Origin of the sequence: Bifidobacterium magnum (assembly GCF_000741255.1) — a bacterium.
GTDB classification, from domain to species: Bacteria; Actinomycetota; Actinomycetes; order Actinomycetales; family Bifidobacteriaceae; genus Bifidobacterium; species Bifidobacterium magnum.
This window is the reverse complement of record NZ_JGZB01000002.1, coordinates 57,672-269,200: the sequence shown is the minus strand read 5'-3', so window position 1 is coordinate 269,200 and position 211,529 is coordinate 57,672. Positions and strand designations below refer to the sequence as shown.

General features: G+C 58.9%; 176 protein-coding genes, 2 tRNA genes, 1 other RNA gene and 8 pseudogenes (1 of these 187 only partly in view). 65 read left to right on the top strand and 122 right to left on the bottom strand.

The features are described 5' to 3' along the window. The 4 genes and pseudogenes from BMAGN_RS08260 to BMAGN_RS01995 form a co-directional block, all read right to left on the bottom strand. A partial coding sequence (locus BMAGN_RS08260) for a hypothetical protein (RefSeq protein ID WP_156095709.1) occupies positions 1-274 on the bottom strand: 274 nt, incomplete at its 3' end. A gap of 49 nt (positions 275-323) precedes the next feature. Continuing rightward, complete coding sequence (locus tag BMAGN_RS02005; RefSeq protein ID WP_026502000.1) at positions 324-1,136, bottom strand: amino acid ABC transporter ATP-binding protein; 813 nt, start codon at positions 1,134-1,136, stop codon at positions 324-326. 101 nt (positions 1,137-1,237) lie between these two features. Continuing rightward, positions 1,238-1,907 (bottom strand): annotated as a pseudogene (locus tag BMAGN_RS02000) (amino acid ABC transporter permease). Beyond that, positions 1,894-2,550, bottom strand: coding sequence for an amino acid ABC transporter permease (locus tag BMAGN_RS01995; protein ID WP_022859758.1), 657 nt, complete (start codon positions 2,548-2,550; stop codon positions 1,894-1,896). Before BMAGN_RS01995 ends, BMAGN_RS02000 begins: the two are co-directional and overlap by 14 nt. A gap of 700 nt (positions 2,551-3,250) precedes the next feature. On the opposite strand from BMAGN_RS01995, the gene glgC reads away from it, so the two are divergent. Beyond that, positions 3,251-4,495, top strand: coding sequence for a glucose-1-phosphate adenylyltransferase (glgC, locus tag BMAGN_RS01990; protein WP_022859757.1), 1,245 nt, complete (start codon positions 3,251-3,253; stop codon positions 4,493-4,495). Between the two features lie 67 nt (positions 4,496-4,562). On the opposite strand, the pseudogene BMAGN_RS08715 reads toward glgC, so the two are convergent. The 9 genes and pseudogenes from BMAGN_RS08715 to BMAGN_RS01950 form a co-directional block, all read right to left on the bottom strand. Continuing rightward, positions 4,563-4,895 (bottom strand): annotated as a pseudogene (locus tag BMAGN_RS08715) (metal-sulfur cluster assembly factor); the annotation flags it as partial. An 86-nt stretch (positions 4,896-4,981) separates the two neighbouring features. After that, positions 4,982-5,093: pseudogene (locus BMAGN_RS08710) on the bottom strand (metal-sulfur cluster assembly factor); the annotation flags it as partial. A gap of 25 nt (positions 5,094-5,118) precedes the next feature. Further along, entirely contained in the window at positions 5,119-5,664 is a 546-nt protein-coding gene (sufU, locus tag BMAGN_RS01980; protein WP_022859755.1) for a Fe-S cluster assembly sulfur transfer protein SufU, read from the bottom strand. Positions 5,665-5,722: 58 nt separating this feature from the next. Beyond that, on the bottom strand, positions 5,723-6,997 hold the full coding sequence (locus BMAGN_RS01975; protein WP_022859754.1) for a SufS family cysteine desulfurase: 1,275 nt from the start codon (positions 6,995-6,997) through the stop codon (positions 5,723-5,725). 115 nt (positions 6,998-7,112) lie between these two features. After that, positions 7,113-7,889, bottom strand: a complete 777-nt coding sequence (gene sufC, locus BMAGN_RS01970; RefSeq protein WP_022859753.1) for a Fe-S cluster assembly ATPase SufC — start codon at positions 7,887-7,889, stop codon at positions 7,113-7,115. After that, positions 7,889-9,103, bottom strand: coding sequence for a Fe-S cluster assembly protein SufD (gene sufD / locus BMAGN_RS01965; RefSeq protein ID WP_022859752.1), 1,215 nt, complete (start codon positions 9,101-9,103; stop codon positions 7,889-7,891). Before sufD ends, sufC begins: the two co-directional genes overlap by 1 nt. 3 nt (positions 9,104-9,106) lie before the next feature. Beyond that, entirely contained in the window at positions 9,107-10,561 is a 1,455-nt protein-coding gene (sufB, locus tag BMAGN_RS01960) for a Fe-S cluster assembly protein SufB (RefSeq protein WP_051126626.1), read from the bottom strand. Positions 10,562-10,806: 245 nt separating this feature from the next. Continuing rightward, positions 10,807-11,340: a nitroreductase family protein gene (locus BMAGN_RS01955; RefSeq protein WP_022859750.1), complete on the bottom strand. Its 534-nt coding sequence runs from the start codon at positions 11,338-11,340 to the stop codon at positions 10,807-10,809. A gap of 142 nt (positions 11,341-11,482) precedes the next feature. After that, positions 11,483-12,400: a site-specific integrase gene (locus tag BMAGN_RS01950; RefSeq protein WP_022859749.1), complete on the bottom strand. Its 918-nt coding sequence runs from the start codon at positions 12,398-12,400 to the stop codon at positions 11,483-11,485. Positions 12,401-12,810: 410 nt separating this feature from the next. Between BMAGN_RS01950 and BMAGN_RS01945 the strand changes: the two genes are divergently transcribed. Next, a complete protein-coding gene (locus BMAGN_RS01945; RefSeq protein WP_081640860.1) occupies positions 12,811-13,764 on the top strand; it encodes a restriction endonuclease subunit S in 954 nt (317 codons plus the stop codon). 148 nt (positions 13,765-13,912) lie between these two features. Here the strand turns inward: BMAGN_RS01945 and BMAGN_RS08460 are convergent, their stop codons facing one another. The 10 genes from BMAGN_RS08460 to aroC all read right to left on the bottom strand — a co-directional run bounded on the left by BMAGN_RS08460 (position 13,913) and on the right by aroC (position 30,673). Continuing rightward, complete coding sequence (locus tag BMAGN_RS08460) at positions 13,913-15,169, bottom strand: restriction endonuclease subunit S (protein WP_238548736.1); 1,257 nt, start codon at positions 15,167-15,169, stop codon at positions 13,913-13,915. After that, the gene (locus BMAGN_RS01940; protein WP_022859746.1) at positions 15,144-16,130 is read right to left on the bottom strand and encodes a restriction endonuclease; all 987 of its coding nucleotides are present in this window, start codon (positions 16,128-16,130) and stop codon (positions 15,144-15,146) included. Before BMAGN_RS01940 ends, BMAGN_RS08460 begins: the two co-directional genes overlap by 26 nt. An 11-nt stretch (positions 16,131-16,141) precedes the next feature. Continuing rightward, the gene (locus BMAGN_RS01935) at positions 16,142-17,752 is read right to left on the bottom strand and encodes a type I restriction-modification system subunit M (protein ID WP_022859745.1); all 1,611 of its coding nucleotides are present in this window, start codon (positions 17,750-17,752) and stop codon (positions 16,142-16,144) included. Positions 17,753-17,824: 72 nt separating this feature from the next. After that, positions 17,825-20,980 (bottom strand): type I restriction endonuclease subunit R, encoded by a 3,156-nt coding sequence (locus BMAGN_RS01930; RefSeq protein ID WP_022859744.1) that lies wholly within the window; start codon positions 20,978-20,980, stop codon positions 17,825-17,827. A gap of 162 nt (positions 20,981-21,142) precedes the next feature. Next, positions 21,143-22,756, bottom strand: a complete 1,614-nt coding sequence (locus BMAGN_RS01925) for a L,D-transpeptidase (RefSeq protein ID WP_022859743.1) — start codon at positions 22,754-22,756, stop codon at positions 21,143-21,145. Between the two features lie 133 nt (positions 22,757-22,889). Continuing rightward, entirely contained in the window at positions 22,890-24,554 is a 1,665-nt protein-coding gene (locus tag BMAGN_RS01920) for a CTP synthase (protein ID WP_022859742.1), read from the bottom strand. Positions 24,555-24,628: 74 nt separating this feature from the next. Continuing rightward, entirely contained in the window at positions 24,629-26,788 is a 2,160-nt protein-coding gene (gene pulA, locus BMAGN_RS01915) for a type I pullulanase (RefSeq protein WP_022859741.1), read from the bottom strand. Positions 26,789-27,338: 550 nt separating this feature from the next. Then, the gene (locus tag BMAGN_RS01910) at positions 27,339-27,785 is read right to left on the bottom strand and encodes a type II 3-dehydroquinate dehydratase (protein WP_022859740.1); all 447 of its coding nucleotides are present in this window, start codon (positions 27,783-27,785) and stop codon (positions 27,339-27,341) included. A gap of 9 nt (positions 27,786-27,794) precedes the next feature. Beyond that, positions 27,795-29,480 carry a bifunctional shikimate kinase/3-dehydroquinate synthase gene (locus BMAGN_RS01905; protein WP_022859739.1) on the bottom strand — a complete coding sequence of 562 codons (1,686 nt, stop codon included), beginning with the start codon at positions 29,478-29,480 and terminating at the stop codon, positions 27,795-27,797. Beyond that, a complete protein-coding gene (gene aroC, locus BMAGN_RS01900) occupies positions 29,477-30,673 on the bottom strand; it encodes a chorismate synthase (RefSeq protein ID WP_022859738.1) in 1,197 nt (398 codons plus the stop codon). Before aroC ends, BMAGN_RS01905 begins: the two co-directional genes overlap by 4 nt. A gap of 373 nt (positions 30,674-31,046) precedes the next feature. Between aroC and BMAGN_RS01895 the strand changes: the two genes are divergently transcribed. Continuing rightward, entirely contained in the window at positions 31,047-31,253 is a 207-nt protein-coding gene (locus tag BMAGN_RS01895; protein ID WP_156095707.1) for a hypothetical protein, read from the top strand. A 14-nt stretch (positions 31,254-31,267) separates the two neighbouring features. Here BMAGN_RS01895 and mltG read toward each other — a convergent pair whose 3' ends face one another. From mltG to BMAGN_RS01865, 6 genes and pseudogenes are all read right to left on the bottom strand, one after another. Beyond that, the gene (gene mltG / locus BMAGN_RS01890; RefSeq protein WP_022859736.1) at positions 31,268-32,455 is read right to left on the bottom strand and encodes an endolytic transglycosylase MltG; all 1,188 of its coding nucleotides are present in this window, start codon (positions 32,453-32,455) and stop codon (positions 31,268-31,270) included. Between the two features lie 3 nt (positions 32,456-32,458). Further along, complete coding sequence (ruvX, locus tag BMAGN_RS01885) at positions 32,459-32,923, bottom strand: Holliday junction resolvase RuvX (protein ID WP_022859735.1); 465 nt, start codon at positions 32,921-32,923, stop codon at positions 32,459-32,461. A gap of 10 nt (positions 32,924-32,933) precedes the next feature. Further along, positions 32,934-35,626, bottom strand: a pseudogene (alaS, locus tag BMAGN_RS01880) (alanine--tRNA ligase). 98 nt (positions 35,627-35,724) lie between these two features. Further along, positions 35,725-35,961: a hypothetical protein gene (locus tag BMAGN_RS01875; RefSeq protein ID WP_022859733.1), complete on the bottom strand. Its 237-nt coding sequence runs from the start codon at positions 35,959-35,961 to the stop codon at positions 35,725-35,727. After that, a complete protein-coding gene (locus BMAGN_RS01870) occupies positions 35,961-36,350 on the bottom strand; it encodes a DUF948 domain-containing protein (RefSeq protein ID WP_022859732.1) in 390 nt (129 codons plus the stop codon). Before BMAGN_RS01870 ends, BMAGN_RS01875 begins: the two co-directional genes overlap by 1 nt. 105 nt (positions 36,351-36,455) lie before the next feature. Beyond that, entirely contained in the window at positions 36,456-37,133 is a 678-nt protein-coding gene (locus BMAGN_RS01865) for a histidine phosphatase family protein (RefSeq protein ID WP_022859731.1), read from the bottom strand. A gap of 39 nt (positions 37,134-37,172) precedes the next feature. On the opposite strand from BMAGN_RS01865, the gene BMAGN_RS01860 reads away from it, so the two are divergent. After that, positions 37,173-37,538, top strand: coding sequence for a phage holin family protein (locus tag BMAGN_RS01860; protein ID WP_022859730.1), 366 nt, complete (start codon positions 37,173-37,175; stop codon positions 37,536-37,538). A 113-nt stretch (positions 37,539-37,651) separates the two neighbouring features. On the opposite strand, the gene rpsD is transcribed toward BMAGN_RS01860, so the two are convergent. Continuing rightward, a complete protein-coding gene (gene rpsD, locus BMAGN_RS01855; protein WP_022859729.1) occupies positions 37,652-38,278 on the bottom strand; it encodes a 30S ribosomal protein S4 in 627 nt (208 codons plus the stop codon). A gap of 233 nt (positions 38,279-38,511) precedes the next feature. Continuing rightward, positions 38,512-41,178, bottom strand: a complete 2,667-nt coding sequence (locus BMAGN_RS01850) for an ATP-dependent helicase (protein WP_022859728.1) — start codon at positions 41,176-41,178, stop codon at positions 38,512-38,514. A 169-nt stretch (positions 41,179-41,347) separates the two neighbouring features. On the opposite strand from BMAGN_RS01850, the gene BMAGN_RS01845 reads away from it, so the two are divergent. Next, positions 41,348-42,205, top strand: coding sequence for a hypothetical protein (locus BMAGN_RS01845; protein ID WP_022859727.1), 858 nt, complete (start codon positions 41,348-41,350; stop codon positions 42,203-42,205). Between the two features lie 99 nt (positions 42,206-42,304). Here the strand turns inward: BMAGN_RS01845 and asnS are convergent, their stop codons facing one another. Together asnS and BMAGN_RS01835 are read right to left on the bottom strand one after the other, a co-directional pair. After that, positions 42,305-43,708: an asparagine--tRNA ligase gene (asnS, locus tag BMAGN_RS01840; protein WP_022859726.1), complete on the bottom strand. Its 1,404-nt coding sequence runs from the start codon at positions 43,706-43,708 to the stop codon at positions 42,305-42,307. A gap of 73 nt (positions 43,709-43,781) precedes the next feature. Beyond that, positions 43,782-44,663 (bottom strand): aldo/keto reductase, encoded by an 882-nt coding sequence (locus tag BMAGN_RS01835; protein ID WP_022859725.1) that lies wholly within the window; start codon positions 44,661-44,663, stop codon positions 43,782-43,784. Between the two features lie 386 nt (positions 44,664-45,049). Here BMAGN_RS01835 and BMAGN_RS01830 point away from each other — a divergent pair, with 386 nt between their 5' ends. The 4 genes from BMAGN_RS01830 to BMAGN_RS07820 all read left to right on the top strand — a co-directional run bounded on the left by BMAGN_RS01830 (position 45,050) and on the right by BMAGN_RS07820 (position 48,929). Next, a complete protein-coding gene (locus tag BMAGN_RS01830) occupies positions 45,050-45,649 on the top strand; it encodes an IS607 family transposase (RefSeq protein ID WP_022859724.1) in 600 nt (199 codons plus the stop codon). Next, complete coding sequence (gene tnpB / locus BMAGN_RS01825; protein ID WP_033510639.1) at positions 45,639-46,904, top strand: IS607 family element RNA-guided endonuclease TnpB; 1,266 nt, start codon at positions 45,639-45,641, stop codon at positions 46,902-46,904. Before BMAGN_RS01830 ends, tnpB begins: the two co-directional genes overlap by 11 nt. Before the next feature lie 144 nt (positions 46,905-47,048). After that, positions 47,049-47,192, top strand: a complete 144-nt coding sequence (locus tag BMAGN_RS08255) for a hypothetical protein (RefSeq protein ID WP_155802531.1) — start codon at positions 47,049-47,051, stop codon at positions 47,190-47,192. 39 nt (positions 47,193-47,231) lie between these two features. Beyond that, positions 47,232-48,929 (top strand): glycoside hydrolase family protein, encoded by a 1,698-nt coding sequence (locus tag BMAGN_RS07820; protein WP_022859721.1) that lies wholly within the window; start codon positions 47,232-47,234, stop codon positions 48,927-48,929. Between the two features lie 105 nt (positions 48,930-49,034). Here BMAGN_RS07820 and BMAGN_RS01815 read toward each other — a convergent pair whose 3' ends face one another. Further along, positions 49,035-50,378: a polymer-forming cytoskeletal protein gene (locus tag BMAGN_RS01815; RefSeq protein ID WP_152593255.1), complete on the bottom strand. Its 1,344-nt coding sequence runs from the start codon at positions 50,376-50,378 to the stop codon at positions 49,035-49,037. A gap of 250 nt (positions 50,379-50,628) precedes the next feature. Here BMAGN_RS01815 and BMAGN_RS01810 point away from each other — a divergent pair, with 250 nt between their 5' ends. Further along, positions 50,629-51,264 (top strand): putative ABC transporter permease, encoded by a 636-nt coding sequence (locus BMAGN_RS01810; protein WP_022859719.1) that lies wholly within the window; start codon positions 50,629-50,631, stop codon positions 51,262-51,264. A gap of 103 nt (positions 51,265-51,367) precedes the next feature. Continuing rightward, entirely contained in the window at positions 51,368-52,378 is a 1,011-nt protein-coding gene (locus BMAGN_RS01805) for a hypothetical protein (RefSeq protein ID WP_022859718.1), read from the top strand. A gap of 42 nt (positions 52,379-52,420) precedes the next feature. On the opposite strand, the gene BMAGN_RS01800 is transcribed toward BMAGN_RS01805, so the two are convergent. Both BMAGN_RS01800 and BMAGN_RS01795 read right to left on the bottom strand, forming a co-directional pair. Continuing rightward, entirely contained in the window at positions 52,421-53,182 is a 762-nt protein-coding gene (locus tag BMAGN_RS01800) for a carboxymuconolactone decarboxylase family protein (protein WP_022859717.1), read from the bottom strand. 45 nt (positions 53,183-53,227) lie between these two features. Then, entirely contained in the window at positions 53,228-54,199 is a 972-nt protein-coding gene (locus tag BMAGN_RS01795) for an alpha/beta hydrolase (RefSeq protein WP_022859716.1), read from the bottom strand. 357 nt (positions 54,200-54,556) lie between these two features. On the opposite strand from BMAGN_RS01795, the gene BMAGN_RS01785 reads away from it, so the two are divergent. Then, on the top strand, positions 54,557-55,621 hold the full coding sequence (locus tag BMAGN_RS01785) for a hypothetical protein (protein WP_022859715.1): 1,065 nt from the start codon (positions 54,557-54,559) through the stop codon (positions 55,619-55,621). A gap of 238 nt (positions 55,622-55,859) precedes the next feature. On the opposite strand, the gene BMAGN_RS01780 is transcribed toward BMAGN_RS01785, so the two are convergent. After that, positions 55,860-56,714, bottom strand: a complete 855-nt coding sequence (locus tag BMAGN_RS01780; RefSeq protein WP_022859714.1) for a CDGSH iron-sulfur domain-containing protein — start codon at positions 56,712-56,714, stop codon at positions 55,860-55,862. Positions 56,715-57,083: 369 nt separating this feature from the next. On the opposite strand from BMAGN_RS01780, the gene BMAGN_RS01775 reads away from it, so the two are divergent. The 4 genes from BMAGN_RS01775 (at position 57,084) to BMAGN_RS01760 (ending at position 60,973) form a co-directional block, all read left to right on the top strand. Then, positions 57,084-58,061: an MFS transporter gene (locus BMAGN_RS01775; RefSeq protein ID WP_033510623.1), complete on the top strand. Its 978-nt coding sequence runs from the start codon at positions 57,084-57,086 to the stop codon at positions 58,059-58,061. Between the two features lie 150 nt (positions 58,062-58,211). Beyond that, positions 58,212-59,402, top strand: a complete 1,191-nt coding sequence (locus BMAGN_RS01770; RefSeq protein WP_022859711.1) for a MalY/PatB family protein — start codon at positions 58,212-58,214, stop codon at positions 59,400-59,402. A gap of 212 nt (positions 59,403-59,614) precedes the next feature. After that, entirely contained in the window at positions 59,615-59,980 is a 366-nt protein-coding gene (locus tag BMAGN_RS01765; protein ID WP_022859710.1) for an MFS transporter, read from the top strand. An 84-nt stretch (positions 59,981-60,064) separates the two neighbouring features. Beyond that, positions 60,065-60,973: an SPFH domain-containing protein gene (locus BMAGN_RS01760; protein WP_022859709.1), complete on the top strand. Its 909-nt coding sequence runs from the start codon at positions 60,065-60,067 to the stop codon at positions 60,971-60,973. A gap of 128 nt (positions 60,974-61,101) precedes the next feature. Here BMAGN_RS01760 and frc read toward each other — a convergent pair whose 3' ends face one another. Together frc and BMAGN_RS01750 are read right to left on the bottom strand one after the other, a co-directional pair. Then, positions 61,102-62,424, bottom strand: a complete 1,323-nt coding sequence (gene frc / locus BMAGN_RS01755) for a formyl-CoA transferase (RefSeq protein WP_022859708.1) — start codon at positions 62,422-62,424, stop codon at positions 61,102-61,104. Between the two features lie 298 nt (positions 62,425-62,722). Further along, positions 62,723-65,203, bottom strand: a complete 2,481-nt coding sequence (locus BMAGN_RS01750; RefSeq protein ID WP_034250240.1) for a phosphoketolase — start codon at positions 65,201-65,203, stop codon at positions 62,723-62,725. A gap of 524 nt (positions 65,204-65,727) precedes the next feature. Here BMAGN_RS01750 and guaA point away from each other — a divergent pair. Next, positions 65,728-67,290 (top strand): glutamine-hydrolyzing GMP synthase, encoded by a 1,563-nt coding sequence (guaA, locus tag BMAGN_RS01745; protein ID WP_022859706.1) that lies wholly within the window; start codon positions 65,728-65,730, stop codon positions 67,288-67,290. Positions 67,291-67,788: 498 nt separating this feature from the next. Here guaA and BMAGN_RS01740 read toward each other — a convergent pair whose 3' ends face one another. Beyond that, complete coding sequence (locus BMAGN_RS01740; RefSeq protein ID WP_022859705.1) at positions 67,789-68,211, bottom strand: helix-turn-helix domain-containing protein; 423 nt, start codon at positions 68,209-68,211, stop codon at positions 67,789-67,791. A 150-nt stretch (positions 68,212-68,361) separates the two neighbouring features. Between BMAGN_RS01740 and BMAGN_RS01735 the strand changes: the two genes are divergently transcribed. From BMAGN_RS01735 to BMAGN_RS07815, 4 genes are read left to right on the top strand one after another with little or no spacing between them, the layout of a single operon-like run. Then, entirely contained in the window at positions 68,362-68,571 is a 210-nt protein-coding gene (locus tag BMAGN_RS01735) for a helix-turn-helix domain-containing protein (protein ID WP_022859704.1), read from the top strand. Beyond that, positions 68,555-69,070, top strand: a complete 516-nt coding sequence (locus BMAGN_RS08795; protein WP_238548735.1) for a tyrosine-type recombinase/integrase — start codon at positions 68,555-68,557, stop codon at positions 69,068-69,070. Before BMAGN_RS01735 ends, BMAGN_RS08795 begins: the two co-directional genes overlap by 17 nt. Positions 69,071-69,106: 36 nt before the next feature. Continuing rightward, positions 69,107-69,634: a site-specific integrase gene (locus BMAGN_RS08790; protein WP_238548734.1), complete on the top strand. Its 528-nt coding sequence runs from the start codon at positions 69,107-69,109 to the stop codon at positions 69,632-69,634. After that, complete coding sequence (locus BMAGN_RS07815) at positions 69,634-70,002, top strand: plasmid mobilization protein (RefSeq protein ID WP_022859703.1); 369 nt, start codon at positions 69,634-69,636, stop codon at positions 70,000-70,002. Before BMAGN_RS08790 ends, BMAGN_RS07815 begins: the two co-directional genes overlap by 1 nt. Before the next feature lie 65 nt (positions 70,003-70,067). Here BMAGN_RS07815 and BMAGN_RS01720 read toward each other — a convergent pair whose 3' ends face one another. The 5 genes from BMAGN_RS01720 to BMAGN_RS01700 form a co-directional block, all read right to left on the bottom strand. Continuing rightward, positions 70,068-70,820 carry a hypothetical protein gene (locus BMAGN_RS01720; RefSeq protein WP_022859702.1) on the bottom strand — a complete coding sequence of 251 codons (753 nt, stop codon included), beginning with the start codon at positions 70,818-70,820 and terminating at the stop codon, positions 70,068-70,070. Between the two features lie 36 nt (positions 70,821-70,856). Then, positions 70,857-73,994, bottom strand: a complete 3,138-nt coding sequence (locus tag BMAGN_RS01715) for a type I restriction endonuclease subunit R (RefSeq protein ID WP_022859701.1) — start codon at positions 73,992-73,994, stop codon at positions 70,857-70,859. Beyond that, positions 73,995-74,771: a restriction endonuclease subunit S gene (locus BMAGN_RS01710; RefSeq protein ID WP_022859700.1), complete on the bottom strand. Its 777-nt coding sequence runs from the start codon at positions 74,769-74,771 to the stop codon at positions 73,995-73,997. Further along, on the bottom strand, positions 74,758-75,480 hold the full coding sequence (locus BMAGN_RS01705; protein WP_022859699.1) for a protein-ADP-ribose hydrolase: 723 nt from the start codon (positions 75,478-75,480) through the stop codon (positions 74,758-74,760). Before BMAGN_RS01705 ends, BMAGN_RS01710 begins: the two co-directional genes overlap by 14 nt. Positions 75,481-75,542: 62 nt before the next feature. After that, on the bottom strand, positions 75,543-76,169 hold the full coding sequence (locus tag BMAGN_RS01700) for an NAD(P)-dependent oxidoreductase (protein ID WP_022859698.1): 627 nt from the start codon (positions 76,167-76,169) through the stop codon (positions 75,543-75,545). Positions 76,170-76,382: 213 nt separating this feature from the next. Between BMAGN_RS01700 and BMAGN_RS01695 the strand changes: the two genes are divergently transcribed. Further along, the gene (locus BMAGN_RS01695) at positions 76,383-76,694 is read left to right on the top strand and encodes a winged helix-turn-helix transcriptional regulator (protein ID WP_026501996.1); all 312 of its coding nucleotides are present in this window, start codon (positions 76,383-76,385) and stop codon (positions 76,692-76,694) included. 119 nt (positions 76,695-76,813) lie between these two features. Continuing rightward, a complete protein-coding gene (locus BMAGN_RS01690) occupies positions 76,814-77,953 on the top strand; it encodes a hypothetical protein (protein WP_152593253.1) in 1,140 nt (379 codons plus the stop codon). Here the strand turns inward: BMAGN_RS01690 and BMAGN_RS01685 are convergent. The 4 genes from BMAGN_RS01685 to BMAGN_RS01670 all read right to left on the bottom strand — a co-directional run bounded on the left by BMAGN_RS01685 (position 77,950) and on the right by BMAGN_RS01670 (position 79,773). Next, positions 77,950-78,366, bottom strand: coding sequence for a very short patch repair endonuclease (locus BMAGN_RS01685; protein ID WP_022859695.1), 417 nt, complete (start codon positions 78,364-78,366; stop codon positions 77,950-77,952). The two genes, BMAGN_RS01690 and BMAGN_RS01685, sit on opposite strands and share 4 nt — an antisense overlap. A gap of 39 nt (positions 78,367-78,405) precedes the next feature. Then, positions 78,406-78,546, bottom strand: coding sequence for a hypothetical protein (locus BMAGN_RS01680; protein WP_155802529.1), 141 nt, complete (start codon positions 78,544-78,546; stop codon positions 78,406-78,408). Between the two features lie 70 nt (positions 78,547-78,616). After that, positions 78,617-78,925, bottom strand: a complete 309-nt coding sequence (locus BMAGN_RS01675) for an aldo/keto reductase (protein ID WP_022859693.1) — start codon at positions 78,923-78,925, stop codon at positions 78,617-78,619. Next, positions 78,922-79,773 (bottom strand): aldo/keto reductase, encoded by an 852-nt coding sequence (locus BMAGN_RS01670; RefSeq protein WP_022859692.1) that lies wholly within the window; start codon positions 79,771-79,773, stop codon positions 78,922-78,924. Before BMAGN_RS01670 ends, BMAGN_RS01675 begins: the two co-directional genes overlap by 4 nt. Positions 79,774-79,931: 158 nt before the next feature. Here BMAGN_RS01670 and BMAGN_RS01665 point away from each other — a divergent pair, with 158 nt between their 5' ends. Next, complete coding sequence (locus BMAGN_RS01665) at positions 79,932-80,771, top strand: LysR family transcriptional regulator (RefSeq protein ID WP_022859691.1); 840 nt, start codon at positions 79,932-79,934, stop codon at positions 80,769-80,771. A gap of 12 nt (positions 80,772-80,783) precedes the next feature. On the opposite strand, the gene BMAGN_RS01660 is transcribed toward BMAGN_RS01665, so the two are convergent. From BMAGN_RS01660 to BMAGN_RS01650, 3 genes are read right to left on the bottom strand one after another with little or no spacing between them, the layout of a single operon-like run. Continuing rightward, positions 80,784-81,821, bottom strand: a complete 1,038-nt coding sequence (locus BMAGN_RS01660) for an aldo/keto reductase (protein WP_022859690.1) — start codon at positions 81,819-81,821, stop codon at positions 80,784-80,786. A 30-nt stretch (positions 81,822-81,851) separates the two neighbouring features. After that, positions 81,852-83,480, bottom strand: a complete 1,629-nt coding sequence (locus BMAGN_RS01655; RefSeq protein WP_022859689.1) for a hypothetical protein — start codon at positions 83,478-83,480, stop codon at positions 81,852-81,854. Beyond that, the gene (locus BMAGN_RS01650; RefSeq protein WP_081640866.1) at positions 83,477-84,331 is read right to left on the bottom strand and encodes an ABC transporter ATP-binding protein; all 855 of its coding nucleotides are present in this window, start codon (positions 84,329-84,331) and stop codon (positions 83,477-83,479) included. Before BMAGN_RS01650 ends, BMAGN_RS01655 begins: the two co-directional genes overlap by 4 nt. A gap of 173 nt (positions 84,332-84,504) precedes the next feature. On the opposite strand from BMAGN_RS01650, the gene msrA reads away from it, so the two are divergent. The 6 genes from msrA (at position 84,505) to BMAGN_RS01620 (ending at position 88,995) form a co-directional block, all read left to right on the top strand. Then, the gene (gene msrA, locus BMAGN_RS01645; RefSeq protein ID WP_022859687.1) at positions 84,505-85,017 is read left to right on the top strand and encodes a peptide-methionine (S)-S-oxide reductase MsrA; all 513 of its coding nucleotides are present in this window, start codon (positions 84,505-84,507) and stop codon (positions 85,015-85,017) included. 87 nt (positions 85,018-85,104) lie between these two features. Beyond that, positions 85,105-85,500, top strand: a complete 396-nt coding sequence (locus BMAGN_RS01640; RefSeq protein WP_022859686.1) for a GntR family transcriptional regulator — start codon at positions 85,105-85,107, stop codon at positions 85,498-85,500. Between the two features lie 32 nt (positions 85,501-85,532). Further along, positions 85,533-86,441 carry an ABC transporter ATP-binding protein gene (locus BMAGN_RS01635; RefSeq protein WP_022859685.1) on the top strand — a complete coding sequence of 303 codons (909 nt, stop codon included), beginning with the start codon at positions 85,533-85,535 and terminating at the stop codon, positions 86,439-86,441. Then, positions 86,438-87,133: an ABC-2 transporter permease gene (locus BMAGN_RS01630; RefSeq protein WP_081640856.1), complete on the top strand. Its 696-nt coding sequence runs from the start codon at positions 86,438-86,440 to the stop codon at positions 87,131-87,133. The genes BMAGN_RS01635 and BMAGN_RS01630 overlap by 4 nt, the downstream gene beginning before the upstream one ends. 103 nt (positions 87,134-87,236) lie before the next feature. Then, complete coding sequence (locus BMAGN_RS07810; RefSeq protein WP_022859683.1) at positions 87,237-88,607, top strand: hypothetical protein; 1,371 nt, start codon at positions 87,237-87,239, stop codon at positions 88,605-88,607. 79 nt (positions 88,608-88,686) lie between these two features. Beyond that, on the top strand, positions 88,687-88,995 hold the full coding sequence (locus BMAGN_RS01620; RefSeq protein WP_022859682.1) for a hypothetical protein: 309 nt from the start codon (positions 88,687-88,689) through the stop codon (positions 88,993-88,995). Between the two features lie 6 nt (positions 88,996-89,001). On the opposite strand, the gene BMAGN_RS01615 is transcribed toward BMAGN_RS01620, so the two are convergent. Then, positions 89,002-89,703 carry a histidine kinase gene (locus BMAGN_RS01615; protein WP_034250238.1) on the bottom strand — a complete coding sequence of 234 codons (702 nt, stop codon included), beginning with the start codon at positions 89,701-89,703 and terminating at the stop codon, positions 89,002-89,004. Positions 89,704-89,849: 146 nt separating this feature from the next. Between BMAGN_RS01615 and BMAGN_RS01610 the strand changes: the two genes are divergently transcribed. The 4 genes and pseudogenes from BMAGN_RS01610 to BMAGN_RS08025 all read left to right on the top strand — a co-directional run bounded on the left by BMAGN_RS01610 (position 89,850) and on the right by BMAGN_RS08025 (position 92,317). After that, complete coding sequence (locus tag BMAGN_RS01610) at positions 89,850-90,857, top strand: ABC transporter ATP-binding protein (RefSeq protein WP_026501992.1); 1,008 nt, start codon at positions 89,850-89,852, stop codon at positions 90,855-90,857. 527 nt (positions 90,858-91,384) lie between these two features. Beyond that, positions 91,385-91,666, top strand: a pseudogene (locus tag BMAGN_RS08700) (ABC transporter permease); the annotation flags it as partial. Next, positions 91,653-91,940 (top strand): hypothetical protein, encoded by a 288-nt coding sequence (locus tag BMAGN_RS08495; RefSeq protein ID WP_034250235.1) that lies wholly within the window; start codon positions 91,653-91,655, stop codon positions 91,938-91,940. The pseudogene BMAGN_RS08700 and the gene BMAGN_RS08495, both read left to right, overlap by 14 nt. Then, positions 91,889-92,317, top strand: coding sequence for an ABC transporter permease (locus tag BMAGN_RS08025; protein WP_238548733.1), 429 nt, complete (start codon positions 91,889-91,891; stop codon positions 92,315-92,317). The genes BMAGN_RS08495 and BMAGN_RS08025 overlap by 52 nt, the downstream gene beginning before the upstream one ends. On the opposite strand, the pseudogene BMAGN_RS01590 reads toward BMAGN_RS08025, so the two are convergent. From BMAGN_RS01590 to hdcA, 3 genes and pseudogenes are all read right to left on the bottom strand, one after another. Then, positions 92,314-92,941 (bottom strand): annotated as a pseudogene (locus BMAGN_RS01590) (isochorismatase family protein). The gene BMAGN_RS08025 and the pseudogene BMAGN_RS01590 sit on opposite strands and share 4 nt — an antisense overlap. Before the next feature lie 132 nt (positions 92,942-93,073). After that, a complete protein-coding gene (locus tag BMAGN_RS01585) occupies positions 93,074-94,618 on the bottom strand; it encodes a basic amino acid/polyamine antiporter (protein ID WP_022859675.1) in 1,545 nt (514 codons plus the stop codon). A gap of 17 nt (positions 94,619-94,635) precedes the next feature. Further along, positions 94,636-95,586, bottom strand: a complete 951-nt coding sequence (gene hdcA / locus BMAGN_RS01580) for a histidine decarboxylase, pyruvoyl type (protein WP_022859674.1) — start codon at positions 95,584-95,586, stop codon at positions 94,636-94,638. A 279-nt stretch (positions 95,587-95,865) separates the two neighbouring features. Here hdcA and BMAGN_RS01575 point away from each other — a divergent pair, with 279 nt between their 5' ends. After that, positions 95,866-96,522: a Pr6Pr family membrane protein gene (locus tag BMAGN_RS01575; RefSeq protein WP_022859673.1), complete on the top strand. Its 657-nt coding sequence runs from the start codon at positions 95,866-95,868 to the stop codon at positions 96,520-96,522. Between the two features lie 158 nt (positions 96,523-96,680). Then, positions 96,681-97,205 carry an NAD(P)H-dependent oxidoreductase gene (locus tag BMAGN_RS01570; RefSeq protein ID WP_022859672.1) on the top strand — a complete coding sequence of 175 codons (525 nt, stop codon included), beginning with the start codon at positions 96,681-96,683 and terminating at the stop codon, positions 97,203-97,205. A 162-nt stretch (positions 97,206-97,367) separates the two neighbouring features. Here BMAGN_RS01570 and tuf read toward each other — a convergent pair whose 3' ends face one another. From tuf to BMAGN_RS01545, 5 genes are all read right to left on the bottom strand, one after another. Next, positions 97,368-98,567: an elongation factor Tu gene (tuf, locus tag BMAGN_RS01565; RefSeq protein ID WP_022859671.1), complete on the bottom strand. Its 1,200-nt coding sequence runs from the start codon at positions 98,565-98,567 to the stop codon at positions 97,368-97,370. Positions 98,568-98,735: 168 nt separating this feature from the next. After that, positions 98,736-100,865: an elongation factor G gene (fusA, locus tag BMAGN_RS01560; RefSeq protein ID WP_022859670.1), complete on the bottom strand. Its 2,130-nt coding sequence runs from the start codon at positions 100,863-100,865 to the stop codon at positions 98,736-98,738. Between the two features lie 32 nt (positions 100,866-100,897). After that, positions 100,898-101,368 carry a 30S ribosomal protein S7 gene (gene rpsG / locus BMAGN_RS01555; RefSeq protein WP_022859669.1) on the bottom strand — a complete coding sequence of 157 codons (471 nt, stop codon included), beginning with the start codon at positions 101,366-101,368 and terminating at the stop codon, positions 100,898-100,900. Between the two features lie 5 nt (positions 101,369-101,373). After that, positions 101,374-101,745 carry a 30S ribosomal protein S12 gene (gene rpsL, locus BMAGN_RS01550; RefSeq protein WP_004269067.1) on the bottom strand — a complete coding sequence of 124 codons (372 nt, stop codon included), beginning with the start codon at positions 101,743-101,745 and terminating at the stop codon, positions 101,374-101,376. 282 nt (positions 101,746-102,027) lie between these two features. Next, positions 102,028-103,038: a zinc-binding dehydrogenase gene (locus BMAGN_RS01545; protein WP_022859668.1), complete on the bottom strand. Its 1,011-nt coding sequence runs from the start codon at positions 103,036-103,038 to the stop codon at positions 102,028-102,030. Positions 103,039-103,794: 756 nt separating this feature from the next. On the opposite strand from BMAGN_RS01545, the gene BMAGN_RS01540 reads away from it, so the two are divergent. Then, positions 103,795-103,870 (top strand) — tRNA-His (locus BMAGN_RS01540). Between the two features lie 116 nt (positions 103,871-103,986). Then, positions 103,987-105,195 (top strand): ROK family transcriptional regulator, encoded by a 1,209-nt coding sequence (locus BMAGN_RS01535; RefSeq protein WP_022859667.1) that lies wholly within the window; start codon positions 103,987-103,989, stop codon positions 105,193-105,195. Between the two features lie 16 nt (positions 105,196-105,211). On the opposite strand, the gene BMAGN_RS01530 is transcribed toward BMAGN_RS01535, so the two are convergent. Next, positions 105,212-106,387: a glycosyltransferase gene (locus tag BMAGN_RS01530; protein ID WP_022859666.1), complete on the bottom strand. Its 1,176-nt coding sequence runs from the start codon at positions 106,385-106,387 to the stop codon at positions 105,212-105,214. 204 nt (positions 106,388-106,591) lie between these two features. On the opposite strand from BMAGN_RS01530, the gene BMAGN_RS01525 reads away from it, so the two are divergent. The 7 genes from BMAGN_RS01525 (at position 106,592) to BMAGN_RS01495 (ending at position 118,135) form a co-directional block, all read left to right on the top strand. Beyond that, positions 106,592-107,515, top strand: a complete 924-nt coding sequence (locus tag BMAGN_RS01525) for a carbohydrate kinase family protein (protein WP_022859665.1) — start codon at positions 106,592-106,594, stop codon at positions 107,513-107,515. A 276-nt stretch (positions 107,516-107,791) separates the two neighbouring features. Next, a complete protein-coding gene (locus BMAGN_RS01520) occupies positions 107,792-109,087 on the top strand; it encodes an MFS transporter (protein WP_022859664.1) in 1,296 nt (431 codons plus the stop codon). 243 nt (positions 109,088-109,330) lie between these two features. After that, positions 109,331-110,959: an MDR family MFS transporter gene (locus BMAGN_RS01515; protein ID WP_022859663.1), complete on the top strand. Its 1,629-nt coding sequence runs from the start codon at positions 109,331-109,333 to the stop codon at positions 110,957-110,959. A gap of 103 nt (positions 110,960-111,062) precedes the next feature. Further along, complete coding sequence (locus tag BMAGN_RS01510) at positions 111,063-112,088, top strand: threonine aldolase family protein (protein ID WP_022859662.1); 1,026 nt, start codon at positions 111,063-111,065, stop codon at positions 112,086-112,088. Between the two features lie 67 nt (positions 112,089-112,155). Then, a complete protein-coding gene (gene purT, locus BMAGN_RS01505; RefSeq protein ID WP_022859661.1) occupies positions 112,156-113,460 on the top strand; it encodes a formate-dependent phosphoribosylglycinamide formyltransferase in 1,305 nt (434 codons plus the stop codon). 77 nt (positions 113,461-113,537) lie between these two features. Next, positions 113,538-114,284: a phosphoribosylaminoimidazolesuccinocarboxamide synthase gene (gene purC, locus BMAGN_RS01500; RefSeq protein WP_022859660.1), complete on the top strand. Its 747-nt coding sequence runs from the start codon at positions 113,538-113,540 to the stop codon at positions 114,282-114,284. Between the two features lie 101 nt (positions 114,285-114,385). Next, positions 114,386-118,135 carry a phosphoribosylformylglycinamidine synthase gene (locus BMAGN_RS01495; protein WP_022859659.1) on the top strand — a complete coding sequence of 1,250 codons (3,750 nt, stop codon included), beginning with the start codon at positions 114,386-114,388 and terminating at the stop codon, positions 118,133-118,135. Between the two features lie 403 nt (positions 118,136-118,538). Here BMAGN_RS01495 and BMAGN_RS07805 read toward each other — a convergent pair whose 3' ends face one another. Further along, entirely contained in the window at positions 118,539-118,910 is a 372-nt protein-coding gene (locus BMAGN_RS07805; protein ID WP_051126616.1) for a hypothetical protein, read from the bottom strand. Between the two features lie 45 nt (positions 118,911-118,955). Between BMAGN_RS07805 and BMAGN_RS01490 the strand changes: the two genes are divergently transcribed. The 5 genes from BMAGN_RS01490 to adhP all read left to right on the top strand — a co-directional run bounded on the left by BMAGN_RS01490 (position 118,956) and on the right by adhP (position 123,502). After that, complete coding sequence (locus BMAGN_RS01490) at positions 118,956-119,222, top strand: hypothetical protein (RefSeq protein ID WP_051126615.1); 267 nt, start codon at positions 118,956-118,958, stop codon at positions 119,220-119,222. Positions 119,223-119,306: 84 nt separating this feature from the next. Further along, on the top strand, positions 119,307-120,326 hold the full coding sequence (locus tag BMAGN_RS01485) for an alpha/beta hydrolase (protein ID WP_022859657.1): 1,020 nt from the start codon (positions 119,307-119,309) through the stop codon (positions 120,324-120,326). After that, positions 120,299-121,705: an alcohol acetyltransferase gene (locus BMAGN_RS01480; RefSeq protein ID WP_022859656.1), complete on the top strand. Its 1,407-nt coding sequence runs from the start codon at positions 120,299-120,301 to the stop codon at positions 121,703-121,705. Before BMAGN_RS01485 ends, BMAGN_RS01480 begins: the two co-directional genes overlap by 28 nt. Positions 121,706-121,712: 7 nt before the next feature. Next, positions 121,713-122,372, top strand: coding sequence for a DUF6320 domain-containing protein (locus tag BMAGN_RS01475; protein ID WP_022859655.1), 660 nt, complete (start codon positions 121,713-121,715; stop codon positions 122,370-122,372). A gap of 113 nt (positions 122,373-122,485) precedes the next feature. Then, positions 122,486-123,502, top strand: a complete 1,017-nt coding sequence (gene adhP / locus BMAGN_RS01470) for an alcohol dehydrogenase AdhP (protein WP_022859654.1) — start codon at positions 122,486-122,488, stop codon at positions 123,500-123,502. Between the two features lie 98 nt (positions 123,503-123,600). Here adhP and BMAGN_RS01465 read toward each other — a convergent pair whose 3' ends face one another. From BMAGN_RS01465 to BMAGN_RS01435, 6 genes are all read right to left on the bottom strand, one after another. After that, positions 123,601-124,278, bottom strand: a complete 678-nt coding sequence (locus BMAGN_RS01465; protein ID WP_022859653.1) for a PspA/IM30 family protein — start codon at positions 124,276-124,278, stop codon at positions 123,601-123,603. A 29-nt stretch (positions 124,279-124,307) separates the two neighbouring features. Continuing rightward, positions 124,308-125,522: a hypothetical protein gene (locus tag BMAGN_RS01460; protein ID WP_152593292.1), complete on the bottom strand. Its 1,215-nt coding sequence runs from the start codon at positions 125,520-125,522 to the stop codon at positions 124,308-124,310. 72 nt (positions 125,523-125,594) lie between these two features. After that, positions 125,595-126,830, bottom strand: coding sequence for a cytosine deaminase (gene codA / locus BMAGN_RS01450; protein ID WP_022859651.1), 1,236 nt, complete (start codon positions 126,828-126,830; stop codon positions 125,595-125,597). Between the two features lie 124 nt (positions 126,831-126,954). After that, positions 126,955-127,848, bottom strand: a complete 894-nt coding sequence (locus tag BMAGN_RS01445; RefSeq protein WP_022859650.1) for an SPFH domain-containing protein — start codon at positions 127,846-127,848, stop codon at positions 126,955-126,957. A 55-nt stretch (positions 127,849-127,903) separates the two neighbouring features. Then, on the bottom strand, positions 127,904-128,434 hold the full coding sequence (locus tag BMAGN_RS01440; protein ID WP_022859649.1) for a hypothetical protein: 531 nt from the start codon (positions 128,432-128,434) through the stop codon (positions 127,904-127,906). Positions 128,435-128,532: 98 nt separating this feature from the next. Then, positions 128,533-128,946 carry a hypothetical protein gene (locus tag BMAGN_RS01435; protein ID WP_022859648.1) on the bottom strand — a complete coding sequence of 138 codons (414 nt, stop codon included), beginning with the start codon at positions 128,944-128,946 and terminating at the stop codon, positions 128,533-128,535. A gap of 229 nt (positions 128,947-129,175) precedes the next feature. Between BMAGN_RS01435 and purF the strand changes: the two genes are divergently transcribed. The 3 genes from purF to purD all read left to right on the top strand — a co-directional run bounded on the left by purF (position 129,176) and on the right by purD (position 133,155). After that, the gene (purF, locus tag BMAGN_RS01430) at positions 129,176-130,681 is read left to right on the top strand and encodes an amidophosphoribosyltransferase (RefSeq protein WP_022859647.1); all 1,506 of its coding nucleotides are present in this window, start codon (positions 129,176-129,178) and stop codon (positions 130,679-130,681) included. A gap of 34 nt (positions 130,682-130,715) precedes the next feature. After that, positions 130,716-131,765 (top strand): phosphoribosylformylglycinamidine cyclo-ligase, encoded by a 1,050-nt coding sequence (gene purM, locus BMAGN_RS01425; protein ID WP_022859646.1) that lies wholly within the window; start codon positions 130,716-130,718, stop codon positions 131,763-131,765. 118 nt (positions 131,766-131,883) lie between these two features. Then, positions 131,884-133,155 (top strand): phosphoribosylamine--glycine ligase, encoded by a 1,272-nt coding sequence (gene purD / locus BMAGN_RS01420; RefSeq protein ID WP_022859645.1) that lies wholly within the window; start codon positions 131,884-131,886, stop codon positions 133,153-133,155. 98 nt (positions 133,156-133,253) lie between these two features. Here purD and uriH read toward each other — a convergent pair whose 3' ends face one another. Both uriH and BMAGN_RS01410 read right to left on the bottom strand, forming a co-directional pair. Continuing rightward, entirely contained in the window at positions 133,254-134,198 is a 945-nt protein-coding gene (gene uriH, locus BMAGN_RS01415) for a uridine-preferring nucleoside hydrolase UriH (protein ID WP_022859644.1), read from the bottom strand. A gap of 307 nt (positions 134,199-134,505) precedes the next feature. Beyond that, positions 134,506-136,581 (bottom strand): sulfatase-like hydrolase/transferase, encoded by a 2,076-nt coding sequence (locus BMAGN_RS01410; protein ID WP_022859643.1) that lies wholly within the window; start codon positions 136,579-136,581, stop codon positions 134,506-134,508. Positions 136,582-136,941: 360 nt separating this feature from the next. Between BMAGN_RS01410 and BMAGN_RS01405 the strand changes: the two genes are divergently transcribed. Continuing rightward, the gene (locus tag BMAGN_RS01405) at positions 136,942-138,318 is read left to right on the top strand and encodes an alpha/beta hydrolase (RefSeq protein WP_022859642.1); all 1,377 of its coding nucleotides are present in this window, start codon (positions 136,942-136,944) and stop codon (positions 138,316-138,318) included. Next, complete coding sequence (locus BMAGN_RS01400; protein ID WP_238548732.1) at positions 138,315-140,951, top strand: DUF2156 domain-containing protein; 2,637 nt, start codon at positions 138,315-138,317, stop codon at positions 140,949-140,951. Before BMAGN_RS01405 ends, BMAGN_RS01400 begins: the two co-directional genes overlap by 4 nt. A gap of 3 nt (positions 140,952-140,954) precedes the next feature. On the opposite strand, the gene purK is transcribed toward BMAGN_RS01400, so the two are convergent. The 14 genes from purK to BMAGN_RS08250 all read right to left on the bottom strand — a co-directional run bounded on the left by purK (position 140,955) and on the right by BMAGN_RS08250 (position 158,562). Then, positions 140,955-142,106, bottom strand: coding sequence for a 5-(carboxyamino)imidazole ribonucleotide synthase (gene purK / locus BMAGN_RS01395; protein ID WP_022859640.1), 1,152 nt, complete (start codon positions 142,104-142,106; stop codon positions 140,955-140,957). Continuing rightward, positions 142,090-142,554 (bottom strand): 5-(carboxyamino)imidazole ribonucleotide mutase, encoded by a 465-nt coding sequence (gene purE / locus BMAGN_RS01390; protein ID WP_033510781.1) that lies wholly within the window; start codon positions 142,552-142,554, stop codon positions 142,090-142,092. The genes purK and purE overlap by 17 nt, the downstream gene beginning before the upstream one ends. A 151-nt stretch (positions 142,555-142,705) precedes the next feature. After that, a tRNA-Arg gene (locus tag BMAGN_RS01385) sits at positions 142,706-142,779 on the bottom strand. A gap of 40 nt (positions 142,780-142,819) precedes the next feature. Next, entirely contained in the window at positions 142,820-144,694 is a 1,875-nt protein-coding gene (locus BMAGN_RS01380; RefSeq protein ID WP_026501986.1) for a 1-deoxy-D-xylulose-5-phosphate synthase, read from the bottom strand. A 157-nt stretch (positions 144,695-144,851) separates the two neighbouring features. After that, positions 144,852-146,045 carry an SLC13 family permease gene (locus BMAGN_RS01375; protein WP_022859637.1) on the bottom strand — a complete coding sequence of 398 codons (1,194 nt, stop codon included), beginning with the start codon at positions 146,043-146,045 and terminating at the stop codon, positions 144,852-144,854. Between the two features lie 182 nt (positions 146,046-146,227). Further along, a complete protein-coding gene (locus BMAGN_RS01370; RefSeq protein ID WP_022859636.1) occupies positions 146,228-146,794 on the bottom strand; it encodes a hypothetical protein in 567 nt (188 codons plus the stop codon). Positions 146,795-147,167: 373 nt separating this feature from the next. Next, entirely contained in the window at positions 147,168-149,201 is a 2,034-nt protein-coding gene (gene dnaG, locus BMAGN_RS01365) for a DNA primase (RefSeq protein ID WP_022859635.1), read from the bottom strand. A 16-nt stretch (positions 149,202-149,217) separates the two neighbouring features. Then, positions 149,218-150,495: a deoxyguanosinetriphosphate triphosphohydrolase gene (locus BMAGN_RS01360; RefSeq protein ID WP_022859634.1), complete on the bottom strand. Its 1,278-nt coding sequence runs from the start codon at positions 150,493-150,495 to the stop codon at positions 149,218-149,220. Continuing rightward, positions 150,492-151,856 (bottom strand): alanine racemase, encoded by a 1,365-nt coding sequence (gene alr, locus BMAGN_RS01355; protein WP_022859633.1) that lies wholly within the window; start codon positions 151,854-151,856, stop codon positions 150,492-150,494. Before alr ends, BMAGN_RS01360 begins: the two co-directional genes overlap by 4 nt. Before the next feature lie 74 nt (positions 151,857-151,930). Continuing rightward, positions 151,931-152,461, bottom strand: a complete 531-nt coding sequence (locus BMAGN_RS01350) for a GNAT family N-acetyltransferase (protein WP_022859632.1) — start codon at positions 152,459-152,461, stop codon at positions 151,931-151,933. A 76-nt stretch (positions 152,462-152,537) separates the two neighbouring features. Beyond that, positions 152,538-154,640 carry a beta-galactosidase gene (locus BMAGN_RS01345; protein ID WP_022859631.1) on the bottom strand — a complete coding sequence of 701 codons (2,103 nt, stop codon included), beginning with the start codon at positions 154,638-154,640 and terminating at the stop codon, positions 152,538-152,540. A 152-nt stretch (positions 154,641-154,792) separates the two neighbouring features. Further along, positions 154,793-156,355, bottom strand: a complete 1,563-nt coding sequence (locus BMAGN_RS01340) for a glycoside-pentoside-hexuronide (GPH):cation symporter (protein WP_022859630.1) — start codon at positions 156,353-156,355, stop codon at positions 154,793-154,795. A gap of 268 nt (positions 156,356-156,623) precedes the next feature. Continuing rightward, positions 156,624-158,270, bottom strand: coding sequence for a glycoside-pentoside-hexuronide (GPH):cation symporter (locus tag BMAGN_RS01335; RefSeq protein WP_081640853.1), 1,647 nt, complete (start codon positions 158,268-158,270; stop codon positions 156,624-156,626). Further along, positions 158,197-158,562, bottom strand: a complete 366-nt coding sequence (locus tag BMAGN_RS08250; RefSeq protein ID WP_155802527.1) for a hypothetical protein — start codon at positions 158,560-158,562, stop codon at positions 158,197-158,199. The genes BMAGN_RS01335 and BMAGN_RS08250 overlap by 74 nt, the downstream gene beginning before the upstream one ends. Positions 158,563-158,766: 204 nt before the next feature. Here BMAGN_RS08250 and lacZ point away from each other — a divergent pair, with 204 nt between their 5' ends. Next, positions 158,767-161,871, top strand: coding sequence for a beta-galactosidase, LacZ type (gene lacZ, locus BMAGN_RS01330; protein WP_238548731.1), 3,105 nt, complete (start codon positions 158,767-158,769; stop codon positions 161,869-161,871). 145 nt (positions 161,872-162,016) lie between these two features. Here the strand turns inward: lacZ and BMAGN_RS01325 are convergent, their stop codons facing one another. The 6 genes from BMAGN_RS01325 to BMAGN_RS01300 form a co-directional block, all read right to left on the bottom strand. Beyond that, complete coding sequence (locus tag BMAGN_RS01325) at positions 162,017-163,030, bottom strand: LacI family DNA-binding transcriptional regulator (RefSeq protein WP_022859627.1); 1,014 nt, start codon at positions 163,028-163,030, stop codon at positions 162,017-162,019. A gap of 119 nt (positions 163,031-163,149) precedes the next feature. Beyond that, on the bottom strand, positions 163,150-163,917 hold the full coding sequence (locus BMAGN_RS01320; RefSeq protein ID WP_022859626.1) for an ABC transporter ATP-binding protein: 768 nt from the start codon (positions 163,915-163,917) through the stop codon (positions 163,150-163,152). Further along, entirely contained in the window at positions 163,910-164,701 is a 792-nt protein-coding gene (locus BMAGN_RS01315; RefSeq protein ID WP_022859625.1) for an ABC transporter ATP-binding protein, read from the bottom strand. Before BMAGN_RS01315 ends, BMAGN_RS01320 begins: the two co-directional genes overlap by 8 nt. Next, the gene (locus BMAGN_RS01310) at positions 164,691-165,602 is read right to left on the bottom strand and encodes an ABC transporter permease (RefSeq protein ID WP_022859624.1); all 912 of its coding nucleotides are present in this window, start codon (positions 165,600-165,602) and stop codon (positions 164,691-164,693) included. Before BMAGN_RS01310 ends, BMAGN_RS01315 begins: the two co-directional genes overlap by 11 nt. Beyond that, on the bottom strand, positions 165,595-166,575 hold the full coding sequence (locus BMAGN_RS01305) for an ABC transporter permease (protein ID WP_022859623.1): 981 nt from the start codon (positions 166,573-166,575) through the stop codon (positions 165,595-165,597). Before BMAGN_RS01305 ends, BMAGN_RS01310 begins: the two co-directional genes overlap by 8 nt. An 8-nt stretch (positions 166,576-166,583) precedes the next feature. Continuing rightward, on the bottom strand, positions 166,584-168,221 hold the full coding sequence (locus BMAGN_RS01300) for an ABC transporter substrate-binding protein (RefSeq protein ID WP_022859622.1): 1,638 nt from the start codon (positions 168,219-168,221) through the stop codon (positions 166,584-166,586). Positions 168,222-168,406: 185 nt separating this feature from the next. Here BMAGN_RS01300 and BMAGN_RS01295 point away from each other — a divergent pair, with 185 nt between their 5' ends. Further along, on the top strand, positions 168,407-169,174 hold the full coding sequence (locus BMAGN_RS01295) for a type III pantothenate kinase (RefSeq protein ID WP_022859621.1): 768 nt from the start codon (positions 168,407-168,409) through the stop codon (positions 169,172-169,174). A 33-nt stretch (positions 169,175-169,207) separates the two neighbouring features. On the opposite strand, the gene BMAGN_RS01290 is transcribed toward BMAGN_RS01295, so the two are convergent. From BMAGN_RS01290 to BMAGN_RS08600, 16 genes and pseudogenes are all read right to left on the bottom strand, one after another. After that, a complete protein-coding gene (locus BMAGN_RS01290) occupies positions 169,208-170,605 on the bottom strand; it encodes an ABC transporter substrate-binding protein (RefSeq protein WP_033510601.1) in 1,398 nt (465 codons plus the stop codon). A gap of 179 nt (positions 170,606-170,784) precedes the next feature. Beyond that, entirely contained in the window at positions 170,785-171,180 is a 396-nt protein-coding gene (locus BMAGN_RS01285) for a hypothetical protein (protein ID WP_022859619.1), read from the bottom strand. Between the two features lie 164 nt (positions 171,181-171,344). Continuing rightward, positions 171,345-172,034: pseudogene (locus BMAGN_RS08695) on the bottom strand (glycerate kinase family protein); the annotation flags it as partial. An 82-nt stretch (positions 172,035-172,116) separates the two neighbouring features. After that, positions 172,117-172,484 (bottom strand): annotated as a pseudogene (locus BMAGN_RS08690) (glycerate kinase); the annotation flags it as partial. 3 nt (positions 172,485-172,487) lie between these two features. Continuing rightward, on the bottom strand, positions 172,488-172,709 hold the full coding sequence (locus BMAGN_RS01275; protein ID WP_022859617.1) for a hypothetical protein: 222 nt from the start codon (positions 172,707-172,709) through the stop codon (positions 172,488-172,490). Between the two features lie 19 nt (positions 172,710-172,728). Further along, positions 172,729-173,424: a pseudouridine synthase gene (locus BMAGN_RS01270; protein ID WP_051126622.1), complete on the bottom strand. Its 696-nt coding sequence runs from the start codon at positions 173,422-173,424 to the stop codon at positions 172,729-172,731. 143 nt (positions 173,425-173,567) lie between these two features. After that, on the bottom strand, positions 173,568-175,460 hold the full coding sequence (gene glmS / locus BMAGN_RS01265) for a glutamine--fructose-6-phosphate transaminase (isomerizing) (RefSeq protein ID WP_026501979.1): 1,893 nt from the start codon (positions 175,458-175,460) through the stop codon (positions 173,568-173,570). A gap of 134 nt (positions 175,461-175,594) precedes the next feature. Beyond that, positions 175,595-176,401: an amino acid ABC transporter ATP-binding protein gene (locus tag BMAGN_RS01260; RefSeq protein WP_022859614.1), complete on the bottom strand. Its 807-nt coding sequence runs from the start codon at positions 176,399-176,401 to the stop codon at positions 175,595-175,597. 51 nt (positions 176,402-176,452) lie between these two features. After that, positions 176,453-177,439, bottom strand: a complete 987-nt coding sequence (locus tag BMAGN_RS01255) for an amino acid ABC transporter permease (protein WP_026501978.1) — start codon at positions 177,437-177,439, stop codon at positions 176,453-176,455. A gap of 69 nt (positions 177,440-177,508) precedes the next feature. Continuing rightward, positions 177,509-178,432 carry an ABC transporter substrate-binding protein gene (locus BMAGN_RS01250; protein ID WP_022859612.1) on the bottom strand — a complete coding sequence of 308 codons (924 nt, stop codon included), beginning with the start codon at positions 178,430-178,432 and terminating at the stop codon, positions 177,509-177,511. A gap of 241 nt (positions 178,433-178,673) precedes the next feature. Next, on the bottom strand, positions 178,674-179,186 hold the full coding sequence (gene smpB / locus BMAGN_RS01245) for an SsrA-binding protein SmpB (protein ID WP_152593247.1): 513 nt from the start codon (positions 179,184-179,186) through the stop codon (positions 178,674-178,676). 53 nt (positions 179,187-179,239) lie between these two features. Further along, entirely contained in the window at positions 179,240-180,682 is a 1,443-nt protein-coding gene (locus BMAGN_RS01240; RefSeq protein ID WP_081640852.1) for a CHAP domain-containing protein, read from the bottom strand. 162 nt (positions 180,683-180,844) lie between these two features. Further along, positions 180,845-181,768, bottom strand: a complete 924-nt coding sequence (ftsX, locus tag BMAGN_RS01235; protein ID WP_022859609.1) for a permease-like cell division protein FtsX — start codon at positions 181,766-181,768, stop codon at positions 180,845-180,847. After that, positions 181,765-183,087, bottom strand: coding sequence for a cell division ATP-binding protein FtsE (ftsE, locus tag BMAGN_RS01230; protein ID WP_022859608.1), 1,323 nt, complete (start codon positions 183,085-183,087; stop codon positions 181,765-181,767). The genes ftsX and ftsE overlap by 4 nt, the downstream gene beginning before the upstream one ends. A gap of 43 nt (positions 183,088-183,130) precedes the next feature. Further along, on the bottom strand, positions 183,131-184,261 hold the full coding sequence (gene prfB, locus BMAGN_RS01225) for a peptide chain release factor 2 (protein ID WP_022859607.1): 1,131 nt from the start codon (positions 184,259-184,261) through the stop codon (positions 183,131-183,133). A gap of 121 nt (positions 184,262-184,382) precedes the next feature. Further along, positions 184,383-184,508: a hypothetical protein gene (locus BMAGN_RS08600; RefSeq protein ID WP_022859606.1), complete on the bottom strand. Its 126-nt coding sequence runs from the start codon at positions 184,506-184,508 to the stop codon at positions 184,383-184,385. A gap of 147 nt (positions 184,509-184,655) precedes the next feature. On the opposite strand from BMAGN_RS08600, the gene dapD reads away from it, so the two are divergent. Both dapD and rlmH read left to right on the top strand, forming a co-directional pair. Continuing rightward, entirely contained in the window at positions 184,656-185,645 is a 990-nt protein-coding gene (gene dapD, locus BMAGN_RS01220) for a 2,3,4,5-tetrahydropyridine-2,6-dicarboxylate N-succinyltransferase (RefSeq protein ID WP_022859605.1), read from the top strand. A gap of 8 nt (positions 185,646-185,653) precedes the next feature. After that, entirely contained in the window at positions 185,654-186,133 is a 480-nt protein-coding gene (rlmH, locus tag BMAGN_RS01215; protein ID WP_022859604.1) for a 23S rRNA (pseudouridine(1915)-N(3))-methyltransferase RlmH, read from the top strand. A gap of 21 nt (positions 186,134-186,154) precedes the next feature. Here the strand turns inward: rlmH and BMAGN_RS01210 are convergent, their stop codons facing one another. Both BMAGN_RS01210 and ssrA read right to left on the bottom strand, forming a co-directional pair. Next, on the bottom strand, positions 186,155-187,453 hold the full coding sequence (locus tag BMAGN_RS01210) for a citrate synthase (RefSeq protein WP_026501974.1): 1,299 nt from the start codon (positions 187,451-187,453) through the stop codon (positions 186,155-186,157). Between the two features lie 320 nt (positions 187,454-187,773). Beyond that, positions 187,774-188,173, bottom strand: a transfer-messenger RNA (tmRNA) gene (ssrA, locus tag BMAGN_RS08020). A 232-nt stretch (positions 188,174-188,405) separates the two neighbouring features. Here ssrA and BMAGN_RS01205 point away from each other — a divergent pair. Beyond that, a complete protein-coding gene (locus BMAGN_RS01205; protein WP_022859602.1) occupies positions 188,406-188,933 on the top strand; it encodes a single-stranded DNA-binding protein in 528 nt (175 codons plus the stop codon). A gap of 9 nt (positions 188,934-188,942) precedes the next feature. On the opposite strand, the gene BMAGN_RS01200 is transcribed toward BMAGN_RS01205, so the two are convergent. Then, positions 188,943-191,024: a M13 family metallopeptidase gene (locus BMAGN_RS01200; RefSeq protein ID WP_022859601.1), complete on the bottom strand. Its 2,082-nt coding sequence runs from the start codon at positions 191,022-191,024 to the stop codon at positions 188,943-188,945. A gap of 282 nt (positions 191,025-191,306) precedes the next feature. On the opposite strand from BMAGN_RS01200, the gene BMAGN_RS01195 reads away from it, so the two are divergent. Then, the gene (locus BMAGN_RS01195) at positions 191,307-191,897 is read left to right on the top strand and encodes an HdeD family acid-resistance protein (RefSeq protein WP_026501973.1); all 591 of its coding nucleotides are present in this window, start codon (positions 191,307-191,309) and stop codon (positions 191,895-191,897) included. 133 nt (positions 191,898-192,030) lie between these two features. After that, the gene (map, locus tag BMAGN_RS01190) at positions 192,031-192,804 is read left to right on the top strand and encodes a type I methionyl aminopeptidase (protein ID WP_022859599.1); all 774 of its coding nucleotides are present in this window, start codon (positions 192,031-192,033) and stop codon (positions 192,802-192,804) included. A gap of 96 nt (positions 192,805-192,900) precedes the next feature. Here map and BMAGN_RS01185 read toward each other — a convergent pair whose 3' ends face one another. The 11 genes from BMAGN_RS01185 to rsmH form a co-directional block, all read right to left on the bottom strand. Beyond that, entirely contained in the window at positions 192,901-194,103 is a 1,203-nt protein-coding gene (locus BMAGN_RS01185) for a cell division protein FtsQ/DivIB (protein ID WP_081640850.1), read from the bottom strand. Continuing rightward, entirely contained in the window at positions 194,103-195,650 is a 1,548-nt protein-coding gene (murC, locus tag BMAGN_RS01175) for a UDP-N-acetylmuramate--L-alanine ligase (RefSeq protein ID WP_022859596.1), read from the bottom strand. Before murC ends, BMAGN_RS01185 begins: the two co-directional genes overlap by 1 nt. Positions 195,651-195,757: 107 nt before the next feature. Beyond that, complete coding sequence (gene murG / locus BMAGN_RS01170; RefSeq protein ID WP_026501971.1) at positions 195,758-196,933, bottom strand: undecaprenyldiphospho-muramoylpentapeptide beta-N-acetylglucosaminyltransferase; 1,176 nt, start codon at positions 196,931-196,933, stop codon at positions 195,758-195,760. Between the two features lie 88 nt (positions 196,934-197,021). After that, the gene (locus BMAGN_RS01165; protein WP_022859594.1) at positions 197,022-198,323 is read right to left on the bottom strand and encodes a peptidoglycan glycosyltransferase FtsW; all 1,302 of its coding nucleotides are present in this window, start codon (positions 198,321-198,323) and stop codon (positions 197,022-197,024) included. Continuing rightward, a complete protein-coding gene (gene murD / locus BMAGN_RS01160; protein ID WP_026501969.1) occupies positions 198,316-199,746 on the bottom strand; it encodes a UDP-N-acetylmuramoyl-L-alanine--D-glutamate ligase in 1,431 nt (476 codons plus the stop codon). Before murD ends, BMAGN_RS01165 begins: the two co-directional genes overlap by 8 nt. 84 nt (positions 199,747-199,830) lie before the next feature. Then, on the bottom strand, positions 199,831-200,937 hold the full coding sequence (mraY, locus tag BMAGN_RS01155) for a phospho-N-acetylmuramoyl-pentapeptide-transferase (protein WP_022859592.1): 1,107 nt from the start codon (positions 200,935-200,937) through the stop codon (positions 199,831-199,833). Positions 200,938-201,004: 67 nt separating this feature from the next. After that, positions 201,005-202,507, bottom strand: a complete 1,503-nt coding sequence (locus BMAGN_RS01150) for a UDP-N-acetylmuramoyl-tripeptide--D-alanyl-D-alanine ligase (RefSeq protein ID WP_022859591.1) — start codon at positions 202,505-202,507, stop codon at positions 201,005-201,007. A 35-nt stretch (positions 202,508-202,542) separates the two neighbouring features. Continuing rightward, positions 202,543-203,457: a hypothetical protein gene (locus BMAGN_RS01145; RefSeq protein ID WP_022859590.1), complete on the bottom strand. Its 915-nt coding sequence runs from the start codon at positions 203,455-203,457 to the stop codon at positions 202,543-202,545. A gap of 54 nt (positions 203,458-203,511) precedes the next feature. Next, positions 203,512-205,299 (bottom strand): peptidoglycan D,D-transpeptidase FtsI family protein, encoded by a 1,788-nt coding sequence (locus tag BMAGN_RS01140; protein ID WP_026501968.1) that lies wholly within the window; start codon positions 205,297-205,299, stop codon positions 203,512-203,514. Next, positions 205,296-205,760: a cell division protein FtsL gene (gene ftsL / locus BMAGN_RS01135; protein ID WP_022859588.1), complete on the bottom strand. Its 465-nt coding sequence runs from the start codon at positions 205,758-205,760 to the stop codon at positions 205,296-205,298. Before ftsL ends, BMAGN_RS01140 begins: the two co-directional genes overlap by 4 nt. Then, positions 205,760-206,830, bottom strand: coding sequence for a 16S rRNA (cytosine(1402)-N(4))-methyltransferase RsmH (rsmH, locus tag BMAGN_RS01130; protein WP_022859587.1), 1,071 nt, complete (start codon positions 206,828-206,830; stop codon positions 205,760-205,762). The genes ftsL and rsmH overlap by 1 nt, the downstream gene beginning before the upstream one ends. A gap of 242 nt (positions 206,831-207,072) precedes the next feature. Here rsmH and BMAGN_RS01125 point away from each other — a divergent pair, with 242 nt between their 5' ends. Both BMAGN_RS01125 and serA read left to right on the top strand, forming a co-directional pair. Next, positions 207,073-209,352, top strand: a complete 2,280-nt coding sequence (locus tag BMAGN_RS01125) for a HelD family protein (RefSeq protein ID WP_022859586.1) — start codon at positions 207,073-207,075, stop codon at positions 209,350-209,352. A 9-nt stretch (positions 209,353-209,361) separates the two neighbouring features. Continuing rightward, entirely contained in the window at positions 209,362-210,558 is a 1,197-nt protein-coding gene (gene serA, locus BMAGN_RS01120) for a phosphoglycerate dehydrogenase (RefSeq protein WP_022859585.1), read from the top strand. An 83-nt stretch (positions 210,559-210,641) separates the two neighbouring features. On the opposite strand, the gene nrdR is transcribed toward serA, so the two are convergent. Further along, complete coding sequence (nrdR, locus tag BMAGN_RS01115; protein WP_026501967.1) at positions 210,642-211,106, bottom strand: transcriptional regulator NrdR; 465 nt, start codon at positions 211,104-211,106, stop codon at positions 210,642-210,644. A gap of 180 nt (positions 211,107-211,286) precedes the next feature. On the opposite strand from nrdR, the gene lexA reads away from it, so the two are divergent. Beyond that, positions 211,287-211,529, top strand: the 5' end (the start) of a protein-coding gene (gene lexA, locus BMAGN_RS01110; protein WP_022859583.1) for a transcriptional repressor LexA. Its footprint extends 456 nt past the window's final position; the window shows 243 of its 699 coding nt (coding positions 1-243); its start codon is at positions 211,287-211,289; its stop codon lies beyond the right edge, outside the window.

Genomic DNA, 211,529 nt, shown 5'->3' with positions numbered 1-211,529 from the left:
GCTCGCGGGACTGTCCGCATGCGGTCCCGACGCGTCCACACCTAGCGCGGAAGGCGCCTCGGGGGCGCAGGCCACGTCCGCGGCCAAGGCTCGTTCCCTGCAAGACATCAAGGATTCGGGCGTGCTTAACGTGGCCGTATTCTCCGACAAGGCGCCGTTCCGCGCTAGGTGTGGACGCGTCGGGACCGCATGCGGACAGTCCCGCGAGCATGGCGGCGCCTGCGAGCGCGGCGGTCAGCGTGGTTGCCATTCGTTTGAGTGTCGGGATATGCATTGTTGTTCCTTTCGTTATGCCGGCCGACCGGCCGGCCACAGTTGTTGGGTCAGCCGCGGTGACGGCGTGCGAATTCGAATGTTTCCAGGAATTCTTGCGCACGGCGCGTGCGGGGATGGGTGAAGAATTGTTCGGGATTGTCGGACCGTTCCACGATGCCGCCGTTTTCGAGCATCACCACTTCGTCAGCCACTGCGCGGGCGAACGCCATTTCGTGGGTCACGATCATCATGGTTTGACCGCCGTCGGCGAGATCGAGTACCACGTCGAGCACTTCGCGCACCATTTCCGGGTCTAGCGACGCCGTGATTTCATCGAGCAGTAGCAATTCGGGGTGCATGATCATGGCGCGGCAAATCGCCACGCGCTGGCGTTGGCCGCCGGAAAGCTCGTGCGGTTTGGCGTCGGCCCGGTCGCGCAGGCCCACACGTTCGAGCAGACGCAATGCTTCTTGTTCCACGTTGCGCTTGTCGCGTTTGAGCACGAGCACGGGCGCCATGGTCACGTTGTCGAGCACGTTGCGGTTGGGAAACAGGTCGTAGCTTTGGAACACCATGCCGATGCGCGTACGCAACGCGGCGGGGCGCGGCGCGTATCCCGCGGCTTTCGTGCCGGGACGCCCTTGGCCAATGATGTCGCCGTTCAACAGGATTTCGCCGCCTTGGATGGGTTCGAGGCCCGCTACGGCGCGCAGCAAGGTGGATTTGCCCGATCCGGACGGCCCCACTACGACAAGCACTTTTCCGCGCGGCACGTCGAGGGAAATGTCGTGCAATACGTCGTGGTCGGCATTGGCGTACCGTTTGGTGACGCCTTCCATGCGAAGGCCCGGGAAACGCTCGGCCGTGTCGGGCTGCGTGATTCGGTCCGCCTGGCGGCGCGTCGTGTTGGTTCGTGATCTGGTGAACATGGAAATTCCTTTCCTACCAAGTTGCAAAAAGTGGTGTGCAGTTGTTGGCCCGTTCAGTCGGCCCAACGCCGTTCCAGGGCGCGCGCCGCCAGCGACAACGGCCAGCAGACGATGAAGTACATGAGGAAGATGACGCCGTACACCCACAGGGTTCCTTGCGGATAGTCGAAACGGTGGGCGTCGATGATCTGCTGGCCCACCTTGATCACTTCGACTACGCCGAGCAGCACGGCCAGCGATGTGGTTTTCACGATGCGCGTGGACAGGTTGACCGAGCCGGGAAGCAAACGGCGCAACGCCTGCGGCAGGATCACGCGCGTAAATGTCTGCCATGGCGTAAGCCCGAGCATGTAGGCGGACTCGTATTGGATGGCGGGGATGGACACGAGCGCGCCGCGCACGAGGTCGCCCAGTTCGGCGCCGCCCCAGAGCACGAACACGAGCACGCAGGCGCCCGTCGCGTCAAGGTTCCAGTTCCATGCGCGGGCGAACCCGTAGAACGCGATGAACAGCAACGCGAGCTGGGGCATGACGCGAATGAACACGAGATACGTGTTCATCACGCGCGCACCACGGGATTGCGCAACGTCATCAGCCATCCGCACACCAGTCCCACCGGGATCGAAAGCCCCAGCTTACCGCGGAAATCCATATCGTCACCCACAAGCCTTGCAGCAAACGCGGGAACACTCCCGGCTGCAGCAGAATCTCAACGCCGTGCATAATCGAACCTCTTTTCCATCCACGTGCCCAGCAGCGACACGGGCAACAAAATGACCAGGTACGCGACGATGAGCATGAACAGCGATTCGTACGTGCTGTAGTACATGCCGATCAGGTCCTTGGCCATGTACATCACGTCGGCCAGTGCGATGGCGGACACGACCGACGATTCCTTGATCAGAAAAATGACGTTGGCCACCACTCCCGGCATCGCCGTACCGGCGGCCTGCGGCAGCATGACACGCGCAAACGTCTGCCAGCGCGACAGGCCGAGCACATACGCGTTCTCTTTCTGTACCGCGGGCACGGCGTCAAATCCGGCGCGCATCGATTCGGCCATGTACGAGCCGCCCAGGAACGCGAGGCCGACAATCGCGCACGTTTCGGCGGACCAGACGAAACCCAACTTGGGCAATCCGAAATAGAGGAAATACAACTGCACGAGCAGCGGCGTATTGCGGCTGACCTCGATGTAGACGCGCACAACGCCGCGCACGAACGGAACGCGCGCCTCGAGCACCGTGGCGCACAACAGGCCCACAATCATGGCGAGCGCCACGCCGGCGACCGAAATGATCACCGTCATACGCGCTCCCAGCACGAAAAATGGCGCATAATGCGCAATGAAATGCCAGTCCAGCATTGGAAAACAGGTTCCTTCCCATTGGCGTAAGGCCCACGGGAACGCACAACGGCGGCCGATACGCAACGAAACGGCACCGAATACACGGCGGACGTACGGTACGAGAGTCGCACGCGAGCGGCGTGCACGACGTACAGTACGGAAAGACGCGATTTATCGGGCCGGCCGGCATTCGTATCGATAGGTGTTCGCTACACGTACCGGTACACGTATGCGGCGGGAAAGTCGCGTAAGGAAACTGGCGGATCCGGATTGCACGGGCGCCGTCGTCGACGGACGGACGGTCGAGCCAAACCTAACAATGCCGGGATTATGCCAAAAGCGCCTGTATGTGCGCCCCATGAACGGGCGGATGAAGATGAATTATCGAGGTGACAGAATTGTCAGCGACAACACATACAGGTGGATGCGCACAGACAGCATGCGCCGAGGGTCGCGTAGGAAACCTCGGTCATGGCGTTATGTGCTTGCATCATCATGGTGACCATTCATAACGGGTTCCCCCGACAAACACGCGCGGCCGCCCCGCCGCAACACGCTGAACAAAAATTTCGTTCATAACTTGTAAAACTCGGCGCCACGGCTTCGCCCGATTGGGTAAATCGTTATACAGTGGTAGCTGAGGATTGTTGCAATCCACGGAGTCGAAGGTTGGTTAACGTCACACACGCTGAGACGGCAAAATCCTGAAGGAGCATATATGGCGAAAAACCCGAAAATCTTATCTATTGTGCTGGCCGGAGGCGAAGGCACGCGACTGATGCCGCTTACGCGCGACCGCGCGAAGCCGGCCGTACCGTTCGGCGGCATTTACCGACTTATCGATTTCCCGCTGAGTAATCTCGTGAATTCGGGTTACCGCCAGATCATCGTGTTGACGCAGTACAAGTCACATTCCCTGGACCGCCATATTTCCCAGACTTGGCGTTTCTCGCCGCTGCTGGGCAACTACGTGTCCCCTGTCCCCGCGCAGCAGCGTCTCGGCAAGCACTGGTACCTGGGTTCCGCCGACGCCATCTACCAGACGATCAACATCATCGAGGACGTGCAGCCCGACATCGTCGTCATTGTGGGCGCCGACCACGTGTACCGCATGGACTTCGAGCAGATGGTGCAGCAGCACATCGAGTCGGGCGCCGAATTCACGGTGGCCGGCATCCGCCAGCCCATCAGCGAATCCGACCAGTTCGGCGTGATCGAAGTGGATCCGGAACATCCGAACATGATCAAGAGCTTCCATGAGAAGCCGAAGCACGCCGTGGGGCTGCCCGACGACCCGAACTCGATTCTCGCGTCCATGGGCAACTATGTGGCCAACACCAAGGCGCTGTTCGAGGCGCTCGCGATTGACAGCAAGGCTTCCGGCACGAAGCACGACATGGGCGGCGACATCGCCCCGTACTTCGCGGCCCGCCACGAGGCCGGCGTGTACGACTTCACGAAGAACGAGATTCCGGGTTCCACGAAGATCGACCGCGCCTACTGGCGCGATGTGGGTACGATCAAGCAGTTCTACGATGCGCACATGGACCTGATCTCCCCCGCTCCGGTATTCAACTTGTACAACGAGGATTGGCCGATTTACACGGCGTCCAACAATCTTCCGCCGGCCAAGTTCGTGTTCGCCGGACAGGAGCGCATGGGTTACGCCGTCGACTCGATCATCTCCCCGGGCGTCATCGTCTCGGGCGGCGAGATCCAGCATTCGATTGTCGCTCCGCGCGTGTGTATCCATTCGTGGTCCCAGACCGTCGATTCCGTCCTGTTCGACAATGTCGAGGTGAACCGCCACGCCCGCGTGCGCCGCGCGATTCTCGACAAGAACGTGGTGCTTACCGAAAACGCGACCGTCGGTTTCGATACGGAACTCGATTTGGCGCGCGGCTTCACCGTCACGCCTGACGGCATCACCGTGGTGCCGAAGGGCACGATTGTCGACGGCTGATCCATCCAATTGACATACCAAAAGGCCCGCTTCCTTATGGAGCGGGCCTTTTTATTGCTGGTATTCGTCAGTAGCGCGGCAGCGAGTCGAGATTGAATCCGAGAGCGGCCAGCTGTTCGGCGCCTTCCGGAGTGATCTTGTCGACGGTCCAGCGCGGCGTCCACGTCCAGTCGATGCGGAATTCGTCGACCAGTCCCGCCAACGTCGTGGCGCACTCGTCCTCGATCAGATCGGTGAGCGGGCAGGCGGGCGTCGTCAGCGTCATCGTGAGGATGGCGCGGCCGAGCTCGTCGATTTCGATGCCGTATACGAGACCCAGATCGATCACGTCGATGCCGAGTTCCGGATCGATGACCTGGTGCAGCGCCTCCTTGACATCCTCGGCCGTGGCCTGGCCGATAGCGTTGTACGACTTCATCGCGATGCCGTTGTCCGTGGATTCCGTCACGTTCGGGTTTTCCGCAGTGGCCCCCGCGGTGCCCTGCTGGGCCAACGACGGGTTGGCCATGACCGCGCGGGCCTCCTCTTCGCCTCCCACTACGCCTTGCACCGCGCGCAATACCGTGGATTCCGGCTGCGGTACGAGATTATCCGTCATTTCTTTTCCTTTCCGCCTGTCTGCTTCACTGTTGCGCCAACGCGCGGGCCGTGGCGTCTTTCATGCCTTCCCAGCCGAGCAACGCGCATTTGATGCGCATGGGATACTTGGACACGCCCTGCAGCACGATGGCGTCCTCCAAGCGCTCCTCGGCGGCCTCGTCGTCCAGGCCCTTGCCGCGCGATTCCATCAGCGTATGGAAATCCTGGAACAACGCCATGGCCTCGTCCACAGTTTTGCCTTCCACCAAATCGACCATCATGGACAGGCTCGCCTGGGAAATGGAACAGCCCTGACCGTCCCACACCACACGCTCGATCACATGGGGTTCCAATTCGCTGATTTCCACATGGATTGTGGCCTCGTCCCCGCAAGTGGGATTGAACTGGTGGGATCGGGCCGCGGAACACGATTCATGTTGCGCCGCCACCACGGATTCGCCTACATGGGCGTCCTCGTTGGTCAGGTCGGCGGCGAAATGCTGCCGGCCGTGTGGATCGCGGGACGCTTCCAGAATCACCTCCTGGTACATCTGTTCCAAGTCGCCCGTACCAAACCCAAAATCTGCCATAGCCTCTGTTCTTTTCCGTCAATCAGTGTTCATGGTGTTCAATCAAGAGACTACCAATTTATTCCGCACCGAAGAAGGAGCGGATGCCCGAAACGGCTTCCACCAGACGCTGCGCGTCGTCCACGGTGTTGTAGGCGCCGCTGGAAGCGCGGTTCGAAGCGTATACGCCGAAATGGCGGTGCACGGGCTGGGCGCAATGGTGTCCCACACGGATGGCGATGCCTTGGGCGTCGATGTACTGGCCCACGTCATGGGGATGGACGCCTTCCACCTCGAACGACACGGTGCCGATACGGTCCGTGTTGTCGCGCGGTCCCAGAATGCGCACGCCGTCCACGTTGCCCAGTTCGAGCAGCGCGTCGGTAATCGTGCGCTCGTGGGCCGCGATCGCGTCCATGCCGATGTTGCGCATCCAGTCGGCGGCCACGCCGGCCGCGACCACTTGCGCCACGGGCTGCGTGCCGGCTTCGAAACGGGCCGGCGGCAGCATGTAGTCGGCGGGCTTGTCCATCCACGCCAGTTCCACCATGGATCCGCCGAAGGATGCCGGCGGCAGCGCTTCGAGCAGCGCGCGCTTGCCATACAGGAAGCCCACGCCCGTGGGACCATACATTTTGTGCGCGCTGAAGGCGGCGAAGTCCACGTCAAGCGCATGGAAATCCACAGGAATGTGGGGCACGGACTGGCACGCGTCGAGAATGAAGAACGCCCCCACCTCATGGGCGCGCGCCACAATGGGCGCGATATTCGTGATGGCGCCCGTTACGTTGCTGATATGCGTGACGGCCACAATCTTGGTGCGGTCGGTAATGACCTCGTTGGCAGTGTCGCTCAGGATTCGGCCCTCATCATCCAGATCGAACCATTTGAGCGTGGCGCCCGTACGGTAGGCAAGCTCCTGCATCGGCAGCAATACCGAATGGTGTTCGGCGCGCGACACCACGATTTCGTCGCCCGGACGCAGCGCGAACTGCTGGGCGGCCTTGCCGCCGCGGCCCTGCGAAGCGTTGCCGAACGCCGTGGCCAGCAGGTTGAGGCCGGCCGTGGCGCCCGCCGTCACAACGAGCTCTTCCGAACCTTCCTCGCTGTCGGCGCCCACAAGCTTGGAAACGCTGACCCTGGCGTCCTCGAACGCGAGCGTGCTGCGCGCGGCGAGTTCATGGGCCCCGCGGTGCACGCCGGCGTTGATCGTGGCATAAAAGTCGCTTTCCGCATCGATCACGCACTGCGGCTTTTGTGCCGTGGCGCCGGAGTCGAGGTAGACGAGCGGATGCCCGTGGATCTCCTGGCGCAAAATGGGGAACTGTTCGCGAATCGTTGCGAAATCAACCATGTATCTTCCTTCAATTCTTGGGGCTGCTCTCCATGCCGTCGATATGCCTGATATGCCGGCGTGGGCCAAAGTGATGCCGGGTCCCGCAGCAAACCACGGGACCCGGAGTCATGTGTCAGGCGAGTGCGGACTCGCTGGCGCCTTCCGGCAGGTAGGCGTCGTAACCGGTTTCTTCGAGCACGTCGGCCAGTTCCGGGCCACCCGTCTTCACGAAGTGGCCGTCGGCGAACACGTGGACAATATCGGGCTTGATGTACTTGAGGATGCGCGTGTAGTGCGTCACCATGAGCACGCCGAAGTCGTTGGCTTCCTTGGCGCGGTTGACGCCTTCGGACACAATGCGCAGCGCGTCCACGTCGAGACCCGAATCGGTTTCGTCAAGCACGGCGAACTTCGGCTTGAGCAGTTCCAGCTGCAGCACTTCGGCGCGCTTCTTCTCGCCGCCCGAGAAGCCTTCGTTCACGGAACGCGTGGCGAACTTCGGATCCATCTTCAAACGCTTCATGGCTTCCGTAAGTTCCTTGGTCCACGTGCGGATGGCCGGAGCCTTGCCGTCGATTTCCGTTTTGGCGGTGCGCAGGAAGTTCGTCATGGACACGCCCGGCACTTCCACGGGGTACTGCATGGCCAGGAACAGGCCGGCCTTGGCGCGCTCGTCCGGCGTCATCTGCAGAATGTCCTCGCCGTCCAGCAGAGCCTGGCCCGAATCGACCTCGTACTTCGGATGGCCCGCCAGCGTGTAGGCCAGCGTCGACTTGCCCGAACCGTTGGGGCCCATGATGGCGTGCACTTCACCGGAATTCACCGTAAGGTTGACGCCCTTGAGGATCTGCTTGCGGCCCTCTTTCGTTTCCACCGAAGCGTACAGGTCTTTGATTTCCAGTGTAGACATTAGTTTTCCTCCACTTGAGGCTTGTCCTCGCCTTGCGCGAGACGACGGTCGATGACGGTCATGAGGTGGGCGGCGATCTGGTCGATGCCGATTTGTTCGATGAGCTCGCTGAAGAAGCCGCGCACCACCAGTTTGCGCGCTTCCTGTTCGCTGATGCCGCGGGACTGCAGGTAGAACAGTTCCTCGTCGTCGAAGCGTCCCGTGGAGCTGGCGTGGCCTGCGCCCACGATATTGCCGTTTTCAATTTCGAGGTTCGGTTCCGAATCGGCCACGGCGCCCGGAGTCAGTACGAGGTTGCGGTTGAGCTCGTAGGAATCGGTGCCCGGAGCCGTCGGCTGGATCAACGCGTTGCCGACCCAGGTGCTGTGGGCGCCCTTGCCGCTCAACGCGCCCTTGTAGACCACGCGGGAACGGCATTCCGGCTCGTTGTGCACGACCATGGTGCGATGCTCGATATGCTGGCCCGGATCCACGAAGTAGATGCCCAGCATGTTCAGGTCGCCGTGCGAACCGGCGAAATCCTGGTCCATGCGGATGCGGACCACGTCTCCGCCCAGCGTCACCACGGCATGGCGCAACGTCGCTTCGCGGCCCACGCGGATGCGGTGGTTGCCCACGTGCTTGGACTGGTCGGACCATTCCTGAATGAAGGTGGTGGACACATGGGAATAGGCGCCCGTCACGATTTCCACACCTTCGGCGAGCTTGGCGTCGCCCGCGTGCTCCACGATCACGTCGGCGTGCACGTTGTCGTCCGCCACAATTACGAGATGCAGCGCGTCGAGTTCCAGTCCGTTGCCTTCAATGCGCACGAGCACGGGCTGGTCCAGATCCTGACGGATGTGCAGGATCCACGAGCTTGTCGAGCTGTTCCACTCCACCGCCGATACGCGGTCGTTGGGCTTGGAAACGCTGCCGCTTTCCTGCTCCCCCATGGCGGCCTGTTCGAGCGTCACGGCGCCGTCGAGTGCGGAACCGTCCACATAGCGCGCGTCCAGCGTGGTGGTGGCGGCCGGCGCGAACACGTTGAAGAATTCGCTCATGCGGTCTACGGGCGTAAAGCGCCAGTCTTCCTGCTTGCGCGTGGGAATGGGGAACATTTCCACTTCGAAGGAACGCGGCGCGCTGTCCGCACTGGAGGGCATGGCGGCCGGAATGGCGTACGGATCATTGGGATCCGCCACCGGAATAGCAATTTCTTTTACGTCGGCCATCGATCAGCCCACCGATCCTTCCATTTGCAGCTCTACCAAGCGGTTCAGTTCCAACGCGTATTCCATCGGAAGCTCGCGGCTGATCGGCTCCACGAATCCTCGCACGATCATGGCCATGGCTTCCTTCTCTTCCAGGCCCCTGCTCATCAGGTAGAACAGCTGGTCTTCGGAAACCTTGGAAACGGTGGCCTCGTGCGCCATGGACACGTCGTCTTCGCGCACGTCCACATGCGGGTACGTGTCGGAACGGGAGAAATCGTCCACGAGCAGCGCGTCGCACACCACCGAGGAGCTCGAGCCTTCCGCGCCGTCCACAACCTTGACGAGGCCGCGGTATGCGGAGCGTCCGCCGCCGCGCGAAATGGACTTGGCCACAATGGTGGAAGACGTGTGCGGGGCCAGATGGATCATCTTGGCGCCCGTGTCCTGGTATTGGCCTTTGCCTGCGAAGCCCAGTGACATGGTGGACGCTTTGGCGTACGGTTCGGCCAGAATGCAGGCCGGATACTTCATCGTGGCCTTCGAGCCGATGTTGCCGTCCACCCATTCCATCGTGCCGCCTTCGCGCACGTAGGCGCGCTGCGTCACGAGGTTGTACACGTTGTTCGACCAGTTCTGCACGGTGGTGTAACGCACGCGGGCGTTCTTTTCCACAATGATTTCCACGATGGCCGCGTGCAGCGAATCGGTCGAATAGATCGGGGCCGTGCAGCCCTCGACGTAATGCACGTACGAGCCTTCGTCCGCAATGATCAGCGTGCGTTCGAACTGGCCCATGTTCGGCGTATTGATACGGAAGTAGGCCTGCAACGGGATGTCCACGTGCACGCCCTTCGGCACGTACACGAACGAGCCGCCCGACCATGCGGCCGTGTTGAGCGCGCCGAACTTGTTGTCTTCCGGAGGCACGATCGTACCGAAATATTTCTTGACCAAATCCGGATATTCACGGACAGCCGTGTCCGTGTCCACGAAAATCACGCCCTGGTCGGCAAGGTCTTTCTGAATCGAATTGTAAATGACTTCCGACTCGTACTGCGCGGCCACACCGGACACCAGGCGGCTCTTTTCCGCTTCCGGAATGCCCAGACGGTCGTACGTGGTGCGGATGTCGTCTGGAAGATCGTCCCACGTAGCAGCCTGCTTACCAACCGGCTTCACGTAATATTTAAAATCTTCCGCATGGAAACCAGACAAATCCACGCCCCAATTCGGCATAGGCTTGTCAATAAACGCACGGTAGCCGCGCAAACGCATGCTGAGCATCCATTCCGGCTCACCTTTGTCTGCGGAAATCTCACGCACCGTTTGCTCATCAATACCACGCTTTGCGGCCTCACCGGCGGCATCTGAATCATGCCACCCGTAGTTGTAGTCTCCGAATTGCTCAATAATTTCGTCGTCTTGCCGAATTTTGTCCTCGTTTACGCGGGAACGGTCAGCCACATACTGGCTCATTTCCACGTCCGCCGAGGCATTTGACTCTGTAAGCTGCGCCACAGTAGGCTGCCTCCAATCCGTATGGCTTGCACTTCAACATACCAGAACAGCACCATAATACGAGACAAATTATTTCACTCGCCAGAGGTTTCTCTATAAAATGTGGCCGAATACACAAATTTTATAGAAATTCGAGAATTTTTCGGGTTTGTTGCAGGCAAGGTAAGCCATGCGGATCGGATGGCATTCTCAACCGAAGGCCGTCAGCAAAAATCGCACACGATCTTGTCGTTAACGGGCTGGCGCTTGGCGAGCGGCTGGGCGCTGTGGCCGACAATAGCAATCGACATGGGCGTGAAGCCTTCAGGCAATCCGATTTGTTCCATGAATTCCGGGCTTTGCGCGATCACGCTCGCCGCGCCCATCAAATAGCACGATCCGAGTCCCAGATCCGCGGCCTCGACCATCATGTTCTCCATGACGCAGGCGCCGGAAAGCTTGTGCATCAACGCATATGGACCCTCCACGTCTTTCGTACTCACCACAATGGCGAGCGGCGCATTAAAGAGCGGATGTTCGCGCGTAAAGTTAGGATTAATATTCAGCACCGTCTCCTCAAGTCCCAGTAAAATATTGGGGTCCTGAATTACGGTGAGGCGCAGGCAGTCAAACATGGCCATACCAACCGGCGCATTGTTGGCGGCGGCAATTATCTTCGCAAGATCCTGTTCACTGACCGGCTCATTGGTAAAGTTGCGGCACGACTGGCGCGTGAGAAGAGCGTCAAATGTTTCCATGATGTCCCCTTTTATTGAGTGGTTACGTTCTCAAATCCACTCTACTGAAAATTGAAAAGTTGACTTTCGGAGAACATGAGAAATGAACACGAGCCGCATAGTTAGCAGCTAGCATACCGGTTCGGCATACCAGCTGCTGCGGTTAGAGAGAACTCAAGAATTGCATTAATTTATCTGTATCTTTATTCTCAAGTTCCTGAATAATATGCAGATATGTGCTCTGTGTGGTGGTCATATTGGAGTGTCCCAGCCGTTTCGCAACGGAGGCAATAGAAACGCCTGCGTACAGTAACAGCGAAGCGTGCGTGTGCCGCAGTCCGTGCAGTGAAATAGTGGGAATGCAAGCGCGTTCGCAGAGTCGCTCCAGTCTGTCATTGACCGTTGCGTTATACACTTTCTTATTCTGTACAAAGAACGGTTGGTTCCGTGGGAGCCCTTTTAATAACTGACTGAACACCATAATAATTTGCCAATCCATACGAATTTTTCGTACCGACGATCTATTTTTTGTTGGCGCGAACCCTCCCCTCTCACTTTTGTAATTCCATGTTTTATTGACGGACAGCGTCTGATTTTCAAAATCAAAATCCGCTGGAGTGAGGGCGAGCGCCTCCGCAAATCGAAGGCCGGTTTTGGCAATTAATAAAATTAGGTAATCCCACGAAATTTTGTTATCTAATTCCAGTTCCGCAAGGAGGTCTTTCAATTCAGCCTGGCTCAGGAACTTTGGTTTATGAGACCGGCTCACCGTTCCTTTAATCACCACTTTTCTTGTGGGATCCGACTTGAGTAGTCCCTCATCTACCGCATCCGTAATGGCGGCTTTCACATGGTGATGAAAGTCGAGGACCGTTTGCCGTTCATGATTCCTCGCGTACTCATTTAATAAATGCTGGTACGTGGTGCGAGTGAGACCGCTCATGCGTAGGCCGGGAACTAACTCACGAATCTGACGGTGCGTAAGTTCATATTTATGGTACGTAACGTCTCGAACGGCACCTAATTTATAGGTCTCCATCCATTCTTTAAAGTACCCGGCGAGTGTTTGATTTTTGTGCATTGTTACTCCTTTATTGAGTACTTTTGCGGGATTGCAAAAGTGAGCACAGAGTAACCGAGCGGAGACAGTTCGAGTGGGAATGGTCAGCGTATAGGACGGCTCATAAAAAGATTGGAAATATTATAGAGATTCCGTCTCTTTTGTCTGTTTATATTTATGGAAATTGATGCCAGATTTAGGGTGACTCTTTATAAAAAATAAATGACGACTATCGGTGCGGTTGAGGGAATTTTGATTGGCGGCAGCGTAAGTACTCAGATTTCCTTACAGAAAGTTCTATTCCAGGCGGATATGGGAACACTGCTCATAAACTAACGGTAAAACTTTGGGGAAAGGGAGTAGTAGAGAAGTCTGAGATCCAAGCCGGTAGTTCTGCAACAAAATATTTTATACGGCATGTTGGGCAGCTCATGTATGGGAAGTTAGATTTTCTTCATGCTGCTTTTGGTATTGTCCCTCCAGAATTAGATGGTTTCGAATCTACGGCAGATTCTCCTGCCTTTAATATTGACAGTTCCATTAATGCATTTTTCTTGCTGCAGTCTTGTCTAAGAAAAGATACTTATCTTTACCAAGGAAGTCTGGCCGATGGATCACGAAAAGCAAAAAGGGTGCATGCCAATACTTTCTTGAATATGACTTTTAACGTTCCTAATAAGAATGAGCAGGACCAAATAACTGATCTTCTTGAAACATTAAGTAAATTGATCACCGCCTATGAGCAAAAGCTCACGCTGCTGAAGCAGAAAAAGCAATACTTCCTACAGGCAATTTTCAGTCAGAAACTGCGTTTTAAGGGATTCACTGGGCCGTGGGAGCAGCATAAGTTTGCTGACTTGTATCGTCGTAAGAATCAGAAGAATGATTTAACGTATAGAGGAGATAAAATTATCTCTGTCGCTAACATGTATTTTAAGGAACCAGATAATTCTGCATCTGATTCCTATTTACGAACCTATAACGTGTTTGAAATTGGAGATATTGCCTTTGAAGGGAATGCCAATAAATATTATTCACATGGTAGATTTGTTGAGAATACCATTGGCAATGGCATTGTCTCTCATGTTTTTGATGTATTCAAACCAATATCTAAAGAACATGATCTTTTATATTGGAAATATTTTATTAATTGCGAGTCTGCTATGCGTAAGGTTCTTATTCGTAGTACGAAATCGTCAACCATGATGACAAATCTCGTTGCCTCTGATTTTTTGAAAGAACATGTTGCTGTACCCTCATTAGAGGAGCAATCGAAGATTGGACGTTTTCTAAAAAATACCGATGATCTAATTGATGCGTACGAGCAAAAGCTCACCTTGTTAAAACAGAAGAAACAGTATTTCCTCCAAAATCTATTCATATAGAAAATGCATTAGATCTGCATAAGACGGAGATATGTATTAAGGTCCGATGCCACGAATACAACATCGGACCCTAATATGAAACATCACTATTTGCTATCTCGAGATATGCGGATACATGCCTATTGATTGTTCTTTGTAAGAATAGACATCATCTCCAGATATGGTTATTTAAATAAACATATTCTGAAGATAGTATTTTTTTCTTTTTCTGTAATAATTCAATTTTGTTCTGAACAGCGCAAAGTAGATTGTTTAAAGTTTCAAAGAATACTCCAATTTGCTTTTGTTCATCAAATGATGGGACCTGGAGACGAAGTGTTCCTACGTCTGAAAAACTAATAGCTTTCCCATCACGAATACCAAATGTCACTGTTTTTAGAAGTTCAATGAAATGCGGTGATTTAAATACAACTTTCCAAAAAAGAGGATCGTGCTCATTAGGCTTAATGAAGCGGAATACGGTGTAAGCAGGACTACAGATTCCCGTTATAGTTGAATATTCGAATCCTCCTTGGAAGGAACGTAAACTAATCACGAAATCTCCTGCGGATACTCTCTTATATCCAGCTAAGGAATGCTTATTAAATTTAATATCGGTATCTAGCTGATCTCTATAGACCATTCCTAAATCCTGACTTGCAGAGAGTACAGGAAGATCTGGGAATCCTTTAACAGACACTGCTTGAAAAATTTCATTAAACTTACGCTCTTGCCAACGATCCGGATCCGACTCGAAAGACAAATAATTAGAAAGAACCTTCTGAAGGTAGTAGTTTTTCTTGGACTGTAAAAGTTCATACTCTTGCTCATAGGCAGCGATTAGATCATCGAGTCTTTCTAAGAAAAGACCAATAGATTCCTGCTCACTTTTTATTGGAAGATTGATCGTAAGCTCACGTAATTTATTAACTGCTAATCCAGGTTGTGCAGACTGATCAGATAATCTTCCCAGCTTTAGGCGCAATAGCAAATACCCTAAAAATAGAGTCTCTTTGTCACTGAATGATTTAACAGCTATGGCGTGTTCAGTAAAGTATGCCTTACCGGTAGAAAAAGTAATATTCCCACATTGAGCACCTTGTCGTCCGATTAAAGCATAGAATCCCTCATGATTGAAATCATCTGTATATCCTCGTAAACCGTTCCCTCCAAAGACCGGATATAAGCTCTCTCTTATAATTTTAGAAGCTGAGATAAAAGAACCAGACTTAAAATATTCGCAGACATCACCCAACTTACGTTGCCGCCACGGTTCAGTGAACCCCCTAAACCGCAACCTTGGAACTAATTCCTTATGTTCTGTTTGCTCTACCATGTTTTGCTCCACACTTACGCAGGGATTTACAGTATTCTTACGCTCCCCTGCAAAAATCTTTTCTTTACTTGAAAAAGTCGCCCAACTCATACGTAATTACTGGCGTTACAAAAAGCTCATATTTGGCTACAAGATTCGCTATTTCGTCACCATTAATCAACGTAATAATTCGTGTTCCTTGGCGCGCAGCTACTTGCGCATTTGACGTGAAGTCTGCAGTAGTAATGAAAATCCCATACTCTGCATTGAACTTATCCATAGCGCCACGGAACTTATCAATCTCCGGTGAAGACACATTCCCAGACCAGCGCTTTGCCTGAATCGCCACACGCGTAGTACGGAAATCATCGTTACTGCGAATGTATCCAAGCCCATCTAGACCACCGTCATTAGATGCAGGAATACCAATCTTGGAATCTATAGTCACGCCCATTTTATGAACTAGCGCCCTGCAAAATTCCTCAAACTTTTGCGGAGTCAGCTTCATAAGAGCATCGTGCAACTGCGAGCGCCACACCGTTTCCGGATCCTCATTCGTAGCAGCCGGCTCCTCATCATCGTCTTCTGTGTGTATGTGAGGTTCGCTCGTCTGCGGCTGCATAATAACGTTCTCATAATTGTGATCTGGTTCGCTTACGCTGAGGTGAGGTTTACGTTGTGCACGTTTTCTCGTTATGGGGTCAGAGATGCTGTACACGTCTGTATCTGCATTCAGCGTGTCCAAGTCACAGTTCATTCCCTTGGTGGTGAGCTGGAGAATGTGTCCTGGGCGCTCATCCATATATCCGGCATTGATAAGTGCTTTAGCCGCATGATTAAACGGAAAATCAAACGGATGGTAGGTGGCTCCAGTTCCCTGTGAGACTTTCACTTCACTTATTTTTTCTGCTGGAACAAGTGAAGATGAGAGTTTCATTTCTTCTTTAATCTCTCGGCGAGTGCCGCTCCCGCCGAGAATGCGCAGAATTCGAATAATTTCGGTGAGGAGTTCTCGCTCTAACCGGTTACGGTGTGTAGCTGTCTTGCCTTGTCCTACGTGTGCCATGATCATTCACTCTTCCCTTAATCAGCAGGATCCGTAGGCACCAAATCCGCCACCATGGCATCAAACTCTGCCTGCAGCTGGGCAATCTCTTTATCTACTTCTGCGAGCTGCCTATTCACTTCGTCAATGTCAATTGGTTCTTCTTCCTCGAATGTGTCTACATAGCGAGGAATGTTGAGGTTGTAGTCATTCTCTTTAATTTCATCGAGCGTGGCCACGTGAGCATACTTGTCTACATCTTTGCGCGCTACATATGTGTCAATAATCTTTTGAATGTCTTCAGGGCGCAGCTTGTTCTGGTTCTTGTCTTTCTCAAAATCATTCGAGGCGTCAATAAACAGAACGTTTGTATTGTCCTTGTTCTTACTGAACACGAGCACCACGGTAGGAATAGATGTGGAGTAGAACAGGTTGGCCGGCAAACCAATCACCGCATCCAAATAGTTCTTCTCAATAATGGCCTTACGAATGGTGCCTTCTGCAGCACCACGGAACAGCACACCGTGTGGCAACACAATGGCCATGCGGCCCGTGTCATTCAAGTGATACAGCGAATGCTCCACAAAAGCAAAATCTGCCTTAGACTTTGGCGCGAGCTTGCCGTAATCCTTGAAACGTGGATCCTTCATTTTCGAAGCGGCATTATCCCAATGCTGCGAATATGGCGGGTTTGCCACCACAGCGTCAAAGAACAGCGGGTGATCCACACCATTGGCATCTACCCCATCTGGCCAATCATTCTCCAACGTATCTGCATTGCGCAGATTCATGTGAGAGTAATCCACGTTGTGCATCATGAGGTTCATGCGCGCCAAGTTATACGTAGTACGGTTCAGCTCCTGGCCATAGAAATGCACGCGCTTCTTATATTCAGGAAGCTCAGATGCCACGGTAAGCAGCAGCGAACCTGAGCCCATAGTCGGGTCATACACCTTGAATCCGTTGCGGAAATCTTCCTTATCACGGCCCAACGTAACGAGCTTTGCCAGCACCTGAGAGACCTCATGCGGCGTATAAAACTCCCCTGCCTTCTTACCGGAGTTGCTCGCGAACTGAGCAATCAGATACTCATACACGTCACCCAGCACATCATGACCATTCGCGTCAATAAACTCAACGCTATTAATCTTGTCCATTAACGTGGCCAGGCTCTTCGCACGCTCATTCGTAGAGCCACCCAAGCTCGAGTCTGCCAAATTAATGTCGCTAAATACTTCCGAAAAATCCTCACGAGCATTCGTGTTCAGGCGCGTATTTGCGTTGAAACGCTCCAACATTTCCTGGAAATCATCTGGGCGAATCTGTTGCGCACGAATGCGATTCATCATAGATTCCCACGTATACTGTGGGTCAATAGCGTAGCCCAATGCATCACTCAGGCCTTCACGCCAATCATTAATCACATTTGGATCCGAAGCCTCACGCACATAGGCATCGTTCAATGACTCATCGCCTTGCCGATCCAACAGATCCATTCGTTCCATATACCGTTCCTGATTTTCGGAAAGGTAGCGGTAAAAAATAAATCCAAGAATATAATTCTGGAATTCGGAAGCATTCATTTTTCCACGAAGATCATTCGCCATGCTCCACAATTGAGACGTAAGTTGCTGTGCTGAATCTACCATCTGTTGTCCTTGATATTTTTAAAAATTTATATTTTTATTAATAAAAAATCAATATAAAAAAGTCACTAAAAATTACTGAAAATGAGTCACCACATAGTCCGCGAACTCACTCATGGCTCGTTTCAGTTCAACTTTGTATTTGATCTTCGAGAGCTTGCGAATCCGCTCTTCCTGTGCATCTTCCGTATAAAATTGGAACGCCTCTTTACTGAGTTCAGACAGCTCACCACCCAAGTTGAGATCATCTTGGTGAGCCACATGCCTGCGTAATATGGCTTCCAGCAACTTATTTGCCGTCACCACATCCACAAGACCCCACTTCTCCTTAAACTCAACAATGGCGCGGCGCCGACTCTTTCCCGTCTGCTCACGCACAATCTTTGGAATATCCGTACCCTGAATTGGATACGTAAGATCTTGCGACTCGAATGTTCCATTAAAGACCGTATCCGCAACCGCTTGGTACTGTTCCGCTTGCTGGCGGTCCGTCATCTGATCAATGGCCCGGCTGGCACGCTGGTATGCAGACTCAATATTGGCGTCGTCTCCCTCGTGCTTCCGGTTCATCAATTCCGCAAGCAAATCGTTAATGTAGTCATAATTTACGTTGATTTCAGCAATATGTTCCACGGAAAAATCAAGATCCAGCGACATATTATTGACAGCGCCTTCTCCATCGGTCCGCTCCGTTATGGCACGTTTCGTATCTATAGCGCGCGCAATGAGTTTATTCTCATTCTCTTGCGTAAGACCAATTTCTTTCAGCAACGCTTCCGGCTTATCATAATCGAACTCGTCATCTTGCCGAATCTGAGAAATAATGCCGTTATATTGTGCATAGGTACGCATGAACGTTTCCTGAGCAGACTCACTCTTCGGCATTTCCTCAAAATCATTGGTCATGGCGCGAATGTCTTTGAGCTTGGTCCTAGCTTCCTCAACAAGATCCGTGTACGTTTTACCGTCGACTACAGGAGCGTCTTCTGGGTAATCTGGGAGAAGCGTCCCCTGCCCAGCAGAGTCTCTATTGGCATACATGCTTAATGCAGCATTCATAAGCTGCTTAGACGTTTCCGGCCAACGGTAATTCACAATACGGCCGTACGGCTTATCAATGAAATTATCAATGCGGTTCGTACGCGAATATGCCTGAATGAGGCTTGCGCCAGACATAGTGCGGTCTACATACAACGTGTTGACCATTTTAGCATCGAACCCCGTAAGGAGCTGGTCAATCACAATAACGAGATCCAAACTCGTTTCAGAATCGTCGAGTTCGCCACGTAAACGAGACGCCACGTTGTCGAAGTACTCGTCTGTTGTAGTCAGGTCAAATGATGTTCCAAACGTTGCGTTATATGCTTCAATAGCGCGCAGCAGACCAGTATTCTTTTCCACCATGTCATCACTGTTATCCGTGGAATAAGAGAATGTAACAGCTACATGAATCGGTAGCTTTCCCTCTGCCTGGCGCTCTTTATTGCGCCGCGCAAACTCATCAAAATACATGAGCGCCATATGAGACGAAGCTTTGCCGCCACCAACATGCGTGGTGAGCATGGCCTTATATTTGCCCTGCTTTGAACGGTTGCGCCAATACTTGAAAATGTCGTCTACTACGGCTTGTACATGTTTCTTATTGTCGTCATATATGCCAGAATCTATGTACGCATCCACTTCATCTGGAGCCATGCGCGCAATCTTGTTCGTAATATCTTGCTCGTTCCATGTCGAATGCTTCTTCTTCAAGAGCACTGGCAGCAGCTCTGTTTTAATTTCGCTTTCAGGCAGCGTGTTCTGGAAGTCCACCTTAAAGCCCAGCACATTACGGTCTGCAATGGCTTCACGAATGGTGTAGGCGTGCAACAGGTCTCCAAAGACTTCCTGCGTTTTATTGCCATCAAAGGCTGGCGTACCCGTATATCCAACCCATGCTCCACGCGGGAACGCATTGCGAATACGCCTCATGGCATCGCCATTCATGGAACGGTGTGCTTCATCTGCAATGAACACAATATTGGCGTCTAGAGCCTTGAAGTGCGCGCGCTTCGCGAGCTTGTCTAGCTTCTGAATAGACGTCACAATAATGGAATTGCTGCGTTCTTTACTCTGAAGCCGCCTTGCAAGCTCATTGGTATTGCGTGTATCCGCAATAATGCTTGCATTGGCGCCAAGACTTCCCTCCGGATCATAGGCTTGGTAGCTTTCAAACGTCTGATTCGTAAGTGCCACGCGGTCTACCACGAACACTACTTTGTCCACATTTGGCAGTCGTGAAGCCAACCATGCAGTCTTAAAGCTACTAATGGTTTTGCCCGAACCCGTGGTATGCCAAATGTAGCCAACCCTTGGATCGCCACCGTTACCAAAGGTATGTGTGCGAAGCCTGTCAATTACGCGACGTGTGGCATACACTTGATACGGGCGCATCACCATGAGCTTTGGATGGTGCGGATTACTGTCCAAAATCATATAGTTCGTGGCCATTTGGTGAGCCATAGGAATAGACAGCATAAGATTACAGAACTCTTTCCAATCCTGAACCGGCTTACTGTCATGCTCGCGCTGCCAACGGAACGCAAACGCTGTATTGAAGTCGTCTGCCGTAGTGTTGGCCATATACCGAGCCATATGAGGCGTCATGCCAACAAGAATCTGCACGGTTGAATAAATGTCACTGAACGCACCGCTGGTAATGTACCCATGCATCTGATTCAATGCCTCAAATGCATCGTGACCGTCATATTTCTCTTCAATATGAATAATCGGAAGACCATTAATTAATAATGTTGTGTCAAATCGCGCGTTACGGAATCCTTTACGAACGTCTTCCCTCTTAATTTGATTCACAATTTGGTACACGGTATTGCCGGCACCAATCTGATCCTGATCAAAAACCGTTAAATATACATGAGTAGAAGACGACCCAGGATTGGGCTTATCACGATCAATCTCAACTTGAGTTACGCCATTCAATCCATACAGCCACTTACCTGCTTCATATGGCGTATGCAAATTGCTAATCACATGTTTCACTTGAGCAAATTCGCTATTCGTAAGCGGAATACCTGCAAGTTTATCCATATTATGACGGTTGAGAATCTCTCTAAAGTTCTGCCACAATGCGTCGAACGTTTTAATGTCAGGCCTATATTCCCACTGCCTTGTTCCACCAATCGACTCTAAATAATGAATCAGCTCGTCTTCGAACTCAAGTTCATTACGCATATATGGCCCCTCCATACGATCCAACTCACGCTGAAATAGAGCATAAGCCCACTCTCACAGTAGTTCATTGGTACGCAGGTGGACAATAATTATGCCCATAGTGGGCATCATAAAAAAGCCGCCCGAATAACTCGAGCGGCCTTCCCCTTCGCATTGCAAGAATCACACTTGTACGTGCACCGTAGTGCCCATAAGAGCCCAGTTGTAGAACCATTGGGCCACGTCCCAGCCGATGCCCACGCAACCGTGCGAGGTGTTCTCGCCGAGCGCGCGGATGTCGTCGTTGTTGAACGGCGTCTTGCTGGCGATGCGGTGGATCGCGCAACCGGACTTCGAGAAGTAGTTGACGAAGCCGACGTCCTTGACATCCCACGACTCGTTGCTGCCGTCGGAAAGCGTCAGGTTGCCGGACATGTTCTGCGAATCGTACTTGAGCCAGATCTTGTAGTCGCCCGGCTCCGTGCACAGGTCGCCGCTCGGCTGGCATACGCCCGTCTGGTAGTCGTTGCCTTGTCCCGCGGACATCCAGAACTGGTTGACGAGCTTGCCGTTTTCGTACGCGTACACCTTGTGGTCGGAAAGGTCGACGACCACGTGGCGCTTGGTCTTCGTCACGTTCATCGGATCAACGGTGCCGTCCACGTTGATCGTGTCCGAACCGCTCTGGATGGCCTTCAATGCGTCGGCGCCCACATGGGTGTCCGCGCCGTCGGCGATCTTCACACCGTCATGGCCCTTGTCGGTAATTTCCAGCACGTCGCCATCATTGTTGACGATTTCGCTCTGGTCCTTCTTGGTATCGGAAAGCGTGTCCTTGATGGACTTCTCGTACGCCTGCTGGAACTTGTCCGCACTGAACACCACGTTGCCGACCTTGACCTGGTCGTCCTTAGCCGTGGCCGCCGGATCGACCTTGGCGGCGTCCATAAGATTTTGCGCATTGAACGAGCCGATGCTGTGGCCACCGACCTTGACGGTCAGCGGCTTGTCGACAAGCTTTTGTAGCGTGGACTGCGCGGTGGTGATCACGGCGTCGCTAATGGCCGGCTCGATCTGGGACAGTTTCACGTTTACGGTCTGCGGCTTGCGCGTACCCAAGGATTCCACCACAGACACGGCCTCATGGGCCACGTCCACGGGATTGGCGCCAGTGCCCTGCACGGCGTTCGTCACGGTAAAGCCCTTGCCGTCCTCGCTTGCCTGCAGGCTCGCGTTCACGGGCTGCACGGTCTGGATGTTGAGCTTCTCATTGAGCACGGTGGGATCCACGCCCGAAATATCGATGGTCGGATCCACGTTTTCCGGTTCCCATGGCGAATAGCGTTCCCACACGGTATTGGAACGCTTCGCGTTCACGGCGTCCTGCGCAATCTGCTTGGCGTTGACGGTCAAGCCCAGGTCCTTGAGCGACACTTCGGCATGTTCGCCGTCATAGGACACGGGAATGGTGGCTTGGGCCACGCCTTCCTCGATTTCGTCCTGGATTTGCGCCTGCGATTTGCCCGTGACCGAATGTCCCCAAAGCGTAACGCCGGGAAGCGCATGCGACTGGAAATACCAGAAGAATCCCGCGCCAATGGCGGCGACGCACGCGACGATGACGGTGACCACCAGCGGCCAGATATGACGCTTCTTCTGCTTCATCGCAATGTGCAACGACTCGGTCCCGCTGTCGACATGGTCAGGCCCCGCTTCCGCGAAATCGTCCATGGAAGCCCACTGCTGGGTCGGTTGTTCGTCGGTAAACGGTGGTTTCTGGTCGTCACGCCGTGTCATTCGCACCTCTTTTTTCTTGCATTGAAAGACAAAGCATCATGGTTCAAACAGTCTCCATTATGCAACAAGGCCATACATATCGGAATATGTATGGCCTTGTATTTACAGGAGTTTCAAATTCTCACTGTTCGTCTCACGCACGGGCTTCCTGATGGTCGAGGGCTGCCTTGACCAGGCCGCTGAACAGCGGATGCGGCTTCGTCGGGCGGCTCTTGAACTCCGGGTGTGCCTGCGTGGCCACGAAGAACGGGTGCACTTCGCGCGGCAGCTCAACGAACTCGGTAAGCTCGCCGTCCGGGCTTTCGCCGGAAATCACGAGGCCGCCTTCGCGCAGACGATCCTTGTATGCCACGTTCACTTCGTAGCGATGGCGGTGGCGTTCCGTGACATGCGTGGTGCCGTACAGCTCGGCCACGATCGAATCCTCGAGCAGTTCTGCCGGGTAGGAGCCCAGGCGCATGGTGTGGCCCATGTCGCCGTTGCCTGCCACGATGTCCTTCTGCTCTTCCATGGTGGCGATAACCGGTTCGGCGCAGTTCGGCTCGAATTCGGTGGAGCCGGCCTGTTCAAGGCCCAGCACGTCGCGGGCGTACTCGATGACCATGGACTGCAGGCCGAGGCACAGGCCCAGCGCCGGCAGACCGTGTTCACGGGCGAAGCGCAGGGCGCCGATCTTGCCTTCGATGCCGCGGATGCCGAAGCCGCCGGGGATCACGATACCGTCGACCTGGTTGAGCGCGGCGGCCGCACCGGCCTCCGTCTCGCAGGTGTCAGCGGCGATCCACTTGACGTTGACCTTGGCCCAGTTGCCGAAACCGCCGGCCTTGATGGCCTCGGTGACGGACAGGTAGGCGTCCGGCAGGTCGATGTACTTGCCGACGATGGCGATGTTGACTTCGTGCTTCGGATGGTGCACACGCTCGAGCAGGTCTTCCCATTCGTCCCAGTCCACGTCGTGGAACGGCAGGCCGAGTTCGCGCACCACGTAGGTGTCGAGGCCCTCGTTGAACAGGATCTTCGGAACGTCGTAGATGCTCGGGGCGTCCACGCAGTTGACCACGCCTTCGGCGTCCACGTCGCACATCAGGGAGATCTTGTCCTTGATGCTCTGCTTGAGCGGACGATCGGAGCGCAGCACAAGCGCGTCCGGCGTAATGCCGAGCTGGCGCAGCATCATGACGGAGTGCTGGGTCGGCTTCGTCTTCAATTCGTGGGCGGCGGCGATGTACGGCACGAGGGAAACATGCACGAACATGCAGTTCTCCGGGCCGAGTTCACGACGCACTTCACGCGCGGCCTCAAGGAACGGCTGGGATTCGATATCGCCGACCGTACCGCCGATTTCGGTGATGATGACATCCACATCATCCGACGCCTGGGCGCGCATGCGGGACTTGATTTCATTGGTGATGTGAGGAATGACTTGGACGCACTGGCCCAGATATTCGCCGGCGCGCTCCTTACGCAATACTTCCTGATAGATCTGGCCAGTGGTGACATTGGCCTTCTGGCTAAGGAAGACATCGAGGAAACGCTCGTAGTGACCGATGTCGAGATCGGTTTCGGCACCGTCTTCAGTCACGTAGACTTCGCCGTGCTGGAACGGATTCATGGTGCCGGGATCCACGTTGATGTAAGGATCCAGTTTTTGCTGCAGCACGCGGATGCCGCGGCTACGCAGCAGACGGCCGAGAGAGGATGCCGTCAGGCCCTTTCCGAGGGATGAAACAACGCCACCGGTAACGAAAATATGCTTGGTGATGTGCTCTTGGGAATTGCCATGTTGTCTTCTAACCATGGGACTTCAGCATATCATTGCACCATGACCGCGCGTGTGTTGCCAAAACTTACCAAGAGCGTAGCAAACTACGCTTATTGGCGAATTTCCAAGGTTTGACACGCGTATCCAAGCTCCGGCACCTCGAGTGTTGCCTCCCGGTCAAGCGTTATCCGGGCGTTTCGCGCCGCCGTGTTAAGTGCCATGACCACAATCCGCCGCGTGTCTTCCACGGTGTATGCGACCACATCGTCTTCGCTGGCCAATACGTGCGCCATCTCCTCGATGCGCGCATAGTCGGTCTCGCGAAGTTCAGGGATCGACTTGCGCAAGGCGATAAGTTCGCGCATGTGATGCACGGCCTCCGCATACGGCTGCTCGCTCATGCGGTTCCAGTCCAAGGCGTTCACACGGTCGCCCGAACGGAAACTGTTGTCGTCACCGCCTTTGGTGCGCGCGAATTCCTGCCCCACTTGCATTTCAGGAATACCGAACGCGAGCATGACGGCCGCGTTGGCCAACATGAGGCGACGCAGGCGCGTTTCCTCGTCGTCTTCGGGGACGCTGGCCGCAAGCTTGTCGTACAGCGTCATATTGTCGTGGATCTCGGCGTACTGGATGACCTGTCCGGCGTTGGCGTAGTCGTGCACGTTGCGTGCGCCCAACATGTTTTCAAGCACAAGCGGTTCCATGCCCGGCTGTCCATTGACATATCCGCACTCGCCGGGAATGAAGACGGATCCTTTGAGCGCGTCGCGCATGGAGTCGTTGAAGAAGCTCACGGTGGAGCGTGGAGTGTTGAGCCGTGCGGCGTTGTCTTGTGTGGCCATGTCTTCGGGCGGCAGCGTCGTGCACATGTCCCAGCCTTCGCCCAGCACAATGATGCTCGGATCGATTTCGTCGAGCATGTCGCGGATTTGGCGCATGGTCTCCAAGTCGATCAGTCCCATAAGGTCGAACCGGAATCCGTCCATACGGTACCGGGTCGCCCAGAACCGGACGGAATGGACGATATATTTGCGCACCATCAGCCGTTCGCTCGCCACATCATTGCCGCACCGCGAATCGTTGGTGAGAGTCCCCTTATCCGTATAACGGAAGTAGTATCCGGGAACGGTCAGCTGGAACGGGTGTCGCGCGGCGTCATGCACATGGTTGTAGACGACGTCCATGATCACGCGCACTCCGGCGTCGTGCAGCGCGCGGACCATACGTTTGGTTTCCGTAATACGGCACGCCGGATCATAGGCGTCGGTACTGAACGATCCTTCGGGAACATTGTAATTGAACGGGTCATAACCCCAGTTGTAGTTCTCGTCATCCAGTGGCTTGCGTTCGTCGACACTCGAAAAATCGAAAATCGGCTGGAGCTGCAGATGCGTGATCCCCATCTCGACCACATGGTCGAGGCAGGTTGGATCCCCATACGCATTGACGCTGCCGCGTTGGACAAGTCCAAGATAGGTGCCGCGATATTGTTCGGCGATGCCCGAAGAGGCGTCCTTGGAAAAGTCGCGCACATGCGTTTCGGCGATCACGGGCTGCTCGTCCGCCGGGAAGGCGGGCATGCGGTTGAAGTCGCCAATGGAAATTTCTTCAGGATCGAGGACCACGGAACGCTCACCGTTGATCACGGCGGCCGTGGCGTACGGGTCGGCGCTGTCATGTTGCGTGCCGTCCGCGAATTCCAGACGGTACACATAGGCCGTGCGGTTCCAGTCCCCTTCCACGGTGACGCGCCACACGCCCCGGTGGTAGTACATGGGGAACGATTCCAGTTCGCTGTTGTCGGCGTGGCACGAAGAAGTGAAGAACACGACGCGCACATTGACGGCGGTCGGCGCCCACAACACGAAAGTAGTGCCGTCCTTGGCGTACCGGCAACCCAAGTCGTCGCCGTCGTAATACATGGCGCGGTCGAATTCTTCCGTGCGCACCACGGAGTCCGCGATGGCGGTAATGTTGGCGCTTTGGTGGCGGCCGCCGATCTCGTCGATGGCGATCAGGTACTCGCCGCGCACGTCCAACTGTTCGCGCACGGTGATGGTCAGCACACCGTCATGGATTGCGGTGCGATCCACATGCATGGTCGTGGCCTGGCAGTCGTACACATGCACATGTTCCGGCTCCCACCATGCCCCCATGTCGGACAGGTCCACGTCCGGGTTCAGGCGCACGTCGAATGTGGTGAAAGTCGCAATTCCCGCGTGAAGCAGTGGATGCAATGCCGCAGTGGTCCCATTCGCCCAATCCATGATGGTCGCCCCTTATAACCTGTGCGGAAAATGTGAGAGCTCTCCGCTGTTACTTAATGGCATACCACAGTTTGTTTGGGGAATTATGATTCAGGCGGCAGTGAAAAAACGCATGAAATCCATGCAAATAAACCGTGAGCGCCGTTCAAATAAATCGAACGCCGCCCATGTTGGTGAATTCGGGGCACACGCGTGCCCTTATTCGTCCAGATATAAAAAATAGACGTCAGGGGGCATGCAGTTACCCTGGATCCCCCTATGTGAAAAGCTAGCGCCCCAGCAACTTTTCAAGCGGTCCGCAAACGCCCCAACCAACATCCACGGCCCGTAATCCCCTCGATCCTTGCGGATCTACCTCGTCATCACACGTACGTAATCGATGACTGACCATCGACTGTTTTCGCAGTCAGCACACAGTGTAGTCGTGTTTTGATTTTTTGCAAAAACGGGCCGCCCGCGCGATTCTTGACAGGGCGTGGATCACGGGGACGGCGGTTCATACGAGTCGGTCACATGACGTTATGGCGCCGCCGTATTGGGCTGGTTCAGACTAGCCGCGCACGAGGTGGGCCACGGCTTCCAGCGCGAGCTTGTAGCCGAACAGACCCATTCCCGTAATGGTTCCGGTAGCCACGGGGCTGATGACGGAACGTTTGCGGAATTCGTCACGCGCAGACGGGTTGGAAATATGCACTTCCATAAGCGGCAGACCGGCATCCCCCACCATGTGGGCCGCGTCGGCGAGCGCATACGAGTAGTGCGTGAACGCGGCCGGGTTCATGACCACGGGGTTGGCATTGTCGGCTGCCTCATGCATCCAGCCCACCATAACCGCCTCGTCATCGGTTTGGCGCACGTCGACGTCCAGTCCCAGTTGCGCGCCCCATTCGTTGCACAGGCGTACGAGTTCTTCAAAGTCCTGTTTGCCGTACACGTCGGGCTGGCGTACGCCGAGGCGTCCCAGATTGGGTCCGTTTACTACGAGTACCGTGGTCATGGCTGGTCCTTACTTGGTCGGGTTGGTTTGGATCCGGTGGAACGCTTCTTCCACGGCGTCCATGGGCGGGTCTTCGAGCCTGGTGGGGAGTCCCTCTTTGTCGAGTACCACGAAGCGCAACGTGTTGCCGCGCGCCTTCTTGTCGCGGTGCATGAGCGTGAGCACGTCGTCGAAGGAGGCGTGGTTCCAGCTGGTGGGCAATCCCAGTTCGGTGAGCAGTTCGCGGTGCCGCTCTACGAGGGATTCGTCGATATGGCCGGTAAGCGCGGCGAGTTCGGCCGCGTACACCATGCCGACCGCCACCGCGTTGCCGTGGCGCCAGCGGAAGTGCTCGAGCTGTTCTATGGCGTGGCCCATCGTGTGCCCGTAGTTGAGGAATTCGCGCAGTCCCCGTTCGCGCAGGTCGTTGCTTACGTGGTACGCCTTGACTCGTACGGAGCGTTCGATGAGTTCGGCGACCACGTCCTTGAGCGGGGATTCGAGGAATGTGGCGCCATCGAAGGCGCGCAACTGGGCCGCGTGCTCGTGCAGGATGCGCAGGATTTCCGGATCGGAGATGAAGCCGCATTTGGCCACTTCGCCCAGTCCTTCAATAAAGATGTCGTTAGGCAACGTGTTGAGCGTTTTCAGGTCGGCCAGCACGCCCGCCGGCGTGTAGAAGGAGCCGACCAGATTCTTGCCTTGGGGCGTGTTGATGCCCGTTTTGCCTCCTGTGGACGCGTCCACCATAGCCAGTAGCGAGGTCGGGCAGTTCACGTAGCGGATGCCGCGCATCCACGTGGCCGCGATGAATCCGGCGACGTCCGTGCAGGCGCCCCCGCCCAGTCCCACGATGGCGTCGGAACGCGTGAACCCTTCGTTGCCCAGACGCTCCCATACGCCGTTGGCCACAGTGACGGTTTTGCCCGCTTCGGCGTCCGGGATCATAATGTCGGTGACTTCGTAGCCGCTGCGGCGCAACAACGTGCGCGCACGGTTGGAATGCCGGCTTACCGACTGTGTGTGGATCAGGGCCACGCGCACGGGCTCTTCGCCCAGGCATTGGCCCAGCTGGTTCAACGCGCCTTCCCCTATTTGCACGTTGTACGGTTCAATGCCTTCCCCGGTCACATGCACAATGCGTTCGTTCGCCATTTCTATCATCCTTTGTGCCGCGGCGCGCGGCGTCATGCCGTAAGTGTGGACCACCACGTTGGCTAGGTTGCGGAATACGGGGTCGCGCTGCTCGTACAGGTTCATCCAACGTTCCTGGGCGTTGCCCTGGAGCATGGGGCGCCCTCCTCCGCGGTGGGCGCGCATCATGGCTTCCCTCGGGTCGGCCATCAGGTAGATCACTTTGCCGCCATGGTCCATATAGTCGCGCAGGTCGTCCTGTACGGCGGGCGTCATGGGGGCTCCGCCCCCCAACGCGAAGATGCCGTCGAAGTCGTGCAGCATGCGGTGGATCACGTCCCGTTCCACGTCACGGAAGGCCGGTTCCCCATACCGTTCAAAATATTGCGGGATGTTCATGCCTACCACGCGTTCGATCTCATGGTCGGCGTCCACGAAATCGAGGTCGAGGATGCGTGCGCTCAAGGAACCTATGCGCGTTTTCCCCGCGCCCATCATGCCGATGATCACGGCTCTGGGACGGACGGGATCTTCATTGTCTGCGCGCCTGCGTACATGGCGCGCCGTGTATTGGTGGTTCATGCTCGCATGTGCTCCGGCCACGAATCGACATAGGACGCGATATTGCGGCGCACTTCATCCACCGAATCGCCGCCGAACTTTTCCAGCACGTATTGCGCGAGCGTCAACCGTACCATGGCTTCGGCCACCACCGCGGCCGCCGGCACCGCGGTGGCGTCGGAACGCTGGTTGATGGCTTGGGCGGATTCGCCTGTCGCCACGTCCACGGTGCGCAGGGCGCGAGGAATGGACGGGATGGGTTTCATCGCGGCGCGTACGCGGATGGGCTGCCCGTTGGACATGCCGCCTTCAATGCCGCCCGCACGGTTGGTCAGGCGTTTGATGTCGCCATGGTCGCCAGGTTCCATTTCGTCATGGGCTTGGGATCCGGGCCGCATGGCTTCCAGGAAACCGTCGCCGATTTCCACGCCCTTGATGGCCTGGATGCCCATGATGTTCGCGGCGAGCGCGGCGTCGAGCCTACGGTCGGATTCCACATAGGTGCCTACTCCGGCGGGCATGCCATAAGCGATGACTTCGATGACGCCGCCGAGCGTGTCGGCCTGCGCCTTGGCCTCGTCGATGCGCGCGACCATGCGTTGCTCGGCTTCGTGGTCGAGCGTGCGCACGGGGGACGCGTCGAGCGCGGGCGTGTCTTCAGGAACGGGCAGCGGAGCATGGTCGGCGTCTTCCACTCCGGCTCCCCCGATGCTGATGACGTGGGATACCGTGCGTACGCCGGCCGCCTGTTCCAGGAACTTTGCGGCGATCTCACCCAACGCCACGCGCGACGCGGTTTCGCGGGCGCTGGAACGTTCGAGTACGGGGCGCGCGTCGTCGAACCCGTATTTGCGCATGCCCGTCAAATCGGCATGGCCGGGACGCGGGCGCGTAAGCGGCGCGTTGCGTCCCGTACGGTCAAGGTCGTGGTCGAGCGCGTCCACGCTCATGACTTCGGTCCATTTTGGCCATTCGGTATTGCCGATTTCCAAGGCGATCGGGGAACCGAGCGTGCCGCCGTGGCGCACGCCTGTGAGCAGTCGCACCTGGTCCTGTTCAAACTTCATGCGGGCCCCTCGCCCGTATCCGAGCCTGCGGCGCGCCAAGGCGTCCACCACATCCTGTGTCGCTATGCGCACTCCCGCGGGAATGCCCTCAATCATGGCTACTAGCGCTTCACCATGCGATTCTCCGGCAGTTTGCCAACGCAACATGCCAACTCCTTCGCTTCGCTTCAATACTGTCGCTATATTAACCGTATGAACGCGCTTGTGTGTCTTCCAAGTTTGCTGTGCGGGATAATGCTTGCGGTCAAAGATCTCAAATATCGTCTCGTACCGTGCCTTTGGGCGGGTGGCGGTTTTGCGGTGCAATGGTGCTGGCTGATCGCGTTTGCCGCGGCGGAACGCCGGTGGGCTCCGCTTATGGCGGCGTTTTGCGGGTGCGCGGCCTGTACGGCGGCCCAGTTCGCGCTGGCGCTGGCGCGGCCGGGAATGTTGGGATTGGGGGGATATCACTGCGACGGCGCTTGTCGCGTTGCCGTTGGGATGGTTCGGGTGGCGCCCGCTTGTTGCATGGTGGCTGTATGTGGGGATTCTGGCGTTGGCATGGCTGCCGTTGTGGACGGCCGTGCGGCATGTGGCGTTATGGTGCGCCGCTGTCCGTACAGACGCAGCTCCCGGTTCCAAACAAGCAAAAAGGAACGCCGCCTCGAGTGTGGCCCGAGACGGCGTCCCTTTTGTTCCCGTGCTTGTGGGCGCCATGTGGCTGGTGCTGGCGCGCCGCAGCATTTGACACGCACTAGATCACTAGTTCGCGTTCTCGTTTTGCGTCTTGTACTCTTCCACAAGTTTTTGGAATTCGGCGTTGTTGTTGGTGAATTTCGTTTCGCCCGTCTTGAGGTTGGTCGTCACGAAATACAGCCAGTCGCCTTGCGGCGGGTTCATCGCGGCCTCGATGGCATTGTCTCCCGGATTGCTGATCGGCGTGGGCGGCAATTCCTTGTTCACGCGCGTATTGTACGGGTTGGAAGCGTCGTTGAGCTGGTCGTTGGTCAGCTGTGTGCCGGACGTGTTGCACCCGTACGCGACGGTGGAATCCATGCCCAGTGTCATGCCCTTGTCAAGACGGTTGAGAATCACGCGCACCACTTTGCCGTAGTATTGCGTGGAATTCACTTCCGCTTCCGCGATCGAGGCCTCCGTAAGCAAGCGTTCCCGAGCTTCCCCGGTCGGGGCTCCCCATTCGTCAAGCTTGCTGACGCGGGCGTCCACCATGCGCTTCATGATTTCCTTGGCGCTCGAGCCGTCGGACACGTTGTAGGAGCCCGGTTCCAGCCATCCTTCAAAATTTCCGTCCGCCTCGGCCGGCAAGATGCCCTTGCCGCCGCCCTTGATAATGCTTTCAAAATCGTCCCGGGCGATGCCGGATTCCTTTACGGCGTTGTCGATGACATCGTTGAGCCGCTCGCCCGCCTTGACTTCAAGGAAGCCCTTCGCCAGCCCCTGATCGCTGACGACCGCGGCGGCCATGGACGCTTTCATATGGTATTTGAGCGTGTAGGTGCCCGGATAGAGCGTCAGATCGTTGGCGGCCACCGCGCTCGTGAATGCCGCCGCGGACTTCACAATGCCCTTGTCGGCCATGCGCTGGCCTACCTGGTCCGGATTCTCTCCCTGCTCGATGGAGAATTCCACGGAACCTTCACCGGCGCTATCGTAATCGGCGATCGAGGAGGTGCCATGGTGCAGCGCGTTGCGCCAATGCGCGATTTTTTGCGTGCCGACTACGACTCCTACGCCGAGCAGCGCCACAATGACGAACGCCACTACGCAGGTGATAATGCGCTTGTTGCGCTTGCGTTTGCGGGAGCGACGCATGGCACGTCTGGAACGGGGCGGCCGTGGAGGCTGGTTGTCCGGGCCTTGCCCGGTATCGGATTCGATCCATCCGCCGCTACGTTCAAAGAATTCGCGCAACTCGTCGTCGTCCGCCACCCACTACTCCTCGTGTTGATGCGCCTGATCCAAGGCGGTCTGCAGGATGACCACTGCAGACTGCTGGTCGATCATGGCGCGATGTGCCCGGCCCTGTACATTCGCATCAAAGAGCATGCGATGCGAATCGACCGTGGTAAGCCGTTCATCCTGCAATTGTACCTCAGGCATCACGGCAATCGGCGACTGCGGGTCCATAACCTCTTGCATGAGTTCATGAATGAGTTCCGCGGTCCATTTGCGCGCCTTTTTGGCGCTGGGACCTTCAGTGCCGTCCATCTGGAGCGGAAGTCCCACGACGACGTGATCCACATGCTCGTCCTCAATGACGTTGAGCACATCGTTTATCGCTTGAAAATAATCGCCCCACACTTCAATGTTGCCCGCGGGGTGGGCAAAGGAAAGCTCGGGATCGGACAATGCGAGTCCGACCCGAGCGTTTCCCAAATCAATGCCTAACCAAACCATGGGGTAAGGTTCAGGCCTTCATCGCCTGTTCGACCACGTGGCTCAGCGCCGCGTCGATCTTGGACGGATCCGAGCCGCCGCCCTGGGCGAGGTCCGGCTTGCCGCCACCGCCGCCGCCGAGCATCTTGCCGCTGCGCTGACGAGCGCACCGGCCTTGACGCCTTCCTTGCGGGCGGCTTCGTTGGTGGCGATCACGATCTGCGGCTTGTCGTCGTCGGACACGCCGGCCAGGGCCACCACCACGGGGGCCTCGTCGCCGAGCTTGCCGCGCACGTCGAGCACCGTCTTGCGCAGGGCGTCGGAGGAACCGAAGTGTCCCACGTTCTTCGTGGCGATCTTGATGCGGGCCGTGCTCTTCTTGGTCTCCTCGACCAGCGCCGGGACCATGGCCGCGAGCTGCTGCTCGTACATGGCGTTGAGGCGGTTGTCGGATTCCTTGAGCTTGGCGAGCAGCGTGTTGATGCGTTCGGCGAGCTCGTCCGGACGGGCGTTGAGCTTGTCGGACAGCTGGGAGACGAGCGCGTGTTCGCGGGCGCCGTACTCGTAGGCGTTCTGGCCCACCAGCGCGTCCACGCGACGCACGCCCGAGCCGATCGAGGCTTCGGACATGATGCTGACCGCGCCGATCTTGCCGGCGAAGTCGACGTGCGTACCGCCGCACAGCTCACGGCTCCAGCCGTCGTCGCCAATGGTCACCACACGCACCACGTCGCCGTACTTCTCGCCGAACAGGTGCATGGCGCCCAAAGCGATGGCGTCGTCGAACTTCATTTCCTGCGTGCTCACGCGCAGGTTGTTGCGCACGCGCTCGTTCACGCGGGCTTCCACGGTGCTCATGAGCTCCTTGGCCGGGGCCTTGGACCACTGGAAATCGAAACGCAAACGGTTCGGTGCGTCTTCGGAACCGCGCTGGGTGGCCTGCGGGCCGAGCTCCTCGCGCAACGCCTTGTGCACGATGTGCGTGGCGGTGTGGGCGCGGGCGATGGCGCCACGACGCTCGATGTCGATTTCGGCGGTCACTTCGGCGCCCACGACCAGCGTGCCTTCCGTCAGGCGGCACTGGTGTACGATCAGGTCCTTGATCGGCTTTTGCACGTCGTCCACTTCGAGCACCGCGCCGTCGTCGGACGTGATGGTGCCCTGGTCGGCCAGCTGGCCGCCGGCTTCCGCGTAGAACGGCGTGTGGTCGAGGATGACTTCCACGGTGGCCGGAGCGGTGATGGCCGGGACCGCGCCCTTGCCTTCCTGCATAATGCCCAGCACGCGGCTGCGCGTGGCGATTTCCGTGTAGCCTTCGAACACGATCGGAGCTTCAAGGTTCTTCTTGAAGTCGTCGTACACGCTCAGGTCCACGTTGTGGCGCTTCTTGAGCGCGTCCTTGCGGGCGCGGCTCTTCTGCTCGCTCATCAGCTCGCGGAACTTGGCCTCGTCCACCTTCACGCCCTGTTCGGCCGCCATTTCGAGCGTCAGCTCGATCGGGAAGCCGTAGGTGTCGTGCAGCGTGAACGCGGTGTCACCGGAGAGCACGGGCGTCTCTTCCTTGCCCTGCACGTCCTCCTTGGCCTTGTTGACGGCCACGTCGAGGATTTCGATGCCGTTGGACAGCGTGCGGCGGAAGGCGTCTTCCTCGCCGCAGGCCGCTTCATACACGTCGTGGAACGTGTTGGCCAGATCCGGGTAGTTCGGTTCCATGGCCGCTTCGGAAACGGGCAGCAGGTTCGGGATGACCGGATCCATCACGCCCAGAGAGCGCATGGCTTCCACGGTGCGGCGGATCAGGCGGCGCAGCACGTAGCCGCGGCCCGTGTTGCTCGGGCGCACGCCGTCGGACATGATCATGAGCGCGGAACGCACGTGGTCGGCGACCACGCGGAACTTCACGTCGGCGTCCTTGTCCGAGCCGTAGGTGATGCCCGTGAGCTTCTGTGCTGCTTCGATGACGGGGAACACTTCATCGGTTTCGTAAATGTTCTGCTTGCCCTGCAGCAGGTAGGCCAGACGTTCGAGGCCGGCGCCCGTATCGATGTTTTTGTGCTTGAGTTCGCCGGCGATGTGTAGGTTGGTCTTGGACTGCACATTGTCGACCATGTAGTTCTCGAAGACGAGATCCCAGATTTCGATATAACGGTTCTCGTCGACTACCGGACCGCCGTCCTTGCCGTATTCGGGGCCGCGGTCGATGTAGATTTCCGAGCACGGACCGCCGGGGCCGGGGCCGCCCGTGGTCCAGAAGTTGTCTTCCATGCCGAGAATCTGAATGTGTTCCGGATCGACGCCCTCGTTCTTCCACATCTGGCGCGCTTCGTCGTCGTCGGTGAACGTGGTCATCCACAGGATTTCCGGATCAATGCCGAAGCCGCCCTTTTCGACGGGGCTCGTCAGCAGTTCGTACGCGTAATGGATGGCTTCTTCCTTGAAGTAGTCGCCAAAGGAGAAGTTGCCCAGCATCTGGAAGAACGTGCCGTGACGCGTGGTCTTGCCCACTTCGTCAATATCGAGCGTGCGCACGCACTTCTGGTTGCTGGCCATGCGGTGGCTCGGCGGCGTCTTCTCGCCCATGAGGTACGGGATGAACGGCACCATGCCTGCGATGGTGAACAAGGTGGTCGGGTTCGGCGAAATCAGCGACGCCGAAGGCACTACCAGGTGCCCTTGCTTCTCAAAATACTGTAGATATCGCTTCGCGATCTCGGCGGTACGCATTTGCGATGTTGCTCCTTGTGTGATACCGATGCCACGGGAAGGGACTTCCCGTGGCGGTTGCGTGACACTATGTCACAAAGATGGTTGAAGTGGGACCGTTACTTCATATGGGCGCTGTACTGGGCGTTCAGCTCCGCTTCACGCTGTTGTTGCGCCTCTTTGAATTCGTTGACCAGACCGGCGAGCGTGCGCACGGCCACATGGTCCTGATCGGGGCCAAGCACGAACTGGCGCGCCTTGTCCGGAGTGTTTGCCCTCACGTACGCCTGCGCTTTGGAGACGGCCATCACGCCGGCCACCACGCCCAGACCAATCCAGAATATACGTTTGAACATCACTCCCCCTTAGTGGTCGTGTTCGACGGCTTGCCCTTCGGATGGGAGAAGGACTGCGCGGTGACCTTGATGCCATAGAAAATGGACGCCAACTTGATGATCGGCTTGCCCAGGAAGGAACCGTACAGATTCGTCAGGGCGCCGATGTTGTTGGTGGTCGTGGACACGGACGAGGAGATACGGTTGACGTCGGCAAGCGATTTGTTCACTTCCTGCACCGTGGTGACACCCTCATCCAATGCCGGGATGGCGTGATCGCCGGTATCCTTGATGGTTTGCGCAATTTGATCGAATAGTTTGCCAAGACGAATCAAGGGGTAGATCAGGAATCCGGCCAGTACCACGAAAGCAATGGCGGCGATAAGTCCCGCGATCTCTCCAATGCCCATCTTGCACCTCTTTCTTGTACCATGACCTTTGCGTCATGATCATGTTACCCGCTTTAGCGTAATCAGTTGCCCCGACTTGAAGACAAGGGGCATGTACCGCCGCGGTTACCGTTGGTTGTATGAAATGACGCGGACCGCATCCCCCACCGGCTGGTCCGTGTCGAACTCGAGCGTGGTCACCGACCCGTTGCGCGGACGCTCGCTTAAGTCGTAGCCTTCTCCCGCAAAACGGTGCATGAGGGACAGCAACGTGTTGCCATGGGAAATTTGCAACACGTGGTCACCGTCATGCAGGGAAAGGTTGGCCGCGATGAGCTGGAAGCCGCCTTCCACACGGCGCCAGTACTCCTCGTCGGATTCCGCATCATGGAACGGGTCGGCTTCCTTGAGGAAATCGCGCGTCGCCGCCAATGAATATTTGTCCACAATATCATTGTAGGTCGGCGCCCCATGCGGGCCGCCCGCCGCCAGCCACGCCATGTTCATGTCCTGGCCTTCGAAATAGCCGTAGAACTGCTCGCGGAAATGCATGTCGCTCACCAGTTCCGGACGCGTGTGCCCCTCGCGCTCGTTGATGTCCAGAATGCGGTTCGCGGTCACTTGCGCGCGCGTGGTGTCGGAACAGTACGCGGCGGCGAAATCGATGCCCGCCAAAAGATGACCCGCATGCTCGGCGTCCGCCAGTCCCGCTTGCGTAAGCGGCGAATTCGACCAGCCCTGGAGCCGGTTGTAACGATTGAAAAATGTTTGTCCATGACGGACCAGATGCACCTGCAGAATCATAGTTTCGATTATTGCACGCGAACTGGCATAATCATACGTATGGTAAACTTTTTTCTTCGCTGGGTTATTTTGACGATTGCGGCCGCCGTCATGGTCGTGCTGCTGCCCGGCATGCACGCCATCGGGGATCCTCCCGCCTTGGGAATCGCGATCTTCGCGCTTTTCATGGCGCTGCTGAACGCGTCGCTCAAACCCATCGTGCAAATTCTGGCGTTGCCGCTGTCCATCCTGAGTTTCGGCCTGATCGCCCTGGTCATCAACTGGCTGTTCATGGAGTTGGCTTCCTGGCTCGCCTTCACCCTCTTCGGCATGGGCGTGACCATCGGCGGATTCTGGTGGGCCGTGCTCGGCTCGCTGATCATGTCGATCGTGTCGGGCCTTGTCAGCGGACTCATGGACGTGTGAGCGCCGCCGGTCCCATTCAAGTCTCCATATAACAAAAGGCCCGCGAACAATTCGCGGGTCTTTTGCTGTATGTATGTCCTAAACTGTAAATCTTTACAGAAAGTAGATCCAGATCAGCGGGCGTAGAATTCGACCACGTACTGGATGTTCACCTGTACCGGGATTTCCTCGGCTTCAGGCTTGCGGGTCAGGGTGGCCTTCAGGGAAGCCAGGTTCACGTCCAGGTAGCCCGGGACCGGCGGCAGCACATCGCGGTGCGTGCCTTCGGCGGCAATCTGGAAAGGAACCATGGTCTGGCTCTTCGGCTTGACCTGAATGGTCTGTCCCGGCTTCACGCGGTAGGACGGACGATCCACAATGTTGCCATCGACGAGGATGTGGCGGTGTACCACGAACTGGCGGGCCTGGGCGGTGGTGCGGGCGATGCCTGCACGCAGGACCAGGGCGTCAAGACGGGTCTCAAGATCGGTAAGCATGGCGTTGCCGGTCTGGCCAGCCGTGTGCGTGCCCTTTTCGTAGGCGGCGCGCAGCTGCTTCTCGGAGATGCCATACTGAGCGCGAAGACGCTGCTTCTCGCGCAGACGCACTGCGTAATCGGATTCAGTGCGGCGACGGGTGCGGCCGTGCTCGCCAGGAGCATACGGACGCTTTTCAAAAATGCGCTGAGCCTTCGGGGTCAGAGCAATGCCCAGGGAGCGCGAAAGGCGCACCTGACGGCGAGAACGCTGAACGTTCGTCATGAATATATCCTTTGTTTGTTCTGTCGTTGTCTGAACGGAACGCGATCCCGCGAACGGAACCACGTTGAGTCAGCCTCTCCAGTGCTTCTTCGCGCCAAGCGCGAACGGTCAACATGCGTTGCCGCCGACCCACTGATGGGCTATGACTCCAGACGATGCCTGCTCACGCAAACACCAATCGGCAATGCTACACTAACGCATGGAATTTTTCCGCGGTTGCGTGCCTCGCCGGCTCACAGTTTTTCAATCGGGGCCATGCGCAACAGCAACCGCTTGACGCCGCCCGAACCGAAATTGACGGTCAGCACCGAATTGCGGCCCTTGTCCTCCACCGCGGTGACCTTGCCCAAGCCGAATTTGTCATGGCTGACCATGTCTCCCACATGAAAATCAGCCACGTTCAAATGGTTGTCGCCCGTGGCGTGCGAAGCGGGCTTGACATGGGACTGGGACTGGGGGTCCATTTTCCTCGTGGTTACCGCTCCGGAACGGTCATGGGAGCCGTGTGAACGGTACAGTGACGTGCGGTTGGAGCTCAAGTCGCTACCGTAACGCCGGTTCCACTGGTAGGACGAATGCCCCGAACGTCCCGATCCGGAATGCGACGCCCCAGAACCGTAGGAACGCCCTTCCGAGCCGCCGCGCGAGGAGCCATACGAAGATGATCCATAAGAGGACGACCCGTACGAGGACGACGACCTGCGCGACGATTCATGGGAAGCCGCGGAACCGTACCGCTTGCCTCCCGCGAACGAGAACCCTTCAAACGTGTCCTCGTCTTCCCAGCCGCCGAACTCGTCGTTGTCCTTAAACCAGCCGCCGCGCATGCGTTCGGCGCCCGCCTCCTTGCGCTTCCATTCAATAAGTTCGTCCGGAATCTCGTCAAGGAACTGGCTCGGCATCATCTCGTTGGCCTGCCCCCATTGCGTGCGCACGGCGGCGCGTGTCACATACAGGTGCCGCTTGGCTCGCGTAATGCCCACGTACGCCAGACGGCGCTCCTCGCTCAACTCGTCCTCGTCTTCCATCGCGCGCGCATGCGGGAACGTGCCCTGCTCCATGCCCGTAAGGAAGACAATCGGATATTCCAGGCCCTTGGCCGTGTGCAGCGTCATCAACGTGACCTTGCCCGAATCCTCGCCTTCACCCGGAAGCTGGTCGGAATCCGCAACCAGCGCCGTCGTCTCGAGGAAACTTTCCAGCGTGGCGTCGGGAGTGGTCTGCTCGAATTCTGCGGCCACGGACTGCAACTGCGCCAAATTGTCGATGCGCGAAGCGTCCTGCGGATCCTTCGAATCCTTCAGCTCGTCCAGCAGTCCGCTTTCATTGAGCACCTGCGCCACAATCTGGGACGGCTGGTTGCGGTGCTGCTGTGCGAACGAAACCAGCGACTGCATAAGGTCGCGGAATTTGCGCAGCGGATTGGCCGTGCGCGTGGTAAGCCCTTCAAGCTGTTCCAAATTGGCGATGCCCTGCCAGAACGGCACGCCATGTTCCTGCGCGTACAACGTGACAAGCAATTCCGCGCGCGGACCCAAGCCGCGTTTGGGCACGTTGAGAATACGGCGCATGTTTACATCGTCGGCCGGATTGGCGAGCGCACGCAAGTACGCGAGCGCGTCCTTGATTTCCCGGCGCTCATAGAATTTGGTGCCGCCCACGAGCTGGTACGGAACGGCCGCCTTGATAAGCGCCTCCTCGAGCGCTCGCGACTGCGCGTTGGCGCGGTACATGATGGCCATGTCGCTGTAAGGCACGCCCTCCTGCACATGCAACCGCAGCATTTCTTCAGCGATCCAGTTGGCTTCCAACTGGGCGTTGTCGGCGGCGTATCCCGTGATGGCGGCGCCCTTGCCGGCGGCCGTCCACAGTTTCTTCGGCTTGCGCCCCGTATTGTGGGCGATCACGGCGTTCGCGGCGTCCAGAATCGTCTGGGTGGAACGGTAGTTCTGCTCAAGCATGATCGTGCGCGCCTGCGGAAAATCCTGCTCGAAGTCCTGGATGTTGCGAATGTCGGCGCCACGGAACGCATAAATGGACTGGTCGGAGTCGCCCACCACGGTGATCGACGCGGGAGGCTCCGTTTGTGCCGCTTCCCCATCCTGCCGGTCTACTCCGGCCAGTTCGCGGATCAGCACATACTGCGCGTGGTTGGTGTCCTGGTACTCGTCGACGAGAATATAGCGGAACTTGTGATGGTAGTACTGCGCCACTTGCGGCTGCGTACGCAACAATTCCACGGTACGGCAGATCAAATCGTCGAAATCCACGGCGTTGGCGAGCGCCAGACGGTGCTGGTATTCGGCGTAGAACACGGCGTAGAGCTCTTCAATGTTGCCGATGCGGCCGAACCGGTAGTTGCGTGAGCCGGGTTTGAAGTCGGGCGCGTAGGTGGCGAGCTGCGTTTTCCAGTCGATCAGCGAGTTTTTGTAGTCGCTGATGCGCGACAGGATGGAGCGTGACGAGTAGCGTTTCGTGTCCACGTTGAAGTCAGCGCCGATGAGTTTGATGAGGCGTTCGCAGTCGGCGGTGTCGTAGATGGAGAACCCGTTTTGCAGTCCGATGGCGGCGCCGTCGCGGCGCAGGATACGCACGCAGGCGGAGTGGAAGGTCGAGACCCACATGTGTTGCGCTTCGGGACCGATCAGCGTTTCGAGGCGTTCACGCATTTCGGCGGCGGCTTTGTTCGTGAAGGTGATGGCCAGGATTTGGCTGGGCCATGCGCCGAATTGGCTGAGGATCCATGCGATGCGGCGTGTGAGCACTCGTGTTTTGCCCGAGCCTGCGCCTGCGCCGATCAGCAACGCCGGGCCTTCGTATTGCACGGCTTGCGCTTGCTGTTCGTTGAGGTCGCCCACGAGTTCCTGGGGGCTGCGGGCGATGAGTCCACTCTGCTGCACGGTTTGGGTCCTTTCCGGCGGAAGTAACAACTCGAAGAAGTTTACTCTCCACGTCCAATCGGCGGGAGCCGGGCTTGTCGCATCGGGAAAAGAAAGGAAATACGCGTTGAGCCATTACGCCGACCCTGTCGGCCCGCGTTCCGTATGATCGAGACGGAAAGGAACAATCATGAGCAAAGCAGAAGATGAAGAAACGCGCCGCGGATATGAATGGCATGTGCGCAGGCACGCCAGGAAACTTGCGGACGGCGTGGGACTGATCATGCTGGGCGTCTCGCTGTCCACATTGGGCACGCTGTTGCCCCAGCACAAGGCCGAGGATATCGACAAGGTCATCGAATGGATCGACGACGTGATCAAGCACGAGTCGCACGAGCTCATCTCGTTCTCGTCGAACCAGACGCATCCCGAATCGTTTCTTGTGTTCATTGTCACGCTCATTATCGGCATCACCATGCTGCGCAACGAGGTGGAAGACAACCGCGATTACCACGAGGCGTATCCGCGCATGAATTTCCGCTATTCCCAAGAGGAACGGCGGGCGGTGGGCCGCGAGCACCTCGCATGGATCATCGGATGCGTGGCGCTGATCGTGCTTGTGCACGTGTTGATCGCGCTGTTCACGAACCATGTGTGGCCGTCCGCGCTCAATACGGGACTGTCCCAGCTTGCACTCACGGCGGGTGTGTGGGGGCTCGTGTACTCGAGCGTCTGGTACGGCCGCGTGAATGTGAAAGTCTACAATTTCATGTCGTTGCGCAGCATGAACATTTACGAATTGCGCAAGCATGACGAAATCAACGGCATCCCCGACTACCGTTCGGTACGTGAAAAGAACTACAGCGACTGGGACGCCAATCTCTCCCACTTCTCGATCGCGCTGGGCGTGCTGACGGCCGCCGCGTTCTATTACCTGCCGACGTTGCGCACGTCGCTGTTCTGGATCCCGATGCTCGTCATCCTGATCATCGGCTTGATCATTCGCAGTTTCATCGTCCATCACGCGATCAACGCGTTCGAAAAGTAACGCAAGACGGAACGATCCCTACTAGAAAATTTATACAAAAAAGGCGCCCGCAATACGATTGCGAGCGCCTTTCTTATAAGCAGCGGTATTGGCCGAAGATCAGAACTCGGCGTGGCCGACGGTACGCGGGTGCGGCAGCACGTCGCGGATGTTGTCGACGCCCGTCAAGTACATGACGAGACGTTCGAATCCGAGGCCGAAGCCGGCGTGCTCGACGGTACCGTAACGGCGCAGATCACAGTAGTAACGGTACTGGTCCTTGTCCATTCCCAACTGGTCGATGCGCTCCTCGAGCACGTCGAGACGTTCCTCACGCTGGGAGCCGCCGATGATCTCGCCGATGCCGGGCACCAGGCAGTCGACGGCGGCGACGGTCTTGCCGTCCTCATTCATGCGCATGTAGAACGCCTTGATGCCGGCCGGATAGTCGGTCACGAAGGTCGGGCGTCCGAAATGCTGTTCCGTCAGGTAACGCTCGTGTTCGGTCTGCAGGTCGATGCCCCACTTGACGGGGTACTCGAACTTGTGACCGTCTTCCACGGCCTTTTCGAGGATCTTGATGGCGTCCGTGTAGGTGACGCGCGCAAAATCGGAGGACGCCACGTGGTGCAGGCGCTCAAGCAGGCCCTTGTCCACAAAACGGTTGAGCATGTTGAGCTCGTCGGGGCACTTCTCGAGCACCGTGTTGATCACGTACTTGAGCATGGCCTCGGCCATTTCCATGTCGTCTTCGAGATCGGCGAACGCCATTTCCGGTTCGATCATCCAGAATTCCGCGGCGTGACGCTTCGTGTTGGAGTCCTCGGCGCGGAAGGTCGGGCCGAAGGTGTAGACGTCGCCGAACGCCATCGCGAAGTTTTCGGCGTTGAGCTGTCCGGAAACGGTCAGGCTGGCGGGCTTGCCGAAGAAGTCCTTGCTCCAGTCGATGGCGCCGTCCTCGGTCAGCGGCGGGTTGGCCATGTCGAGCGTGGTGACGCGGAACATTTCGCCGGCGCCCTCGGCGTCGCTCGTGGTGATGATCGGCGTATTGACATACACGAAGCCGCGGGACTGGAAGAACTCGTGGATGGCCATGGCGGCCACGGAGCGGATGCGGAACACGGCGCGGAACAGGTTCGTGCGCGGGCGGATGTGCTGGATCGTGCGCAGGAATTCAGGCGTGGCGCGCTTCTTCTGCAGCGGGTAGTCCGGCGTGGATTTGCCAAGCACTTCAATGGATTCGGCGGCGATTTCGAACGGCTGCTTCGCTTCCGGAGTGAGCTTGAGCGTGCCCGTCACCTTGAGCGAGGCGCCCGTGTTCTGCGAGGCGATCTCGTCGTAGTTGGCGAGCGTTTCGCGGTTCATCACTACCTGAAGATCGTTAAAGCAGCTGCCGTCGTTGAGAATGACGAAGCCGAAATTCTTCATGTTGCGGATGGAACGGACCCATCCGGCCACGGTCACGGTTTGGCCGCCCAGTTCCTGACTGTTGGCAAAAAGTTGCGCAATATGCGTGCGCTCCATGGAAATGCTCCTAACGTACATCAATGAGTAGTCGGTCGACTCACGACCTACATCATACAACCTGGCGTTCGGTTCAGTCCTTTTTCAACGCCGTGTTCGTAAAGGGACGCACCTGCGTGGAATAGTCGTAGCGCGCCATGAAGAACTCGGGCGGTTCGTCGGGCACCGTGTAGTACGGCTTTTGCGGAATCGCGTCGATGCGCGCCATTTCTTCGTCCGTCAACGCGAAGTCGAAAATGTCCATGTTGGCTTTCATATGCTCGACCGACATGGTCTTCGGGAAAATGATGTTGCCTTCCTGCATGTGCCAGCGCTCGATGATCTGCGCGGTCGACTTGCCGTATTTTGCGGCGAGTTCCTCGAATACGGGCATGTGCAGCAGTTCCGGATCGCCATGTCCCAGCGGATACCAGCCTTCGAACGCCACATCATGGCCGGCGAGCGCCGCCTTGAGTTCGTGGCGGTTGTGGCGCGGGTTCATTTCCACCTGCATGACCTGCGGGAAGACGGTGGCGTTGTTGGCGATCTGCCCGATTTTGTCGAGCGGGAAATTGGACAGGCCGATCGTGCGCGTCTTGCCTTCGGCGAGCGCCTGTTCAAGGATGGGCCACGCTTGAAGATATTCGCCGTAGGGATGGTGCAGGAACAGCAGGTCCACATAGTCGGTGTCCAGACGCTTGAGCGACGCGTCGATGTCGTGCATGCACACGTCTTTGCCATAGCTTGCCGGGAAGAGTTTGGTGGTGAGGAAGATTTCTTCGCGCGGGATGCCGCTGTTGCGGATTTCCTCCCCTACCGCGACCTCGTTGAAATACGCGTTGGCCGTGTCGATATGGCGGTAGCCCAGCTCGAGGGCCTGGGGAAGGTGTTCGTGGACATCCTTGCTGGTCATGAGGAAGACGCCATACCCCAATTGAGGAATTTTTACGCCGTTGCTTGTGGTGACATATTGCATGAGCACTTCTTTCCTATGGGCGCGGGCGGGACTGCCCGCCGCCACTGTGCAACCATAGCGCGTGTCCGAACAGTCCCATTCGCCACAGGCTCACCGCACATGCTTCATGTTCGGTTCCGTGCGGATACGCGTTGTCCAGAACTGCAAGACGATATGAGACGGGGGTGTGGATTGCGGAAGCGGAACCTTGCGGCGCCCCTTGTGGAGATCTTGCGTGGAATATGTGCAGGATCCGCGGAATTGCGCCGATTATCATATGTCCATCATTGTCCCGACACACCCTTTTCTTTTATAATGGTGACACTGGCGTTGCCGCGGGTAGGGGGCTGTAACCGGCTGACTTTGTGATTTGTTTTCTGCTGTTTTCTTATGGTATCCTCTATTGCATGAAGGTTCGTGATTGGGCGGGGTTGGAGCATTTCAACCCGCAGACGGTGTGGAAGTGGTGTCGCGAGGGCACCATGCCGGACCGTGTGACGGTGGAGCGTTCCCCGTCCGGCGCGTACATGATTTACGACCCGAAATACGAAACCGCCCCGACGGCTCCCGCGGATTCGGGGTCGTCGCGGACGGTGTGCTATGCGCGGGTATCTTGCGCCGACCGGAAAGCGGATTTGCGGCGTCAGGCCGACCGTTTGAAGGCGTTCGCCATCGGCATGGGCGTCGAACATCCCGAAGTGGTCATGGAAACCGGGTCGGGGATGAATGACAAGCGGCGCAAGCTCAACCGCCTGTTGGCCGACCCGACCGTGGGCACGATAATCGTGGAGCGTCGTGACCGGCTCGCCCGCATGAACGCCGGGCTTATCGAATCCGCCTTGAAGGCTCAAGGCCGTCGCGTCGTCGTCGTGGACGACACGGAACTGGACGACGACTTGGCGCGCGACATGACCGAAGTGCTGACGTCGTTCTGCGCGCGCCTGTACGGTCGTCGCGCCGCGAAGCGGAAGGCGGAGGCCGCGTTGAAGGCGGCGCATGACGCTTAAGGGAATCAAGGTCAGGCTCGACCCCACGCCAAGTCAGGAGCGGATGTTGCTGTCCCATGCTGGTGCGGCGCGGTTCGCCTACAATTTCATGCTCGGCATGGTCAAAGCGGCCGTCGCGGGCCGTGTCGGCCGGTTCGGCTGGTCGAAGGCGCAACTGCGGCGCGTCTGGAATTCGTGGAAGGCGGATGTTGCCCCGTGGTCGGCCGGGAACTCGAAGGAAGCGTACTCGTATGGCGTCGAATGCCTCGCCAATGCGTTGAAGAACTGGTCGGACTCGAAACACGGCAAGCGCGAGGGGCCGAAGATGGGGTTCCCGAAGTGCCGGGTGCGTTCCAAGCACATGAAGTTCGCGTACACCACCGGCAGCTTCGGACTCATCAACGGAGACCCGAAGGCGCTGAAGCTGCCTAGGATTGGCCGCGTCCACTGCTTCGAGGACATGGGGAAGCGCGTCGGCGACGGCAGGGTGTTGCGCATGACCGTCTCCTGCTCTGCGGGTTGCTGGTATGCGTCGCTGACCGTCGAATACCCCGACCCGGTAGCCCCGGCAAAGCCGTCTGGCGGGACGGTCGGCATCGACGTTGGCGTCAAGATCCTCGCCACCCTGTCGGACGGCACCGTCATCGACAACCCGAAACACTACAAGCGCAACGAACGCAAGCTGCGCAAGGCCGGCAAGCGGCTCTCCTGCCGGGTCAAGGGTTCGAACCGCTGGAAGAAAGCCTCGCTGGCCGTGCAAAAGGTTCAGGCAAGGACCGCCGCGCAACGCCATGACACTATCAACCGTGCGACGACGATGATCGCCCAAACGTATGGCACCACCGTCATCGAGGACTTGAACGTGGCGGGCATGAAACGCAACCGTCACCTCGCCAAGGCCGTCTCGGACGCGGGGTTCGGAGAGTTCCGCCGCCAGCTCGCCTATAAATGCCTGGACAGCGGAGCGACGCTTGTCGTGGCCGACCGCTGGTATCCATCCTCGAAAACATGCAGCGGGTGCGGGACGGTGAAAGCCAAGCTGTCCCTCGCGGACCGCGTGTTCGTCTGCGACAACCTGTCATGCGGCTACGCCCGTGAGGGCGTGGACCGTGACTGGAACGCCGCCGTCAACCTTGAACACTACGTCGCCCCGAGTGCCGCAGGAGACGCTAAACGCGCGCGGAGGAACCGTAAGACGACCGGCCCGAGGCAGGCTGGCAACGCAGGACCCTGTGAAACGCGAACCAAGCAGAACGCTCCCATCAGCGTTCAGTGAGTCTTGGAGCCTCCCCGCCGCAAGGCGAGGGAGTACAACCGGCCTTAGTATTCGTTGAACAAACGAAAACAAAGCCAGTTGCAACGGCGCGCGCAGTGTATTACCACAAGCAATTGCACATTACCAATCTAAGAAGGGGGCATCATGCATTTCCCATGGAAGCGACGCGCCATGACGGCGCTCGCAGCGCTGACCGCCACTCTCATGGTCGGCGTGGGCCCTGTGACGACCGCACAGGCCGCCGAAGAATACCCCGATGTCATGCTGGGCGTGTTCACGAACAGCTAGAAGGATGCGACGGACACGTTCTTCGCTTCCTATGACGGCGTGAATTTCCAGCGCATCAGCGAAGCGTTCGTGGACGAAAATCCGAACGACGCGAGCAAGCAGTGGGCGAAGGGTTCCGGTTCCGCTGAAAACCCCGTCGCTGTTCCCGGCGCTTCCTGGAAGCGCACGGGGAAGTTGTGGCCGTTCAGCTGCCCGAGCATCATTTACCACAACGGCTACTTCTGGATGCTGGCCAACGAATCCAATGGCGGCGACGATGGCAAGTTGGGGCTTGTCGTCTCGTTCTCGAAGGATCTCGTCAACTGGGCCGACCAGAAGCAGATCAAGGTGGATGTACCGAACCTGAAGGCCGACAACAACGACAAGACACGTTTCGACGCGGTGGCGGCCGACTGGGCCGTCATGCCGAACGGCAAAATCGCCGTTGTGGTGTCGATGGGACGGTACGGCTCGTTCCACGGACAGTCTGAAAAGGACACGATGTACCCGTATCTCGTGACCTTCGACGAACTGTCCACGACCAAGGATCCGGCCAAGAACCCGATGGAAAATCAGGTTACCGAACGGCATTCGGCGGCGACGCTGATCAACCTGCCGATCGACAGCTACAACGATACGCACAACAACCGTATTGACGGCTCATGGTATTTCGAAGGTGACCTTGCCTACCTGTCCATCAAGCGCAAGGGCGTGACCAACGAAATCTATTCCACGGACAAGAACCTCAGCAATGTGGGCAACAAGTCCAGCTGGAAGACGGTCAACGCCAATGTGTTGACGGGCTATGAGGCTCCGTCCATGACGAAGTTCAACGGCCGCTACTACTACTTCACCGACGAACTGGCCACGTGGACTCCGGACGACCATGTCCGCAAACCCTACCAGCGTACTGGTACGCACGTGCAGATCGGCACCACGATGACCAACTTCAGCGGCGTCAAGCGCGTCCAGGCCATCGGCAAGAACGCCAACGGCTCGATCCGCAACTATACGGTGGCGCAGAACAACAACGCCAACGGTGACGGTCCGCGCCACGGCACCGTGATTACCGTGACTGACCCGGCCGCCAAGAAGGTGGTGTGGGAGCGTTACCACTCGCAGAAGTACGCGCCGGCCCAGACGATGTACCACTTCTGGGACGTCAAGTACACGAACAACCGCGACCATGAGGACGATGTAGAGTGGTTGGGCGTCACGGGTATCACCACCGGTTTCCCGGATGGCTCCTTCGGTGGCCTACGTACGGTGATCCGCCAGGACATGGCGGCGTTCCTGTACCGCCTGGCCGGCAGCCCCGCCTTTGACGAGGCGTCGGCGGCCAACCCGTTCTCGGATGTGGTCAAGGGCAAGACGTCGCATTCCAAGGAGATCCTGTGGCTCGCGTCCACGGGTATCACCACGGGATGGGACATCAAGGATGCCGACGGCAACGTGATCCGCAAGGAGTTCCGTCCGGGCGCCAACGTGGTACGACAGGACATGTCCGCGTTCCTGCACCGCTTGGCCGACTACCAGAAGGCGACGCCGACGCTTGGCACCGCGCTGGAGTTCACCGACGTGACGATGGATGGCGACAACAAGACGCCGCACGCAGAGGACATCGAATGGCTCTCGCGCACGGGAGTCACGACGGGTTGGATAGAAAAGGACGGTACGCGCACGTTCCGTGGAGGCAGCTCCGTGGTCCGTCAGGACATGGCGGCATTCCTGCACCGCATGAGCGTCAACGTGCTGTAAGCACTACTGGCATATAGCGGCAACCGGCAACAACAAGGGAGGCCCCGCAATGCGGGGCCTCCCTCTTATTTATTTATGTGTTTATTTATTGTATTTGCACGCAACTTACGCATTGGGATCACGGTGTGCGTCTTGCTGGGAAGGTCCGTCATAAGGAGCTCCATACCCGTATGTCGCTCCGGCCGGAGCCTGCTGGTAGGCCATCCCGTTGGGACCGGTTGGATCCGAAGATACCGGGGTTGCCGGCGCTGTCGGGGTTGTCGCAATGGCGTCGCGCTTGTGGTTGCGCAGCGCAGCCCATATGGCTTGCACCACGTATCCCAAGATGAACAGGAACGCGGCAAGGCCGACAACCGCACCCAGAATCGGCACGATCATCGCCACGCCGAGCACCAGCGCGCCAATTGCGGCGGATGCGAAGCGGTTCATATTCGGGAACAGTATGCGCGCGAACACGGCGGCCGCGAACGGTACCGCGGCGAAACCGAGCATGACCGCGCCGAAAATAATGGCCATCGCGATCGGCAAGGTGACGGTCAGGCAGATCAGCAGTATGCACAACAGCGGCAGCGCGATCAACGCGATGGCGCCCGTACCGAAAATGCGTCCCGCATGCGTGCGCGTCATGGTTACGGCGCTCTCCGTGGCGCGACGCAACAGCCAAGTCAGCGCCAGGGCGAACACGATGGTGCCCGCAATACCTGCGACTGCGGAAATGACGGTCGCGAGCACGGGCTTGCCCGTCTCTTTCTCTTCACGCTGGAAGTCGAGCGTGCCGATTTGCGCTGACGCGTCCACCGAAGGTTCGTTGGACGATTTCACGGCCAACGTGCCCGTGATCTTGGCGTCCGGGCCGACCACCACCTTGTTCGCGTCGACGGAAACGTCACCGTTCACGGTACCGTTGATCGTCACGGAGTCGCCGGCGACACCCACGCCATGATAGGTTCCATTGACAATGCTGACGGTTTGGGCGACCGCATACAGGGCTCCATCCACGCTGATGTCCTCGCAGGTGATGGTTTGCGCCGCCAAGGTCAGGTTGTTGTTCACGGTCGTGTCATGGACCGCAATGTTTTGCGCGGCCACACGGATGCTGCCGCCCACATACGCGTTGTTGACGTCCACCTGCTGGCCGGCCATGATAATGTCGCCGCCTACGCGGATCCGCTCGACGGTGGTATTCTGCCCCACCCAATATAGGTCGTGCTTCACTTCCATGTCAGCGGCCACATTGTTGTTTTCCGTGGCGCCCAGCACATTGCCCGCACTATCGGTCACCGTTACGGAATCTTGAGAAGACGTGTCTTCCGTGGCGTATGCCGAACCCGCGGCCAAGCCCGTTGCGGCCACGCCGGCGAGCGCAAACGTGAGCAGCGCCACCATGGCGGCGCATCGACGTATGAACCGCACCAAAGTTTCGCCAACCGATCGATTCTCGAGTCGCATTTCCCCTCCTCTGCTATTTTTGTTGGTTTTCCTTGATTTCTCTTGATTTTCCTTGCTCTTGCGCGCCTCAGTGTCCGGCCCGAACGAGTATGCGAACCGTTGTGGCGCGCGGTGCCTTGAGTATGGCATAGGAGATGAGGTGTGTGGCGAAATGTCTCACGCGCCGCCAGTCGGCCATGAGATAACAGCCGTTTGCGCGGGGCCGCGGTGGCGTTACACTGCAACAAGACCTATAGAAGGACGGCGCACCATGGCGAAAAACAGCAACAATACGATACGCAATGAGGAACTCGGATATTTCAAACCGCGCACCTGGTTCTTTTGGCGCACACTGATCCTGTGCCTGGCGCTGTTCAGCATTGTGGGCCACTGGTGCGAACTGCCCTACTGTCTGCTCATGAACCATCATTTCGGCATTGTCGCCGACTCCTACGCCGTATGGCATGACCCGTGGTATGTGCCGTACTGGGTGTACGGCATCGGCGCAGTAGTCATGACACTGGTCATTGAGCCGATCAAGGAAGGCATCGTGCGCCGCCGCAAAACCATTTGGGGCGCGTTGCTGGAAACTTTTGTCATCTGCTTCGTGCTGGCCGCCGTGTTGGAAACGGTGATCGGCCTGATCATCAACCAGCCCAATGAGCACGGCCAATACCCGTACTGGGACAATTCGGTGCTGCCCGGCAACATCTTCAACCAGGGCTGGGTGGTCAACGACTTCTTCATCGGACTGCTCGCCGTGATTTACGTATGGCTGTTCTATCCGGTCATCTGCCGCATTTTCATGCATATGAAGCCGCGTACCGCCAATATCGTGTTTGTGATCCTCATGGTGCTGTTCGCGATCGCCTGTATCGCGACCTATGTGCCCATGATCGGGGCCTAGCGCGGATTCATCCGTACTCGCCTAAATTTATTCCGGGCTGACCCGGACCTATATAAAACCGCCTCCAGCGAACGCGCCGGGGGCGGTTTTGTATGGTGGAACCATGACGACGAATGATGCGACTGCTATCAGGCCTTGGATTGTGCGCAGCGTGGCGCCCGGCGGATTTTTCGACCGCCACCCCGTCTTGACGCCCGCCCTTGTGCTGTCCGCATGCTGGGTGCCGTATGTGGTGGCGTTGTTGCGTTCTTCGATCACATTCGGATTGGCCCATTCCGTTCCCGTACCGTTGCGTTCGCCCTGGTATTGGGTGCTGCTCGCATTCGAACTGTTCGTGTGTGTTGTTTCCCATTCGTTGGCCGTACGTACGATTGTCCGGTTGCGCGGTCCCAATTGGCTAATCTGGGGATCATTGGCATTCTTTGGCCTGTTTCCCGTATGGGGCATGCTCACGGCCGCGGATATCCGCTACCCGCTGTTCGCGATGATGATTTGCGTGGCCACTTCCTCGTGCGCGTTCATCGTATATGGCGCCGCGCAAAACGTGCGCACATGGTTGCAGCTGTTTGGCTCGTCCATATTGATCGTATGGCTTGACGCGTATGGATGGTGGATTGCCGCGGCCACTTGGGCGGCCGCATTGGGATATACGTTGGCGCAAAAACGCTACCATACGTGGGCGCACGCCAATCGGGAGGGACGCGTATGTTCCTGGCTCGCGCTTGGAACCGTGGTGGCCGGCATCGTGCTGATAGTGGGCACCAGCACCTCGACACGTTTCGGATTCCCTGTTGGTTCCGCCGGGCAGCATCCGGTGTCCGTACCCATGACCGAGGGAATCTCCCATGCCGCGCAGAATGTCGAATCATGGCTTTCCTTGTGGATGCATACGCCAATCTATGTGGTGCTGTTCGTAGGCTTTGTCGCCTATGCGATATGGAAAAGGCGTGGCGACGCACTTGTCGTCGCCACGCCGCAAATCGCCATTGTCGTGATTGGCGCATGCACGGGCCACATCGGTACGCTGGCGTTCCTGCTGCCCGTGCTGGCCGCCCAGATCATGTTCTTCGGCGCCGCTTTAGGCGCGCAAAAGATTGTTCCGAAAGGCTGTTAACAGTATGCAGAACGGATCACTGCGCACCTGCCGCCGCTGCGTTTAGCGGGAGGTAGCCGCGATGTATTCGGCGTCTTCCACAGGCTCGAGCCATTCGTTGCTCCTGTTCGTTCCGGGGACTTCCACGGCGAGATGAGCAAACCAGCTGTCGGGAGCGGCGCCATGCCAATGCTTGGCGTTGGCGGGAATGTTCACGCACGCGCCCGGCAGGATTTCAATAGGATCCCGTCCTTCGATCTGCACGAATCCGCGTCCGGCCACACCGATGAGAATTTGGCCGCCGCCCTGGTCGGCATGGTGGATATGCCAATTGTTGCGGCATCCCGGCTCGAACGACACATTGAACATGTTGACCTGTTCAGTGCTTACGGGCGCCAGATAGCTTTGGCCGATGAAATATTGCGCGAACGCGTCGTTCGGCTCCCCGATCGGGAAAATCATGCTGGATTCGAACTGCGCTTTGGCGTCGGCCGCCGGATCCGCGGGCTCGTTCCACACGTCCTTGGCCATGCGGAATACGGCCCATGCCTTCGGCCAACCCGCATAGAACGCCACATGCGTGATCGTGGCGACGATTTCCTCGCGCGTCACGCCATGGTCCTTGGCGTTCTGCAGATGGTAGACCAGCGACGTGTCGGTAATGCCTTGGCTCATGAGCGTGACCACGGTGATCAGGCAGCGCGTCTTGAGGTCGATGCCGGGAATGTTCCAATTTTCCCCGAACAACACGTCGTCGTTGAAATGGGCGAAATCAGGGGCGAAATCGCCCAGCTGGTCGCGTCCGGCGGTTTGTGTCACCGTCATTGCGGGCTCCTTAGAAAATATGGATTGAATAAGATATGGATACGGTTACTTGCCCAAGTACTGGGTGTAGAACGATTCGATCTTGTCGAACGGAATGTAGTCGTAATTGTCGTACAGGTCCACGTGAACGGCGCCCGGAATGATCATCAATTCCTTGTTGTCGCCCTTAAGTCGCTTGTACGTGTCCTCGCTGAAGTAGCGCGAATGGGCCTCGCTGCCGTGAACGAGCAGCACGGCGTTCTCAATTTCATCCGCATACGCCAGCAGCTGCTGGTTCAAGAAGCTTTGGCAGCCGATGGCCGTCCAGCCGTCCGTGGAGTTCAGGGAACGCGGATGGTACCCGCGCGGGGTCTTGTAATAGTCGTGATACTGCTGCACGAACAGCGGGGCGTCGTCCGGAACGGGATCCACCACGCCGCCGGCGCGCTGGTAATTGCGGTCCGCGTATTCGGCGGTGCGTTCCCGGGCCATGGCACGGCGCTTTTCCATACGCTGCACTTCGCTGTTCTCGCCGTCGAAATAGCCGTTGGCGTTGACGCGGCTCATGTCGTACATGGTGGAGGCCACGGTCGCCTTGATGCGCGGGTCCAGTGCCGCGGCGTTGACAGCCATGCCGCCGAAACCGCAGATGCCGAGAATGCCGACACGATCGGGATCCACGTCCTCGCGGTTGCTCAAGTAGTCCACGGCCGCCAGGAAATCTTCCGTGTTGATGTCCGGGGAAGCCATGTAACGCGGCGCACCGCCCGATTCTCCCGTAAACGACGGGTCGAAGGCGATGGTCAGGAAGCCGCGCGACGCCAGTTCTTGGGCGTACAGGCCGCTGGACTGTTCCTTGACGGCGCCGAACGGCCCGCTTACGGCAATGGCCGCCAGCGGTTCCGTGGCGTTTTTCGGCTTGTATACATCCGCCGCGAGTTCTATACCGTAGCGGTTATGGAACGTGATCTTGTCATGGTCGACGTTCTCGTTGCGGTCAAATACCTTGTCCCAAGCGGGAGTAAGTTCCAGCTGCATTGAACGATGTTCCTTTCCACAATCGCAGGATATGACTGTCAGTATTTGTATTGTGGGAAAAAACTCAATATAAAACAAATAGTTTTATTGCATGGGACTATATGCACAAAATGCATACGATGATCGTTCTCTGGACGCCACCTACTATGCCGTTATCTTTCCTCCTCACATCTTCTTCTGCATTTTGAGACACAATCTCCGGCGTGTCTGTCTCAATTTGCAGAAAAGAACGGCGAAAGAGAAAACTGATCCGAAAACCGGCATAAAGTTTCCACAATGCATCGTCCAAAATGGCCAATAGACCACACCGCCACTCATAAGATGCACACATGTCGGCGCCCCGCTTACGGTGTTTTTATGACTACCGATGCCGGAAGAACCTGGGGCGCGCTCACCGCCGTCATAGCCAAAGCGATCGAGGAGCAACGCTGCGCCTATGCGACCAACGGCACCCAGCGCCAGCAATTCCACCGACTTGTCGCCTCGGGGATATTGGCAAAACCGTACCTTAATCTGTATGCTCCCTATGATTACTGGCAACAATTATCGCTCTGCGAGCGCCATATGCATATCATGCGGGCATTGACGTTACGCCATCCAAAATGGATTTTCGCGGGTATGTCCGCTTTGGAAGCGTATGGATTCGAGCATTCGCGATACATGCACGAGTCCGCCATCACCGTTCGCAGCGCATGGGCGAATTGTATAGGACACCCACGCAGCTATAAGCCACGTCAATCTCACCACGCATCCACATCCGGGTATATATCGGATTCACCGCTTGTTCAACGGTCTCGCCAACCGCTGCGCTACTTATATATTCCGGATGACGAGTTTACTGTGGTTCAAGGCATGCCCGTCACTTCTCCAGTACGCACGATCATTGACGCCATGAATGTCAGCCTTTTCCCGCATCGCCTCGCTATTGCGGATTCCGCCCTTGCATATGGGTTGTCCATTGATGAGATTGTCGACGAATGCGGTAAGCTGCGCATGGATTGCAACGCAATACTCACAGCATTCGAGTACGCCGATCAACGTAGTGAAAATGGCGGTGAGTCGTTTATGCGGGCTGTGCTCATCCAATGCGGATTTCAAATTCCGCAAATTCAAGTGGAGTTTGCTGATCCGCGCCGCCACGGTTCTGTCATTCGTGTTGACGCGCTTATATCTTGCGCTGATGGGCGGCGAATTGTGATCGAGTTTGACGGATTGCAAAAGTATCATGATCCCGATATGAGTTCTCGGAAATCTTTTGAGGAACGTATTACGGCGCAAGCGTCACGCGACCGTGCCCTTTTTGATATTGGCATTAGTACAATCGTGCACTGCTATTTTGAGGATCTCGTCCAGCCGGAACGTTTTATTCAAAAATTGGTGGACGCTCGAGTGCCGCGCCCCTATTATTCGCGCAATGTCTAATAACAATTATTGGACACATCTGCCACGCTATTATTCTCCTATCGTTCTTCTGCATTTTGAGACAGACACGCCGAGGTTCATGTCGCAAAATGCAGAAGAGGAATGGGATTCTAAGCATCATCGGCCATAATCGGCATTCCCTTCTGCAAATTGAGACAGACACGCCGAGGTTCATGTCTCAAAATGCAGAAGAAAAAGGAAAACCGTTCAGTCGCTGATAATGCGGGAACAGCAAAGCTTACGGGCGCGGCTTGTAGCTGAAGTTGGGGTCGAGCTCGCCCAGCTGGCCGTCCCATGCCGGCGAATTGTCGCGATATTGCACGTTGATGTGCATGGCGTCGCAGAACGGCAGGTTTTGGGAAGCGCCGCAGCGGCAGAGCGCATAACGGTTGCGGTTTTCGTATTCGGTACCATCCGCGCTGATAAGCGTAATGTGGCCCATCACGAAAATGGGGGCGGAATAGCCTTCCTGCACGTCTTCCAGCAGCACGATGGTCGGCGGGAAGTTCTGCTCGTACGGGGAACCGTCCTTGTCGTTGAAAGACACGAGGCGTCCCGTCGGGCAATTCCACGCGCCCGCGATGGCGGCGCTCACGTCACGCTCGTCCGTGGCGTTTTCCGTCAGCGTCCACGCTTCCGAACCGTTCTGGTGGCACATGCGTGCGAACGCGCAGCGGTTGTCGTCACCCATGGAAACCACGGGGCCTTCATACAGCTGGGCACGGTCGTCATAGGGTTCGCGGGAGGCCACTTCGGTGCCGTCGAATCCGATTTTCACATGCGTTCCGTCGCAGAATGGCGGGTTGGCCGAGCCTCCGCAACGGCACAATGCGACGGGACGGCCCGGCTGCGTGGTGAATTCGCGGATGCGGTTGTACTGCATGTGGGTGCCGTCGTCGCTTGGTACGATCGCGTCTTCCACAATGCGCACTTCGCCGCGCACAATGTACGGACCATTCTTCGTGATGGTGATCGACGGCTTGGGCGAATCGTCACCATGATGCGATTTCAAGCTCCGGTCGGACACTTTCACGTCCTGTTCGCGGTCAACATCGTGCGACTGCTTGGTGACAGTCCTCTTCCATTCACCCATGCCGGCTCCTTTATATTGCAAGTATTGGCGTATCAGATGGTTGATTGTGACCTTACTAGCGCCGGAACGCCTTCACTTACAGAAAAGAGTCCCGTCCCTGCGCAATGGCGCAATATGGCGGATCCGTCTGGAAAATCCGGGACCGGGTATATAACAGCCTTCGGCCGCATCGGAACCCATGAAAAGGTGCCGGTGCGATGCCCCAACAACTGCATATAGAAAAACGTATAGAGATTTATTCAAGAATAATTACCAGTATTTAGCGAGTTTCATTTTTTCATGTCCGACATATCGTTGTCTTCCAGCAAATCACGACAACATTCATCCTCACGTTCCGTAAAACAACCGATTTTCACGCGCTCCTTCAATATGGGATTCCTGTCCAGTTTGATGTTGCGCGCCAATTTCTATTTGCTCAACATTGTGATGGCCGCCTATTGCATGACGCGTTTCCACGCCAGCGTGTCCGTGGCCGGCGTTGCGGTGGGCGTCTTCACGATCGGTTGTCTTATCGCCCGGTTTCTGGGCGGCCCGGCCGTGGACAAGTTCGGGTTGAAGAACATCACGTATGTCGGTTTCGCCGCCGTATTCGTGGCGTCGGCGCTCGGACTGTTCGGATTGATTTTCACATTGTTGATCGGCAAGGAGGAACCCGAAGCGCAACGCGAAGCCGACATGATGATGGACGACATGGCATTGGAAGCGAATGCCCAACCCGTGGATTTCAGCGAGACGCAGGCCACCAAGTCTCCCGCAGCCAAGGAACCTGGCACCATGCGCCGTATGGTCAACAAGTCGCTTGAGCTTTCGGTGCTGCCCGTCGGTTTTGTGGTGTTCATCTCCTACCTGGCGTATGGCGCCATCTGCTCATACCTTGATCCGTTCTCCGTACAACTACATTTGACAAGCGTCGGCCAGTACTTTTTCGTGGTGTATGCGCTCGCGATGCTCGTGACGCGCCCGCTCACCGCCAAGTTGCTCGACCACCGCGGCCCCGCGCCGCTCATGCTGCCGGGCTTCGCGGTGCTCGCCGTGGGCGTAGGCATGTTGGGCATCGCCCCGAACGCGGAAACCTTGCTGATCGCGGCCGCGCTTATCGGTTGCGGCATCGGCGCCATCCAGCCCACGGGCCTGGCCATGGCCACCGCGCATATGCCCAAGGAACGCTTCACCGTGGCCAACGGCACGTCCTATATGATGACGGACATCGCCTGCGGTATCAGCCCGATCATTTTCGGCCCTGTGGTGTCCGCGATCGGCTACCGCGGCATGTATACCGTATTGATCGCCGTATGCATTGTCGGCGCCGCCGTGTTCGCCGTCCTTCACAAGAAGGGCCGCGTCTGATATTCGGGAGCGCTGCATGCCGCCGGCCACGCCCATCATGCAAAATATCCGCAAACAACTGTCTGTCGCGCGCATAATCTGCGAGAATATCGGTACAGCACACGGGATTGCGGACACCGCACTCCCCCGACCGGCAGAAAGGCGGACGCAATGACTCCTGAACAGCGCGCATGGTTCGACGAACCCGTGGACAGAAGCGGCACAAACTCCCTGAAATGGGACGTGATGGACGGCGAATTGCCGCTGTGGGTCGCGGACATGGATTTCCGTACGGCGCCGGCGATCACGCAGGCGATCGAAAAACGCGCGGCCCACGCAATCTACGGATACTCGATCATTCCCGACGAATGGAACGCCGCGTATGTGGACTGGTGGGGATCGCGCCACCATCTTGCGCTGGAACCGGAGTGGCTCGCCTTTGCCAACGGCGTGATGCCGATCATGTCAAGCTGTGTGCGCAAGCTCACCACGCCCGCGGAAAATGTCGTAGTACAAACGCCCGTCTACAACATCTTCTTCAACTCCATCGTCGACAACGGACGCAACATGGTCGAGAACCCGCTGGTCTACGACCGCGCCACGGGACGGTATTCCGTCGACTTCGAGGATCTGGAACGCAAGCTCGCCGATCCGCAAACCACCATGATGTTCCTGTGCAATCCGCACAATCCCGTGGGCGCCATCTGGAACGAGGACACGCTGCGTCGTATTGGCCAGCTGTGCCTGCAATACGGCGTGACGGTTGTGGAAGACAGCATCCATTGCGACATCACCGATCCGGGATACGAGTACGTGCCACTATTGTCGGTGGATCCGGAGTTCACCCGCAACACGATCATGTGCGTGGCCCCCACCAAAGCGTTCAACATGGCCGGATTGCAGACTGCGTGCGCCGTGGTCCCCGACCCGCTCCTGCGCCACAAGGTGCGCCAGGCGCTTCATACAGACGGCATATCCGAGCCGAACGCGTTCGCGGTGCAGGCCACCGTGGCCGCGTTCCGCGAAGGAGCCGACTGGCTGGACGCCATGCGCGAATATGTCGCGGACAACAGGGCCCTTGTGCGCGAGTTTTTGGCCGAGCATTTGCCGCTTATCCGGCTTATCCCCTCGCACGCCACCTATGTGCTATGGCTTGACTGCGCGGACATGATGCCGCAATTAGAACCGGGACAAAGCCTTGGAGACGACCTTCGCGCAACAACCGGGCTGTTCCTCACAAACGGCGCCCAATATGGCGGCGCAAGCGACGCGTTCCTGCGCATGAACATCGCCTGCCCCCAATCCACATTGCGCGAGGCGCTGGCCGCGTTGGAACGCTATTTCAAGGCTGTTCGCTTATAGTAAAAGTATTCATGTTACGGTGGATTTCAGTTATCCCGCGATTCGCACGTGGAATTCGCCTTATTGCGCCCATATAGTGCGCCCATCTTCTCAAGGCGGCGGTCGCGCGGTCATAAGAGTTGAAACCGGCTCTTGCATAACTATGCAAACATGCATGGTTTTCATAATTCAACACACAGAACCGCATAACTGAACATAACCGCCATTCACAAGTGGACAGCAAACGCCCCATGCTCGTGATCGGGTTCATGCTGCTGGGTTTGTCGTACGGCGGTTCCATGAGCGCCACGGCGAGCATGAGCAGCACTTTCTTCGGTCAACGCCATTTTGCGATGGATTACGCCATTACCGTGCTCGAACTGGTTCCCGCCGCGATTCTCGGCCCGCTTGTCATTGCCCAAACGGAGCAGGCCACAGGCACGTTTACCGTGGCGTTCTGGATTTTCCTTGGCGTCGCACTCGTCGCGTTTGGTCTCGCCCATATCATTCGCGAGCCGTATGTTCCCGAATCGATGTTGCGTGCGAAACGTGAGCTTATGGCCAAGGAAACGGCCTCTTCCCGTACATCGTTACGGTAAATAATATTCCATCTCGCGCAACCGCCCTTCCCTACCCCGCCCCGTTTCGCTACAGTAAGCAGTCACTGACGAAAGGAGGCGCGCATGGGCGCGTTGCTATTGTTTATCGTGGTGGTCGCCATTGTGCTGATGTGCATGGGCATATTTGTGGTCCAGCAGCAGACCGCCGTCATTATTGAACGGTTCGGCCGGTTCCATCGAATTGTGGGCGCGGGCATCCATTGCCGCATTCCCGGGATCGACAAGATCGCCAAGCGCGTCGAGTTGCGTACCAGACAGGACAAGTTCGACTTGTCCGCAAAAACGAAGGACAACGTTACGATCGACATGACCGTCGCCGTCCAATATTGCGTGTCCACGCGCCAAAGCCAGCGTGTGGTCGACAGCGGCATCTACCGCAGTTATTATGCGCTGTCGAGTCCCGAGGACCAGATGAAATCGTATATCGTGGACGCGTTGCGTTCCACGGTTCCCCAGTTCACGTTGGATTCCGTGTTCGACGAGAAGGACGCGATCGCCGAGAACGTGCGTGCGCAGGTCTTCGCGCATATGATCCAGTACGGGTATGAAGTTGTGGGCACGCTGATCCAGTCGATCAAACTGCCGCGCGACGTCGAATCCGCCATGAATGCGATCAACGCGGCGGAACGCGAGAAAGTGGCCGCCAAGTCGCGCGCCGAGGCCGAGCGTATCCGCGTGGTCACGGAAGCGGAGGCGAAGGCCGGCGCCATGAAAGAGGCGGGCCGCGGTATCGCCGAGCAGCGCAAGGCCATTGCCGAGGGCATCAAGGATTCGCTGGCTACTATCCGCGAATCGGGCGTGACCACGGCGGAGGCGAATGAACTGTTCACATTCACCCAGTGGGCCGACATGATGACGGATTTCGCGAAGAATTCCCATGCCTCCACAGTGGTGCTGCCCAGCAATTTCAAAAGCGGCGCCTCGATGATGGAACAGATGATCACGGCGAACACGGCCGACAAATACCAGTAATGTGCCGGTACCGGGGCGAGCCGGGTACAGCTACGAGATGTATGCATAGACAAACGCGCGCCCCGGCATGCTAAAAACGGGATGGACTCATACGAGCCCATCCCGTTTTCAATCACTCAGGAGGTAACTCACTTCTCGAGCAGATCGGCCTTGACGCCGTCGTTGCTGCCGATCACGCCTTCGGTGGTCAGCTGCGAGATCTGGTCCTCGGTGTAGCCCAAGGACTTGAGGATCTCCTCGTTGTTCTCGCCCAGCTTCGGAGCGGCCTTGTAATCCGGGGTGAAGCCGCTGATCGTGAACGGAACGCCGATGGTCTTGAAGGAACCGCGCGCATCGCCCTGGTCGATGGACACGATCGTGCCGTCGGAGTTGAGGTCGGGATCGTTCTCGATCTCGTTCCAGTCGAGCACCGGGCCGACCGGGACGCCCTTGGCGCCGAGCACGGTGGTCAGGGTGTCCTTGTCGTACTGCATCGTGTACTCTTCGACGCGCTTGTAGACCTCGGCCTTGTGCTCATCACGGGCGTTCGCCGTGTTGAAGTTCGGGTCGGTCAGCCAGTCTTCGAAGCCCAGAGCCTTGCAGAAGTTCTCGAAGCCCTTCTCGGACTGCTGGATGACGATGTACACGTAAGCGTTCGGATCGGTCTCCCAGCCCTTGGCGCGGTAGCACCAGCCGAGCACCAGGCCGCCTTCGGCGTTCTCGCCGCGCGGGATGGCCTTGCCGAACTTGTAGTTCGGGTAGCAAGCGTAGTAGGACAGCTCGTGCAGGTTGTCGAGGATGAGCTGATCGCGCAGCTTGATGCGGCACAGGTTCAGCACGGCGTTCTGCATGGACTGATACACGTATGTGCCTTCACCGGTCTTCTCGCGCTGCATCAGGGCAGCCAGAATGCCGATCGTCAGGTGCATGCCGGAGTTGGAGTCGCCCAGAGCGGCAGCGGACTGCGTCGGCTGCGTGTGGTCGCCTTCGTTCCAACCGGTTGCGGAAGCGGCGCCGCCGGCGGACTGTGCCACAGGCTCGAAAGCCTTCACGTGCTCGTAGCGGCTGCCCTTGTTGAAGCCCTTCAGGGAGGCCATGACGCACTTCGGGTTGATCTCGTGCACCTGTTCCCAACCAAAGCCAAGCTTCTCGACGTCGCCCGGGCCAATGTTCTCTACAAATACATCAGCATCCTTGAGCAGGTCGGTAAGAATCTTCTTGCCTTCATCGGTCTTCATATCCAGCGTCAGCGACTTCTTGTTGGCGTTGAGCTGCAGGAAGTAGAGCGAGTAGGAACCGTCCACGTCGTTCATTTCGTTACGCGTCGGATCGCCGCCCTTGACCTTTTCAATCTTGATGACGTCGGCGCCCAACCATGCCAGCAGCTGGGTGCAGGACGGACCGGACTGGACCTGCGTCCAATCGATTACCTTGATGCCTGCCAGAGGAGCAGTATTCGTTGTATCAGTCATAAGACCTCCTTGAAGTTGATGGCATCAATATACCTATCCAAAATTGAGAGTTTCCTGAGTTTGCGCTAACAGTTCAAATCTCAAGAAACTCCCAGTTTCCATTCAGAAAAGGCCGATATATGCGCCACTTTTTCTTGAGGCACCTGTCAGCTTCGCCGTATGTGGGGGGCTTCCTCGAGCCGCGAGATGCGAGGCATATGCCGGCATAGCCAACGACATATACAAACAAAAAGGAGCGTGCATGGAATCCATGCACGCTCCCCTTTTAGCCTTGAGAAGCTAGCCTAGCGGCCTATGCTCACTCGTTATCGCCAGCGGTTGCGGCGGTAGCGGAGACAGCACCCGGCAGATCGGTCTTGACGCCCGGCCACACCCAGTCGGTGTAATCCGGAATGTCGTAGCCGTTCTCGACGGTGAACTCGTAAGCTTCCTTGCGGAACTTCTCGAGCTTGTCGATCTCGTCCGTGTACTTGTCGGCGTCGATCATACGCAGAGCCGTAGCGGTCAGTTCGTAACGATCGATGTCGTTCACGCGCACCATGTCGTACGGCGTGGTGGTGGAACCCTGCTCCTTGTAGCCAACGACGTTGAAGTTGTCGTGGTTCGGGCGATCGAAGATCAGGCCGCGCACGTCGTGTGCGTAGGAGTGGTAAGCGAACAGAACCGGCTTGTCCTCGGAGAAGAGCTCGGAGAACTCTTCGTCGGACAGGGCTTCGTCGTTCTCCTTGGCGGACTGCAGCTTGAGCAGATCCACCACGTTGACGACCTTGAACTTCACGCCGAGCTTGTTCAGGCGATCAGCAGCAGCCATGAGTTCCTGCGTCGGGACATCGCCAGCGGCAGCCAGGATGATGTCGGCTTCGTCGTTGGATTCCACGTTGGAAGCCCACTTGAATTCGCCGGCACCCTTGGCAACGAGCTCACGAGCCTCGTCCAGCGTCGTCCAGGTAGCAGCAGGCTGCTTGCCGGCGATGATGGCGTTGATGGCGTTCGTGGACTTGTAAGCCTTCTCAGCGATAGCCAACAGAACGTTGGAATCGGTGGCGAAGTAGATGTTCACGACGTGATCGTTGTTGAACGTCTTGTTCAGCAGGACGGAGGTGACACCCGGATCCTGGTGAGAGAAGCCGTTGTGGTCCTGACGCCACACGTGAGAGGAAACCAGCAGGTTCATGGAGGAGATCGGCTTGCGCCACGGGATCTCGCGAACCGTTGCTTCCAGCCACTTGGCGTGCTGGTTCAGCATGGAGTCGATCACGTGCACGAAGGACTCGTAGGAGCTCCAGATGCCGTGACGGCCGGTCAGCAGGTAGGCCTCGAGGAAGCCTTCGCACTGGTGCTCGGACAGCTGCTCGGTGACCTGGCCGGTGACAGCCATGTGCTCGTCAACGAGGTCGCGAGACAGGTAGCCGTTGTCCCACTGCTTGTTGGTGACTTCGTAGGAAGCCTGCAGACGGTTGGAAGCGGTCTCGTCAGGTCCGAAGATACGGAACGAATCCGGGTTGTTCTTGATGACGTCGCGGGTGTACACGCCCAGACGACGGGTAGCCTCAAGCTGGCCCCAGCCGTGGCCGTATTCCTTGACTTCCTTGACCTCGTAGTCGTCGAGGTTCGGCAGGTCGAGTTCCTGGCGGATCACGCCACCGTTGGCGTTCGGGTTAGCGCCGATACGGAGCTCGCCCTTCGGCATGAAGGCGGTAACGTCTTCCTTCACAGCACCGTTGGCGTCGAACAGCTCTTCCGGCTTGTAGGATTCCATCCAGTTCTTCAGGACGTTGAAGTGGTCCTCGGTATCGCGGGCGGAAGCCAGCGGCACCTGGTGTGCACGCCAGGAGCCTTCGGTCTTCTTGCCGTCGATGAACTTCGGGCAGGTCCAGCCCTTCGGCGTGCGGAAGATGATCATCGGGTAGAACGGACGCGTGGTGTCGTCGGTGTTGGCGGCAGCCTTGATGTCGCAGATCTCGTCGAAGACGGTCTCGAACAGCTCGGCGAAACGACGGTGGATCGACAGGTGATCTTCGTCATCGAAGCCAGCGACGAACTCGTACGGGTGGTAGCCCAGGCCGCGGAAGAAGTCGTGCAGCTCTTCGTCGGACACGCGAGCGAGGATGGTCGGGTTGGCGATCTTGTAGCCGTTGAGGTGCAGGATCGGCAGCACGATGCCGTCGGTGCGCGGGTTCACGAGCTTGTTGGACTGCCAAGAGGTAGCCAGCGGGCCGGTCTCGGCTTCGCCGTCGCCGACGATGCACGGCACGAACAGGCTCGGGTTGTTCATCACAGCGCCGTAAGCGTGGGACAGAGCGTAACCCAGCTCGCCACCTTCGTGGATGGAGCCCGGGGTTTCCGGAGCGAAGTGGGAAGGAATGCCACCCGGGTAGGAGAACTGACGGAAGAACTTCTGCAGGCCTTCCTCGTCCTTCGTGATGTTCGGGTAGTACTCGGTGTAGGTGCCGTCCAGGTAGGACTGAGCCGTACCAGCCGGGCCGCCGTGGCCCGGGCCCATGATGAACACGGTGTTCTGCTGGTGGTCAGCGATCAGACGGTTGATGTGAGCCAGAAGGAAGTTCAGGCCCGGCGTGGTGCCCCAGTGGCCGACAAGACGGTACTTCACATCGTCACGAGTGAAGGGTTCCTTCATCAGCGGGTTGCTGCGCAGATAAATCTGGCCGATGGACATGTAGTTGGACGCGCGCCAATACTTGTCCATACCTTCAATAGCTTCCTCGGAAACCGGGCGGTTGAGCTTCTTCCAAGGGGTGCCAATAACAGGACTTGTCATGTGTACTCCTGTACTCCTTGCACAAGTGTGCAAATGTTGTTTTCTTACAGTCGGTGCGCGTCGTTCCGGAACTGTGCGATTCCGATCGGGCGCGTTACCAATCGTTGTTTATAGTACGGGTTATGCGTGACTTTGTGAACCCTTTTTGAACGTGTCTGATACTAAATGTGCTCTTTTTTACCGTTTTTGTTCATTTTCGACCTCGATTTGTGAAGATAAAAATTTTCGAAAGATTCGCTGAAAACGTTGCCATATCAATGGAAATCGCTATATTCACTACGGCTTCCACGTTAATTTCCGACCCCAAAAGGCGGCGTGTTGAGAAAATGTGAATGTTCTAGTTCAGCCGTGAGAACTATTTGCAACAAGGGGGAATACACACGCTTTGATCACATTCGTTCGTTTGCGCTCCGACACCGTATAACAAACCGGAAACGATCAGTATGTTAAGGTGGCCAACTACACGCCCATGGCCCGGTCGGCCATGGCTCATTTCGCAACACATATATAAAAGGGGTCAATTTATGGCTACAGGGCCAGTACTCGTTGTTGATTTTGGCGCCCAGTACGCGCAGCTCATCGCCCGCCGCGTGCGCGAGGCCAATGTGTATTCGGAACTCGTCCCCCACTCCATGCCGGTGGAACAGATGCTCGCGAAGGATCCGCAAGCCATCATCCTCTCCGGCGGACCCGCCTCGGTATATGAAGAAGGCGCACCCCATATTGATCCAAAGATTTTCAACGCCGGCATCCCCGTGCTCGGCATTTGCTACGGCTTCCAGGTCATGGCCCACGAACTGGGCGGCGACGTGGACAAAGCCGCGCTCGGCGAATACGGCAAGACCATGGCCGTCATCGACAAGCCGAGCGGCATGCTTGAGGATTCCCCGCGCGAACAGGATGTGTGGATGAGCCACGGCGTGGCCGTAAAGCAGGCGCCGGAAGGTTTCGAGGTGCTCGCCCACACCGAGGGCGCGCCAGTGGCCGCCATGCAAGATGAATCACGCAAGCTGTACGGCGTGCAATGGCACCCGGAAGTCAAGCACACTCCGCTCGGCCAGGATTTAATCGTCAAGTTCTTGCACGAGTGCGCGGGATTGGACAACAACTGGGATTCCAAGAGCATTATTGACGACCAGGTCGCCAAGATCCGCGAACAGGTGGGCGACGCCCAGGTCATTTGCGGCCTATCGGGCGGCGTGGATTCCGCCGTTGCGGCGGCTCTCGTGCACAAGGCCATCGGCGACCAGCTCACCTGCGTGTTCGTGGACCATGGTCTGCTGCGCAAGGGCGAAGTGGAGCAGGTCAAACACGACTTCGTGGCCGCCACGGGCATCAAACTCATTGCCGTGGACGCCTCCGAAGACTTCCTGAGCGCCTTGAAGGGCGTGTCCGAGCCCGAAAAGAAGCGCAAGATCATCGGCGAAAAGTTCATCCGCACCTTCGAGAAGGCCCAGCGTCAGGTCATCGAGGAAGCTGGAGCCCAAGGCAAGGAAGTGAAGTTCCTCGTGCAGGGCACGCTTTACCCCGATGTAGTCGAATCGGGCGGCGGCGACGGCGCCTCGAACATCAAGTCGCACCACAATGTGGGCGGCCTGCCTGAAGATTTGAAGTTCGAATTGATCGAACCGCTGCGCACGCTGTTCAAGGACGAAGTGCGCGCCATCGGCACCGAACTCGGACTGCCGGAAGAAATCGTGTGGCGCCAGCCGTTCCCGGGTCCAGGCCTCGGTATCCGCATCATTGGTGACATCACCAAAGAACGCCTCGATATTCTGCGTGAAGCCGATGCTATTGCGCGTGAAGAACTCACTAAAGCTGGCCTTGATCGCGATATTTGGCAGTGCCCTGTCGTATTACTCGCTGGTGTCCATTCAGTGGGTGTTCAAGGTGACGAACGTACCTATGGTATGCCGATTGTGCTGCGTCCTGTCAGTTCAGAAGATGCTATGACCGCTGACTGGAGCCGAATCCCCTACGACGTACTCGCTGCTATCTCCACGCGAATCACTAACGAATGTCGTCAGATTAATCGTGTAGTACTCGACTGCACGTCTAAGCCGCCGGCAACGATTGAGTGGGAATGACCGAACGCATGTTTGCATAAACCACCGTTTGTCATTCCTCTGGACGTAACGATTCGCAGTGCATCGCATTGAGTTTCAAGCCACCCGCAACAAATTAGAATGACAAAATGAAATAGCCCCTGTTTCTGGATGGAAATGGGGGCTTATTTGCGCAGTTCAGAGCAAATTTTGATCGTAATCATTCCAAAAAGGTGATGCTGCTTGCGTCGTGCTGCATTCCTTGATTCTCCATGACTCTTGACGACGCTTTATGCGCATCCGTAAAACCACCAACAATCACTCCCTTTGCCTGTTTCGCCAAAAACCCGACTGATTCGAATCAAATCCGAATCAAGGCCATATTTTGCAATGCTATTTCAAGAAATCGCAGGTCAAATTGAGGGAGCGACAAATCATATTTTACGTTGAAATTTCCACACGATCGCAATCGAATTGCATGAAAAAACGGCCTGAAGGCCGTTTCGTTTGATTCAGATTCATTCCTTAAGTGGCTTAATATCAGGCGAAGGAAGCCTTCCATTGCTCGACTTCTTCGTGCGTCATCTCTCCTGCATTTTCCGAATCAACAACATCCTTCCAAGCCTTAAGAGCAGCAACAAGTTTTGGCGCAGCATTATTGCTGGAATCTATCTTCAAAACGATATCCCCGTCGGATTCGCCTGGGGTGAGTCCAAACTCGTCCTGAATTCTGAACAGAAGCTCCAATGCTTGTCTTGCCGACGTGAGCGGAATCTCCCGCAATGCCTCTGGGGAGACCTCCAATGCTGAGGCAATAGCTGATATCTGCTCATCCCCTGGCGTTCTATTGCCCAACTCGTAGTTCCTGATCTCGGAGTCAGTCATTCCGCATTTCTCCGCAAGCTGCACCTGCGTCAATCCAGCGGCGTTCCGATATTTCTTTATGAGCTCGCCCGTCTTCATATTGATTCGCTCCAAATTTGGACTAAATGGCCTCAGATAGCATCTGATGGAAATTAGAACACGAAAGTGAACGGTACATATTGATCGTTCAATAGTGAACTATTACTACGGAATCATTAACCGTTCATCTATGAACTATTAGGAGGATATATGAAGACAGAGAAATCTCGTCTGCTCGGTGCTGCCGAAGTCTCTGAAAGACTTGGCGTTTGTAGGAGCAAAGCCTACAAGATCATCCAGGAGCTCAACTCGATGATGGAATCAAAAGGCTACAAGACCATCCCAGGGAGAGTAGGCAGCAAGATCTTGGAGGAAACGTACTTCAGTAAAGAGAAAGGCTGTGATGGCAATGACCGTTAAGCAGGCAAGCAACGGCACATGGTTTACCCAATTTCGCTGCAAGGACAAGTTTGGCGAAGAGGTTCACAAATGCAAGAGGGGCTTTGAGACCCCGGAGGAGGCACAGGCATGGGAGGACGACTTTATCGCGTCTTCTGGGTGCACGATGGCCATGACGTTCGGTGAGTTCTACAAAGTCTACGAAGCCGACGTGCGTCCGCGACTCAGGGAGCATACCTGGAGGCGGAAAGAGTACGCAATCAAAAGCAGAATCCTGCCTCACTTCAAGAACCATCGTATGAGCGAGATCCAAAGCCTTGACATCATCCGTTGGCAAAACGAGCTCATGAAGCCAACGCAGAACAACGGCAAGAGCTACAGTGCAACATATTTGCGTACCATCAATAATCAACTCACGGCAATACTGAATCATGCGGCACGACATTACGGTCTTCATCCGAACCCCGCAGTGCGCACTGTGAAGATAGGCTCCAAAGACACCAAGGAAATGCTCTTCTGAACAAAGGAGGAATACCTCAAATTCTCCGACGCGATGATGGCCGAGCCGTTGTATTTCGCGATATTCGAGATCCTTTATTGGACGGGTATTCGCGAAGGGGAGCTACTTGCGTTGTCCCCCGACTCCTTCGACTGGAAGCGCAATACCATGCGCATAGACAAGTCCTATCAGCGTTTGGGAAGCAAGGACGTTATTACTGACCCGAAGACACCCAAGTCGATTCGCACGATCAAGCTCTCCAAGTTCCTCGCTGAAGAAATCAAGGATTATTTGAGCAGGCATCCCAAGATCGGTTCTAACGATCGTATGTTCAAGGTGTCGAAACATCAGCTTGCTAAAGCCATGACGAGAGGATGTAATGAATCGGGTGTAAAGCGCATCCGCATCCATGACCTCCGGCATAGCCACGTTAGCCTTCTCATAAACATGAGCTTCACCGCTCTTGCGATTGCTGATCGCATGGGTCACGAGGCTACAGATATCACGTTCAAATACGCTCATCTTTTCCCAAGCGTCCAAGATGAAATGGCTGAAGAGCTCGAAGTCGAAAGAGGTGGATTCTGATGTCCTGCCCCAACCACCGACGCAAGAGGACCATATCCAAGGCTTTTCGCGTTAGCCGGGAGGAAAGTGAACGGATTGAGCTGCTTTCTAAGGCTGTCGGGGTCACTCAGCAGGAATACATCATGACGAAGATTGAGGACAAGGAGTTCACGATCATCCCCGATATACGGACCTACAAAATGCTTCGTGACGAAATGAGGCTCGTATACCAGGAGCTTTGCCGTCTACGCGATTGTTCGGCAATGGATGAAAGGCTCGTTGAAAAGCTGATTCTTCTATCCGATTTGTTTGCGGGTCTAGCCGGCGAAGACTATCAAAGCCAACTAGATGAAGAAGACAGCCTGATCGAAAGCATGGGTCGCGAGTGAGTCGTTTTTGCAAGTAGGATTGGTAAATTGCGCCCGCACTCCATTGTGGATACGGGCGCAACTAATCAGAAGAAGAGAGGTTGCCAACCGTGATTCTTCTGTATCGTCTTGATTCTGGATTCGAGTTCTTGCTGCAGTTTCTTCCTGCCATCGGCATTGTTGTTGTAAACCAGAACTCTGTGGTGCTTGAGGTCGAAGGGGACGTCGTCGATTGACTGTGCAATCGGAATGACTTCCTTGCGTAGTGCATGCGCGATTCCTGTCTCGTACATCACATTAGGATTCTTCCCGGTGAAGTCTACTATCACTATGCACGCATCAGAAATCAATTTGAAGATATCCTTAATTAGTATTGTGTTTTCCCAGACATCATCGGCTGCCTTAAGATCTAACCCAGCATTGGAGCAAGCCGATTTCAAAACGTCTCTTACTTCGTCAAATGAGTGTGCGAAAGGCATCATCGCTGTAGCCAGTGTCATATCTACGGATGATGGTGCTACATCTGTCGAAGGAAAAATCTCATCTAGTGAGTCTGCACTGACTACTGTACTCTCGGAGCCTTTCTCATTAACCATACCTTCGAGCAAATCAAGAACTTCCGGTTCTTCTTTGAGCAGCTTTCCTAGAACGTCTCCGACGCAGGCGGCATAATCCTCGTCTCCAAAATGAAGGCTTCTTAAAAGCCTTGGATGGCTGCTAATGATGTTTCCCTTGTCGCCAAGATAGGTTGCAAGAAATTCCCAGTCTCCCGAATCGAATTCATTCAGGACATAATCCTTTATTCTTTTGACTCTTGCTATATGGTTTCTGTCAATCATTCTTCTAATCGGCTCCGTAATTACCAATTACTCAGACTATGCAGCTCTGTCGCAGGTGTAGTAATAGTTGTAGATCGCATTTTCGTATTTGACGACATCTTCTTCGGTGTACGAGTCGGGCAGCTCTTGCCAGAGAATGTTGCGGATGGTCGTATAGACGATCGCCTTGGTCTGGTCCTTGTCTGTCCAGCTCACCATCTCGGATAGACGTGCCTCTATTGCATCATTGAGCTCTATCGCGACTGATTTGATAGCCTTGATGTCCGCTTTGGTCAGGTTCTCCTTGAAAAGCAGTTCGAAGACAGACATTTGCTGCTCGCTTGTGAAACCCTCGCGTATATATTCCTTCTGCTTCTCGTCGAGCTCTTCGGAGAGTTTCATGAGCTCTATGAACGTTTTCTCGATCGTGGCTTTGTCTTGTTCGGCGTTATAGTCTTCGATGATTTGCTCATATCGCGAATAGAAGTCGACGCGCAGCGGATTGGCTTTCATCGCCTTCTCAAGGCGGTCCTCAAGCACTGCCGAGAAGTCATCCAACAGGATTTCCTTGCGCTGCACGCGCTCGAATTCCGCGCTCAATTTGTCGAAGTCAATCTTGCTTATGTCGAATTTCGTGCTTGCTTTCTTGTCTTCATCTGCGCCGGTAACGTTTATGCATTCGTCGACTATGGACTGTAATTTCACCATCTGCTCCGTCGTGTCTGCTACGTCGACTCGCTTGTTAAGGTAGTTGTAAATGGCCCTTATGGCATCGCGCTTTACCCAGAGCTCCTCGCCAATTTCCTCAAGACTTGTGAATCGGAACATCTTGAAAAGCTCACGGGATAGTATGCCGAAACGCTTCTTGGTCTCAAGCGAGCCGGATAACGCGTTCGCCCCATCCTGAATACGCTCAAGACGCTCAAAGCCCTCCGCTCCGATAAGGTTATCTAGATCAAAACCGTTCGCTGTAAGCAGTTCTTCGATTTCATCCGTTAGGCCCCCAATGCGCTCAATCAGCTTTTCTTTCTCGACGACAGGATCTTCGCCGTACTTGCCTTTGCTGTTCGTGTAGTCTGCAAGGGCCTTTCTCATGGCCTTGACGATGCCGACGTAGTCGACGATGAGGCCGTTGCTCTTCCCCTCGCTCACACGGTTGGCGCGGGCTATGGCCTGCATAAGAGTGTGTGCCTTCATGGGCTTGTCGAAATACATGGTTCCGAGCGGCTTCACGTCGAATCCCGTCAGCCACATCGCGCATACGAACACGACGCGAAGGGGGCTATTCTTGTCCTTGAACTCGTCCTCCAATTTGCGTTCGATCATCTTCTTACGATGCTCTCGGATGTCGAGTCCCCATTTCTCGAAACGCGACACCTCGTTTTGCTCCTTGCTGACCACAACGGCCATCTCGGTCTCTTCCATCCAGGAGATCTTGCGCTTGAGCTCCAGCGCTTCTTGTTGGTCCAGTGTAGCCAAGCGCTTCTTCTGCGAGGAAATTTCCTGCGCCCAGTATTCCTGTACGTAGTCGAACATCATCACGCATGTGACCTTGTTCACGCTGATAAACATCGCCTTGCCCGATTCCCAATGCTTGCTGTAATGCTTTACGAAATCCTTCGCGATGGTGCGCAGCCTCTTCTCGCCCATGAGGATATGGACGTCTCTACTCATGTCGCGTTGCAGCTTTTCCGTCTGGTCCTCGTCTAGGTCCATGTTTTCGAGCTCTGCAAGCAACTTGTCGTTGATATCTGGGTTTTCTATCTGGAGGATGTCGCTTCTGTTCTCGTAATAGAGGGGCACAGTAGCTCCGTCTTCGACTGCTCGCTTGAAGTCGTAGACGGATAGGTAACCGCCGAAGGTGCGCTTTGTAAGGTGGTCATCCTGAAGAAGAGGGGTTCCCGTGAAACCGATTTTTGATGCCGTGGGAAGGATGCGGTTCATGTTGTCAGCGTAGATTCCGTTATTCGTGCGATGCGCCTCGTCGGACAAGATGATGATGTCGTGGTTAGGAGTGATGGGCTCAACATTCGGGTTGTTGAACTTATGAATCAGGGAAAAGATGAAGCTGGGATTTCCCTTCAACTTCTCTATGAGGTCCTTACCACTTGACGCAATGCTCCGTTTGGCAGGCACATTGCCCAGCGCGCCGCAGCTCTCGAACGTCTCGCTAATCTGCATATCAAGCTCGTCGCGGTCCGTAAGCACGAGGAACGTTGGCGAAAGCGCAGAAGACCTTCGCTTGATTTTGCGGGCGATGAATACCATAGAGTAGCTCTTGCCACTGCCTTGGGTATGCCAGAAGACGCCTAATTTGCCATTGTTGAGCTCACGCTCCTCGAATGCCTGCACAGCCTTGTTCACGCCAAGGAACTGATGGTTGCGCGCAAGGATCTTCACGGCGGGAGATTCGAAGTGGTCGAACAGGATGAAATTCTCGAAGAGGTCTATGAAATTCCTCTTGCTGCACACTCCTCGAAGCATCGTCTCCAATTCGACAGAGCCGGTCTCGTCATCCTCATCAAGCCTCTTCCAATCGTGGAAATACTCATACGGGCTTCCCAAGGTTCCGATCTTCGACTCCAGGCCGTTTGAGAGGATCACAAAAGCGTTGAAGTGGAATATCTGCGGGATAGTGTCCTGATAGTCGGTGTAGTTGTCCTCGTACGCACGCCGCACATCCTTGTCATGGCGTTTGAACTCGACGAACATCAACGGGATGCCGTTGACGAACCCGACGATGTCACATCTTCGCTCGTAAAGAGGCGACTTTACCCAGAGCTCCTCGGCTATGAGGAAGTGGTTCATTTCTGGATGGTCGAAATCGAATATCTGCGCACGCTCTTCGTACTTGCTTCCGTCTTCTCGCGTGCGTTCAACAGGGATGCCATCCCGAAGCATGTCGTATTTCTTCTCGTTCGTTTGCAGGAGCGTGTCGGTGGCAAGTGTCTTCTTGAGAGTAGCTATCACCTGGGAGATTTCATCTTCCTCAAGCCATTCGTTGAGTTCAAGCAATGCGGGCTCTAGATAGCGTTCGAGAATCACGTCTTCGTAGGATTCTCGGCCAAGAGTTCCGTCCTTGCCGAGTACTTCGTCATCAAAGCAATAAACGAGATCCCATCCAAGCTCATTATGGAGCAATTCGCCTGCTGGCTTCTGAACTGACTCTTCCTCTGAATATCGGCTCTTAGGCACCTAGATCACCTCGATTTCGCCAGACATAAGTTTTGGAAGAAGACGGTCGCGCGCTTCTTGAAGACGACATATCTCTTCGTCGCGTGTCCAAATTTCAGAATCTATACACGATACGTGCTTTTCGAATAATTCGATAACACGAATATCGGGGATTATGCATTCAATTGTTTTGAGAGTATCGGAATTAATTGAAGCGTATATAGACCCATTGCCCATCAAGTCTTTCTTGTAGAACTTCTCTTTCAGAAGGTACAAAAGAAAAGATTGAGTGTGGTATTTAGAGTTAATTGCGGCTAAACCACGTCCTATGGCAATACGCGCTTTCGTAAGGTTTATGGATCCAACAGGCGCTCTAACGCTAAACAGGATGCTTCCAGATTTTGCCTCTCGTTTCCATTGACTTGTATACGTTTCATTTACAACGAATCTATCTGAGTAGCCCTTAACACCTTGGTGAAACGGCAATCCCTCTCCAGAATTGTTGTAAAATTCAGATTTAGGACTTTGCCCAAAAACCAATTCCGCAATTTCTGATAGTTGTCCAGTGCGCCAGCCTTTTGGGAGGTTGGTTTCGGGGTTGATAGGTGCGGTTTCATGGTCGGGGAATTTGAGGTCGATAAACCATTCCTTGTAAAGTCGTTGCGCAGCTTCTTCCAGTAACCTGATCTGCTTTCGGGTGTTCTCGATTAGCTTGTCGTAGCTGTGTAAGACTCCTGCAATTCGCTTCTGCGTTTTAGCACTCGGCAGATTTATTGGAAGGTTTCTAATTATGGGCATATGAATCAAGCCAATTCCGCACCGCCTTGACCGCAATTTCCGCAGCCTCCTTCTGCGGAAAACCAAACACGCCTGTGCTGATGCAGCAAAAGGCAACCGATTTTGCACCAACCTCGTCAGCAGCATCCAAGCACCTTCTGTAGCAATCGGCAAGCGATGCGCAATCCACATCGGTTGGTCGCCCATTCGCGATAGGGCCGACGGTATGGATGATCCACTTCGAGGGAAGATTATAGGCGGACGTTATCTTTGCCATCCCAGTTGGCTCAGGATATCCCTGCTCCTTCATAAGCTTCGCGCATTCGGCCCTCAACTGGATGCCGGCAAATGTGTGTATGGCGTTGTCTATGCAGAAGTGCCCCGGCACCCAGCATCCGAGCATCTGTGAGTTGGCGGCATTCACTATTGCGTCAACGCGAAGCGTCGTTATGTCCCCGCGCCAAAGAAAAATGCGCTTATCCGCGGCACTGCGCTGAAGACCGGCCGCGTCTGTGATTCCCGCATCGCCAATACGGCTTTTAAGCATCCTGTCCTGCGCTTGCAAAAATTCATCAGAGACAGGCTTTGCTTCTCGCACATTCACGAGGTTGCGATAGACAGAGAACAGCTTATCGGCATTGCCTTCCGCTGAAGCCAACAGTTCCTCCGCATCATCATCACCGTAGCGTTCCCTCACAAGGTATTCGACGCAGTATTCAAGGTCCTTCATAATCCCACTTCGTCCTTTCCTCATCCGCGTGCACGACGTCTACGACGCGCACGCTCGGAAGCCTACTTGCGGACGACCGAGATACGCTCCCGAATGTGGTTTCCGTTCTCGATCTCGTCAGCCATGGCGATAGCGTAATCGGCGTAGCTGATGATAGGCCCTTGACTGCCTGCCATCAGCTCCTCTCCTCCAAGCTGGTATTCGCCGGTGCGCTCGCCGTCAGCCTGGAAATCCGCGGCCGGACTGATGTAAGTCCACTTGACGTCATCTCGATTGCGCAAGTCAGCCAAAGCTGCGGCCATGGCTGCAGACAAAGGCTGGAAGGCATCAGGGAATTCCGGGGTCTGGTTGAGGGTCATCGTGTGCTCGGAATCGACAAAGAGGCTGCCAGCGCCGCCGACCACGAGAAGACGCGTGTCCGTCCCAGAGAGGATGTCGCAAAGGTGAGCGAGCGTGGTCGAGTGCTCGTTGAGCGTCTCAGGCGTCCAAGCGCCGAATGCGTCAACAACAGCATCAAAGCCTTCGAGATCTGCCTTTCTCAGATCCATGATGTCCTTTTGTATGAAATGCTGGGCGTCTGTTTGGTTTGCACTACGGGCGATTGCCGTCACGTCCTTACCGCGTGCGACCAGCTCGTTTGCGACAAGCTTTCCCGCCTTACCGTTTGCTGCTACAACTGCGATCTTCATTCTTCCAGTCCCTTCATTCGGATTAGCCGGATTGATTCCTGCTTGCGCTGATATTATAATCAATGGAATAAATATGAAAGTAGGCACCTTAAAGTGCTATAGGTACCTTAAAGTAACCATTGGCGTTATACAAGGGATAGGGGATGTAGGTTGAAAGAGATTTCCACGAACTATACCGAATACCGAAACGACGACTTTCCAGCGCGCGTAGATCTGCCAGATTGCCCCGTAGAGACGTGTGTGTCGCTTGTTGGCAGCAAATGGAGACTCCTCATAATGCGCGACCTTCTCATGAACGGCTCTATGCGTTTCAAGGAGCTTCAACGCTCTATAGGTGGGATTTCCCAGAAGGTGCTCACGAACAACCTGCGAGACATGGAAGCCTCAGGACTTGTCGTGCGCCGCGTGTACGCCGAGGTTCCTCCGCGTGTAGAGTATTCACTGACTGAGATCGGAGAGAGCCTTCGCCCCATAATGGACGCCATGTGGGCATGGGGCGAGGGATATCAGTCACTGGCGCGTTAGATGTGTGGAGTTCTAATATGGAATCCGCATAACATTAGTCTGGCGTCATTTTGACGTCAGGAATATCGCTCTGCCGCTATAGCCGCACTGAATCTTATTCCGCTGGTATTGTTTTACGAATGAACGCGCAGATGAAAGACTTACGGGTCGCTAGCGGCACATCCCCTTCAAATGCCTCGCCCTCGGAGATGCACGGACACGCCCCCTCCCAGGCTAAAGATACATGGATTTTCAATGCACAAGCCACAGCTACGCTCGGATTTTCCCTCTGGTATGTCTATGAGGACTATTTGAAACTCGGAGTGTTGCCATCAGGCGGTCCTGTCTCCCATTTCTACGGCTGGGCAAGCAACTGGTGGTTCGCGCTGCTGATCGCGGTATTTTATTTCGCCGCCGGCTACTTGTATGAACGTCACCAGCATGTGACCGACTTCCACCAGTTCGCGACTTTTATGAAGCGGGAAGCCATTGTGCTGCTTGTTCCCTATGTCTCGTTCACGGTGCTCGTGCTTGTGGACAATTCGCTTATTGGAGCAAACCCCGGATTCAGCCTTGCGAATCTGGGCGGCAAACTGTTTTTGTCCCCTAACGGATCATTGGGCTATTTCATCGTGCTTATGGCCATATTTGTGGTCACGCGCACGCCGCAAACCGACAAAGGCGCTGCGGCGTTAATGGCGTGCGCCATGGCCGCGAAACTGGCGTCCATGGTAGTTGCCATAGCGTTGCCGGGCTTCTATGCGGGCTTGGGGTATTTCGTCACCAACTTCGCCGAGAACTGGATATGGTTCGTGCTCGGAGTGTTCATTGCGAAATATAAGGCGGAAGCCGCCTTAGGGAATTTCCCGATGGCCTTCACCGTATGCGCATTCCTGCTCATGTTCTTGGCTTCGGGATGCATGCAAGACCTGACCTCAAACCTGTATGTGCTGTCGATCACCATTTTTGGCATAGCTGTCTTCTTCTCCATAACCGGAGCCGTGTTTAAGAACGGAAGAACCGACAAATTCTATGCGTTCATCGGCAAATACACCATGGCGATCTGGCTGATGCATCCGATTCTGGCCCAGATCACACTCTGGGCATTAAAGCTTATGGGAATCACAAACGCCACCAGTGCGGACGGATGGGGAATGCCCGTGCTGGCCTTGGCCCTTCCTCTAGCCTGCTACGTATTCCCGGTCCTCGTGATGATGCTGCTCGACCGGACCTGGAAGTTCGGTTTCATCGTCTACCCAGCCAGATATTTGAAACACTAGCCTTCCACTACCTCGTTGTAGACACGCTGCAGCGTATCTTCCAGCAGGCTCTTTTTGAGTTCGCATTCCCAGACGGTCACCACATTCCAGCCGGCCTCGGCCAGTTCGCTATGGTTGCGTTTGTCCCGTCGCTCATTGCGCGTGATTTTTTCGGTCCAGAATTCCACATTCGATTTGGGCCAGTGGAATTTTTCACAGTCATGATGGTGCCAGAAGCAGCCGTTGACAAATATTACGGTTTTGTACTTGCGCAATACAATGTCGGGAGTGCCCGGCAGTTTGCGTACATTGATGCGGTACCTGAGCCCACGCGAGAACAAATACTTGCGGACAACAATTTCCGGTTTCGTATTTTTGCTACGGATTCTCGACATGATCTGGCTACGTTTGTCCGCAGACACAATATCTGTCACAGCACTCCCGACATTATCGCTTAATTTATTGCGACAATATCACTTCTTGGCGTCAGCCCAAGCCACTTTCACCGTGTAGGCGTCACCAAGGGCCGCATTGAACATGTCCTTGATGTTTTTGGCAGCTTCCGTTTTCGCCTCTTCCAGCAATCCGCCTTCCACCGCCTTCTTTTCACTCATTTCTACGCATTCGCGCTGGAACTGGTCAACGTCGGACACCTAGATGGGGTTGAGAATGTTGTTGTTTTCCTCAAGCACTCCAGACTCCTCCATAACGGATGCCGAATTTGGTCGCAATCACCACGTCGTCGCGCACGCCGGCCAGCGCCTGGCCCACCACCCGTTCGTTGGCGAAGGGATCTTCCGGAGTTCCGTATATTTCCGCGGTATCGAACAGCGTATACCCGTCATCAAGCGCCGAATGGATAACCGCGATCGCCCGGTCCTCGGCAAGCGGCTCCCCGTATGCATGCGTAAGTCCCATGCAACCGTATCCGATTTCGGATACGCGGATTCCGCTATCTCCCAGCGTTCGCATATGCATATTGTTCATACTCATGCGGCCTGCTTTCCGAATGCGAGAATGCCTTCGATGGATTCGCCGTCATGATGGTCGAAGAAGAGGGATTTGCCTTCGTCAAGCGCCGCGATCGCGTCCATGTCGTCATGGTCAAGCGTGAAGTCGAACACGTCGAGGTTTTCGCGCATGCGGTCCATATGCGTGGACTTAGGGATCACGATGACGCCGTTCTGGATGAGGAAGCGCAACGCGACTTGCGCCGTACTCTTTCCGTACTTGGCGCCGATGGCCGCCAACACGGGATTGGTGAAGTATCCGTTCTTGCCTTCGGCAAACTGGCCCCACGCCATGTGGGCCACGCCATACTTGTCAAGCGTGCGGCGCAGCTTCTTCTGCTGCTGGAACACGTGCGTTTCCACCTGGTCCACGGCGGGAGTCACTTCCGCAAAATTGCAAATGTCGGCCAGTCGGTCGCTCAGGAAGTTGGAAACGCCGATTGTGTGCACGAGCCCGTCCGCATACGCCTTTTCCATGGCGCGGTACGTTCCGTAATAGTCGGAGAACGGCTGGTGGATAAGCAGCAGATCAATGTAATCGGTATCAAGCTTTTCCAAAGAGCGCTTGATCGAGTCGGCCGCCTTCTGTTCGCCCGCATTGGAAATCCAAATCTTGGTGGTAATGAACAGGTCCTCGCGGGCGATGCCGCTTTTGGCGATCGCCTTTCCTACACCCTCTTCGTTGTAATAGGCCTGGGCTGTGTCGATGGAACGGTATCCGACTTCCAGCGCGTCCGTCACGCAGCGCTCGCAATCCGCAGGATCCACTTGGTAGACACCGTATCCCAGCATGGGCATCTCCACTCCATTGTTCAACGTTTTGTATTCCACGATAATCCCTTTTCACTATGTCAAATTTGTCCTTAGTAATTCCCCCACTCTATGAGTTTTTCGCTTGTTATATGGCGTCTGGCTATGCGTATTATGATGGTCGCTATGCTCAGCGCGCATAGTGCGGTACATATAGGCGAGGGAAAGGGACGAGTCGCATGGAACTGGAACAGCTCAGGCAACTGGAGACCATAGCGCAAACAGGATCCATATCCGCCGCCGCAAAACGCATGAACATTTCTCAACCTGCGCTCTCACGCTCCATGAAGCGTCTTGAGTCCGAATTCGGCATGGAACTGTTCACGCGTACCAAAAATTCCTCCACATTGAACGATGCGGGAAGAACGGCTGTGGAATTGGCCCAATCCGTAATCGCGGAAGCCGAACGTATGCGGACCTCACTGAAAAGTCTTGCCGACTCCCGGCGCCAGATGCGTATTGTGTCTTGTGCGCCGGCGCCGCTTTGGAAAGCGCTTCCCGCATTTTCCGAGCTCGCGCCCGACGCCATTGTTTCCACGGAACTCGTCCCTTCACAGGACGCCCTGCACATGCTGCTCGAACAACGCGCGGCATATGCCATTCTTCCTTTTGTGCCACAAGAACCGCATATCTTCAGTTTCCCGTTCATGACGGAGCGCCTTTTCGCCTCGCTTCCGCAGCACCACGCATTTGCCAAGGAAGCAAGCGTCCGGGCCGAGCAGCTGGATGGCGAGACGTTCCTGCTTTTCGAAGGCATCGGCATATGGCGCCCCACCGTGGAACAGGCGATGCCGAACGCGCATTTCGTAACCCAAAAGGACTACGTCATCTACCAGGAGCTCAGCCGAACTTCTCCCCTCCCCGGTTTTGCCACGGATCTGAGCCGAGATACGCGCAACACCAAAGGACGCATCCTGGTACCGTTCGAGGACACTTGGGCGCGCAAAACATTCCATTTATGTGCCGTCAGTCCCGAACATATGGACTGGCTCAAACGCAGGCTGACGGCACAGGCGTGATCGATTACAGCACTAGCCTTTCGGCGACTCGCGCGTCCAGACCTGTTCCTTCGTCGCGGACTCCGGCATGTTTTGTGCCACGACGCCCACAATCGCGTGAGGAACATAAGGTTCCTGCAAGTATTGGATTTCCTCGGGCGTGAGCTCGAGCTCCACGGCTTTCACGGCGGTGTCCACATGGCGCATTTTCGTGGCTCCGACCACCGGGGCCGTTACTTTGGTCAGCAACCATGCGAGCGCCACTTCCGACATGGACACGTCATGGCGTTGCGCCAGCTGCGCGACGCGGTCAATGATGACGGCGTCTTCTTGCGCGGTTTTGTCATACTTGAATTTCGCGTACGAATCTTCTTGCAGGCGTTTGGAGCTTTCCCCGGGATGGCGCGCCAACCTTCCGCTGGCGAGCGCGCTGTAGGGAGTCATGGCGATATTGTTTTCCGCGCACAGTCGTGCCATTTCGCGCTCTTCTTCGCGGAAGATCAGGTTGTAATGGTTCTGTACGCTCACGAACTGGGCGAAGCCGTTCGCGGCGGCGACATCGTTGGCGTGGGAAAGCTGGTACGCCCAGGCGTTCGCTATTCCTATGGCGCGTACCTTGCCGGATTCCACGGCGTTGTTGAGTCCTTCCATCACGTCTTCTATGGGCGAGCGGTAGTCCCACATGTGGTAGATGTACAGGTCCACGTAGTCCATGCCCAAGTGGCGCAAGCTCATGTCCAGGCTGCGCCGAATGTGTTCTTGCGGGCTTATACCGTTGTCGATTTCGTCATTGGTTCTCGGGAGGAATTTGGTGGCGACGACCACGTTTTCTCGTTTCACGAAGTCGCGGAGCGCGCGTCCCACATATGCTTCGCTCGTGCCGTTCTGATAACCGATCGCGGTGTCGAAAAAGTTGATGCCTTCATCCAGGCCATGTTTGATGATCTCGCGAGACGGCGCTTCGGGAAGCGTCCACGAATGCTGCCCGTTGGCCGGATCTCCAAATCCCATGCAGCCCAAGCAGATGCGCGATACCGTCAGATCAGATGTACCCAGTTTTGTGTATTTCATGCTTTTAAATTACTCGACAATCTTGCGCGCTCATTTGCTGAGCGCCGCGAACTCCTCCAGCGTATGCAGGATCTTGAGTTCGCGCTTGTCCAACGTTTTGGCGCCAAGCCACGTTCCGAGCATCAAAATACCCGCACCGTTGACTACGGCCACGACGGAAATCAGCCATGTCCAAGCGGAAACCTGCGCGACAAGCGCGTATATGGCGACGCCGATCGTGGGCGCCATCACCACAATGGATAGCAAAATGTACAGGAACGGGAAGAATCCTTGCGCGGCTACTCTGCCTTGCGGGGATGAGAACGGTTTGGCAATGGATGGGACGGGATAGAGGAATACCGTCGAAAACCATTCGGATACGCCCAACGCGGCGAGCGCCGCACTGAAGCCGATCACAGTGAACGCCAATCCCTGTTCTACGCCTTGCGCGGTTTTCCAATCCCCCGTAATGAGGAATATCGCCACGGCCATCAGCAGGTAGAGCGCCACAAACATGACGACATACAGTCGCACGCGTCCTATGCGGTCCTGTTTTCCCGAGGTCCCCGCAATGACCTGCATGGCGAATCCGCGTCCGTCGTAAGGCAGCCCGTTGCTTTCGGGAATGCACAACACCCAACCAATCCAGATGACGGCTTGCCATACCACGGCGCTGACGCCATGCGATTCGAGTGCGAAAATCGCGATGAACAGCACGGGGAACACGAACATCATGCCTTGTCTGGGATCCCTGCGCAGCATGGTGGCCACGCGTGCGGTCACGGCTCCCGAAGGCGAGTCGGGAACATGCGCGAACATGCCCACGCCTTTGGCGGCCTTGTATCCTCCGGCCGGGTCGGTCAGCAGCCTCTCATGGCGGATGCACCATACGGATACCGCAAAGCATACGGCGCAGAACACCGCCGCGACAAGGATGCGCAATACCCATAATCCCCAATGGCCCGCTTGCGCGTCAAACGGCAATGCGAACAGCGAGCCGAGCGGCAGCCAGCCCAGCACGTTGGTCAGGCCCGCAAAGTCTTCCATCCGTATGGATATCGCGCCTTCGTTGTTCAGGATGAGGCCGGGGACCTGCGCGCAGACGATCACGAACAGTGTCAGCGCGATATAGAACATGTTGCGTCCGCGCTGCGAGCGCACCAGCGTGGTGGCGAGCGCCGTCACGGCTTTGCACAGGAACATGAACGTGACAATGATAAGCGGCGCGGCGAGCGTGGCGCTGAGGACCGCCGCTGTTCCCATCCAGCGGTATCCGGGCGCCCAGCACAGCAGCGCGAGCGTTCCCACGATGGACGGCAGTCCACACAGTCCCGCGACGGTCAAGCCCATTTGCAATCGCGTGTCGGGAATGCCGTATATTTCGAATTTGCGCAGCGTCATGCTCGAACCTTCGCCGAGCACCATGATTTGCAGCAGTGCGATCACGAGCAGCATGGCTGTGCCGCAGCACACCATGACGGCACGCAACGCATGGAGCCAGGTGGCGCTGTCGCCGCCCAGCGCGGGCCCTTGTCCGAGCACTACCGCGGCCACTACCGCCGCGCCCACGCATCCGCTTCCCATCAATACCGCCAGCACGTAGGCCACGATCTGCCATGGCGATGTGGTGAACGCGCGCAACGTGAGCGTCCAGCGCAAACGGGCCAATGTCGCAATCATCGTTCGCCTCCCTCGTGTCGGCTTGCGGACGCTTCACCATGGTCACGCCCGGCGTCGAGCCACGCCAAACGGGCGGCCCCATGGCGTCCTCCCACAAGTTGCAGGAACCGTTCTTCCAGGTCCCCACCGTTGGCGACCTGTTCCACGGTTCCGGCGGCGGCGATTTGCCCGTGGTTGATGATTGCCACATGCGTGCACATTTTCTCGACCAGCGCCATGACATGTGAGGAGATGATCACCGTGCCGCCTGCGGTCACATACTCTTGCAGGATGTCCCTGATATTGGCGCTGGAAATCGGGTCGACCGCTTCAAACGGTTCGTCGAGCACAAGGATGGGCGGGTTGTGGATCATGGCGCTCGCCAAACAGATTTTCTTCGTCATGCCGGCCGAATAGTCGGAGACGGACTTGTGCGCCGCCTCGGTCAGGTCGAAGGCGACAAGCAAGTCTTTGGCGCGCCGCATCACTTCCGCGCGCGACAGCCCCCGCAGCATTCCCGCGTACGTGAGCAGCTGTATGCCGCTTAACAGGTCGAAAATCTGGTCGGGTTGCGGCATGAGGCCGAGACTTTGTTTGGCGCGGTTCACATCGCTCCACTCGTCATGGCCGAGCACCATGGCGGTGCCGGCATCGGGTTTGAGCATGCCCGTCATCATGGTGATCGTCGTGGTTTTGCCCGCCCCGTTGGGTCCGACCAGGCCGTAGAACGACCCTACGGGAATGTCGAGTGAAAGCCCGTTGACCGCCACTTTCTCATTGAACCGTTTATACAGGCCGCGAACCGATACGGCCGCGTCCGGATTGGGCGGCACCGGTTGCCCCATGGGCCGCGCTTGTGCAGGCATGGGCATGGGACGTGGTTCGGGAATGGAAACAGGTTGCTGTGTCATGCCCCCACCCTAGCGAAAAAGCGCGGGTACCGTAACAGTATTCCACCGTCGTGAATGTTTGGTGGAACCGGGAATCCCCCAATCGCCGCCAGGATTGATTATGAACGGGTCTTGTTCTAAGGAAAAGAGGATTCATGAATCTGCGGGAAATTTATGTGGCGGGCGGTTGTTTCTGGGGAACGCAGGCGTATTTCCAGCGCATTCCGGGCATTGTGGACACGCAAGTCGGATATGCGAATTCCGCAATCGACCATCCGTCGTACCAACAGGTGTGCAGCGGCCTTACGGGAGCGGCGGAAACGGTCCGGCTCACGTACGATCCTTCCGTCATCTCGCTGCCGCTTATTTTGGAAGCGTACTCGCGCACGATCGATCCGACGCTCGTCAACCGGCAGGGCAACGATCGCGGCACGCAGTACCGTACGGGAATATATTGGACCGATCCTGTCGACGAACCGGTCGTCCGCGAATTCCTGGACGATCTGGCGGAATGTGTCGGCGAACCTGTCGCCATCGAGTGCGGCCCGTTGCGCAACTTTTTTGCCGCGGAAACGTACCATCAGGATTATTTGGTCAAGAATCCCGGCGGATATTGCCATGTCAATCTGTCGGACGCCGATCGTTTCGTCGCGGAACATTTGAAATGAGACAAACACACCAACAGGTTGACGAGATCCAACATTATATATAGTGTATATATTGTTTATAAACACTTATATCTATGGAAGACTTCTATGTTGGAAATTATCGTCTCGAACTCGAGTGATAAACCGATCTACGAGCAGATCTCCTCACAGATACGCGCACTGATCATGTCGGGCGAGCTTACGGAAGGCGAGCGCCTTCCCTCGATCCGCCAGCTGGCCAACACGCTGCACATCAGCGTGATCACCACAAAGCGCGCCTACGAGGAGCTGGAACGCGACGGTTTTATCGATTCGGTGCAGGGCCGCGGCAGTTTTGTCAGCGGAGGGAATGCGGAATTCCTGCGCGAAGAACGCATTCGCAACGTGGAGAAACTGCTGACGCAGGCCGTCGCCGAAGCGCGTGAGGCGGGCGTGCGCAAAAGCGAGCTGCATGATCTGCTTGATCTTGTCAGCGACGAGATCGAGCACGGCGCGCGCGCTTGAGTTCGGAAACTGGACCGAAAGGTTGGTGTGGCATGGACGCGCAATGGGCCGGTACGGCCAATCCGCTCCTGTCCGTACGCGGATTGTGCAAACGGTACGCCGATTTTGCTTTGGACCACGTGGATCTTTGTGTTCCCGCGGGGGCCATCGTGGGGCTGGTGGGCGTCAACGGTTCGGGAAAAACCACGTTGATGAAATGCGTGTTGGGACTGGCACATGCGGACGCGGGATCTATCGAGCTGTTTGGCAGGCGCCTGTCCATGTCGGAAGACGCGGCCGTCACCCAATCCCATGAGCGCATGGGCGTGGTGTTCGACACGTTGCCATTCATGCAGGACGCCACCGCCACGGATATCGGCAAACTGTTGGCGGATGCGTACCGCGAATGGGACGGCGGAACCTACATGCGGCTGCTGCACGCTTTCAACCTTCCCCAAGGCAATGCCGTCCACGAATTATCCCGCGGCATGGGCATGAAACTGCAAGTCGCGTGCGCGCTCAGCCACCATGCGTCCCTGCTCATGCTTGACGAACCCACAGCCGGGCTCGATCCCCTGTCACGCAACACGGTGCTCGACACGTTGGCCGCTTCGATGACCGACAGTACGGGCATGCTCATCACCAGCCACATCACCACCGACCTGGAACGTCTGGCCGACTACATTGTCTGCATTGACGCGGGCCATGTGGTGTTCGCGGTGGAAAAGTCGCAAATTTGCGATATTGCGGGCATTGCGCATTGCCGCGCCAAGGATGTGGAGACGGTGGCATCCAGCGGATTTTACAAGTCCAGCGCGCTGCGGACGCTGGCGATGCCGATGGAAACCATGCTGCTGGTCCCCGACCGCTTCGCCTTCGCGCGACAATTCCCCGGCATTCCCGTGGAACATGCCACGCTGGACGCGTATATCAACCTCATGTTGGAAGGATCGGCATTATGAGAATGATGGTTCGTTCCGATTTCTTGTCGTTGCGCCATTCGCTCGTGCGCCAGGCGTTGCTGACCATGGCGGTGGGAGCGTTCGTGGCGTTCGGTATCGGCAGTTGGATCGTGGGCATTACGGTGTGCGCAGTCGCGTTGCCGTTCTCCATGATGATGTCGCTGTTGGCGGCCGACGAAACGAACGGATGGCAATCGTTCCGACTCACGTTGCCGCTCTCGAGGCGCACCGTGGTCGTAGGCCGGTATGCGAGTATCGCGTTGCTGGGATTGCTCGGGTTGGTGTGCGGTTTCGGCGCTTTCCTTATCACATGCATGGTGGCGCTCGCGATGGACATGGCCGGACAAGACGGTGCCGGGGCATTCCAGATGCCCGCCGGATTCCCCGCGGCCGAATTGTTCATCGTCGCCGCGCTCTCGCTGGCCGCGGCCCTCGTGGGGCTCGCCATCATGCTGCCGTTCGTGGTGAAAATGGGGTTTACGCGCGCAATCCGGTATGTTCCGGTCATTTTCATGGTTGTCATCATGATGGGATGGAGCGCGCTTGAGGAATCCGACCTGACGCTTGTCTCCTCCGCGTTGGAATGGCTGGTCAGCGTGCCCGACGCGTTCGCGGTATTCGCGGGCGCATCGATTGTCTACGCGCTCTCCTGCATGCTGTCCGTCCGCCTGTATCGCACGCGCGAGTTCTAGCGCTTCCAGTTTCTTCATCGCTTCGCCTCACTCGAACAACCGGCCGCGCGCGCCCGCGGCGCCTTACACTGAACATCATTGGCTGGTTATTCGAGGAGGCGCTTTGCAAACACTGAAACATTGGGGCGTATGGATTACCGAGGCCGCCATCAGTGGCGTGCCAATGATTCCGCTGTTCATTTTCGTCACGTCGTTTATCGCCCATGAGGGTGCGTTCACGTACGTGCTGCCATTCGTGCTGTTCTACGCGTTCAACAAGATGGGCGAATTCACGCTCGGCATCTTCGGTGAGGTCAACAACCCGTACCGGCTCGCGCAGATCAGCGCATGGATCGTCATTGTGGGCGCCGTCGTATGCTGGTTCGGGCACCTGTCGATCATCTGCTATGACATCTCCGGCATCCTTATCGGTTTCGGCAGCTCCATTTTCGGCACCATGTACCGCACAGTCAAATCCGAAATGCTCAAGCTCGGCCGATTCCCCTACCAGCATGCCAACCTTATGGGCTTCGCCATCATGACGATATTCTCGTTCCTTATCCTTGGCGCCCAGGGCAAACTGGAAACCACCATTATCGCCGTCTACATCGCCATGGCCGTGATCGCGCTGCTCACGTTGCAAGGATTCAAGGTGGACCAGGACGCAAAGAACCGCTCGCTGTTCCAGCCCCATACTGGCGACATCCGTTATGGCATTCCGGCACTGCTGATGCTGCTCATCGCGTTCTTCGTGCGCCTGTTCAAGCAGACAGCGGGCGCGGCCGACATCATTGTCATCATGGTGCTCGCAGCCATCATCATGGTCGTCGTCAACGTGTTCACCAAATACCTGCCCAAGCAGGCGTTCAACTACCATGGCGTGTACTACAACGAAGTACTCATCATGGTGGTGCTGTTCAACGTCTTTTACTACATCGCATGCAACAACATTCCCGCCGTGCTTCTCATTAACGGCCTGCAATTCCTCGGCCAGTTCATCGCGATGATCGCCGGAGCCAAAGTCATCAACGCGCTGCAGGACCGCAACATCAAGCACATCCTGACGCTCGGCATGATCATTGCGCTGGCCGTGTTCGCGATTCCCAACACGATTACGGACGCCATCGCCGTTCTCGCCATCGGCTTCCTGTCCCAGACGGGCGACGCGCTCGTCAGCGGCACGTTCCGCAAGCAGTCCCAGCTTTCGGATGTGGACGCCGCGCTTTCGTCGCAGAAAACGATCGGCACGGGCATTGTGGCGGGCCAGACGATTCTCGTCATTGTGCTTGCGCTCGTGTCGCTATTCGTATTGCACAACGACGCCACGGCCATGTCCGCGTACGCGTTCCATATGGACATCGCCCATGTGGATACCGCGTTCCTGTATACACGCTGGATTTGCGCGGCGCTGATCGCCGTCCAAGGCGCCATCATGTTCCTCCGCAACCATCCGGGCGCCGACCGCGAGCCGCACGTGACGGGCGCCACGGCGTAATTCTTCTTATTGCGCAATCGTCAACCATACGACATGGCGTACACTGCAAGGAACTAATCGATCTTATTGAGGAGCTTCTATGGAACTACCAGATTTTGTAAAGCAGGCCCAGGAAAAGATTCAGCAGAGCCTGCCGGAAGCCAAGATTGACCAAGCGACCATCGACAAGATCATGTCTCTTGTCCCCGAGGACCTAGTCAGCAAGATCCCGTCCGTCGTACGCAACCACGCCATCACGAAAACCATTGAAAAGGTGGCCAGCGAACATCCCGACCTGTACAAGAAGTTTACGGAAAACGGTCCCGTGTCCGAGGAAACGCGCACGAAGATGGCCGAAGCGGTGCGCAACATTTTCTCGCAGAAAATGGATAAGCACCATATGAACTGAGGTTCCTCATAGGAACGCGCATGTGAAATATGCAAAAGCGGTGTCCCCTTGCGCCGTGGCCACCACCTGGTTCGCCTGTACCAGCATGATGGCGCTGGTCAACGTATGGCCCACATTGTCGTGGATCTCGCGCGCGATGCGCACCTGTTCTTCCATGCGTGCCCGCCGCAAATCCTCGCCGCGCCCCGCCCTCATGTCGTCGAGGCGCATATGAGACAAGCGCAACCGTTCACGCTGGCCGTCGGCGAGCGCCCGCCAATGCTTCGCCTGCGTTCGGGCCTCGCTCACCAGGTATCCGGTAAGCGAGGACAACAACGTGAATACGCCTACGGTCCACGCCATGAATCCCGGCTGGGGCGGCCCACGACGCCAATCCCGGCGCATATCAACGGTACTGCCGCAACCAGAATATGCCCCCGGCCTTCGGCGTGCATCATGTGGTTTCCTCATGCCGCATGCCGCGAAGAACGCCATGTCCGCGCCGGCCACGGGCAGGAACACCAGCCACGGTTCCACCATTATGCAGGCCAGTGAAAACACGAGATGGCAGGCGGTGCGCCAAGCTCCTCGCGCAACCATGCCAAGCGCGGTGGCGCATACGCATGCGAGCAGTCCCGCGACCAGTGGTATGGCCACAGCGATGCCCGCTTGCATGGCGACGAGCACGCACAGCGCGAGCAGCGGGATATGCAACGCCATCAGTGCCATCTGTCCGCTCCTCTCCCGCCAGTGCACCCTATGTTCCAGCCAACCATACTGCGCTCGCTGGTGCCGGTGACATTCGTCACTATTATGGGCGCAAATCGGGAGGAAAAGCACTATGTCGCCACATGATTTTCACGCATGATGGCATTATGAACATTACGCAACAGCGGCCGGCCTCTGGATCTTCCGCGGCTTCGCAGCCCACGCCGGCCATTATGGTCAACGATTTGGTCAAACGTTATGGCGACAATCTTGCGCTCGACTACCTGTCCATGCAGGTGCGCCGCGGGGAAATTTACGGATTGCTGGGTCCGAACGGATCAGGGAAAAGCACGGCCATCAATTGCATTCTTGGCCTGCTCGCCTACGAGTCGGGCACGATCCGCATTTTTGGCGAGCCGATGACGCCCACGAGCTACGCGCTCAAGCGGCGTATCGGCATGGTGCCGCAAGATGTGGCCGTGTTCAACGAGCTGACGGTGGAAGAGAACATCGACTATTTCTGTTCCCTGTACGTGCCGCATAAAGCGCGTCGGCGCCAGCTTGTCGAGGAAGCGGTTCAGTTTGTGGGATTGAACGATTATCGCGCCTACCGTCCACGCAAACTTTCCGGCAGCATGTTGCGGCGTTTGAATATCGCATGCGGCGTGGTGCACCAGCCCGATCTCATTTTCTTCGATGAGCCCACGGTCGCCGTGGATCCGCAAAGCCGCAACGCGATTTTGGAAGGCATCCGGCAGCTCAACAAGCGCGGCTCGACCGTCGTATACACGACGCATTACATGGAAGAGGTTGAACGCATTTGCGACCGCGTCCAGATCATCGACCATGGCCACCAGATCGCGTTCGGCACGGATGAGGAACTCAAACGCATGGTGGATGTCGGCGAGCGCATCAATGTGGAAACACCCTCGTTGTCCACGGACGTCCAGGCCCGTGCGGTCGCCATCGAGGCGTTGAAGCAGCTGCCCAATGTACAGGATGTGGCGTTCAAGGACGACACGCTCGCCGTCACCTGCGTGCAAGGAGACCACAATCTGATCGACGTGCTGCAAACCTTGCGCGAGCACAATATTCCCGTCGACCACATCAGTTCGCACTCCCCCACACTCAATGACGTGTTTCTGGCGCTCACGGGCACCACGCTGCGCGATTGAGCGACACCCGGAAAGAGGACATCATGTGGACCACTTTCATCACCACCCTGAAAATCAACTTGCGGGCGAAATCCGCAGTATTCTGGATGTTTTGCTTCCCCATCGTGCTTTCCACCATGTTTATGGGCATGTTCGGCAACCTCGACAAGCAATACCATGTGGAGCCCATGCGGTTCGCGGCCGTGACCGACCACGCGTTCTGTAACGCGACGGCAGCACGCCAACTGTTGCGATCCCTGGAACGCGATTCTATGGAAACGCTAGCATGCCAAGCGCTTCCCGAGCAAACGGCGCAGGCCGGTGAAGCGAGCGAATTGCGCGATCTGCTCGTTTTGCAGCCGGTAGACACCGCAACGCAAGCGCAAACACTGATCAACGCCGACCCATCCGTGCACGGCTATGTGCAAGTGGACGGCGAAGGCATGATGCACACCGTCATTAGCCGCACCACCGTTTCCGACGCAGGCAATGCGACCAACGGCGCGAGCCTGCCCATCTCGTTGTCCATCCTGAACGAGGTCACGGGCACCAAAATCGGACTGTCCACGGCCTTGGCGTGCGTATGCTCGCTGTTCACGGGCCTGTACGGATCACCGGCCATGCGTCTGAGTGAAACGATCCAACGGGACGCGCCGGCGCTCGCCATCATCAATCCGGCCCAGCAAATCACGAACTTGTTCTACGACATCCTCTACTACGACTCGTATGAACCATTCTGGCGCACCATCATCATTCTGCTGGCCATGACGGTGCTCTGTCTTGCGGCGGCCACCGCGTTCCTGAGGAGGCAGCGATATGAACACCTTTAATACCACGATTCGGGTGTTACTGGCCAAGCGGGTCATGATCCTCATTTATGTGGTTGCGCTCAGTTGCATGATGTTCGGCCTGAGCTGGAGTTTCGCCCAACAAAACGCCAAAGCGGACACGTCCACCACCTACGATTCGGTACGTCCCACGGTGGCCGTGGTCGACCGCGGTACGGATGGTGCCGGTTTCTCAACGTCCTTGCAAACATTCCTGGCGCACGATTGCGACATGTCCATGTCGGATCCAGCGACGAGGATTTGCAGCATGCCGTAGCGTCCAACTACGTGGACCTGCTCGTCATGGTTCCCGACGGATACGTGCAACATATGGCACAGGCGCTCCAGGACGGGCGCCCGCTTCCCGAACTGGATGTGGTCATGTTCACGTCCGGCATGGCGTTCCCCGTATCGATGATGCCGGCTGCCATGATCGCTATTGGCAAGTTCACTCCCGGATGGTGGTTCTATCAATCCATTGAAGCGTTGAATGGTACAGGTGGGAGCTACAGTCTTGCCGGTTGGGCCGCAAATCTCGCATTGGTGGCGCTTTCCGGCGCGACATTCATCTGCCTGGGACTGGCCGTCTCGAGGATCCGGCGGGCGAGGCCGTCCTCACAAGGATCGGCCGTCACCCAACCCGCCGGCAACTAAAGCGTGGAATCGGCGCCTTCCACCAAGATCACACCCGCGTCCCGCAACTGGTCGAGCGCAAGCTCGCCCAGTTCCGGGCTGACGGGCACGCTCAGATCCGTGTACACACGCGTCGCAAATCCCAAGCGTTGCGCGTCCAGCGCGGTGTCTTTCACGCAATGGGACAAGGCGATGCCCACGATGTCCACGTCAGTAACACCATGGTCGCGCAGCAAGCGTTCGAGCGTACGGGAAGCCATAGCGTCCACTTCCTCGCGCGTGGGGACGGCGTCAGAATTGTCTTCCACGCCTTCGAATCCCGAATAGGCCGCGCTGTACTGCCCTTTTTTCATATGGTGATCGATATTGAGGTCTTTGATGCACGCATGCAGCTGCGCGTTGGCCGACCCGGCTTTGCCGTGAACGGGCCACGTGTCCACATAGTCGGGATCCTCCGACCAATGGCGCCCCGGCTCGATATGCCAATCCTGCGTCGTGACAATCAGATCGTAACAGTCGCGGTTGCGCACCACGAAATCATGAATGGCCTGCGCCACGGCGTTGCCGCCATCCACCCCCCAGCTCGCCGCCTTCACAAAACGTGGGCTGGACGTCCACAATAATAAGAGCACGTTTGTCTGTCATGCGAGCATCGTAACAATTCAAGGTCCAGCCATGCGGCATGCCGCACAAAAAATGGAAAGTACGAACCAATAAAAACGGGATTACCGGCGGATAATACGTCAGTAATCCCGTTTTCAGTCAAGCGGATGCCGATTAGGAAACGAACACGCCGCTCTTGACGGTGTAGAAGATGCCGATGATGCCCACAATAATGATGAGCACCGCGAGCACCTTCTCCCACTTGGTGAACAGGTCGAACACCTTCGTGCCCTTTTCATGTTCGCGACGGCCCACAATGAACAGCGGAATGCCGATCGCGTACAGGATGCAGGCGATCATCAAATAGTTGAGACCGGCCGAATACACCAGGTAGAGCGCGAAAATCGTGCCGATCACACCGGTAGCGATACCGTTCTTCTTGGAGAAGCGGATGCCCTTGGGCCACGGGTCCTTGAGCGCGATCTTCCACAAGAACGCACAGCACAACAGGTAGCATGGCATGGCCATCACGGAGGTGATGGAGATCATCGTATTCCACGCGTTGCCGCTTACGAAGTAGCACAGCACGAAGATGACCTGCGTGATGATGGCCGTCCAGATCAGCGACGTGGACGGGGCGCCATGCTTGTTCTGCTTGCCGAAACGTTCCGGGAAAATGCCGTCACGTGCGGCGAACAGCGGCATCTGGCCGAGCATGATCATCCATACGAGCCACGAGGACAGCACGGAAATGATCACGCCCACGTTCACGAGGTCGGAACCCCATTCGCCGAACTTTTGCGCCATGATCACGGCCATGGAAGGATTCTGCATTGCACCGACTTCGCGGTAGTCGTACACGCCAAGCGGCAGCAGCGACACGAGCACGTAGAGCACGAGGATCACCAGGTAGCCGATCGTCGTGGACTTGGCCACGTCCTTCTGGCTGCGCGCCTCGCCGGAGACCACAACCGCGCCTTCAATGCCAATGAACAGCCAGAGCGTGACGAGCATGGTACTCGAAACCTGCCCCATGACGTTGCCGAAGTCGAAGTGCATCGGCACGCCGGCCTTCGTCATGCCCCAGAAGCCGATGGCGAACTGCGAGAACTTGAAGATCGTCATCATGGCCACAATGAACACGAGCACGGGCACGATCTTGCCGATGGTACCGATGATGTTCAGGAACGCGCCCGACTTGGCGCCACGCAGCGCCAGCAGCAGCATGATCCACGAAATGACGGAAGCGCCAATAATCGAGGCGATGTTGTTGCCGCCCGCGAACTTGCCCGGGAAGAAGAAGTTCAGCGTGGACATGATGAGCACGCCGTACGCCACGAGAGCGAAGCAGTTGCAGATCCAGTAACCGTAGGAAATGAGGAATCCCACGAACTTGCCGAATCCCTTGTACGCGTAAGTGTACAAACCGTTCTTCATGTCCGGGCGCGCCTGCGCGAGGATGCGGAACGTGTTGGCGATGAACCACATGCCGATGGCCGTGATGCCCCACGCGATGATCTGGCCGCCCGCGGACGCGGACACGGCCATGTTCTGCGGCAAATCGTAAATGCCGCCGCCCACCATGGCGGAGATCACAATGGCGATCAGGCCGATCAGGCCCACCTTTTTGGTCTGGCTTTGGCCGGAACCGTCCGACTTCTGCACATCCGAGGAGCCCTTGGCGGCAGCAGCCTTCGGCTGGGAAGTTGACGTAGTCATAATACTGCCTTTGCTGTTTACTTTAAGCCGGTAAGCGACTCAAATCCCTGTTCGTCCAACCATTCGTTGATGGTCATGTTGTTGAGTGCGCCGAAGCCGGCATCCGGGACGGCGTTACGCGCGAGCGTGACGTATGGGCCCACGGTGATGGCGTTGCCGATCTGGTTCGGCTTCATCATCACGTAGTTGTAGCCCACGTACGTGCGGTCGAACAGGACGCCCGAATCGCGGCCGCACTCGACAACGGACCACACGATTTCCTTGCGGTGCTCGTCGAGCCACGCCTTCATGTCCTCTTCGTTGTCGTTTTCGGTCCACACGCCGGCGTCCTCAATGAACAGGTCGGCGCAGTAGTCGCGGTCGTTGGACAGCGAGATGGCGATGAAGGACCACACGCCGTAGCCTTCGCCGTCCTCAAGCGGACGGTTTTCCTTCGGACGGTACGCCGTGACGCCCTTGTTGGCGCAGATCACATGGGCGCCCGGAGCCGGGTGGTAACGGCGGTCCTTGTCGGTACCGAACAGCTCGATGCCGGCGTCCAGCAGTGGCTTGGCGTCATAGACGGGCAGCTCGGAGCCGTCGAACTGGTGCTCCGTGAACAGCGGGTTGATGCGGTTGTTGCGAATGTCCTCGTGCACGGCGAGATCGTGGCCCCAGATCTGGCCCATGACGCCGCAGAAGGAGGAAGCCGTCAGCATGTTGATCTGGCCGACATAGGCGTCGGCGCATTCGGCCTTGTCGTAGGTGACGATGCCGTCGATCAGGGCGTCGTCGGTCTTGTCGACCACGCCGCAGCTGACCTTAAGAATGTTGACATAACCGTTGCCGTAGGCGCCCGGCATGCCGTAGCCGTCGCAGTAGCAGTCGTACGGGCTGATGGCCGTGCGGTCGAGATGCGGGTGGCGCATCGTTTCATGGCGGTTCTTGCCCAGCGCAATCATATGGTTGTCGCGAAGTTCCGTAGACATAATCGTTTCCCCTCTTGAAAAAGAATCAAGACGTAGATTTCCGTCTCCCTGGCGAAAATCCGGTATAGAAGTGAACAATGGATTTGAAACGTTTCAGCACCATTGTAAATTTCACGGGTTGGTTCCGTCCTTGGGGAAATTGGACGTTCATCATGAGAAAAAACGGTCTTGCAAAAACGATCACGATAAGAACGCGGCCGCGCGGCGCGGCAGACCCCACCCTACTATGGGTGCGGAAATCGCAAGATTTTCAGGCCCTGTCCTCTATGAAAGGAATTCATGTCCACGAATCGCACCGCGCAACTCATTGTCCAAAGCTTCTACGTGGCGCTTGGCATTGTCGGCATCTTCGGCAGTTTCGGATTGTATGAAGCCGATTTTGACGGCACGTTCTACACGTATTTCACGAACCTCTCCAACTATCTGTGCTTCGGCATCATGCTGGCTGAGCTTATCCAGACGGCACGCCGCAAAGGTGACGGTTTCGTCAAACTCTCCCCGCTTTTGAAATTCATTTCCACGATCGCCATTCTGCTCACGTTCTGCGTGTTCAATTTCATCCTCGCGGGCGCACCCGACCGTGATCCGCTCGACAATTACCAGATCACGTGCATTCTGTTCCATATGGTGCTGCCGCTGCTGTTCACGGCCGACTGGATCGCGTTCTACCGCCATGGTGCGGCGAACTGGACATACCCGCTGATTTCCACGATTTTTCCGCTCCTGTTCGTGGCGTTCGTCTATATTCGTGCGGCCGTCTTCCCTACCGCGGAAAACCTGTATCCCTACTTCTTCCTTGATCCGGGCCAGCAGGGCGTAAGCGGCGTGATCCGCTGGATTCTCATTTTGTTGGTCGCCTTTATTGTGTTCGGCTACCTGTTGATGGCGCTCGACCGCGCATTGGGGTCGCGTAGTACCAAAATTGAACGAGATTAAGCGCGACTAAGCAAGATCGTGCAAGAAATGACGCGCCGCGCCGGAATATTCCCATATCACCCACATGCAAATCGTTCTGGCGCGGCGCCTTTGCGCGTTTTACAATCGCCGGAGAAAATTTGCCCGTGACATGTAAGGAATATAAGGAGTAAGCGACCATGAAAACATCCGTAATGGTATTCCATCCGAACCTGGACAAATCCCTCGCCAACAAGGCGCTGATGCGCGCCGCACAGGCCTCGGGAGACGACGTGACGGTGCGCGACATGTACGCGCTGTACCCCGATTTCCATGTGGATGTAGCTGCGGAACAGCAGTTGACGGAGGCGAACGACCGCATTGTTCTTCAGTTCCCGCTGTACTGGTACAGCTCCCCTGCCCTGCTCAAGCAATGGGAGGACGATGTGCTGACGATGGGCTGGGCGTACGCAGGAACGCACCAGCTGGAAGGCAAGCATCTGATGGTGGCCGTGACCACGGGAGGCTCTGAAGAAACCTACCAGTTTGAAGGACGCCAGGGTGTGACGATGGATCAGTTCTTGCTGCCGTTCAAGAGCATGGCGCACCGCGTTGGCATGGTATACGAGGATCCGTTCATTGTGCACAGCGCCACGCCGAAAACGTTGGACGAACAACATCTGCGTGAAGTGATGACGGCATACAACGAACGCCTGAAGCACTGATGTAATGGCTTAGAGTGTGGAGTGTCATATTGACGCGCCACACTCCCGGCAATCCATGCAACTGCTGCTTACCACGACAGAAAACCCCCGGACCCTTGCGGATCCGGGGGTTTTCGTTCCTAACAGCTACTTAGGGCATGTCAGATTTTCGCGAGATTGAAATCAGGCGAGGATCTTGGTGACACGGCCCGAGCCGACGGTGTGGCCGCCTTCACGCACTGCGAAGGTCAGGCCCTCTTCCATAGCGATCGGCTGGATCAGCTCGACCGTGAAGGTCGCGTGATCGCCCGGCTGCACCATTTCGACGCCTTCCGGCAGCGTGATGACGCCGGTGACATCGGTGGTACGGAAGTAGAACTGCGGACGGTAGTTGGAGAAGAACGGCGAGTGACGGCCGCCTTCATCCTTCGTCAGCACGTAGACTTCGCCTTCGAACTTGGTGTGCGGGGTGACGGAGCCCGGAGCAGCCACAACCTGGCCACGCTCCACGTCGGTACGGTTGATACCGCGCAGCAGCAGACCGGTGTTGTCACCAGCCTCGCACTCGTCCATCTGCTTGTGGAAGGTCTCGATGGAGGTGACGGTGGTGGACTGGGTCGGGCGAATGCCGACGATCTCAACGTTGGTGTTGATCGGCAGACGGCCACGCTCAACACGGCCGGTCACCACGGTGCCACGGCCGGAGATCGTGAAGACGTCTTCGATCGGCATCAGGAACGGCTTGTCGAGGTCGTGAACCGGCGTCGGGATGTACTCGTCGACGTAGTTCATGAGTTCCTTGACGGACTCAACCCACTTCTCGTGATCCGGGGCGTCGTCGTGCAGGGCGCCGTAAGCGGACGTGTGCACAACCGGGCAGTCGCGATCGAAGCCGTTTTCGTCGAGGAGGTCACGGACCTCTTCTTCGACGAGCTCGATGAGCTCTTCATCGTCGACCATGTCGCACTTGTTCAGAGCAACGAGGATCTTCGGGACGCCAACCTGACGAGCGAGCAGCACGTGCTCGCGAGTCTGGGCCATCGGGCCGTCGGTGGCAGCCACAACGAGGATGGCGCCATCCATCTGAGCAGCGCCGGTGATCATGTTCTTCACGAAGTCGGCGTGGCCCGGGCAGTCGACGTGAGCGTAGTGACGCTTGTCGGTCTGGTACTCGATGTGAGCGATGTTGATGGTGATACCACGCTGCTGCTCTTCCGGAGCGGCATCGATCTGGTTGAAGTCGTAAGCCGGGTTGACATCCGGGTACTCTTCGTGCAGCACCTTGGAGATGGCGGCGGTCAGCGTCGTCTTACCGTGATCGACGTGGCCGATGGTGCCAATGTTAACGTGCGGCTTAGTGCGCTCGTACTTTTCCTTTGCCATGTGTTTCTGTCCTCCTGGACGGTTCGTAGTACGCCTTGTATATGCAAGGCACTTGCTACATTTTACTGAGTTTCTTGGTTTTCGCCACTCGAAGCTTGAAAAACCCCGCTCAACATTACAAAATCTTAACGTTGAGCGAAGACTACAGGCAACTCATGGCCAGCGCGATCACTCGCCGCGCTGAGCCTTGATGATCTCGTCGGCGACAGCCTTCGGGACCTCTGCGTAAGAGTCCATCTGCATGGTGAACATTGCGCGGCCCTGCGTCTTGGAACGCAGATCGCCAATGTAGCCGAACATTTCGCTCAGCGGCACCTTGGCGTCGATGACCTTGACACCCGTGGAGTCGGTCATGGACTGGATGGAGCCACGGCGTGCGTTCAGGTCGCCCATCACGTCGCCCATGTACTCTTCCGGAGTACGCACTTCCACGGCCATAATCGGCTCGAGGATGACCGGCTTGGCCTTCGGAGCGGCTTCCTTGAACGCCATGGAACCGGCGATCTTGAAGGCCATTTCGGAGGAATCCACGTCGTGCACCTGGCCGTCGGTGACGGTCGCCTTGACGCCCACCACCGGGAAGCCGGCGAGCACGCCGGATTCCATGGCTTCCTGCACACCAGCATCGATCGAAGGAATGAATTCCTTGGTGATGTGGCCGCCGGTGACCTCGTTGACGAACTCGTAGGTCGCGCCCGACTCGGTGTCGAGCGGCTCGAAGTTCATGAGGACCTTTGCGAACTGGCCGGAACCACCGGTCTGCTTCTTGTGCGTGTATTCCTGGTTCATGACGGCCTTGCGGATCGTCTCGCGGTATGCAACCTGCGGCTTGCCGACGTTGCACTCCACCTTGAACTCACGACGCATACGGTCGACGATGATGTCGAGCTGCAGCTCGCCCATGCCGGAGATCAGGGTCTGGCCGGACTCTTCGTCCGTCTTCACCTGGAAGGTCGGATCTTCGTCGGACAGCTTGGCGAGAGCCAGGCTCATCTTCTCCTGATCGGCCTTGGTCTTCGGCTCCACGGCCACCTCGATCACAGGATCCGGGAAGGTCATGGACTCGAGGGAGATCGGGTTCTTCTCATCGCACAGGGTGTCGCCCGTGGTCACGTTCTTCAGGCCGACGAACGTGTAGATGTTGCCGGCTTCAGCGGACTCTACCGGGTTTTCCTTGTCGGCGTGCATCTGGAAGATCTTGCCAACGCGTTCCTTCTTGCCCTTCGTGGAGTCGAGCACGGTATCGCCCGGCTTAACCACACCAGAGTAGACACGCACGAATACGAGCTTGCCGTAGAACGGGTGGGTCGAAATCTTGAAGACAAGAGCTGCGAACGGCTCGTTGAAATCAGGCTTACGATCAATCTCGATGGATTCATCGGACGGATCGAAACCGCGAATAGCGTCCACGTCCTCTGGGCTCGGCAGGTAGTCGACCACAGCGTCCAGCATCGGCTGCACGCCCTTGTCCTTGAAGGCGGAGCCGCAGAGCACCGGGTAAGCTTCACGAGCGATCGTGAGCTTGCGGATGGCGCCGCGGATCTCTTCTTCGCTCAGTTCGCCGGTCTCGAGGTACTTCTCGATGAGCTCTTCGTCGGACTCGGCAACCTGGTCGAGCAGTTCGGAACGGTACTGTTCCGCGCGTTCCTTGAGGTCGTCCGGGATTTCCACGGTGTCGTAGTGAGCGCCCATGTCGTCCTTGACGTCGTTCCAGACGTAGGCCTTCATGCGGATCAGATCGACAACGCCGGCGAAGTCGTTCTCAGCGCCGATCGGCAGCTGCACGACGAGCGGGGTTGCGCCCAGCTTCTGCTTGATGGTGTCCACCGAGTAGTAGAAGTCAGCGCCCAGCTTGTCCATCTTGTTGATGAAGCAGATGCGCGGCACGCCGTACTTGTCGGCCTGACGCCACACGGTTTCGGACTGCGGTTCCACGCCTTCCTTACCGTCGAACACAGCAACAGCACCATCGAGCACACGCAGGGAGCGCTCCACCTCGGCCGTGAAGTCCACGTGGCCAGGGGTATCGATGATGTTGATCTGGAACTTCTCGCCCGTGTCGTGGGTCTGGCGGTTCCAGAAGCAGGTGGTAGCTGCGGACTGAATGGTGATGCCGCGCTCCTGCTCCTGAGCCATGAAGTCCATCGTCGAGGCGCCATCGTGCGTCTCGCCGATCTTGTAGTTCTTGCCGGTGTAGTACAGAATTCGCTCAGTGGTCGTCGTCTTACCAGCATCGATGTGAGCCATGATGCCGATGTTGCGAACCATGTGCAGATCAGTAAGCACGTCTTGTGCCATGATTTTTCCTTAGCTCTTCGTTTCTCGACTAATTACCAGCGATAATGAGCGAAGGCCTTGTTGGCCTCGGCCATCTTGTGCGTGTCTTCGCGACGCTTCACGGAAGCGCCCAGACCGTTGGAAGCGTCGAGGATCTCGTTGGCGAGACGCTCGGCCATGGTCTTCTCACGACGAGCACGGGAGAAATCGGTCAGCCAGCGCAGGGACAGCGTGTTTGCACGAGCCGGCTTGACTTCGACTGGCACTTGGTAGGTGGCGCCACCGACGCGGCGGGAACGCACCTCGAGGGACGGGCGGATGTTGTCCAGAGCGCGCTTGAGCACGGATACTGGTTCCTGGTCCGTCTTCTCCTTGACCATGTCAAGAGCGGAGTACACGATGTCTTCGGCGATGGACTTCTTGCCGTCGAGAAGAATCTTGTTGATGAGCTGGGCCACTACCGTGGAGCCGTAGATCGGATCCGGAAGCAGCTGGTGTTTCTTGGAAGGTCCTTTACGTGACATGTCTCTTACTTCGCCTTCTTTGCTCCGTACAGGGAACGACCCTGCTTGCGGTCCTTAACGCCCTGGGTATCGAGTGCGCCGCGCACGATGTGGTAACGCACGCCCGGCAGATCCTTTACACGACCGCCGCGCACGAGCACGATGGAGTGCTCCTGCAGGTTGTGGCCTTCACCCGGGATGTAAGCGGTAACTTCAATGCCAGAGCTCAGGCGCACACGAGCGACCTTACGCAATGCAGAGTTCGGCTTCTTCGGCGTGGTGGTGTACACACGGGTGCACACGCCACGACGCAGCGGGCTTCCCTTAAGAGCCAAAGTCTTGGACTTCTTCGGCTTTGCCTTACGTCCTTTACGGACAAGCTGTTCAATAGTAGGCAACTTGAATTCTCCGATTCAGTGGTTTCTATTCTCTTCTGTGAGACCGCCACGCTGCAGCCCACTTCCACTGTTCGGATTGAACAAAAAAGTGTAATAAGCCACTGCCCACCGGCCCGATGGCCCTCTGTTCTCTCTGCAGCACATTACTGTGTGAGGTGATAACGAACTCGGGGATATCCCAACTCATGCTCCTGTTACATAAGGCGCATGGCTGGCACACACGAGTATCTAGTATACGCACACCTCGGACAACTGTCATGGGTCGCCACGCCGAAATCCCGCTTAGAACCGCAACGCGATTTTGCCGAACATCTCGCTGTCGATCACGCGCGCGAACGCTTCGCGGGCTTGCGTATACGGCAGTTCGTCGGCGATGCACGGCACAAGGGTGTTATGTTCCACGAAGCGCAGCAGTCTGGCGAAATCGTCGCGCGTTCCCATGGTGACGCCCTGGATGCGCAGATCTTGGAAGAAAATACGTGTCAGTTCCGCACCCGGCATGTCTCCCGTGGTCGCGCCGCATACAGCAATCGTGCCGCCCGGACGAACCGAGCGCACAGAATGGCCCCACGTAGCGGAGCCCACTGAATCCAGCACGGCGTCGACTTTGTGCGCGAGCCTCGCTCCGGATTCCACGGCCATATCCGCGCCCAGTTCCAGCGCGCGTTCACGTTTGTCGGCGCTACGCGAGGTGACGAACACTTCCAGCCCGGCCGCATGAGCCAGCTGTATGGCGGCACTTGAAACGCCACCTCCCGCCCCTTGGACCAGTACGCTGTCTCCGGGCTTGAGATTCGCTGCACGAAACAGCATGCTGTAGGCCGTCAGCCAGCTTGTTCCCAACGCCGCGGCCTGCGCCGGGTTCAGGTGCGCGGGCTTGGCGAACAGGTTTGCCGCGGGCACGCTCGTATAGCCGGCCATGGTGCCGGGGTATCGTTCCGAAAGAATCGACCGGCGCTCCCCCGGCGCCACGCCGCTTTCCGTTCCGGCCGTACCTTCCGCATTGCTGCCGACCACCGTATAGGCCACGACTTCGTCGCCCGGTTTGAGGTCCGTCCTGCCGTCCGCTTGGGTTTCCAGTACTCCGCACACGTCCGTGCCGAGAATCATTGGCGTCTGTTTGGCGCTCAGTCCCACGCCGCGCAGACTCCATACGTCATGATGGTTGACGGTGACAGCTTGCGTACGGATCGGCACCCATTCCGGCCGCGCGGTGGGTTCGGGCATATCCGTGACCTCAAGCGCGTCAAGCGGATGGTCTGGATTGATTGATGCTGCGATTACGGCTTGCATGCGGATCTCCTTTGATCGGCAACTGGTTTGAATGGTACGTTGCCTTTCATCATGGCCGACCGGCGCTTGGAAATCAACAGGCTTCCCTGGTGCTCCAATCTCTTCCGCATTCTTTCTTCTGCATTTTGAGACATAAACTGCGGCGTGTCTGTCGCAAAATGCAGAAGTTGGTACAAAAGCCCACCAATAGAACTAGTAAAAGATGCATACCATAAAAAAGAGGGGCGCCCCGCATTCATATGCGCAGGCGCCCCTCTTGTCCAGTATCGAACCGTTGCCGCGCATTTCCCGGTGCGGCTTATGACCACGGTTATCTACCTACTACTATGGTGCCCCGCAAATCTATGTACACGCTTCTGTCCTCGCGGAGCTTGATCCATTGTCTCTATTGCGTTTTCCTAATGCCAAACTTCGCCAATATTGAGATATGGCCGACTTCTTGAGCATGCCATGCTGTCTATTGATTCATTTATTGACAATAGTTACTCGTTTTAGTTGTATGTATCTGCCCCCCCTTAGAGGCTCCATATATACGACCTTGGATCAACACTTCTAAATATACGCGTCAATAGGTTGAAATCATTAGGTTTTTATACTGTGAGATAACAATCGTCATATAATTTTCGGGGGGGGGTATTGACGGGGTTATTAACGGGGGGCATTTTCACTCGCTGCGACACGCCGCGATTGGCGAACTTTTGAAATCCGTGTATAGTTTTCATTCGTTGCTTGAAGCTCACGCCTCAAGGAATCATGGTGGATATAGCTCAGTCGGTAGAGCATCTGATTGTGGTTCAGAAGGTCGCGCGTTCGAACCGCGTTATCCACCCCACAAGGAAATCCGGAATCGCAAGATTCCGGATTTTTTGTTATGCCAACGCCGGCACACGTTACACTGGAACACGTTGGTTCATCTTTGTATTGATATTCAGGATTCGTGAGGATTCCATGGCGAACACGCATCTTTCCCAGGCAACATTATCGGAACACAACCGTTCCCGCGTTCTGCACCATCTATACCGCCACGGTGTCGAATCGCGCGCCAACATTGCCAAAGCGCTGGACTTGACGCCCGCCGCCATCACGAAAATCACGGCCAAACTCCTCGACGCCGGCGTCATCGAGGAAACGGGAGATCTGGAAGGCGCACGCAACCGCCGTTCCATCGGACTTCATTTGAATACCGCCAAATTCCACGTGGCCAGCGTGAAATTCGCACGTTCGCTGGTACAAATCAACGTATTCGACTTGGCGGGCACGGAAATTCACAGCGAGGAACTCACGTCGATCGAACATACGGAAATCCCGCAAACCATCGCCACGATTCATGAACGTCTGGATGCGCTGCTGCGCGACGATCCGCAGATCATCGCCATCGGTATGGCCGTTCCCGGACCGTACTTGCGCAGGGAGGGCCGCACCGCCATGGTCTCGTCCATGCAGGAGTGGCGTTCGGTGAACTTTATTGACGAGTTCTCACAGGCGTTCCGTGTACCCGTATTTATGGAACAGGACGCACGCGCGGGCGCCCTCGCCTACCGTCTGTTCGACGCGGCGCACGAGAACCGCCATCTCGCCTATTATCTGATCGGCGAAGGCGTAGGCCTGGGCGTCATCGACCACGACGACACGATCAACGGCGAACTTGGCGCAGCCACCGAAATCGGACATGTCAGTATCGACATGAACGGACGCGAGTGCGAATGTGGCAACCGCGGCTGCCTTGAACGCTACTGCTCCGCCGTCGCCATCCACGACGAACTCAATGCGCGGCCGGAACTTGTGCCAAATTCCGCTTCCCTGACGCACCGCAAGGCGTGCAATGCGCTGTTCGAACTCGCGAATTCGGGTAACAGCGACGCCATCGAACTCGTCCAGCGCATCGGTACATATGTGGGCTACGGATGTGTCACGATTATCAACGCGTTCAATCCCAAGCGGATCATTATTGGCGACATTGTCTCGGGTGGCGGCGAGCTGCTGCTCAGCGCGGTACAGCGCGTGGTCAACGAACGCGTCATCCCCGAACTCGCCGCGCGCACCACGATCATGCTGTCCGAACTGCCGGCGGACGCCACGGTCACGGGCGGCGCCGCGGTGGCCATCGAAGCACTCCTGTCCCATCCGGGCGCCTTTATGGACGACTTGGCGAGCTGATAGCCAGGCAACACGGCTACCGCGCCACCAACACTTCCCGCTCCATCTCCACGAACTTGCGCACGCTCAACGCCACGGAATAATGGTCCTGCGTATGGCGCGCATAGACGGCGCCCCACTTGTTGAGCTTCTCGGGATGGTCGATCCACCAGTCGATACGCTGGGCGAGCATTTCCACATCGCCCGCCACATACGACGATTCATTGCATAGTGCGAACTGCCCCGAGGCGCTGGCGGCCGAGTCGGAAATGACAGGCACCAATCCGCTCGCCATCGCCTCGATTACGGACACCGACTCGAGGTCGGCGATCGACGGGTGGCAAATCAGGTCGGACGAATGCAACAATTCGGGCATCGTGACGTTGGCGTGGAAGCCGATGTCCGCAGGGCGCTCCAGCAACCGGTCCGCCTCTTTTTTGACACGTTTGGCGATGGGCCCTGTCCCCGCAATTGTCAAATGGATGTCGGGCGCATGGTTGCAGCGCGAAATGGCGTGGATGAGCTCAACCTGGTTTTTCTCGTTCGACAGGCGCCCCGAAGCGACAATCTCCACGGGAACCGACGGACCTTGCGCCCCGGGACGTTGCGTCTTGGGAGTGAAGCGCGGGTCAAAACCGTTGGAAATCACACGGATCGGCTTGCGGTATCCGTGCTGGCGCAGCAGTTGCGCGCCCAGCTGCGTGGGCACATGGATGGCGTCCACTTTCGAGTACAGCCAATGCCAGAACAGCCGGTAAATGAACGCCGTCATGCCCGGCACATGGCGCAAGGGCCCTGCCGAATACAAAATGTTCTCAGGTTGGATATGGAAGCCGGCCGTCACGGGAATGCCCATATCGCGCGCCACCTTCACCGCCTGCTGGGAAAAATTGAACGGCATGTAGACATGCACCACATCCACACCGTCGAACGCGCGCTTGAAAAGTTTGGTGTCTGGCTTGGCGAAGCGCATTTGCTGCTTGGACGCTATCCAGCTCACCAGCGGCACATGGTTCTCTTTGGCAGAGTACTGCGGCGCACCAATACCCACCAACCGCACCGTATGGCCCTGGCGCCTCAACTCCTGGGCCCACTGCAGCGCCGAATTCGAGGTGCCGTTGCCCCTGTTGCCCACCGTGTCCAGAACCAGGGCGATGGTCAGCGGCCGATCCGCCTGCACATTGCCGTCATTTCTGCCGAGATCATGATTCATGGAACATCATCCTAGCGATCCCGTACCGGACGCAACGATGTTTTCTTCCCGCCAAATTTCAACGGACACGCCGTTTCCTTGATTTATATATTTCTTGAGTTAATATATAAATAAAGTTAATCCATGATGATGTGGAAAGACTCAAGACAGAAGAAGAAGCCCAACACGTGTCGACTTTTGATCACACAAAGAGGTGCGGTTACTATGATTACGAACAACCCAGAAGTTTCCCAGAAGACCCCCCAGGTGCTCGCATTGGGCGAGCTGCTGTGGGACATGCTCCCCACCGGAAAGCGCGCAGGCGGCGCCCCGGTGAACTTTGCCTACCACGCCATGATGAACGGTACGGACAGCACCGCGGTAAGCGCGCTCGGCGAGGATTCCCTCGGCGACGAACTGCTTGAGCAGGCCCAGTCCGCCGGCGTGCGCACGATCGTCCAGCGCAACGCATGGCCCACCAGCACCGTGGAAGTGGCGCTCAAGGAAGGTATTCCGGAGTACACCATCGTCCGCGGTGTGGCTTGGGACCACCTGCTGCTGACGCGCGAACTCATCAACGCTGTGGAGCAGGCCGACGCCATCTGCTATGGCACGCTCGCGCTGCGCTCCCCCGAAACCCATGACACGATCGTCGAGCTGCTCAAGCACGCCAAGCCGTCGTCCATGCGTTTCTTCGACATCAACCTGCGCGGCGACCACTACTCCAAGGAACTGATCGAGGAGCTGCTGGGCTACGCCACCGTCTTCAAGATCAACGACGCCGAACTGTTGCTGCTGCGTGACATGTTCGATATCCGCGACTCCTCCGACGAAGAGGCTTGCCGCTGGTTCATGAAGGAGTTCGATCTGGACTACGTGATCCTGACCGCAGGCTCCGACTTCTCCACCATCTTTGCCCGCGGCGGCCAGACCTCCACCATTGCCACTCCGCATGTGGAAGTCGCCGACACGGTTGGTGCAGGCGATTCCTTCTCCGGAACCTTCACCGCTCGCATTCTTCTGGGCGACTCCCTCGCCCAGGCGCACCGCAAGGCCGTGAATACCGCGGCTTACGTGTGCACGCAAAACGGCGCGTGGCCGGAATACCTGACCCCGATGCCGGACTACACTACCGCAGTTGTAGACTGAGCGCATTCTTCGCGAATGCCTTCCCCTGTGCTCATGTGCTGAGTGCGCGCTGTTGCGGCGTCTTCTCCCTCATTTCAGACGCCTCAGCTACCACGGCTCACTCAGCACATTCAGCACGCCCTTTACTCTATTCTTTGTATGCCCATACGAGAGCGGCCCTGCTCGGCATACCCTTGCCAACCCTATATTTTTTGTTCCGCAACACTATTCGGCTGACTTGCTCAGGACCACCAATCCCCCGCCAACATTACTCATATTTCAAAGAGGAAACAGATTATGAGCAATTCAGTGTCGCAGCCGGCAGCCGCAACCGCCGGTAAGACTCAGCAAAAACAAGGTTTCGGCAAGCTTGCCCCCGTTATGCTCGCGTTCTTCGTCATGGGCTTCGTGGACCTGGTCGGAACCGCCACCAACTACGTCAAGGGCGAGTTCAGCCTCTCTAACGGAACCGCCAACCTGTTCACCACGATGGTGTTCTTCTGGTTCCTGATCCTGTCCGTACCGACGGGCGTGCTCATGAACCGCATCGGCCGCCGCCGCACGGTCCTCTACTCTATTCTCGTCACGCTCGTCGCCATGGCGCTGCCGATTATTGCCTACACGCTGTGCACGGGCGGCGTGCGCCTCACGCTTATTGTGCTTTCGTTCGCCTTCCTAGGCATTGGCAACACGTTCATGCAGGTATCGCTCAACCCGTTGCTGACCGTGTTCGTCAAGGGCGACCGCCTCGCTTCCACGCTGACCACGGGCCAGTTCGTCAAGGCTTTCGCTTCCCTGTTCGCCCCGTACATCGCCGCTTGGGGCTTTGAACACCTGCACCACATGTGGTGGATCCTGTTCGTGATCTACTTGGCGGTGGGCATCATCTCCTACATTTGGCTCGGTCTTGACAAGATTCAGGAGCCGGCCCCGGACAACGGCACCACAACCATCGGCAAGTGCTTCAAGCTGCTGTTCTCCGACCATATCGTATTGCTCTGCTTCCTCGGCATCGTGGCCCACGTGGGTGTGGATGTCGGCATCAACGCTCAGGCTCCGCGTATCCTCATGGAGCACACGGGCATCGCGCTGGCCACTGCCACGAGCGCCACGATGGTCTACTTCATCGCCCGTATGATCGGCTGCTTCACGGGTAGCTTCGCACTGCAGAAGATCAACAACAAGATGGGTCTGCGCATTTGCGGTGTCATCATGACCGTCTCCGCCATCTGCTTCGCCATCTTCACGGTCACGCCGTCCAACCCGCCGATCTGGCTGTTCTGGGTCGCCGTCGCGCTGATCGGTTTCGGCAACTCCAACGTGTTCTCGCTGTTCCTGGCCCACGGCCTCGAATACCGCGCCGACCGCCAGAACGAAGTCTCCGGCCTTATGCTCATGGGCCTTATCGGTGGCGCCATCTTCCCGCCGCTGATGGGTGCCGCTGCGGATGCCATCGGCCAGTTCGGCGCCGTGCTCGTCATGGCTGTCGGCTGCCTGTATGTGCTCGTGATGGGTTTCGGCTACCGTTTCATGGATCACCGTCGCCACGCTACCGTCTCCGCTGTCAAGGAGCAGCAGGAAGCGGCCCGATAGCCGGATAATCCATTAATAATTAATTACTAATCCCCCTGTGGTCCGTGGTGCAGCACTGCGCCGCGGACCTTTTGTTTTCTCTTGTTTTCAATTTCCCGACGGTTCCGGTTTTCTCCAATTTTTCTCGATCATCATCCGCATGATTATCCGTTCCGCTTACGCATATTGGTCGGATGTCCGTCCACCTACGCCGCTCGCTGACATCCACGGCCTGTCGCATCGACGCTTCCTACTATGGGAATCATGAATGATCCCTCACCAGCCACCGCGCAACATTCCACCATGCCCGCTCCCCATGATGCTTCCGCCCCGTCCGCTCCCTCGACGGGCTCCGCACCGGGCGCCCCGGGATCTTCACACGGTCCGTTGGACCAGGGCGGCATGCACGGATGGAAACTCGCGTGCGTCTTCATCGCGCTTGCGTTGGGCATGTTCGTCGGATCCTTGTCCGAAACCATTGCGGCCACCGCGCTGCCGACCATCGTGGGAGATCTGGGCGGCGTGGAGATCATGCAGTGGGTTTCCACCATGTATATCCTTACGAGCACGGTCATGATGCCGCTTTACGGACGCCTCGGTGACAATATCGGCCGCAAGCGCCTGCTCATTGTGGCCATGGCGCTATACGCGATCGGCAAGATCGTCTGCGCGTGCGCACCCAACATGGCGGGACTGCTGCTGGGACGCGCCATCTCGGGCCTTGGCGGCGGCGGCACGATCATTCTTTCCCAAGCCATCTTGGCCGACGTGGTCTCGGCCCGCGCACGTGGCAAATACATGGGCGCCATCGGCGCCGTATTCGCCGTGTCGACGGTGCTCGGTCCCGTGGTCGGCGGCTGGATTGTGCAGGATTACGGCTGGCGCATGATTTTCTGGTGCACGATTCCGCTTGACATCATCGCCATCGCGGGCACCGCGATCTTCCTGACCAAAGACGCACATCGGCCGGCATCTCCCGATATTGACATTTGGGGCATCACCACTTCCATTATTTTCACCGTTTCCCTCGTGTTCGCCACATCGTGGGGCGGCAACCAGTTCGCTTGGGATTCCTGGCAGGTTGTTGGACTGTTCGTTGTGACCGCGGCCGCGGGCGTCTGCTTTGTGGTGGCTGAGCGACGTTCCAAGAATCCCGTCATTCCGCTTACGCTGTTCCACAACCGCAATTTCGTGCTCGTCACGATTACGGGCATGCTCGTGTACGCGGCGTTCGGCGGCGCCACGAACTATCTGCCGACGTTCCTGCAAATTGTGGAAGACAAGTCCCCCACGATCGCCGGACTCATGATGACGCCGATGATGGCCGGTACGCTGCTGACCTCCACGGTTACAGGTTTCATCGCTTCGGCGACAGGCAAATACAAGTGGATGCCCATTTCCATGTCGGCCATGCTGACCGTCGGTTTCGCGCTGCTCGCCGCCATGAGCCCGGCCACGCCGATTGTGCTACTCATGATCTACTTCTTCATTGTGGGATTCGCGCTGGGCCTCGGCTCCCAGATCCTCGTGCTGATTGTGCAAAACGAGTTCCCGCACAGCATGGTGGGTACTGCCACGGCCGCCAACAATTTCTTCCGCCAGATCGGCACCACGCTCGGCACGGCCATTGTGGGCAGCGTGTTTACGATGCGCCTTGCGAAATTGGTCGGTGACAGCATTCCCGCTTCCTACCATCTTCATTTGGCCGACCTCACGCCGTCCGCGGTAAGCCATCTTCCTTCCGCCCTGCGTGACGTGGTGGCCAGCGGATACAGCCAGGCGCTCGTGCCGATTTTTGCGATGTTCGTTCCATTGTTGGCCGTCTGCACGGTGCTCATGTGCTTCATCCAACGCCATCCGCTCGCCACGAAGGTCGACAATGCGGGCCATTGATCCCGACAATATGACGGTAAGCAAAATATGGGGAACACCAGTAGTATCGATACTACTTTCCTCAATACGGCTCACCTGTTGAACCCACTACAGAAGGACGTCTATGCTTTCGTTTGAAAATGACTATTCGAATTCGGCGTGCCCGCAAATCCTGCAGCGCATGCAGGAAACCCAGCAGGAACAGGTTCCCGGCTACGGCAATGACGACTATTGCCAGCACGCCGCCACGGCCATCGCCAAGGCGTGCGATGATCCGGAAGTGGAAGTGAGCTTCATTTCCGGCGGTACGCAGACGAACCAGATCGTACTCGATTCGATCACGCCGCAGTATGCGGGCGTGGTGTGCGCGCAGTCCGGCCATATCAACACGCACGAGGCCGGCGCCATCGAGGCTACGGGCCACAAGGTGCTGGCGATCAAGTCGCAGGACGGCAAGATCGCGGCGCAGGATGTGGACGACTTCTGTTCCTCTTTCTATGCGGACTCCAACCACACGCACATGGTCTTTCCGGGCTCCGTCTACATTTCCCAGCCCACTGAATACGGCACGCTGTACACGCTTGAAGAATTGGAAGCCCTGGCCCAGGTGGCGCACAACTACCACATGCCACTGTATATTGACGGCGCGCGCATGGGGTACGGCCTCGTAGCCGACGGCAACGACGTGACGCTGCCGGACATTGCCCGCATCGCCGACGTCTTCACCATCGGCGGCACGAAGGTGGGCGCCATGTTTGGCGAAGCCGTGGTGTTCACCAAGCACAACATGCCCACGAACTTCGTGACGCTTGTCAAGCAACATGGCGCGTTGCTCGCCAAGGGATGGCTGCTCGGCCTGCAATTCGACACGCTGTTTACCGACGGCCTGTACGAGAAACTCTCGCGCAACGCCGACAAGCAGGCGGACAAGATCCGCAAGGCGCTGCTCGCCAAGGGCTACGACATCGCGTTCATTTCGAGCACGAACCAGATTTTCATCACGGTCACCAACGAGCAGGCGGCCAAGCTGCAACAGCAGGTGCGTTTGAGCTTCATGGAACAGGTGGACGCCGGCCACCAGCTGCTGCGCATTTGCACGAGCTGGGCCACCACGGACGACCAGGTGAACGAGCTGATCGCCATCCTGTGACGCTGCGCGCTAAGGCGCCATTGAGGTAAACCAGTACCCATAGTGATTCCACTATGGGTACTTTTGTATGCGCGTACGCCTCTTGTCCGGCACAATCGTGCCTATGACACATGTTGTAGGCACTCCCCTCGGAATCCATCCCTCCACTGTTCTGCTGCTCGGCTCCGGCGAGCTCGGCAAGGAAATCGCCATCCAATGCATGCGGTTGGGCTTGCGCGTATGCGCCGCCGATTCGTATGAGAACGCCCCTGCCCAGCAGGTGGCCCATGAATCGCGCACGCTCGCCATGACCGATGCGGACGCGCTGGCCAAGCTTATTGAAGACGTGAACCCGTCCATTATTGTGCCCGAAGTGGAAGCGATCGCCACCGACGTATTGGCCGACGCGGCGAAGCGCGGAATCCGCGTGGTGCCGGCCGCCGCGATCGTGCGCATCTGCATGGACCGCGAGCGCCTGCGCGTGTTCGCCCATGGCACGTTGGGTCTGCCCACCAGCGAGTTTCGTTGTGTGGGTTCGTTGGAGGAGTTGCGTGCGGCGGTCGGGCAGATCGGGTTGCCGTGCGTGGTCAAGCCTGTGATGAGCTCTTCGGGCCATGGCCAGTCGGTAGTACGCGACGAGGCGCTGCTTGACCAGGCTTGGGCCGAGGCGCAACACGGACGGCGTGGTGCCGACCAGGAGGGTGCGGGCACCGAGTGCCGTGTAGTGGTGGAACGTCTTGTGGATTTGGCCACAGAGCTTACGATGCTTACCGTGGGGTCTTCTTCGGGCGTGACGGTGTGCGCGCCTATCGGCCAGTGGCAGCAGGATGGCGACTACCGCCAGTCGTGGCAGCCGGCCGAGGTGCCGGACGACGTGTTGGAGCAGGCGCGGCGTATTGCGCGTCGTGTTGTGGAAGGCTTGATGGACGAGGCGCACGCGGCGGGCGAATGCGGTTGGGGTGTCTATGGCGTGGAATTGTTCGTATTGAGGGACGGTTCCGTGTTGTTCAATGAGGTCTCCCCGCGCCCGCATGATACGGGTATGGTAACGATGGCGAGCCAGCGTTGCGACGAGTTCATGTTGCATGTGCGCGCAATGTTGGGATTGCCCGTGACACCCGGGCATGTGGAACTCGTGTTTCCCGAGGGGTGCCATGGCGCCGCGAGCCAGGCCATTGTGGTGTGTGGTGATGGCGAAGTGGAGTTTTCGGGATTGGAAGAAGCGTTGGCGGGTGCCGATGTTTCGTTGCGCGTGTTCGCCAAGCCGTGCGTGCATGGCAGCCGCCGCATGGGTGTGATGTTGGCCACAGGTGCGGATTGTGATGCGGCCCGCAAGGCCGCACAGGCCGCCACACAGGCGTTGCGTATTGCAGTGGTCCCTTCTCTCACATGACGGTAACAACGGGTTGAGCCCGCGGCTTCGTTGCTAAGGTGTTGCCCGTCAGATCCGTTAGTGCGCAGGAAGGTGCCATGGAACAACTGGAGCAGCTCTACGAGGGCAAGGCCAAAAAATTGTATGCAACCGACGATCCCGACATTCTGTGGGTGGAATATATGGATCAGGCGACGGCCGGCAATGGTGCGAAAAAAGCCCAGATTGCCGGCAAGGCGAGTCTGAACAACCGTATTACCGCCGTCATCTTCGATTTGTTGAAGGCGCGCGGTGTCGATTCCCATTTTGTGGCGCCACTGTCCGACACGGAACAGTTGGTGCGCCGCATGACGATGTTCCCGTTGGAAATTATCATGCGCAATACCGCGGCCGGCTCTTTTGCGAAGCGTTATGGCGTGGATGAGGGCACGGAGCTCAAGCGTCCCATTTTGGAATTCTGCGTGAAGAATGACGATCTCGGCGACCCGTTCATCAATGATGACGGCATTGTCGCATTGGGATTGGCCTCCCCGGAGCAGCTCGACGAGATTTCACGGCAGGCGCGCGCCGTCAATGACGCGTTGCTTGACATTTTCTCCGCCATCGGCGTGCGTTTGGTGGATTTCAAAATCGAGGAGGGTGTCACTTCGGACGGCCGTGTGCTGTTGGCCGACGAAATCACGCCCGACACGTGCCGGTTGTGGCGCGTGGAAAGCGACGGAACCGTGGAGCATCTGGACAAGGACCTGTTCAGGCGTGACATGGGAGACATCATCCCGGCCTACGAAGAGATCCTGGAACGGCTGGAGCAGCTTGCCGCCGACGAGGGAATCGAACGTTCATAACACGAGGTGAGGCGCCATGGCGCTCCACCTTCCTTATTTATTGCCCATGTTCATTGACTTACTGATTTATTGAGACGCCGTTTACGAGAAAGAGCAATACCGTGGTTTTTCGCGTGCATGTGGAGAAGCGCCCCGGATACGATGTGGAAGCCCAGCAGCTGACACATAAATTGAACACGATTCTTGGCATTGACACTTTGGACCGTGTCCGTATTATCAACCGTTATGATGTGGAAGGCATCGACCGCGACCTGTTCGAGCGCGTTGTGCCGACCGTGTTCAGCGAACCGCAAGTCGACGCGGTCACGTCCGAGCTTCCCGACTTGGGCGCGGCGCGCGTGTTCGCCGTCGAGTTCCTGCCCGGCCAGTTCGACCAGCGTGCGGATTCGGCCAGCGAATGCATCCAGCTCATTTCCCAAGGCGAGCGGCCCACTGTGCGCTCGGCGCGCGTTTATGCGCTTGAGGGATCCTTGAGCGACGGCGACGAAGCCGCGATCAAACGCTATGTGATCAATCCCGTGGAAGCGCGCGAAGCCGGATTCGACGCCCCTGAAACGTTGGAGTCGGCCGTTCCCGTGCCGGCCCCCGTGGAAATCCTCACAGGCTTCAGGGATCTGGCGGACGAGGATTTGCAAGCGTTCATCGACGAACACGGACTCGCCATGGATGTGGCCGACTTGCGGTTCTGCCGCGAATATTTCGCCAAGGAAATGCGCGACCCCACGATTACTGAAATCAAAGTCATCGACACGTATTGGTCCGACCATTGCCGCCACACCACTTTCGGCACGAACTTGACGGACATTACGATCGACGACGCCACCGTTGAGGCCGCGTTCCACAAATACCTGGTCATGCGCGAGGAGCTTGGACGCACGAACAGGCCCGTCTGTCTCATGGACATGGGCACGATCGGCGCCAAATGGCTCAAGGCCAACGGGCTGCTTACAGGACTCGACGAATCCGAGGAAATCAACGCGTGCACGGTCAAAACGCGTGTGGACGTCAACGGCGAGCCGGAGGACTGGCTGTTCCTGTTCAAAAACGAAACACACAACCATCCCACCGAAATCGAACCGTTCGGCGGCGCGGCCACCTGCATTGGCGGATGCATCCGCGACCCTCTGTCAGGACGCTCCTATGTATATCAGGCCATGCGCGTGACGGGCGCGGCCGACCCGACCGTACCCGTGTCCGAAACGCTGGAAGGCAAGCTCCCCCAGCGCAAACTCGTCACCACGGCCGCCTCGGGATACGCGAGCTACGGCAACCAGATCGGACTGGCCACGGGACAGGTCAACGAAATCTACCATCCGGGCTATGTGGCCAAACGCATGGAAGTGGGCGCCGTCGTGGCCGCCACTCCGGCCGACCATGTGCGGCGAGAGACGCCCGCGCCCGGCGACCGCATTATTTTGTTGGGCGGTCGTACGGGACGTGACGGTATCGGCGGCGCCACGGGATCCTCGAAATCGCATACGGTCGAGTCGATTGAACTGGACGGCGCCGAAGTGCAGAAAGGCAACGCGCCTGTCGAACGCAAGCTGCAGCGCCTGTTCCGTCGTGGCGAAGCCTGCCGCCTGATCAAACGCTGTAACGATTTCGGAGCGGGCGGCGTATCCGTGGCCGTGGGCGAAATCGCCGACGGGCTCGACGTGGACCTCAACCGCGTGTCCAAAAAATATGAGGGCCTCGACGGCACCGAACTGGCCATTTCCGAATCCCAGGAGCGCATGGCCGTGGACGTGGCCGCCGAAGATGTGGACGAATTCCTCAAATATGCGCGTGAAGAGAACCTCGAAGCCGAAGTCATCGCCACAGTGACGCGCGAACCGCGCATGGTCATGCGCTGGAACGGCGAAACGATTGTCGACCTGTCGCGCGCGTTCCTCGCCTCGAACGGCGCGCCCAAAAGCCAGCATGTGCATGTGGACAAGCAGCAGCCTTACGCCGCTCCCCTTGCCCACGACGGCGCAGGTACCCTCGCCGAGCGCATGCGCGCGTTGCTCGCGGACATCAATGTCGCTTCGAACAAGGGCTTGTCCGAACGGTTCGATTCGACCATCGGCGCCGGTACCGTGCTCATGCCGTTTGGCGGCCGTACGCAGTTGACGCCGTCACTCGCGATGGTCGCCAAATTCCCTGTGTTCGGTGAAACCACCACGGCATCGGCCATGGCGTGGGGCTTCAACCCCTACATCATGGAACGCGACCAGTTCACGGGCGCCTACCTGTCCGTGGTCGAATCGCTGGCCAAGCTCGTGGCCGCGGGCTTCGAACACGAGAAGGCCTACCTGAGCTTCCAGGAGTATTTCGAAAAGCTGCGCGACGATCCGGCCCGCTGGGGCAAGCCCATGGCCGCCGTGCTAGGTGCGCTTATGGCGCAAGTGGATCTGGGTGTCGGCGCCATTGGCGGCAAGGACTCCATGTCCGGATCGTTCGAGGATCTCGATGTGCCGCCCACGCTGATTTCCTTCGCCGTGGCCGTGGGAGACATGCGCCACGCCACCTCCCCCGAGTTCAAAGGCCCAGGCCACCGTGTCGTCCGCATCGCGCCGCGGTATGCGGCCGACGGCCTGACACCCGACCCGCAGGCGCTACTCGAAACCTTCACGTTGGTCGAATCGCTTACGGAATTCGACGACGCGCTTGCCGTAGCCACGCCGGGATATGGCGGCACGGCGGAGCAGCTGTTCAAGATGATGGTCGGCAACCGTATCGGCGTGACGCTGGACGAATCAATCGAAGTCGACGACCTGTTCGCGCCCGCCTACGGATCGTTCATTATCGAGCTCGACGACGACGCCGACATTCCCACCGCGTCGAACCTGGTGGAAGCGGCCGTCATCGGAAAGACGACGAAACCGTACGAACTGCACGCCGCACGCACCACGCTGGACGGCGACGAACTGCAGCGAATCTGGGAAGCCGGCATCGAAAGCGTCTATCCGTACCGCACGGCGGGCGACGGCGAAGCGGAAACACAACCCGTGGAAGCTCTCACGTTCCGCACGGATCACCGCACTGTGTATACGGGACCGAGCGTCGCCAAACCGCGCGTCATCATCCCCGTGTTCCCGGGCAACAATTGCGAGTATGACACGGCTGCCGCCTTCGAAAAGGCGGGAGCGGACGCGCACACGTTCGTCATCAACAATCTGACGCCCGCGGACGTGGCCGAGTCCACGCACGCACTGGCCGAGCAGATTCGCGCGAGCCAGATCGTCATGATCCCCGGCGGATTCTCGGGAGGTGACGAACCTGACGGATCGGCGAAATTCATCACGGCGTTCTTCCGCGCCCCCGAAGTGACGGACGCCGTACGCGACCTGCTCTCCAACCGCGACGGCCTCATGCTCGGCATTTGCAACGGTTTCCAGGCACTGATCAAGCTCGGCCTGGTTCCGTTCGGGGACATTGTGGACATGGACGAGACTTGCCCCACACTGACGTTCAACCGCATCGGCCGCCACCAGAGTCGCCTCGTACGCACGCGCGTAGCGTCCAACCTGTCGCCATGGCTGGCCAATTGCGAGGTGGGAGACGTGCACACCGTGGCCATTTCCCATGGTGAGGGCCGTTTCGTGGCCTCCCCCGACATGCTCGCCTCATTGGCGGCCAACGGCCAGATCGCCACGCAATACGTGGACGAGCAAGGCGTCCCGGCCATGGGACTCGACGTGAACCCGAACGGGTCGATGCTGGCCATTGAAGGCATCACAAGCCCCGACGGACGCGTGTTCGGCAAGATGGGCCATTCGGAACGTTCGGGCGAAGGCCTGTACCGCAACGTTCCGGGCAACGCCCACCAGCCCATTTTTGAAGCGGGTGTGGCATACTTCACCGCCTGACCTCCCGTAAAAGCAAAGGGCCGGTTCCTCCACATTGCATATATGGAGAAACCGGCCCTTGTGCTGTCACCCGTTATGGTGCGGCCATGAACAGTTGTCTAGGCGCCCATCTGCCTGCGCACTTTGCTGCGGCGCTTGACCACGACCAGCCAAATTCCACCGGCAATGGCAATTACAAAGCCCACAAAGATCGGCCAAATCCCCCAATCGCAAACCGTCTAGAACCTTATCTGGTATCGTGCGGAACGGCGAATCTTTGAGCGCACTGGCATAAGGCAATACCAGAGACAACAACATAAGCACGGGCCCCGTGATGGAAATCGCGACGGCCGTGCGCTTCATGGATGTACTCGTCATCATTGTTCCTTCCCATGCATCAGTTCCACGAATCAACGCGAGCCCGTCATTGGGCCGACTGATCGTCATTGAACTGTGCGAATTTCTTCTGGTACCGTTCAATATCCTTCGTAAAGTCGTAGTCCTTGTTGTAAATGCTGGAGCGAATCTGCGTGCACAGTCCGTAGACGTCGCTGCGCATGTCGGACAGGTCCGAATACCAATCGGAACGAGCATCGGACAAGGCCTTGTAAGTGGTGGAACGCACGTCGGAAACCTGTGCATAGGGAACGGATTCGGGAGCCTCATTCAGCACGCCGTCGTAATACTTTCCATACAGGTCGTCAAGCAGCCCGTCGTACACGGCGTCGTACCAGTCGTCCAGCACACCGTCGTATATGGAGTCGTAGTAGTCTTCGGAAAGCGCGTCGGCGTCCAAATATTTATCGTTCTGCGCGATCTTCGCGCGGCCACGCTGAACGCCATGTTCGCCTCTCCGGAATTTGCCACCCTCGCCACCAAGCTGCTCACACTGCAGGAGATGTCGGCATCGTGGAACACCGATCCTTCCGGATTCGGCAAACTCATGTCGTCTTTGGCGTCCGACAGCAACTTCTCGGGAGAACTGGCCTACCAGCTTATTTTGGGCGCCTTGTACGGCATGGCCAGCGAATCGTTCTCCGCGCTGTTGCGCGACGCCTACCCCGCTCCCGACGAACCGGAATTCGGCGACGGGACAAGCGAGCGCTAACGGCGCGGCGCATGCGCTTCGCTTCTTGAGAAGCGCCAAGCGACACGCCAAAGGGCGCCGCGGAAGTCATGCCATAATTACGCCATGGCTATTAGCAAGACGATTCTCGCGGCGCTCACCCACATGCTGCCCGACGCCCAACACACGTACCGCATCCAGCGCATCATGGAAGATGTCAGCAGCAAGCTGGAGCTCGACATCGCCGACCGCTGCCGCGTGAACGACATCGCCACCACGCTTGACGACGGCTATGAGCTGGGGCTGCGCGTATTTACGCCGACCGACGCCCCGCTGCGCGGCACCATCCTCTTCTTCCACGGCGGCGGATGGGCCACGGGAAGCGCGCAATTGTATTCCGACGCGTGCGCGCATTTGGCCGACGCGATGCACCGCCAGGTCGTCTCCGTGGACTACCGTCGCGCGCCCGACCACAAATTCCCGCGTCCGTTCCTCGACTGTTACGAGGCGGCCGTGCAACTGTATTCGGGCAAACTTCTTATCCCCAATCAAGAAGGTACGCGGCTGGCGCCGGCCGATCCGGCATCGATCACGCTGTTCGGCGACAGCGCGGGCGGCAATCTCGCCGCGGCCGTGGCGCTCAAGGCGCGCGATACGCAAGACTTCCAGGTGCGCCGGCAAATGCTGCTGTACCCGTGCCTGAACAACGATTACGATCCTGCTACCACTCCGTATGATTCGGTGCGCACCAACGGCAAGGACTACATGTTGACGGCGCAGGACATGCGCGACTATGTGAACATGTACAAGGCGGACGACGCGGATCTGGACAACCCGTATTTCGCGCCGCTCATGGAACGCGATTACACGCATTTGCCGCGCACGCTCGTCATGAGCGCCGAATATTGCCCGCTACGCGACGAGGACGAAGAGTATGCCAAGCGGCTCAAAGAAGCGAGCGATGATGTGCAATGCTATCGCGTGACCAATGGCGTGCACGGATATTTCCTGTATCCGCGCATTTCGGACCTCGTGCAGACCACATTCGCGCTCATCGCGCATTTTCTTGACGACGTTCCTCTGGAGCCTAAGATGGCGGATGATGGAAAGGAACCGGCATGGCGCGAGGTACTTGGTACCGATTAGACAATATCGGCAAATTCTATTCTTCCCAGGCCGGCCGCTCCTTGCAGACGGTGTTCCGCTATAGCGCGGCCTTGCGCGATCCGATCAACCCCGAGGTGTTGCAGCACGCCCTTGACCGTACGCTGGCGCAGTTCCCGAGTTTCCAGGTTTGCTTGCGCAGCGGCCTGTTCTGGCACTATTTGGAGCAGTCCGAACAGCGCGTGCTCGTGCAGGAGGAACATTTGCCGATCTGTTCGCGCCTGCATACCGAACATGACAGCGTGCTGTTCCGCGTCACGTATTTCCGCAACCGCATCACCGTCGAAATGTCCCATATGGTTTCCGACGGACGCGGCACGCTGGCGCTGTTGCGCGCGTTGGTACGCGAGTATGTGTGCGAACGGTACGCAATCGTGGGCGTCACGTCGACCTATACGGGATCCGATTGGGACAAATCGGAAAACAGTTTCGACAAATATTACGAGAAAGACAAGGCGAAAACGGCGCCGGGCACGAAAATCTTCCGTATTCCGGGCCCACAGGACCGCTCCGCCCCCACCTTCATGGAACTGCACGTGGACGCGCCGACCGTGCTCGCCCGGGCGCGCGCATGCGGCGTGAGCCTTACGTCGTACCTGATTGCCGCCATTGTGCGCGCCATCGCCGAACTCATGCCGTTGCGTCAGCGCTCGAAGCAGATCCGCGTTGACATTCCCGTCGACTTGCGCCAGTTTTACGGTTCGCAAACGGTACGCAATTTTTACGGCATGACGTACGTGACGTATTGTCCAGCCACGCGCACCGCCACGGCCGACGAGGGGAAGCCCGTCCTGGACGACATGGACGACGCCGATGAACCCGTATCGTTGGCATATCTGGCCAATATTGTCCAACAGCAATTGACGAGCGCCACGAGCCGCGAGCGCATGGCCGCGTCGATGAACGGCATGATCAAGTTGGAGAAGAATCCGCTGCTGCGCGTGGCTCCCATGCATGTCAAGGATTTGGCGCTCGTCGCGGCGCAATATGTGACGGAACGTTCCACCACGACCACGCTGTCGAATGTGGGCCGTGTCATGTTCGATCCGCGTATCGCGCCCTATGTGCAGTCCGTGAGCATGCTTACCACGCCGGCCGGTTTGAATTTCACGGTATGCTCGTGCGGCGACGACCTGTGCATCGGCATTTCTACCATTTACCGCAATCTTGAAGTGACGAAACATTTGGTGCGCCTATTGGCCGAGGAAGGCATTGAGGGCACCATGGATATCACGGGCGCGCTTGTGCCCGAAACGCATGCGGCGCCATCCCGCGCCGCACACAACGCCGCCCCATCCACGCGGGCCGAGCGGCGCGCGGCGAAACGCAAGGCGAAGAAGTCCAGAAAGTCGAGGAAGTGAGGACATCATGCTGCGTTGCGACATATGCCATGTCAATTACACGGGATCCATGAGCCGGTGTCCGCTATGCCAGGCCCCGTTGCACGGCACTCCTGAACCTTCGCCGCTGACCGACCAGCGTACGCTGCTGCTGCCGCGCCTTCTGGCGGCGCGCATCATCACGTTCGCCATCATTGTGCTGTTCCTGCTCACGCTGTTTTTCACGCTGGTGTTCCATTGGCCGCCGCGCATCATGACGGCGAGCGCCATTTCGTTGCTTGTGACGGGCGTGTTCGCCAACATGACGATCCGCGCGGGCATCCATCCGCTGCATATCCTGTTCCGCTTCGGCTATATTGTGCTGGTTTGCGCGCTCGTATGGCTGGCTTGCACTCATAACCTGACGATTACGTGCATGGTGATTCCCATTACGCTGCTTTCCATGCTCGCGTTCAGCGCGGTGACGCTTATCGTGTTGCGCACGAGGGCGATCGCACGTTATGCCAAGTACTATGTGGCCAATGTGGTGTGCGGATTGCTGCCGCTGGTGTTTTTCCCGTTGCATTGGGCGCCATGGCCGTTGCTCGTGGGCGTATGCGTGCTCGTGTCGCTTATTTTGGCCGTGGCGATGGTCGTGTTCACGTGGTCGCCGCTGTCGCGCGAAGTGCGCAAACAGTTGGCATTATGAAAAGGTTTTGTGAAGATTTCGCTAAAACGTTTGTCCTCTATTGGTTTCAATGGTTCAGTAGACGACGAGCCGATCAATGATGATTGGCATATGTCTACTGAAGGGAAACAATCATGAAGGCTGTTGTCGTCAACCCCGAAAGCACCGGTGTGGAAGTTGTGGAGCGCGATATCCCGGAAATCGGCCACGGCGAGGCTTTGGTCAAGGTCGAGTATTGCGGCGTGTGCCATACCGATTTGCATGTGGCCCACGGCGATTTCGGCGAGGTGCCGGGGCGCATCCTCGGCCATGAGGGTATCGGCATCGTGGAAAAGGTTGGTGAGGGCGTCACGTCGCTCAAGCCCGGCGACCGCGTATCCATCGCATGGTTCTTCGAGGGCTGCGGCCACTGCGAATATTGCACCACGGGCCGTGAAACCTTGTGCCGCGAAGTCAAGAACGCCGGATATTCCGTGGACGGCGGCATGAGCGAGTACGCCGTGGTGACCGCCGATTACGCCGTCAAGGTTCCTGAAGGACTTGATCCGGCGCAGGCGTCCTCCATTACATGCGCGGGCGTGACTACCTACAAGGCGCTTAAGGAAGCAGGTATCGCTCCGGGCCAGTGGATCGCCATTTTCGGCGCGGGCGGCTTGGGCAACCTCGCGATCCAGTATGCCAAGAAGGTGTTCAACGCGCGCGTGGTGGCCGTCGACATCAATCCGGACAAGCTCGAGCTGGCCAAGGAAGTCGGCGCTGACGTCACCGTCAACGGCAAGGAAGTCGAGGATGTGGCCGCCTACATTCAGGAAAAGACGGGCGGATGCCATGCTACCGTGGTCACCGCCGTTTCCAAGGTGGCGTTCAACCAGGCCGTCGACTGCGTGCGTGCGGGTGGCACCGTCGTGGCCGTGGGCCTGCCGTCCGAATACATGGACCTGAGCATCGTCAAGACCGTGCTCGACGGCATTCGCGTGGTCGGCTCGCTGGTGGGCACGCGCAAGGATCTCGAGGAGGCGTTCGATTTCGGCGCCCAGGGCCTCGTGGCCCCGATTGTGGAGAAAGTTCCTGTCGACAGCGCCCCGCAGGTGTTCGACGAAATGGAAAAGGGCCTTATCCAGGGCCGCAAGGTGCTGGATTTTAGCCTCTAATGCGCCATACCGTGTGGTAAGCCATACCGCAACATAACAACATGGGGATGTCGGAAAACCGGCATCCCCATTTGTTGTCATATGGCTACTGAAACGGATTACAGTCCCATTTCCGCCTTCATCTTGGCGATCTCGTCATCCACCGACGGCGAGGTGGCGCCCTTGAGATACTTGTCGGCGAGCTCTTCGGTGCTGTTGACGCCCGAATTCAGGTCGGCCTTGGCTTCGGCGGCGTCGAGCATGCGGTCCGCCTTGGCTTCCATGCGGTCGAAAGCCTCCATCGAGGAGCGGGCCTTGTCGCCGCCGCTCGTGATGTCGTTGACATGCTCCTGCGCCTTGGCCGCGGCGACTTTGGCCTTGATGGCGCTCTTGCGCGCTTCGAGGCCGCTGATGTCGCCTACCAGCTTGTCGTGCAGCTGGCGCATCTTCGTGGCGTTCGCGTCGGCCAGTTCGTAGGCCTTGGCGAGGCTTTCGCGCGTCGCCTCATACTGCTGCTTCTTGGCGAGCAGTTCACGAGCGTCGCCCTCGTTGCCGGACTTGAGCGCGGCGCGGGCGGCCGAATCGTAGCGCGAGATCATCTCGTCGCATTCGTCCAGCTGGCGCTTCGCGTTGCGTGCGTCGGCCATGACGCCCGCCGTCTCGTTCTTGACTTCCGCCAGATCCTGGCGCAGGTCGAGCAGCATCTGGTCCACCATCTTCGCCGGATCCTCCGCCTTGTCGAGCAGCGCGTTGATGTTGCTGCGCATGATGTTGCTGAATCGTTGCAGAATTCCCATCGTATCCTTCTTTCTCGCGAAATGTTCCGCTATATGGTGGGATTGTTGTTGCCGGGCGCGTCCGTCGGGCCCGTGGAAGAGTGTCGATTGTTCGCACCGCCCTCGTATTTGTTGAGCAGCGAATCGTCGACAGGCAGCGGAGTATTCAAAATCCGTTCCGTCTCTTCCGCTTTTTGTTTGTCACGCTTGTACTTCTGGCGTATAAGCACCACAATGACAATGCCGACGGCAATAATGCCTACGGCGATCGCCACATATTTGAGTACGTCTTGCGTCGTGGTCGTGCGTTCCATGATCCGGTCGGCGGTGCTGTCGAACGTCTTGACGATGACGCCCCCCGTAGACATGTTGGAGTACCAGTACTGGTCCATATAGGCCCAGAAAATGTCCACAGCCTGCGAGTCCATGACCGAAGTGGTCTGCTTGCCGGCCACGTATGTCATGTATCCTACATCACTTTCCGCGTTCTGCTCCGCAAAATACATGAACAGGAACGTGCCCTCGTTGTGGATATGGTCCTCATACCACTGTTGCGAGTACTGTTCCTTCTGGCTGTCCGTTTTCAGCGACGGATCGTAGGATTTGAGCACCACATACGGTTGCACGCCCGTCTTGTTGTAGAACGTCTGCAATTGCCGTTCCGTTTGCGACACGTTGGAAATCCAGCCGAGCTGGTCTTGAACGCAATCATTGTTGAACGCGAGCCCCGTATCGATTTTCTCGCGGTTGACCGTGCTCGCCGGAATGCCGTTCGCACCGGCGCCGCTTGAGGACGGCGTCATCGCCGCCCAGAAAATGACCAGCAGAATCACCACCACAATCACGCCAAAAATGGCCGCGGCGTGGCTTTGCTTGCGCGGCTGGTTCGGCTGGCGCGGAGGTTGCTGCTGCGGGAACGGTTGCACGGGCGGCGTCGGGCCTCCCGCCGGCGGCGTCACGTTGATAATCGGGCCGTTGGCATAGGGGGAACGGTTGCGCTGCCCGCTGTTGGACAGGGACGAACCGATCAGTCCGCCCAGCAATCCTCCCAGGAATTCGCCGCCACCTCGCGACCCTCCCCCGTATCCCGAATAGCCCGGGGAGTAGTTGCCGCGTCCGAAACCACCGAAGCCGAAACCTCCCGACGAGCCCGAACCGCCACGCGGCCGGTTGCCACCGCCCATGCGGTGTCCGCCCGACGAGCGGCCGGCCCCGTGGCCTCCGGAAGAACGCGAGCCTCCCGAACCTGCTCCAGGTCTGCCCATAGGGACCACCTTTCTGTGATATGTATGAGCATTCTAACCATCAAGCGGGGTTGGGGGAAGCGGAATTTCACGTTAAAGGTTCATGGTCACCTGCGCGGGCGTCTTCTGTACAATGAGCTTGCCGTGGTGGATGCTGGCCAGCATCGTGGCGTTCGTGTTGAGCACGCCGTAGAAATCGGGAGCGTCCATCACCACGCAGTCGGCGGGCTTGCCGACCTCGATGCCGTAATGGTCCGTCACATGCATGGCCTTCGCGCCATTGACGGTCACATACCGGTAGGAATCCTGCAACTGGGAGTATCCCATCGTCTGTGCCGCATACACGCCCATGCGCACGACGTCGATCATGTTGCCCGTACCCAATGGGCTCCACGGGTCGCGGATGTCGTCCTCGCCGAACGCCACATTGATGCCGTTTTCCGTAAGCTCCTTGACACGCGTGAGGCCTCGGCGCTTGGGATACGTGTCGAAACGGCCGCCCAAATGCATGTTGACCAGCGGATTGCAAATAAAGTTGATGCGCGACATTTTCAGCAACCGCATGAGCTTGTACATGTAGGCGTCGTTGTAAGAGCCCGTGGCCGTGGTGTGGCTCGCCGTCACCTTGTCGGTCAGACCGCTTTCCAACGCGAGTGTGGCCAGCACTTCCAGATTGCGCGACGCGGGATCGTCGATCTCGTCGCAATGCACGTCCACCAGGCGGTCCGTTTCGGCGGCCAAATCCATCAGGAACTTGAGGGATTCGGCGCCGTATTCGCTCGTGAACTCGAAATGCGGAATGCCGCCCACCACGTCGGCGCCTTCACGAACGGCCTCGCGCATGAGGTCCTTGCCGCCCGGGAACGACAGGATGCCTTCCTGCGGGAACGCCACGAGCTGCAACTCCACGAAATCGGAAACTTCCTCGCGCACCTCAAGCAGCGCGTGCAAGGCCGTCAGGCTCGGATCGGTCACATCCACATGGCTGCGCACGAACTGGATGCCGTTGGAAGCCATGAGCTCCAAGGCCTGGCGCGCGCGGTCCTTCACGTCTTGTACGGAAAGCGTCTTCTTGCGCTCGCTCCAAATGCGGATACCGTCGAACAGCGTGCCCGTCTCGTTCCATTCCGGGTCGCCGGCCGTCATGGTGGCGTCCAGATGCACGTGTGGATCCACAAACGGCGGCAGCATCAAACCATTATGGCCTTCCACCACCTGCTCTCCCGGCGCCGCGGCGAGATGTTCGCCAATCTCCGTAAAAACCCCGTCGTCAATACGCACATCCGTCGTTTCCGGTGCGTTCTCAATATGAATGTTGCGAATAAGCATCACAAACTCCTTTGTTCTTCCTCTCGTTCCCCTACGAACGAATACGTTGCCATTGTAGGACCGGCCACGGCGCAACAAGGAGTATCCGGTGTTTCTTGGTGTGGCGCGTACGCGCGAAAACATGTTACATCTCGAGGATGCGCCGCTTCTTTTGCTCGAACTCCTCCTCGGTGATCACGCCTTCGTCCACGAGCCGACGGAATTTCGTGAGCGCTTCAATCTGTTCGTCCACCGTGACGGGATCGTCCTTGACGGGCGGCACAAACCAGTGGCGCGACGGCTGCGTATGGCGGCTCTTCTTGATGCGGTCACGTGCCCACAGCGTGAAATCCGCGTATTCGAGCTGCATGTCCACAATTTCAAGCCCGTACGCGTTCCACCACTTCCCCGCGTTGGCGCCATCTTGCGTAATGAGTTGCACAATGCGTTTCGTTTCCGCCGGCAACTGTTCCATGCGGTAGTCCTCGGACATCTGGCGCAATGCGAACGCGAATGAACGCAACAAATCGGGAAGTAGCCGCGCGCGCACCTGCGGCATGTCGAACGACCGCATCAGCATGTTTGCGGGCATGAAATTCGTAATGAAGCGTTCCACGTCCCCTACGCGCAACGAGATGGTGCCGCGGACGCGCACTTCCAAGTCGTCAGCATAAAGTTTGTCATAATATTTGAGCGGGCTGGCCGTACCGAATTTGATGCCGCGTACGGGCAGCATGCTGATGAACACGATGTTGCGCGCGACCATGGGGCCGTCCGAGCAGCGGTATTCATAGCCGCCCGGCTTGGTCAGTACCGCTTCCACGCCTTCCGGACCCACAATGCAGGCGGCCATATTGGCCGGCACATATATTTTGGCGCTGTCCACCACGCGCGCGTCCATATAACGCTGTTGGCCGTCGCCCGTGACGCCGGGGAACATGACGATGGAATTTTCGAACGGTCCCACGGTGATGACACGGGACCATTCATGGGCAAGTTCTTGGGGAACGGGGCCTGCGAATACACGTATCACTGCCATAATTGCTCACTTCTTTGCTTTGAATACCAAAAGCGCTCTCATGCGCCGGATGCGGTCACAACGTTTGACGACGATCGCAATAGTCGCAGAGCATCGTTTGCCCCTTGGTGCCGTGCAGCGGGGCAAGGCAGCCTTCGCAGTTGCCCGTCACCTCTTCCTTGCGGCCGATGCCGAGTCCTTCCATGAACCCGCCATACAGGTCTTTGACCACCGCTCCGGCCTGTTGCGCGAAATCGGTGAAATTGTTGGAGACTTTCACCTGAACGGGATGGCCCGCCACGGAGCTGGCGACAAGTTCCGCGAACCGTTTCGCGCATGCATGCGAAGCGAACTCGCATTGCAGCTGCGCTTGGCGCAACTGTACCAACGCCGTGGTGTTGTGCACGGAAACCAGCGGCACGCCGTTGTCCATCACGACATACTGCAACGGATAAACCAACAGTTCGCTTTTGTTGCCGAACAGGCCGAAAGCACGGTGCGTACGAATATGGTGCGAAGTGACCGCCATCGTGACGATGCGGTTGCCGACGGAAGCCTGGAACGTTTCAAAAAGCCGTTCATTGGCGTCAAGTTGCCAATCGATCATGTTGCCCTCCCGCTTCCTCGCATATCGCTATTGAAAAGCCACTATAGAAAGCCGGCCGCCAAAAAACAGAAAGTGTTCGCGTTTTTTCGGAATTTTCCTCACTGTGCGAACAAAATCCAAGCCATAACGGCCGCAACAGCCACTACGGCGAGCGCCATGGCGACTATGGCGCCCCATGCCATCCGGCGTGACGGCGCTGAAGGGCGCGAGCGCGTGGCCAAGGCGTTGTACAGTGCGTCGAAAAATGTCGTCGCGTCTTCCCCGCCTTGTGCGTAGGGGCGCGCGGCCCATACGCTGACGCGTGTTTCTTCAAGCCAAGGCGATGTGCGGGCGACGAGCTCCCCTCCCGTTCTGCGCGAGCGGAACCGTACGGCGCGTTCCACATCGTCGGCCATGACCAAGCAAAAATCGCGGCTGGCCAGCAGCATGGCGCGCATCGCGGAGTAGGTGTCCGCGGGGCTTTGCACCAGGGTTTCTTCCGCTACCGGAATACCGGTTTCATTGTCGTTCATCGTTGCACCATCGTTTTCTGCGCGCCGTCCATTGTGTTACGGCCAGCATACGCACAAACGCGGCGGTAGGGAATGTTGGCGCCACTATCTAACGGCCGATCAAAGTCCACGACAGAAGAATTTCGCACAATGTGGACGTTATGGTCCGCCCACAGACTCGTGTTGCTAGGCTGAAGCCCGTACGGATCCTCAGTACACCAACCCCCGAGGCACATGAAGGAGCGCTGGCTTGTCTGCTGAACTTGAAGAGATTCACGAAGAATGCGGCATTTTCGGGGTATGGGGCCATCCGGACGCCGCCCGTCTGACCTATTTCGGGTTGCATGCGTTGCAGCATCGCGGGCAGGAGGGCGCCGGCATTGTGGCCAATGACAACGGCAAGCTGACGGGGCACCGCGGACTCGGGCTGCTTACGCAGGTGTTCCCCACCGAAGAGTCGATCACTTCGTTGCGCGGTTCGGCGGCCATGGGCCATGTGCGCTACGCCACCGCGGGTTCGGGAGGCCTTGACAACATCCAGCCGTTCATTTTCCGTTTCCATGACGGCGACATGGCGCTCTGCCACAACGGCAATCTCACGAACTGCCAGTCGTTGCGCCGCAGGCTCGAGGACGAGGGCGCGATTTTCCACTCCAATTCGGATACGGAAGTGCTCATGCACCTGATCCGCCGTTCCGTGCGCCCCACCTTCCTCGACAGGCTCAAGGAGGCCGTCAATACGGTTCATGGCGGCTTCGCCTACCTGATCATGACCGAACACGAGCTTGTCGGCACGCTCGACCCCAACGGGTTCCGCCCGCTGTCGCTGGGACGCATGACGAACGGCGCGTACGTGCTCGCCTCCGAAACCTGCGCGCTCGACGTGGTGGGCGCGACGCTGGTACGCGACATCCGCCCCGGCGAAATCGTGATTATCAACGACAACGGCTACCGCATCACCCACTACACTTCGCGTACGCAACTGTCGATCTGTTCAATGGAATTCATCTATTTCGCGCGCCCCGACTCCAATATTTACGGAGTGAACGTGCATTCGGCACGCAAACGCATGGGAACAAGGCTCGCCAAGGAGGCCCCTGTCGACGCGGACATGGTCATCGGCGTACCCAACTCCTCGCTGTCGGCCGCGAGCGGATACGCCGAAGCGCTGAACCTTCCCAACGAAATGGGACTGATCAAAAACCAGTATGTGGCGCGCACGTTCATCCAGCCGACGCAGGAGCTGCGCGAACAGGGCGTGAAAATGAAACTGTCGGCCGTGCGCAGCGTGGTCCAAGGCAAACGCGTGGCCGTAGTGGACGATTCCATTGTGCGCGGCACCACGTCCCGGCGCATCGTCTGCATGCTCAAGGAAGCCGGAGCGGCGGAAGTCCATATGCGTATCAGCTCGCCGCCGTTAAAATACCCGTGTTTTTACGGCATCGACATTTCCACCACGCAGGAGCTGATCGCCGCGACAAAATCGGTAGATGAAATCCGCGATTTCATCGGCGCGGACTCGCTCGCGTTCCTCTCGCTCGACGGGCTTATCGACTCGATCGGACTGCGCGAAAACGCGCCCTATGAAGGCTTGTGCGTGTCGTATTTCAATGGCGACTACCCCACCGCGCTCGACGATTACGAGCAGGATTTCCTCGCGTCCCTCAGCGAGCAGGACCGCATACGCCTGCCGCAATTCGCCGCCGACCATAGCGAGTATGAAGGCAACGAATACCGCAACCCCAGCGTCCATTAGCAACGAACCAATCCCAGGAAAGGCCCGCAACACCATGCCCAAAGCATACGAAAACGCCGGAGTCAGCGTTGAAGCCGGATATGAAGTAGTCCAGCGCATCACCCAACATGTCGCGCGCACGGCACGGCCCGGCGCCGCTGGCACGATCGGCGGATTCGGAGGCCTGTTCGACCTCGCGCCGCTGGGCATGAGCGACCCCGTGCTCGTCTCGGGAACCGACGGCGTGGGCACCAAACTCGTGATCGCCCAGCAGATGGGAATCCACAATACGATCGGCGTGGACTGCGTGGCCATGTGCGTCAACGACATCGCCGCCCAAGGCGCGCAACCGCTTTTCTTCCTCGACTACATCGCCTGCGGCTCCAACGACCCGGCTACGCTGGAACAGGTGGTCTCGGGCGTGGCCGACGGATGCGTGGAAGCGGGAGCCGCGCTGATCGGCGGCGAAACCGCGGAAATGCCCGGCATGTACGACGCGGACGAATACGATCTGGCCGGCTTCGCCGCAGGCGCCGTGGAACGCGACCGCATCATCGACGGATTGGGAATCCGCCCGGGCGACATGCTGATCGGACTCGCCTCCTCGGGCGTGCACTCTAACGGCTTCTCGCTCGTACGCAAAGCGCTGTTCGAAGACGCCGGCTACACCGTGCACACCACGCTGCCCGAACTTGACGGCCGGGAACTGGGCGAAGTGCTGCTCACCCCCACCACGATTTACGTCCAGCCGCTGCTCGCGCTATGCCAGCAGAACCTTGTGCAAGGCGTCGCCCATATCACGGGAGGCGGTTTCATCGAAAACATTCCGCGCATGCTGCCCGAAGACACGGCCGCCCAGATCGACCTGGGCACCTGGCCCGTCCCACCCATTTTCCCCGTCATCGAACGGGCAGGCGGCATCGACCACGCCGAAATGTTCAACGTGTTCAACATGGGTGTGGGCATGGTGCTCGCCGTACGGCCCGACGAGGCCGAACAAGCCATGGCCCTGCTGGAAAAGGCAGGACAGGCCGCCTACATGATCGGCGAAATTGTGGAACGTGAGGACGACGGGGCGCAAGTCGTGTTCATGAACGCCCAATAGGCCCGGAACGTTACCTTCCTTCCCTTCCCCACCAAAACCCAGCGCATTGTCAGCATGCTGTAACACACGCCCACTATGACTGGATGCGCATACGAAAGTATCTAAGGAGCAGTTTTCCATGGGACAGCACATTCTTGTTATCGGTTCCGGCGGACGCGAACACGCCATCGCATACGCGCTGCTGCGCTCGCCGTTGGTGTCCAAAGTGACGGTGGCGCCCGGCAACCCCGGCATGGGACGCGACGACATCGACACGGTCGCCATTGATCCGGGCGACGTGGAGGCGCTGCTGCAATTCATTGACGAACAGGAAGTGAGCTGGGTGTTCATCGGCCCCGAACAGCCATTGATCGACGGTCTGGCGGATACGCTGCGCGCGCACGGCATCCAGGCGTTCGGGCCGTCGAAGGCGGCCGCCCAAATTGAAGGCTCGAAGGATTTCGCCAAGCGGCTTATGGCGCGCCACCACATTCCCACGGCCGCCTACACCACATGCACGTCGCTGGAAGAGGCGCAGGATTATGTGCGCAGCCATGGCGCGCCCATCGTCGTCAAGGCGGACGGCCTGGCCGCGGGCAAAGGCGTGACGGTCGCCATGGACGAGGCCACGGCGTTGGACGCGTTGCACGACATTTTCGTGGACCACAAATTCGGTAAGGCCGGCGCCAGCGTAGTGCTCGAAGACTATCTGGAAGGCCAGGAGTTCTCGCTTATGAGCTTTGTGGACGGCCGCAAATTCTGGCCGATGCCCATCGCCCAGGACCACAAGCGCGCCTATGACGGCGACAAGGGACCCAACACGGGCGGCATGGGCGCGTATAGCCCCGTGCCGCAAATTGGCGAGGACACCGTGCGCACTGCCATCGACACGATTGTGGCCCCCACCGTGCAGGCGATGGCCGACGAAGGAACGCCGTTTACAGGCATCTTGTATGCGGGACTTATCGCCACCAAGGACGGCCCGCAGGTCATTGAATTCAACGCGCGTTTCGGGGATCCGGAAACGCAGGTCGTGTTGCCGCGCCTGACGAGCGATCTGGCGTGCGCGATCACGGCCATCTTCGACGGCGAGGACCCGCAGTTCACATGGGATGAGAGCGAGGCCACGATCGGCGTGGTGGTGGCCGCCGAAGGCTATCCAGGTACGGTGCGCACGGGGGCGCCCATTCCCAGTATTCCTACAGACGATTCGAGCCATGTCTATTATGCGGGCGTGGCGCGCGATGATTCAGGCCAACTCGTGTCGAGCTCGGGACGCGTATTTCTCGTGGAGCAAAGCGCGCCCACGCTCAAGGAGGCGCAGCAGCGCGTGTACGAGCGTCTGGACGCCTCCCCCATGGACGGCCTGTTCTACCGGCACGACATTGGCGCCAAGGCGTTGAACAACTGACCAATAACCATATAAAAACAACGAATGGGCCAGTGAACTTAAGTTCACTGGCCCATTACTGTATAGGAAACCGTTATGCAGCCGGTCGGCTACATGGTTCAGCCGATGCGCTTGACGGCGTCGATCACCAGGTTCCAGAACTTGTCGAAGTCGAGCTTCACGGCCACCTGCGTGTTGCACTCCTCCGCGCTGGGCTCAAGACCGCGAAGATCGGCCACAGTCATGCCCACCGTCAGGTCGCCGCGCAGTTCCACTTCCACAGGAGCGCGACGCATGGTGATGACACTCGGGTCGATCAGGTAGGCCACGGTGCACGGATCATGGACCGGCGGGTCCACGAACTCTTCGGCGTCGTGGTAGCTCAGACGGAAGAAGTCCATGAGCTCGGAGACGAACTTGGCCGTCGGCGTGCCGATCTCGTCGATCTTGGCCTGCACTTCCGGCGTGCACAGCGCCTGGTGCGTCAGGTCCAGACCGATCATCGTCACCGGCCAGCCCTTTTCGGCGAACACGATGTGGGCCGCTTCAGGATCGGTCTTCACGTTGAACTCGGCCACGGCGCTCCAGTTGCCGATGTTGTAGCCGCCGCCCATGAGCACGACCTGCTTGACGCGCTCCACGATGCGCGGCTCCATGCGCATGGCCATGGCGATGTTGGTCAGCGGGCCAGTCGGAACCAGCGTGATGGTCTTCGGTTCGTTGTTCATGATCGTGTCGATGATCCAGTTGACGGCGTGGCCCTTGTCCAGCGGACGCGTCGGCACAGGAAGTTCGGTGCCGTCGAGGCCCGTCTCGCCGTGCACATAGTCAGCGACCTCAAGCGGATGGACGAGCGGACGATCGCAGCCGGCGTGCACCGGAACGTCCGTGGCGCCGTACTGCTGCAGGCAGGCGCGCGCATTGTAGGTGCACTTTTCGAGTGCTGCGTTACCGCCAACCGTGGTAACACCAATCAGGTCGATGTTGGGATTCGCAACTGCGAGCAGGATGGCAACGGCATCGTCGTGACCAGGATCGCAATCAAGAATAATCTTCTCTACCATCTGTCCTCCTTTGGACTCCCCATGCAACGGGCAGGAACGTCGGTCCAGCAGATGGGCGCTGCATGTGGCGGATATTTCCTCAAAGAATATCCATCTAACACGATACCACGATGTGGCTTGAACATTGGCATCACGGGGGTACGAACTTTGAAAACCGCCAAATAAAGCCAAAAAGCCCGCACCATGATCGCGAAAATCATGGTGCGGGCGTTTCTTTGGCCGTGTTGGCTTCACACTCAACCGCACACGGTAATTGGAAGCTTCACACGCAACTGTCTAGCGGTGCGCGGCACCGGAATACCGGGCGTCACATGGTGCCCGCGTTGTCGGGCAGGCTCATGAACGAGGTGTCCTTGAGGTAGTGGTTGCCGGCCGTGATGTCGTACTGGATGAGCTTGTAGTCGCTCAGCAACTGCTTGGCTTGGGCGTCCAGATCCGCGTAAGCGACTTCCTTGCCATCCTGGTCCAGATAGATGTTGTTGCCTTCGGGGATGCGGTCCCACCCCTGGATCGTGTTGACCACGGGCGGTTCCATGGCCGCCACGTTGGCGTGCAGACGTTCGAGGAACGCGAGGTATGGGGACACCTTCGCGTCCATCTGGTCGGCGGCCTGGGCCATGAAGAAGTTCGGCGACGAGTAGGCGCTGTCGTCGATCTTGACTCCTTGGCGGCCCGACGCCTTGTTCGACCAGATGAAATAGTTCGTTTCATGCAAGGCGATGGAGTTGGCCGAATCCTCGCCGGCCGTCTTGTAGATGCCGGGCAGGTGGTCGCCGTAGAAGATCACGGTGATCGGCTTGTCGATGGAGTCGAGCCGCTCGAGGAAGTCGGCCGTGGCTTCATCGGTGTGCTGCACACCCTTGGCGTAGGTGTCGATGGCTTCCGTTTCGGATTCCTTGAGAGCCGGGCTGTCCTCGGTGTTCGTGGCCTTGAACTCGTTGTTCTTGTACCAGTTGTTGTACGGCATGTGGTTCTGCATCGTCATGAGCTGCACGAATTGCGGATCCTTCGTGGACTCGACCTGTTCGAGCGTGCTTTCGTACGCTGCCTTGTCGCACACGTATGGCGAATCGTCAAGCTTGTCCTGGTGGGAAATGACGTCCGTGCCGCCGTTGAGCGCGTAGAAATGCGAGAAGCCGAACTTCTTGTAGTTCGATTCGCGTGAATACATGGACGCTTCATACGGATGCAGCGCGATCGAATGCTGTTTGCCCCACATCTGGTTGAAGGTTGGCGTCCACGATTCGGCGGGCACGAGCTGCTGGTACGGGCTTGTCAGTGACGAATCGAAATTCGCCATGCTCAATCCCGTAAGCTCCATGTACTCGAGGTTGGCCGTACCGCCGCCGTATCCCGACGAGAGCATCTTGCCGGACGTGGTGTTTTCCATGATGGCGTGGATGTTCGGCATCGGATCCTCGTTGAGCGTGACGCCCGGCACGTTGTCCGGATCCGCCAGCGACTCAGAGAGCACCGCGATCACCGTGCTGTTCGTAAGCTTGTCCGCGCGGTTTTTGTTGATGGCGTCGGCCTCCTTGGCGTAGCGGTCGGCGATCTGCTTCATCGTCGCCTCGCTGTAGTCGGCCGGCTTGTCCATGACCTTCGGGTTCACGACGCGCAGGAATGCGGGAAGCACGCCGTTGCGCTGCGCGTCATATACGGAGTCCCACATGGAAGGCGTGTCTCCCATGCCGCGCGAGACATGGTACGCCCACGAATCCGTGGTGCCCACGTCGTGCGTGTACAGGCCGAGCGCGCCCACGGGCAGCACAATGAGCAGGATGCGGATGATGGCGCCCAGTCCCTTGGCCTTGCCCGACATGCGGATCATGGAACCGTGGCGGCCGTCGATATGGTTGAGCCACGCGCACAGCGCGATGACCACGGCCATGACTACGGCGGCCATCGTGATTGTCGCGGCCGCGTCGGAGGGCATGAAGGTGGTCAGCTCGCCCGCGTTGCCGTTGTGGATGAACGCGAGGTCCGCGGGCTGCACCACTTCATAGCGCAGCTCCATTTTGAAATGCTCAATGACGGAGATGATCAGGGCGAGCGCCACCATGATGGGCGAAGCCACCCAGAACCGGTTGGCGACCATCAGCACGACGAGGTACACGAGGCCGATGATCAGCAGGTTGAGCAGAAGCACGCAGTTGCCCTGCGTAAAGAGTTTGGTGATCATGTCGCCAAGGCCGGCGACGGAGGTTTCGGCGCTCGACTTTCCGGTCGGTTCGCTTACGCCGATTTGCAAAATGGCCAGGCACAGGAAATCGATGACGATGAACAGCACGGCGTACAGCCAGCCGCGGAATGGCTTATGCTTGCGCATCGCCTGCTGTGCGGGGTCCACCGTTTTGATGTCGAGCCGCTCAATGGAGTTCATAGTGTTCTCATGTTGTGATTGTTGCACGCTACAACCGTTCTTTTTTGTAGTCATATACGGTACGCTGGTTCGCCAGTTCGACCGTCGTTTCAGTTCTTCAGACCAGATGAGTCGTTACCACATACCACACGGGTCATGGTCCGTCCGCTATTGTCTGTCGAGAATACGACAAAACCGTGTTGTGAAGTGGGTCACCAAAGGCCGGTAAAAGGCCGACTTTTAGCGCGTTGACAAACGGATGTCCTACGATGGGCCATTCCCGTTACGATAAATAATAAGGACAATACTGCGTGTTCCGGCTTATATGGATTTCGCATATTGTGTCTGTGTCTGTGGTCTGTTGACCTTGAAAGAAGGAACATGTTGCTCGCCTCGTCGTTTGTGAACACCTTTATGGGTATTCACTTACTTAAAGGATGGTTCCCCGCCACCGTATGGTATGTCACCATTGTCGGCATCGGGCTGATCGCTATCGGACTGTTGTTGAGGCGTTCGTACAAGCCCGTGCTCGTGCAGTTGATCGTGGCGTCGATAAGCGCCGTGGCCGCGTTTTTCATTTCGTGGTTCTGCTCAAATTCGATGATTTTCGGCGCGGAATTGGGCTGGAAAGTCATTCATGCCGTTTCGTTCGCGTTCTTTATCATGGGCTGGACGTGGGCTGCGGTGTTCACGACGCGCGGTTGGAAACGCGCGGTTGCCATTGTGCTGATTCCCGTGACGTTGCTGGCCAGCGCGATTCATGTAGACTCGATTTATGGCGAGTACACGACAATCGGTTCCATTTTCAACTACTCTCCGTACCCGCTGTTCCATGACGGCGAGGTGTCCACGCAAACGGAAAGCCTTGTGCAGTGGAAACAACAGGCCGAGCTTGGAGAGAGCGAGCGTGTTCCCGACGAAGGCAAGACCATGCGCGTGAACATTCCCAATACTCGTTCGGGATTCAAGGCGCGCCAGGCAATGGTGTGGCTGCCGCCGGCCGCATTCGCCAAGCGTCCGCCGAAACTGCCCGTCATGGTGATGCTTGCCGGCCAGCCCGGAAGCCCGGGCCGCTATTTCGGAGCGAGCAACACGGTCAGCGTGCTTACGACGTACGCGCATGAGCACCATGGTTTGGCCCCGATTGTGGTGTCTCCCGACCAGAATGGCGCGGACGACCATAACAGCCTGTGTTCCAACACGATCAAGTACGGCAATGCGGAAACCTACCTGACGCAGGATGTGCCGGACTGGATCCGCCACAACCTGCCCGTAAGCGACAATCCGGACGACTGGGTGATCGGCGGCTTCTCCCAGGGCGGCACGTGCGCCACGTCATTGGCGCCGAATTATCCGGAATTGTTCGGCAATGTGCTCGCCGTGGACGGCGAATTGCAGCCGACTGATGGTACGGTGGCACAGATGGTGCGTGACGATTTCGCCGGCGACAAGTATGCGTATGACCGCATGGTGCCCACGATCGCGTTGCGCGAGAACGCCCCTTCTAACCAGACCATGGTGATCGCGGCGGGCAACCAGGACGCGTATTCCATGAACAACGTGAAGGTTATCGGCGCGGCCGCGTTCGAGGCGGGTTGGCACGTCGTGGAATTAGAGTCGTTGAACGCGGGTCACACGTGGAAGGCCGTGAACCAGGTGTTCGCCGCCGCAATGCCATGGTATTGCGAGCGCATGGGGCTCGGTTCCGTCAATAAAACTTGGGAAGACTACTCGGGAATTGAGGTGTTACGAGGTTGAGTGAGCAGGCAAGCAACGCTCCTACAGCGCAGGAACAGCAGGATAAGCAATCCCCTGCCAAACGCCCGGGACCACGCAAGCAGCCTTACAGGCGTGAGGCGGACCCCGCGTGGTCGAGGCTTATGGCCGATTTGCGCCAGTGGGCCCACGAACAGCGTTTCGCACTGTGGGTAGTGGCCGGTTTCATAGTCGTCAACCTGCTGTGGTGGATGTGGTTCGCCATCCAGCACGAGAAGCTTCCCTACGCGTCGCTCACCACGAATCTGGGCGACTTCGACTTCGCAAAACTGTTGCCGTCGCTTTTTTTGACACGCAGCCTGTTCCAACTGGTTGTTGAAGCCATTTTGATGCTTATCGTGCTGTGCCTGGCCGAGCCCATCATGGGAGGTGCCCGCACCACGCTTATCTGTGTGCTCAGCGCCGTGGGCGGCGTATTCGTGGGCCTGTTCGTATGCGCGGGCGCCAGCTGGCTGTTCGGCAGCTCTCCCGACGTATTCCACATCGGGTTCACGTTGAGCCCTGTGACGCTGGTGATCGGCGCACTTATGGCCGCCACGTGTTTCGCGCACCGCTTGTGGCGCCAGCGCATCCGCATTGTGGGCTATGCGGCCATCCTCGTGGTACTGCTCTATGGCGGCAATCCGGGCGACTATTGCACGCTGGCCGCAGCCATCATCGGCCAGATCATCGGCCGCGTGATCGCGGGCAAGCCCACACAAAGCGACCAGTGGCACTGGCAGCACGCGTCGTCCTATGAGGCGCGCCGCATTCTTGGAGCCATCGGCATTGTATTGGCATTGGGCCCGCTCGTGGCGTCCACGTCGCGCTCCCACGCCGGTCCGCTGACGTCCATGGCGCTGCTCATGTCCCCCGAATCCATGAACATGGGCAAGCTTGCCGAATGCATGCGCGGCATGACCGTCCACGGATGCTATGCGCAGTATGCGCTGGCGCGCGCGTCCATGCCCGGCGACATCCTGCGCTCCGTATTGCCCATTGTGGTGATGCTCATCATCGCGATAGGCCTGTATAAGGGACGCCGTTCGGCGGCATGGTTCAACATCGTGTTCTACGGACTGAACGCGCTGCTCACGTTGTGCTACTACGTGTTCGTACCGTTCAACACGCACTCCCAGCACATTCCGCTCACGGCCATCTGGACGTTCGCCGTCAACACGGCCGTGCCGGCCGTGTTCGCCATTCTTGTGGCCGCGAATCTGCGGTACTTCTCGATCCATACGAATGAGCGCAATTTGCGTTTGGGCACGGCGATCATCATTATCGCGTTCCTCGCCTGCTCGGCGTTCTACATGGCCGCCACGTGGTTCATGCGCGCCCAGTTCGACCCGGAGCCGACGTTTACGGCCATCCTTTCCGAATGGCCCAGCAGGTTCATTCCCGTCGGCTTCCTGACGCAGACGAAACTCGTGTTCGTGGCAACCACGCCGATGGCGGCGCTGCTGTACCAGGGCGTGGGCATCGTGTTCTGGATCGTGCTCGTCATTGTGGCGATCATCTGGCTGCACAGTTCGCTTGACCAGGACGCCAAGACGCGCGCCCATGCCGAGAAACTTGTGGAGCATGGAGGCGAATCCATGAGCTTCATGACCACGTGGGAAGGCAACGACTACTGGTTCTCCCCCACGGGACGTTCCGCTGTCGCCTACCATGAACTCAACGGTGTGGCGCTTACCACGACGGGCCCGTTCGGAGACCCGGACGAGTGGATGGCCGATCTCGACGATTTCTCCAGGTTCGCCAACGAACACGCCTGGTCGCCGTGCTTCTACGCGATTCACGAGCAGGCCAAGGACCATTTGGGCAAGCTCGGCTGGCATTCGCTGCTCGTGGGCGAAGAGATGGTCATCGACCCGCAGGCCTGGAAGACCACGGGCAAGAAATGGCAGGACATCCGTACTGCCATCAACAAGGCGAAGAAAACGGGCATCGTGGACTACATGGGAACCTATGAGGAGTTCCCCCACGAGATCCAGGAACAGTTCGTGGAAATTTCCGAACAGTGGAGCCAGGGCAAGGCGCTTCCGGAAATGAAGTTCACGCTTGGCGGCGTCGAGGAGCTTAAGGATCCGCGCGTGCAGGTCCTGTACGCGCTGGACGCCGACGGCGTGGTCCAGGGCGTGACGAGCTGGCTTCCCACGTGGCGTGATGGCCGCGTGATCGGTTGGACGCTTGATTTCATGCGTCACCGCACGGATTCGCCGAACGGCATTATGGAATTCCTGATCGCGCGTATGGCCCAGCGCATGCACGACCAGGGCGTGGAGGATCCGGACAACCAGATCGAGTTTGTGAGCTTGTCTGCGGCCCCATTGGCCGGACTCGATTCTTCGGCGGACGCCACAAGCGACGATTCGTCGAACATTTCGGGAACCGTCATGCTGCAGCATTCGCTGGCGCTGGTCGCCAACATGCTGGAGCCCGCGTACGGTTTCAAGTCGCTGTACAACTTCAAAAAGAAGTTCCAGCCCATCGCCAAGCCCGTGTATTTGAGCTACCCGGATCCGGCAAAGCTCGCGAATATCGGCATTGCGATTTTGCGCGCCTACCTGCCCAACCTTACGGCCAGGCAGGTGATCGGCATGCTGGGATCGTTCAAAGAAGACAAGAAGTGACGCCTAGTCGTCCCAGCATCCAGTAGCCTCCAACTCACCGATAGTGCGCTCGACATTATCGGTGAGTACTGTTATATGGCCCATTTTCCGGTTGGTGCGCCGTTCCTGCTTGCCGTAGTCGTGCACGTGCCAGTCGGGATGCTCTGCTGCCGCATGCCTGACACGGTCGACATGCTGGCCGAGCACATTGACCATGACGGCGTCCGACAACAGCCGCGGTTGCGGCATGGGCTGGCCCGTAACGCCTTGCACATGCAAAGCGAACTGGTCGAAATCGCAGGCCTCGATCGTGTAATGGCCCGAGTTGTGGGGCCGCGGTGCCAGTTCGTTGACGAGCACCTCGCCGTTTTCCAATACGAACAGTTCAATGGCGAGCGTTCCCGCGAGCGCGAATCCGCGTGCCAGTGTGAGCGCCAGATCGCGCGCGGCCTCGGCGATGCGCGCGTCCACATCGCTCGTGGCCACGGTCATGTGCAAAATGTTGTGGCGGTGGATGTTGCGCACCACGGGGAAGGTCACATAGTCGCTGCCGTTGCCGCTGACGAGAATCGACGCCTCGTACGCGAAATCCACGAACCCTTCAAGCACGCATTCGGGAAACTCCGCATCCTGCCAAACGCGTTCCATGTCTTCGGGAGTCCGCAACACGATCTGCCCATGGCCGTCGTAGCCGCCTTGCGCCGTTTTCAATACGGCCGGGTATCCCAGCTCGCCCAATGCCGTGGCCAACTCCGCACGATTGTGCACGGGACGCCAAGGCGCGGTGGCGATGCCATGGTTGTTGATGAACGTTTTCTCGGCGATGCGGTGTTGCGTGACGCGCAACAGGTCGGTGCCCTGCGGAATGGCGACGCGGGCGCGCACGGCGTCCAAGGTGTCGGCGTCGACGTTTTCAAACTCGTAGGTGAGCACGTCGTTGTGGTCCGCGAGCCGCGCGATCGCGTCGGCGTCGGCGTATTCGGCCACGATCTGGCGGTCCGCCACTTGGGCCGCGGAACATGGGGAGCCCGGATCGAGCACTTCAATACCAAAACCTTGGTAGCGTGCGGCGATGGCCATCATCTGTCCCAGCTGGCCGCCCCCTACAATGCCGATGCTTGCTCCGGCCTGCAATGTGGTGGCGGCGCCATTCGTTTCCTCAGACAAGCTCGGCATTCGATTGCTCCACCTTCTGCTTCAACGTTTCACGATAGTCTTCCAGCGCCTGAGCCAGGGATTCGTCGGTGATGCTCAGCATGCTTACGGCGAGGAGTCCGGCGTTGGTGGCGCCGGACTTGCCGATGGCTGTGGTGGCCACGGGAATGCCGCCCGGCATTTGCACAATGGACAGCAAGGAGTCGAGGCCGTTGAGCGCATGGGACTGTACGGGTACGCCGATCACGGGAAGCGTGGTTTGCGCGGCGACCATGCCGGGCAGGTGCGCCGCTCCCCCGGCGCCCGCAATGATGACCTTGAGTCCGCGTTCACGCGCGGTATGCGCGAATACGGCCATGAATTCCGGGGTGCGGTGTGCGGAGACCACACGTTTCATGTAGGGTACGTGGAACTGGTCGAGAATGTCGCACGCATGTTTCATGGTGTCCCAATCGCTTGTGGACCCCATAATGACAGCCACAGGCGGGCAGGACTGGGTGGTGGGAACGACGTTCGTCACGGAATGCTCCTCAAGATGGACAACTCATTACGAGCATTAGACTACGGGAACGGCGCCATGGCGCGGCGCAAACGTCCATCATGAAGAACGGGAAAAATTGTGCCCCCAGCCGGACTCGAACCGGCAACCGACGGATTAGAAGGCCGCTACTCTATCCAATTGAGCTATGGAGGCTTACCGAGTCCCCAGTATGGCACTGGGGACGGATTTTCATTTATGCACGCGTTTCCCCGGATAGGTAGCAGCAGATGGCGTTGACAATGTCCTGCGTGGTCATGTGGTTGTCCTTGCGCTGCTCGTCTACTGGCACGCGGTCGGTAAACGCCTTGGCCAAACCGAAATTGAGCACATGCATTGGCATTCCCGGCAGTTCGTTCTGGTAGAACGCCGTGATTTTCTCGCCCCAGCCGCCTTCCAGCTGCCCGTCTTCCAACGTTACAACCAGTGAATGGTTTTGGATCAGCGCCCGCAATGTCGATTCGTCGAGCGAAGAGAATTGCAGCGGATTGATCCAGCTGGCGTGGATGGGCTCGTCGAGTTCGGCGAGCGCGTCCACCACTTCACCGGCCCACACATGCGCGTCTCCCAAACCGATAAGCGCGACTTGCGATCCATGCTGGCGCGTCACATAGCGGCTCCACGGCTGTCCGTGCCCTTCGATGCGCGCATGCAGCGCGGCCTGCACGTTTACTGGGGTCTCATCCAGGCCGCCACGGTCGGCTTGCAGCACGGCGTTTCCTGGGACGCGGATGACCACGGGCTTGGTGTTCTCAAGGCTCGTGGACCAGTCGACCATGTCGAGCAGCATGCTGGCGCTCGTCGGAGCCAAACAGGTGAGCCCCGGAATGTTGCCGAACATGGCGATGTCGAATGCGCCCGAATGCGTGTTGTCGGCGCCCGTCATGCCGCCGCCGAACGACAATAGCGTCACGGGCTGGCCGTTGAGCGACACTTCCTGTTGCAACTGGTCGAAAGTGCGCTGGAAGAATGTGGCGCTGGTGGCCACCACGGGACGGCATCCCGCCTTGGCCAGTCCCGAGGCGTAAGAGACCGCGTGTTCTTCGGTGATGCCCGTGTCCACGTAATGCGATCCGGCGGCCTTGCGGAACTCGGGCACAATGCCGTTCGAGCCCGGCGTGGCCGGGGAAATCACCACGACGTTGGGTTCCCCCACGAGCCTGGCGCGAATATGGTCCATGACTTTTTGACCATAGTATTTGCGCGCACCCAACGGTTTGCCTTCGTCGCGCAGCGGATCCTGCCAGTGGTTGCGTTCGCAATGGCCTTCGCGGACGCCATGTTCGGCGTCTTGCGCGTCCATGCCAAGGCCCTTCGTGGTGTGGATGTGCACCACAATCGGCTGTTCGCTGTTTTTGACGTCCTGGAATGCCTTGACGAGCGCGTTCACGTCGTTGCCGCCTTCCACATAGCGGTAGTCGAGTCCGAACGCTTCGAACAGGTTGGGCTGGTAGGAACCGCCCGATTCGCGCATCTTGGCGAGCGTGCCATACATGCCGCCATGGTTTTCCGCAATCGACATTTCATTGTCGTTGAGCACAATGATGAGATTGCCCTGCTGGCAACCGGCGTTGTTCAGGCCTTCGAACGCGACGGCCGAGCTGAGCGCGCCGTCGCCGATAATCGCCACCACATTGTTCACGTCGGTCGTCTGGCCGTGTTCATGCGCCAGGTTGCGCGCCTGCGCCATGCCGCACGCCAACGAGATTGCCGTGCCCGTGTGTCCAAGCACAAACTGGTCGTGCTCGCTTTCCGCGGGGTTCGTAAAGCCCGTGACAGTACCGAACTGTTCCGCCTTGGTGAACGCGTCGGCGCGGCCCGTCAGCATTTTATGCGCATACGCCTGATGCGACACGTCAAAAATGATTTTGTCCTGCGGAGAGTCGAACACGTAGTGCAACGCGACACTCGCCTCCACCAGGCCCAGATTCGATCCGATATGGCCACCGTGTTCCTTGCCGAACGCCACAAACGCCGTCCGGATCTCCTTGCACAGTTCCACCAATTCCTGCGGTGTGAGATGTTTGACATCCTGCGGGCCCGAAATCTTGTCCAGCAGATCAGTCCTCATCATTTCCCCCTCGGCTTGCTTCATGTCGTTTCGATATTAGCCAGCGCCACAACCAAACCAGCGCGGCATCACTGAACGCATACAAAACGCGGCGATACACGCCTGTATCGCCGCGCACTCACATATCGGAAATATTCAACGCATCATACGGAACGCACTACTCGATAATGTAGCTCAATCCCATCAGAATAATCAGGAAACTGAAATTCGCGGCGCTGTAGACGGCCAGATAACGGCCTTTCTTGGTTGGGTATTCCTTGGTGACGCACTTGTACGTGATCAGCGACGCCATCGACGCGATGATCGTACCCATGCCGCCCAAGTTCGTACCGATAATCAGCGGCACCCACTTGTCGCAGAATCCGGACAGCAGCAGCGTGGTCGGCACGTTCGAAATGACCTGGCTGAACACGACGGCGACTTCCAGCGGATGCTGGCCCACGAACGCCTGGGCGAGCTCGTCGAACTGCGGGACGCGACGCATGTTGCCAATGAAAATGAAGAACATGATGAACGTGATCGGCAACGCCCAGTCGGTATGGCGGAAGACTCCCGGATCGATCAGGATCACGGCCAATACCACCACTACGCACATGACCCACAGCGGCAAGAGGTCGGATACGGTGAGAATACACAGGATGAACAGCGCCACGTACGCCGCGATATGCCAGTTGCGGCGATGCTTGCCATAACCGTCCACAATGATCTGGTCGGGCTGGGCGCCTTCGGGATTCGGCGCGAGCAGACCGCGCTCGATGCCCGAGGAATCCTTGTCCTTGAACTCGGTGACGGGCTGGGATCCGAAGCACACGCAGCACATGATCACGAGCATGACAAGCGCAAGACCCGAGTACGGCGCCATGATCTCGAGGAACCGTCCCGTGGACAGGCCTGTAAGCGCCTTGAGGTACAGGTTGTGCGCGTTGCCGATAGGCGTGAGCATGCTGCCCACGTTCGCGGCGATCGTCATGAGCACGCACATCATGACGGACTTGTCTTCCAGTTTGGCCATTTTCAGCACGGCCACGCCGAACGGCACGAAAGTGACGAGCGCCACGTCGTTCGTGATGAACATGGCGGAAATGAACGGAAGGGCGACCAACGTGATGGCGAGGCCGCGCGCCGTGTTGACACGGTGCAACAGCGCGGAACCGATGACGCGGAATACGCCGAGTCGTTGCAGACCGCACACCACCAGCATCAAGCAAACCAGCTGGGCGATGGTGCTGACATGCACGTAGCCCCAATAATCATTATCGGGATGCACAATGAAGCAGGAGATGAGAGCCAGGATCGTGGCAACGACGAGAATGGTTTCGCTCCTGAGGATCGTGAGCAACCTACGTCGCATTCGTCTCCTCCGTGAACAGACTGCAAATACTGTCCCATCCTACATGGAATTGCGCCATTCATGACACTTCGGCGTGCTGAATTTCCGACCAAAAATTGAAAAAGTCGGTAAAAAGGGCACGATGATGCGCCTTAATTACCGACAAATCTCTATAGACACGCCGAACCGTTCGCAGGCAGAGATTATTCGTCCTTCTCCAACATGAATCCCGCCGCGGCTTCCGTGGCGCCCGTGGGCACGAAACGCACCGAGACTTGTTCGCCGTCGCGCTGCACGTCCATATCGATGTCGAGGTTCGAGACCATGTCGGGCGCGCACGCAATATTGTGCTTGTCGGTCTGTTCCTTGTTCATCGTCATTTTGATCGTGAACGATCCCGTGCCGTCACAATAGGTGTGCAATGTGTACTGGCCATGCTCCAGCGGACTGAGCACCATCATGTCGCTGCTCAAGGAGGCGTGCCGGTTGCCGCCCGCATCCTCGGTGGGCTGGGCCCACCATGAAATCTTGGCGAGCATCTCGTGCGATGACGACAGACTCAAGCGGTGCGGCTTGTCGTCTTCCTCGAAGCCCAGATGTCTGTTCACCTGGTTCATCCAGACCATGGTGTCGGGAGTAGATGGCACGGTGTCGGCCGTGTTGACGCGTACTTTGTCCTGTACCGAGGCGTCGGACGTGATGATCGAAGTGATGTCGGCGATGCCGCCCGTATGCGAACACTCGCTTACGCCCAGGAGCATGGCAAACATAGCTACACCGCTCGCCAATTTTGCAACTGCTCTATACATGGTTCTTTACTTCCGCTTCTTCTGATTCGCTCGCACATCATTGTGTACCCAAATCCACAATGGTCCAGGGACAGATTCCCGGCTATCCCCTTCTCGCGGCAGTCTCTTTGCTACCACGATGTGCGCATGCGGCGGCCCGTCCATCACGGATCACGCCCATCGCATGAGCAAACTCCTGTATATTATACGGAGTTTTTACGAATACTGTAGTAGCAGAACACGCCCCACATCATGACAAAAACGGCAATATAAAGCCATAATATGAACATTTGTCATACGACGGGGGTGCCCATTGTCGGGCATATATCACACATCGCCTTGCCCTAATTGCACATTACCGGGCGCGCAGTTGCGCACGCTCCTGTTCTAATTGGACAAGCGAACGCAACATGGCTATTTTTTCCGGACCTTCGGGCATATGGTCCATCTGCATTTGCATGGCGGCAATGCGGCGCATATACCCCAGATCCAGCAGCTTTTTCGCCAGATCATCCACGGCGGTGCGCTGGGACTCGCTCGGATGGTCGGCGTCGGGCCGGCCGGTTTCTCCGCGCGAGCCGAAACGCTCATGGGAGGCGACAGGCACGTCCATCACGCTCAGCTCGTCGATCACGGGCATGATCACGGGTCCCGCCACCTCGCGCACATGGGCGTTCCACGCCTGCGCGGGCTGGCCGTTGGGCAGGCCGCCGGCCACCACCAGCGCCTGGAACACGCCGCGGAACGCCGGAACCATGAACGAGTCGACGGTAAGCGCGCCGAACAGTTCCGGTTCCAACGCGTATGGCGCCTGCAACACAAGCGCCATGAACTGCTGCTCGGTCATGAACACGGTGTCGTCCACGGCGAAGTACTGCTGGCGGCGTGCGTTGCGCCTGGCCGTATCCAGACGTTCCACACGCTGCTGCGAGGGCGAGACCTGCTCGTAGCGCGAATTGGAACGGTAGCTCTGGGGTTGCGCATAGGCGTCCTCGTCGCGCACATGCTGGCGCGATCGCTCCGCGTTCGCCTCCTTGCGCATGACGTCCACTTCCACGCCAATCATCCCGGCCATTTTGCGCACATACATGTCGTACATCGAGCGGTCGCGGATCTGGGCCAGAATCGGCGCCACGGCTTTCATGGCGCCCACCTGTCCCGTGGTGTACTGCAAATCGAAGTGGCTGACGAGCTCGCGCATCACAAAATCGTAGAGCGGAGAGGCATGGTCGATGAGCGAGCGCACGGCCTCGTCGCCATGGTAAATGCGCAGGTCGCACGGGTCGAGATTGTCCCTTGCCACGGCCACGAACGTCTGCGCTTGGAACGAGGTGTCCAGGCCGAACGCGCGCAAGGCGCCCTTGCGTCCCGCGGCGTCGCCGTCGAAGGTGAACACTACGCGCGAGCTCGCCGTCTGGCCTTCCACTTTTTGCGGGCCCACGAGCTGGATGCCGCTGATCTTGTCGTCGCTGATCAGGCGGCGGATGATGTTGGCGTGTTCCTTGCCGAACGCCGTGCCGCAGGTGGCCACGGCCGTGTCGATGCCGGCTAGGTGCATGGCCATCACGTCCGTATAGCCTTCGACGATTACGGCTTGGCGTTTCTTTTGAATGCTGTTTTTGGCCAGGTCAAGCCCGTAGAGCACCTGGCTTTTGCGGTACAGGGCCGTGTCGGGCGTGTTCAGGTATTTGCCGGCGTTGTCGTCGTCAAACAGTTTGCGGGCGCCGAATCCCAGCGTGTTGCCGGCCGTGTCGCGGATCGGCCAAGTGGCCCGGCCGCGGAAATAGTCGTATACGGTGCCGTTGTTGCCACGGCGCGCAAGGCCCGCGTCCATCATTTCCTGCTGCGTGAAGCCTTTTTCCGAAAGGTGGCGTACGAGGTTGTCCCAGCCTTTGGGCGCATATCCGCAGCCGAAATGCATGGCGTCGTTCCAAGAGAAGTTGCGTCCGTCGAGCATTTTGTGGGCGACCACGGCTTCCGGGTTGTGGGCGATCTGGTCGACGAAGAACCGTTGCGCTTCCTCGTTGGCGGCAAGCAGGCGCTGGCGCGTGGAGCGTTCCTCGCGCGGCTTGCCCGTACCCGAATGCTCATAATGCAGTTCAATATGGTATTGGTCGGCAAGCAATTCCACGGCGCCACGGAAATCCACGCCGTCACGCTGCTCTATGTATTTGAAGGTGTCGCCGCCCGCGCCGCACGCAAAGCAGTGCCACAATCCCATTTGCGGATTGACGCTCATGCTGGGCGACTTGTCGTCATGAAACGGGCACAATCCCATGAACCTGCCGCCGCCGGCCGATTTGAGTTGCACGTCGGCGGACACAATCTCATAAAGGTCCGCCGTTTGCCTGACCTTGTCTACATCTTCCTGCGTAATCTTCCCTGCCATAAGCAATCAGCATACCTCAGGAGCATACGAGCGCGTGAAGGCCTACCGCGGATGCGTCGGTCAAGCTGGCCACCTGGTCGATGGCCACACGCAGGCATTCGTCGCGCGTGGACGCCTCGTTCCAGTCCCCGAGGAATACGGGTTCCAGCACGGGCGACGGCTTTGGATAATGCGCCATCATCACGTCCACAAGGTCTTCCACAATACGCAGCTCCTCATAATGCATGGGCTTGCGCTGGCGGGGAGCCATCACGAAATGCACGGCGATGCCCTTGAGCGCCACAATTTCGTAACGCGTGAGCTCGGGAACCACAATATCGGCGTCATAGCGCGCCAACGGACCCGGACCGTAGGTTTCACGCATGCTGGCCTCCACGGATCCCGCGAACCGGCCGATCAGGAAGCTCGTAATGTTTTTCAGATGCGCAAGCGCGCGGCGCGAACCGTCGAATTCCTTGGGGAATACGCCCAGGCGCGTCAAACGCGCGAAAGTTTTGACGAGCAGGTCCGCGTCCCACTGCATTCCGTACCATGCGCGGATATCTTGCACAATGGCGTCGATCACCGAGGCCGACCGCAGCACGGCCGGGTCGCAAGCCCCGATGGCGATGGCGTCTTCCACGTCGTGCACACTGTAGGCGATGTCGTCGGAAAGGTCCATGATCTGGCATTCGAGCGGCGTGCAGCCGGCGGGAGCCCCGCGTTTGAGCCATTGGAACACGGGTTCGTCGTCCGGATACACGCAGAATTTACGGCCTTTGCCGAGCAGCTGTCCTTGTGCGAGCGTCCACGGGTATTTGACGGCGGCATCCAGCGAGGCGCGCGTGAGGTTCAGTCCCGCGCTGGCCCCGTCGGGGAACATGACTTTGGGTTCGAGGCGCGTCAGGATGCGCAAGGTTTGCGCGTTGCCCTCGAATCCGCCGATGGATGCGGCGATCCGCGCAAGCGCGCTTTCGCCGTTGTGGCCGAAGGGCGGGTGCCCCAAGTCGTGGGCCAGGCATGCCGTGTCCACCACATCGGGATCACAGCCTAGCATTTGCGCGATTTGGCGGCCGATTTGCGCCACTTCCAGCGAATGCGTGAGCCTTGTGCGCACAAAATCGTCGCTGCCGGCCACCAGCACCTGCGTTTTGGTGCCGAGTCTGCGCAACGCCGAGGAATGGATGAGTCGCGCGCGGTCGCGTTCAAATTCCGTACGCCTTACGGATTTGGGCGGCTCGGGGGCCCAGCGTTCAAGATCGCCGGGCCCGTAGCCTTCATAGCGGTCGATCGCGTCGCCGCGCGCGCCGATCACAGCAGCGAGCTTTCGTCCATAAGCGCCAAATCGGATTCGTCCAGCACTTCGCGCGCATGCTCATACAGGCGCGGCACCCTGTTGCGCAAGCATGTGAAAATCTCGTAGCTGATCGTGTCGGCGGCCGCGGCCCAGTCGTCGGCCGTCGGCTCGCCAAAGTCGGCGCCGCGGCCCGGTCCGAACAATTCCACGGTGTCGCCGATATGCACGCCAAGCTGTTCGGCGTCGCCATGCAAGTCGATGATGAACTGGTCCATGCACACGCGGCCCGAGACGCGCATGATGCGCGGGCCGTCCTTCGTCATGACGCGCAACGGCGCGCCCAGCCTTGTGGTGTGCTTGGATCCCGTTTCATTGAATCCCGAGGCGGAACGGTGGATGCCGTCGGCATAGCCCACGGGAATGATGGCCGCGGAAGTTTCTTCGTCCGTCACGTACACGCGCCCGTAGCTCAGGCCATGGCCCGCGCTTACGGTTTTGACCGAGCTGATCTGCGCCTGCAGCGTCATGGCCGGCGTAAGTTCGAAATCCTGTGGTGTGCCCATCGCGGGGTCGGCTTCGTAGCCGTACAAGCCCACGCCCGGGCGCACGAGGTCGTAATGGATATTCGGACGCGTCAGGGTGGCGGCCGTATTGGCCAGATGACGGATCTGCGGCGCGATGCCCGCGTCCTTCATACGGCGCGTGAACTCTTCAAACACCGCGATCTGGCGGTCGGTTTCCTCCACGAAATCCGGAACGTCGGGGGCGTCGGCCACGGCCAGGTGGCTCCACTGCCCCACGATTTCAATACTGCCCTCGTCGGCGGCGGCCTTTAGGGCGGCCGCGGCCTCGTCGAATTGCGCCAACGTGAAGCCGTTGCGGCCGAATCCCGTGTCCACCTTCACGTGGAGGCGCGCCTTGAGTCCCGTCTGGCGCGCGGCGGCCACAATATGTTCGAGCGCGGTGAGCGTGCCGACGGACACGTCGATGTGTTCCTTGATGAGTTCGTCGTACGCGACCATCAGCGGGTTGTTGACCCATGTGAGGATATGCGCGCGGTCTTCGCCAATGCCCGCGCGACGCAGCAATAGCGCCTCGCGCGCCTGCGCGGTGCCGAGCCAGGTGGCGCCGCCCGCGAGCGCCGCGAGCGCCGTGGGGATAAGGCCATGTCCGTAGGCGTCGGCCTTGACCACGCCCATCACGGCGGTATGTGGAGAGTTAGGGTCGGCGTTCACCACTTGCACGAGATGGCGCATGTTGTCGCGCAATACGCGCATGTCCACGATGGCCTGCGCCGGATATTCACGCAGCGCATGCTGGTAGTTCGCCTCCCCTTGCTTGTTCGAAAAGTCCCATTGTGTAAGCGCACTAGCAGTCATGTGTTCCATTGTTGTCTTTCGCGGCGACGAACCGCGCGTTTCCTCCTGAACTTAGCGATTGGGCGAATTGCGGCTTACCATGCGTGGCGCTGGTAGGCGATGCGCGTGGTGTCGACGGGCCGGTCCACAACCTGGATGAGGCCGCAGCGCGCAAATCCGCATCCTTCCAGCACATGTTGCATGGCTTTGTTGTTGGGGTGCGTGTCCGCGCGCACGTTGCCGTAGTGTTGCACGGCCCAGTTGATGCAGTCGCGCGCCGCGTGGCGCACGAGCCCCGCGGAGGCGATGCGGTGGATCGTCACGTACGGGTCGTTGTCGAGCCACGCGCCCTCGATATGTCCGTAAGCGGGGTCGACTCCGGGGCACAGCGCGAACTGTGCGAGAATGCGTTCGCTCCCCTGTTCCCCGAGGTGGTCCGTCAGCAGTATGGTCCGCTGGTTGGCGATGTCGTCGCGGACCACTTCGGGTTTGGGAAATTGCGTGCCCCATTGCGTGGGGTTGCCGTTGCGTGCCATGAGGGCGCGGGCCTGTTCATAGATGCGTTCCATATGCGGGAGATCTTGCATGGTGGCGTGGCGGAACCGCCGTGGCTCATGGTCCTTCATTCGCTCTCCTTTATATATGACGCGAGCATCCGTTCGTTAACCTAGCACGATTTTCCTTCCCATGCGCGGGGACATGTTATTTCCGTGCGATTTTGGTCACGAGCATGCCGGAACGTTCGAGTTGTGCGCTGTTGGCGTCCGTGCGCGCGCGGAACGCGACGACGGGTTCGCCCTCGAACGTGATGGTGTGCGCTTTCTTGTCGCGCGCCAGATAGAAGTGGTAGGTGGCGTGTTCGTCGCCGCGTACCGTGTGGATGATGGACGGGGCTTCCTGCGGCTGGCCCGTGACATGTTCGCACAGGAATTTCGCTTTGGCTTCCACTGACAGGTCGCAGCCGATATACCACGAGACGCCCTCGCCGAACGGATGTTGCACAATGGCGGGAACGTCGTCCAGTTCCATGTCCTGCGCTTCCGGGCCCACGTAGCGGGCCAGCACTTGCGCGCCCTCGCCTACCGAGGTGACGTCGTTGGCCCACAGGCGTACGGTGGCGCCGCTGTCGAGTTGCAGCGCGTCTGGTTCGCCGTCCGCTTCGCCCAGAATCACGACTTCCTCGCTGCGTACTCCGGCGATGTCGCGCAGCATGCCCGGGTATCCGCCGAGTGCCGCGTGGAAGTTTTCGTCCATAAGTCCCGTGGCGTAGTCGATGATGACGCGTCCTCCCGCGCACACGAATTCGCGTACGCGGCGTGCGGCTTGCTCGGAAATGTTGACCATCGTGGGCATCACGATGGTCCGGTAGGCGCTCCAGTCTCCGCGAAGCGGCACCACATCGGCGCGTGCGCCCGCGTCGAGGAACGCGTAATACCAGTCGCGTACGGCGTGGAAATGGTTCAGTTGCATGCTCGGCAACGTTTCGCAGCGCGTCATCCATTCGCAGTCGGCGTCGAACAGGATGGCCGTGTCGCCGGCCATCACTTCGCTGCCCTGCACGCCCGCTTTGGACAGCGCCTCGAGAGTTGCGCCCAGTTCGCACACTTCGCGGAACAGTTTGGAGTCCTCGCCCGCGTGCGGCACCATGGCCGAATGGAAGGTTTCCGCGCCCGAACGCGATTGGCGCCATTGGAAGAAGCAGATGGCGTCGGCGCCCAACGCGACGTGTTCGAGCGCGTCGCGCGTCATTTCGCCGTGGCGCTTGCGCGCATTCAGCGGCTTCCATTGCACGGCGGACGTGGAGTGCTCCATCAGGTACCACGGGCGTCCGTTGGCGAATCCCGAGACGAGCGAGTCGGAGCACGCCAGTTCGTCCACATGCGTGCGGCCGGCCGTGAAATAGTGGTCGTTGGAGACGAAATCCACTTCGTCGCTCCAGTCCGCATAGTCCATGACGCACTGGTCGGTCGAGACCATGAAGTTGGTGGTGATGGGCTTGTCGGGGCAAATCGATTCGATCATGTCGCGTTCGGCCTTGTAGAATTCCTTGATCGAGTCGGAGCCGAAACGTTCGTAGTCGAGCTGCTGGGCAGGGTTGACCATCGAGTCGGCGCCCATGTGGCGCGGCACGAGCACTTCGCTAAACGAGTTGAGGTGCTGGCTCCAGAACGCCGTGCCCCACGCTTCGTTGAGCGCGTCGATCGTGCCGTATTTGCGTTTACACCAGCGACGGAACGCGTCTTCGGAGTTCTTCGAATAGTCGTGGCGCTGGTTCCAGCCGTACTCGTTGCCGATATGCCATGCCGTCACATACGGGTTGTCCTTGTAGCGTTCGGCCAGGCGCTTGCACACTTCCAGCGCGAAACGCTTGAAAATCGGGCTTTCCGCGCTCCACGACTGGCGGCTGCCCGCGTTGATCACGTCGCCGTTGGCTTCCACGGGCAGCACTTCGGGATACTTTTCATACAGCCACATGGGGGCCGTGGCCGTCATGGACGCCAGATCCACGGAGATGCCGTTGCTGCCGAGCTTGTCGATAATCGTGTCGAGCCACGTGAAATCCCATTCGTATTCGGTGGGCTGCAGCTTGTCCCAGCTGAAAATGCCAAGCGCCACCACATTCACGTGCGCCTTTTTCATGAGGCGGATATCGTCGTCCCACACCGACTCGGGCCATTGGTCAGGATTGTAGTCGCCTCCGTACGCGATGCCTTTGCCATCGGCGGTGAGCAGTTGCGGCCAACGGAATTCGCGGCGTTGCGCGTTCGGTCCGTGTCCCAGTGGCCAGTTGTCTGCGTGCTGCATGATTGATAGTCCTTACGTTGTCCGGTTCCCCATTGAATCCGGTTCTATGTTCAGTAGTAATAAAATTTACTTATTAAGTAAAGAAAGGGCACTCGGTCTTTACAATATTCGCAAGACGGGCGCCCCATATTGTCGACTATTACCGTCGATAATTATTTGACGGTCCGCATATCCGCCACGGCCGGCGCGAGGACGGACTCGATATCGGCCGGCTCGATGACGGCGGCACCGTCGTCGGAATTTTCGTCGTCCGATTCAAGGTCGTCCTCGATCTCGCCCGACGCGAGCTTCGCTTCGAGTTCGGCGACGATACGGGCGTGCATCTTTTCGTCGATCTTCACTTTGAACGCGTACGTGAGCATGCTCAGTACGATCAAGGCGAGCGGCACGTAGAACGCCCACGTATTAAAGGTGGCGCGGCCAGACGACGTGATGTCGGAAGCCGTCGCCGTGCCCGTCATGCCGGCGGCCACGGCGATGGCGCCCACAATGCCGTTCGAGAACGCGCCCGCGATCTTGTCGATCATCGGACGGACCGAAAGCGTGACGGCCTCGTTGCGCTTGCCGTTCTTCAGCTGGCCGTACTCGATCGAGTCGGTCAGGCCCAGGATCGCCGTCATCTGCACGAAGGTGCCCGGAATGTAGAAGAAGATGAGCGCGACAACAATCGTCGGCAGGCTCTTGGGTCCCATGATGAAGATGATGTAGGCGATGATCATGAGCACGTCCCCGCCCAGGAACAGGAACTTGCGCGGAATGAACTTGTTGAGCACGGGATAGATTGGGGCCGCGATCATGCCCACCACAATGGAGACGACGCCGACAATCGAATACGCTTCCGCCATGTTGAGGATATATTTGAACAGGTACAGCAGCACGCCGCCCGTGATGACGTTGGCCACGGCGTAGAAGAAGTAGCTCAGCGCCACCCACAGCAGCTGGTCGTTCTGGGCAATGGCCTTGAACGCCGCCAGCGGCGAGCCGTTCTTTTGCGCCTTGGCGCGCAACGCGCTTTTGCTTTCCTTCGTGCCGAAAGCCACGCCCCACGCGGTCAGCAGGCCGAGCAGGCCCGCGAAGATGCCGAAGCTTGTCCATCCGGACTGGCCCTGGACCCATTCGCCCGTGAACTTGGCCGTGAAGAACGTCACGATCGGCACCACGATGATCGTCACGCCGTTGTAGCCGATCGAGCCGCCCAGAGAGCCGAGCGACGTGTAGACGGAACGCTCGTGGGAATCTTCGGACAGGGCCGGGATCATGCCCCAGTAAGAGATGTCGCGCAGCGAATAGAACACGTCGAGCGCGATGAACGTGATGACGAACAGCACAATGAAGGCCGTGGTGTTCACGTTGACGAGGCCGAACAGGCCCGAGTACACCACGGCGATAAGGATGGCCGACACGGTGCCGCCGATAAGCTGCCACGGGCGGAAGCGGCCCATCTTGGTGTTCGTGTTGTCAATGAGGTTGCCCAGCAGCGGGTCGAGGAAGATTTCCGCGATACGGATCACGACGATCAGGCCCGTGATGATGCCGATGAGCTTGTCGGCCAAATGCTTGTCGACATTGACGAACATTGCGGACGTGACATAGATGACGAAATAGGTGTTGAGCGCGTTGTAGAAGCCGGACTGGCCCACGTTGCCGCAGGCGTACGCGAATTTTCTGCCGACATTCGTTTTTTTGGTAGGGGTTGGTTGGGATGCGGTTTCCATTACTTCTTCTCCTTCGAAGACGGACGGCGTGAAACTCCTGGTGCCGTTCCATGAATCGATCGTTGATCCACGTATTCACAAAGCCTACACATTTACTAAATGAAAGTAAAATTTATTACCAAATTTTAGTGTTGACGGCGTGTCCCACCACGAACAATCCGCACCGCTCCCCCTGTCGCGGACAAATGTCTCCCACACGCACAAGGCCGGAACCCTGGAAAGGATTCCGGCCTTGTGCAATGTTTGGTTATTGGCTCAGGCGCCTAGGTCAGTCGACCGAGACCTTGCTTGAGCGGTTGGCTTTGACATGTTCGCCCAGGTCGTTGTCCTTGGACTTGCTCGTCGAGCCTTCGAGTTCCTCGGCCTCGAGTTCGAGGTTCTTGACGGAGGACTCAGTTTCCGCGAGCACCACGTTCTCGGAGTTGGCGACGGTCTCAACAGCGGAGACTTCGTTGTTCTCGTTGGCGTCGGTGTTGTCGGCGGCCAGACGGCGCTCCAGTTCCTTGACCATCTCGGCGTGGGACTTTTCGTCGATCTTGACCTTGAACATGTAGATGAGCATGGAGGCCACGATGAATCCCAGCGGGATGTAGAAGGCGAAGACGTTGAAGGTCTGGATGTTGGAGGCGGTCATGTCGGCCGCGGTTGCGGAACCGGTCATGCCTGCGGCCACTGCGATGAAGCCGACGATACCGTTGGAGCAAGCGCCAGCGATCTTGTCGAGCATCGGGCGGACCGAAAGCGTGACGGCCTCATTACGCTTGCCGTTCTTCAGCTGGCCGTACTCGATGGAGTCGGTCAGGCCCAGGATGGCGGTCATCTGGATGAAGACGCCCGGGGTGTAGAAGAAGATGAGCGCGGTGACGATGACTGCGAGGTTGTGGGAAGCCATGATGAAGATGACGTAGGCCACGACCATGAGCAGCGTGCCGCCCAGGAACAGGTAACGACGCGGGATGAAGCGGTTGAGGACCGGGTACAGCGGAGCTGCGATCAGGCCCACGAAGATCGGGACCACACCCACGAGCGAGTAGGAGGTCGGCATGTCGAGGACGAACTTGAACAGGTAGAACATCACGCCGGAGGTTGCCACGTTGGCCACCGCGTACAGCAGGTAGGACAGTGCGACCCACAGGAGCTGGTCGTTCTGGGCGATCGCCTTGAAGGCGTCGAGCGGAGAACCGGACTTCTGTTCCTTCTGGCGCAGTTCGCTCGTGGATTCCTTGGCGCCGAACGCCACGGAGCAGGAGGTCAGGATCGCGAGGATCGCGGCGATGATCGCGAAGGCGGTCCAGCCGGACTGGCCTTCAGCCCAAGTGCCCGTGAACTTCCAGGTGAAGAAGGACACGACCGGGATGACGATGATGGTGATGCCGTGGTAGCCGATAGTGCCGCCGAAGGAGGCCATGGCCGTGAAGATGGAGCGCTGCTTGGAGTCCGAGGACAGAGCAGGCACCATGCCCCAGTAAGAGATGTCACGGATCGAGTAGAACACGTCGAGCACGATGAACGTGACCACGAACAGGATCATGAAGGCGGTGGTGTTGACGTTCACAAGGCCGAACAGACCCGTGAAGATGACCACCAAAAGGATTGCCGAGACGATACCGCCGGCGAGCTGCCATGGGCGGAAACGTCCGAAGCGCGTGTTCGTGTTGTCGATCAGGTTGCCCAGCAGCGGATCAAGGAAGATCTCACCAATACGGATGGCAACCACAAGACCGGTGATGATGCCGATCAGCTTGGCGGCAAGCGCCGGATCGGTTTTTGCGAACAGCGTGGAGGTCGCGTACACGATGAAGTACGTGCTCAACACGTTGTAGAACGCGGACTGGCCTACGTTACCGAAGGAGTAAGCCACCTTGCGGCTCAAGTCCATGTTGTTTTTTGTAGTCGGCTTTGCTGCTGACTGCATATAGTCTTCTCCTTTGAAGAACAAGGGCGATGAATCTTACCGCCAGCAACATCGGCGTTGATGCTGCCGATGATGGACGGGCGCATTGGTCGCCTGTCCCCTTTTTATTACGGTAAATTTCATAACCCTCATTTTTAATCGGGCTTTGTGCTGCACCGTCGCCGGCACCGCACTGTCGCCGTCCCATCAACTTGGCGGGCGGAGATGTTCTCCGTGCCGTCGATGTCGCGTTGACAAGTTCATTTATACGCGCCGATTTACCGGTTGCCAAGAGGTGTAACACTTCCTTCATTACTCCCTCACAAACGGGGGTATATATGCATGGAACGTGAAGAAATCGCCATTTTTCAGGGTTTTACGTAATGAAAATATGAAGAATTTGTTTGTGGCGTAACGGGCTCTATTGCATACGCAACTTTCTTGAATTACTATATTCAGTAAATTGTTTTACTTCCGTGGAATACAAAGTAGTAGTCCACCAGAAAGGTAGGCATATATGCCACAGCAAACAGCATTGAGCTCCACCCTCGTGATGAAGCGCTCCGACAAGCCGGCCTCCTCCTGGCTGACCGATCCGCAAGTGTATGCGGTCAACCGCCTGCCCGCGCACTCGAGCCACCGTTTCTACACGCACCGGCCGAGCCTGCACGAAAGCATGGGCCTCAAGCAGAGCCTGGACGGCGAATGGAACGTGCAGATGGTGAACGCCTCCGACTTCAATGTGGAGCATGCTGATTTTGCGGCGCCGTCGTTCCATGACGACGACTTCGATACCGTGCAGGTGCCGGGACATCTGCAGATGCAGGGCTTCGGCGCACCCCAGTACGTCAACATCCAGTACCCGTGGAGCGGCCACGAGGATCCGCAGCAGCCGAACGTGCCCGAGCACAACCCCGTGGCGCTGTACCGCGTGCGCTTTGACGCGGCCGACGCCATCGCCGACGCGATCGGCGAGAACCGCCAGGTGACGCTCACGTTCCATGGCGCACAGACGGCCATCTACGTGTGGCTCAATGGCACGTTCATCGGCTACGGCGAGGATTCCTTCACGCCCAGCGAGTTCGACGTGTCCCGCGCCATCAAGAAGCAGAACAACGTGCTCGCCGTGGCGCTGTACCAGTACGCGTCCGCGAGCTGGCTGGAAGACCAGGACTACTGGCGCCTGTACGGACTGTTCCGCAGCGTGGAACTGACCGCACACCCGGCCGTGCACATCAACGACCTGCAGCTCGTGGCCGACTACGACCACACCACTGGCGAAGGCGCCATCCGCGGCACCATGACGCTCAACAATGCCGAAAACGCCGACCGTGTGGCCGCGCGCCTGCTCGACGGCGACGGCAACGTGGCCTGGACGGGCGAATTCGACGCCGCCGATTCCATCACGCTCGACGAGGCGGCCGGTGTTGTCGCGCCGTGGAGCGCCGAAGCGCCGAACCTGTACACGCTGGAATTGACCGTGCTCGACGCCTCGGGCGCCACCATCGAAGTCGTGCCGCAGCGTCTGGGCTTCCGCCACTTCGAAATCGAAGACAAGATCATGAAGATCAACGGTGAGCGCGTCGTTTTCAAGGGCGTCAACCGCCACGAATTCAACGCCCACCGCGGCCGTGTGGTCAGCGAAGCCGACATGCTGTGGGACATCCGTTTCTTCAAGCAGCACAACATCAACGCCGTGCGCACCTCGCACTACCCCAACGTGGACCGCTGGTACGAGCTGTGTGACGAATACGGCATCTACATGATCGACGAGACGAACATCGAAACGCACGGCAGCTGGAACGCGCCGGGCGACGTGCTCATGGCCGACACCGCCGTCCCGGGCGACAAGCCCGAATGGCAGGGCGCCTGCCTCGACCGCATCCACACGATGATCAAGCGCGACTTCAACCACCCGGCCGTCGTCATCTGGTCGCTGGGCAACGAGTCCTATGCGGGCACCGTGTTCGAAGCCATGAGCCAGCTGAGCCACGAGCTCGACCCGATGCGCCCCGTGCACTACGAAGGTGTGTTCTGGGCCCGTCCGCTCGACTACATTTCCGACATGGAAAGCCGCATGTACGCCAAGCCGGACTGGATCGAGAACTATGTAACGAGCAACCCGAGCAAGCCGTACATCTCCTGCGAATACATGCACGCGATGGGCAACTCGCTGGGCGGCATGAAGCTGTACACCGATCTGGAACGTTACCCGCTGTACCAGGGCGGATTCATCTGGGACTACATGGACCAGGCCCTCTGGCAGCAGCTTCCCGACGGCACGCAGCGCCTGACGTACGGCGGCGACTGGAACGACCGTCCCACGGACTACGAGTTCGCGGGCAACGGCATCGTGACGGCCGACCGCAAGCCGAGCACGAAGACCAATGAAGTCAAGCAGCTGTACGCCAACGTGAAGCTCACCGTGGACGGCACTGGCGTGGACGTGGTCAACGACAACCTGTTCACTTCCACCACCGACTACGTGTTCACCGCGCGCGTGCTCGCCGACGGCAAGGAAATCTGGAGCACCGATCTTGACATCGGCATTCCGGCCCTGTCCCGCGGACACGTGGACATCGCGTGGCCGGCCGGCCCGCAAGGCGCCGAAATCGTCTACGAAGTCGCGCAGCGCCTGGCCGCCGCGACAAACTGGGCTCCCGCCGGCTACGAGCTGAGCTTCGGCCAGTTTGTGGCGCAGCGCCCCGTGATCGCCGGGCCGTCCAACGACGGCTACGCCACTGTCGTTGACGCCCGCTGGAACGTGGGCATCCACGGCACCGTGGCGGCCGATGAGGCCAAGGACAAGGACTTCGAGCTCATCTTCTCGCGCGCCCAGGGCGGCCTCGTGTCGATGCGCTCGCAGGGGCGCGAAATGGTGATCCGCAAGCCGCAGCTTGTGACGTTCCGTCCGCTTACCGACAACGACCGCGGCAACGGCTCGGGCTTCGACCGCGCGCAGTGGTTCGGCGCGGGACGCTACGCCAAGCTCGTCAAGGAGGACGTGGTCACCGACACCAACAGCGTGGATGCCACGTACACGTATGCGCTGGCCACGCCGCAGGCCACCGAAGTCACGCTGCGCTACCGCGTGGATTCCAAGGGCAAGATGCGCCTGACCGTCTCCTACCCGGGAGGCGTGGACGCCGCCTCGCTGCCGGCCTTCGGCATCGAGTGGATGCTGCCGCTGCAGTACTCCTGCCTCAAGTTCTACGGACTGGGGCCGGACGAGACCTACAAGGACCGCGACAACGGCGCCAAGCTCGGCATCTTCACGTCCACGGCGCACGCCAGCGCCGCCGACTACCTGGTCCCCCAGGAAACCGGACAGCGTACGGGCGTGCGCTGGGCCGAGGTGACCGACCAGTTCGGCCACGGCCTGCGCGTGCAGCAGGCCGGCGAGCAGACGTTCAACATGAGCCTGCTGCCCTACAGCACGCTGCAGCTGGAAGATGCCTGGCACCAGGACGAGCTGCCGCAGCCGCGCCACACCTACATGCGCCTGCTGGCCGACCAGATGGGCGTGGGCGGCGACGACTCGTGGGGCGCTCCCGTGCACGACCAGTTCCTGCTCGACGCGGACAAGCCGCTGACGCTGGACGTGACGATCGACCTGATCTGATAGTCCCGGCGTCATAACGCCAACGCAAGAAGGGCCACCGATGATTCGGTGGCCCTTCTTTCATGCACTTTTATGTAGTGCGCGGCTGTGGTGTGCGGCAGGCGGTGCGATCGCCCGTGACATCCGCCCGGACCGCCCACCCGCCTTATTCGCCCGCGAGCGCGAAGCTTTCGCGCTCCACGACGCGTGTGGAGATCAGCACATGGTGGCGCACGTCGCGTTTCGTGGTGATCGCCTCGGCCAGCGTGAAAATGCCCGTTCGCGCCAGTTCCTGCTGATCGATGTGGTAGGTGGTCAGCGGCGGCGACGTGTATTGGGAAATCGGCTGGTTGTTCACGCTGATGATGCGCACGTCGCGCGGCACCACGATTCCCGCGGCATTGAACACCTGCAGCACGCCCACGGTGAGCGCGTCGGCCGCGCAAATGAACACGTCGGGAAGGTCGTCGCGGTGCTCGGCCACAATGCGTTCGCCAATCTTGCGGCCGGATTCCACGTTGAATACGCCGTCGATGTAGCTCAAGCCCTCGGTGTCGAGTCCCAGTCGTGGCGCCCAGTTGTGGAACGCCACATGGCGCACGTCGTCCGGGTAGTCGTGGCTGCCCATGATGTGCCCGTATCCGCCGATGTATCCCACGCGTTTGGCGCCCGCGCGCACGCATTCGTCAAGCGCGTCGAGCATGGTTTGCGACAGGTCGGGCTGGACGGAGTCGAACAGGTTGGGCGCGGGATTGATATCGAGGAAGACGCCGTAGGGCAATGCCTTGTGCAGGCGTTCCATGTCGCGGTACGGGATCGCTTCGGCACCCACGGCGATGAATCCGTCGTAGCGCGCGCCGTCGCGAATCAGCGCCTCGATATCCGTGTAGAACGTGTAGTTCATGTGCTGTTCGGTGGCGCATTGCGTCACCACGTCGCGCAGCTCGTTGAAATAGTCGTCGTACACGTGGTCGCCGGCGTCCACAATGTCGAGAATCGCGATGTCGCGCGGAACGGTGATCGTGCGGCTCTGCATGGTGTAGCCGAGCTCCTCGCTCACTTCGATGATCTTGCGGCGCGTCTCCTCACGGATCGACAGCGTGGGATCGCCGTTGAGCAAACGGGAGACCGTGGCTTGCGAGAACCCCGATTGTTTCGCAATTTCTTTAATGGTTACCATAGTCTGTGAATAGTCCTCAAATCATTACAAGTAACTCGATATAAGTAAATATATTACCAATAATTTTACCGCATTATTCCGCGATTCGATACCATTTCGAGACTTGGCTTTGCGAAGCCTTACCAGCTTGCGGCCGCGATCAGCGTGCGCGTGTATTCGTGGGTCGGATGGCGCAACACGGCATGCGTCTCCCCGCGTTCCACCACGAGTCCGTTGTGCATGACGACCAGACGGTCGGCGATATGCTGTACGACGCCCAAATCGTGGGAGACGACCACCATGGCCATGTCGGGATTCGCTTCGCGCACGCGGCGCAAGCTGTCCACGATTTGCACGCGGGCCGCCACGTCGATGGCGCTCATGGGTTCGTCGGCCAGCAGGACTTGCGGACTCGTCACCATGGCCCGCGCAATGGCCACGCGCTGCGCCTGGCCGCCCGAAAGGTCCATCGGGAAACGGTTCGCATACCGGCCGGCGTCGAGTCCCGCCACGCGGAACGCCTCGTCCACGCGCTCGTCAATATTGGCGTCCGCCACTTGCGCCAGCAACGGTTCAGCCACGGACTGGGCCGCCGTCCAACGCGGGTCAAGCGACTCGAACGGATTCTGGTACACCACGCCGCTTGCCCGGCGCAACGCCAGCAATCTTTCCCTTCCTTCCTTGCCTGTGATCGAACGGCCATGGAACAACACGTCCCCCGTGGTAGGGCAGTCCAGCCCGAACAGGATGCGCGTCAACGTGGATTTGCCTGAACCCGACTCGCCGATCACGGCCACGGACTGGCCTTCCCGCACTACAAGATCCACGCCCCGCAGCGCCTCATGGTGCGTTTTGCCGCGTCCGAACGTCTTGTGCACGCCGCGCGCTTCCAACACCACGTCACTCATCGCCGTTTCCCTCCTCCACATGCAGACTCAACGCCTTGGCTGCCTCCACGAGCGTTTTCGCGTATGTGGTGCGCGGATGGTCCAGAATGCCGTCTGTACTCCCCGATTCCACGATGCGTCCCTCATGGAGCACGTAGCAGCGCGTGGTGGCGCGCGAAAGCACGGCGAAATCATGCGTAATGAACAGCATGGAGGCGCCCAGCTCGTCCACGAGCTCGCGCAGCAGATCCACAATCTGGCGCTGCGTCGTGGCGTCGAGGGCCGTGGTCGGCTCGTCGGCGATGATCATGCGCGGCGACGTCACGAGCGCCGTGGCGATGCCCACGCGCTGCTGCTGGCCGCCCGAGAGCGCCATGACGGAACGGTCGGCGAAGGATTCGGGAAGCCCGACTTTGCCGAGCATGCGCAGCACGCGCGCACGGCGCTCCCCCCCGGACAGGTCGTAATGCAAACGCAACGGCAACTCGATCTGCTGGGCCACCGTCAGCACGGGATTAAGCGCGTTCTGCGGATTCTGGAACACCATGCCGATCGCCGACCCGCGCAACAGGCTCATGGAAGCGTCGTCCAGTCCCGCCAACTCGTTGCCGTGCAGCCGCACGGATCCCGACACATGCGCCGTAGGCGGCAGCAATCCCATCACGGACCGCACGATCATCGACTTGCCGGATCCCGACGAGCCGATCAGTCCGACGCGCTCGCCGTCACCCACGGACAGCGACACGTCCCGGACCACAGAAGTGCCACCAATATCGATCGAAAGTCCTTCGCACTCAAGCGCCATAATCCACCTGCCGCAACGCGGGATTCGTGAGCGGATCGGACGCGTCCCGCAACGCGTCGCCCAACAGGTTCAACGCGATTACCGCGATCGTGACGCAGCCGCCGATCCATACGACCGTCAACGGGTACACGGTAATGAATTTCGCGCTGGTGGCCAGCGAATGGCCCCAGCTCGGCACGCCGGAGGGCACGCCGACACCCAAATACGTCAAACCGGCTTCGGCGAGCACGGCCGTGCCCGCGGACAGGCTCAACTGCACCATCATGACCGAGCGGATGTTGGGCACCACGTGGCGCATGAACACGCGCCACGCGCCCACGCCGCTATGGCGCGCCGACTCCACGAACGAGCTGTTGGCCACGCGCAACGCCTGGGGACGGCACACGCGCGCCATGTTCAATCCGTAGCTCAATCCGCAGGCGGCCACGATCACGCCCACGGACGCGCCAAACGGCACGGCCAGCATCAGCGCCACAAGAATCGTAGGAATCGAAATCAACGCGTCGATCAGCACCACGCTGCCGCGTGAAAGCACAGTGGAACGCGCCACCATGCAGGCCGTGAGCAGCAGCCCGATGGCGAGCGCCACCACCACAGTGAGCACGGCGATAAGCAGGTCCACGCCTGCGCCGGCCATAAGCCAGCTGGCGATGTCGGCGCCCGTGCCGTCCGTGCCGAGCCAATGGGCGCGCGACGGCGAGGACCATACGTGGTAGCCGTCCGTGGCCCACAGCGAATGGGGTGTCCAGAACAGGGAGACGAGGGATACGACGAGCCATATGGCGAGCACGATCAGCGAGAATTTGCCCGTGCCGCGCGCCCATACGGACCGCATCACGATGCCGATGCTGCGCCATGGGGAGCGTTTGCGCGCGTACACGCTGCGGGAACGGTTAGTCATGGTCTTCCCCCAATCGCGGATCGAGCACTTTGTGGAGCACGTCCACCACAATGCCGATGAGCAGGAACAGCGCGGCGAGCATCAGCAGTTCGCTTTGCACGGCGACCAGGTCGCGGTTGCCGATGTCGGTGACGAGTCCCGTACCGATGCCGGGCAGCGCGAACAGGTTCTCGATGACCATGACGCCCGTGATCATTTCCGCGAATGTCAATCCGATGACGGACACGAGCTGCGGCAGCGCGAGACGCAATCCCACGCGGATCATGGCGCTTGTGCGCGTCATGCCGCACGCCATGGCCATGGCGATGACGTCCGAGGAGGCCACTTCGATCAGCGAGGAGCGCGTGTAGCGCATCATGGAGGCGCCCACCACAATGCCCACGGTGACGGCCGGCAGCACGAGGCTGAGCATGGCCGCACCGAAGGAATGCCAACCGTTTTGCGGGAATCCTTGCGTGGGGAATACGCCGACAAGGCCCGTTCCGCGGCCAAACAGCATGATGAGCAGCAGTCCGGCCCACAGCGCCGGCACCGCGCCGCCCACAATGGAAACAGCCTGGTAGATGCCGCGGGCGCGTTTGCGCGTGGTGACTGCCGCCGCGCATCCGAGCGGGACGCCGAGCGCGAGCGCGATCATGAGACCCGCAAGGATCAGCGGGAACGTGATGGACGCGCGGTCGGCCACGATGGCGGCCACGGATTGGCCGGAGACGAGCGCCGTGCCGAAGTCGCCTTGCAGCACGCCGCCGATCCACGCCACGTATTGGCGCCACAGCGGCTCGTCGAGCCCCAGTTGGGCGCGCAGCGCGCTCACTTGTGCGGGGGACGCGTCCGTGCCGGCCATGACGACGGCCACGTCGCCCGGCAATACGCGGATGGCCAGGAAAATCACGAGGGATACGGCGACAAGCGCCACGAGCAGCAACAGGATGCGCCGCGCCACGTAGCGCGTCAATGTTTGCGATGATGCCATGGCGTCGCCTACTTCACGTACACCACGTTGACCAGCGGCATGTGGATCTGGTTCATGACCGTCGGGAATCCGCTGACGCCCGCGTCCATGGCCGTGGTGATGCGGTAGTTGAACAGCCAGTCGGCCGCGGCGTCCTCGGACACGATGCGCGCGGCTTGGGCGAGCAGCTTGTCGCTTTCCTCGGCGCTTGTGGACGAGAGCGCCTGTTCGGTCAGCTCTTGTACGCGCTGGTTGTGGTAGTTGAAGTAATAGTCGGGGTTGGCCCATGAGCTCGCGAAATCGTGGCTTTCATTGTGGTCGACCAGCGACAGCTGGTAGTTCTTGTCCGTGTAGACCTGCTGGAGCCATGTGGAGAATTCCACCACGTGCACGGTCAGGTCGATGTTGGCCTGCTTGAGTTGCGAGCGCAACTGGTTGCCGATTTCCGTCCCGTACGTGTTGGAGTACGTGAGCGTGAGCTTGAGCGGATGGTCTTTGGTGTATCCGGCACGCGCCAACAGGCTGCGGGCTTTGGCCACGTCGTGCGGGTACAGGCCCGTCAAGTCCTCGTAGCCCGGGTCGAGTGACGGAATGGGGCCGCCGAGCGCCGAGTCCGCGCCGCCGCGCGCCGCGATGAGTTGTTTCGTGTCGATGGCATAGCGGATCGCTTCGCGCACGTCCTTGTTGGCCGTGGGCTGTCCGGGCGCGTTGTTCATGGCGAGCACGTATTTGTCGGTGCCGTCGCCCGCGCGCACCACGTAATGGTCGTTGTCGCGGAACGGTGCGGCCAGCGAGGCCGTGATCGGGGAAAGCACCTGGATGGAGCCCGAGCTCAGCGCGTTCACGGCGGCGTTGTCGTCCGTGAAATACTTGATCGTGATGTGCGGCGTCTGCGGCTGCACGATGTTCCAGTAATGCTTGTTGGCCGTAAGGCTTACCGAATCGTTGGGGATGAACGACGTGATCACGTACGGGCCCGTGCCGATGGCTTTCGTGCGGTAGTTGTAGGACGCGTCCTTGTCGAACACGAGGCCGGCGCGCGTGGTCAACGCCCATGGCAGTTGCGCGTAAGGCTGGGACAGCGTGATGGTGACGGTGTGGCTGTCGGGGGCGCTGACGGACTTGAAGAATTTCAGTTGGTTCGCGTCGTGGTACTGGTGTTTGACGAGCTCGTTGATCGACCAGACCACGTCGTCGGCGTCCATCGCGTCGCCGTTGGAGAATTTGACGCCCGTGTTGAGCGCGAACGTGTATTGCGTGCCGTCAGCCGATACGTCCCAGCTTTTGGCGAGTCCCGGAACGGCTTCGTTCTGCTCGTTGCGGCTGAGCAATCCCTCGTACACGTTGCCGATCAGCAGCTGGTCGAGCGCGGTGCCGGCCGTGGAACGAATGTCGAGGTTTGTGGGCGCGAGATTCAGGCCGATGGCCACGCTGTCCTGGCGCGTGACGCCGCCCGCGGCGCCCGAAGGCTTGAGCATCCATGCGAGCGTGAAGGACACGATCACGGCGAGCGCCACGACCAGCGCCACGATGCGCCCGGGCACTCCCCCGCGCGGTTGTTTGAGCCTGAGGTTGAGTTCGGGGTCCAGGCTGGGTCCGGCGTGTGGCCCGTCGGAAGTGTTCGGATCGGTTGCGTGCATATGGTCCGCACCGTTTGTGTGTGTCATAGTTGCCTCGTTGCGCAGGTTCCCTTCCCGCGCATGCTTTGGGTCGGATTGTTTGTGGTGTTCAGCTTGCCGCCATACAGGTCGACTGCCAAGCGTTATTGTAGAGGAACATATGGTTGAATAAAACCGCTACGCGCCCGGTTTCACAATACGGGCAACGCCATGTGGATTCGAGGAGGAACGCTGTGATTATCGCGGTAGACATCGGCAATACCAATATCGTGTTGGGCTTTTTGCAACACGGGACGATTGTGGGACGTTACCGTATCACCACCAAGTCGGACCATACGGCCGACGAGTACGGCCTGATGATCACGCAGTTCCTCGCGTTGCACGGGTTCACGGCGGACGATGTGGACGATGTGATCATCGCGTCCGTGGTGCCGCAGGTCATGCATTCGTTCCGCATGTCCATCATGAAATTCTTCGACATCGACCCCATGGTTGTGGGTCCGGGCATCAAGACGGGCATCAATATCCGCATTGACGATCCCAAGTCGTTGGGCGCCGACTGCCTGGCGGATTGCGCGGGCGCGTACTACACGTATGGAGGTCCGCTGCTTGTGGTGGATTTCGGCACGGCCACCACGTACAACTATGTGGACGAGCGCGGCACAATCACGTGCGGACTGATCACCACGGGCATCCAGACGGCCGCCGCGGCGCTATGGGGCCAGACGGCGCAGCTGCCCGAAATCGAGGTGACGCGGCCGAAGTCGATTCTTACGAAGAATACGGAAACGGCGATGCAGGCCGGCCTGTATTACACGTTCCTGGGCGGCACGGAACGCATTATCGAGCAGTTCCATGAGGAAATCGACGGCGATTTCCAAGTGGTGGCGACGGGCGGATTGTCGGGCATGTTCCAGAGCGCGACCGACATGATCGACGTGGTCGACCCCGACCTCATTTTCAAGGGACTGTCCATTATTTACGAAAAGAACGCGGACTGACGCGGCCCGGGCAGGCCGGCCTGGGCGGCACAGTCACTGTTCGATCGTGAACCCCTGGTTCGCGCCGTACTCTTTCAAGTCGAACTGCCACTGGTCGATGCCTTTGGCGAGCGTGACGCGGTCCTCGGGTTTTTCGGGCAGGTTCTTGCTCGACTCCAGGCCTTGCGCCATGCGGCTTACGGCCTGCTGGTAGGCGTGCAGTTCGTTCGCCCACTCGTACGCTTTGCCCACCGTTTTGCCAAAGTCGCTGCGCGCATACACTTCGAACGGCAGATACTGGTATCCCGTGGAGACGCGGGAAGCTGCTTCGGCGAGCACCGTGTTGTAGCGCTGGTCGCCGAAATAGTTCACGGCCACGCCGCGCGAGTCCGTGACGGTCGTCTTGTTCAGGAACGCGTCGCTATGCAGCGTTTCCACGTCCGCCGGGAACGATCCGGCGTCCACGCGCGTGTCGATGCCCTTGCGGTTGTGGCATACGTAATCGATGAACCGCCATGCGGCTTGCGGCACGCGGCTCGAATTCAAAATCGCGAGCGCCGAACCGCCGTTTTCCGCGTTTGTCGCCTCGCCGTGTTCGGTGGGCATTTGGCCCACGCGCCACAGTCCGGCCGTTCCCGGCACGTCGGCGAGCAGCAGCGAAGGCATCCACGCGCCCGCGAACAGCGAGGCGACCGTGCCATCCCCCACGGCTTCCTTCCAATCGTCCGACCAAGTGGTCAGTTCCGTGTCCACAAGGCCTTCGTCGATCATTTTTTGCCAGAACCTCGTGAAGCTTTGCGTGCCCTCATCCGTGTCGAGGCTGATGCGCACGTGGCGGCCATTGTCGGAGGTGGCGAACGGGTGGCCTCCGGCCAGCCAGATCATCGACTCGTAGAAACTCGCGTCGCCGCCCGAATCGGCCGTGATATACACGCCGATCGACTTGAGTTTTTTGGCGGCCTCGTAATAGTCGTTCCAGGTATGGATGCGTGTCGGGTCCACGCCGGCCTGACGGAACACGTCCGCGTTGTAGAAGAACGCCATGGGGCCCGAGTCCATCGGCAACGCGTAGGCGCGGCCGCCCAAATGCACGGACGCCCACGTGCCCGGCGTATAGAAATCACCGTAGCCGCCAGCCTGTTTCGTAATGTCGGCAAGCTGGCCGCTGACGGCGTATTGGGCGAGCGCATAGTATTCGAGCTGCACCACGTCCGGCGTGTTGTAACCGTCCTGGATGGCGGAGTCGAGCTTGTCGTAGCTTGCCGTGGACACCTGTTTGACGGCGATGTCGGGATTGTCGTGTTCGAACTGGTCGATCAGCGTCCCCATGCTCGGCTCCCACGACCATACGGTAAGCGTGGTGCGCGGGTCGGCGTTGCCGCACGCGGTCAGCGCCCCCACTACCGCAAGCGTGCAGCATAGGCCGATCAGTCGCCGCCATATATGCGCCATTGTTCGCTCCGCCTTCCCAACGTGAATGTGCGTCTGGTAATAAAATAGCCGGTTTCCGGCGCAGAAGCGAATAGCGCGGTGAACGCGTTACTCTTCTCTGCGGCACAGTCCGGAAACCGGCCCACTCCCACGCACGCCCCGCGGGACTCGGTACGCCTGTACGGATGGTATGGCGGCGGTCAGTCGGTGTAGTTGATTGTCACGCCGTTCTTGGGATCGAGATTGATGCTCACGTAGTCGCCCACGTTGATGTTGTGGTCCTTCAACTCGTTGTAGGAGACTGTGAATTGCGCCATGGCAATGTCGTTCATCGTGTCGTTGTTGATCATCGTGTTGTACCACATGGCGTCCACGACCGTGCGGCCGCCGCGCTTGGTGACATTCTGGATGAGGGCCAGCTGGTTCCACGAATGCGGGTTGCGCTTGTCGATGGTGACGGGCGCCCTTTTGAGCGTCGCGCGCTGCTCGTCGGTAATGTCGAACGAGTCGAGCTTCTTTTTGTTCTTCTTATTGCCGCGGATCCAGATGAACGCGATAATGATCAGCAACGCAATAATGGCCGCTACATATCCCATGGGATTTCTTTCTTTCTCTTCTTCTCTCGCGCCGCCGGCAAGAGTCCCGGCATAGTGCCAACGGCCCCTTCGCCAGTGGTAACGCACCGATTCTACCAGCGTTGGCGCCCGTTGGCCACCAACACGGTTCCGCGATTCGTTCCGTATGCCGTTTTAGTGCCGCTTTAACGCCGCGCGTGCGCGAACAGCCGCGCCACGTTGGCGCCCGTGCGCTCAAGATTGGCCTTGGCCTCCCCCATGGCCTGTTCCAAGGTTTCCACACCCGGCAGCATGCCGAAAATGGCATCGATGCCCAGTTCGTAGAGGTCTTCCGCGCCCGCGCCGATATTGGCGGCCACAGCGACCACTGTGCAATTGGGCGCCACAGCCTTGACAGTGCGCGCCACGCCAAGCGGCGTTTTTCCGAAGCGCGTCTGCCCGTCGATGCCGCCTTCGCCCGTAATGCACAGGTCGGCGTCTTGCGCCAGACGCGCCAGTCCCGAGGCGCGTGTGACGAGTGTGGATCCCGATTCCATGACGGCGGGCGTGAATGCGAGCAGCCCGGCGCCCAGTCCCCCGGCCGCGGCCGCGCCCGGTTCGTGTTCCACGTCACGTCCCAGTTGCGCTGCGACGACTCGCGCGTAATGGTGCAAGGCGGCGTCGAGTTCGCGTACGGCCGCTTCGTCCGCGCCTTTTTGCGGGCCGAATACGTGTGAGGCGCCGTCCGGTCCCGTCAGCGGGTTCGTCACGTCGCACGCGATGCGCACAGTGGCCTGTTCCAGCCGCTTGTCGAGTCCGCTGCGGTCGATGGTGGCGAGATTGGCGAGACTGGCGCCGCCGTGAGGCAAGTCCCGACCGTGCGCGTCCAGCAGACGCGCTCCGAGGCTTGCGCCATGCCGCTCCGCCGTCGTTCGTGGCCGAGCCTCCCAGTCCTACGATGAACGACCGCACGCCCTGCTCGAGCGCGTCGCGCATGAGTTCGCCGACGCATAGGTGGTGGCGAGGCGCGGGTCGCGTTCGGATGCGCGGACACGGTCGAGTCCCGCGGCCTGCGCCATTTCGATCACGGCCGTGGCGCCGTCGCCGAGAATGCCGTACGCCGCACGCACGGGAGCGCCCATCGGGCCTGTCACGTCGAGATAATGGAGCGTGCCGGCCGTGGCGTCCACCAGGGCTTGCATGGTTCCCTCGCCGCCGTCGGCCATGGGAAGGGTATGGATGGTGGCGTGCGGCAATACGCCGCGTACGCCGCGGGCGATGGCGTCCGCCGCCTCGCGTGCGCTCAGGCTTCCTTTGAAGGAGTCGGGCGCGACAATGATCTTCATCAATTACTGCTCGGAACTGCCCGATGGCGTCGATTGCGTGGAGTCGGGCGTCGACTGCTGCGATTTTTGCTGCTGCTCGTTGAGTTTTTTGCTCACGTCGCTGAACGAGTCCATCATCCGCCCGAATGGCGACTGCTGTTCCTCTTGCGGACCGCATGCCGCCACCGATCCGACGATCAGCACGGCCGCCAGCGCCGCCGCGACTTTGCGCATGGTTGTGGTCATTACATTCTCCCTTCGGCTCTTATTGTAACGGCGAACCGTCATTGCCGAGCGGAATTGTGGATTCGAAACGCCGCGCCTCGCCCGAAATGGGATCGGTGAACGCGAGCGAACGCGCCACCAGCTGCAACGGATGCGAGAAATCGGCGTAATCGTAAGGCCGCACCACGGGATACCAGTCGTCGCCCGCAATGGGCAGTCCGAGCGCGTTCATGTGCACGCGCAACTGGTGCGTTTTGCCCGTATGCGGATGCAGCGTGTACGAGGCCCAGCGCGCACCCTCGTATTCGACGGGGCCGCCACGCTCAATCAACGTCCGCGCATTGACCGTTTCGGGAATTTCGTACGCCTGGAGCACTCCCCTGCGTTTTTCAATATGGGACGCGCGCACCAGCGGGAACGGACGCACGGGATCAAGCCGGCGCACCGTGCCGTATTTCGGGCGCTTCGCGGGGCGCAACGGGGCGATGCACTCGTAAGTCTTTACGGGCTCGCGCCGCTGGAACATCGTCTGGTAGGCGCCGCGCACATCCGGATTGCGCACGAACACGAGCACGCCGGCCGTCTGGCGGTCAAGACGGTGCGCGGGAACAATGCGCTCGTCGTCATACCGCTCACGCAAGCGCATGAGCGCGCTGGAACGGTACCACATGCCGCGCGGCATGGTAGGAAGAAAATGCGGCTTGTCTACCACAATGATGTTGTCGTCCTCATACATCACACGCAGCGCGAACGGGATGTCCGGCTCTTGAGTCACCCATCTATGCACAGCCACCAGTGTCCGCGCTCTCCTCGACAGGCGCGAGCGGATATGAAAAAGCCGCGCCCGAAAGGCGCGGCGTATCGATTTCGGTGACGGGATTACTCCACGGTCACGGACTTGGCGAGGTTGCGCGGCTTGTCCACGTCATAGCCCTTCTGCTTGGCCATGTCCATGGCGAACAGCTGCAGCGGGACCACGTCCACGAGCGGACTCAGCAGCGTGGGGCATGCCGGGCGCCAGAAGACGATGTCGGCGTAGCGTTCCACGTCCTGGTCGCCTTCCTCGGCCACGGCGATGATCGTGGCGCCGCGGGCCTTGACTTCCTCGATGCCCGAGATGACCTTGGCGTGCAGCACATCGCGGCCGTGCTTCGGTGGCACGATGAAGACCACAGGCTCGCCGTCTTCCACGAGCGCGATCGGGCCGTGCTTGAGCTCGCCGGCCGCGAAGCCTTCCGTGAACGTGTAGGCGATTTCCTTGAGCTTCAACGCGCCTTCCATAGCAACGGGATATCCCACGTGGCGACCGAGGAACAGGAACGACTTGGCGTCCACGAGGCGCTGGGCGGCGCGTTCGATAGGCTCGGTCTGCGTGTCGAGAATCCATTCGATCTTGCCCGGCATTTCCTTGAGGCTCTGCAGCGTGGAGCGGATCTCGTCGCGGAACATGGCGCCCTTGAGCTGGGCCAGGTACAGGCCGAGCACATAGGCGGCGGTAATCTGCGCGACGAACGCCTTCGTGGAAGCCACGGCCACTTCGGGTCCCGCGTGCGTGTAGAGCACGGCGTCAGATTCGCGCGGGATCGAGGCGCCCTGCGTGTTGCAGATCGACAGCACCTTGCTGCCCTGCTCGCGCGCGTGGCGCACGGCCATCAGCGTGTCCATCGTTTCACCCGACTGCGAGATCGCGACAACAAGCGTACGCGGCGTCAAAATCGGGTCACGATAGCGGAACTCGTGCGCCAATTCCACTTCCACGGGAATGCGCACCCAGTGTTCGATCGCATACTTGGCGACCATGCCCGCATAGCTTGCGGTACCGCAGGCGACCACGATGATCTTGTCGATCATCTTGAGCTCGTGCTCGTCGATATGGATTTCGTCGAGGTTGATCGTGCCATGGTCGTCCATACGGCCGATCAGCGTGCGCTGCACGGCCGCCGGATCCTCGTGGATCTCCTTGTCCATAAAGGAGTCCCAGCCGCCCTTTTCCGCGGCCGAGGCGTCCCAGTCCACGGTGAACGTCTTGGGATGTTCCACCACGTTGCCGTCGAAGTCGGTGACCACCACCGATTCGCCGCCCACGGCCACGACCTGGTCCTGGTCCACTTCCAGCGCCTGCTTCGTGTAGGCGACGAATGCGGCCACATCGGATCCCAGATAGTTGCCGTTGTCGCCAAGACCCACCACGAGCGGCGAATCATGGCGCGTGCCGACCACAAGGTCGGGCTGGCGGCAGTCGACAGCGAGGATCGTGAAGGCGCCCTCAAGCATGCGCGACATGCGCCGCACGGCTTCGAACAGGTCGGGCTGGCCCTTCTCCTCAATGACTACGTTGACGATTTTGCCCAGCAGTTTGGCGGCGACCTCGGTGTCCGTGGCCGAAGCGAAACGGTAGCCTTCCGCCTGCAGGTCCAGGCGCAGCTGGGAAGCGTTTTCAATAATGCCGTTATGAATGATGGCGACTTTGCCGTCCATACTCGTATGCGGATGCGCGTTCACATCCGAGGGGGCTCCGTTCGTGGCCCAACGCGTATGGCCGATGGCCGCGGTGGCGTCCGGCATGGGACGCGTTTCGATGCTCTCGACAAGGTTGGCCAGACGTCCGGCCTTCTTGCGTACCGCCACCTGGTCCATGCCCGGGGCGACCAGCGCCACACCGGCCGAATCGTAACCGCGATACTCAAGTCGCTGCAAACCTTGGATGCATACTTCGAGCGGCAGCATGGAAGCCATGCACTTGCTCGAAACAAAACCTACAATTCCACACATGGCCTTTAATCATAGCCCAACGGCGGGCATAATAAAACACAACCGGGGCTTTTCACAAAAAGCCCGCATGGTGGCCGGCGCATATGCGGGGCCTCCATACGGGCTTGAAAACGTGAAACGGGTACGCCGCGCTTTTACAGCACGTGCTGCAGGAAGTCTTGGAAACGCGCTTCCTTCGGGTGGTCGATAATCTCAGGGCCGCCTTGTTCCACCACTACGCCGCCGTCCATGAACACGACCTGGTCGGCCACTTCCTTGGCGAAACCGATTTCATGCGTGACGACGATCATCGTCATGCCGTCGTCGGCCAGCGAGCGCATGACGCCGAGCACTTCGCCCACAAGTTCCGGGTCGAGCGCCGACGTGGGTTCGTCGAACAGCATAATGTCGGGTTTCATGGCGAGGGCCCTCGCGATGGCCACGCGCTGCTGCTGTCCGCCCGAAAGCTGGGCCGGATAGTAGTCCAGGCGTTCGCCGAGCCCCACGCGCTCGAGTTCCTTGACGGCCAGTGCGCGCGCCTCGCGCTTGTCCATCTTGAGCACATGCACGGGCGCTTCCATCACGTTTTCGAGCGCCGTCATGTGCGGGAACAGGTTGAAACGCTGGAAGACCATGCCCAAGTGCGAGCGCTGCCTGGCGATTTCCTTGTCCGTAAGCGTCTGCAAGTAGGAGGTGCCGTTTTTGCCTTCCACGCGCTTGACACCGATGCGTTCGCCCTGGACTTCGATGACGCCGCCCGTCAACGTTTCCAGCTGGTTGATCAGACGCAGGAACGTGGACTTGCCCGAGCCCGAGGGGCCCAGAATCACGGTGACGGTGCCCGGCGCGACGGTCAGGTCGACGCCTTTGAGGACATGGAGGTCCCCGAACGCCTTGTGCACCTGGACGGCCTTGACGGCCGGCTCGGCCGCCGCGGAGGGGGTTGCTGGTGACGTGCTCATATTGCCTTCTTCATTCCCTTTGTTCCGAGATGATTCCATACCGTCGGCCGCCTACGCGTTAAGCCCCAGCATGGTCGCCTGGTTGTCCTTGTTGACGGTGTCCTGCTTTTCGATCTTGCTGTCGGTGGTGGACGGCGGCACATCGCCCTTCGTGCGCACGCGGCGTGCTTCGAAGCCCTTGCCGAAATGCTTCTCGAGGCGAGATTGGAGCACCATGAGGATGGACGTGATGAACAGGTACCACAGGCCCGCCACGAGCAGCAGCGGAATCGGCTTGTAGATGCGGCTGGCGATGGCGTTGGTGGCGAACTGCAGGTCGAGTGTGAACGGTACGGCGAGCACCAGCGACGTGGTCTTGAGCATGCCGATCGTTTCATTGCCCGTGGGAGGGATGATGATGCGCATGGCCTGCGGCAAAATGACGCGGCGCATGATTTGCGAACGCTTCATGCCGAGCGCCTGGGCGGCTTCCGTCTGTCCCGGGTCGACGGCCTCGAGGCCCGCGCGCACGATTTCGGAAAGGTATGCGGCTTCGTTGAGCGCTAGGCCGAGCCATGCCGCGTTGAACGCCGTGATCACTTCGGAAGAGTTGATGCTCCAGAATTCCACGGACGTGAACGGGATGCCAAGCGAAAGCTTCGGGATCAGCACGGAGAACAGGCCCCAGAACACGAGCTGCGTGTACACAGGCGTGCCGCGGAAGAACCAGATGTACGCCCAGCTCACGCCGCGCAGCACGGGGTTGAGCGATTTGCGCATGATGGCGAGGATGACGGCCAGGATGATGGCCACGACCATAGAAATGACCGTGAGCAGCAGCGTGTAGCCGACGCCGGCCAGCACGTTCTCGTTGAACAGGTATTTCCAGACGACGTTCCATTCAAGGCGCGGATTGGTAATCAATCCCTTGATGAGCATCGCGGCCAGCAGCGCCACGATGACGGCTGCGACGATCTGCCCGGTTTTGCGTACGGGCTTGGCGTTAATGCGGTTGGGGATGGGCAGGCCTTCGCCGTCCATCGGCTCATGGTGTGGCATAATCTCTCTCTTCATTCAAAAGTCCCTTGGCGCGGGGCGCCAAGGGATAAGTCATAGACCGCGTCGTTGTCAGTCCAGATCGGTCGGATTGATTTCCGCCTTGTCGATTGCACCGGATTCTACACCCCAAGCCTTGAGGATCTTGGTGTAAGTTCCATCATCCATCAGGTGCTGCACGGCCGCCTGCACGGCTTCGGCCATTTGCGTGTCGCCCTTCTTGATGGCGATGCCCTGCAGCGTGGTGTCCTGGATGCTGCCGAGCTCTTCCAGCGCGCCGTCGGACTGTTCGATGGCGTAGCCGCCTACCGGCGAATCGGCGTAGAACGCGTCGGCCTTGCCCGAAGCCACATTGGTGGCGGCGTCGGCCTGGCGCTGGTAGCTGAGCACTTCCACGGCCTTCTTGCCGTCGGCCGCGCATTGTTCCTTGATGGCGTTGGCTTCGTCGGCCTGAATCGTGCCGGTCTGCACGGCGATCTTCGTGCCGCACAGGTTCTTTTCGTCAACCTTCTTCGGGTTGTCCTTCTGCACCACCCACATGGAGCCGGCGTTGTAGTAGCTGACGAAGTCCACGGCCTTTTCGCGCTCTTCCGTGATCGTCATGGCCGTGATGCCCAGGTCGTACTTGCTGCCCACGGACGGCACGATCGTGTCGAAGGTGGCGGACACGATCTGCGTTTTGACACCGAACAGGTTGCCGATGGCCGTGGCGATGTCGACATCGTAGCCCGTCGGCGTCTTGCCGTCGGCCTCGAGGAATTCGGCCGGCGCGTAGGAAAGCTCCATGCCCACGGTCAGCTTGCCCGCGTCCTTGACCGAATCGGGCACCATCTTGGCGATGGCGTCGTCCTTCTTGACGGCGCTGACGTCAAAGTCGGCCGTCTTCGTGTCCGACGCGGCCGTCGAATCGTCGGTGGTGCCGCATGCGGCGAACGACACAAGTGCGGCGACGCTGGCGATACATGCCGCGACGCGCTTGAAACCATGCTTGATCATAACGAACCTCTCTATCAACAAGAATGAGTATTAATATACATAACTCTGCATATATTTATAAATTATGAATATTGTCGACTCTAAGAATCGTTGCGATTATTAAGACACGCCGACACCCTCACCATTAGGGGGTATGTATATATGCAAGAAATATGCAGCTCATTCATGCATTGTTACAGAAGAACGTTACACCCGGACCAACTGGCCACTATATGAAACGGACGGGCCGAACGAAGCGGTCTCAGCCGCGGGCGCGCATGTTCTTGTACCGCATTACACGCAACGCCTCACGCTTGTCCTGCTCCTCGCGCAACGCCTGGCGCTTGTCGTATTCCTTCTTGCCCTTGGCCAGCGCGATTTCCACCTTGGCGCGTCCGTCCTTGAAGTACAGCGTCAGCGGCACCACCGTATAGCCCTTGGCTTCCGTCTGGCGCTCGAGCTTCATGATCTGCTCGCGGTGCAGCAGCAGCTTGCGCTTGCGCTTGGGGGCGTGGTTGTTCCACGTGCCGTTGAGATATTCGGGAATGTTGGCGCCTTCCAGCCACATCTCCCCTCGCCTGTCGATGCTTACAAACGCCTCCGCCAACGACGCGCGGCCCTCGCGCAGCGACTTGACTTCCGTTCCCGTAAGCGCGATGCCCGCCTCATACGTGTCCTCGATGGCGTAATCGTGGCGCGCACGCCTGTTCTGCGCGACCATATGGTTGCGCTGGTCCACTGGTTTCTTAGCCAATTGTTGCCTTTCCGTAAACATATATGCCTCCGCCAGCGTGCCGGCGGAGGCATAACGCATGTCACCTGAACGTTTTAGTGCACGTAATAGTACTGGCTGGCGTTGCCCAGCGTGCGGTAGGACACCACATAGACGCCCTTCACGTTCATTTCCGAAATCGTGATCGTGTCGCCGCTGACGGATTCCACCACGGCCACGTGGCCGTAAGTGCCGTCGGCTCCCGCCTGTCCGGGCAGGAACGAAATGGCGGCGCCCACCTGCGGCGTGTGGTCCACGCGCAAGCCGTAGCTCGGCGCCGTAGCCCACCACTGGCCGCCGTTGCCAAGGTAGGACGGCGTGCCGATGCCCATTTGCGCACGGCGGTTGTACGCCCACCACGTGCACTGGCCGCCGGCATACGCGTTGCCGTAATCGCCATTATGCGTGCCCTGGGCGCCCGGATTGGTCGGCTGCACCACTTCCGGAACGGACGGCTGGGAAGGGGTGACCGGGGTTACCGGAGCTGCGGGCTGGGACGGCGCGGAGGGGGCCGCTGGAGCCGACGGAGTCGACGGAGTATAGGACGGCGCAGACGGCGCCGCCGGAGCCGACGGCTGCGTGGTGCCCTGCGCCTGGATCGCCTGCACGCGGGCGGCCGCCTCGGCCTGCTCCTGCTGGTACTGGCGGTTGTAGGAATCCACCTGGGATTCGAGCAGCACGCTTTGCGCCGCCTGGCGCGCCGCGTCCGACTTGAGCTGGCCCTGCTGGCTTTCCAGCGAAGCGCGCTGCGACTCGCCCTTGGCGCGCAGGGCGTCAAGCTCGGCGGCCTGCGATTGGGCGCTCGCGGCGGCTTCCTGCGCGGCGGCGGACTTCTGGTCCGCTTCGCTCTTGAGCGTGCTGATGCGCTTCTCGATGGCGCTCAAACGTTCGCTGCGCGTCATGGACGTGCTCAAATCGTTGGCGTAGTCCGAAGCGGCGTTGGCTTCGCTGCGGCTCACGGCCGCACGCGACTGCATGCCCTGAATAAAGTCTTTCGTGCTAGTGGATCCCGTGACCACGCTCATCACGTCGGAAGTGTCCGAACCGTGCATGGAGTCGCGGGCCATTTGCGCCACCGTGGCGCGCGCGTCGTCATAGTCCTCGCCGGTCTGCTTGATCTTTTCTTCAAGCTCGCTTTTGTCCCTCTGGGCGGCCTGCAGCCGGCTGGAGGCGGCCTGCGCCTCGGACTTGGCGTCCGCCGCAGCGGCGTTCGCCGCGTCCACTTTGGCCTGGGCGGCGGGAATCTTGGTGTTGGTCAGATTGTCGAGTTCCACAATCTGGTCGGCGAGACTTGAAGAGACGTCCGAAAGCTGTGCACGCAATTGCGCTTCCCGTTGACGGCTCGCCTGCGACTGGTTTTGAGCGTTGACCAAATCGCTGTAGGTATCCGCATAGGCGGTTGGAGCAAAAGAAACACCTACGGCCGCAAGTCCCATAGCGCAAGACATGGCCGCGGCAGCCATTACAGCAACTGGTTTTGCAAAACGTTGGCGAAGCATCCGTTCCCTTTCTGCGATCGTTACCCCTAGGGTAACATAGGGCAATATTCATACGTCGAATCACGACGCGCTCTGTTCACAATACTTACTCACTTGATGAGAAGAATCCAAAAAATTTCGCCCCACACCGAAGAGCGTGAGGCGAAGATGGATACGGCGCGTCTACGCGTGCAAATAACGGCGCAGCGACACCGTGGACGCGATCACCGACAGCAGCACGGCGCCCACAATGAGGATCGGCGAGACCATAAGCACCGACATCTGGTTGACAAACGGCATCCAGGTGATCGACTTCGCGAGCCACTGCGTGACGAACACTTGCACAATGGCGCTCAAGGCCGCGCATGACAATATGGATCCTATCAGCGAGGCGATGGCGCCTTCCAATATGAACGGCAGCCGGATCGTCCAGTTCGACGCGCCCACCAGGCGCATGATTTCCGTTTCCTCGCTACGAGACGCGGCCGACATGCGGATCGTGGTGGCCGTCAGCAGGATCGCGACCACGACCATGACCACGGCCAGCGCCGCCGTGGCTGCCGTGGCCTTGTTGAGCACCGAGAACACGGGCTCGAAAATCTGGCGCTGGTCCACTACTTCTTCCACGCCTTCGCGGTTGGACAGTACTTCGGAAACCACTTTGTACTTTTCCGGATTCTTGAGTTTGAGCCACAGCGAATCCTGCATGTCGTCCGCGGTAAGCGTCTGGCCCTGGTACTGGCCGTTCGGATACTGCTTGAGGAACGAATTCTTGAAGAAGTCCTCCTTGCTCATGTACGTGACGGACGACACGTCGTCGGCGAGCTCGGAATGGATGACTTTCTGCAGGTCGTTGATCTGGGAGACCGTCGCGGCCGTCCCCGCCGAACAGTTCGCGGACGTGCTGGAACCGTCCGGGCACAGCCATACGACCACTTCGACCTTGTCGAACCAGTCGCCCTTCGCCTTGGTGATCTGGGCCTGCAACAGCAGCGAGGAACCGATGAACAGGAATGAAATGAACGTGACGAGCATTACCGACAGCAGCATGGGCACGTTGCGTTTCAGGCTCGTCCACGTTTCCGACATGATAAAGCGGAATCTCACTGGTCTTCCTCCTGGGTGTGGGACTGTTGTGCGGGAGCCGGCGGCATTGGCGGGGCCGGAACCGGAGGTTTGCCGGACGCGGGCTTGGATTCGGCCTTGGATGCAGGCTTGGCCGCATCCTTGCCCTTCGGTGCCGGCGGCATGGGTGGAGCGGGAACCGCCGTTTCCCGGGCGGATTCTGCAGGCTGAGCACTTCGCGTAGCGGTCTGTTCCGTCTGCGCGTTCTCCTGGTGCGACTTCTGTTCCTTCTGCTCCTGGTGTTTCTCGTGCTCTTCGGCGGTGTTGGCGTCGGCATGTTCGCTGGCCGGCATGCCCTGGCCCCACGTCAACGTATGTTCCAGCGGCACGAACGCGTCGCCGTAACGTCCCGTCTTGCCCGTGTGCACGGCGCGCGCCAGGCGCGCGATGCCTTCGTCGCCGTAATTGTTGGCCATCGTCACTTCGCTGACCGTTTCCACCATCTTGGCGGCTTCCTGCAAACGTTGCGAGGAATCCTGCACGGCGATATGCTCGCGCTCCCCCGTCTCCTCGCGGCGCTCGTGCACGTCCACGGCGCGCGAGTCCCGCACGCCGAGCGATGAAATGGCCTCATGGGCCTGCGCCTGCGTATGGGCGTCGGGGAAATACAGCTTGGAATCGTAGGATCCGTGTTCCTCGTCGCGCACGATCTGGCCGCCGTGCAATTCGACGACGCGCTTGCGCATCGAGTTGACGATTTCCTCGTTGTGCGTGGCCATCACGATGGTCGTGCCCGTACGGTTGATGGCGTCGAGCACTTCCATGATGCCCAGCGACGTGGTCGGGTCGAGGTTGCCCGTGGGCTCGTCGGCGAGCAGGATTTGCGGATGGTTCACATAGGCGCGCGCGATCGTGACGCGCTGCTGCTCGCCGCCGGAAAGCTCGCTCGGGAAATTCTCTTCCTTGCCCGTCAATCCCACGGTTTCCAGCACCTTGGGCACCAAGGACTTGATTGTGGCGCGCGAGGTGCCGATCACTTCGAGCGCGAACGCCACGTTCTGTTCCACGGTTTTGTTCTCCAGCAGCTTGTAGTCCTGGAAAATCGTGCCGATGGAACGGCGGTAGTGCGGCACCTGGCGGTCCTTGATGCGGCGCAGATCATGCCCTGCCACGCGAATTTCACCTTCGGTCGCCTGCTCTTCGTGGGTCATCAGCCGCAACAGCGACGTTTTGCCCGAGCCGGACGCGCCCACCAGAAACACGAACTCGCCGCGACTGATGTGCAGCGTCACGTCGTCCAACGCGGGACGCCGGCCCCTCGGATATATTTTTTTGACATGGTCAAGACTGATCAGCGCCATGGCCTCTCCAATCTGGTGTTCCTACCGGTCTGGAACACCCAGTTTACTCGTCCGCTTCGGCGGCCGCTTCACGGCGCTGCTCGTGGCGCCAACGGATGCCGGCCTGGATGAAGTCGTCGATGTCGCCGTCGAACACGGCCTGGGTCTGCGAGGTCTCGTGTCCCGTACGCAAATCCTTGACCATCTGGTACGGGTGCAGCACGTAGGAGCGCATCTGGTCGCCCCAGCTGGCCTTGATGTCGCCCGCCAGCTCCTTCTTCTTCTTGGCTTCCTCTTCATGGCGCAGCACAAGCAGTCGCGACTGCAGCACGGCCATGGCGGCAGCGCGGTTCTGGATCTGCGAACGCTCGTCCTGCATCGTGACGACGATGCCCGTCGGGATGTGGGTGATGCGCACGGCCGAGTACGTGGTGTTCACGCCCTGGCCGCCAGGGCCCGAAGCGCAGTAGGTGTCCACGCGGATTTCGCTTTCGGGCACTTCGATGTGGTCGGTGGCCTCCACCAGCGGCACCACTTCCACGGCCGCGAAGCTCGTCTGGCGGCGGTCCTGGTTGTCGAACGGGGAAATGCGCACCAGGCGGTGCGTGCCGCCTTCCACGGACAGGCGGCCGTAGGCGTACGGGGCGTTGATCTGGAAGGTGGCGGACTTGATGCCGGCCTCTTCCGCGTAGGAGGTGTCCATGACCTTGGCCTTGTAGCCGTTGCGCTCGGCCCAGCGCACATACATGCGCAGCAGCATCTGCGCGAAGTCGGCGGCGTCCACGCCGCCCGCGCCGGAACGGATCGTCACGACGGCGGCGCGCTCGTCGTATTCGCCGTCCATCAGCGTCTGGATTTCCATATCGTCGAGATCCTGCTGGAGGCGTTCCACCTCGGCCTGCGCCTCGGCCAGCGTCTCCTCGTCGTCCTCTTCGCAGCCGAGCTCCACGAGCGTTTCCACATCGTCGATACGGTTGTGCGCGGACTGCAAATGCTTGAGCTGGGACTGGACGGCGGACAGCTTGCTCGTCACCTTCTGCGCGTTCTCCACGTCGTCCCACAGGCCCGGGGCCGCAGCCTCGACTTCCAGCTCGTGCTCTTCCTTGCGCAGGCGGTCGGTATCGAGCGCCAGCGCGATCTCTTCATATTTGGCGCGAGCGTCGTTGATGGCTTGCGCGAAATCAAATTCTGCCATGATGATCCTTACAAATGCTTGCAAATATTTACGAATAGGGAAAATGCGCATTGGAAAGCCTATGCGGGCGCGCCCAATGCGTGCGCGCTCAGAAATACGGAAGAATAGCGACGCGAACGCGTCAAGCGGTCAGCGCCGGAATGGCGAAGCACAATACCATGGCGACGGCTACAATAATGCCAATCACGCGCGCAATGTTGCGCACGTGCTCGTCATGGCGCTGGTCACGATTTTCATGGTTGCTCACGGAATAGCAGTGTAGCGCACAGCCCTTACCTGTCTGGTTTCAATTCGCCATTCGCTTGCTGAATGTTTGGCCCCCGCTCCCGCGCCCGTGCGTTAGAGTGACAGTGTTTTCCCAAGGAACTCTTGAGGCCAAGCGAAAGGAACACACATGGCACAATCACGTACCGCATGGGGCTGGGGCCTGGCGAGCATCGACGCCGCCGGCAACACGCTCGACGTATGGTATCCCGCGCTCACGCTCGGCGACGCGCCCGCGCCGGCCGACCGTCCGCAGCACAATTTCGGCGCGCTCGTCCACGAGGGCCCCGACGCCCGAGGCGTGCGCCGCGTCCCCGTATTTACGGAATCGCATATTGACGAAGACATTGTCGACACCGCCGACGCCTACGCGCGCCTGCACCTGCTAAGCATGCGCCTCGTCAAGCCGAACACGATCAATCTCGCCAACATTTTCGCCAAGCTCACGAACGTGGTGTGGACGAGCTACGGCCCGTTCGCCGTCCAGGACTTCGCACTGCGCAAGATCGACGTGCTCAACACGAACGCCATCAACGGACTGCCCGGCATGACCAGCGACATCACCGTGCGCTCCGTGGATAAGATCCCGCGCATGCTCGACTATGTCGTCCCCAGCGGCGTGCGCATCGCCAACGCCGACCAGGTGCGCCTGGGCGCCTACGTGGCGGAAGGCACTACCGTCATGCCGGCCGGATTCATCAACTACAACGCCGGCACGCTCGGCACCTGCATGATCGAAGGCCGCGTTTCCCAAGGCGTGACCGTGGGCAACGGCTCCGACGTGGGCGGCGGCGCGTCCATCATGGGCACGCTCTCGGGCGGCGGCAAACTCGTCAATTCCATCGGCGAGCATTCGCTGCTCGGCGCCAACGCGGGTATCGGCATTTCGCTGGGCGACCATTGCGTGGTGGAAGCGGGCCTGTACGTGACGGCCGGCACGAAGATCTCGATCTATGACAAGGACAAGCTCAACGCCGGCGAAGAGTTCGACGTCGTCAAAGGCAAGGATCTCAGCGGCAAGAACAACATCCTGTTCATCCGCAACTCCATGACGGGCGGCATCGAGGCGCGCTACCGCAAAACCGGCATCGAACTCAACGAGTCGTTGCATCAGAATTAACTGGAAGCATGAAGATCACACTCATTACTGTCGGAAAAGTCAAAGAACGGTACCTGCGCGACGCGATCGACGAATACAGCAAGCGGCTGGGACGCTACTGCAAACTCGACATCGTGCAAGTCAACGATGAAAAGACGCCCGAACACGCGAGTGCGACCGAAGAACTGCAAATCAAGGAACGCGAAGGCGAGCGCATCCTGCACCACATCCACCCCGACGCGTATGTGGTGGCGCTCGCCATCGAGGGCAAGATGCTCACGAGCGAACAGTTGGCCGAGAAAATCGCCGATTTGGGGTTGCATGGCACGAGCCATATCCAGCTGATTATCGGCGGTTCGCTCGGATTGGATCCGCGCGTGCTCAAGCGTGCGGACATGCTGCTGAGCTTTTCGCGCATGACGTTCCCGCACCAGTTGATGCGCGTGATCCTGTTGGAGCAGATTTACCGCGCCTACAAGATCAACGCGCACGAACCGTACCACAAATAAATATTCGCCTATATATTCGGTTTACTGGGGCCGCGACTCCATGGGCACATAGTTGCGCCGCTGCGGTCCCGTATACACTTGGCGCGGACGGCCGATCTTGGTCATCGGATCGTCCATCATCTCGCGGTATTGCGCGATCCATCCGGGAATGCGTCCGAGCGCGAACAGCGCCGTGAACATGGAAGGCTCGAATCCGATGGCCCGGTAGACGAGCCCCGTATAGAAATCCACATTCGGATACAGGTGGCGTGAGACGAAATAGTCGTCGTGCAACGCGATATCTTCAAGTTCCTGGGCCACGTCGAACAGCGCGACATCGTTGGCGGACAGGTGGAGGCTGCGCCGGTTTTCCATCACCTGTTCGAGGCAATGCTTGGCGATGGCCGCGCGCGGATCGTAGGATTTGTAGACGCGGTGGCCCAGTCCCGAAATGCGCCGGCCTTCCGATTTGGCGCGTTCCACATACTCTTTGACGGTGAGCCCCGAAGCCGCGATGTCGTCCAGTTGGCGCAGCACCGCCTCGTTCGCTCCCCCGTGCAACGGGCCGCTGAGCGCGTTGACGCCCGCGGCGACGGCCGAGTACAGGTTGGCATGGGCCGATCCCGCGATACGCACGACAGAGGTCGAACAGTTCTGCTCATGGTCGGCATGGATGATGAGCAACCGTCCCAGCGCATGCACGGCGACAGGATTCGAATGGAACGGTTCGTAGGGTACGGCGAAACACATGCGCAGGAAGTCGTCCACATAGCCGCGCGAATAGTCCGGGAACAGCATCGGTTCGTCACGGTGGCGGCGCAGAATGTAGCTCACGATCGTGCGGGCTTTGGCCATGATGATCGTGGCGGCCTCGTCGAGCTGCTCAGGATCGTCCACATTGGTCGTGTTCGGATAGAAGGTCGCGAGCGCGTTGATTGCGGACGCGAGCACGCTCATCGGATGCGATTCGTGCGGAAACGAGCCCATGAACGTGCGGAAATCCTCGCCGACCACGGTACGGTGGTTGATTTTCTGTACAAAATCGTCGAACTCGCGTTGCGACGGGAGTTCGCCGTGACGCAACAGCCACGCCACTTCCAGAAAATCTGACGATTCACACAGCTGCTCGATCGGATAGCCGCGGTAGCGCAAAATCGAATTGTTGCCGTCGATATACGTGATTTTCGACTCGCACTGTGCCGTCGTCAAAAATCCGGGATCCAGCGTCACCCAGCCGTCGTTGCGCATGGAAGAAATGACGATGCCGTCCGCGCCGGAACTCGCCTGCACGACGGGAAGATTGAATTCGTCCTGTTCCACACGTAACCGAGCGTTCGTCATAAGACCGTTCCCCTTACCGGCGCCGAAAAAGGCGCGCACCGTGCGAGTACAAAAGTGCGTTCAGTATAGGCAACCCCATATTTCAGGCTTTAGAGCGTCTCACAATACGTAACGGGGGCATAACTTCTGCATTTTGAGACGTGAACTACGGCGTGTCTGTCTCATTTTGCAGAAGCTATTGCCGATTCAAGGCACCGACTTCCGGTTTTGGCCTCTTCCTCTGCATTTTGAGACGCCAACTGCGGCGTGTCTGTCGCAAAATGCAGAAAGCCGAAAACGGCATAAAAAAGGGGAACAGCCTTATTGACTGCTCCCCCCATATGTGGAGCCGCGGGGAATTGAACCCCGGTCCAGTAACCGTACCTTCGGTCTTCTACGTGCGTATCCTGTAGACCACAAGGGTAGTTTTTCGGCTCCCGTCAATGTCACAGGCGACTGACGGCGAGCCTATTTACAGAAAAAGTCCCCGCACCACCCTGCAAATCGGCGGTGCAGGCGAGTCTTCTAAACGACGCTCAACATCTTTCCAAAGACAAGAAAGAGTGAACGGAGCGGCTGCTCGCTGGTTAAGCCCTGACGAAATCAGGCAGCGAGAGCGAACTCAGTGCGATTGTTAGATTTAGCACTTATTTTCTTCGCGGAGGACATCACGAGCGGACTCCGCGTTCTCGGCACGCTTCCCCGAAACGAACGGGTTACTGTCGAAACCAAATCGACCCCAATGTTGAATTATCAAACATACTGCAATGCAGCACGGGCAAGCATACTCGATTTCCCGCTTATTCGCAAGAGGCGAAGCCTGCCGCGCTTGTGGACAGCCGCTTTCTCCGTGCACTCCCCCGCTCATGACACACCCGTCCGACCACACGTGCGGCCGGCGCTCGCGGTTTGGTACGCGCTTGTTCAAGATGGTGATACCAACCGCCAGGAACACGAGGAGAAGGAGCATTCCATGGCAGTGCAACAAGCCCATATTGTGATAACGGGACGGGTGGGGACGCAGCCCGTCGCGTTCGGCAACGATCCGCAGCACAGCGGCTGCAAATTCCGTTTGGCCTCCACGCGCGTCTATCGCGACCGGCTGGGCCAATGGCAGGAATTGCCCACCACGTGGATCACCGTCAAAGCGTTCCGCCAGCTTGCGCAGAACGTCATGTTCGCCGTCCACCGCGGCGATCCCGTCATTGTGTCGGGAGCGCTGGGCAACGAGGAATGGGACGATGCGGAAGGCAAACACCATGTGCGCGTGGTAATCGAAGCGGCCACCGTGGGCCACGACCTCAATTTCGGCGTGACCACGTTGCGCAAGTTTGAAAAGGAAAGGCAGCCCGAGCCCATGCAGCCCCAACCCATGCAACCTCAGCCCATCCCCCAAGCATTTGAAAACCCCGCACCCGAAATGCCGGATGCGGGGCCAGAAACGCTCGAAGCGCCAGAAGAGCCCGAGGATCCCATGGATCCCGGAGATCCTATGGGATAGGCTCAGGCGTCACCAAATGTGCACGCGATCGGCAGGGGCAAGCCACATGCCGTCCGTCGGCTGCACGTTGAAGGCCTTGTAGAACAGGTCCACGTTGCGGGCGATGCCGTTGGTGCGGCTTTCGGCCGGCGCGTGCGGATCGATCTGCAAGTACTGCTCGGCCAGCTCGTCGCGGTTCTTCGTGCGCCAAATGGAGGCGTAGCTCAGGAAGAAACGCTGCAGGCCCGTGAAGCCGTCAATAACAGGCGCGGATTCGAGGGATGCCTCAATTGCCTGCGGCTCGCCGTCAATCGGGCGTCCCGCGGCCTTGTCCAGCGCGAACGCGTAGGCCTTCAACGCGATGTTGACGCCCGAAAGGTCGCCAATGTTCTCGCCAATGGTCAGCGCTCCGTTGACGTGCGGGGCGTTGTCCGGGTCGTCGGCGTACTTGTGGGCGAGCTGCTCGGGAACGAAGGTGTTGTACTGCTCAATAAGCGCGCCCGTCAGTTCCTTGAAATGCTGCTTGTCCTCTTCGGTCCACCAGTCGTGCAGCTTGCCGTCGCCGTCGAACTGGGAGCCTTGGTCGTCGAAACCGTGGCCGATCTCATGGCCGATCACGGCGCCAATGCCGCCGTAGTTGGCGGCGTCTTCGGCCTCGGGGTTGAAGAACGGTGGCTGCAAAATGGCGGCCGGGAACACGATGATGTTCTCGCTCGGCTCGTAGTAGGCGTTGACCGTCTGCGGGTTCATCAGCCATTCATCCTTGTCCACAGGCTTGCCCGCCTTGGACAGCTGGTAGCCGAACTCGTAGAGGGCCGCGGCGTCGAGGTTCTGTGCGAGCGGGGCGCCTTCGACCACGGCGAGCGCCGTGTAGTCGCGCCACTTGTTCGGGTAGCCGATCTTGGCTTCGAACTTGTCGAGCTTGGCCAGCGCCTGCGTCTTGGTTTCATCGGACAGCCAGTCGCTGTTGAGAATGGACACGTGGTAGGCCTCGATGAGGTTCTCCACGAGTTCCTGCATGCGTTCCTTGGACGAGCTCGGGAAGTGCAGGCGCACGTACTCTTTGCCCACGTCTTCGCCGCACACGCCGTTGACGAGCGAAACGCCGCGCTTCCAACGGTCCTTTTGCACTTTGGCGCCCGAAAGCGTCTTGCCGTAGAAGTCGAAGTTCGTGACGCTGAACTTGTCGCTGAGCATGCTAGCCGCACCAATGATGACGTGCACGCGCGCCCAGAGTTTGAGGTCGTCGAGATCGGTTTCGTTCCAGAACGCGTCGATGCCGGCGAGGAAGGTCGGTTCATGCACGTCCACGGTTTCCAGCGCGCCGATCACATCGACGGGCTGCGCCTTGGACGCGTCGGACTTGTTGTAGGCGTCTTGCATGGCCTTCGCCCAGCGTTCCACGTCGAAGTGCTTGAGCTGGTCGACAAGGTCGGCCCATGCGGTGGGATTGTGCGTTTTCACGGGGTCGCGCGTGGTGACGTTGTCCCAATGGTGGGAAGCGATGCGCGTTTCCACGTTAAGGAAGCGCTCGGCCAGGCCTTCCGCTTCCGCCTCGTCGTCCGTGTAGCCGGCGTTGCGCAGCTGCAGGGCCACCATGGCTTGGTATGCGGCGCGTACGGGTGCGTAGTGGTCGTCGCGATAGTAGGCTTCGTCGGGAAGTCCGAGTCCGCCCTGCTCCACGTGCACGGTGTTGAGCGTCGGATCATCAGCGTCTCCGTAGACGGCGAAGCCGAACAGGTCGGGACCGCCCGTCGGGTTGAGCGCGCCCAGGGCCTCGGTGAGGTCTTCCTTGGTGGCGGCGTCGTCGATCATGGCGAGCGCCGGGCGGATCGGATCCATACCGGCCTTTTCGATGGCGTCGGTGTCGAGGAACGAGTTGTATAGGGCCTTCGATTTGATGGCGCCCGTTTCGTCGGATTCGAGAATGTCGCGGATTTGCTGTTCCGCGTTTTCCGCGAGGCGGTCGAACGATCCGTAGCGCGAGCGGTCGTCGGGAAGGCGGTACGTGTCGATCCATGGTCCGTTGACGTGGCGGAACAGGTCGTCGGCCGCGCCCGTGACCGAGGAGAACGAGGCTTGGTCAATGCCGGAAGTGTATTCAGTAGTCATACTGTGCAGCTTATCCATTTTTCCTGACATGGAACAGCCCGAATGCGGCCGATTTTGGGCGTCCTGTCCGCGTCCATGCGTTGTCGCGTTTGCGTTGCGGCACCTACCATATGGGCCGCAAGTTTCGCTTGTTGTCGCAAAACCTGCGCTGCACGCCTAATTCGCTACGATTGCTTGTCATATGCGGCACACTGGGCAGTAGCGCTCCACTATGCCTCGTGTGCAGCGCTTTACGTCCGCTTTTTATGTGAAGGACTGATTATCATGGATCCAAATATGAACATGGCGAATGGAACTTCGCAGCATCCGTTCCATCTCGTCGAGGACATGCTTCCTCACGCCGCCAAGAACGGCATTCGCGCCGCATACGGCGTTATCGGCATTGTGGCAATCGTGTTGGGCATCTGCCTGCTGGTCTGGCCGGGCAAGACGCTGATTGTGGCCACCATTGTGCTGGGCATCTACTTCCTGATTTCCGGTATCGTGCGTATTGTCAGCTCGATTGTGGAAATGGGCCTGCCGGGCGGCTGGCGCGTGCTGGGCATTATCGTGGGCATCCTGCTCGTGATCGGCGGCATCGTGGTCCTCAAGAACGTGTATCTGTCCACGCCAATTCTGGCGATCATGTTCACGCTCATCATCGGTATCGGCTGGATGATGGAAGGCGTCATGGCCTTGACTGAATCCTGGGGTACGCCGAATTCGGGTTGGGCCATCTTCTACGGCATCGTCTCCATCCTCGCCGGCTTCGTGCTGCTGTGGATGCCGACCGCTTCCACCGTGTGGCTGATCATTTACGGTGGTATCGCACTCGTGATCATCGGCATTCTCGCCGTGATCCGCGCGTTCACCTTCGGCCACAGCAAGAAGTGAGTCGCGGCTGAACCGCTTTTTCCGTCCCGCCATGCGCAAGCGTGGCGGGATTTTTCATAACCGCCGCAATCATGCGATTGTTAAGCGTGTGAGCTACCGTAGTAACGGTTGTATACGTAGTAGAAAGACTGCAATGATCGAACTTAAGAGCCCCCGTGAAATCGAGCAGATGAAGCCCGCCGGACGTTTCGTCGGCAACATTCTCAAGGAACTGCGCGAACGCACCAAGGTGGGCACGAACCTGCTGGAAATCGACGAGTACGTGCACCAGCGCATCGTGGACCGCAAGGGCGCCGAATCCTGCTACGTGGACTACGCTCCGGACTTCGGTACCGGCCCGTTCGCCCACTACATCTGCACTTCCGTCAACGACGCTGTGCTGCACGGCATTCCGTACGATTACAACTTGAAGAACGGCGACCTCGTGAGCCTCGACCTGGCCATCAAGGTGGACGGTTGGGCTTCCGACTCGGCCATCAGCTTCGTGGTTGGCGACGCTGACGAAAGCGACCTGCGCCTTATCCGCAGCACCGAGGAAGCGCTGCTCGCGGGTATCGAAGCCGCCCAGCCGGGCAACCGTTTGGGCGACGTGTCCCATGCGATCGGCGAGGTGGCGCGTGAGTACGGCTACCCTGTCAACCTCGAGTTCGGCGGCCACGGCATCGGCCGTGAAATGCACATGGATCCGCATGTGGCCAACGACGGACGCGCCCACCACGGCTTCAAGCTGCGCGAAGGTGTCACGATCGCCATCGAACCGTGGTTCATGAAGTCGACCGACGAAATCTTCCAGGACCAGTCCGACGGCTGGACGTTGCGTTCCGTGGACGGTTCCCGCGGCGCCCACAGCGAGCACACGATCGCGATTACGGAGAACGGTCCGCAGATTCTGACGGCCCGCGGCTGATCCGCGTCAGCATCGTAATAAATATATATAAAAAGAAGGTCGGGATTGCGTCATGCGATCCCGACCTTCTTGCATTAAGGTCCGCTTATATCTCTCTTATTTCATGATCGGACGGCTGGGAGCGGACACGTCCACTTGCGTCTTGTCCCCGATTACCGCGGGATCATGGATGATTTTGTCCACGATCGCGATCTTGAGTTTCGCGTCGGCCGCGTCGCCCCATACGACCGTGATGCCGCTGGAGAGTCGTGTGGTGATGGAGTCCTGCGTATTGGCGGAAACCGACGCGACGTCCTTGCGCATGGATTCGGGAAGGTCGTTGAGGATGGTCAACGCCGCGAGCACGCCCTTGTTCTTAAGCGCCTTGTTCACATTGTTGACCTCGATCACGGGGATGCCCGCCACAGACGCGCCTTTGGCCACCGAATTGAGCACGCGTCCCCGGCTGTCCACGGCCGTCAAATCGTTGCCGCCCTTGACGCGCAGCATGGCCGCCGGACGTTGCGCCGTCACGGAAACCGTCAATCCGTTCGGGAACTTCTTTTGCGAGTCCGCGTGGGAGACGCCCGGAATATTCTCCAATGCCGATTCCACTTTCGCGTCCGAAACCACGATCAACGATTTGCCCACCTGCTGGTCGGCAATGTTGAGGATCTGCTCGTTGCTCACCCACGCGTTGGCGCCACGGACCGTAATCTTGTCGGCGCGCAAACGGAACACGGGCGAGAAAAACAGGAACCACACCAGGCCGATGATCACGGCAAGGGATACGACGGCGATGCCCACGCGGATCAGGATCGTGCGCACGTTCATGCGCTTGCGTTCCTTGCGCCGAGCCGTAAAGTCCACGACTTTGGGACGAGTGGCGATACCGATGCGGCCGCTTGTTTCACGCAACGTTTTTTGCAGCGGATCCTCGCTGCGCAACCTGCGGGCGTCCACAAAGGCGCCGGGCTGGCTCGCGGCTTGCGGCTTGCGCGAAACGCTTGGCTTGCCGCTACGCTTGACCGTTTTACGGACGCCACTCGCCTGCCTGCGCTGGGATTGCGTCATGGATTTGGCGTTCGGTTTGGCGCCGGTTCCGGCTTTCCCTTTTGACGAGCGCCCTTTGGACGTTCCTTGTACGGAACGCGAGGAAGTGGAACTTTGTACGGAGCGTGAGGAGCTTTGCGCGGAACGTGCCGTGCGCGCAACGCGTTGCGTACCCGTGCCCGTACCCGCATGTTCCGAACGTCCCGCGTGTTCCGTACTTCGTGACGAACGGCGCGACGGCTGTTGAGAGCTGACTGACCGTGGCATCACTGTCCGTTTCCGCTGAATCGTGCCTCCAACGCGTGCAGGACCACAGGGGCCATCTTCGTGATGTCGCCGGCGCCCACCGTCAAAATCACGTCGCCGGATTCGGCGCGCATGGCCATCATCTGCGCGGCCAACGCCATGTCTTCCTCGGCGCTGATCCAGTCGTCGCCATCGCCCAGGCGCTTCGCCTCGTCCACAATCGTTTGCGCGGTGATGTCGGGGAAATCCTCCTGCTTTTCACGTGCCGGGAAGATGCCCGTCACGATCACGTCGTCGGCCTTGTCGAGAGCCTTGGCGAATTGCGGCGCAAAGAACTTGGTGCGGCTGAACAGGTGCGGCTGGAACAGGACGCGGATCGAAGCATCCGGATAACGCCTGCGCGTCGCGTCAAGCAGCGCGGCGATTTCCGTAGGATGGTGGGCGTAATCGTCCACCACCGTCACGCCGTCCTGCTGCCCGCGGATCTGGAAGCGGCGAGCGGCGCCAAGGAACGAATGGGCGCTTTGGGCCGCCACGTCCGGATCCATGCCCAAGAGGATCGCCGCGATGATGGCCGCCGTTGCGTTGCGCGCGTTGTGCAAGCCAGGAATGGACAGTTCGACCGGAAGCACACGGGCCTCCCCCGTCAAACGCGCCGGCAAGTCCAGCACGAAACGCTCCACGCCCGTGGCGCGGTCTTCCTGCTCGGAACTGATTTCCACGAGCATGGCGCCGTTGAGGTCGCCCAGTTCGCTGCGCGTGGCCGTGGTGTAGGCGATGGTGCGTTCCGCGACGCGCGGATCAAGGGCGCGCAGCACCTTGCGGGCGCCTTCATCGTCCACGCACATGATCACATGGTCTACGGCGTGGCCCGCATGGTCCACGAACGCGGCGCGGTAGCGTTCCGCCGTACCGTAATGGTCCAGATGGTCGGCTTCAGCGTTGGTGATGATGGCGATCGTCGGACGGTACTTGGCGAAGCTTCCGTCGGATTCGTCAGCTTCCGCCACGAGCACGTCGCCCGCGCCGGCATGGCCGCCGTCAAGCGTGGTGCCGTCCGGCCCCTGGATCGAAGCGCCGATCGCATAGCTCGGGTCGGCCAGCTGTCCTGCGCCTCCCGTGCGCAGGATATGGGCGAGCAGCGAGCTGGTCGTGCTTTTGCCGTGGGCGCCGGCCACCGTGACGGCGCGGCCCTGGCTCATAAGCAGCGCCAGAATGTCGCTGCGGTGCACAATGTTGGCACCGCGTTCGGCGGCCGCCACGATTTCCGGATTGTCCGGCTTGATGGCGCTGGAATACACCACCGTGTCGGCACCTTCCACATTATGCGCGTCCTGCCCCACGAACACGGTGACGCCCGCGTCCTGCAAATGCTGCGTCTTGGCGTTTGCCGCACGGTCGGAGCCCTGCACGTTCACGCCGTGCTCATGCAGCATTTCCGCCAGCACGCTCATGCCGGCCCCGCCGATGCCAATAAAATGCGTCACGCCCAGCGACTTGAGGTCGCTGTCGGGCGCGAACGCCGCCAATGTCGGATCCAATACGATGTTGTCCTGTTGGTCACCCAAAATTTCTGCCCCTTACGACATGTGTGCGCGGGCGTACGCGCCGCGTCATGCACTCATTTGAGTCCATTATGCCGCGCCGCCGCCATTCCTGATGTGTTCCGTTAGCTTTAGGCGTTGGCCAGGCGCAAAATCTCGCGCGCCATGCGCTGTGCGGCGTCGCGGATGCCGTATTCCCAAGCCTTGTCGCCCAGTTCATGAAGCGCCTTGGGGTCGGCCAACAGCGGCGGCACGTGTTCGCGCACCCAGTCCGCCGTGAAATCGCGGTCGGCCACCATAATGCCACCGCCGGCCTTGACCACGGGTTCAGCGTTGAACCGCTGTTCCCCGTTGCCGATAGGCAACGGCACGTAGATCGCGGGAACACCCAGAGCCGTCAATTCGCTGACGGATCCTGCGCCCGAACGGCAAATGACCAGATCCGCGCAGGCGAACGCATAGTCGATACGTTCCAAATATTGCGCCACATGGTAATCGCGGCCGGCCACGGACTCGTCGCCAAGTCCCGTGAGCACATCTTGACCCGCACTTTGGGCCACGAGCTCGCGCACTTCGTCAATCTTGCCCTTGCCCGTAAGATGCACGATCTGCGCATGGTCGAGCAGCTCGCGCGCGCTTTGCGCCACGGCGCGGTTGAGGCTCACAGCACCTAGCGATCCGCCCGTGACCACCACGATGGGGCGGTCGGGATCCAGGCCGAGCGCGTTCGCGCCGTCGATGCGCGCCTGCTGACGGTTGGTTTCCAGCTGTTCGGCGAGTTGGGCGATGGCCGGACGCAATGGCAGGCCTACACGCTCCATATGCGTCGTGTCCGCCGGCTTGAGGCCCGTGTTGTCGTAGGCCGTGCCGATGAACGTGGACCAGCGCGCTCCGAGCTTGTTGGCCATGCCCGCGCGCGCGTTCTGTTCGTGGATGACCACGGGAATGCCCATCTTGTGCGCCGTCGCATAAGCCGGGGCCGACGCATAGCCGCCGAAGCCCACTACTACCTGGGCTTTGCGACGTTCGAGGATGTCGCGCACCTTGCGCGTCTCTTTGCGCCATTTGAACGGGAACATGAGGGCGGCCTTGTTGGGGCGCCTCGGGAACGGAACCTTCTCGATAGTTTCCAATTCGTAGCCGGCCTGCGGCACGAGCGAGGCTTCCAAGCCCACCGCCGTGCCCAATGCCGTCACTTGCGCCTGGGGATCAATTGCTTTGATGGCGTCCGCCACTGCCAACAGTGGGTTCACATGGCCCGCGGTGCCGCCGCCGGCCAATACAATATGCGCCGTTTCATTACTCATGGTTCACGAGCATAGTCCGTTCGGCATAAATTGCCGCTTCCCGTGGCGCTCGGCATTTCCGAGGCGCCCCTGCCGGGTTTAATCAGCGTTATGCGCGCGCCACTTCGGCGCGGATTTCAGGCTGTGCGCGCATCATGCTGTCCGCGATACCGGCCGCGCCCAAACACATGACCAGCGAGGATCCGCCGGCCGATACGAACGGTAACGGAACGCCCATGACAGGGAAAATGCCTATGACCACGCCCATATTGACCAGCGCCTGTCCCACAAGCCATACGGTGAAGCACACGAGTGCCATCGACACATATCGGTTGGCCGTATGCAAGGAAACATTGATCAGGCACCAACCGAGCATCAGGAACAATACGAGTACGGCCAGCGCGCCGATGAATCCCGTTTCCTCGCCAATGATGGCGTAGATGAAATCGTTGTGCGCTTCAGGCAGATAGTTCCATTTCTCGCGGGAATTGCCAATACCCACACCGAACAGGCCTCCCGAGGCCATGGCGTATTTGGCGTGCATGGCCTGGTAGCACACGCCTTCCAAATCCTGCGGCGAGCATTCCTGGTAGGTGGCCAGAATACGGCCCATTCGGTTGGAACTCGTAAGTACGAGCACAATGACGCCCAGACCCAGCAATCCTCCGATGTAACCCAGATATTTGAGCGGAATACCGCCGATCAAGAATCCGGCCAAGCCAATGGCCACAATGATCAGGCCCGTGCCCAGATCCTTGCCCGAGAGCACGCACAACAATGCGGCCACATACCACAACGCCGGCTTGCCATACGCGTCCTTGATGTCCCCGCTCTTTTTATAGCGGGCGTGAGCTTCTTCCATGGCCTTGGGCAGCCACACGCACAGCGCCAGCTTCATGACCTCGGCTGGCTGGAGCTGGAAGACGCCGGGAATGCCCACCCAGCTGCGGTTGCCGTTGACTTCGATGCCCAACGGCGTAAGCGTCAACAACTGCAACACCATGGCGACCATGAGGAACGGTTGGGAGAATTTGCGGTAGGTACGGTATGGAAGATGCATGAGCACCAGCGCGACGATCACGCCCACAATACAGTACATGCCCTGGCTGAGCACCTGCGACCATGGGGACGCTCCCGCCGCCACCATCGTGACGGCCGAGCTGGAAAACACCATGATCAGGCCGAATACGGTCAGGATCACCACAATGATACGGAACCCGTGATAGCACCACAACGGGTTCATGAGCATGCGCCAACCCGTATACCGTTCGAAATTGGCGTTCTGTGGTCCCTTCCCGTTTCCCGCGCCCGTCTGCGGCGCCGACTGCGCCGAACGGGACGAACGCGTGGAACGGGAGGAACGCGCAACGCGTGCAGAGGAAGCGTTAGATCCAGAGACGCGTCTAGGCATGCGCATGCTCCTTGACCCAGCGGTGCGCTTCATGGGCGAACTGGTTGCCACGGTCCGCATATGAGACGAACTGGTCCATGGACGCGCATGCGGGGGCCATAAGCACCACGTCTCCGGGCTCGGCGAATTCGCCGGCCGCGTCGACCGCGCGGTGCATGACCGTGGCGTTGTCGCTCGGATCGATAATCGTCAACGGCATGTCGGGAGCACTGGCCTGGAACGCTTCGACCATCTCGTGCTGGTCTTTGCCAATGATGACGGCGGCCTTCATGATGTGGCGTTCCTGGGCGACGAGATCTTCGAAACGGCCGCCCTTGGCGAGGCCGCCCGCGATCCAGACCACGCTGTGCTCGGGGAAGCTGCTGAGCGACGCCTTGGCCGCATGCGCGTTAGTTGCCTTGGAATCGTCCACGAACCGGATCGTTCCCTCCTCGCTCGTCAGTTCGGCCACTTTTTGGATGCGGTGGCCGCCCGGAGCGAACTGCTTGAGCGCTTCGAGCGCCGTGTGGGCGTCGGCGCCCAAGCCGAGCACCAACGCCAACGCCGTCAGCGCGTCGGCCAGCAAATGCGGGTAAATCGTGCCGTCAGGCTCGGTCAAGTGCACGAACTCGTTGATGGGCGCCAGCACGTTGGCGACACCGTATTCGCCACCGGCCACGCCGCTCATGTCCACGATCACGCCGTCGGCAATGCCGATCTGTCCCGCTTGGGGTTCCTGCAGCGTGAATCCGACGCGCAGGCAATTTTCGCCCGTTTGCGCGGCCTCGGCCAGAGCCGTGACGCGGGCGTCCTGCGCGTTGTAGACGGCCACACGCTGGGCGCGGTGGTACACCTTGGATTTGTCGGCCGCATAGTTGTCCATGCCGCCATGCCAGTCCAGATGGTCGGCCGCGATATTCGTAATGGCCGCGCAATCCAGCGCGAGTGAGTCGGTGAAATGCAGCTGGAACGAGCTCAGTTCCACACACAGCACGTCATTGGCCGGGTCGATGGCGGCACGCGACACGGATTTGCCGATATTGCCGACGGCGGGCGCCGTCAGTCCGCATGCGGTAAGCATGGACGACGTCATTTCCGTGGTGCTCGTTTTGCCGTTCGTGCCCGTAATGCCGATCCATGCGGCGGGCTTTCCGGTACGCGTGGAGTTGACGCGCAACATCCAGGCCAGCTCAACTTCGCTGACTACGGGGACGCCGTGCTCTTGTGCGGCGAGAATGAACGGAGTGCGCGGATTGAAGACGGGCGAAACGCACAGCAGATCGATGTTGTTCCAGTCGATATCTTCAAACGAATGCAGGTCGGCTTCGGGCTTGCGCTCGTCGACGCCCCACACCTGCGCGCCGTACGAGCGCAGGATATCCACCATACTTTGTCCGGAAATTCCCAGTCCGGCCACTACCACACGTTTGTCTTGCCACTGCATTTTGTTGGGTCCTTTCTGTTGACCCGAGATATTTTTTTGCGGGAACATCAGTTCCCGCATGACATTATCGATAACCGGTTACGCTCAGCCGTTCCACATGCCCGATCGGACCAGCCAGTCGCCGTAGAAAATGACGAGGCCGACGATGACGAACATCAATTCGATCATCCAGAAACGGACCACGACTTTGCCTTCGCTCCAACCGAGCAATTCGAAGTGGTGGTGGATCGGCGCCATCTTGAACACGCGCTTGTGGGTGAGCTTGAAGCAGCCCACCTGGATCACGTCGCTGAGCGCTTCGATCACGAACAGGCCGCCAATGATGATGGCGAGGAATTCGGTGTGCGTCATGATGGACAGCGCGGCGAACAGGCCGCCCAGCGCAAGCGAACCCGTGTCACCCATGAAGATGGAGGCGGGGTTGCAGTTGTACCACAGGAAACCGAGGCAGGCCACGGCCGCGCACAACGCGATCACGGTCAAGTCAAGAGGGTCGGAAACGGTGTAGGTGAATCCGGCCTTGTGGGAGCCCACCAAGTGGTACGTCTCCCAGAACGCCACGGCCGCGTATCCCGTGAACGCGATCATGGACGAGCCCGCGCACAGGCCGTCGAGACCGTCGGACAGGTTCACGGCGTTCGTCCAGGCCGCCATCAGGAAGTTGACCCAGATAATGAACAGGATGATCGAAAGGAGCTTGCCCGCGAACTCGAACGAAATGAACGGCGATTCAATAAAACTGATACCGGACTGGGCGCTCGGCTTGCCGGACTGGTTCGGCAAAACCAGCGCGAGCACGGCAAACACCGTCGCGAAAATGAACTGTCCGATGAACTTGCCGCGTACGGTCAGGCCTTCGCTCTGCTTCTTGCGCACCTTCGCGAAATCGTCGATGAAGCCGAGCAGGCCCATCGTAAACATGGCGAACAATACGAGCACGGCGGACCAGGACGGCCTCACGCCCACGGAAAGGTAGCGGTACAGGGCGGACGCGCCCCATCCCACAATCACCGCGATCACAATGACCACGCCACCAAGCGTCGGAGTGCCGCGCTTGACCAGATGCGACTGCGGGCCATCCTGACGGATGTACTGGCCGTAATTGAGTTTGTGAACGATCCGTATCATCAACGGGGTGCCGACCAACGTGATGATCAGCGAGACCAGAAGACCAATGATGACTGCAATCACCTGAAATGCTCCAATTCTTGAAGGTGTGCTTTCTGTGGGTTATGGGCGCCGCAAAGACCGCGGCACGTCACGCGTCGCGCTGCTCGGACTCCCAACGCTGCGCCAAAGCACTCAGTCCGGACGCATGCGAGCCCTTGAGCAGCACCACCATGCGGTTGTGCTGGGTCGCGAGTTGGTGAATCAGTTCATCCGCCTCGTCGGCACTGTGTGCCCAGTGTACCGGGACGTCAGGGCGATTGCTGGCGTTGACAGCCTCCATTGCACCGTGAGCCAGTTTACTCGCGAGCATATCGAGGTGGGAATCTTGGGCGCTGCCCACGGAAATGACGGCGTCCAAGTCGGCGTTCACCGCGTATTCACCGATGGTCTCATGCAACTTTTCTTCGTCGCCGCCGAGCTCGAGCATCGCGCCGAGCACGGCCACGCGGAACGGTTCATGTTCGTCGCCCGCATGCCATGCGCGCAATCCGTCAATACCGGCACGCATGGAATCCGGGTTCGCATTGAAGGAGTCGTCGATCAGCGTGAAGGTGGCGCCGTCGCGCGTCACTTCGCTGACGGCCATGCGGTGCGGGCTAATGCGGCGCACGGCGTCGAGCTCGTGGGCAATGGCGCGGAGCGGCATGCCGAAGTAGTTGGCCACGCTTGCCGCTGCCAATGCGTTCATCACGTTGTGACGTCCCGGAATGCCGAGCGTCACATGGTTTTCCGTACCTTCGCTGGTACGCAGGATGAACGAAGCGCGGCCCAGGCCGTCCAGCGTCACATCGTCTGCGCTCATCCAATCCTCATGCTCCTCGGCGCGTTCCATGCCGAACCACTTGACGAAGGACGGCGCGATGGCGTCCATGGCGGCTATATGCGGGTCGTCGGCGTTGAGCACGGTCACGCCTTGCGGCATCTCCCCGCGCACGATTTCGCTTTTCGCCTCGGCGATGCGTTCCACCGAGCCGAACTCTCCCAGATGGGCGTTGCCCACCTTGAGCACCACGGCCACGTCCGGCGGCGCGATCTTCGTCAGCCGAGCGATCTCGCCCACATGGTTCGCACCCATTTCCGCGACGAGGAAACGCGTGTCCTCGCCCACATGCAGCGCCGTGAGCGGCAGACCGATTTCATTGTTGAAGGATCCGACGGGCGCGACGGTGGGTCCCATCGTTTCGAGCAGCGTATGCAGCAAGTCCTTCGTGGTGGTTTTGCCCACGGATCCCGTAATGCCCACAATGGAGAACGGCGCGTCCAGCGCGCGGCGGCGTTCAAGATTGTGCTTGGCGAGCGAGCCCAACGCTTCCACGCTATTGCGCACGATGATCTGCGCCACGTCGGCGCCGGGAACCTCGTGTTCCACGATCGCCGCCACGGCGCCCTTGGCCGCCAGTCCCGGCACATAGTCGTGGCCGTCCACATGTTCGCCGTCAATGGCCACGAACACGGTGCCATCTTGCACTTGACGCGAATCGCTGACCACATGCAAGGCGACGGCCTTGTCCGTCTCCTCATGGCCATCCGAAGGCCAGACGAGCTGGCCTGCCACGGCCTGCGCCACTTCCGGCACGCTCATGGGCATCATTGTTGCTTGTTCCACGATTTTCCCCTTCACGGTTTCTAGTGCATTTCGCGCGTGACGCGCAGCACGCTTTTGATGCTGTTCTTGCGAATTCCCGCCGCCATCGCCATGGCGATGGTCAGCGACAACGAACGTACTTGGTCCTGGTCGGCATTGGACTGCAGCGCCATCATGTCCGATTCCTCGGTGCGTCCCACCACTTGCGTTTTGCCCGTCTGCGGGCATCCGAAATGGCGGCACATGGCGGCAACGTACTGCTGCGTCTCGCGCGGCGCCGTCACACCGTCGCAGCCGATGACGTCCACTTGCACGGCCTGCATGGCCTCGGGCTGCAAGGTGCGCTCGTCCATGGCGATAATCACGGCGGCGGCCCCGTCTTCCAGGCACACCGACAGCACCTGCTGCATGGCCAGCGTATCCAGCGGGTACTGCAAGTCCAGCACGCGTTCCAGCGATTGGGATTCCGCAGCGCTTACCGTGGCCACAGGATTACCCAGCATGTGCAGGAATTGGGCGAGCTCGTGCACGTCCTGCGCGATCATCGCGTCATCGGTGCCCGTGACCGCGAACACGGCGAGCGTTTGGGAAGGATCGGCGGCGATATGCGAAGCCAATTCCCCAAGCCGGCCGGCTTGAAGTTCGCCGTAGAGCACAGGCACGGGATCGTCGGGCAGCAGCGCGCGCATGGGCTCAGGAAGCACCATGGCGTAAGCGCCATTGGCAATGGCTTCCTCCAAGTCGGCGCGCGTCAACGGCATCTTTTGAGGATCGGTCGCGGTTTCCTGGCCCGTTTGCGGCACGAACAGGCATCCGGGCCGTATGGAAGCGATATCGTTGGCCATGGAAGTCACGGTCACCATGGTGGCGTAAGAGGGCTCCAGCCGGAACCCGTAATGCTCTTCCAGGTACCCCAACGTGGTGCGTTGGGATACCGATTCACTGATCGAGCTCATGAATTATGCCTTCCTGTTGACCACGCATTATTATGCCATGCTGTAGCACTCGGTTTACCACTCAGTCGGGATGGCGTCTTTGCGCGGCGAAGAATTCGGAATGTCGTACTTCTGCATGAGGAATTCGCCGATCTGCGCGAACACGGGGCCGGCCGTCAAACCGCCGAATCCGCCTTGGGGATTCTTGAGCACCACGGTGACCACGAACTTGGGATCGTCTGCGGGAATGATGGCCGTGTAATCGCTGATAATGGAGCTCAGCCTTCCGTCGGCGCCCACGACTTCGGCGGTACCCGACTTCGAGGCCACGCGGTATCCGGGAACGCCCGCGAATTTCTGGTACGATTCGGCGACCGACTCCATGCCGTTGAGCACATTCTTGGCCACAGACTCGTCCACGACGCGCGTACTCGTGGTGTTTTCCATGCGCGTGGTCTTGCCGTCGGCGTTCGTGACAGCCTTGATCAGCGTTTGCGGGCGCCTGACGCCCTTGTTCGCGATAACCGCCACCGCGTTCGTCAGTTGCAGGATGTTTGTGGAATAGCCTTGGCCGAACAACACGGTATTGCGCGTACGGCCGTCCCAGTCCTTGTATGAGGAGAGCACGCCTTGCGATTCGCCGGGCAGCTTCAATCCCGTCGGCTGGCCAATGCCGAACTTCGTGAGATATTCGTAGCGCGCCTTGTCCGAGTAATGGCTGGAAGCGAGAATCGTGCCCACATTCGAGGACTGCTGGAGAATTCCGGCAAGCGTCCACTGGCTGGTGGCGTGTTCCTCGGCGTCCTTGTAGGTCTGGCCGTCCAGTTCCAGAGTGCTCGGCACCGTGAACTTGTCGGACATCTTGTGCAGGCCCTCCTGCAACAGGCCGGAAACGGTGAACACCTTGCCGATCGAACCGGGTTCGAACGTCTGGCTCACGGCGCGCGCCACATTGATTTTCGCGGCGTCGCTGCCCGCTTCGATCTCGTCGGTGTCCGCGAGCGCCACGATGTCTCCCGTGGAAACTTCCTGCACCACGGCGATGCCCCAGTCGGCGCTGTACTTTTCCTGGCTTTGTTCGAGGATCTGTTCCACGCGCCACTGCACGTCGCGGTCGATGGTGAGTGTCACGTCCGAACCGTTGACGGCGTCTTTGGATTCGGTCATCGTACCGGGGATTTCTTCTCCCCCGCCGCCCTGCTGGTAGATTTCGTAGCCGTCGGTGCCCGTGAGCGTCGAGTTTTCGAGCTGTTCTATGCCGGCCACGCCTTTGCCCGAGTCGTCCACTCCGCCCAGCAGCGCGCCCATAAGCGTGCCGTTGGAGTAGATGCGCTCGTTGCTGAGTTCACCATAGACGATGCCGCCCAGATACAGTTTGTCGATTTTGCGTTTGACTTCCGGCGTCACGTCTTTTTTCAATACGGCGTACTGGCCCGGTGCGGACAGTTCGCCGCCGATCGTGGTGGCCGGTTCGCCCAGCAAGGGTGAAAGCAGTTGCGCTACCGCGGCCGCGCCTGTGGTGGTGAGGTTTTTGCCGTTGAGCGACTGGCAGTACGGTTCGGTTTTGGGCGTGCAGTCGGTGGGTTCGAAACTTTGCGCGGCTTGCGGGTTGCCGATAATCGTGTAGCGTTCCACGCTTTGGGCGAGCACGGTGCCGTTGGTGTCGAGGATTTTGCCGCGTTTGGCGTTCACTTTGACCGACAGCGTTCGGCTTTGGGTGGCGGCCTGCGCGAGCGTGGTGCCCTGGATGAATTGCACCCATACGAGTCCCGCGAAACAGGCCACGGCGAGCAGCCCCAGCAGCAGCCCCACGCATACGGTGCGGTTCACTACGGAGCTATGGGAACGCCAGAAGCGTTTCATTTCTTGGTACCATCCTGACTTGGCTTGTACCCCTGCAGATCAATTGTCACGGAATTGGTCGCCGGGATCATTTTCATATCTTCGGCCCGTTGCGGCAACGACGCCTCTAACTGATCCAATTTAGCCTGATCGTCTTCCACATCTTGTGTCAATGTTGTGATATTTCGCTGCACCTGCGTGGCTTCGAAAGAATCCTGGATCATTTGCGTGCGCAGCATCAGTGAACCGAGCAGGCTGGCCACGAGGAACACCACGGCGACCACAAGGTACACCATGGGCGTGGTGCGCGTTTTTGTCCATTTCCACAGCTGGTCAAGCCCCTGGCTTACGAGGAATTTGCGCGACTTGGCGGAGTCGACGACGCGCAGTTGCGGGCGTTTGGACGTGTGCTCTTCCGCTTCCGCCTTCATCTTGCGTCCCGCGGGTGCCGCGGAAGAATGCATGCGTGGCAATGCCGCCATTATTTCCTCCCCTTGCGTGCGCTATGCGCGGAGCGGCCGCGCTGGTGCGAGGCGCCGCGCTGTTGCCGCAATGGTACATACGGTTCGTCGAAACGTGTACGCCAACGTTGCGGAATTGGACGGATCAGTTCCACGCCGCGCAAGCGCACGGACGCCGAACGCGGATTGTGTTCGATTTCCGCAGCGTCCGCCTTGAGCGCGCCGCGCGTGATTTCCTTGAAGAACGGTTTCATGTCTTCAGGAATGACGGGCATGTCGGCGGGCACATCCGCCTTGAGTCCCTGATTCATGAACGTTTTGACGGTTTTGTCTTCCAGGGAATGGTAAGACTCCACCACGAGGCGGCCGCCCACGCTAAGCCGGTTCGCGATCTGCGGCAGCGTGGAGGCGAGCTTGTCGAGTTCGCCGTTGACTTCAATGCGCAGCGCCTGGAACACGCGCTTGGCCGGATTGCCCGAAGCGCGGTGCGCCTTGGGGATCACGCGGTCCACGAGCGCGTTGAGCTGCGCGGACGTGACAATCGGGTCGCTGTCGCGGCTCTGGACAATGGCGCGCGCGATATTGCGCGAGAAGCGTTCCTCGCCATACAGCTTGAAAATCGCCTCGAGATCCTGTTGGGAATAGGTGCGCAGGATTTCCGCGGCAGTAAGCGGCTGGGAAATGTCCATGCGCATGTCGAGCGGGGCGTCATGGGAATAGGAGAAACCACGGTCGGTTTCGTCGATTTGCAGGCTGGACAGGCCCAGATCCATGAACACGGCCTGGACCGAACGGATATTGCGCTCGTCGAGCACGCGCGAGAATTCGTCGAATGCGGCGTGGACGGGAATGAAACGGTCGGCGAGACCTTCCTGGGTCACGCGTTCCGTGGCGAGCGCCAACGCCTCGCTGTCGCGGTCGATGCCGATCACGGTCGCCTCGGGCGCATTGCGCAAGAAGGCGATCGTGTGGCCCGCCAGTCCGAGCGTGCAGTCCACGGCGATGGAATGGGGCCGTTTCAGGGCCGGCGTCACGAGCGCGACGCAGTCATCAAGTAATACTGGCGTATGGATAGCTGAAAAATCCGTCATTATAGTCGTTCTGTCACGCACGCGCGGAACGCGCACGCCCTCCCTCATGGTCCGTTCCCTGCAATATCAATATCACTATATGACGCGCGTACGGCACCGGAAAGTGTCGGAGCGCACATTTTTCCCTACTTTACCGCACCAACATCAAAATGGGCGTGACCGCGCACATTTCTCCCGATTTCTTCGTATTGGCCTTACGGTACATTTATATGCCCAGATAATCACGAAGGGAATCGGACAGTATGTCGAGCTACTCAGCACAGATACGCGAAGAACAACACGCGGTCGACCGCGCTTACGGACGGCTGGATGCGTTGCGGGCGCAAACGCGCTCGCGGCTGAGTGAAGTGCGTGCCGCCGGTTCGCACGGTTCCCCCACGCAGCGCACGGAACGCGATTCCTTCGCCACGATGTACGAGGACCGTCTGGCGCAGTTGCGCGCCGTGGAGGACCGTCTGGTGTTCGGCCGGCTCGACAATAAGGACGGCCAGCGCCGCTATATCGGACGTATCGGATTGCTGGACGAGGATCATGAGCCGATTTTGACGGACTGGCGCGCCGAGGCGGCCCGGCCGTTCTACGAGGCGACGCCTTCTCACCATGGCGACATTGTGATGCGCCGCCATATCACGCTGCATTTCCGCACGGTCACGGGCGTGGAGGACGAGGTTCTCGACGTGCATTCGGACCATGTGGGCGAAGCTTCGGACAACGGCACATTGACGGGCGAAGGCGCGCTGCTCGCCTCGCTCAGTTCCCGGCGCACGGGGAAGATGACGGATATTGTCGCCACGATCCAGGCCGAGCAGGACAAGATCATCCGCGCCGACCTGCAGGGCGCCGTTGTGGTGCAGGGCGGCCCGGGCACGGGCAAAACGGCCGTGGCGCTGCACCGCGCCGCATACCTGCTGTACACGCACCGGCGCATGCTCAACAATTCGGGCGTGCTCATCATCGGCCCGAGCAACACGTTCCTGCGCTACATCGACCAGGTGCTGCCGTCGCTGGGTGAAACGGGCGTGGTCAGCCGCACAATCGGCGACCTGTTGCCGGGCGTGGAAGCCACAGCCGTGGACGAGCCACATGTGGCCGCACTGAAGGGTGACCGGCGCATGGTGCGCATGATCGCCAACGCCGTCACGGGACGCGAACGTATCCCGGCCAACCTTCCCGACATTACGATCAACGGCGTCAGGCTCACATTGCGCGCCGAATACATCAAGAACGCCATCAATGACGCGCGCCGCACGCGCCAGCCGCATAACAAGGCGCGCGAAACCTTCGTGCATAGCGTGATCGGCCAGATGCGCGCCCAGTACGTGCAGCAGCTCGATTACACGCCTGAGCGCAGCGAACTCAACGAGGCGCAGCACCAGCTGTATATGAACGACAAGCTGCGCGTGACGCTGAACCTCGCATGGTTGCCGATGGACGCGCGCTGGCTGCTCGACCAGCTGTTCGCCAAGCCCGAACAGCTGCGCCGTTTCGCGCCGTGGCTGTCGGATGACGAAATCGCCATGTTGCAGCGCCCCAAGGGAAGCCCGCTGACGCGTTCCGACATTCCGCTGCTCGACGAGGCCATGGAACTGCTCGGCCCCGATCCGCATGAGGCCGCACGCCAGGCCGCGCGTGACGCGGCGCGCGCCGAACAGGAACAGTACGCGAAGGACACATTGAGCCAGAACGGCATCGGTTCGGGCATCGTCTCCTCGCAGCGCCTCATGGAGGAAATGGAAGGTTCGGGAAGCGACCTGCTGGCCCAGCGTGCGGCAGCCGACCGCGAGTGGACGTACGGACATATTGTGGTGGACGAGGCCCAGGAGCTGACGGCCATGGACTGGCATATGCTCATCCGCCGCTGCCCGTCGCGTTCGTTCACGATTGTGGGCGATGTGGCGCAGACTTCCGCCTTGGGCGGCACGCGCAACTGGCGCACGACGATGAACCAGCTGTTCGGCCCCAAGCACTGGTCGCTCAACGAGCTGACGATCAACTATCGCAACCCGAAGGAAGTGTCGAACCTGGCATGCGATTTCGCACGTGGCGAAGGCCTGTACATTTCCACGGTCAACGCCGTGCGCAGCGTGCCCGAATCGGTTGAACGCCATATTGTGGCCGACCATGATGCGCTGCTGCGTACCGTGGGCGAGGACACGGCCGCGCTGACGCGCGATTTCGTGATCGTCAACGGCACGGGACGCGTGGCCGTGATCGCGCCCGACGACATGCTGGGCGAGGTGCGCGCCAGCGTGCACAAGGCGTTGCGCGCCGCTTTGGGCGACCATGACGCGCAGGCCCTGATCGACCAGCCCGACGTGGACGCGCAGGTGAGCGTCTGCAACGCGCAGTACGTCAAGGGCCTCGAATACGACGCCGTGGTGGTCGTTGAGCCCGGCGCGATCGAGTCGCAGGCGCCTTCGCGCGCCGTGGCCGCGTCCGATCTATATGTAGATTTGACGCGTCCGACGCAACGATTGTTTATAGTGAGGACTACCCAAGACGAGCAACTGCTCCCGATGTAAGGTGAACCCATGCCCAAAGCACTGTTGTTAGAGAATATTCATCCGTTGGCCGGTGAGGCCTTGCGCCGCGCCGGTTTCGATGTGGAGCAGCTCTCCGGAGCGCTGTCCGAAGCGGAACTGATCGAGGCGCTGCAGGGCGTATCCATTTTGGGCATCCGTTCCAAGACTTCCGTCACGCCGGCCGTGATCGACGCGTGCCCGGACCTGTTGGCCGTGGGCTGCTTCTGCATCGGCACGAACCAGGTAGATTTGGCGTATGCGGCGCAGCGCGGTGTGGCCGTGTTCAACGCGCCGTATTCGAACACGCGCTCCGTGGTGGAACTCGTGATCGGCAACATCATCAGCCTTATGCGACGTCTGCCGGCGCACACGTTGCGCATGCGCGCGGGCATTTGGGACAAGTCCGCGAGCGGTTCGCACGAGGTGCGCGGCAAAACGCTCGGCATTATCGGCTACGGCAATATCGGCTCCCAGCTGTCCGTGCTGGCCGAGGCGTTGGGCATGCGCGTCGTGTTCTACGATCTGGAGGAAAAGCTCGCGCTGGGCAACGCGATCCGCTGCAATTCGCTCAACGAGTTGCTCGAGCAGTCCGACGCCGTGACGATCCATGTGGACGGCCGCGCGGAAAACACGGGATTCTTCGGCGAGGAACAGTTCGCGCACATGAAGCAGGACGCCATTTTCCTGAACCTGTCGCGCGGATTCGTGGTGGATTTGCAGGCGCTCCGCCGCCACTTAGACGCCAAGCACCTGGCGGGTGCTGCCGTCGACGTGTTCCCTGTGGAGCCCAAGAAAAGCGGGGACCCGTTCACTACCCCGCTGGCCGAAGAACCGAACATCATTTTGACGCCGCATATTGGAGGCTCGACGCTGGAAGCGCAGAAGAACATCGCGCTGTTCGTCTCCCAGCGTCTTGAAGACTACATGTGGCGTGCCTCGACGATGCTGTCGGTGAACGTGCCGCAGATTACGCTCGGCTCGTGCTCGGCACCCGCCCGCATCGCGCATTTGCACAGCAATTTGCCGGGCGTATTGGCCAGCCTCAACCATGTGCTGGGCGAACGCAACATCAATATCGCCGCGCAATCGCTGGCGACAGAGGGAGAAATCGGTTACGTGGTCACCGACGTGTCCGAAATTCCCGACGAAGAGACGATCGCGGCGCTGGGCGCCATCGACGGCACGATCCAGTTGCGCGTCATGTAAGATGTGGCGGCCGGCTATATTGTGTTCGCCGGCTTACCACATATATCAATAGTTGAATATATGATCCATCGACCGGTTGCGCGTCACTGTTGCGGTTCGTCCGCGGCGGCGGCGCGCAAGTCATTGATGGCGTTCTGGAAGTCGTTGAGATCTTCAAAATTCTGATAGACGCTCGCGAAACGCATGTATGCCACTTCATCGAGGTCGCGCAACGGGCGCAGGATAGCCTTGCCGATTTCGTCCGATTCGACTTGCGCCAGTCCGCGGGCGCGCAGATCCTCTTCGACGCGTTGACCGAGCATCTTCAAATCCTCTTCACGGATGGGGCGCCCCTGGCACGCCTTCCTCACTCCGGCGATGACTTTGCCGCGGTTGAACGGTTCCACTTCCCCCGTACGCTTGCGCACGAGCAACAGCGTGGTCTCCACGGTAGTGAACCGGTGCCCGCAATTGAGGCATTGACGCCTGCGCCGGATGGAATACCCGTCTTCACTGATGCGCGTATCAATGACTTTCGTGTCTGCGTTTTGGCAATATGGACAATGCATACCGTCAAGAGTAGCGCGTCGCGGGGGAATATGGTGCATTTTTTGTGATGCGGAGCCGATTTTTCGACGTTTTTCCTTAGAGATTGCACATAATCTTCACGCCATGCGACACGTGTTCGAACATCTGTTTGAAATACCCCATATGGTGCGTTATGCTAGTCGTAATCGAAAGGACCCATCATGAGCAGCGCGTTTTCCGGCGGCTCTGCGCCGCATCCGACTCCTGAAATGAGCGATTTGACGCAGCGCCAGCGCAAAGTGCTGGGCGCCATTCGCGACCTGACCGCAGCCAACGGGTTCGCCCCTTCACTGAGGGAAATCGGCAAGGCCGCCGATTTGAAAAGCACGTCGTCCGTACAGCACCAATTGCATATGCTCGAAGCCAAAGGCTACATCCGCCGCGACGCGCACAAAGGCCGCGCA

Bases quoted from the DNA above. Each gene is read 5' to 3' on its own strand.
- BMAGN_RS01830 (WP_022859724.1), top strand. From the start codon at position 45,050: ATGAAGGTTCGTGATTGGGCGGGGTTGGAGCATTTCAACCCGCAGACG.
- BMAGN_RS01435 (WP_022859648.1), bottom strand. From the start codon at position 128,946: ATGAACGACAATGAAACCGGTATTCCGGTAGCGGAAGAAACCCTGGTG.
- BMAGN_RS01710 (WP_022859700.1), bottom strand. From the start codon at position 74,771: ATGCCCATAATTAGAAACCTTCCAATAAATCTGCCGAGTGCTAAAACG.
- dapD (WP_022859605.1), top strand. From the start codon at position 184,656: ATGGCACAATCACGTACCGCATGGGGCTGGGGCCTGGCGAGCATCGAC.
- rsmH (WP_022859587.1), bottom strand. From the start codon at position 206,830: ATGACGGATTTTTCAGCTATCCATACGCCAGTATTACTTGATGACTGC.
- BMAGN_RS01315 (WP_022859625.1), bottom strand. From the start codon at position 164,701: ATGGCGCTTGAGTGCGAAGGACTTTCGATCGATATTGGTGGCACTTCT.
- BMAGN_RS01740 (WP_022859705.1), bottom strand. From the start codon at position 68,211: ATGAAGACGGGCGAGCTCATAAAGAAATATCGGAACGCCGCTGGATTG.
- sufC (WP_022859753.1), bottom strand. From the start codon at position 7,889: ATGTCTACACTGGAAATCAAAGACCTGTACGCTTCGGTGGAAACGAAA.
- purM (WP_022859646.1), top strand. From the start codon at position 130,716: ATGCCCAAAGCATACGAAAACGCCGGAGTCAGCGTTGAAGCCGGATAT.
- BMAGN_RS01950 (WP_022859749.1), bottom strand. From the start codon at position 12,400: ATGCACAAAAATCAAACACTCGCCGGGTACTTTAAAGAATGGATGGAG.
- dnaG (WP_022859635.1), bottom strand. From the start codon at position 149,201: ATGGCAGGGAAGATTACGCAGGAAGATGTAGACAAGGTCAGGCAAACG.
- BMAGN_RS01545 (WP_022859668.1), bottom strand. From the start codon at position 103,038: ATGCAAGCCGTAATCGCAGCATCAATCAATCCAGACCATCCGCTTGAC.
- msrA (WP_022859687.1), top strand. From the start codon at position 84,505: ATGAATCTGCGGGAAATTTATGTGGCGGGCGGTTGTTTCTGGGGAACG.
- BMAGN_RS01860 (WP_022859730.1), top strand. From the start codon at position 37,173: ATGGTAAACTTTTTTCTTCGCTGGGTTATTTTGACGATTGCGGCCGCC.
- BMAGN_RS01255 (WP_026501978.1), bottom strand. From the start codon at position 177,439: ATGCCACACCATGAGCCGATGGACGGCGAAGGCCTGCCCATCCCCAAC.
- BMAGN_RS01845 (WP_022859727.1), top strand. From the start codon at position 41,348: ATGAGCAAAGCAGAAGATGAAGAAACGCGCCGCGGATATGAATGGCAT.
- BMAGN_RS01770 (WP_022859711.1), top strand. From the start codon at position 58,212: ATGACTCCTGAACAGCGCGCATGGTTCGACGAACCCGTGGACAGAAGC.
- BMAGN_RS01210 (WP_026501974.1), bottom strand. From the start codon at position 187,453: ATGACGAACGCTCGGTTACGTGTGGAACAGGACGAATTCAATCTTCCC.
- rpsG (WP_022859669.1), bottom strand. From the start codon at position 101,368: ATGTCACGTAAAGGACCTTCCAAGAAACACCAGCTGCTTCCGGATCCG.
- BMAGN_RS01810 (WP_022859719.1), top strand. From the start codon at position 50,629: ATGGCGAAAAACAGCAACAATACGATACGCAATGAGGAACTCGGATAT.
- BMAGN_RS01675 (WP_022859693.1), bottom strand. From the start codon at position 78,925: ATGAGTATGAACAATATGCATATGCGAACGCTGGGAGATAGCGGAATC.
- BMAGN_RS01815 (WP_152593255.1), bottom strand. From the start codon at position 50,378: ATGCGACTCGAGAATCGATCGGTTGGCGAAACTTTGGTGCGGTTCATA.
- BMAGN_RS01465 (WP_022859653.1), bottom strand. From the start codon at position 124,278: ATGGGAATTCTGCAACGATTCAGCAACATCATGCGCAGCAACATCAAC.
- purD (WP_022859645.1), top strand. From the start codon at position 131,884: ATGGGACAGCACATTCTTGTTATCGGTTCCGGCGGACGCGAACACGCC.
- BMAGN_RS01920 (WP_022859742.1), bottom strand. From the start codon at position 24,554: ATGGTTAGAAGACAACATGGCAATTCCCAAGAGCACATCACCAAGCAT.
- BMAGN_RS01705 (WP_022859699.1), bottom strand. From the start codon at position 75,480: ATGAAGGACCTTGAATACTGCGTCGAATACCTTGTGAGGGAACGCTAC.
- BMAGN_RS01665 (WP_022859691.1), top strand. From the start codon at position 79,932: ATGGAACTGGAACAGCTCAGGCAACTGGAGACCATAGCGCAAACAGGA.
- BMAGN_RS01185 (WP_081640850.1), bottom strand. From the start codon at position 194,103: ATGCCACGGTCAGTCAGCTCTCAACAGCCGTCGCGCCGTTCGTCACGA.
- sufU (WP_022859755.1), bottom strand. From the start codon at position 5,664: ATGGCAGATTTTGGGTTTGGTACGGGCGACTTGGAACAGATGTACCAG.
- map (WP_022859599.1), top strand. From the start codon at position 192,031: ATGATCGAACTTAAGAGCCCCCGTGAAATCGAGCAGATGAAGCCCGCC.
- BMAGN_RS01905 (WP_022859739.1), bottom strand. From the start codon at position 29,480: ATGAACCACCAATACACGGCGCGCCATGTACGCAGGCGCGCAGACAAT.
- aroC (WP_022859738.1), bottom strand. From the start codon at position 30,673: ATGTTGCGTTGGCAAACTGCCGGAGAATCGCATGGTGAAGCGCTAGTA.
- BMAGN_RS01370 (WP_022859636.1), bottom strand. From the start codon at position 146,794: ATGTTTGCCATGCTCCTGGGCGTAAGCGAGTGTTCGCATACGGGCGGC.
- BMAGN_RS08255 (WP_155802531.1), top strand. From the start codon at position 47,049: ATGCATTTCCCATGGAAGCGACGCGCCATGACGGCGCTCGCAGCGCTG.
- BMAGN_RS01525 (WP_022859665.1), top strand. From the start codon at position 106,592: ATGATTACGAACAACCCAGAAGTTTCCCAGAAGACCCCCCAGGTGCTC.
- lacZ (WP_238548731.1), top strand. From the start codon at position 158,767: ATGCCACAGCAAACAGCATTGAGCTCCACCCTCGTGATGAAGCGCTCC.
- BMAGN_RS01760 (WP_022859709.1), top strand. From the start codon at position 60,065: ATGGGCGCGTTGCTATTGTTTATCGTGGTGGTCGCCATTGTGCTGATG.
- murG (WP_026501971.1), bottom strand. From the start codon at position 196,933: ATGAGTAATGAAACGGCGCATATTGTATTGGCCGGCGGCGGCACCGCG.
- BMAGN_RS01520 (WP_022859664.1), top strand. From the start codon at position 107,792: ATGAGCAATTCAGTGTCGCAGCCGGCAGCCGCAACCGCCGGTAAGACT.
- prfB (WP_022859607.1), bottom strand. From the start codon at position 184,261: ATGGCAGAATTTGATTTCGCGCAAGCCATCAACGACGCTCGCGCCAAA.
- BMAGN_RS01195 (WP_026501973.1), top strand. From the start codon at position 191,307: ATGGCGAATGGAACTTCGCAGCATCCGTTCCATCTCGTCGAGGACATG.
- pulA (WP_022859741.1), bottom strand. From the start codon at position 26,788: ATGGATTGGGCGAATGGGACCACTGCGGCATTGCATCCACTGCTTCAC.
- BMAGN_RS01750 (WP_034250240.1), bottom strand. From the start codon at position 65,203: ATGACAAGTCCTGTTATTGGCACCCCTTGGAAGAAGCTCAACCGCCCG.
- BMAGN_RS01350 (WP_022859632.1), bottom strand. From the start codon at position 152,461: ATGAAGGACCATGAGCCACGGCGGTTCCGCCACGCCACCATGCAAGAT.
- BMAGN_RS01975 (WP_022859754.1), bottom strand. From the start codon at position 6,997: ATGGTTGATTTCGCAACGATTCGCGAACAGTTCCCCATTTTGCGCCAG.
- BMAGN_RS08495 (WP_034250235.1), top strand. From the start codon at position 91,653: ATGAACACCTTTAATACCACGATTCGGGTGTTACTGGCCAAGCGGGTC.
- BMAGN_RS01620 (WP_022859682.1), top strand. From the start codon at position 88,687: ATGGAACTACCAGATTTTGTAAAGCAGGCCCAGGAAAAGATTCAGCAG.
- BMAGN_RS01635 (WP_022859685.1), top strand. From the start codon at position 85,533: ATGGACGCGCAATGGGCCGGTACGGCCAATCCGCTCCTGTCCGTACGC.
- purC (WP_022859660.1), top strand. From the start codon at position 113,538: ATGGAACAACTGGAGCAGCTCTACGAGGGCAAGGCCAAAAAATTGTAT.
- nrdR (WP_026501967.1), bottom strand. From the start codon at position 211,106: ATGCATTGTCCATATTGCCAAAACGCAGACACGAAAGTCATTGATACG.
- BMAGN_RS01530 (WP_022859666.1), bottom strand. From the start codon at position 106,387: ATGAATCATGATCTCGGCAGAAATGACGGCAATGTGCAGGCGGATCGG.
- asnS (WP_022859726.1), bottom strand. From the start codon at position 43,708: ATGGAGCGCACGCATATTGCGCAACTTTTTGCCAACAGTCAGGAACTG.
- BMAGN_RS01205 (WP_022859602.1), top strand. From the start codon at position 188,406: ATGGCAGTGCAACAAGCCCATATTGTGATAACGGGACGGGTGGGGACG.
- BMAGN_RS01835 (WP_022859725.1), bottom strand. From the start codon at position 44,663: ATGCAATATGTCACCACAAGCAACGGCGTAAAAATTCCTCAATTGGGG.
- BMAGN_RS01720 (WP_022859702.1), bottom strand. From the start codon at position 70,820: ATGATTGACAGAAACCATATAGCAAGAGTCAAAAGAATAAAGGATTAT.
- BMAGN_RS01940 (WP_022859746.1), bottom strand. From the start codon at position 16,130: ATGATCATGGCACACGTAGGACAAGGCAAGACAGCTACACACCGTAAC.
- BMAGN_RS01935 (WP_022859745.1), bottom strand. From the start codon at position 17,752: ATGGTAGATTCAGCACAGCAACTTACGTCTCAATTGTGGAGCATGGCG.
- purE (WP_033510781.1), bottom strand. From the start codon at position 142,554: ATGGGGTCCACAAGCGATTGGGACACCATGAAACATGCGTGCGACATT.
- BMAGN_RS01955 (WP_022859750.1), bottom strand. From the start codon at position 11,340: ATGGAAACATTTGACGCTCTTCTCACGCGCCAGTCGTGCCGCAACTTT.
- BMAGN_RS01405 (WP_022859642.1), top strand. From the start codon at position 136,942: ATGTTGCTCGCCTCGTCGTTTGTGAACACCTTTATGGGTATTCACTTA.
- guaA (WP_022859706.1), top strand. From the start codon at position 65,728: ATGGCTACAGGGCCAGTACTCGTTGTTGATTTTGGCGCCCAGTACGCG.
- BMAGN_RS01250 (WP_022859612.1), bottom strand. From the start codon at position 178,432: ATGATCAAGCATGGTTTCAAGCGCGTCGCGGCATGTATCGCCAGCGTC.
- codA (WP_022859651.1), bottom strand. From the start codon at position 126,830: ATGCTTATTCGCAACATTCATATTGAGAACGCACCGGAAACGACGGAT.
- BMAGN_RS01700 (WP_022859698.1), bottom strand. From the start codon at position 76,169: ATGAAGATCGCAGTTGTAGCAGCAAACGGTAAGGCGGGAAAGCTTGTC.
- BMAGN_RS01995 (WP_022859758.1), bottom strand. From the start codon at position 2,550: ATGCTGGACTGGCATTTCATTGCGCATTATGCGCCATTTTTCGTGCTG.
- BMAGN_RS01240 (WP_081640852.1), bottom strand. From the start codon at position 180,682: ATGCTTCGCCAACGTTTTGCAAAACCAGTTGCTGTAATGGCTGCCGCG.
- BMAGN_RS01325 (WP_022859627.1), bottom strand. From the start codon at position 163,030: ATGGTAACCATTAAAGAAATTGCGAAACAATCGGGGTTCTCGCAAGCC.
- hdcA (WP_022859674.1), bottom strand. From the start codon at position 95,586: ATGTCTACGGAACTTCGCGACAACCATATGATTGCGCTGGGCAAGAAC.
- sufB (WP_051126626.1), bottom strand. From the start codon at position 10,561: ATGAGCCAGTATGTGGCTGACCGTTCCCGCGTAAACGAGGACAAAATT.
- BMAGN_RS01320 (WP_022859626.1), bottom strand. From the start codon at position 163,917: ATGAGTGACGTGGTGTTGGAAGCGCGCGGCGTGCACAAGACGTTCGGA.
- BMAGN_RS01630 (WP_081640856.1), top strand. From the start codon at position 86,438: ATGAGAATGATGGTTCGTTCCGATTTCTTGTCGTTGCGCCATTCGCTC.
- BMAGN_RS01150 (WP_022859591.1), bottom strand. From the start codon at position 202,507: ATGATGCCCATGAGCGTGCCGGAAGTGGCGCAGGCCGTGGCAGGCCAG.
- ftsL (WP_022859588.1), bottom strand. From the start codon at position 205,760: ATGGCGGCATTGCCACGCATGCATTCTTCCGCGGCACCCGCGGGACGC.
- rpsD (WP_022859729.1), bottom strand. From the start codon at position 38,278: ATGACGAACGTTCAGCGTTCTCGCCGTCAGGTGCGCCTTTCGCGCTCC.
- BMAGN_RS01650 (WP_081640866.1), bottom strand. From the start codon at position 84,331: ATGCCCATGCCTGCACAAGCGCGGCCCATGGGGCAACCGGTGCCGCCC.
- BMAGN_RS01800 (WP_022859717.1), bottom strand. From the start codon at position 53,182: ATGACGGTGACACAAACCGCCGGACGCGACCAGCTGGGCGATTTCGCC.
- adhP (WP_022859654.1), top strand. From the start codon at position 122,486: ATGAAGGCTGTTGTCGTCAACCCCGAAAGCACCGGTGTGGAAGTTGTG.
- BMAGN_RS01490 (WP_051126615.1), top strand. From the start codon at position 118,956: ATGTTCGCCTCTCCGGAATTTGCCACCCTCGCCACCAAGCTGCTCACA.
- BMAGN_RS01875 (WP_022859733.1), bottom strand. From the start codon at position 35,961: ATGTTCAAACGTATATTCTGGATTGGTCTGGGCGTGGTGGCCGGCGTG.
- sufD (WP_022859752.1), bottom strand. From the start codon at position 9,103: ATGGCCGACGTAAAAGAAATTGCTATTCCGGTGGCGGATCCCAATGAT.
- BMAGN_RS01610 (WP_026501992.1), top strand. From the start codon at position 89,850: ATGAACATTACGCAACAGCGGCCGGCCTCTGGATCTTCCGCGGCTTCG.
- smpB (WP_152593247.1), bottom strand. From the start codon at position 179,186: ATGTTTACGGAAAGGCAACAATTGGCTAAGAAACCAGTGGACCAGCGC.
- purT (WP_022859661.1), top strand. From the start codon at position 112,156: ATGCGCGTACGCCTCTTGTCCGGCACAATCGTGCCTATGACACATGTT.
- glmS (WP_026501979.1), bottom strand. From the start codon at position 175,460: ATGTGTGGAATTGTAGGTTTTGTTTCGAGCAAGTGCATGGCTTCCATG.
- BMAGN_RS01805 (WP_022859718.1), top strand. From the start codon at position 51,368: ATGACGACGAATGATGCGACTGCTATCAGGCCTTGGATTGTGCGCAGC.
- BMAGN_RS01285 (WP_022859619.1), bottom strand. From the start codon at position 171,180: ATGGGATATGTAGCGGCCATTATTGCGTTGCTGATCATTATCGCGTTC.
- frc (WP_022859708.1), bottom strand. From the start codon at position 62,424: ATGACTGATACAACGAATACTGCTCCTCTGGCAGGCATCAAGGTAATC.
- BMAGN_RS01125 (WP_022859586.1), top strand. From the start codon at position 207,073: ATGTCGAGCTACTCAGCACAGATACGCGAAGAACAACACGCGGTCGAC.
- BMAGN_RS01300 (WP_022859622.1), bottom strand. From the start codon at position 168,221: ATGACACACACAAACGGTGCGGACCATATGCACGCAACCGATCCGAAC.
- serA (WP_022859585.1), top strand. From the start codon at position 209,362: ATGCCCAAAGCACTGTTGTTAGAGAATATTCATCCGTTGGCCGGTGAG.
- BMAGN_RS01930 (WP_022859744.1), bottom strand. From the start codon at position 20,980: ATGCGTAATGAACTTGAGTTCGAAGACGAGCTGATTCATTATTTAGAG.
- BMAGN_RS08460 (WP_238548736.1), bottom strand. From the start codon at position 15,169: ATGAGTTGGGCGACTTTTTCAAGTAAAGAAAAGATTTTTGCAGGGGAG.
- ruvX (WP_022859735.1), bottom strand. From the start codon at position 32,923: ATGGTTTGGTTAGGCATTGATTTGGGAAACGCTCGGGTCGGACTCGCA.
- BMAGN_RS01910 (WP_022859740.1), bottom strand. From the start codon at position 27,785: ATGACCACGGTACTCGTAGTAAACGGACCCAATCTGGGACGCCTCGGC.
- BMAGN_RS01340 (WP_022859630.1), bottom strand. From the start codon at position 156,355: ATGGAAACCGCATCCCAACCAACCCCTACCAAAAAAACGAATGTCGGC.
- BMAGN_RS01870 (WP_022859732.1), bottom strand. From the start codon at position 36,350: ATGGGCATTGGAGAGATCGCGGGACTTATCGCCGCCATTGCTTTCGTG.
- BMAGN_RS01440 (WP_022859649.1), bottom strand. From the start codon at position 128,434: ATGATCGATTGGCAACTTGACGCCAATGAACGGCTTTTTGAAACGTTC.
- BMAGN_RS01310 (WP_022859624.1), bottom strand. From the start codon at position 165,602: ATGACTAACCGTTCCCGCAGCGTGTACGCGCGCAAACGCTCCCCATGG.
- BMAGN_RS01480 (WP_022859656.1), top strand. From the start codon at position 120,299: ATGGCGCGAGGTACTTGGTACCGATTAGACAATATCGGCAAATTCTAT.
- BMAGN_RS01575 (WP_022859673.1), top strand. From the start codon at position 95,866: ATGTCCACGAATCGCACCGCGCAACTCATTGTCCAAAGCTTCTACGTG.
- BMAGN_RS01585 (WP_022859675.1), bottom strand. From the start codon at position 94,618: ATGACTACGTCAACTTCCCAGCCGAAGGCTGCTGCCGCCAAGGGCTCC.
- BMAGN_RS01945 (WP_081640860.1), top strand. From the start codon at position 12,811: ATGTATGGGAAGTTAGATTTTCTTCATGCTGCTTTTGGTATTGTCCCT.
- BMAGN_RS01570 (WP_022859672.1), top strand. From the start codon at position 96,681: ATGAAAACATCCGTAATGGTATTCCATCCGAACCTGGACAAATCCCTC.
- BMAGN_RS01290 (WP_033510601.1), bottom strand. From the start codon at position 170,605: ATGGCGCATATATGGCGGCGACTGATCGGCCTATGCTGCACGCTTGCG.
- murD (WP_026501969.1), bottom strand. From the start codon at position 199,746: ATGCAGTGGCAAGACAAACGTGTGGTAGTGGCCGGACTGGGAATTTCC.
- alr (WP_022859633.1), bottom strand. From the start codon at position 151,856: ATGACTGCTAGTGCGCTTACACAATGGGACTTTTCGAACAAGCAAGGG.
- BMAGN_RS01460 (WP_152593292.1), bottom strand. From the start codon at position 125,522: ATGGGCAGACCTGGAGCAGGTTCGGGAGGCTCGCGTTCTTCCGGAGGC.
- BMAGN_RS01375 (WP_022859637.1), bottom strand. From the start codon at position 146,045: ATGCGACGTAGGTTGCTCACGATCCTCAGGAGCGAAACCATTCTCGTC.
- BMAGN_RS01270 (WP_051126622.1), bottom strand. From the start codon at position 173,424: ATGTATGAGGACGACAACATCATTGTGGTAGACAAGCCGCATTTTCTT.
- BMAGN_RS01200 (WP_022859601.1), bottom strand. From the start codon at position 191,024: ATGACTACTGAATACACTTCCGGCATTGACCAAGCCTCGTTCTCCTCG.
- BMAGN_RS01655 (WP_022859689.1), bottom strand. From the start codon at position 83,480: ATGATTGCGACATTGGCCCGTTTGCGCTGGACGCTCACGTTGCGCGCG.
- BMAGN_RS01510 (WP_022859662.1), top strand. From the start codon at position 111,063: ATGCTTTCGTTTGAAAATGACTATTCGAATTCGGCGTGCCCGCAAATC.
- BMAGN_RS01275 (WP_022859617.1), bottom strand. From the start codon at position 172,709: ATGACCACAACCATGCGCAAAGTCGCGGCGGCGCTGGCGGCCGTGCTG.
- BMAGN_RS01680 (WP_155802529.1), bottom strand. From the start codon at position 78,546: ATGAGTGAAAAGAAGGCGGTGGAAGGCGGATTGCTGGAAGAGGCGAAA.
- BMAGN_RS01535 (WP_022859667.1), top strand. From the start codon at position 103,987: ATGGCGAACACGCATCTTTCCCAGGCAACATTATCGGAACACAACCGT.
- BMAGN_RS08250 (WP_155802527.1), bottom strand. From the start codon at position 158,562: ATGAAGGAAGTGTTACACCTCTTGGCAACCGGTAAATCGGCGCGTATA.
- BMAGN_RS01640 (WP_022859686.1), top strand. From the start codon at position 85,105: ATGTTGGAAATTATCGTCTCGAACTCGAGTGATAAACCGATCTACGAG.
- BMAGN_RS01345 (WP_022859631.1), bottom strand. From the start codon at position 154,640: ATGCAGCACGCAGACAACTGGCCACTGGGACACGGACCGAACGCGCAA.
- BMAGN_RS01615 (WP_034250238.1), bottom strand. From the start codon at position 89,703: ATGGCACTGATGGCGTTGCATATCCCGCTGCTCGCGCTGTGCGTGCTC.
- BMAGN_RS01660 (WP_022859690.1), bottom strand. From the start codon at position 81,821: ATGAAATACACAAAACTGGGTACATCTGATCTGACGGTATCGCGCATC.
- BMAGN_RS01775 (WP_033510623.1), top strand. From the start codon at position 57,084: ATGGGATTCCTGTCCAGTTTGATGTTGCGCGCCAATTTCTATTTGCTC.
- purK (WP_022859640.1), bottom strand. From the start codon at position 142,106: ATGCCGAGCTTGTCTGAGGAAACGAATGGCGCCGCCACCACATTGCAG.
- BMAGN_RS01305 (WP_022859623.1), bottom strand. From the start codon at position 166,575: ATGGCATCATCGCAAACATTGACGCGCTACGTGGCGCGGCGCATCCTG.
- BMAGN_RS01925 (WP_022859743.1), bottom strand. From the start codon at position 22,756: ATGACACGGCGTGACGACCAGAAACCACCGTTTACCGACGAACAACCG.
- BMAGN_RS01445 (WP_022859650.1), bottom strand. From the start codon at position 127,848: ATGGCAGTGATACGTGTATTCGCAGGCCCCGTTCCCCAAGAACTTGCC.
- BMAGN_RS08790 (WP_238548734.1), top strand. From the start codon at position 69,107: ATGGCCGAGCCGTTGTATTTCGCGATATTCGAGATCCTTTATTGGACG.
- BMAGN_RS01380 (WP_026501986.1), bottom strand. From the start codon at position 144,694: ATGAGGACTGATCTGCTGGACAAGATTTCGGGCCCGCAGGATGTCAAA.
- BMAGN_RS01140 (WP_026501968.1), bottom strand. From the start codon at position 205,299: ATGAAACGCTTCTGGCGTTCCCATAGCTCCGTAGTGAACCGCACCGTA.
- rlmH (WP_022859604.1), top strand. From the start codon at position 185,654: ATGAAGATCACACTCATTACTGTCGGAAAAGTCAAAGAACGGTACCTG.
- BMAGN_RS01515 (WP_022859663.1), top strand. From the start codon at position 109,331: ATGAATGATCCCTCACCAGCCACCGCGCAACATTCCACCATGCCCGCT.
- BMAGN_RS01145 (WP_022859590.1), bottom strand. From the start codon at position 203,457: ATGAGCTCGATCAGTGAATCGGTATCCCAACGCACCACGTTGGGGTAC.
- BMAGN_RS01410 (WP_022859643.1), bottom strand. From the start codon at position 136,581: ATGAACTCCATTGAGCGGCTCGACATCAAAACGGTGGACCCCGCACAG.
- BMAGN_RS07815 (WP_022859703.1), top strand. From the start codon at position 69,634: ATGTCCTGCCCCAACCACCGACGCAAGAGGACCATATCCAAGGCTTTT.
- tuf (WP_022859671.1), bottom strand. From the start codon at position 98,567: ATGGCAAAGGAAAAGTACGAGCGCACTAAGCCGCACGTTAACATTGGC.
- BMAGN_RS01735 (WP_022859704.1), top strand. From the start codon at position 68,362: ATGAAGACAGAGAAATCTCGTCTGCTCGGTGCTGCCGAAGTCTCTGAA.
- BMAGN_RS01165 (WP_022859594.1), bottom strand. From the start codon at position 198,323: ATGCCTAGACGCGTCTCTGGATCTAACGCTTCCTCTGCACGCGTTGCG.
- BMAGN_RS01690 (WP_152593253.1), top strand. From the start codon at position 76,814: ATGAACGCGCAGATGAAAGACTTACGGGTCGCTAGCGGCACATCCCCT.
- BMAGN_RS01335 (WP_081640853.1), bottom strand. From the start codon at position 158,270: ATGCAGTCAGCAGCAAAGCCGACTACAAAAAACAACATGGACTTGAGC.
- ftsE (WP_022859608.1), bottom strand. From the start codon at position 183,087: ATGGCGCTGATCAGTCTTGACCATGTCAAAAAAATATATCCGAGGGGC.
- BMAGN_RS01260 (WP_022859614.1), bottom strand. From the start codon at position 176,401: ATGAGCACGTCACCAGCAACCCCCTCCGCGGCGGCCGAGCCGGCCGTC.
- glgC (WP_022859757.1), top strand. From the start codon at position 3,251: ATGGCGAAAAACCCGAAAATCTTATCTATTGTGCTGGCCGGAGGCGAA.
- uriH (WP_022859644.1), bottom strand. From the start codon at position 134,198: ATGGTAGAGAAGATTATTCTTGATTGCGATCCTGGTCACGACGATGCC.
- BMAGN_RS01795 (WP_022859716.1), bottom strand. From the start codon at position 54,199: ATGCAGCTGGAACTTACTCCCGCTTGGGACAAGGTATTTGACCGCAAC.
- BMAGN_RS01780 (WP_022859714.1), bottom strand. From the start codon at position 56,714: ATGGGTGAATGGAAGAGGACTGTCACCAAGCAGTCGCACGATGTTGAC.
- BMAGN_RS01485 (WP_022859657.1), top strand. From the start codon at position 119,307: ATGGCTATTAGCAAGACGATTCTCGCGGCGCTCACCCACATGCTGCCC.
- BMAGN_RS01785 (WP_022859715.1), top strand. From the start codon at position 54,557: ATGACTACCGATGCCGGAAGAACCTGGGGCGCGCTCACCGCCGTCATA.
- tnpB (WP_033510639.1), top strand. From the start codon at position 45,639: ATGACGCTTAAGGGAATCAAGGTCAGGCTCGACCCCACGCCAAGTCAG.
- fusA (WP_022859670.1), bottom strand. From the start codon at position 100,865: ATGGCACAAGACGTGCTTACTGATCTGCACATGGTTCGCAACATCGGC.
- BMAGN_RS01475 (WP_022859655.1), top strand. From the start codon at position 121,713: ATGCTGCGTTGCGACATATGCCATGTCAATTACACGGGATCCATGAGC.
- BMAGN_RS08795 (WP_238548735.1), top strand. From the start codon at position 68,555: ATGGCAATGACCGTTAAGCAGGCAAGCAACGGCACATGGTTTACCCAA.
- BMAGN_RS01865 (WP_022859731.1), bottom strand. From the start codon at position 37,133: ATGATTCTGCAGGTGCATCTGGTCCGTCATGGACAAACATTTTTCAAT.